The organism is Rhodoferax sp. BLA1, from assembly GCF_013416775.1.
Lineage (GTDB): Bacteria > Pseudomonadota > Gammaproteobacteria > Burkholderiales > Burkholderiaceae_C > Rhodoferax.
This window is the reverse complement of the sequence record NZ_SZVI01000003.1, coordinates 112,886-276,118: the sequence shown is the minus strand read 5'-3', so window position 1 is coordinate 276,118 and position 163,233 is coordinate 112,886. Positions and strand designations below refer to the sequence as shown.

Here is a 163,233-nt window from a genome sequence, read left to right as displayed (position 1 = left end):
TCCTTCCCATCCCGAACAGGACAGTGAAACGCCTCTGCGCCAATGATAGTGCGGATTCCCGTGTGAAAGTAGGTCATCGTCAGGCTCCCAACGCCAGAAACGCCCAGTCAGTTGACTGGGCGTTTTTTTTTTGTGTTTCAGATGTCGCGGCTGTGTTCAAACAGCCCGTTGATCCATTCGCTTTCACGCTTCTGGATGGCAACCAGGAACATCTTCACTGCATCAGGGTCTTTGGCGAGACTGCCGAAGTGATCGAACCCTGTTTCAAGAAAGCTCTGCAAATTGCCCAGGCCTGCCAGTTCGGCCGGTTTGCGCATCATCTTCAACAACCAACGCAAGCCCACTTTACGGGTCAAGACGCTTAACTCTTGACCGATGCTCAACACCGTGTTGAGTTGCCATTCACGCTTGGGTTGTTGGCCCACCCTGCGCCAACACGCCTGATAACGTGCTGCAGCCGTTGGTAGGTGGTTTAAATCTATCCAGTTCTGGGCCATCTCCAAATCAAGTGCTTCTGTCACATGGTGAAGTTCGGCCAACGTGACGGCAATCTCGACAACCTGCGCAGGGAAGGTGTGCTGGATGGCCGCAGCCACTTTCGCAAACTGGGCGTCACGGTGGCTGTAATCACGTTCGCTGTACAACTCTTCCAGAAAAAAAGTGGCGCAGCCTGAATAGACCGGCGACGCCAACATGTCTTGGTAGGTGTCGGCAAACCGTCTGGCTTGTATCGCCTTGACTTCCGACACAGCGCTGGACAATGCCGGGTTGTGTAAAGCCATCCCGCGCAGCTCGGAGACCTGTGCCAACGCTTCCCTGATTCGTGTGGACGCTTCCATCGGGTACACAGTTTAGGATGCAATGTGAGCCCGTGGTGTGGGAAACACCCCACGTCTTGCTACATTGTTTTGATTTAGTGTGAAGACACTAGTGGAAACCCGTATATTCGCAGGATGCTTGAAACGATCACCTCCACCGACGATACCGAGAGCCGCGCTCGGCCATCCAGGGGTGCGGTGCATCTTGAGAAAACAGCCGTTGTAGCTCGACCTGCGGATCTGATGGTGCCGATACGCTCGCTCGGTGAGAACCATCGCGGTCGAATTGGTGAACATCTTCTGGCCTTGAGTCCCCAGGATCGCTACTTTCGTTTTGGTTTTACCGCCAAAGATGCGCAGGTTCAGGCTTATGTGGATGGCCTTAATTTTGAGCGGGATGAGATTTTTGGCATCTACAACCGGCGCCTCAAGTTGATTGGCATGGCGCATTTGGCGTATTCGAGTACGGATCGTGTCAGCGCTTCTTCTGAGTTTGGTGTGTCGGTTTCAGAGCATGTGCGCGGGCGGGGTTATGGCGCACGCCTGTTCGAGCGCGCGGTCATGCATGCCCGCAACGAAGGTGTGACCGCCATGTATGTGCATGTGCTCAGTGAAAACACTGCGATGCTGAAAATTGCGCGCCGGGGTGGCGCGACGGTTGTGCGTGATGGCTTTGAATCCGAGGCCTACCTGCGCTTGACGCCGGCGACCTTTCAAACCCAGGTGACCGAGATCATGGAGGAGCATTTGGCCCAGGCCAATTACCACCTCAAAGCCCAGGCCAAACAGTTCTGGGACACGATTGGGCGATTCCAGCACGCCTGGCGGCCTGCCAAAGAAGACAGCCCCAGCGAATGATCTGACATGGCGCATGAGGGGTGGCGGCGTAATCCGGTATCCTAGAGGCTTGTTCAACAACCGCATGTCCTGCTGCCTTGGCCGTGTCCGACCCTTACCCTGCCCGTCCTGAACGGGAAGACACCCGCACTTTTTTGCAAAAAGTCGCGGAATTTATCAACCCCGGTCCTGACTCCACCGCCGAGCTCATCGAGACCCTGGTAGATGCTGAACACAATCAGCTCATAGGCGCAGATTCGCGCAAGATGCTTGAAGGTGTCATCCGCATGGCCGAGATGACGGCAGGCGATGTCATGGTGCCCACCCCACGCATGGAGTTGGTCAATATCGAAGACCCCTATGACGTGATGATGCACGGTGTGATTGACACTGCGCATTCACGCTTCCCGGTGTTTGAAGGTGAACGCGAGAACATCATCGGCATCCTGATGGCGAAGGACTTGCTCAAACTTCAGCGCGCGCCTGAGCTCAACATCCGTGCTTTGTTGCGACCGGCGGTGTTTGTGCCCGAGAGCAAAGGCTTGAACGACCTGCTGCGTGATTTTCAGAGCAACCACAACCACCTGGCGATCGTGATTGACGAGTTTGGCCGTGTGGCCGGCCTGATCACCATCGAGGATGTGCTCGAACAGATTGTGGGTGAGATCGAAGACGAGTTTGACCTGGACGATGACGAGGGCGACATCTTCGGCTTGGCAGACCGCACCTACCGCGTCAGTGGTGACACCTTGATCGAACGTGTGGAAGCCACCTTTGGCGTGACCCTCGACAGTACCGACCCCGAAGACGATTTCGAAACCATCGGCGGGCTGATTGCCCACGAGATGGGCCATGTGCCCAAACGGGGTGAACATCACTTCATGTCCGGCTTGGATTTTGCCGTCCTGCACACCAAAGGCGGTGCGGTGAAGTGGTTCAAGGTCTCGCCTGTGCCGCAGAGTCCGGCCTGAGCTTGGGCAGGGCTGGTCTTGTTTGAAACACCGCGTCGTTCGACGCCCTTGATACTCTGGCTGGTTACGCTCGCTGCAGGCGCCTTTCAGGCGGCCAGCTTGGCCTGGCCTTTTGCTACGCCAGACGCGCTCCATATTCTGGGCATCAAACGCGGACAGCCGATCTGGTGGCTGCAGCTGCTGTCTATGGCGGTGCTGGTGGTCTTGCTCACACGATGCCGCACCGCGCGCGAAGCGGCCTGGTGTGGCTGGTTGTTCACGCTGGCCTGGTTGTCACTCACCTTTGCCTGGTTATTTGTGTCCATGCACACCTACGGCGGCTTACCCGCGCCGCTAGCTGTTCTGGCGGTGTTGGCACTGGCAGGGGCCTTGGCTCTGTATTACGCCGCTTTTTCCTGGTTATCTTGGCATCTATCCCTTGTCAATAAAGGGCTGAGTGCTCTTGTTTTTGCATCTTTGTGGTTGCTGGCTGAACTGGCCCGGGGGCAGTGGTTGACCGGTTTTGGCTGGGGGGCGGTGGGCTACGCGCAGCTCAATGGGCCCTTGCAGGCCTGGTTGCCCTGGGTTGGTCTGTACGGTGTGAGCTGGCTGGCCGCCTGGTTGGCTGCCGTGCTGGTGACGCTGCTGGGTGAGGCGCGCGCCAAACACAAAGTGGCCACGGTCCTGCTGGTCTTGGTGATGGGTGGTTTGCCGTTGGTGTTGCCTGCTTCTGCAGGGCTTGATCGAGGCAGCCTCAGCGTCACCTTGTTGCAAGGCAATATCGCCCAAGAGGAGAAGTTTGAGCCCGCCACCGGTGTGCTCAAGGCCTTGCGCTGGTATGGCGCGCAGTTGCAAGCCAGCCCAAGTGAACTGATCATCACGCCCGAAACGGCGATTGCGGTGTTGCCACAACAGTTGCCCGAGGGTTATTGGCAGGCGCTGCAGCAGCGTTTTGCCAGCGGCCAGCAGGCGGCGCTGGTGGGTTTGCCGCTCGGTGGTCTGGCAGAGGGCTATACCAACTCGGTGGTGGGTTTTGCGCCCGGGCAGACTGCCCCCTGGCGCTACGACAAACACCACCTGGTGCCTTTTGGCGAGTTCATCCCGCCGATGTTTCGTTGGTTCACCGACATGATGCAGATCCCGCTGGGCGACTTCAACCGGGGTGGCTTGCCCCAGCCCAGCTTTGATTGGCAAGGGCAGCGTCTGGCCACCAGCATCTGTTTTGAAAACCTGTTCAGCGAAGAGATGGCGACCCAGTTTGTGGATGCGTCAACCGCGCCGACCATCCTGGTCAACCTCAGCAACCTTGGCTGGTTTGGTGAACACCTGGCCATGGACCAGCATTTGTTGATTGCCCGCACCCGCTCGCTCGAATTTGACCGCCCATTTTTGCTGGCCACCAACACCGGGCAAACCGCCATCGTGAGCCGCCAAGGGCAGGTGCTGCAAGCCTTGCCACCCCATACCGCCGCGGCGCTGCATGGCACGGTGCAGGGGCGTTCGGGCATCACACCCTACGCGGCCTGGGTGTCGCGTTTTGGCCAGTGGCCGCTGTGGTTGCTGGCGATCGGCATCGTGTTGGGCGCGACCTGGCGGCGCTGGTCATCACCGCGTTTTTAAATCGGGCGTGTTCGCCCCGGCGCTCGAGAGGTGGGGCCAGACGAAGCCCGTAAAATTGCGGTTTGGCGCACCGTCTGGCGGTGTGTCTGTTTGAAACTCCAAGCGCCAATCAGACCGGCGCAACCCACTTATGTTGACCTTCCAGCAAATCATCTTGAAACTGCAGTCCTACTGGGACGCCCAGGGCTGCGCGTTGTTGCAGCCCTATGACATGGAAGTTGGTGCTGGCACCTCACACACCGCCACGTTTTTGAGGGCCCTGGGGCCGGAGCCCTGGAAGGCCGCGTATGTGCAGCCCAGCCGCCGTCCGAAAGACGGCCGTTATGGCGAAAACCCCAACCGCCTGCAACACTACTACCAGTACCAGGTGGTGCTCAAACCCGCACCGAGCAACATCCTGGAGCTGTACCTGGGCTCCCTCGAAGCCCTGGGTTTTGACCTCAAGAAAAACGACATCCGTTTTGTCGAAGACGACTGGGAAAACCCGACGCTGGGTGCCTGGGGCTTGGGCTGGGAAGTCTGGCTCAACGGCATGGAAGTGACCCAGTTCACCTACTTCCAGCAAGTGGGTGGCATCGACTGCAAACCGATCACCGGTGAAATCACCTACGGCCTGGAGCGCCTGGCGATGTACCTGCAAGGTGTGGACAACGTCTACAACCTGACTTGGACCACGACGGCAGACGGTCGCAAGCTGTCTTACGGCGATGTCTACAAACAAAACGAGATCGAGCAGTCCACCTACAACTTCGAACACAGCGACGCCGACTTTTTGTTCACCGCCTTCACCGCGCATGAAAAACAGGCCAAACACCTGATGGACGTGCAGCTGGCCTTGCCGGCGTATGAACAGGTGCTCAAGTGCGCGCACAGCTTCAACCTGCTGGACGCCCGTGGCGCCATCAGCGTGACCGAACGCGCCGCCTACATCGGCCGCATCCGCAACCTGGCCCGCGGTGTGGCGCAAAGTTACCGCGACAGCCGCGCCCGCCTGGGTTACCCGATGGCCGACAGCCAGATTGCGGCCTTGGTGCTGGGCAACGAGGGCATCGATGCCGTCACCGACACCGCTCGCCAAGCCGAGCTGAGCCGTGCCTTCATGTGGAGTGCGCTGACCGATAAAAACCAAGAGACCCAGAAGGTGGCCCTGTGAGAAACCTGCTCGTTGAACTGTTTGTTGAAGAACTGCCCCCCAAGGCGCTTAAAAAATTGGGTGAAGCTTTTGCCGGCCAGCTGGCTGAGCAATTGCGCGCGCTTGGCCTGGCCAATGGCGTGTCGGTGGTGACACCGTTTGCCTCGCCACGCCGCCTGGCGGCCCACATCACCCATGTGGCGGCCAAAGCGGCTGACAAAGCCGTGCAGCAAAAGCTGATGCCCGTCAGTGTGGGGCTGGATGCCAACGGCCTGGCCACACCCGCGCTGCTCAAGAAGTTGCAAGCCCTGGGTGTCGATGTGTCGGACCCGGTGTTTGCGGTCGCTGGTTTGCGCAAGGCGGTGGATGGCAAAGCCGAGGCCCTGTTTTATGACAGCCAGGTCAGCGGTGCCACGCTGGACGTGGGCCTGCAGCAGGCGCTGGACGTGGCGCTGACCAAGCTGCCCATCCCCAAGGTCATGAGTTACCAGTTGGAAACGGATTGTGAGTTGCCCGGCTGGACCAGCGTCAACTTTGTGCGCCCAGCCCACGGCCTGGTGGCCTTGCATGGTGACACTGTTGTGCCGGTCAAGGTGCTGGGCCTGACAGCTGGCAACAGCACCCAGGGCCACCGTTTTGAAGCGGCCAAGTCGCCGGTGGTGCTCGAAGACGCCGACAGCTACGCCGAGACCCTGCGGGTGGACGGTGCGGTGATCGCCAGTTTTGCCGAACGCCGGGCTGACATCGTTCAACAGTTAAAAGCCGCTGCAGCCCAGGTAGGGCATGGGGTGCGCGCTATTGAAGATGAAGCTTTGCTGGACGAGGTGACGGCGCTGGTGGAGCGCCCCCATGTGCTGGTGTGCCAGTTTGAGCCGCAGTATCTGGATGTGCCACAAGAGTGCCTGATTCTGACCATGAAGGCCAACCAGAAGTATTTCCCGCTGCTCGATGCACAGGGCAAGCTCACCAACCAGTTCCTGGTGGTCAGCAACATCAACCCGCAGGATGCCAGCGCGGTGGTGGGTGGCAACGAGCGTGTGGTGCGCCCGCGCCTGGCCGATGCCAAGTTCTTTTACGACCAGGACCGCAAAAAGACCCTGGCTTCACGTGTGGCCGGGCTCGACAAGGTGGTCTACCACAACAAACTCGGCACCCAGGGTGAGCGCATGGGGCGTGTCTGCGACATTGCGCGTGCCATTGCTGAGCTGCTGGTTTCCACCGGCGCCGGGTCTGATCTGGTGACAACGGCCGACACCGCCGCGCGCCTGGCCAAGACCGATTTGCTGACCGACATGGTGGGTGAGTTCCCTGAGTTGCAGGGCATCATGGGTGCTTATTACGCCCTCAATGACGGCTTGAGCTTGGAGGTGGCCCAAGCCATTGAAGACCACTACAAACCCCGTTTTGCCGGTGACGATCTGCCCCGCAATCTGACCGGTGTGGTGGTGGCCCTGGCCGACAAGTTGGAGACCCTGGTCGGGATGTTTGGCATTGGCAACCTGCCTACCGGCGACAAAGACCCGTTTGCGCTGCGCCGCCACGCCTTAGGCATTGTTCGTTTGATCATTGAAAACGACTTGTCGATTGATTTGTTCAGTCAAGTGATAGATGTGAGTCTTATGTTTCAAGCGTTTTTCAGAGCAAGAGCTGAAACGGCAGAAAGCAACTTGGACAAAGCGCTGTATCAAATGTGGAGCAGCGAGAGCGAAGTCCAAAAAACTTCCTTCGGGGTACAGAAATTTTTAGAAGATCGATTGAGCGGCTATTTGCGAGAGAAAGGCTACTCTGCGAAAGAAGTTGAAGCAGTGCTGGCTGTCCCTGATAGTTTTTCTAAAAATGTTATTCGTAAAGCTGAAGCGGTGCGCGCTTTTGCCGCGTTGCCTGAAGCCCCGGCACTCGCCGCAGCCAACAAACGCATCAGCAACATCCTGAAAAAAGCCGACGCCGCTGCGGTGGCCGATGCCCATGTCAGTGAACTGCTGCTGCAAGAAGCTGCCGAACAAGCGCTTTACGCCGCCATGCAGGACATCACTCCACGTGCCCAAGCCCAGCTGGACGCCGGTGACTACGCGACCTCCTTGCAAACCCTGGCCGCTTTGCGTGTGCCGGTGGACGCGTTTTTTGAGGACGTGATGGTCAACGCCGAGGCGCTGGACCTGCGCCTGAACCGCCTGGGTCTGCTCAAAACCCTGCACCAGGCGATGAACCAGGTGGCTGACCTGTCGCGCCTGGCGGCCTGATCCCAACAAGGCGACAACACACCATGACACCCCACAAACTGGTCATTCTGGACCGAGACGGCACCATCAACGTCGACAGCCTGGACTACATCAAGTCGGCCGCCGAGTGGCAGGCTTTGCCTGGCGCGCTCGAAGCCATTGCCCGGCTCAACCACGCGGGCTGGCATGTGGTGGTGGTGTCCAACCAGTCGGGCCTGGGGCGCGGGTTGTTCGAGGTGTCGGACCTCAACGAGATCCACGCCAAGTTGCACCAGGAACTGGCCGACGTGGGTGGGCGTATTGACGCCATCTTTTATTGCCCCCATTCACCCGACGATGCCTGCAGCTGCCGCAAACCGGCGCCGGGCCTGTTTGAGCAGGTGGGTGAGCGCTACGGCATCCACCTCAAAGGGGTGCCTGCGGTGGGTGACTCGGCGCGCGACCTGGTCGCGGCGGTGGCGGTGGGTTGTGAGCCGCACCTGGTGCTCACCGGCAAGGGTGAGGTCCACAAAGGCCGCAGCCTGCCCGATGTGTTTCCGGCCCAGACTGTGGTGCATGCCGATTTGTCGGCCTTTGTTGATCACCTGTTGGCCCGTGAAGCCGAGGCCAGTTGATGGGGTCAGACGTGTCTGTGCGTGGGTGTTGGAAGAATATGAAATTGATAGCTATCAGCCCTTTATCTATAAGGGCTAGCGCCCAAAAAGGCTTGTGATGGCCTGGATTCGTTCGGTGTTGCATTTGCTGTGGATGGCCATCACGGTCATTCCCTGGACCATCGGCGTTGTGCTGGTGTCTTTCGTGGCTTCTCGGGCCTCGGCCTGGTGGGTGGCGGTGAACTGGTTTCGTGTCGTGATGTGGGGCACCCGGGTGATTCTGGGGGTGCGCATGGAGGTGCAGGGGTACGAGAACCTGCCTCTGGGCAAAGCCAGCGCTGCGGTGTTGTTGTCCAAACACCAGTCCACGCTCGAGACACTGTGGCTGCCCACGATCATGCCGCACCCGCTGGCCTTTGTGTTCAAGCGTGAGTTACTCAAGATCCCGTTTTTTGGCTGGTCCATGGCGCGCCTGGACATGATCCACATCAACCGCGAGTCGCGCACCGTGGCCATGAAACATGTGATCGAACAGGGCAAACGCCTGCTCGGCCAGGGCACCTGGGTCATGATGTTCCCCGAAGGCACCCGCATGCCACGCGGTGAAGAGGGCACCTACCAGACGGCCGGCACACGGCTGGCGGTAGAAAGTGGTGCGCCCGTGGTGCCGATTGCGGTGGCCACCGCCCGCTGCTGGCCCAAGCAGGGCTTTGTGAAACACCCCGGTGTGGTGCGGGTGTCGATTGGCCCGCTGATGGAGAGCACCGGGCGCGACCCCAAAGCCCTGATGCGTGAGGCCCAAGCCTGGATCGAGGCCGAAATGCGCCGCATTGACCCCGAGGCCTATTCTTGACAGGCCCGACCCGCTTGTCTGCAATGCACCCTCTGCTGCGCTTCACGCTCGATCTGTTTGAGCCAAATCAGCCCCCGGCCCAGGTGGAAAAAGGGCCAGTAGCTCCCAAAAAAGCAGCAGACTTCAGCCACCCCCAGGCCAACCGCGAGGTGCTGCTGGGCCAGACCCGGGTGGCCTATGCCTTTAACCGGGGCCAGCGACGCAGCATCGGCTTCAGCGTCAGCGTGGACGGTCTGGCGGTGCGCGCCCCCAAATGGGTCACCCTGCGCGATGTGGATGCCGCACTACAGGCCAAAGCCAGCTGGATTCTGCGCAAGTTGCACGACAGCCGCGAGCGCCAGACCCGCCTGGCCGACCAGCACATCGTTTGGCAGGACGGCGCCGAGCTGCCGTTTCTGGGCCAAACCCTGGTCCTGCGGCTGGACCCCGAACACCGCTTTGGCGCCGCTGGCGCCCAGCTGTTGACCGAGGACGTGGCCGCAGCGCCCGACCAAGCTGCGCAGACGCGCCAGGTCTTGTGCATCAGTCTGTCGCGCCAGGCCACGCCTGAGCAGATCCGCGACGTGGTGCAAGCCTGGCTGATGCGCCAGGCCAAGCGTATTTTTCAGGAGCGGCTCGACCACTTTGCGCCGTTGCTCGGTGTGCAGTGGAAGAAGCTGGCCTTGAGCAACGCGGGCACGCGCTGGGGCAGTGCGCGTGTGGATGGCTCGATCCGCCTGAACTGGCGGCTGGTGCATTTCAAGATGTCGGTGCTGGACTATGTGGTGGCCCATGAACTGAGCCACCTGCGGGTGATGGACCACAGCCCCCGCTTCTGGGACACCGTGCGCACTCTGGTGCCCGACTACGCCGCGCAACGCGCTTTGCTCAAAAGTGAGGCTGTGCCTAAGTGGGATTGAGGTGGGCGCATCTTGAGGATCTTTTTTTGATTTATGGATGAAAATGGCCTCTGGCCCTTTTGAGGTAAGGGCTGGTAGCTATTGATTAAGTAGTGTTGATCTGTGGCACTTGGCGCTTGGGTAAGCGTGGCGCCAGGCGGGTAGCGGGGTTGGCGTATTGGGCATCACCGACGTGGCATGTGCCCGCTTTATGCGGCCTCTGCGTGCAGGCGAACGCCAAGCGCTCGAGCCACCTTCAGGACCGTTGCGAAGCTTGGGTTTCCGTTTTCGCTGAGCGCCTTGTAGAGACTTTCCCGGCTCAAGCCAGCGTCGCGTGCGACCTGCGTCATGCCTTTGGCGCGGGCGATATCGCCGAGTGCTCTTGCAATGCCTGCGGCATCATCAGGCGCCTCCACCAACCAAGCATCCAGGTACGCCGCCATCTCTTCAGGTGTGCGCAGTTGTTGCGCCACGTCGTAGGCTAACGTTTTTGTTTTCTGCGTTGTCTTAGCTTTGGTCATTTCGGTACTCCTAGAGGTTTCGGGCGAGCGCAATAGCTGCCTTGATGTCTTGTGCCTGATTCGACTTGTCTCCACCAACCAGAAGAACGATGAGTTCGCCATTCCTTTCGGTGTAATAAACCCGGTAGCCAGGCCCCACGTCGATCTTCAGCTCGGAGACACCATCAGTCAGGTTGCGATGCTGGCCCGGGTTCCCGTGGGCAAGCCTGTCGACTCGAACCTGTATGCGTGCTCGGGTGGTGCGGTCTTTGAGCCCGTTGATCCAATCTCGGTAGACCTCAGTGATCTGAATTCGCATACCGTACTGTATTCTATGGGATACAAATGGTCAAGCTTTGGTTTCCAGTGATGTCCAACGGAGAGCACCGGGCACGACCCCAAAGCCCTGATGCGTGAAGCGCAAAGCTGGATCGAGGCCGACATGCGCCGCATTGACCCCGAGGCCTATTCTTGACCGATGATGTTTGGCGTTTGGGTAAGCGTGGCGCCAGGCGGGTAGCGGGGTTACCGTTCTCCGGCCCCCTCGCGGGCGACGGTTTGGGTGAGCTGCTTGTTCGGGTCTCGCCACCGGGGTAGTTTGCCGACGATGTCACCACGCGAATGGGTTCTGCGCCCGGCAACCCCGCTACCCGCCTTCAACGGATTTGGAGGCGTTGCAGCGACCGGTTGAATCCAAGGCTGGAGACGGGTATTGAATGCAAGCCACCAGAGTGTGCCTAAACCCTTTTTGTGGCGGGCCCTAGTCCCGATCCCGGTCGGCGGCATAGCGCCCTGAGCAGTAATAGCAGCGGTACTCCACGCCGTGTTCGTCATCCCAAGTTTCTAGGTCGCCGGACGTCATATGCGCGCCGCAGATCGAGCAGTTGGCAGGCAAATCATCCCCATCTTCGTTTTCGCAGAAAGTACAGCGATAGCCCGTTCCAGATTTCTCGTTGACCACCATCGTGTGGTTGCCGCATGCCTCGCAATCCATGCGGACAGGGTCGCCTTCAGGATCCGTCGGGTCGATGGGGTTCGCCTCCTCAAACTCATCAGCCTTCCTGAGGGCATCGTGTAGCTTGAACTGGTACTCGTTGGAGAGAACAGAGAAGATTGCCTTTGTGTTTTCCGGCATTCGCTTCTCAACGTCTACGACACCGTAGTAGTCGAGGAATTCCAGAACAGAGCGGAAAAGACGGCCGATGGCGATCCGAGCAGTAGGCACGTCCATCTCGAACTTGTGGTGCTCAATGTCGTTCCGTAGCTTCTTCAGCCACTCCAAATCCTTCCTGAAATCTCCAGCAACGGCGTCCTTCTCTTCGTTGTTAATGAAGTTGACCGCCTCCCACAGGCCGATGGTCTTCGCAGTCGCCGGGTCGATCTTTGCAGCGAAAGGGTTGGCGTAGATCAGCAACGGGTGCTTCTCGGTGATGTGGTGCTTGAAGATCAGTTCAATGAAGTGCGCCATGTGGAGCACGCAGAACTTGTAGGCCTTCTGGTCACCTTTGTCACCCTCTTGGAACTTCTTCAGCGCCTCTTCCAGGCTGTCCATCGCGTTGCCAAGCAAGTCCAGCTTATGGCTCATGTGATCTCCCTCCAATCGTTGTCTTTCGATAATAGACGCTAGCCACAGACCAGCGTTCGTTTCCGCCGCACAGCGTGTGCCCCCTCGCTCAACACGCCATCGTTCTCTCCGCTGACTCCATGGGATCGAAATGCTGGCGTTTTTGCGCCAGATGTGATGGCTTCTCCAGCTGGAACACGCCGTCATCCCATCCTCAAAATTTGTACGCCATAATCCGGCCAATAGTTGACGTTTACGTCAACGTCAGAAGACCTTGTTCACCCGAATTTTTCCTTTCATGTCACAGACTTACAGCATCAGCGACCTGGCCAAAGAATTTGACCTCACCACACGGGCCATGCGTTTTTATGAAGACATGGGCTTGCTGCAACCCGAGCGCACAGGCCCCGGCGGGCGCAACCGCATCTACAGCGGGCGTGACCGCACACGCCTCAAACTCACGCTGCGCGCCAAACGGCTGGGCTTGTCCCTGACCGACGCCAAAGACATCATCGACATGTACGACAGCCCGCGCGACACTGCCGCGCAGCTGGAGCGGTTTCTGCAGGTGCTGGGCCAGCAGCAACAGCTGCTGGAGGCGCAGATGACAGACATCCAGGCCAATCTGGACGAGATCAAGGTGCACCAGCGTGAAGCCAAAACCCTGTTGGCCAAAGCCTTGCGCCAGCCCGCCACCCAGCCCGCCTCTTCCCGTGAATCCAGCCCCTCAACCCCTCAGCCCACCCACAGCCCATGACACAACCCACCACCCCCACCGAGACCCCTTTGCAACGTGTGCAGCGCAGCCTGGAGCGCCAGGGCCTGATGCGCCACCTGGGGGCCGAACTGCTGCGTGTGGTGCCGGGGGAATGTGTCGTCACCCTGCCTTTTTCTGACAAGGCCAGCCAGCAACATGGCTCGTTCCACGGCGGGGCGGTGGGTGCGCTGGCTGACATCGCCGGGGGTTACGCCGCGCTGACCGTGGCGCCACCCGACACCGAGGTGGTCAGCCTGGAGTACAAGATCAATTTTCTGGCGGCCTGCCACGGTGGGGAGTTGTGCGCCACCGGCCGGGTGGTCAAGAACGGCAAACGCGTCATTGTCACCAGCGCCGAGGTCAGCCACATTGGCGACGACGGTACCCAGACCCTGTGTGCGGTGATGCAGCAGACCGTGATGCCGGTGCCCAAAAACTACTAAAAAACCTGGACCCGAGGAGACAACCCCATGAACAACCTGCCCGGACTCAACTTTCAGCTTGGTGAAGACGTTGACGCGCTGCGTGATGCAGTGCGCGACTTTGCCCAGACCGAGATCGCACCCCGTGCGGCCGAGATCGATCGTACCGACCAGTTCCCGATGGACCTGTGGCCCAAGATGGGCGCCCTCGGTGTGCTGGGCATCACCGTGGGTGAAGAATATGGCGGCGCCAACATGGGTTACCTGGCGCACATGGTGGCGATGGAAGAAATCAGCCGCGCCAGCGCCTCGGTGGGCCTGAGCTACGGCGCGCACAGCAACCTGTGTGTGAACCAGATCAAACGCAACGGCACCGAAGCCCAACGTGCCAAGTACCTGCCCAAGCTGATCAGTGGTGAACATGTCGGTGCGCTGGCCATGAGTGAGCCTGGTGCGGGCAGTGATGTGATCAGCATGAAACTCAAGGCGCAGGACAAGGGCGGTTACTACCTGCTCAACGGCAGCAAGATGTGGATCACCAACGGCCCCGATGCAGACACCCTGGTGGTCTACGCCAAAACCGAACCGGAACTCGGCGCGCGTGGTGTCACCGCGTTTCTGATCGAGAAGGGTATGCCGGGTTTCAGTGTGGCGCAAAAGCTCGACAAACTCGGCATGCGTGGCAGCCACACGGGGGAACTCGTTTTTAACAACGTCGAGGTGCCCGAGTCGCACATCCTGGGCGGCCTCAACCAGGGTGCCAAGGTGCTCATGAGCGGGCTGGACTACGAGCGCGCGGTGCTCACTGGCGGGCCACTGGGCATCATGCAAAGTGTGATGGACAACGTGGTGCCTTACATCCACGATCGCAAGCAGTTTGGCCAGAGCATTGGTGAGTTCCAGCTGATCCAGGGCAAGGTGGCCGACATGTACACCGTGCTGCAGGCCGGTCGTTCATTCGCCTACACCGTGGCCAAGAACCTCGACATGCTGGGCCTAGAACATGTGCGCCAGGTGCGCAAGGACTGTGCCTCGGTGATCCTGTGGTGCGCTGAAAAAGCCACCTGGATGGCGGGGGAGGGGGTACAGATTTTTGGTGGCAACGGCTACATCAACGAATACCCGCTGGGCCGCTTGTGGCGCGACGCCAAGTTGTATGAGATTGGCGCGGGCACCAGTGAGATCCGGCGCATGTTGATTGGGCGCGAGCTGTTTGCTGAGACCTGTTGAGCGCCTAACCTGGGCCGAGGAGGATGGGGTCGGAGCTGGCCCATGGCGCCAAGGGGATTGAGGTTATAGGGCAGCTGACATGTTCGCGCAAGGTCCTCTAGGCAAAATGACAGACTGATCTCAGCCTTTCATACTTAAAAAAGTCAAACCATGTCTTCCCTGCAGAACCTTCTCGACAACAACCGCCTCTGGGCCGCCAACATGCAGTTGCAGCGCCCCGGTTTTTTTGACCGCTTGGCCAAACAGCAGGCGCCCAAATACCTGTGGATCGGCTGTGCCGACAGCCGGGTACCGGCCAACGAAATCACCGGCCTGGACCCCGGCGAGGTGTTTGTGCACCGCAATATCGCCAATGTGGTGGTGCACTCGGACCTCAACGCGCTGTCGGTCATCCAGTACGCGGTGGACCACCTCAAGGTGGAGCACATCATGGTGGTGGGCCATTACGGCTGCGGCGGTGTGCTGGCCGCCTTGCGCGGCACCCGCGTGGGCCTGGCCGACAACTGGCTGCGCCATGTGCACGATGTGAAACTGCGCCACCGCCGCCGGCTCGACCACCTGGCGCCGGCGCAGCAGGAAGACGTCTTGTGTGAGATGAATGTGATCGAACAGGTGGCCAATGTGGCGCTGTCCAATGTGCTGCAGGACGCCTGGGCGCGTGGCCAGAAAGTGGCGGTGCACGGCTGGTGTTACGGCCTGAAAGACGGTCTGGTCAACGACCTGGGTGTCACCATGCAGGGCAGCCACGAGGTGACCGACATTTTTGTCAAGGCCTTCAAGCGCTACCCGCGCCCGGGGCTGTAGGCCTGGCCACCAGTCGGTTGTTGATAAAAATGCGTTGTTGAAGCGCGGCGAGATAAATAGACCTTGAAACGCGAGATAAATGTACCTGGGAAGGTGTTTCGCGTCAGGAAAGCAAATTACACGTTAAGAAATACAGAGTCTATCGTGCAGTTGACGCATCAAACGGAACAGCTGGAGCCTCTGTCACTGAACCGCTCGATCCCTTGGGAACCATATAAAAGCGCTCCGAAGGTTTGCTTTGTCCGGCAACAACGTTTCTGAGCGACTCAACTGCAGCGGCAATGCCACCAGAAGCCCTGGTCTTTTCGACCATCAGAATGGGCATCCAGCCCATAGCGCAACCGTGCTCATCCATCACAGCGCCGGTCTGTGGGTTTTGGCCCGCAAGCTGGATGAACCAAGCGCACCGGTACACCTTGCCGTCGCGGGGGTCTTCGCACTTGTGGCCAAGAGGGCAAGTCAATACAGTCTCTGCTTTGCCACTCATGACAGCTCCAGTTCAGTAGGGCCAGCAACGACCGGGGTAGGCGCCCAGCTCATGTCCTTGGGGCGCACCACCCATTCATCAAGTTCCGGGTCAAACGCGGCTTCTTGACCTTCTGGCAAACCCTCAGGCGGCACCTTTAGTGTGGTCCGGGGTGGTAGGTGAACTTTTTTCGGGTCGATTACCAAAAACTGGTAGGGGCCAATGTAGCCCCCGGTGTCGCCCCATTGGTATCCAGTGACCATGGCCATACTTAGTCCTTTTCGCAGATGATCAAAGAAAGGTAGCGAGGCGCCCAGTTTGTTGGACTGGATCCACCATCTGTGCTGCCCGAGTGGGTGTGGTTAGCACTCGCACCAGAAAGCGATATGCCCGTCGACGCGCCGCTAGTGGATGTGCCTACGTTGCTGCTGCTGGCACCAGCACCGTAGCCGCCGCCAGTACCCGGCCCCATGTAATAGCCACCGGGAATTGAGTGGCCGTGACCTGGGTCATAAACGGTATGGCTATGGTCTGCGCTCTGATTCCCAGTGCTGAATCCATGTGTGTGGGCTGGCACAACGTTGTTAAGAATTGGGCTGTGTGTGCCACCCACGCCACCACCAGCGGTTTTGACCACCCGAAGCATCCGGTTGTCGACGGTGTCACTTGTGTCTTGGGTCCAGCCCAATGGCGCGGTCGCCATGGCAAATGGCATGCGGGTGCCAGCATCAAATTCACCATAAGTAGTGCCGGTTCCGCCTTGTTCTGGTGACAGCGGTGTGGTCAGCCCTGTCATTTCCGTGATCGTGCTGTTGACGCCGCGCTCTGCAGCATTCAAGTTTTCGCGAGCACCGGCCGCTGATGTTGCACCAGTGCCGCCTGCGGCAACAGGAACAATAACATCCTCAGCGCTTGGATCCATACCAGCAGCAACAGCTGCGATGGCTGCCGAGGCAGCAGCACTTGCTGCTGATGCCCCGGCCTCTGTGGCGCTGGTGGCCGCATCTTCTGCGCTTGCCTGGGCCTGTAAAGCGTTTGCATGTGTGGCCTCGGCCAGCGCATTCCCTTCTGGTTGCAAATGGTCTTTCTGCCAGGCCAAAAACGCTTCAAACTGCTGATCAAACGTAGCTTCGGGGTCACTTGACGAAGGAACAACCGGGCCAGGCGTAATGGGTGATGGTGTGACAACTGACATTTAAACAACTCCCTCAACATAAATTGACGCTACGGCATGACCAGCGTTGTAGACCACGGGGCCCTTGGTGATAAAACCAAAAGCACTCAGGCCAGAAAACTTACCGGTCAGGTCTGCCAACACCCCCACCGGCCGCTCCAACAACTGTTCAAGATCCTGCACAGCGCGATCGGCCTCAGAAAGGTCAATAAAGACCTCCAGAGACAAGTCCTTGCTTGAGCCGCGCACGATGGTGACTTGCGTTCCGTCATCCTGAGTTTTTCGATATGTGTATGTCTTGGGGATGGCACTCGCACCCTTTTTAGTCCCTCCCCGTTTAGACCCGTGCAAAGCCCGCAGCTTGCCTATCTCAATAAGACCAACTGCTCGGGTGTTACTGCCCGTGGCACTGACGGTGATGGTGATCTCGGCATTCGAACGTATAGGCAGACCAGTAAGCACCAGCACGGTCCTGGCTCTGCGATCGCCAAAGGCGTAATCCCAAAAGCCGGTGGCCGCCTGCTTTAGCGCAAAGGTCTTGGCAGGGTAGATGACGGCCCCACCCGGGGCGTCTTTGATGCTGACAGTCACAGTTTTGCCAAGCAGCCCGCGAAGCATCAACGCATTGACAAATCGCCCGCGCAACACATAGGTAATGTCTGCTGTGGTGCTGGTGGCGGCGGTGTTGGTGTAGATGTCAAACGGGGCCATGCGGTTGGTGGGGCGCATGTTTGTCCAACCTGTGGGGTCTTGCTCCGGGCTGATGCTGCTGGCAGTAGCCACAGTGCGTTTGTACACGCGATGGGTGGCCACCACATGGCACAGGTAGCCCACAGCGTAGGTGCCAGCAGTCCACACGGGCGTGGGGTCTTCGGCTAGGGTGGTGCCTGCAAGCAGTTGGTCTGCAGTGGTCTCAGAAGAGTTGATGTAGTACATACGTCAGACCACTGGGATGGGCCGCATGATCTCAGACCGCATGGCGTTGCCGCCTTCGGTGACCGAGTCAATGAGCTCGGCAGTCCTGGAGGCATGGCCGTTGCCCGTGGCTACGACGCCTCTAAGGATCTCCACTTCCTTGGTCAAGGCCTCCACCAGTTTCTCAAGGCGATCGGTGTTCCCGAGGCTGTTGACAGGCACCGAGTTGGAAGCAGAAAAACCAGCAGAAGTGCCACTGTTCAAAAATGCCAGGCCAGTCAAAGAATTTGTCTGAGCGGATGTTGCCGATGACGTTGGCGCGGCGGCGATCGCGCCGATGGTTGCCATCATGCCGCTGATGCCCTGCAAAGCCTCCAGCTGAGCCTTTGCAGTGGTTTGCATCGAGTCGAGCGCTGTCAGTTGAGATTCGGCGATGCTGAGAGTGGTCTTGGCACCGACGAGTTGGTTTCCACTGATGGTTTTGAGCTGATCAAGGCGCCCAGCCAGCTCCAGGCGTGCAAAGTCAGCATCTGCCTGGCTGGCGTAAATTGCCGAGTCAACACCGCTGCGCGCGGCTGATATTGCGCTAGACAACTGGGTACTGTCTGGCAAATAGCCGGTCTTCAGCGCCGTGGCCAACGCTTGGTCAATAAATGCGCTGCTCGCGGTCACGTCGGCGGCCGCCTGGCCATAAAGGTCAGCCACGTTGCTTTTGAGCACATCAAAAACGCTACCGATTTCATCTATGGCCGCCTGAGCAGCGGAAATTTGAGAGTCATAGATCTTGCGTTGAGCGTCATAGGCTGATTTCGCCGCCGTTTCATTGGTGGTGATCAGTTGCGACATGCTGCCCTGCACAGACAGAAGGTTTGCGGTCAGTTTCAAACCCGCGTCTGAGGTGTCAGCCATGGCGGCGGCGACCGCTGCACGGAAGCTGGCTGCCGTCATGCTGGCTGCGTCAAAACCATTGCCGACAGTGGCATTGATGTTTTTGACCAACTGGGCGCGCTGTTCTTCCTGACTGTAAAAGTTGGTGTAGTACCCGGCCAGGTTGGTCTGTAGCGCGTCCAAGCTTCCGGCAAACCCAATCAGCTTTTGTGTGGCTGCGTAGCTCAGGTCGGCCAACTTGGCAAACGGCAGGGCCTCCAGATTCGAGTGAAACACGGTCAGCGCCTGGGCGCTTTGCAGAGCGGCGGTGATCTGCTCTTGGGTGGCGGTGCTGGCCGTGATCCCGTCAAACACGCCGGAGAGGTGCTTGGGCAGCTCCGAGCCCTTGAGCGCCGCAAAAACAGCCCGGCTGGCGGCCAGCTGCACAGCGGTGTCACTCAGCTTGGTCTGGTCCTGGTAGAAAGTCGAATTGCCCGCGCTGCCGCCCAGGTAAAACTGCGGGTCGGCGCCATTGCGCCCGGTATTGCCCGCATAGGTAAAGGTGGTGGCCGCTGTGGCGATGCCCAGGCTTTTGGCCGTGGCCATGTAGGTGTCTTGCAGCTGCTGCACCATGGCATCAGCCGCCGCCGTGGTGCCCTGGCGGCTGTCGAAATACGGGTTGTAGTTGGTACGGTTGCCTGCCGCGTCATAGCTGGACTGGGTGCCACCGGTGCTGCTGCTCGACACTTTTTTGCTTCCACCAAACAGGCTGGCGACGGCCACTGCGGCCGCAACATAGGGGAACGCCGTGGCGATGGTCGAGCCGATAGAGGCTGCACTGGTGGCCGCAGATGCCGCTGCGCCACCGGCCTGGGCTGCTGCTGATGCAGCCGCTGCCGCAGAGCTGGCCGAGCCCGTGAGCGCAGTCGCCATGGCCGCATTGCCAGCCGTCTGGCCGAACAAGGCGCCCACACCGGCACTCAAGGCGCTGGCGTAGCCGCCAGACACCAGATTGGCCAATGATGAGGCATTGCTCAGCCCATTGAGCACACCACTATCACTGCCCGCCGCAGAGGCCAGGCTGGAGCCGCCGGTGATTGATCCGTAAATCTGGAACACCACCGGCTTGAGCGTGGCCTCATAGATGGCCGACAGCAGGGCTTTTTCGAGCGTGTCGCCAATTTTTTGGGCAGCGTTGGCACCGTCTTCGGCCCAGGTCACAAACACGTCACGCGCCAGGCGGTCGGTGTCTTCCCAGCCTTTTTTCCACTCGGCTGCGGAAACTTCGGCGGCCTTCTTGTTGGCGTCCAGCAGATCCACCGCAGTACCTGCAGCAGCCAAGCGTTTGCGGGCGGCAATCACCTGTTCAATGCGGGCGATCTCCTCGGCTGAGTTGTCAAAGCCCCTGAGTACCTCAATCTGGTCAAGCATGCGAGCTGTGGTCAGCTGCTCGATTGCGGTCTTGGACATGCCGTAGTAAGTGGCCTCGTCTTCGAGCTTTTGGGCCTTTTCGGTCAAGCTGGCCAGCTCGGTGGCATGGGCCTTGAGCTCGTTATCGCGGACCTTTGCCAACTCATCAGCGGCTTTTTTCTCGGCCTCATGGGCTTTGACCATGAACGGCTGCTTGTCCACCAGGATCTGGACGGCAGTGGCGTAGTCCGCATAAGACTTGATTGCACCAGTCTTCAGCGCAGCAGCCAGCTTCTGCTGATCTTCTGCATAGGTGGCTGTGTAGCCAGAGCCCGCGTCCATCAGGTCGTTGTAGAGGGCCAGGCCCTTGGCGGCCTCGGTGATGGTGGCTTTGGCTTCTTTCGCTTCCTTGAATTTGTCGGCGATGCCTGCCACGGATTTGGCGTAGTTGGCGTAGTCCTGGTCTGTCTTGTTGGAGTTGGCCAGTTGTTGCTGCGCCTGCGCAATCTCGCGCTGCATTTGAACCTGTTTGCTTGCGTATTTGTCGGCCTTTTCTGCAAGGGCGATGCTGGCCTCATCACGCTTAATCCGGTCTGCCTGGTACACCGCCATGGAACCCATGGATGCCTGCAGGCGCTGCAAATACACCAGCTGCGCTTGCATGTTCTTGAGATCTGCGCCGTAAAGACCTGGGTTGTAAGCCAGGTTGGCCTTAGTGTCGGAAATGTTTGCTTGCAGCTTCGCAATTTGATCTGATATCGATGCGTCGCGGCCAATGCTCAGCATGGCATCACCAGCAGACTTCACGGCATGAGTGACGCCTCGCCACGCTTTCTCAAACAAGCCCAGGTTATCGCGCAGCGCAGGGATTCGCTGCTCTAGTGCGTCAGCCCAAGCGTTTTGAGCAAGTGCAGCGGCCGCAGATTTTTCCCCTTGGTCGTCCAGGGCTCTGATCTGTTCATAGATAGTGGCAGTGAGGTAGTGCGTTGTTTCATTCAGCTTAAGGCTTGCCTTTACAGGTTCTCTTCCGAGATCTGAAAACTGCTCAACGGTCTTAGCCAGAGTGGCATCAGTAACCGCCGCAAACTCAGTGGCCACGGCGCCGATTTTTTTGAACTGTGCCTCAGCGATAGTTCCGTACCCGACCATTTCCTGCAGTGCATCGGCAGCTGCAGCTTTAGTGCCACCTGTAGCTTCGCTAATAGTTGCAGCCATCTCAGACAACCGACCAGCAGTAGTGCCAGCAATGTTGCCCGTCAAGATCATTGACTTGTTGTACGCCTCATCCTCTTCTGCCCCGACCTTGTAAGCGTAGGTCAGAGCACCGACAACTGCAGCGGTCACCGTAAACGGATTGACCAGTCCAAGCACATACCCGCCCATCGCCCTGGCAGCGTTACCCACGCCACCAAACATGTCTTTGAGCTGGCCACCCTGCTGCAACAACACGGTCAACGGGGCCTGACCACCTTGCAGGCTGGTAAAAATGTCTGTGAATTGAGCAGGTACGCCACGCAAGGCGGCGTTGTAGGCCTTGGTTGACATGGCCATGCGGTCAGTGGTGTCGGCGGCTTTGGCTGCACCCTGGTGGATCTGCGCAAAAGACGCGCTTGCCTTGCTCCCGGCCGACACGGCCGAGGCGCCGACGCCGTCCAGCTTGGTAGCCATGCGGGCGGTGGTGTCGGTGGCTTTGGCCGCACCTTGCTGGATCTGCACAAAAGAGGTGCTCGCTTTGCTCCCGGCCGAAACGGCCGAGGTGCCGACGCCGTCGATCTTGGTGGACACGCTGTCAATCACCGGGCCAACCACTTGCCCGCCTTCAATGGCCAACTTCAGCTTGACTTCGTTTGCCACCCGTTAACCCTCAGTATTTTGTTGTCGTTGCTTGGCCCATTCATCCAGTGCCGCCAGCTCCATCGCTTGGATACACATAAATTTATGTGTGAAGTGCCGAGGCCTCACGCGCACTACGTCGCGCAAGTAGGCTGTGACGCCCGCGTAATTCAGCCCAGTGCGCCCGTTAAACCCAACCTGCCACTGCGTTTGGATCCGGTTCCAAATGCGCCAGGTGTCCCAGTTTTCGGGCCAGATGTGGTAGACCGCTGGCTCGGCTTCTGTCTGCTCTTCATCGCGCTCTTCAACCAGGCCCCAGGCAGCCAGCGCTGCATCCACTTCTTGCTCGACAGCAGCCTCTTCATCATCTGATTCGTCAGACAGCTGCCCAGTGGCCTGCAGGCGTGCTACCTGCGCTAGTTTTTTTCCTTACCCGCGCAGTCGCGTTGGTACGCCTGCCAGATCACGGCCAGCACGCCTGGCTGGGCCAGCATCACCTCAAACGCCGCGCGTGAGAACGGGGCTGGCTCGTTGTTTTCCAGCAGCACCAGGCGCTGGTCGGCCCAGTCTGTGACGTTGTCAAGCAGCACGTCTTTGATCAACACGTCGGGCTTTTCGTTGATCTCGTCTTGGGTTTTGCGGGTGGCAGTCAGGGTGAACTTGAACAACTTATCCTGCGCACCATCGCGAATGACCATCTTGACGTTGACTTGGACAACGTTGCCAACGGCAACTTTATAAACTTGGCTCATAGGTTTTCTCTCTCAAAAATGGGGGGATTACAGGGAAATAATGCGCAACTCGTCATTGCCATTGACCGGGTCGAGCTCGCCTTCCAGGCCGATCATTCGCTGACCCTTGGACTCTTCTTTTTTGGGGCTCCCGATCAGCCGCACGGCGGGCATATGCAACATCAGCTTGTTGCCGCTGGTGGTCCCCAGCACAAAGCCTAGGCCCTGGGTGGTGCCCGCCTTGATGGCTGCAATAGCGGCCGCTTCCTGGGTGGCAGTCATGGCCGCAGAAAAGTTGACCTTGATCTTGCGGTCGCTCATGCCAACTTCTTCGGTGGTCAGCAGTGGGTTGAACTCAACCTGCTGACCCCAGTCAAGCGTCAGGCCGCTGCTGTTGTAAGGTGTTCCGCCTGTCAAGGCACCGGCAGCGTAGGTGCAGCCCAGCAGGATGTCGGTGACGTTGGCCTTGACAATGGCCACCGGGTCTTTCCAGGCGGTGAGCGTAGACGCCGGATTGTTGATCACGACAGGTGGCAGCTCCAGCCCGATGAAATCGAAGGTGAGCTTACCCACGTCGCCCGACTTGGCTGACAACTTGGGTGCACCGATGGCGCCCACCATCTTGTGGCACAGGCCGTCGTCATGCCAGTAGATGGTCATGGTCTTGAGGTTGTCGCTGGCTGGCAAGTACTCAACCCGGGCCGGGGTGGTGAGGCCAGTGGCCTCAGAGTGGGCACTACCCACCAGCAATGCACCCCACGCCGGGGCAGTAGCCGCAACACCAGCCCCAGCAAATGCCACAGAAAAAGTGCACTTTGAGAAATAGGACCCAGGAATCGACATGCTGGCACCGAACCAGGCCGACAGGAACGGCAGGTTGATGGATGACATTTCCAGGGGACTGATGGTCATGTCAAACGCCTTGATGGCGTTGGCCGCGCCGGTGGGTACGGCATCCACACCGGGGGTTGTCTCGACCTTGGCCAGGATGGCGGTCTTTTTGATGTAGCGTGCCATGGCTCAGGCTCCTTCAGTAGTGGTGTCGGTGGGGTCTGCAGCGGGGATGGGCTGACCTGCCTCATCGACCTCGACCCAGTGCGGGGCGGTGTCGCTCCAGCGATACCGGCCAGCCCCGGGAACGGGTGTGTTCTCGGGGCTGGGTTTGGGCTCAACGGTTTGGGCTTGGGGTGTGTTTTTTGTGGCCATGTCAGGCGCTCCGGTAGTAAGTTTTGATGCGAAATTCATCCATCCACCACAGACGGCTTTCTTTGTCCAGGTTCTGCAGGCGGCCACCCGCAAACGTCATGGGCTCACCCGTGGTGGCATCGGGCACCCAGCCAACCAGCGTGTCGCGAACAGCTTTGCGCAAGTCCTCCAGGTCATCCAAAGCGGCCTCGCCCTGAGCGTCACGCTTGTTTGCCAAACAGAGGACAACGCCAATGGTCTTGACGATCTGTTGGTCAGTGCCGCCGATTGGCTCGGCATCGGGCCCAGCGTCATCGCCTAGGTTCAGCAAAAAGGCGCCTGGCATCACCACCACGCCTTTTTGCGCAGCCTCCAGGTCAGCGGCACCACCAATGGTGCGCAGGCCCGTGTTGCAGGACTTCAAACGGTTTTTAATGACGCTCAGCCGCATGGCTCAGAAGTTCGCAAGTGCAGCAGCGTCAAACTGCTTGGGGGTAGAACGCACTGCCACGGCATTGCCGGATCCGCCTGCAGCCACTACCGCAGTGATGCCAGCTAACTGCACATCGCCCACAGCCATGCGCTTCAGAAGACTGATGGCATCTGCATACCGCAGACGCACCGTTTCGGGAACTGCCTCACCAAACAACCGATAGCGTGCGATGTCACATGCCATGCGTACCAGCACCAACGGGGTGCTGGGCAATGGCAGTGCGTAACGTGTTGCCAGGTAGCTGTCGATCTCAGCATCGGCATCGGACAGAGCACGGTCCAGCACTGACGAATCGATGGTCAAACCATCAATCCGGTTTGTGCGCTGGGCTACCTCGGTCTCGCCAAAACGTTCGGTCATGTCGGCCTGGCTGGCGTAGCTCATGATGTTCGTGCGGGCTGGCGTTAAACCAGCACACGGATAAGGTCGCCAGCGGCTGTGGCGGCATCACGCGCCACACCATTGGCCACACCGGTGCTCAATTTCACTGCGCGGGAGGTGGCATCTGACTGAACCTCGTCGCCCACGGCCACAGCAGCACCGGCCTCCACCACAATTTCGCCACGGGCACCCACCGCCACCTGGTCGCCCACGGCACCGGCGTAGCGCGGAACGCCCAGGGCGCGCTCACCCGCCGCACACATGGTGCCGCCAAAGCCTGCAAAGCGCCGTGGCACCAGTGCACCAAGTGCCAGCAGCGTGACCCAAAGGGTTACTTTTTCAGTTTGCATATCGGTCGTCCTTCGTTCAGTTGATGCCTTTGATGAGGAAACCCGCATCTGCACCCAGCAGCAGCGGGGTAAAGATGTCGGTGTGCCGAACCACTTTCACCTTGCCGCCAGGCAGGGGGTAGGTGTCGGTCTGCGGCATGCCGCGTTTGCGCAGGGTGTAGCCAAAGCTGGGCACGCGGGCATCTTGCTGGCCACCCACGGCGGGGGGCACATAGGCCATCACAATGTTGTCGGCCCAAATGTCGCTTTGCGCCCCCTTGTCGTTGACCTTGACGCCTTTGCCAATCACGATGTTGGGAATCTCAAACATTTCGCGCAGGTCGGCCAGTTGCACCAAGCGCGAGCGGGTGTCGCTCAAAATAGCCTTGAGCTTGGGGTGTCGCTTAAGCGTTCGGAAGGCGCTGTAACCAATCACCATGGTGTTGGGTTCTTTGGCCACCTTGGCGCGCACAGCGGCCTTGCCATCGTCAACCACACCTTCGGGGTCGCTGGCAGGGTCAGTGAATTTGTCGCCACCGGAAAGGATCGCGCGGTTTTCTGCGGCGTAGTTGCCGCTGTTTTGCACCTGGTCGGCCACCATGACTTCCATGCGCAGACGGATGCCATCCACCGCCTGGGTGTTGGCAGTGCGCTCGGCGCTGTCCATGTCTTCGGCAGACTCGCGGTAGTCCACCGGAAAACCCAGATCGTGTTCTTGCAACACAAAGTCGATGGTTGACTTGCTGGCAAGTTTGGCCAGGTTGCTGTCAGCTGCCACCGAGCGCTCGGTGGCGTAGACGATGAACAGCTCCTTGCCGTAGCGCGGGATCTTGCCGCCTTCTTTGTCCACGTTGGCAAATGGCATCAGTGTTTGCGCCACAAATTCGTCGTTGCTGTAGCCGGTGGCCAGGCTGGTTAAAACTGGGTCAACAACGCGCAGTTCTTTCAAATGTGCAGACATGTGAGGGTCTTTCGGTTAGGGTGGTTGGAGCTTGAAAATCAGGCTTGGCGCATTGCCAAATCGGCCTGGGCATAGGTCATGTTGTGCTGTTTGGCGTGTGCCTTGATGCGCCGGTGCAATGCCAGACGATCAGGCTCAGCCTCGGCAAAAAGTACGTCATCGGCGCTTGCTGAAGTCTGGTGTTCGCCAGCTGCCCGAGCGGCTGTGGCCGCTTCGCCAAACTGGACCGCCGGTGGCAAAGCCGCCAACATTGCCTTCACTTGGTCAATGAGGGGTTTCTTTACTTCACCTTCGCCAAACTGAACCGGCTCGCTCTGAGCTGCCAGATGGTCCAGCGTTGCAACAGCAACATCACGCCAGGCTGGCAAAACGCCAGGCTGGCCTTCACAGAACGCAACGTTCTCAGCATGCACCTGGGCAGCCTGGTGTGCCTCCAGTTGCGCCTTCAGACGCCTGTTTTCGTCCTCTATGGCTGCTTTTTCTTCAGGGGTCACTGTCTTCTCCTTTGGTGGTGGTTCGGCAAATTGGGGAATGGCAGCTTCTGGTGGCGCCTTCGTGATGTCGGCGGCTTGCTCCTGCGCCGCCTCTCTGATCTCGTCTTGTGCACCCTTTTCAAGCGTGCGGATGTCCCACGGGGGTAGCACGCGGTCGGCTTCATCAGCACCGAACTTCACGAGGAACCATTCGCGCAGGTTGCGCCAGAGGCCAGCATTGGTCATGTCGTCCCATTCAGAGAACGCAATGGCCTCCTGGAAGCAGACACCGTCTTCGGCTTCATTGAATTCGGGTGGGTCCAGGCCCTTTACGCCAGGTGCGGCTGCACCCAGCACGCCAACATGACGCAAGTACCAAACACCTGGCACAGGGTTGTTGATGTCCGTAGGGCGATAGAACTTCGCAGAAATGGTGCCCCACTTGCCGGCACGGGCATCCTCTGCAAAAGCTGGGTCAACCTTCTCAGGAACAGAAAAGAGACCGCGAGCGGTTTTAACGAGTGACGCGACCCAACCTTGCGCCGGATCGTCCGTTTTTGGGTGGCCAATGACGATGGGCGCCTTGGCGATCTTGGGGTCGTAGGCCTTGGCTGTGGCCTCCAGATCCGCAGCGCTGAACTCAATGACCTCACCTGACATGGTGGTCCATTTGCCAGGCTTGAAGATATGCAGCAGCTTGGTTGCTGCGCCGGAGGTTTGGGGGGTTGCTTGAGGCATACCCGGTACTGTGCCGGGGTGCTCACCTTATGTAATTGGAACGAGGGCAGAACTTTCACCGGCGTTGCGCCGGGATCTGCGGCAAGGAGCTAAGCCGTTTTTGGCGGCTGCGACGGGAGGAGCAACAGGGCAAGCTCGGGCATAAACACAGGCGTTGGCGCCGGGCCTGTCAGGCGCCACTGGACGCCCTTGACATAGTCTTTCAAAAGCTCATGACGCACATCCACATGCATGGCGGTCACTTCTTCACGAGACAGCCCGACCATACTATTTGGCGCCGATTGCAGATGCATCTTGAGTGGATTCATACGTCTGGTGTGCTTGATGCCTGGTAGTGGCAATTTACCCCGTCATGGTGGGTGAATCGACACTGAACAAAGTGCTCGGTGGGGCCTTTGACGTAGCCCCTAGACACCACCTCCGGGCTTGGCATCATCCAGAAAGGCACCCTGATCACCTCCTGAAAAACGGGTACATCGTAAGGCAGCACCTTGTCACCTTGACCTGGATGGCCGTGCAGCAGAACCATCATTTTGCTCACTCCAAAATTAGGCCGGGTCTGGCTTGTCAAACAGCCCGTGCTGGGCGCCATCGCGAATGCGCCTGGTCACCCGTGTAATCAGCTTGCGCAGGCCACGTTCGCCGAGCTTGTATTTTTGCGCCACTTCAGACAGATTGTCACCTGTGAAGGCGTCAAAGATTTCCATCTCCAGGTGGCTGAGTTTGCGGCGGTATTCCTTGGGGAACGTCAGGTTCTGGCCACCCCATTGGTCTGCCAGCAGGTCGGCCAGGTCGCAGCTGATCAGAGCGGCTTCGTTCGTGCCCACGCAGTACTCACCCAAGCGCCGCTGCACCAGGTCCATCATGTCGGCATAGAGTTCGTGCCGCCTTTGAGCCATGCGGCCGTCGTTTGGGTCGTTGAGTGCCATGGTTGTCAGCTCCTACTTTCAACGGGCTCAGTGGGCACGCCAGAGCGCACGCACCACTTTTTGAGCGCCTCGATCACGGTGTTGACCTGGTAGCTGTTGAGGAAACGCCAGGCGTCCACCTTGGTCTGGCGTTTGACATACGCCGTCAACGCCGCATCTGTGTCCACCCGCACCACATCGGCCTTGGCCAGGGCGTGCCACAGGGCGCGGGCCTTTTGCCAACGTTCGTCGTCGGCATCGTCCAGGCTGCGCTGCACATGGGGGCGTTTGCCTGGGCGCGGGGCAATCAGACCGGCCTGGGCTTGCAGGCCTGCCAGGTGCGCCAGGTACTGCTTGCGCTGCAGCGTGGTCATATCGGCTGCACTGGCTTTGCCGGTGACAGCCAGTTTGACCGACACGGCATCGTCTGCAGACAGGCCCAGGGCCTTCTGGGCCATGTGGATGGCGGCCAGGTGGGCCTGGCGGGTGTCAGGCTTGATCGGCATGGCTTGCACCTTGCGGCATGGTGGCCAGGAGTGCCTGGATGGCGTTGATGCTGATCATTTTGTCTTGATCGTTCTGCAGTGGCAGCATGCGCAAAAACGCCTCCATATTGCGCAGCTCGTCCGAGGTGCGGGCTCCGACCATGTTGGTCAGCGCCGTGCGCAGCAAGGTGATGTCTTTGCGGGCCTGGAGCAAGGGATCGGGGCCCGCAGGAGTGGGCGCGGGATCGCGGGCGAGACTGCGCTCACCCCAGGTGCGCCAGCCTGTGGCGGCAGACCAGCATGCCAGCGGTGGGCCGGAGTCGGCCGGGGAAATGATGCGCAGCGTAACGTGCTGATCGTGCCCAAACACCTGCTCGGCGCCTGTCTTGATTGATGCCTCCATGGCGGGGGCAAAACTGACCACGTCGCGCCAGGCGCCTTTGAGGTTCATCTGCAGCTTGAGTTGTGAGGTGTTCATGAAAGTGCTCCTTTGCGACCTGGACGCTTGTCGTTTTCGTGGTAACAGGCTTTGCAGCAGTACCAGAGGCCATCAGAGTTTTTTTTCGAGGCGAAGAAAAACTCAAGATCGGCTGGCCACCATTCATTGCAGGAGGTGCAGAATTTTTCAGGGCCATCAATCGTGGTCCGGCGCTTTGGACCGACATACCGAGTCGATGGCGTTTCTGACCCATTTAGTACGGCGCTCACGACAGCAACCCCTGCTGAGCCATACCACCCACACCGCGCTGCAGCTGGGCCTGTTTGCCCGACGCGAACCCGTTCTCAAGATCGTTATCGCGCACGTTGCGGCCAACGCTTCGGTCCACGGGCTTCACCGTGGTCATGTCCGGGTGCTTTGTCTCCATGTAAGACTCCAGCAGTTTGTCATTGGCATCACCATTGGCAAACTTGTCCAGCAGCCCGCGCACACCATAGGCCCAGCCCAGCGCGAACTGGTCACCACGCGCTGTCTTGGTGATGCGTTTAGAACTGCCTGGCTGTTTGCTGATGTGATCGGTGCGTGCTTTGGAACATTGGCGCGACAGCACCTCATACGCATAGCTGGCCACCTCGGCGGCAGCGCCTACACCAATGAACACAATGCGGCGGTGTTTCACCCAGCGCCCGTTGGGCAGCATGCGGCTCCCAATTTCAATGTAACGCTGACATCCAAATGCCTCTGCAACGATTGCAAACAGTGCAGACTCCCACTTGACGTGTGCTTGGCTGACTGCTGAGACTTTCGACTCCGACACATCGGCCATGGAAACGGCCTGTTCATCCAGGTTGTGCTCAGCCATCAGCTTTTGCGCCTGGCGCATTGCTGCAGCGGCTTCGTGCGGGTTCTGGCTTTTGGCCAGCGCCAGGCACTTCTTGATCTTTTTGAGAGCTTCGTCGCGTGTCATCAGAACAACTCCTTGGTCCGTGTGTCGCGCGCGGCCTCGGCCACTTCCAGGCCGCGCCTGACAAAGTGATTGACCAGCATGTTCAGATCGTCTTGGTCGTCGCGGTCGTGGACACCGTCGTCATACAGCGCGATTCGGGCCAGCAGCTCCTGGTCGACCTCGGCCGCTGTTGCACCGATGGCTACAACCGGCTGATACACAAGCGTCCCCGTGATCTGCTCACCTAAAAAGTCCTCATCAAGACCAGATGGGGCGGCAGCGGCTGCGATGAGCAAGTCAAACGCTTCTGTGCCAGGGCCCATCAGGTAGGCCAGGCGTGGGTCTGCCTGAATGCGTTGGATGACATGGCCCACCGCCTTCATGGCGAGGTCCAGGTGTTCTTGGGTCATGCTCATGCCGCTGTCTCCTCAGTCTGCTCAGCCAGATCCCACTCAGTCACCCAGGCCGCCAGCGGCAGCTCGTAGTGGTCGCTGAAAAAGTCCATGAACGAGTCCAGGTCCGGGAAGCCGTCTGCACGGGCGAAGGCTTCCATTTGCTTCACTGACAGCGCCACGTCGTCAATCACGATCCTTGGGACATAGTTGTAGAAGTCGACCACCACCGGGCGGCAGCGGGTCACGGTGCCCACACCCAGGCGCTGGCACCAGGCGGTGCGCTGGCCGGTCAGCAGATGCAAAGTCGCACCTGGGTGGAACTGCCGCAGGCGGATGGTCTGGCGCTTCTGACCGCTTTCGACCTGGTCAGCAAAGCGGGGGTAAAAGTTAACGGCGGGCATGATCAGGCCTCCAACTCGCCGCTGAGCGCTGACAGCAGATCTGGGATCAGCTTCAGCAGCTCGCCAGTTGCAATGGCTGCATCGGTGTCGAAAGCGTGGGCCTCATCGTCGGCGCGGTCGAGTGTGTCTGCGAATACAACATCCAGGAAGCTGATCTTGCGGATCTGCAGGCCATCTGTCAGCACGAAGGACACGCGATCGCTCCAGGTGAGCGCCAGGCGCGTAGGCATCAGGCCAGCGCGGATATGGTCGCGGACCTCGTCGGTGTCCAGACGGTGCCGGGCGTAGCGCACCACGGCCTTGGACTCATCAGCCGACTTGAGTTCGCAATCGCGGTCCACCGTGAAGCCAGCAGGCGCATCACCACTGAGCAGCCATTCGGCCATAGCCGCAACTGGTGACACCTGGGTGTTGACCAAGGTGACTGCCAGGCCTTTGATGGCCTGCACCAAGCTATTGACCACTTTGTCAGCCTTGGCCTGGCTGGATGCACCAATGACCAGGCGCGCTGCCACCGGGTCAATCCAGATGAATACAGCCTCCTGTTTTGGGAACGCACTGGGCAGCAGCGTCAGGCGGGATTCGTCCTTGAGGTCGCGGATCTCCTTTTTGCCAGGATTGCGGCCGGTGGCTTCCAGGATCTTCTGGACCATTTCGTCCACATGGTTGGCGATCGCCCTGGCGGGTACCGAGCGTGACTCGGTCATGTGCTTGAGGATCAGCTGGCCGCCGATGGACTCCACCATCGCGTCATGGGCGTGGCCGCGAGGCGGCACAAAGCCGAATGACCGCTCTTGTGTGGGACCGGTCGGCACAAAGGCCTGGCTGGCGATGGCGTCGTCAAGCCACGTGCCAGGTGTGAAGAAGTTCTCGACGGTGATCCGATAAATGACTGCATTGGTAAACATGATCAGGCGCTCGCAACGTCAAGGTTGATGGGCAGGTATTCCTGGGTGGTGTCATCGCGCTTGTAGAAGCGGATGTAAGGCTTTGTGGAGGCGGTTTGCATGCTGTCGGCAATGGCCTGCATGGCCTGCAGCCACTTCGGGTCCTTGATGTCCAGGGCGCGCAGCCCCAGCACCCGGTCGATGTTGATCTTGCCTTCTTTGTCGGTCTGAAAGGCGTGGTTGACCAGGACCTTGATGTTGTCATTGGCACCCGTGGCCCAGACATGGACACACTCGTCGATCAGCTGCTTGGCCGACAGGATCTGCTCACCAAACACGATCTTGTCCTGCATCTGGCGCACGATCTTGTATTTGCCGTCGTAGCTGGTCAGCGACACATTGCCCTTGGTGCCACCTGTTTTGACACCATAGTTTTCGGCGCTGGTGGAGACGTAGGCAGCTACATCGGCCATGGCGTTGAGCTTGAAGGTGCCCAGGGAGCGCGATTCGGCCTCGGCCTTGGCGCACAGCTCATACACGAGCTGGTCGCGCAGCTGGTCAATCTGCTTGATGCGCGACACCGGCACCAGGTTGCCTTTGGGGTCCTGCCAGTAGCCAGGTGTGGTGCTCTGGCTGCTGGCTTGGGTGGTGGTTTCAGTCATGGGAAAGTCCTTTTCGGGTGGGTAAGTCAGCAGGCGAAGCCACGGCTTGGGCGGCTCAGAAAATCGAGGGCACCAGGGCGCAACGGCGGTGTGCGACTGGGCAGCACGCTGGCGGGCAGGCGGCTCAGGTTGATGAAGAAAGGCAGCGGCGCGGGTGTGGCACTGGCTCGGGTGTCTGGCTTTTTGCTTTTGACTGCCTTCTGGGCCCGCGCCACACCGGCAGCGCTGGCCGCTGGGTTTCCCGCATAGGGGCCGATGCCAAACGTCCGTTCGCAGCCACGACCCCAGGAAATGAGCTGCTCTGTGGATACCAGGTATTCAAGCTTTTTGTTGAAGCGGGCGCGGCAGGTGTCCTCGTTGTCACCGCCATCTTTGAACTTTTTGAACAGCTCGGCATAGTCGGCGCGGCCGCGTTCTTCCACGTAGTTCAGAACAGCCAGGTTGATGTCAGACTGGTTGCGGACCTTGGGGATCATGGTTTGGCTCCTATGGTTGAGCGTTTGAGCTGGGCAGTACGTTCCCGCAAATCAGCGGGCATGGGTGTGGCCTGGCGGTCGTGGGCGTCTTTGGCGACCAATTTGGGGTCACGGTCGCCATACACCTGGGCCAGGCCTTGGCCGATGCTCATGGCCTGGCCGCGCACAGTGACGGTGTCTTGGCGCACTGGCGTGCGGCGCTCAGCCTCACGCTGCTGCTCGGCAGTGGCCTCCACCTTGTCAGCCAGGCTGACCAGGATGGTGTAGAGGTATGCGTGGTTTTTCATCGGCAGATCCAGCTTTCCCGCATCACGGGACAGCAGCATCTGGTCGATGCCCTGGGCCCATGTGGCCAGCGGTACCCGCCATTCGCGGCCACGGTGGGTGATGGCCTGGCGCTCCAGGTCGGGCAGCAGCTGCAGGATGATGCGCACCTGCTTGCGCTGGGTGAGCGTGGTCTTGGGCGGGGTGAACAGGCGCACGTACTGCAGCAGCCGGGCGCCGATCGGCAGGCCCACGGCGATCAGGCGGGCCACTGCAGCGCGGTTGTCAGCATCAACGAACAGATGGTCCAACCCCAGCTCGGTACCACACACGGGGCAACTGAGGTCTGTCATGCGAAGCGCTCCACCAGATAACCTGCCGCCAGGCCCAGCACTGCCAGCACACACGCCAGCTTGAGTGTCTCAGCCAGGCTGAGCGGGAACCACTCGTCCACATCCACAAAGGCCTGAGTGGGCTGGGCGCCTTCGATCACACCAGGTGCGAAGGTGTACCGGCGGTCCACCTGGCGGCGATCAGCCACCGGCTGCAGGCCAGGAACGACAACCTCGCACTCAAAGCTGTCGCAATCTGGGCAGTCATTGGGGCCCAGACCCTGGCAAACGCCAAGTTCTTGGCAACGGCTGTTTTTGATATTCATGGCAGTCTCCTGGCGCTGATGCGCTTGGCGTTGGGGAAGGTTTCCAAGGCGTCGATGGCGGCGGAAAAACCATCGGAGTAGATGCACAGGTAGCGCAGCTGCACACCGTCTGCCTGGGTAATGGTCATGGTGTAGTTGCGCATGGCTTAGCACCCGGCGATCACTTGGGCGTCCACCTGTGGCCAGTGGTTGGCCGCTGCGGCGTTCATGGCGCGGCACACCAGGTTATTGACCACGAGCGGGTAACACAGGCTGCGCACATCTCCAGGGCGACTACCACGCGGGCGGTAGATCAGGCGGGCACGGATGGCATCAAACGCATCGGGCGAAAACACGTCAGCCAGCTTGAGGTTGAAGCGGGCAAACTTGTGCTGCAGATAGGCCTCCAGCTCGCTGTCCAGTGGCTCCAGTTCGATGATTTCGCAACGCTGGGCAACTTCACGCACTTCGGCGTTTTGGCCGCTGAGGCGATCGCGCAGCTCGGGCTGACCGATCAGCGCCACGCCCAGCAGGCGCTTCATGCCGTCCTTGAGCTCGGCAAAGCGTTTCAAATGCTTGAGGGTGGCCACCGGCAGGCAGTGCGCCTCTTCAATGACCAGCAGGTGCCGATGGCCACTGCGGCAGCTGGCCGACAGCAAGGTGTGCAACTGGCGGAAACGGGCCTCTGCGCTCTGACGCAGCCGCACGTGTGGATCCAGTGCGGTGGCGATCGACTCGGCGATGGCCGTGCTTTTGAGCGTTTTGCCACGGAGGTCAGTCCCCTCCATCGCCAGGACGTAGGGCTTGACCAGGACGATGTCGCGGCCGTCCTTACGGAGGCGCTCCTGGAGGTCCTCGGCCAGGGTACTTTTGCCAGAACCCGACTCGCCCACGACAGCGACGAAGCCGTGGTGCTGGGCGCAATCGGTCAGCGCTGCGCGCACGTAACGCACGCTGGGTGTCTGGAAAACGTCATCGGGGCTCTGCACATCGTCAACAAAGGGGTTTGCTGTCAGCTTGAAGTGCTGACGTGTGGTGGGGTTGAGGCCTGCATTCACTAGTAACATCGGGTCTACTCCTGTGGTTTCGGTTGGTTTCGGGACTTCGGGGGCGGCCTCGTCAAGGTTCGAACTTGACGGGGCCAACTTGTTTTTTGGGGTGTAGTCATGCCAGCGCGACGGCCGCTTGGGCAGCGCTACAGGCACGGTAGGGGCGGCCCCCTCTGGTTGAGCGCTATTGGCCGGGCTAATAGGGCTTGAACCGGCATTCGCGAGGCCGAAGGTCTGATCCCACGCCGCCTGGGAGTCGGCGTCCATGGATGCATACGTGCCAGCGCGGAGTTGCTTGACCAGCGCGGTGCTGATGTGGAGCGCAGCCGATATCTCTGCTTTGATGCGCCGCTCCAGCGTCATCTGATACAAGGCCCGAATCAGTTCCGGGGTGACTTTGCGGGCGATCGTGCCGGGGTTTTGGGCGCTCACAGGGAACCTCCATTCACAACGCGCAGGCCGCCACGCACAGTCAGGCGGGCATGCAGTGCATCAATCTGGTCTTCTGGCACACCATCTGGATACTGGGTTTTGAGGGTGGACACCAGCTCGGCATTGAGCGTCATGCCCATGGACCGCAGTGCCTGGGCGGCCTCGAACTGGCTGAGAGTGCGCACCGGCACCGGCACCGGGGTGCTGGTGGTGGTGACCGCTGGCACCATGTCCGAGCCAAGCTTTGGCATGTAGGTACGCACCGGGGCGGCATCAATGACCTTGTATGGGTCGATGCGGCTACCCAGAGGAACCACACCCGCCTTGCGCTTGGCCTCGGCTTCCTCGTCGGTGGTTGCGTCGTAGGCCAGGCGCTGGACTTCTTTGCGGTTGGTGTCCAGCAGCGTGTCGGCCGGGCGGGCAAAGTCTTCACCGATGACGTTGGCACGCTCCAGGAACCCGGCTTCATCTTTGGCCAGCAGCGGGATGCTGATCAGCGTTTCATGGCCGTCTGCGTCTTTGAGCAACACTTGGGCAGCGTCGGGCACATAGGGGTTGATGGTGACCTGCAGCTTCTCGCCAATCATCACGCCTGGCACTGCGCGCACACAGTACGTGCCGGCACGGAACGACACAGTCAGGTTGTCGTTGACCTTGCGTGTTTCGACCTTTTCGCTTAGCAGCTCAAAACACGTTTCAGCCGGTGGGGCAATGCGCAGCTGCTCGGGCGCAATGGTCAACCACATGTCGTAGCGGGTGCGGCCATGGCGGGTGTGGATATTGTTGCCGTTAAACCAGCAAGCCCAGCGCTGGGCAGCGGCGTTCAGTTCATCCAGGTCACCCACCGGCTGCAGGCGCAGGCTGCTCTCAAAACTGCGCTCAATCAAGTCGCGGGCCTTTTCCACCTGGCCGGTGGCGCGGGCATTGCCTGGGCTGTGGGCATGCAGCTTGACCTGCAGTCGCCGTGCTAGGTTGCCAAACAGGCCGCTGGTGTTGGCGCTGCCCATGTCCATCATCAGATTGAATGGCACGCCGTGCAGCGGATCATTCGCGCGCTTTTGAATGGCTTTGATGAAGCTCTCAGCAAGGTTGGCGCCACTCTCTGCACCGTTCACATAGTTGACAGCCAAGGCGCCGCTGTAGTGGTCGGTCGTCTCATAGCTCCAGACCCGATCAGACTCGATACGTTTGAGGTTGGCGGGCTTGTTCTTGTAGAACTGGGTGCGCTCCATGACCTGCAAGCCGGTTTCTTTGGCGGTCTTGGCGTTCAGGTAATACAAAACGCAGATGCTGGCGTCGATCTGCCAGACGTGGTTGGGGTGCAGGCTCTTGAGCTCAACAGCTGGCGTGGGGCGGTTGAGTTGGTCGGGGTGCACGCCATAGCTGCGCAGCGCTCGGGCTATGGCGCTGTCGCTCAGCCGGGTGAGCTCGGCAGTCTCGACATCCAGGGCAAATGGCTTGATCTCGCCATTGGCCAGCAAGATGTCGACCGCCTGGCCAATGCTCATCAGTCGTTTGCCGGTTTTGCGGGCGCTGGTCATCAGCAGCGCGCTGATGGTGCAGGCGTCGTCGCGGCTGAGTTGCACGTCGCCTGCGTCGCTGCGTTGTTTGCGGGTGGGTTTCACGGTAACTTGTTCCAGGTAACGGTGGACGGTGGGCAGGCTGATACCAAGCTCACTGGCAGCGGCTTGGTAGAGCGGCGTCTTTTGCCCGCGTGGCACGCTGGCAACGGCTTGCGCCAGCTGCACCAGGCGCGGCACGATGGCAGGGTTGATGGCCATGACAGTGGCCTTATTGACCTGTTGCAGCGGTTGCGGGTGCGGCCCACTGCGCTACCTCGGCGGCCAGCTCTTGGTCGCGGGCGTTGCTGATGTCGGGCAGGTTGAACTCGTCGCGCAGCGCGGCCAGCTGAGCCTGGATGGGGCCCACCAGGCCAGCCATGAACAGGCCCTGGTCGGCCTCGGTGTGGTCCTTGATCTTGAGGAAGACTTGGCGCAGCTGGCCCTGGATGCAGCCCATGGCGTCGCTCATGAAGGCGGTGGCTTCCTTTTGCAGCTCAATCAGCACCTGGTCAGGTGTGGCCTTGGCCACATGGCGGCTGAGTTTGTCGAGCTGCTTGTTTTTAGTTTCGAGAAGCCTGTCGGTGGCTTCTTTCTCCAGCTTGGCTTCACGCACGGCCTTGCGGAGTTCTTTGACCGACATGGTGGCCACATCGTCCAGTGCCAATTCGCCGGTTTGGCCGGTGAGTTCGAGTTCTTCGAGCTGCTCGTCATCTAGGACGATCATTTCAAACAGCTTGGACTGATTGCCGATCGCCTTCAAAGTTGCCGACGTCGGCAACTTTGAGAACTTGGTGGCCGATTGCATGAAGCGCGCAGCCACGTGCGGATCTATACCAAGCACATCCAGCCGGGCCATAAAGCTTCCATGGGCGCAAGCTTCCTTCAGCACACGCAAGCCCTTGCCAACTTCCAGGCAGGCCTCGACGCTACGGCGCATGTTGGCGCTGATGTCGCGCTGGATCAGATCGGGGTCGGTGCAGTCGGCGGGCAGCTGGTAGCCCAGCTGCAGGGCGGCGGCACGCACGGCGCTGTCTTGTTGGGCCGTGGCCAGGGCCAGGCTGTTCAGGGCCTGCTTGTCTTGCGCCAGGAGCGTCTCATTCATGGGCACGTCAATGACCTCTGCGGCCGGGGTAGGTTTTTTAGCCATGGTGGCGGTCTTTCAATAGTTGGGTTTCAAAGGGGTACGTGGTAGCGGGTGCTGACCTCGTCGAGCTTGCGTTTGGCATTGCTGAGCTGGGTGGTGACAGACATCGCGATGCGGACAAAGGGCACGCCCAGGCGCCAGCGATTGGTGCCGTCGACACGCTCCACAAAGCCGGTTGCGTCGGCGATGGCGGGCAGGTTGACGCTGACCCATGGGGCGCCCACATCCAGCGCCTTGGCAATCTCGCCAGGGGCCAGGCCCAGCAACTCATGACCGGCCAGCAGGCGAAACAGCGCCAGGGTTTTGAGGGTGTGGCTTGGCAGAGATGTTGGCTTGGGGGTATCAGAGGACATGACCAGCCTCCTGGCGTTTGGCTTGCTGGGCAGCGCGCACCAGGCGCAGCAGCTCGGCCTGCAAGATGCGGGTCAGATGGTCGGCAACCATGTCAGCCAGGCGGCCGGATGGGATCCCCAGTGCACCATAGCGGGTGCCGATGATGAAGCCATGGACCTTCATGTCTGGCACCTGTTTATCCAGCGCGTGGCTGATGTCTTGTTCATTCAACATGGTTAAAACTCCAATTCGGGGGTGGCGAACTTCGACACGTTGGCCTGGTGGTAAGCGACTTGTTCCAGGTGCAGGCGCAGGGCATCAAGGGTCTCAGCGGTGTTTGCGCCCGTGGTGGTGTAGAAGTTGGTAAGCAGCTGCAGGGCTTTGGCAAAGCCGGTGTTCAGCTCCACCATGTCGGTCTGCACGGCCCGGCGGCCGGTGGGCATCTCCACCAGCAGCTTGTGGTCACTGGCGGCCAGCCAGCGGGTGACCAGGTCAATGCCGCAGGCATGTTGATAGGCAGGCACCAGCACCGTGGGCATACGGCCATTGGCGATCCACTTGTAAAGCGCCCAGTGATCTTCCAGCCCCATGCGCTCGGCAATGCGCTCGACGCTGAGGTTGTGGCGCTCCAGCGCATGCTGCTTGCAGCCCTGCAGGGCGTCGCGCAGCGTGTTGGGCTGGTACCGTTTCCAATTCCGCGTGCTCATTGGAAGACCCCACAAATGACGGTGTCCAAACAAATGCTCCGGCTGGTACTGGTGCGGTTGGCAGGCTGAGCGCAAAGTTCAGCCATCACCACCAACCAGGAGCAAACCATGGCGACTACTGCAGACTCTGACGACTTGACCGGCCGGATCAACGGCATTGGGCAAGCGCTGCTGCGGCTTACGGCTGAGCTTGAAATGAAGGGGCTCATTGATGGCCCCCGGGTGTCTGCAGCATGGCTGCGGGCAGCTGCGCCGTTTGGAGGCCCAAGTGCGGCTCATCGCAGCACAACAAAGGTGCTGCAGCAGCTGGCTGATCTGCTGGACGAGGCTCGCCAATCACGACTGGATCAAGGCCAAAGCCCTGCTCATCAACAACTGGTAGTTCAAGCACCTGGGCCACTGCTATGTTGATAGCGCGGGCCTCATCTGGCGTCATGTTGCGCGGCGTCATAGAAATTGAACTCATGGCTGGGTTAAAGTGGCATTCACGTATGTGAACTAGTCGGCAACTGATCGACGTTCGGGTATTTGCCAGGCCACAGGGTGGCCACGGCAATGCCGGTGACCTCGCTGATGCGTTTGGCAACCCGCTCACTGGTGCCACGACCGGCAATGACGTGCGCCACGCAGGTATGGGTAACGTCCAAGCTGCGGGCCACATTGGTGGGCGTTGTGCCCTTCATGCGGATCTGCGCCTTGATAAGTTCTGGGTGCATGTTGATGGCCTTGGGTGGGGTGTTTTTGTTGCGTTTGAAAATTTGCTGTGTGAATTATAGGAAAGAAAACTTTCCTATTGCAAATACTTTTTGAGAAAGTTTTTATGTCTATTGGTGACAGGCTTCGGACAGAGCGCGAGAGCTTGGGCTTGAGTCAGCCAAAGTTCGCTGCGATTGCAGGAACCACGAAACAAACTCTTTTTTCTTGGGAAAGTGGAAAGACTGCGCCAGACGGCTTTCAACTTGCCGCCCTGGCTGTGGCTGGTGTCAATGTTGGCTACGTCCTTACGGGCGAACGTGAGGGGCCAGCGCCCGAGGTGCTGACAGCCGAAGAGCGGGTGATGCTTGACTACTTTCGCCAGGCTTCACCGCAAGTGCGCAAAGCGGCACTGGGGGCTCTGCTGTCCGCTGGTCTTCCGGCTATAGGCAATGCAATGCCAAGCACTATCACTCAGACTATTTCTGCACCCGTTTGGGGCGGCGTAGCAGGCGGCAATATTCATAAAAAGTAGTGCAATTCACGTGGGGAGCAAAAACGTTGGACAAAACAGTTATCCAAAACATCCATGCCCCGGTATACGGACATGTTGCAGCGGGCAATATCACTATCGTCGAACATCACCAACAAGAACGAGAATTGACCTGGTGGGACTTGCCTACAGATGCACTCACACAACGCTTGCGGGCAGCGCGATCTGAACGATGGCGTGCTTGGCGGCGTTATTGGTTCAATACGCCACTATTTTTGCTGTCGCTGTACATGATGGGTCTCATCACATGGGTATGGAAACAGTTACCCGTTGGTCCAGCTTTTCAGCATTCAGCTTTGACACCAACTCTATCGCCATGGTTGTTTTTGATATTGATTGGAGGGGTGGCTCTACCACTTATGTACTGGCTTCAAACAGTACGCCGGATCGAAGGCAGAGTTGCGGCACAAGCGCAAGCGGAAATTGATGTCATCGAGGTCGTGCTTCGGTGTCGAAGATAAATCCAATTACCGCGCGAGTTCACTATGTTTTCGAATGACGAGGTCACCGCACACCTGTTGCGCGAGTCCACACGATTAAAGGATGCAGGCGATATTGGAGCGGCCTTGGCATGCCTTTCTCAAGCCAAGCAGACTATGCTGGCGTCTCCTGTTTCCTATCCGATTGAAACTTGGTGCAAATACGCACGATATCTGCTGGCTGCTGGGAAAGTAGAAGAAGCCATTGCGGAACTCCAATGGCTGTTAGATGACTTGCCTCGCCGAAAACGCAAGGAGTACTTTGTTGACGACAAATCGGTAAACAGCAGCATGACAAGGAGCGCCAAGATAAAAGATGCAAATGGGTCTATGCGCCATCCCAAGAAGGTTTTAAAAGAACTTTTGATCAGATATAAGAAGATTCAAGGTGATCTCTCGCCAACCGCAAAAGAGCCGTGAGTCACCTAACCCGCCTCCGCTCACCCTCAAGCGTACAGCTACTCGCGCTCTGTCTGGCCCTGGCCAGCGCCCCAGCCTTTTCCCGCATCCCCCGATCTACCACAGCCGTCAACGACTTCAAACGGTCCAACCCATGCCCAGCGACCGGTGCCACACGTGGATCGTGCCCAGGCTGGGAAGTGGATCACGTTGTGCCCCTGTGCGCCGGGGGCCCAGACACACCTCAAAACATGCAGTGGCTCACCATCCAAGCCCACCGGCAAAAGACCAAGCGGGATGTGATGGAGTGCAGGCTGCAAAGATGATTTCTTAACTAGGGAGCGAGTGAGATGGCAAAACAGGTAACCGTCAACATTTTCGACGTCGAGTGGGATGAACGTACAACAGTACAAAAGCTTAGCGACACCTTGGATGAGTTCAAATTGCTCCCACTTGAAAAACGCTGGCGTGACGACGTTCGCTTAGAGCATATTGAGGTAGGAGAGTTTGACGGTACAAGACTATACAAATTGGACTTTGTAAAACGCCGCGATATTGGCCCTGGCCGACTAGCAAGTGGCTCTCCAATCAAAGCCATTCAAATGGCGATGGATGAGGACTTTGGCGAAGAAACCGCAGCCATCTATGTTCCGCACAAGAAATGGCTTCTCGTGTTGCATAACGTTGCAGGTGTTGGTCCGAGTCGGATGATGGCATATTGCAATGCCCTTGATCCAGGCAACGCGGATAGGCATTTCAACTATGCTGCCAACCCAAAGCTTGATCCCGCTGTAATGAAAAGGCTTAAAGGCATGACGGGTATTAGCTCGATAGACGTTACCGCCACGATGGACGCTTTTCAAGACGCTGATGCAGACAGCGGCATGGATATTGCCAGAGCTACCCGGGTTGCAAAGCCAAAGCGTATCAGCCTGCAGTTGATGGCGAATGAATCCAGAAAGAGGGGTAGTTTTCTGGAAAACGTGCGTATTAAAAAATTCATTGACGGGATGTTGCGACACGGGGAAGATGTCACCAAGCTTCAAGTCAGCGGCGAGAGTCCAGAGGCAGATGGAAAAGATTTAGTGATTGACTTGCTGCATCACAAAGTGAAGAGAAAATTCTCGGCAGATGAACTCGACGTCGTTGAACACCGCTATACCCGCAAATCTAGGCTTGGACTACTTGAGCGCTCCTATCATGGGTGGCGCAACACTCTTTAGGATGACCATGCCCACAAGGCTGCAGATTGAAAGATGGGGCCCCATGCTGTTTGGGGTTCTTTCAACGACCGCCTGGTGGTGTCTTGATGGGCAAATTAAGATTTTTTTTGCAAAGGAGTTGTTGGCTGGCTTGTTGTCTGCAGGGGCTATCGCGGCTGGGTTCTTGGCTACTGCTATTTCAATCCTGTTGCCTTTTTCCAGTACGCCAACGGGCCTTTGGATGAGGAAGAAAGGCTACCTTCCTGACTTGTTTAGGTATTTAAACAGAGCCATATATAGCTGCCTCTTTCTCACTTGCGTTTGCGTGCTGGCGTTCTTCTTATTGGATGAAGCTTCGGGTGTACCTCAATTTTTTTCGTTCGTTATCGTTTTCACCGCTTCTTACACCGCTGCATCCTTGGCAAGGATCGGAGAGGTTCTGATGAACCTTTTTGAGCGAGCCAGTGAGTCTGCCGACAAGGACGGGTAGACATTCTCGACAGATGCATGCAGCCGGTGGCGCACGCTGTCCGCCATTGGCCTGATGCATTGGCTGCCACGGGGTATAGGTCCCGCGTGTCATGTTCAGCCCTTGGCAGATTCCCGATGCCGCTTGATGTTTCGGGCCTTGCGGTACACCCGGCGGGCGTGGGCATTGGTCCAGCCATACCCAGCGCGGCGGCGTTTGGTCCCACGAAAGTAAGTACCACTGTTCCAAGGGGCGGCCGCTTTGGGCTGAGTGGGCGCTTTGTTTCGGGCAGCTGGATCGCTGGCCCTGGCTTTGGCAAAGGTGGCGCTGGTGCCTCCATCGCCCACCATTACGACGCCACCAACGCTTGCGGCCAGCATGGCCATGGCGGCAGCTGCAGATCCGAGACCGATGATTGATGTTTTGCGCATGTTGGAGCCTCGCTTTATTGGTCAGCAAGAACGTACTCAAGCATCTGCCGCACCTGGTCGGCCGAGAACAGGTTCGTTCCAGTGGGCCAGGATCTGTTTTCCTTGGCCATGAACGGGTCGAAGCCAACAAAGCAATCAGGGCAAAAGTCGTCAGGCAACTTCCACCCCAAAAACCGGCTCACTGCCCGATCAATCGGTGAGCGGCGCATCAGCTTGCTGCGCAGCGCGTAGCCCTCCAGCTCCCACAACTTGTCACGCATGGGCTTTTGCACGTTTTCCAGGGCGATCTTCTGCCCCAGCTCTGCATTGAAGTTTTCCGCCGAAACACAAGCTGAGTGACCGCTTGCCAGGTAGAAGTTGCCGTCCAGAAAGGCATGGCAAAAGGTGCTGGTTCCGTGGGATGCGTAGACGAAGACAACGTGCATCACCAGATCCTCAATCTGCGCTGGCGTGACGCGGGGAGCGGTCAGCCCCTTGGCTTGGATCTCGGCCTCAATAGTTTGGTCTGTCATGGTTGCCTCGAAGTGATTGGAGGCGTCCAGTTTCAGTGGCTGCGCTGGCCACGTAATGTGCCCTGGTTCCAATTACATAGACGCGCGCACGCGCGACAGTGGCGGCATGGAAATCACCCGCACCGCCGTTGCCGCCTTGGTCCTGTCAGCCACAGGACTGGTTTACATCGCCCAGCGCGAGGACTACAGCGAGCGCGCCTACCCTGACCCTGTGCATGGCACACGTGTGGCCACCATCGGGTATGGGTCGACCGAAGGCGTGAAGATGGGCGACACCACCACACCTGTGCGGGCGTTGGTCCGGCTGCGCACTGATGCCAGTGATGCCGAGCGGGCGCTCAAGCGCTGCTTCAGCGCCCCGATGTTCCAGCATGAATGGGATGCCTACGTGGCCCTGGCCTACAACACGGGCGTGACTGCGGTGTGCAAGAACATCGACCGCACCGGCCCAAGCACCATCGTGCGCCGATTACAGGTTTTTGATTACAGGGGGGCATGTGATGCCATCTTGCTTTACGACCGCGCCGGGCCGGTGAACAAGCCGCAAGACCGCTGCAGCCACCCAGAAAACCGCACCTGCGCCGGTGTCTGGAAAGACCGCCAGAAGCTGCGGGCCATGTGTCTTGGGGAGTCAAAACCATGAAGTCCTTTATGCGCCCCCTGTTCTGGATCCCAATGATTTTGCTGGTGTGGGCCAGCTGCAGCTTCTACCTGGGCGACCGCTACCGCAACGCCGCATGGATCAAAAAGCAGAACGACCAGCTGCAGGCCGCCACCGTTCAGCTGGGCGCCGAGCGTGACCGGGGCGACGCCCTGACCACCGCACTGCTGACCTCTCAGTCCCAAATTGATCAACTCTCCCAGGAGGCCCACCGTGGCATTAAGAACGAAACAACTGGCCGGGCTTGCCTTGGCGGCGGCGCTTTGCGGGTGCTCAACAGCGCCCCCGGTCTGCGCACCCAGCTCACGACCACCGGCAGCACTGCTGCAGCGTATGGGCCCGCTGCCGCCTCTGCAGACGACGCGGGCACCCAGGCCAGCAGTGGCGACGAGTTCGCCACAGACACCCAAATCGCAGACTGGGCCATCGACGCCGGTGCCCAGTACGAAATCTGCCGAATCCGGCTCGACAAACTGATTGATTGGCACGGTGCACCATGATTGTTGAATTCAACCTGGCCAACTTGATTTTTGTCCTGAGCGGTCTTGTAGTTGCCTTTTGGGCACTGGTGAAGGTCATTGTTTTCCAGTACGAGAAGTCGCTTGACTCACGATTCAAGACTCTTTCAACCACCATCGAAAACGCCCAGAAGACCACTTTGGATCTGGAGCGCGATTTCCTGAAGTTCCAGTCAGAAATACCCCGAACTTACTTGCGCCGCGACGACTACATGCGCGAGGCGCAGATCCTGCGCGAAGCGATCAGCGCTGAGATTGCTCCTATCCGCAACAGCGTGAACCGTATCGAAGACTTTTTGATCCAGCCAAAGTGAGATTTGCCCCATGACTATCAAAGACTTTTCTCAGCACCTGCGACAAGACCAGCGCCTGGTGCTGCTGCGCATCTTGTCTGAGATGCCGTCATACCGAGCCAACAGCTCGGTGCTGGTCGGACTCATGGAAAAGCTGGGTCACACCATGACGCGCGACCAGGTCAAGACCGAGCTGCGTTGGCTGGCTGAGCAGGGCCTGCTGGCGGTAGAAGAAGCCGGGTCGGTGCTGGTTGCCACGCTGGATGAGCGCGGCCAGGACGTGGCCGAAGGACGTGCACGCGTCGACGGTATTGCGCGGCCGAGGGCTTAATCCATGGGGCGCAAATCGAGCATCGATAAGCTGCCAAGCGAGGTACGTGCCCGGGTGCAGAAGCACTTGCGCGAGAACCGGCTGACGCTGGTGGAGCTTATTGCCGATCTACAAAAGGAGTTCCCGGACCTGTGTGCGGCGGGCGTGCTGCCCAGCGTGAGTGCGGTGCAGAGATACAGCCAGGGTGTGCGTGAGATCGTGGCAAACGAGCGCGAAATGGCTGCAGCGGCAGAAGCCCTGGTGGGAGAGCTTGGAGAGGACTTTGACGCCAAAAGCGGCGCCCTGTTGGCCCAGGCCGTGACGACGCTGGCAAACAAGCGAGCTTTTCAGGCGATTGAAGCCACCAGCAACGGCACGGTGATGGACATCAGCGATGTGCTTGACTTGGCCCGTGCGGCCAAGGTGGCTCAAGAGGCGCGCAGCCTGAACCTGAAAGAGCGGCGCAGTGTGGCTGACGAGGCACGGCGCAAGTTGCTGGAGCAACAGGAAGTCAAGCTTCAGGAAATGCGCGGCTCTGACGGTATGAGCGAGCAGATGGAAGCCCGCATTCGCCGCATTTTGCTGGGCAAGGAGTAGCTCCATGGCCACAAAACCGCCCGCACCGCTCAAGCCCATTGGCACCCCGCGCAAGATCAATCTTGGCGAGGAGATGGCGCTGGCCGGGGTTGTGGTGCCACAAGATGTGGTTGACGCCATTCCGGCGCATGAGCCTGTCTTTTTGCCCTATCAGCAACGCTGGTTTGATGATGAGTCCCAGATCATGTTCGGGGAGAAATCGCGCCGCACGGGCCTGACCTGGGCCGAGGCTGGGCGCAATGTGGTCAAGGCAGCCAAACCGCGCCGCCGCCAGGGCTGCAATACATTTTACGTGGGCAGCAAGAAGGAAATGGCGCTGGAATACATCGCCGCCTGTGCGCTGTTTGCTAAGGCTTTTAACGAGTTGGCCCAGGCCGATGTGTATGAGCAGAGCTTTTGGGATGAGGGCAAGAACGAGGAAATCTTGACCTACATGATCCGCTTCCCGAAGTCTGGGTTCAAGATCCAGGCGTTGTCCAGCAGACCGTCAAATTTGCGGGGTCTGCAGGGCGATGTGGTGATTGATGAGGCGGCATTCCACGGGGAGCTGGAAGAGTTGCTTAAGGCCGCTTTGGCTCTGACTATGTGGGGCAACAAGGTGCGTCTGATCAGCACGCACAACGGGGTTGACAACCCCTTTGCCCAGTACATCCAGGAGGCTCGTGAGGGGCGCAAGAATTACAGCGTGCACCGCATCACGCTGGACGATGCCATTGCCGACGGTCTGTACAAGCGCATTTGCTATGTGACGGGCCAGACCTGGTCACCAGAGGCCGAGAAGAAGTGGCGCGACGATTTGTACAAGAACGCGCCAAACGTCGAGTGTGCTGATGAGGAATATGGCTGTGTCCCCAGGCATGGCGGCGGTGCCTGGCTGAGCCGGGCGCTGATTGAGCTGCGCATGTCAGCCAACACGCCGGTGCTGCGCTGGGAGTGCAAACCGGGTTTTGAGGTGCTGGCAGATCAAATCCGCCACGCCGAATGTCGTGATTGGCTGGAGGCGGTCATGCTGCCTCTGCTGGAAGCGCTGCCCACCGATGTGATCAGTTTTGATGGTGAAGACTTTGGGCGGTCTGGTGACTTATCCGTCCACGTGCCACTGCTGCAGCACCAGAACCTGGTGCGTCGGGTGCCGTTCACGGTGGAGCTGCGCAATGTGCCTTTTCGCCAGCAGGAACAGATCGCGTTTTACTTGCTTGACCGACTGCCACGCTTTATGGGCGGGGCCTTTGATGCGCGTGGCAATGGTCAGTTTTTGGCTGAAGTAGCCATGCAGCGCTACGGCGCCAGTCGGATCCAGCAGGTGATGCTGTCTGAGAGCTGGTACCGCGAGCACATGCCGCCGGTGAAGGCCGCACTGGAAGATGGCACGCTGGACGATTTACCCAAAGACGCAGACACCTTGGCTGACTTGCGGGCGGTGCAGGTGATCAAGGGCGTGCCGCGCATTCCTGACGCCCGCAGCACCGGTGAAGACAAAGGCAAGCGCCACGGTGATGCCGCTGTGGCTGTCGCTCTGGCTTACTTTGCCAGCCGTGAAATCAATCTTGGTCCTGTGGTGGCGAAGTCGCGCAAGCGGCGCTCGGACCAGCGCATCGGCAGCATCAACATGAATGGCTTCTGACATGGCAACACGAAACATCCTTACTTCTCACCTGGCTACCCGAAATCGAAGTCTTGACTACAGCGGCATGGGCTTGTTGTTGCCCAATCCCGACCCGATCCTCAAGGCACAAGGCAAGGACATATCGACTTACCGCGCCATGGCCACCGATGGGCTGATTGGCAGCTGCATTGCCAGGCGTAAATCCAGTGTCCAAGCCCTGGACTACGGTCTGGACCGTGGCAAGGCCAGCAGCCGGGCAGCCAAGGGCGTCCAGGCCGTGCTGGACGATCTGCCACTGAGCACGATCATTGAGCAGATGCAGGACTGTGTGTTGTACGGCTACCAACCGATGGAGGTGGTGTGGGAACAGTCTGGCGGGTTGATCGTGCCAGGTGATGTGATCGCCAAGCCGCCAGAGTGGTTCTGTTTCGACTCGTCGAACATGCTTCGGTTCAAGTCGCGTGAACACCCCATGTTTGGCGAAGAAGATCCCGGCAAAAAGTATCTGCTTCCGCGACAGAGCCCGACCTATCAGAATCCCTATGGGCTGGCATCACTGAGCATGTGTTATTGGCCGCTGAAGTTCAAGAAGGGTGGGCTCAAATTCTGGCTGGCATTTGTCGAGAAATTTGGTAGTGCGTTCAGCATCGGAAAACTGCCGCGCAACTCCTCGGACCCTGAGCGCGACAAGTTGCTCGAAAGCCTGGAGGACCTGATTCAGAACGGTGTGGCTGTAATACCTGATGACGGCAGCGTTGAGCTCATCGAGCTGGCAGGAAAAAGTGCCAGTGGTGACCTGTATGCCCAGTTGGTGGCCGAATGTAATGCCGAGATCGCCATTGCTCTGCTTGGTCAGAACCAGACGACACAGGCCAGCGCGAACAAGGCCAGTGCGACGGCCGGGCTGGAGGTGACCAAGGATCTGCGCGATGCTGATGCCCGCATCATTGCCACGGCGATCAATCAGTTGATCAAGTGGGTGTGTGAGCTCAATTTTGGAGACGTTGCAGCACCGGTTTTCAGCTTTTGGGATCAAGCCGAGCAGGATGTCCTGCAGGCGGACCGTGACAAGAGCAACTATGAAGCTGGGGCCCGCTTCACAAACCAGTATTGGCAGCGTGCCTATGGTTACCAGGACGGTGATTTACAGCCTGAGGGTACGCCACAAGCCAAGCCTGCAGTTGCGTTTGCCGAACCAGTTACATCCTCAGACCCCCTGCAGGCCGAAGTCGATCAGCTGGCCAGCGCCGCAAAACCTGAGGTCGACAGCATGGTCGAACAGCTGCAGCAGCTGGTGGACAACGCCACCAGCACCGCAGATCTGCAGCGCAAGCTGGTGCAGGCCTACGGTGACCTGGACAACCGCGCCATGGTCAAGGTGATGGCCGCTGCGCTGGCATTGGCCGAGCTCAAGGGCATGGACAGTGCCAAAGCCGACCAGGACAACCCACCTTCAACAGGAACCACCTGATGCGCACTTCCCCAGACAACAACAGCTTTTTAACCCGCTTTTAAAGGATGCCTACCATGCTCTTCACTTCTTATTTGGCAAACAAATTGATGGACTGGTTTGTCCGCTCCCAGGCGTTCACGCCACCGGGTGCAGGCTTGTCCGTTGGGCTATTGGTCAGCACCCATGGCCCGCGCAACAACAGCGCCACGTATGCACTCAACAACACGTTCAGCGTGAAGGCATCGGACGGCAAGACGCACCTTTACAAGTGCACTACGCCGGGCAGCACCGCAGCGGCCCAAGGCACGCTCTACCCCGGGGCAGAAGGTGAGGTCATCACCGATGGCACGGCTGTTTTCACGGAGCAAACGGCTGCTGTGCGAGGTAGCCTGGCTACCGAGGCCAGCTACAGCGGCTATGCGCGGGCGAACACCCCGGCGTCCCTTGCCAATTGGGCGGGCACGCAAGGCGCTGGTTCCACCACTGTGTCAAGCGGCACTGGCGTGCCCAGGACATCAAACAACGGCGTCATCACCATCGGCACCGCACCAGCTGGGCCCACAGCGTACGTCTGGGCGACGGCGCATTTTGATGCGGTCAGCGGCGGCAACATGTTGATGGTGCACCCGCTGACGGATGTGAAGACGATCAACGCCGGGGACCCTGCGCCGAGCTTCCCCGCTGCGACGTTGTCGTTTACGCTGGATAGCTGAGGTGTCCATGATCACCGACAGCACTTACACGGAAGGCCCAGCCCAGGCTGATGGGCGCCGCTATGTCAAAGAAGTGCACACCGATGACACAGGCAAAACCTATGAGTTTGAGTGGCTGGGGTCTCAGGACGTAGCTCTGGTCCTGGCTGGCCGTGCGTCCGCGCTTACTGTGCAGATTTCGGCCCAGCGCGCTGCCGACGCACTGGTGGCAGGCACCTCGCTGCCTCTGACCAAACTCAAATGGGAGCGGCTCTTTACGGATGCTGAGTGGGCGGCAGCTCAGGTGTTCAATGACACTTTTGAGAGTCTGGACACGCTGACGGCAGAGCAAAAAATCAGGATCAAGCGCGGGCTGCGTGAATACGTGCTGGCTGATTACATCAGCAAAAGTGACCCCAGTACCATCTTCCTGGTTACGCTCTATGAGTCTTTTGGAGTGATCGGTGTCGGGCGCGCAGCGGAGATTTTGGCGTAATGGCAAATATCTTTGTTCGCAGCACCACCGGCAGTGACAGCAATGATGGCCTGAGCTGGGCCACCGCAAAGGCAACTCTCGCGGGCGCCGATGCCATCGATGCGTCCGGTGACACTATTTACATCAGCAAGGACCATGTTGAGAGCATTACCGGAAGCGTCACATATACGCTTTCGGGAGCCGCCTTTTCTTCGATCAAATTGGTGCTGTGTGTCGATGACACCGGCGACCCCGCCACCCCAACATCACTGGCAGACACGGCTCAAATCATCGCGACTGGGTCAATCACTTACAACGCAGACTATTCACTTGTGCATGGCGTCGTGTTCAAGGGGGCGGCCGGTGTTTCTTTTGGGAACTACTCTGGCAGCTTGGCAGAAGCCCGACGCTGCAAGTTCCTGTCTTCAGGTGGCACGCTCAATTTTCAGGGGCAATTCATTGAGCTGCTGGACTGCTACTACGGATCGGAGACCGCTCTCCCAACGCTGATCTACGCAAAAGCACCGCAAACGTTCATACGCGGCGGTGGCCTTATCAATCCCGGAAATGTGGCCTACACCTTGTTGGTGACCTGGTCAAACTGCAACTGCGTTATCGACACCTGCGACCTGTCGGCGCTGAAGAATGATCAGAACATTCAGACAGAGTTTTACAACCAGTCGGCAGGAACCTTGTTACTCAAGAATTGCAAGATGCCAGATGGCTGGACAGGCTCGTTGTCCAGCTTCGGGTGGGCAGGATCGCATCCCTATGCATATTCGCGGCTGCAAAACTGCGACAGCGCTGATACCAACTACAGGCTGTGGTCGCACCAGCGCGGTGGGCAGGTATTCAGTGAAACCACTGTGGTGCGCGCTGACGGGGCTTCAGATGGATCCACGCCCCTATCTTGGCGAATGCTGTCCAGCGGAAATGCTCGTAGGGTCTTTGCGGGCGTTCAGACGCCTGAAATTGTGGTTTGGAATGAAGTGGTGGGTAGCCCAGTCACGCTGACCCTGGAAATATTGACGAACGGTGTCACGCTAAAAGATTCTGATCTGTGGGCGCAGTGCGTTTACCTTGGAATGTCTGGCAGGCCGCTCGGGGTCCGAATGACCACCGAGCCGTCAATTCTGAGTTCCGGGGTGGCGTTGGCATCGAGTGCTGCAGCCTGGACCACGACAGGGATCACCACGCCGATCAAGCAGAAGGTCACTCTCACCTTCACGCCCAAAGAGAAGGGCTTTGTGAGTGCAATCATCAAGCTGGCCAGAGCGGACACCACTGTCTATGTCTGCCCCAAACTGACCCTGATCTGATATGGCTCAGTACCAAATTCCAGGCGGGCCGTATGTTATCGGGACCAGTACCCTGCAAGCGCAGATACCTGGCGGGCCGTATTGGCTGGACGTAACGACCGTTGGCGGCGGTGGTGCGATGACGCTGGCATCAGATGCAGCAGCCCGGCCCAGTAGCTCTGCATCTTTGTCGACGTCCATTTCCCTGGCGGCAAGTTCAGTGGCCACAACGGGCAACACAGCGGCATTGAGCACATCAGTGTGCCTTGCTGCAACGTCTACCGCATCTCCTTCAAGCGTATCGGCGCTGACAACCTCCATCAAGCTGACATCTCAAGCTAGCGCCAGACCGACATCAACAGCGACTTTGAGCGCACTAGGTCAAGCCTGGTCGGCATCGGGCAGTGCATCGCCTTCCAGTAGTGCGGCCCTGTTCACAGCGATCACACTTTCATCTCAGGCAAATGCCAACCCGACGTCGACGGCCACATTGAACACCCCAGGCCAAGCCTGGTCAGCCGCTGGCAACGCAGTGCCGGTCAGCTCGGCGAATCTGTCTACAGCCATCGCGCTGGCGTCGGCCAACAGTGCAGCTGCAAATCAAACGGCGAATCTGCTGACGGTGATCAGGTTGTCCAGCAGTGTGGCAGCGCAACCGTCGTCAGCATCTGCTCTATCAACTCAGTCACTATTGGCCTGCGAGTCAGCAGCCCAGACGCTGTCTGCTGCTCATCTGACCACGCAGCTTCTGCTCGCCGCCGCCGGTAAAGCGGCTCCATCGTCGTGGGTCACCCTTGGGCATGCTGCGGGGCAAGACTTCACCGGTATGCGACTGGGTGTCTCCATAAGGCCCGGGCTGGGTGCCCGAGTCAGTGGTCAGCGGGTGTCGGTGGTGACCTCGGGGCCCCGCATCGGCTGCAGGGTGACTTCTCGCTTTTAACAATCGGACCACCATGACCACTATCCACAGATTTAGGGGTGATACCCGACCCGACGAGTGCACGGTGTTTGACAAGGTAACCGGCCAGCCGGTCAACATTGATGGGTGCACATTTCTCATGACGCTGGATCAAAAGCGAAATCCAGTGGGCGACGCCACAAGGCTTTACCAGGTGGTGGGGCAAATTGTTGATGCAGCAGTCGGACGGGTGAACTTCACGCCCACCGCTGAACAGGCAAATCGTGTCGGGACGGTTTACTTCGACATCCAGATGACCGACTCAGCGGGTGTGGTCTCCACGCTGGAGCTGGACCCCTATGTTTTTACTCAGGACATCACCAAATGAGCACAACAAACCCTTTCGCCTCACGCAAGTTCATCAGGGCGGCAATTTTTATAGTCGTTTGCGTTGCTATGGCCTACGGCGTCATTTACATCAGAGAAATTATGTGGGCGCTTGGGAGGATTTCATGATTACAAACACGGCCCCTTTCGCCTCGCGCAAGTTCATCCTGGCAATGACCGTCCTGGTCATTGCGACCCTGTTGCTTGTGTTCTCTGTCATTCCGGTCATGATCTGGCGTGACATCGTTTTTGCATTGCTGACCGGGTATCTCACCTCAAATGTGGTCCAGAAAGCGGTGGCCGGGAAGTCAACCACGTCATGAGCACAGTCGCTGATCAGGCATTTGGATTTGGCACGCCTTTTCAGGCGCAGATTGACTATCTGCGCAACAAGCTGCGCCTGCCCACCGACCGCTGGGACGACATCATGCGCAGCGCGCACGATCGCGCCTTCATCGTGGCCGGGGTTGCCAAGGCTGATTTGCTGGCGGATCTGCACCAGGCGGTGGTGGAACGCGCCGTTGACGGCGCAGGCCTGCAGGCATTCCGCAAGGATTTCAAGGCGATCGTCGCAAAACATGGCTGGACCGGCTGGACTGGTGAGGGCTCGACCGAGGGCGAGGCCTGGCGCACGCGCATCATTTACCAGACCAACATGTCCACCAGCTACAGCGCTGGCCGCTGGGCCCAGATGTCGGATCCTGAGGTGCTGCGGTTCCACCCATATTGGCGCTACATCCATGCCGATGGCGTTTTACACCCTCGTCAGCAGCATCTGGCCTGGCATGGGTTCACGGCGCTGTCTACGCACCCGTTCTGGCGGACACATTGGGCGCCAAATGGCTTTGGCTGCCAGTGCCGCATCATCAGTGTGACCAAGCGCGAGGGAGAAGCCAGCGTCCGGGCTGGGCTGGGCGAGCTACCTGCAGGTTGGAATGCGATTGCCCCCCAAACCGGTGACCCTGTGGGCGTTGGCAAAGGCTTCGGCTACGCGCCAGGTGCCAGCGTCGATGTGGCGCTGCGCCAGATGGTCCAGGACAAGCTGATCTCCTACCCACCAGCCATTTCCAAGGCGCTGGCGGCAGATGTGGGCCGCTATGTCAACTCGACCGAGGCGGCCGCATCGTTTGCTGCCCGCGTGCTGGCCGATCGGAGTGTGACCGAGCCTTTGTTTGTGGGTTTTGTGGACGCGGTTGACACCGTTTCACCAGCTGCTGGAACGCCAGTGCAGGGCTACTTTGTCACCATTCCAAGTGATGCGCCGCGCCACGTTGAAGTGAGCCACGGCAACGACGGCAAAGGTCAGCGTGCCGCGATGCCCGCCGACTTTGAACAAGTGCTGTCTGTGCTCAATGATGCTGACCAGGTCAAGGCAGGCGCCAAAAGCCGCAACGGCAATGCCACCGTGGTGGCGGTCAAAAAGATCAGTGGGGAGACTTACCGGGCTGTGTTTGAAGTGCTGCCCGGCAAGAAAAACCGGGCGCTGGCCTTGCTGTCAATGGTGATCAAGACACCAAAATGAGTTGCTCTGCACCCCCGACCAAGACGTCCGAAACGATCCGCGAATTCAACGCGGGAGCCGATACAGCGCAGCGCAGGCTCAATTATAGAAACCATCGTCCTTTTTGAACAGGTGACACCATGGCCGATTTCACCATCACAGTTGACGACGCCGAGGTGCAGGCCAAGTTGTCAGCTTTCGCGGAGCGGGTCGATAACCCCCGAGCAGGCCTGACCGCGATCGGTGAAGGCATTGTCGAGCGGACCAAACGCCGCTTCGAGACAAGCAAAGGCCCAGACGGCACCCCATGGAAGCCAAACAGTGTTGTCACGTTGGCACTTTTCAGCGGCCACCTGGCGGGGCAAAAGAGCAAGGTAAAGAAGGACGGCAGCCTGAATGCAGCCGGTGAGCAGGCCCTGGCCAACAAAAAGCCTCTGATCGGTGAAAGCCGAGATTTGTCGCGCCAGCTTTATATCCAGGTCGGCGATATGACGCTGACAGTGACCAGCACACCGGTTTATGCCGCCATCCAGCAGTTTGGCGGCCAAGCTGGACGTGGCCGCAAGGTGACTATCCCGGAGCGTCCATTCCTACCGATTCACAAGGACGGCACTTTGTACCCATCCGACCAGGCCGACATCATCGACGAGCTCAATGAGTACCTGCTTGGCGACCTCGCCGTGTAACATCGGCCGCCAAATCGGCATAGAGGCTGTGTTTGATAGCTGTTTCGCGACAGGAAAGAGTTTTTCAAATCCTGACCCACAATAAACCGATATGTCCCACTAAATTTCGGATTTATCGCGCCTCTATGCCTTTGAATATCTCAACTCCCCTCACGTTGTAGCCCTTATCCCTCAAGCCCTGATAGCTATACAGAAGAGAGCAGACATGTTTCCGACCCGACTGGACTCCCCTGTGGCCTACGAGATTGCCAAGGCCATGATGGATGGTTTCAACCGCCACTACCACCTGTTTCGCAGCGAATCGGCCCGCGCCAAACAACGTTTTGAGACCGCCGACTGGGCCGGTCAGCAGCGCGCCCAGCGTGAACGCATCGAGTTCTACGACCTGCGCGTGCGCGAGTGTTTCATGCGGCTGGAGCGCGAGTTCAAGGCTGGTGAGCAGCCGATGGACATCTGGCATCAGGTCAAACTGCATTACATCGGCCTGCTGGTAGACCACCTCCAGCCCGAGCTGGCCGAGACCTTCTTCAACTCGGTCACCACCAAGATCCTGCACCGCAGTTATTTCCAGAACAGCTTCATCTTTTTCCGCCCGGTGGTCAGCACCGAGTACATCGAGAACAATGCGCCCGAGGCACAGCCCACCTACCGCGCGTATTACCCCACGCTCGACAACCTGGCCGGGGTGTTGCAGCAGATGGTGCTCGACTTTGGCCTGTGCCGCGAATTTGAAGACCTGCCGCGCGACGCCGCGTTGGTGATGGGCGTGATCCGGCCGATGTTGGATCGCGTCAAGGTGCACGCCAACTTGCAGATCCAGGTGCTCAGCAGCCTGTTCTACCGCAACAAAGGCGCCTACCTCATTGGCAAGCTGATCAATGGGTTTACCGAGCAGCCGTTTGCGCTGCCCATTTTGTACAACCAGGCGGAGACCCAGCTGCGCATCGATGCGGTGCTGCATGGCGATGACGACATGCACGTGTTGTTTGGTTTTGCCCGGGCCTACTTCATGGTCGACATGGACATCCCGAGTGCCTACGTGCAGTTTCTGCGCAGCCTGATGCCGCGTAAACCGCGCAACGAGTTGTACAACGCGCTGGGCCTGGCCAAGCAGGGCAAGACCCTGTTTTACCGCGACTTCTTGTACCACCTGCGCCACTCCACCGATTTGTTCCGCATCGCACCGGGCATCAAGGGCATGGTCATGCTGGTGTTTGACTTGCCCAGCTTTCCCTATGTGTTCAAGGTCATCAAGGACTTTTACCCGCCGCCCAAGGACACCAGCCGCGAGCAGATCAAGGGCAAGTACCTGCTGGTCAAACAACACGACCGTGTGGGGCGCATGGCCGACACGCTGGAGTACAGCGGTGTGGCTTTTCCGCGCAACCGTTTCACCGACGAGCTGATCGCCGAGATTGAGAAGCTGGCGCCCAGCCAGCTGGAGATCAGCGACCGCGATGGGGATGGCCAGCTGGAAGTCATCCTCAAACACGTCTACATCGAGCGGCGCATGATTCCGCTCAACATCTACTTGCAGGACGCTTTTGACGCCGGTGGTGCCGACCCCAACAACACCAGCCCCGCCGCCCTGAGTGCCCGCGCCCAGCTGGAGCACGGCGTCATCGAATACGGCAACGCGCTCAAGGACCTGATCGCCGCCAACATCTTTCCGGGCGACATGTTGTGGAAAAACTTTGGCATCACGCGCCACGGCAAGGTGGTGTTTTACGACTACGACGAGATCGAATACATCACCGACTGCGTCTTCCGCAAGGTGCCCAAACCGAGGTGTGAGGAAGACGAGATGTCGGGTGAGGTCTGGTACACGGTTGGCCCGCACGATGTGTTTCCCGAGACCTTTGGCCCGTTCCTGCTGGGCAACCCGGCGGTGCGCGAGGTGTTCATGAAACACCATGCCAACCTGCTGGACCCGGCGTTCTGGCAGAAAAACAAGGACCGCATCCAGCAAGGCCATATGTTTGACGTGTTCCCGTATGACCAGAGCAAACGCTTTGTGGTCAGCCCGCGCCAGTCGGAGTTGCCGGAGTCGATGTGAGCCACTTTGTTTTTAATAGCTGTTCATCCTTATTGAATAAGGGCTAGAGGCACTTTTTATACCAAGGAGACCCTATGACGGATGCGATTGTGATTGTGGCTGCTGCGCGCACGCCGATGGGCAGTTTTCAGGGGGACTTTGCCACGCTGGCCGCGCATGACCTGGGCGCTGCAGCCATCCGCGCGGCGGTTGAGCGCGCCGCGATTGCACCAGCGCTGGTGGATGAGGTGCTGTTTGGCAATGTGTTGCCCGCTGGCCAGGGCCAGGCACCGGCGCGCCAGGCCGCACTCAAAGCCGATCTGCCGATCAGCGCGGGCGCGGTGACCCTGTCCAAAATCTGTGGCTCGGGCATGCGCAGCAGCATGTTTGGCCACGACATGCTGCTGGCGGGCAGCGCCGATGTGCTGGTCACCGGTGGCATGGAGAGCATGACCAATGCCCCCTATCTGCTGCAAAAAGGCCGCGCCGGTTACCGCATCGGCCACGACCGGATTTTTGACCACATGATGCTCGATGGCCTGGAAGACGCTTACGAGGTCGGCCGCTCCATGGGCACGTTTGGGGAAGACTGCGCCGCCCAATACGGCTTTACCCGCGCGCAGCAGGACGCGTATGCGATCACCAGCGTCAGCCGCGCACAACACGCCATCCAATCGGGCGCTTTTGCCGCAGAGATCACCCCGGTGTTGGTCAAAGGCCGCCACGGAGACACCCTGGTCAGCATCGACGAAGGCCCGGGCCGCATCAAACTCGACAAGATCCCCACGCTCAAACCCGCCTTCAAAAAAGACGGCAGCATCACCGCCGCCAGCAGCTCCAGCATCAACGACGGCGCGGCCGCACTGGTGCTGATGCGCGAAAGCACCGCTACCAAGTTCGGCTGCCAGCCGCTGGCGCGCCTGGTGGCGCACGCGGTGCATGCGCAGGAGCCAGCCAAATTTGCCACTGCGCCGGTCGGCTCGGTGCGCAAGGTGCTGGCGCGGGCGGGTTGGAGCGTGGCCGACGTCGACCTGTGGGAGGTCAACGAAGCCTTCGCGGTGGTCGCCATGGCGCTGATGCAGGAGCTGAACCTGGGCCACGAGGTGGTCAATGTCAACGGTGGCGCCTGCGCGCTGGGCCACCCGATTGGCGCCAGCGGCGCGCGCATCATGGTCACCTTGTTGTACGCCTTGCAGGCGCGTGGCCTGAAAAAAGGCGTGGCCACCCTGTGTATTGGTGGCGGCGAGGCGACTGCCGTGGCGCTTGAATTGTTATAAATTGATAGTTACTGACCCAATCAGAATAAGGGCTTGAGGCATGAATGTTTTGGTGATAGGCGCCTCGCGCGGTATTGGCCTGGAGCTGGTGGGCCAGTACCTCGACGCGGGCGACCGTGTGATTGCCACCGCGCGCGACGAGGCCGGGCTGGCGCGGCTCAGGGATATGGGGGCACAGGCCCTCAAGCTTGATGTGGCCGACCCGGCCAGTGTCAGCGGCCTGAGCTGGCTGCTCGATGGTGAGAAGCTGGACCTGGCGCTGTACGTGGCCGGGGTGTTCTCGACCGGTGGCGCCACCTCGCCGCCGACGCAGCAGGACTTTGATGCAATGATGCACACCAACGTGTTGGGTGTCATGCAGGCTTTGCCCCAGGTCGCGCCCTGGGTCGAGGAGGCGGGTGGACAGTTTGCCTTTTTGTCCAGTGACATGGGCCACATCGGCGACAGCCGCAGCAGCCGGGGCTGGCTCTACAAGGTGAGCAAAGCCGCGCTCAACATGGCCGTGGTGGCCGCCCAGCCGGACTACCCGCGCGCCCAGTTTCTGCTGGTACACCCCGGCTGGGTGCAGACCGACATGGGCACATCTGCCGCGCCGCTGACGGTGCAAGACAGTGTGTCTGCCTTGCGCCAGACACTGGCCGCGCACAAAAGCCGAAAGACGATTCACGGCTGTGATGACGTTCCCTACTTGCAATGGGACGGCTGCCCCTTCGCGGGTTGGTAAACCACCCACAACACGAGCAACGGAGACCCCATGCTGCTGACCCAAGACCAGGAAATGGTGCGCGACGCGGTGCGCGCTTTTGCCCAGGCCGAACTCTGGCCCCACGCCGCCCGCTGGGACAAGGAACACACCTTTCCCAAAGTCGCGCACCAAGGGCTGGCCGCGCTGGGTTGTTATGGCATTTGTGTGCCCGAGGAGTTGGGTGGCGCCGGGATGGACTACCTGACGCTGGCGCTGGTGCTCGAAGAAATTGCTGCGGGTGATGGCGGCACCAGCACCGTGATCAGCGTCACCAACTGCCCGGTCAATGCCATCCTGTTGAAATACGGCAATACTGCCCAGAAGAAACAATGGCTGGAGCCGCTGGCGCAGGGGCAGATGCTGGGCGCCTTCTGCCTGACCGAGCCACATGTCGGGTCGGATGCCTCGGGCTTGCGCACCACGGCGGTCAAGGAGGGTGGCAGTTACGTGATCAATGGTGTCAAACAGTTCATCACCAGTGGCAAAAACGGTGATCTGGCCATTGTGATTGCGGTGACCGACAAAGGCGCGGGCAAGAAGGGCATGAGTGCGTTCCTGGTGCCTACCAACACCCCGGGTTATGTGGTGGCAAGGGTAGAGGACAAACTGGGCCAGCACAGCAGCGACACGGCGCAGATCAATTTCGACAACTGCCGTGTGCCTGCAGAGAACCTGATTGGCCAGGAGGGTGAGGGTTACGGCATTGCGCTGGGTGGTCTGGAGGGTGGCCGCATCGGCATTGCCGCACAGAGTGTCGGCATGGCAAGAAGTGCGCTCGAAGTCGCCATCAGCTACGCCAAGGAGCGCAGCAGCTTTGGCACCCCTATCTTTAACCACCAGGCAGTCGGCTTTCGGCTTGCTGAGTGCGCTACACAATTAGAAGCGGCCCGACAACTGATCTGGCATGCGGCCAGTCTGCGTGATGCCGGTCGTCCGTGCCTCAAAGAGGCCGCGATGGCCAAGCTGTTTGCCAGTGAAATGGCTGAGAAGGTGTGCAGCGCCGCCATCCAGACGCTGGGGGGTTATGGGTATGTGAGCGACTTCCCCGTGGAGCGCATTTACCGCGATGTGCGCGTCTGCCAGATTTATGAGGGCACGAGTGACGTGCAAAAAATCATCATCCAGCGTGCGCTGGCCTGAGCTCGGTTGCCCTTAACTGGTTGTGGTCTCGGGCCCGTAGGCGCGCATAAAAACGGTGATGGCTTGGTGAACAGATTCAGCAATGGCTTCCTCACTCGCATCCATCGGCATCTGAAACATAAAACGGTCAATCCATTCGGCTTCCAGCAGGCTCTTGAACTGCCGGGCGGCGATGCGTGTGTTGGCCTGGCGCAGTTTGCCCGTGGCCATGCCATGTTGCAGGAAGGCAACAACCTCTGCCTCGCTGCGTTGGGGGCCGAGTTCAAAACACTTTTGCCCCAAGCCCGAGCGACCGGCTTCTGACACCACCAGACGCCGCACCGTTTGTAGTTGGGGCGCATAAAGAAAGCTCAGAAACCGGCGCCCAAAGGTCTCCAGCGCCTGGGCCATGTCTGGTTGACTGGCATCGAGTGCATCGTGTGTGGCCTGGAACTCGGCCTCGGTCGCCTTCGAAATCACCTCAAAAAACAGCTCTTCCTTGGAGCTGAAGTAGCTGTAGAGCGTGGCTTTGGAGTAACCCACCCGTTGGCAGATCTGCGCCATCGAGGCCCCCGCAAACCCCGTTTCCTGAAACACCTGCTCAGCCGCTGCCAGGATGGCTTGCCGTCTTGTCTCGGTTTTTGCCCGCATGTCAACCCCCATTTTTTCTAAACCAGTTGGTTTAGTTTAGCTGAGCCGGTTCTAGAATCATATTTAAACCAAACGGTTTAGTTTTGTATGGAGGTTGGATGCTCAGATGTCATTTTTTGCCCGCGCAGCTGGCGCGTCGGCGGGCTGGTTCACTCACTGCGCTGGCCGCTGCGCTGTTTTTGCAGGCCTGTGCCCAGTTGCCAGACTTGGCGCAGGCACCTCAACCCAAATCCGCCGAGGCATTTCAATCCGGCACGTCGTTACAAGCGGCCGCAGCAGATTGGCCGCTGGACCAATGGTGGACGGCTTATGGTGATGCCCAGCTCAACACCTTGATCGACGAGGCACTGCTTGGCTCGCCCGACTTGGCGGCGGCCACAGCCCGCCTGCAGCGTGCTCAGGCGATGACGCAGGTGTCCGGCTCAGCCCTGAAGCCGCAGCTCAGCGCCAATGCCGCACTCAGCGAAGAACGGCTCAGTTACAACAACCTCTTGCCCAGAGCCACGATGCCACATGGCTGGAACGACTATGGCCGTGTCAGCCTGGACTTCCGTTGGGAACTGGATTTCTGGGGCAAAAACCGTGCAGCCCTGGCCGCGGCCACCTCGGAGCTGGAGGCCAGCCGTGCCGAGCTGGCGCAGGCCCGGTTGATGCTGGCCTCGGGTGTGGCGGCCAGCTACGCCGAACTGAGCCGCTTGTACGCCAACCGCGACACCGCCGCGCAGTCGGTGGACATCCGGCAAAAAACGGCCGAATTGTTTGTAAGGCGTTATGCCAATGGTCTGGAAACACGTGGCAGCCTGCGCGAGGCCGATGCCCGCCGGGCGGTGGCTGAAGGTGCTTTGCTGGCGCTGGACGAGCAGATTGCACTGCAGCGCAATCACCTGGCCGCACTGCTGGGTGCAGGCCCAGACCGGGGCTTGACCATCACCGCGCCCACCCTCAAGCTGAACCACAGTTTTGGCCTGCCCCCTGAGCTGGCGGTCAACTTGCTGGGCCGTCGCCCCGATGTGGTGGCAGCCCGCCTGCAAGCGCAGGCCCAGGCCAGCCGGATCGCGCAGAAGAAGGCGGAGTTCTATCCCAACGTCAACCTGTCGGCGTTTGTGGGCGTGCAATCGTTGGGGCTGGACAACCTGGACAAGAGTGGCTCCAGCATCGGCAGCTTGGGTCCGGCGATTTCTCTGCCGCTGTTCACCGCTGGCCGCCTGCAGGGTGAGTTGCGCGGCAGCCAGGCCCGCTATGCCGAGACAGTGGCCAACTACAACGCGACTGTGACCCGTGCCCTGCAAGAGGTGGCCAACAACGCGGTCAGCCAGAAAGCCCTGGGGCAGCGTCTGCAAAAGGCGCAAGAAGCGGTGGAGGCTGCGAGCGAGTCACACCGCGTGGCACGCAACCGTTATGACGGCGGCCTGGCCAATTACCTCGAGGTGCTGAGCGCCGAAGACGGGCTGCTCAACAGCCTGAGTGCGCAGACCAATCTGCGCTCGGCGTCACTCTCGCTCGACATCGACCTGCAGCGCGCCCTGGGCGGCGGCTACCAACTGTGACCCACACCCAAGTTTCAAGGATTTCTCATGACTGACAACAACATGGCCGATCTGGCCCTCAAAAAACGTCGCAACCAACGCCTGCTGGCGCTGGCCGGTGGTATTGGCCTAGTAGGTGTGGCTGTGGCCGCTTATTGGACGCTGTACGCCTCGCACTATGTCTCTACCGACAACGCCTACACCGCTGTCGAAGTGGCGCAGATCACGCCGTCCTACGGCGGCATCGTGGCAGATGTCAAGGTCAAGGACACCCAGGCCGTCAAAAAAGGCGATGTCCTGGTGGTGATTGACCCCACCGACGCCAGACTGGCCGCTGCACAAGCCGCCGCCGAGCTGGACCGGGCCATGCGCCGCGTCAGAAGTTATGTGGCCAATGACAGCAACCTGGCGGCCCAGATCACCGCACGCGAAGCCGACGAAAAACGTGCGAGTGCGCAACTGGCCTCCGCCCAGGCCGATTTCGAGCGCGCCAAGCTCGACCTGACGCGCCGTGACGCGCTGCTGGCCTCCGGCTCGGTGTCGGGGGATGAACTCACCCGCGCACAAAATGCTTTTGCTGGCGCCGAAGCCAACCTGGCGGCAGCCAAGTCGGCGGTGGCACAGTCCGCCGCCAACCTGCGCTCGGCGATGGCCGCCAAAGAAGCCAATGGCGCGCTGATCAACGACACCACCGTCGACACCAACCCCGAGGTTCAGGCGGCCCGGGCCCGGCTGGACCAAGCCAAGGTCGATCTGGAGCGCACCGTGATCCGGGCGCCGTTGGACGGCGTGGTGGCCAAGCGCCAGGTGCAACTGGGCCAGCGGGTGCAGGCCGGTATGCCGCTGATGGCGGTGGTACCGGTGAGCGAGATGTATGTGGATGCCAACTTCAAGGAAGTGCAACTCAGCAAAGTGCGCATTGGGCAGCCCGTCACCTTGCACGCCGACCTGTATGGCAAGGACGTGAGCTACACCGGTGTGGTGGAAGGTTTTGCAGGTGGTTCGGGCTCGGCGTTTTCTGCCATTCCGGCCCAGAACGCCACTGGCAACTGGATCAAGGTGGTGCAACGCCTGCCGGTGCGTGTCAAGCTGGACCCGGCCGAGCTGTTGGCCAAGCCACTCAAGGTGGGTTTGTCGATGCACGCTGAAATCGACACCAGCGGCCTGACCGACTGAGCCAGGTCACCATGAGTCAAGCTGTAACTGCTGCGCCGGCCGGGGGGCGCGACGGCCCCGATGCCCCGTTGACCGGTGGCATGCTTTGGGTGGCGGCGCTGATGCTGGCGTCGGCCAACTTCATCGCCGTGCTCAACATGACGATTGCCAACGTAGCGGTGCCCAATATTGCCGGGGCGCTGGGCGCTGCCACCAGCCAAGGCACCTGGGTGATCACCTCTTACGCGGTGGGGGAGGCGATCACCGTGCCGCTGACCGGCTGGCTGGCGGCGCGTTTTGGGTCGGTGCGGGTGTTTGCCACCTCGATGATCCTGTTTGGTGTGTTTTCCATCGTCTGTGGTTTGTCCAGCTCGCTGGGTGTGCTGGTGGTGGCGCGGGTGTTTCAGGGCTTGTGTGGCGGGCCGCTGATGCCGTTGTCGCAAACCTTGCTGATGCGCATCTTTCCCAAGGACAAGGTGGCGGCCGCGATTGGCCTGTGGTCGATGACCACGTTGGTGGCGCCCGTGGTGGGCCCCATTCTGGGTGGCTGGTTGTGTGACGAGTACAGCTGGTCCTGGGTGTTTTTGATCAACTCCCCGATTGCCATTGGTTTTGGCTTGTACGCCTGGAAGCTGCTCAAGCGGTACCAGGAAGACGCCCGGCGCAGCCCGATTGACATGGTGGGTATGGGCCTGCTGATCATCTGGGTCGCCGCGCTGCAACTGGTGCTGGATGAGGGCAAGAACCTGGACTGGTTCGCCTCGACACAGATCACGGTGCTGTCGGTGGTGGCCGCTATCGCGTTTGCCGCGTTTCTGATCTGGGAGTTACATGAGCGCCACCCGATTGTTGACCTGCGTGTGTTCCGGCATCGCGGCTTCAGCGTCAGCGTGTTGACGATCAGCTTCGCGTTTGCCGCCTTTTTTGGTGTCAATGTGCTGACACCGCTGTGGCTGCAGAGCTTCATGGGCTACACCGCCACCGATGCCGGCTTGGTCACGGCCTGGACTGGTGTGACCGCCTTGTTTGTGGCGCCCTGGGTGGCCAACAGCAAAAGCGACCCGCGCAAGCTGGTGTTTGTAGGTGTGGTCTGGATGGGTTTGAGCACCTTGTGGCGCACTGTGGCCAACACCGACATGGGTTTCTGGGACATTGCCCTGCCTTTGATGGCCATGGGGCTGGGTTTGCCCTTCTTTTTCATCCCGTCCACCGGGCTGGCCTTGGCCAGTGTGGACGAGTCTGAAATGGATTCGGCGGCCGGGCTGATGAATTTTCTGCGGACGCTCTCGGGTGCGTTTGCCACCTCGGTGGTCACCACCGTCTGGAGCGACCAGGCCACGCGGGACCACGCCGAGCTGGTGGGGCTGGTGGACCGCGACTTGAGTGTGCGTGGCCTGCTGGGCCAGTCCGGTATGACGCCCGATGCGGTTTACCAGACGCTGGACTACCTGGTCACCTCGCAAAGCATCATGTTGTCGACCAACCAGATCATGACAGTGATCGGGCTGATCTTCATCGCTGCGGCCACCCTCATCTGGCTGGCACCCAAACCGAGTCGGGTGGTGGAGCCTGGCGCGGGCGGCCATTGATCAACCAACCCCAAGAAGGCACACCATGTTCAAACATCTTCTGGTTCCGACCGACGGCTCCCTGTTGTCTGTGGCCGCGCTGACGCGCGCGGTGTCGTTTGCCAAAGACGCTGGCGCACGCATCACCGTGTTGTATGTCGAGCCCACACCGCCAGTGGCCTACGACGGTGTGGGAGGGCTCAGCAGCGCCCACCTGACGCAAGATCTGCAGCAGCGCCTGGACGGGCTGGCGCAAGAGATTCTGGGTACCGCCCAGGTCATCGGCCAACAAGCCGGTGTGCCGCTTGACACCCTGGTGCGGGTCGGTGACCAGCCCTACAAACTGATCATCCAGACGGCGCAGACCCAGGACTGTGACCTGATTTTCATGGCGTCCCATGGGCGCCGTGGTGTCAGCGCCCTGTTGCTGGGCAGCGAAACCCAGATGGTGCTGACCCACTCCAACATCCCGGTGCTGGTGTACCGCTGAGATCGGCCTGGCCGCTTGGGTCAAAGCCCCTGACTTTCGCCGGGCCAGGGTGCAGTCACCGTGGCACTTCTAGAATGCTCAGCTCCCAACCACATGACAAGGCGGGTGATGACGCAGTTTTTTTTCTCTGAAATGTGTGCACCAACGGCCCCCGCAGGGTGGGTACCTGGCCGGGGCGCTGCCTGAGCATGGGTGTCGAAGACCGCGACTGGTTTCGGGACGCGCAGCGCGAGCGCGACAAACAACGTCAGCTCAATGACACCCGCCACAAGTTCAGATCGTTCTCCAACAACAACCTGCGCTCTCAAGCGACGTCAGAGCCATCCTCCCCGCGCCAAACCGGACTGATCCCGATGCTGCTGTTCTGGTTTGCTGTCATGGGCCTGGTGTATGGCTTGATGACGGTTTACCTCAAACCCAAACAGTCGCAGGTGCTGGCCAATGGTGACCTGGTCATCCCGCGCGCGCAGGACGGCCACTTTTACAGCCCTGGCAGCATCAACGGGCGCGAGGTGATGTTTCTGGTGGACACCGGCGCATCGCTGGTGAGTGTCAGTGAGCCGCTGGCCCAGGCCGCAGGTGTGAACGGCGGTGTACCCACCACCTTCCACACCGCCAATGGCGAGCGCCCGGGCCGGGTGGTGGACGGCGTGACGGTGGTGCTGGGCCCGCTGCGGGTGAGCAACGTCAAGGTGGGCGTGGGATTGAGCTTGGGGGACGACAAGCAGGCGCTGCTGGGGCAGTCCTTCCTGTCCAAATTCGATATCAGCCTGGGCCAGAAGCAAATGGTGCTGCGGGCCCGCTAGGTTCTGCAGTTTTTAAACAAATGATAGCTATCTGCGCTTGTTTTATAAGGGCTGGAGGCCATTTTTGTCTATGAGTGACGCAACCGCTGGCTTGCCCCCGGGGCTGACCGTGCTGGAGCGCGGCTGGTTGTCGTCCAACAACATCGTGATCCAGGGCGCGGCAGGCATCGCGTTGATCGACAGTGGCTACTGCAGCCACGCGCCGCAAACCTTGGCGCTGTTGGCTGCCAGCCTGCAGGGCCGGGCGCTGGACGTGCTGATCAACACCCATTTGCACAGTGACCACTGCGGCGGCAATGCGGCATTACAAGCGGCCTACCCGCAACTGCGCACCCTGATTCCGCCCGGGCTGGCCGCGTATGTGCGCGACTGGAACCCACAGGCGCTGAGCTACATCCCCACCGGGCAGAGCTGCCCGCGTTTTGGATTTGACGCGGTGCTGGTGCCGGGCTCCGAGTTGTCCCTGGGTGACACGGTGTGGCAGGTGCATGCCGCGCCGGGGCACGACACCCACTCGGTGATTTTGTTTGAGCCGGTGAGCCGCACCCTGGTGTCGGCCGACGCGCTGTGGCAGCGTGGTTTTGGCGTGGTGTTCCCGGAGCTGGATGGCGACGGCGCCTTTGACGAGGTGGCCGCAACGCTGGATCTGATTGAGGCGCTGGCGCCGCGCTGGGTGGTGCCCGGCCACGGCGCGCCGTTCACTGATGTGGCGCAGGCGCTGGGTGTGGCGCGCCAGCGGCTGGCGCGTTTTGTGGCCGACCCGCAGCAACATCTGCGTTATGCCACCAAGGTCTTGCTCAAGTTCAAACTGCTGGAAGCCCAATGTTTGGAACAATCCGAGCTGCTGGCCTGGGCGCAAGCCACGCCGTACCTGGCCCGATTGGTGCACCAGCAATTTGCCGAGTTGCCCTTGGCGCAGGCGCTGGCGTTGCTGGTGGCCGAGCTGGTGGCGTCCGGCGCGGCCAGGCAACAAGGCTCCCATTTGTTCAATACCTGACCCAGACACAGATGACCGATGTGATCTTCAAACCCTTGCGGCGCTGGATGTTGGCGCTGATGGTGTTGCTGCTGCTGAGCGGCTGCTCCAGCCTGCGCCCCTGGCAGAACCAGCCGATGAAACCCTATGGTGACCGCGAGGCGGCGCTGCGCGACGCGGCCCCCACGCAAGACCGCAAGATGCTGATGCTGGTGAGCCTTTCGGGCGGTGGCGCACGTGCCGCTGCTTTTGGTTATGGCGTGCTCGATGCCTTGCGCCAGACCCAGGTGCCGTGGCAGGGCAACAGCATCAACCTGATTGACGAGCTGGACCTGATCAGTGGGGTGTCGGGCGGCAGCATCGTGGCGGCGTATTACGCGGCCTTTGGTAATGAGACTTTTCCGGCTTTTGAGAACCAGTTCCTGCGCAAGAACTTCCAGGACAACCTGGTCAGTTACGCCCTCAAAGTGCGCAACTTGTATGACCTGACCTCGCCCTGGTTTGGCCGCTCCAACCTGCTGGAGCGGCGCCTGGACGAGCTGTTCAAAGGCAAAACCTTTGGTGACCTGACCGAACGCCCGGGCCATCCCGGGCTGCTGGTCTCTGCCACCGACTTGTCGCTGGGCTCGGGGTTCGAGTTCAGCTGGCGACAGTTTTCGCTGATCTGCTCCGATTTGAACAGCGTGCCACTGTCGTTTGCGGTGGCGGCCTCCAGCGCAGTGCCGATTGCGTTGAGCCCGATGACACTCAAAAACTACAGCGACACCTGCGACCAACCGGTGACGCTGGCCAGTTCCGAGGCCGACGCCTACCGCGTGCGCCTGTTGCGTGACAGCCAGCGCTCCTACCTGGACGCCTCCACCCGTCCCTACATCCATCTGGTGGATGGTGGCCTGGTCGACAACCTGGGCCTGCGCAGCTTGTTGGACCGCTCGCAAGCTGACGGTGGCCTGCGCAGCGCGGTCGGCCCGATGACGGATACACCGATCGAGAAGCTGGTGATCATCGCGGTGAATGCCGAGCGGGCTGCCTCGGAAAACATCGACTCGCACGACGAGGTGCCCACCACCTTGCAGGTGATGGACGCGCTGCTGTTTGGCACCGGCGGGCGCGCCACCCAGGAGACGCTGGAGCTGCTGCGCGACACCGTCCAAGCCTGGCGCCAGGAGTTGCGCAAGCGCAGTGCCGATGACCCGTTTGCGCCAGATGCCAAGATTTATGTCATCAACGTCAACCTCAGCGACGCGCCCGAGATGGCCGAGCGCCGGGTGTTGCTGCAGATTCCCACCGCGTTTTCACTGCCCAACGACGATGTCACGCGGCTGGTGGCTGCGGGCGGGCGGGTGCTGCGCAGTTCCAAGGAATTTCAGTCCTTGTTGAAGGATCTGGGGGCGACATCGGTTGTCCCGTGATTTGTAAGAATTTGGGCTGTAGCCCATGTATTTAAAGGGTTTGTAGCTATGAGTTTTAAGGCGGTTCTGTTTGACTGTGACGGTGTGTTGGTGGACAGCGAGGCCATCACCTGCGGTGTGCTGCGTGACTTGCTCGATGAGAGTGGCTGGTCAATGACGCTGGCCGAATGTATGCGCCACTTCATTGGTAAGGCGGTGCGGGAGGAGCGCGCCGAGATCGAACGTCGCACCGGCCAGCCGCTCACCGAAGACTGGATGCAGCGTTTTTACCAGCGCCGCAACGAGGCGCTCAGCGCGCGGCTGACCATCATCCAGGGTGCCGATGTCGCAGTGCAGGCCGCCCACACGCGCTTTGGCGGCCAGATCGCCTGTGCTTCCGGGGCGGATCGCTTCAAGGTCGAGATGATGTTGGGCCAGGTCGGCTTGTTGGACTTTTTCGCCGGGCGTATTTTCAGCGGGCATGAGATGCCACGCTCCAAACCTGCACCGGACGTGTATCTGGCGGCGGCCCGGCACCTTGATGTGCCTGCCGAGCATTGCCTGGTGATCGAAGACACCACGGTCGGTATCACCGCCGGCGTGGCAGCGGGCGCCACCGTCTGGGCCTACTGCCCACTACCGGAAGCGGGGCCTGCTTTGCTGGCGGCCGGTGCACACCGGCTGTTTCCTAACATGACTGAGCTGGCTGTTTTGCTGGGGACAAGCTGATATTTTTTTATTAATTTTTGGCACTTGTCCCTGCTGCTTATTTTTTTGGCATCGCGTTGCAGGCCGCACCAGACAAGGCTTTGCCGGGTTGTTCTGTTACTGGTGCACAAAGTTATCCACACAAACTGTGAGTTGCTCGGGAAAAAACTTGTGTTAGGCGCTCGGATGGCTGAGCACCGCTCCATGCCTGGTCTACGCGGAGCAGCCTGGGACCAAGACCACTGGACCGACTCTTTGCTTGGGTGTCAGGGCAAGAGGGGTGATGTCAACTGTGTTGGGCTTGTGCGATCAGCAGTTCGGTGTGGTGACTGGTGATCTTTGCCGCAGTCTCCGCGTCGAGTCCGGCGTCGGTGATGATGCTGTCGATCTGTGCAAAGTCGGCAAAAAACGCAGAGCGGAATTGGCCGAATTTTCCCGAGTCAACCACCAGGATTTTTTTGATCGCAATACCCAAGATGGCTTGTTTGACCTTGACCTCGTGCAGGTGGGAGCAGCTGAGCCCTCGCTCGATGCTGACCCCGCCTGCGGACAGAAAGGCTTTGTTGATGCCGAATTTGTTCAGGTAACCCACACTTTCCTCGCAGTAAAAGGTGGCTGATGACGGGTAGTAGACACCGCCCAGCAGCACCAAGGTCACGTTGGGAAAGCTGGAGAGTGGGTAGGCAATGTTCTTGGCATAACAAATCACCGTGCACTCGATGTCTTTGGGCATGGCCGCGACGATGTGGGGTGTTGTGGTACCGCAGTCGATGAAGATGCAGTCCCCATTCTGGATCTGTTCGGCGGCAAGGCGACCGACCCAACGCTTGTTCTTGAGCCCGACGCCCTTTTCGCTGTCCAGACTGTATTGGGTGGCCTTGTTCGTTCCTGGCTTGACCAGATAACCACCGAGATAAAGGAGGCGGTTGTCTCCATGCGCGATGTCGCGCCGAAGTGTCATCTCAGAAACGTCAAGCAATTGAGCGACATCGCGGATGTGGAGTGACTGATTGACTTCCAGCAAGGCCAATATCTTGTCAATGCGTTGTCGCCTTTTCTCAAACATGGCAGACATCCTTCATCTGAAAAAAACAGAGGCCGACGCACAGAGCAGGCGTGCGGGTATCTCTGACGTTGCATCTGCGGAGGACCTCGGCACAAACTTTCTGGCCATTTTTATTCATCATTTTTCCTTCTGATATGGACCCTCTTCAGCAGACCATGGCATGCAAATTCTGAGCCACTAACGACGCGTCTGGTCGTGGGGCCTTTCCTCAAAAAATAAGCATGGCTTGCACTTTACGATCAATGTGAATAACATTCAACAAAAAATGTGAAGATCCAAACATTAGATGTATCATTTATCTCAACAAAGATACATTGAACCCAACATTTGACAGGTGGCACATGACAAACACAGTGATGGTCAAAGACCGTAGCTTGGCCTCTTATATTGATCACACCATCCTGAAGCCCGACGCTCAGCGGGTGGACGTGGAGCGTTTATGTGATGAGGCGATTCGCTTCAAGTTTGCTTCGGTGTGCGTGAATCCCTATTGGGTTCCCTTGGTGGCTGCAAAGCTCAAAGGCAGCGGTGTTCTGACTTGTTGTGTGGTGGGGTTCCCGCTGGGCGCCACGCTCAGTGCGTGCAAGGCTCAGGAAACCCAGGCCTGCATCCAGAATGGTGCTGACGAAGTGGACATGGTCATCAATTTGGGTGCTTTGAAGGACGGTGATCTTGACCTGGTGCGAGATGACATCGCTTTGGTGAAGAAAGCGTGCGCTGGCAAAACCCTCAAGGTGATCATTGAAACCTGCTTGTTGACAGACGCCCAAAAAGAGACCGCTTGCCGACTCAGCGTTGAAGCCGGGGCGGATTTTGTCAAAACCTCCACGGGTTTTGGCAAGGCCGGTGCCACCGTGGCAGACATCGCCTTGATGCGTCAAACGGTGGGCCCCCTGATTGGCGTTAAGGCTTCTGGTGGGGTTCGCACCCAGGCCGATGCACTGGCCATGATTGAAGCGGGGGCCTCCAGGGTTGGCGCCAGTCTGAGCGTGGCCATCATCGGCGCTTGAGCCGAGCGAGTCCAAAGTGAAATTCCTGCCATCCATCCTGTGCTGGGTTGGGGCACTTCAACACGACTTCATCTGCGCTTGTTTTTGCGCTGGTGGACGTGTACATCCGTCGTAGACGACAGGATGTATTCCTGCTGAGTGTGAGTTGAGTTTTTATGTCCGACAAACTATAGAGGGGTACACATGAAGAAGTTGTTTTCCATCGTTACAGCAATCACCATGCTGGGTGCGAGTTCTGTTTATGCGGCTGGCAATGGACCTGTCGACGTCAGCAAAGTCAGCAAGGACATCACGGCGGCGGCCACCAAGAAAAAATTCACGATCGCCACGGTTGTCAAGGTGGATGGCATCGCTTGGTTTGACCGCATGCGCAACGGCGTCAACCAGTTCAAGGCCGATACCGGTCACGACACTTGGATGGTTGGCCCCTCACAGGCCGATGCCGCTGCCCAGGTGCAAATCATCGAAAACCTGATTGCTCAGGGTGTGGACGCTATTTGTGTTGTGCCTTTCTCGGTCGAAGCCCTTGAGCCTGTGCTCAAGAAGGCACGTGATCGTGGCATTGTGGTGATTGCACATGAAGCCTCGAATCTTCAGAACTCGGACTTCACGCTGGAAGCCTTTGACAATCTGGCCTATGGCGCCAAGTTGATGGAAGTGCTGGCCAAGTCGATGGGTGGTGAAGGCCAGTATGTTGCCACCGTCGGCAGCCTGACCTCCAAGTCGCAGAACGAGTGGATTGACGGTGGCGTGGCCTACCAGAAGAAGAACTTCCCCAAGATGCAGGAAGTGACCAAACGCCTTGAAACGTCTGACGACGCCAACACCGACTACACCAAGCTCAAGGAAACACTGACCACGTATCCCAAGCTCAAGGGTGTGCTCGGTGGACCTATGCCCACCTCGGCTGGTGCTGGCCGTTTGATCGCTGAGCGTGGCCTGAACGGGAAGATCTTCTTCGCCGGGACCGGTCTGGTGTCGGTGGCTGGTGAATATCTGAAAAACAACAACATCCAGTACATCCAGTTCTGGGATCCGGCGGTTGCGGGTTATGCCATGAATGAGTTGGCGGTCATGACGCTGTCTGGCAAGAAGGCGCAGATCAAAGCCGGTCTGAACCTGGGTCTGGAAGGGTATGGCAATCTGATCAGTCCGGATGCCAAAAAGCCGAACCTGCTGTACGGACAAGGCTGGGTGGGTGTCACCAAAGAAAACATGGGCAAATACAACTTCTAACCCGTGTCTGGGGCGCTTCGGTTGTGAAGTGCCCCACAGTTCTTGTTGGATCAGTTAGCCGGGGGATGTCAATGTCAGATGCCTATCTCGAGTTAAGAAACGTTAGCAAGAGATTCTCGGGGGTGCAAGCACTCGATCAGATTTCGCTCAGGATCATGCCGGGGGAAATTCATTGTCTTGCAGGGGAGAATGGTTCGGGGAAATCAACCGTCATCAAGGTCATCTCCGGTGTTTACCAGCCGGATGAAGGCGAGATGCTGATCGATGGGAAGCCATTTTTTGCCAAATCACCGGTAGACGCAATTGCATGCGGCGTGCAGGTGATCTATCAGGACTTTTCGCTGTTCGGCAACCTGACCGTGGCGGAAAACCTGTCAATCAATACCCAGTTGCGCGAAAAGCGGACCTGGGTGAATTGGAAGAAGTCGCGCCAACTGGCGTCGGAAGCTTTGCAGCGCCTCGGGGTGGACATTGATCTGGACGCCAAGATCGAGACCCTGCCAACGGCGCAAAAACAGCTGATTGCCATTGCCCGCTCGATGATGAACGACGTGCGTCTGATCATCATGGATGAGCCGACAACCGCCTTGACCGGCAAAGAAATCACGACCCTGTTTGAGATCGTGCGCGATATCCAGCGCCGAGGTATCGCCATCTTGTTTGTGAGCCACAAGATGCGCGAGATGCTCGACATCAGCGAACGCATCACGGTGATTCGCAATGGGCGCAAGATTGCCGACGGCCAGACCCGTGATTTCACCGAAGCGTTGATCACCAAACACATGACCGGTCACGACATTGAAGTCAATCACTTTGAATGGAAGCCTGCAACAACCGCCGTCGCGCCGCGACTGGAAGTGCGCCATCTGAGCCTGCCCGGCAGTTATGAAGATCTGAATTTCAAGATTTTTCCAGGCGAAATTGTGGGCATTTCCAGCTTGCTTGGCTCTGGGCGGACCGAGTTTGCGCTGTCCTTGTTTGGTCTGATGACGGGTTTTAGCGGTGAGATCCGTCTCAACGACCAGCCGGTCAAGATCGGTTCGGTGCAAGACGCGATCAACCACAGGATCGCTTACGTGCCGGAAGATCGCCTGAGTGAAGGCATCTTTCCGACCCAGTCGATCAACCGCAACCTGTTGTCGACCATGTACGAGCGCTTGTCGCGTTATCTGGTCATCGACCGTGAGAAGGCGGCCAGCTTGGCGGCAGAGATGATCAAAAAACTGACGATCGCCACGCCCAGTGGCGAAAAACCGGTCAACCAACTCTCCGGGGGCAATGCCCAGCGGGTGGTTATTGGACGCTGGCTCATGACCGGTGCAGAGGTGCTGATCCTCAACGGTCCGACGGTTGGTGTGGACGTTGGCTCCAAAGCCGAGATTCACAAGATCATCCGGGCCCTGACCCAACAGGAGAACGGCTTGAGCGTCATCATGATCTCAGACGACGTTCCCGAGTTGATTCAAAACTGCAACCGCATTGTGATGATGCACAAAGGGCGCTTCCTGGAGGAACTGGTGGCAAGCCAGACCTCGGAAGACGAAATCAACGCCAAATTGAAATCCTTCGGTTGAGGTGGTCAGCATGAAATTTTTCCGCAATTCCGAAGCTGTCATTGGGGTGATCCTCATCGCAGCCATGCTCTTGATTGGCGCTGTCAACCCGGCGTTTTGGGACCTTGACAACCTGTTCAGTCTGCTCCAGAGCAACATCGTTATTGGCATCATGGCACTTGGTGTGTTGCTGGTCATGATCTCGGGGGGGATTGATGTCTCATTCCCAGCCGTGGCGGTAGCTGGCATGTTCCTCACGGTCCATGGCATGTTGCTGACCCAATACGACGGAGTATTGCTTCCGTTTGTCGTCGCGACCCTGATAGGTGTGCTGCTAGGGGCATTCAATGCGCTGCTGGTGTACCGGTTCAAGATGATCCCGTTGATCGTGACGCTGGGCACCGCCAGCATCGTGCGTGGGCTGATTCTGGGCGTCATCGGCACCAGCATGATCAACATTGACCGCTTTCCCAAGGTGCTGATCAATTTCACCAAGTCGGACATCTACACGGTGGTCAAACCCGACGGAACCACCTCGGGCATGACCAGCATGTTGCTGATCTACCTCGGTGTGGCGCTGCTGATTCACATCATCCTGAAATACACCATGCTCGGTCGCAGTGTCTATGCGATGGGGGGCTCGGCCGAGTCGGCCAGCCGGGTGGGCTTCAGCCTGAAAAAAACCACTTTCTTTGTGTATTGCGCTTGTGGCGCTCTGGCTGGTTTCGCCGGGATGCTGCACTCGTCCATGATCTGGTTGTGCAACCCGCGTGACTTTGTTGGCATGGACATGCAGGTGATTGCGGCGGTGGTGCTGGGAGGCGCCTCGATTTTTGGCGGCAGTGGCAGCGTGATCGGCACCATGATGGGTGTTTTTATGCTGGTCATGGTCAAGAACAGCCTGATCCTCATGAAGGTCGAGACCACCTGGCAATTGGTTGTCCTGGGGACCATTCTGATCGTGGCGACAGCTTTCTCCGCCAAGCGTGACCGCAAGAGTCGCACGTAATTGAGGTGCCCCAATGACTACAGATTTTGATTCACGCAGATTCTTGAAGCACGACAGCAACCTGACTCAGCTGGTGCTGATCACGGTGTTTATCTTCGTGGCAATGAGCATCGTGTCGCCGGACAAGTTCCTGCGGTACTACAACTTCCAGTCCATCTCTTTCCTGTTTCCTGAAATCGGCCTGTTGTCGATCGCCATGATGATTGCCATGCTCACCGGGGGCATTGATTTGTCGATCATCGGGATCGCCAACTTGTCCGCGATTCTGGCGGGTGTCTATTTTTCAAAAACCATTGGCAGCGACACCTCGATGTCCGACAGCCAACAACTGATGCATGTGGGTGTTGGTGTGGTCTTGGCGTTGGGGGTCGGAACACTGGCAGGTGCCTTGAATGGCTTCCTGATCACACGGATGCGCATCACGCCGATCCTGGCCACCATCGGGACCGGCCAGCTGTTCACGGGGTTTGCTTTGGTCATCACCGGCGGGCCAGCCATCACCGGGTTTCCGAAGTATTGGGCAGAGATCGGCGGGGGAACGGTGTTTGGCGTCTCGATTCCTTTCCTGATTTTTGTGGTGATCGCCTCCATCGTTGCGTTCCTTCTGTCCAGAACGGTTTTTGGCATCAACCTGATGTTGATTGGCACCAATGCCAAGGCGGCATTGTTCGCAGGGCTCAAACGCGACAAGATGGTGTTCCTGAGTTACATGATGAGCGGCGTGCTCGCCAGCATGGCGGGGATACTGCTCTCTGCGCGGGTGAATGCGGCGAAGTCCGACTACGGCACGTCCTATCTGTTGCAGGCACTGCTGATTGCGGTCCTGGGGGGAACCAACCCAGCGGGCGGCAAAGGGCGGGTTCTCGGCATTTGCATCGCGGTGCTGGCGCTGATGTTCCTCTCCAGTGGTTTCCAGATCATGCGTTTCAGCATCCATCTGATTGACTTCATCTTCGGGGCGTTCCTGGTGGGCGTCATCATTCTCAACATGGTTCTTGAAAAACGGCGGGGGAAATCATGATGCGTGACATCAGCATTGAACTGAAAAAATCGTTTTTTACGCCGAGCGAGCAGGAGGTTTTTGCCGCAGGCGACATGTCGGTCAGTCTGTTTCGGTACGACAGTGGTGTCGAAGCCCTGCGCCTCAAGAACAAGCGCGGCCACCTGATCGTGCTGCCGTTCATGGGGCAGATGGTCTGGGAGGCGGTGTTTGACGGGGTCAGCCTGGGCATGAAAAGCATGTTCAAACAGCCCCGCCCGGCCACTGACATTTTGCAGACCTATGGCTGCTTCGCCTACCACAGCGGGCTGCTGCGCAACGGTTGCCCATCCCCCGAGGACACCCATGCGTTGCACGGCGAAATGCCTTGTGCGCCGATGGACCGGGCGCATATTCTCTGTGGTGAAGACCAGGGCGGTTTTTATGTGGCGCTGGTCAGTGAATGGGAATACGCCATGGGTTTTGGCAACCATTACCTGGCCACACCACGGATTGTTTTGCGCCCGAACGAGAGCCTCTTTGATCTTGAGATGAAGGTTCAGAACTTGTCTGGCGCACCGATGGATCTGATGTACATCAGCCACGTCAATTTCGGTTTGGTGAAGGACGGCAAGATCCTTCAGGCGGCGGACTTCAGCCCCAGCGACACCTGTGTCAGGACCTCGATTCCCGGGCACATTCAGCCGACACCGGTGTACCAGGCCCTCATTGACGAACTGGCCAAACACCCGCAGCGCTCCGAGGTGTTGCACGATGTGGCGCAGTACAACCCGGAGCAGGTCTTTTTTATCCGTCACCTCAAGTCAGACCCAAATGGTCTGACGCACATGATGGTCCGTCGGCCCGAGCAAGATGCTTTTTACATGTCCTGGGCACCCAAAAACATGCCCAAAACGATCCGATGGATTCTGTGCAATTCCGACCAGGAGGTGGGCGCCTTTGCGTTGCCAGGAAGCTGCGAGCCCGAAGGTTATCTGGCGGAGAAAGCCAAGGGCAATGTGCGCAGCCTGGCTGGCGGTGAGACCGCGCATTTCAAAGTCAGGCTTGGGTATCTGGACCCCACAGGGGCTGATGAGGTTCAAAAGATCATCACCCAACTGAACGCGCCGAGCGCTTAACCAAAAGGGGATTGTTATGACAGGACGTATCGCAGTCATTGGCAGCAACATGGTTGATCTCGTCACCTACACGGATCGTATGCCGCGCAAAGGTGAAACCATCGAAGCGCCCGAGTTTTCCATGGGGTTTGGCGGCAAGGGATCGAACCAGGCGGTCGCCGCAGCGCGCCTGGGTGCCGATGTGATGATGCTGACCAAGGTGGGTGACGACATGTTTGGCCCCAACACACGCCAGAACTACATCAACAACGGCATCGATGCGCGTTATGTTGACACCGTGCCGGGTGCCAGCAGTGGCGTGGCGCCGATTTTTGTGGACTCCAGCGCAGAGAACTGCATCTTCATCATCAAAGGTGCCAACGAACAGTTGCTGCCCAGCGACGTGGACAAGGCCGCCGAGGATCTGAAGCAATGCCATTTGATCGTGTTGCAGCTTGAGATTCCCCTGGAGACGGTTTACCACGCCATTGAATTCGGCGCCCGGCATGGCATCCAGACGCTGCTGAACCCGGCACCGGCAGCCCTGGATCTGGACCTGAGCCAATGCCTCAAGGCGAGTTTTTTGTTCCCCAATGAAACCGAATTGGCCACGTTGAGCCAGATGCCGACCGACACCACCACACAGGTTGTTGCCGCAGCGCGCAGCTTGATTGCCAAGGGTATCAAGACGGTGGTGGTGACGCTGGGCAAAAAAGGCGCCATGCTGGTCACCCAGGACCACGAGGAATTTATTCCCGGCTGTGATCGCGTCAAGGCGCTTGACACCACCGGTGCGGGTGATGCCTACATTGGCAGTTTTGCGCATTTTTATGTTGCCTCTGGCGACTTGGTGTCGTCCCTCAAGAAGGCGACGCTTTATGCGGCAGACGCGGTCACCAAGCCGGGAACACAAAAGTCTTATGCAAGCGCAGATGAGTTTGCGGCGTTTTGCAAGAGACACGGCCTGTAGACCCCGCGAACCGTTTGGGCTTGAAGCCTACGCGGTAAGACAGCAGAGTTTTTTGTGGGTGAGTGCAACGACACGCGTCTGATGTCGGTTGTCGGTGCTCGTGGCGGTTGCGTTTGTTGGTTCATTTGTCCGGTCCGCTTTACCTCCGCTTGGGGGGCGGTTTACGGATCGTTCACATGACCTTTTCACAATGGGGCAGCAGCACGCACTGCCCCTGAACGAACCCCAACCGACACGCTCATGAAAGCCATCCAAAGAACCTTCCTTGCCCTTTTATTCGGCCTGACCGTCTTGTGGTTGCTGGCAAATGCCAGCGCCCTGTCCACGGTCAGTGGCTTTTTCCCCTGGCGCAACCTGTTGGTTCAGTATTCTGGCGTTCTGGGTATGGGGGTGATGAGCGTGGCGATGATGCTCGCGATTCGTCAACCGTCTTTGGAGAGCCGCTTGCATGGACTCGACAAGATGTACCGGTTGCACAAGTGGCTGGGCATCACTGGTCTGGTGTTGGCGATACTGCACTGGCTGTGCTCTCAAGCACCCAAGTGGATGGTCGGTGCCGGGCTGCTGACCCGTCCACAGCGTGGTCCAGCGCCTGAGCAGACGCTGGATATTTTTCGCTTTTTCCAAAGTCAACGCGGTTTGGCCGAGCAAGTTGGCGAGTGGGCGTTTTATGCTCTCCTGGCCCTGCTCGCCTTGGCCTTGATCAAGCGCTTTCCGTACCGGGTTGTTTTCAAGACGCACCGCTGGATGGCCGTGGTGTATTTGGTTTTGGTGTTGCACGCAGTGGTGTTGCTGAGCTTTGCCGACTGGGCCACCCCGCTTGGTCTCGTGATGGCGGCGTTGATGCTGGGTGGGAGCTTTGGCGCGGTGCTCAGCCTGTTTCGGCGCATCGGGAGCACACGCACTGCAACCGGTGTGATTGATAAAGTTGAATACCTCAGTGGGGTCAATGTGAATGCCGTCACGGTGCAACTCACAGACCGTTGGTCTGGGCACCAGTCCGGGCAATTTGCGTTTGTCACCTTTGACCAAGACGAAGGTAGCCACCCCTTCACCATCTCATCGGCTTGGCATAACGACGGCAAGTTGTTGTTTTTGATCAAAGCTTTGGGCGATTACACCAGCACGCTGGCGTCGTCATTAAAACCGGGCGGCGTCGTGAAGGTTGAGGGACCCTATGGCCGCTTTACTTTTGACAGCCCAACCCGCCGCCAGATCTGGATCGGCGGCGGTATCGGTATCACGCCTTTTGTGGCGCGTATGAAGGAGCTGGCAACACGCCCTGACGGGCGGATGATTGACCTGTTTCACACCACGACGGATGTGGATGAATCGGCCCTGCAGAGCTTGGCCGCCGACGCCAAAGCCGCCGACGTGCGCCTGCACCTGCTGATTGATGCACGCGATGGTTATCTGAGCGGTGAACGCCTGCGTTCTGCTGTGCCCGATTGGCGCAGCGCGGAGGTGTGGTTTTGCGGCCCGGCCCGGTTTGGCCAGATGATGCGTAGCCACTTGGTCGCGCACGGCATGCCCGCCAGCCACTTCCACCAAGAATTGTTTGCCATGCGATAAGGCAAGCAAGCGGCTATTGCACAGGGGTCTGGCCCTGGCGTCTGAACTGCTCGGGCGGCTGGCCAGTCCAGCCCTCGAAGGCGCGGATAAAACTTTTTTCGTTCTGAAACCCGGCCGCTTGCGCCACCTGTTTGATCGGGCGCTGGCTGCGTTGCAGCAGCTCGATAGCGCGGGCCTGGCGTACCTCGTCTTTGAGTGCCTGCAAGGATGCGCCTTCCTCCTTGAGTTGGCGGTGCAGGGTGCGTGCCGACAGGGCCAGCAGCGCGGCCAGATCATCGGCGTTATGGGTATCGGCTGGCTGGCTGCTCAGTGCCTGGCGCACCCGCTGCACCAGCAGGCGGTCGCGCCGGTAGGGCAGCACGGTCAGCGGCAGCGCGCGTTGGAGCATCTGGCGCAAAGCGGCCTCGTCGCGGCGCAGCGGCTGTGCCAGGTACATGGCATCAAATTCAATAGCTGCTAGCCCTGATGTAAAAAGGGCTGGAGCCGAAAAAAGCACTGAATACACGTCCTGATGCGCAGGCGGTTCAAACGGAAACTGCGCGCCGGTGAGCGGGATGCGTGAGTCGATCAGCCAGCAGGCCAGCCCATGCACATTGCGCAACACCGACACCAGGCAGAACTCGCGCAAGTCCTGCAGATCGCGGTTCTCTGTGATGTTCAGTCTGGCGCTGTGGCCGCTGACCGACAGGGCCAGTGTGATGTCGTCGGTCAACAGCCCATGGTGGCGGCACCAGCGTTTTAAAGCCACCCCCAGGTTGGGCGCGCTGATCGAGGCACGTGCCAGCATGCCGTAGCTGCCCCAGGGCAGGCGGCGGCTGAACCAGCCCAGGCCTTCATCATTGAGTTCCTGCATGGCCAGCCCCGAGATAGTTTCCATCTGCTCGGCGGTGATGCGTGCTGCTGGATTTTTCAGAAGTTCTGGCGCAATTTGTGCCAAAACCAAGGCCTGCGCCGGGTTGATACCCCGCGCCTCGTAGGCCAGCACAATGGCCTTCACAAAGGCGATGGGCGTCAGCGCCTGGCCAGAGCGTTGTTTGCTGGGGAGGCTGGTGGCGATCTGTGTTCGGGGTGTCATGGAGTCGTTGGATGGGCGGGCCGTGGAGAACGATGCGGTGAATGGCCCTTCAGTGTGCCTTTGTATGGCGCAATTTGCAACCAGATTGGCTGCCGAGGGTGCGGCTGTGCTTCTATGCTTGCGGCACAAACCCGCTGTTTGCGCTGCGCCATATGAAAGCACCTCATGCCCGTTCTGGACACCCAACTTAATCCCCGCTCTGCTGACTTTCTGGCCAACGCGGCGGCCATGTGCGCCCTGGTGGCAGACCTCAATACCAAGCTCGCCCAGGTGGAACTCGGCGGTGGTGAGGCAGCTCGCGCCAAACACACCGCGCGTGGCAAGTTACTGCCGCGCGACCGCGTGCAGATGCTGCTGGACCCCGGCGCACCGTTTCTGGAGATTGCGCCACTGGCAGCTCTGGGTTTGTACCCGGACCGCGACGGCACCGACAGCGCACCGGGCGCAGGCATCGTGGCTGGCATCGGCCGCGTCAGTGGTGTTGACTGCATGATCGTCTGCAACGACGCCACCGTCAAAGGCGGCACCTACTACCCGATGACGGTCAAAAAACACCTGCGTGCGCAGGAGATCGCTCAGCAAAACCGGCTGCCCTGCATCTATTTGGTCGATTCAGGTGGCGCCAATTTGCCGAATCAGGACGAGGTGTTCCCCGACCGCGACCACTTTGGTCGCATCTTCTTCAACCAGGCGCAGATGAGTGCCCAAGGCATCGCACAGATTGCGGTGGTGATGGGCAGCTGCACCGCGGGCGGCGCCTATGTGCCGGCCATGAGTGACGAGGCCATCATCGTCAAGAACCAGGGCACGATTTTTCTGGGTGGCCCGCCGCTGGTCAAAGCCGCCACCGGCGAGGTGGTCAGCGCCGAAGACCTCGGTGGTGGTGACGTGCACACGCGCCTCTCGGGTGTGGCTGACCACTTGGCGCAAAACGACCTCCATGCGCTGGCGCTGGCGCGGCAGTCGGTCAGGAACTTGTATCAAAAAAAGCCTCTAGCCCTTGTTAATAAAGAGCTAGTAGCTCCTAAATACGCAGCAGAAGAGTTGTACGGTGTGATCCCGGTGGACACCCGCAAACCCTTTGATGTGCGCGAAATCATCGCTCGCATCGTGGATGGCTCGGACTTCGACGAGTTCAAGGCGCGTTTTGGCACCACCCTGGTCACCGGTTTTGCCCGCATCGAAGGTATGGCAGTGGGCATCATCGCCAACAACGGCATCCTGTTTGGTGAGTCGGCGCTCAAAGGCGCCCACTTCATCGAGCTGTGTTGCCAGCGCAAGATCCCGCTGGTGTTTTTGCAGAACATCACCGGTTTCATGGTTGGGCGCAAGGTTGAGAACGAAGGCATCGCCCGCCACGGTGCCAAGATGGTCACCGCGGTGGCCACCGCCGCGGTGCCCAAGTTCACCGTCATCATTGGCGGCAGTTTTGGCGCGGGCAACTACGGCATGTGTGGCCGGGCGTTTGGCCCACGCTTTTTATGGATGTGGCCCAACGCGCGCATCAGCGTCATGGGCGGTGAACAAGCCGCCAGCGTCCTGGCCACCGTCAGGCGGGACGGCATCGAGGGCAAAGGCGGCGCCTGGAGTGTTGAGGACGAAGAAAGCTTCAAAGCGCCGATCCGCCGCCAGTACGAAGACCAAGGCCACCCCTATTTCGCCACCGCCCGCCTGTGGGACGACGGCATCATCGACCCGGCCGACACCCGCCGGGTGCTGGCGCTGGGCCTGAGCGCCAGCCGCAATGCGCCGATTGAGGACACAAAATTTGGTTTGTTCCGGATGTGATCAGCGCCACAAAGAAATCCAACATGAGCACATTGAACATTGAACCCGGTGTGGTGAGCACCGTCACCCTGAGCCGCCCCGAGGTTCGTAACGCCTTCAACGAGGAGGTGATTGCCGACCTCACCCAAGCCTTCACTCAACTGGGCCAAGACCCGCAGGTGCGTGCCATCGTGCTGGCCGCCAACGGCCCGGCGTTTTGTGCTGGCGCTGACCTGAACTGGATGCGTCGTATGGCCGATTACAGCCATGCCGAGAACCTGGCCGACGCAGCCTGTCTGGCCGAGATGCTGCGGGTGATCTATACCTGCCCCAAACCCACGGTGGCACGCATCCAAGGCGATGTCTACGCAGGTGGTCTGGGCCTGGTGGCGGCCTGCGACATGGCGGTGAGTGTGGATACCGCAGGTTTTTGCCTCAGCGAGGTCAAACTCGGCCTGATCCCCGCCACCATCAGCCCCTATGTGGTCCGCGCCATGGGTCCACGTGCCGCCCACCGCTACTTCTTGACGGCCGAGCGTTTTGACGCGGCTGAGGCGCTGCGCATTGGCCTGGTGCACGCGGTGGTGAGCGCCGAGCAACTCGAGGCCAAGGTGGCGGACATCACCCAGGCGCTGGTGACGGCTAGCCCCAATGCCGTCAAAGCCTGCAAAACCTTGTTGCACGAGGTGGCGGGCAAGGACATTGACGCCACCTTGATTGAACACACCGTTGCCGCTATTGCCGACATCCGCGCGAGTGATGAGGGCCGGGAAGGGGTGTCGTTTTTCCTGGCCAAACGCAAGCCGTTCTGGCTCGGTTAGCCGGGGCAGTTGTCCACTTTTTTGACCATTTGGCGGTGGTGCCAAGGAGACGTAGATGTTCACAAAAATCCTGATCGCCAACAGAGGCGAGATCGCCTGCCGGGTGGCAGCCACCGCGCGTCGCCTGGGGGTGAAAACCGTGGCGGTGTATTCCGACGCCGATGCCAGCGCCAAACATGTGGCCGCATGTGACGAGTCCGTCCACATCGGTGGCAGCGCACCCCAGGACAGTTACCTGCGCTGGCAACGCATCATTGACGCTGCGTTGGCCACCGGCGCCCAGGCGGTGCATCCGGGCTACGGTTTTCTGAGCGAGAACGAGGACTTTGCCAAGGCCTGCGCGGCGGCAGGGCTGGTGTTCATCGGTCCGCCCGCATCGGCCATCCAGGCCATGGGTTTGAAGGCTGAATCCAAACAGCTGATGGAGAAGGCCGGTGTGCCGCTGGTGCCCGGCTACCACGGCGCTGGCCAAGGCGCGGCGCTGCTGCAGCATGAGGCCGATCACATCGGTTATCCCGTCTTGATCAAGGCCAGTGCGGGTGGTGGTGGCAAGGGTATGCGGGTGGTGGACCAGTCCGAGGACTTCAAAGCTGCGCTCGAATCGTGTCAGCGCGAAGCCCTCAACAGTTTTGGCAGCGACGCGGTGTTGATCGAAAAATACGTGCAGAACCCGCGCCACATCGAAATCCAGGTGTTTGGTGACACGTTTGGCAACTACGTCTACCTGTTTGAGCGCGACTGCTCGGTGCAGCGCCGCCATCAGAAGGTGCTTGAAGAAGCCCCGGCGCCCGGTATGACACCCGAGTTGCGCCGCGCCATGGGTGAGGTGGCGGTGGCCGCTGCGCGGGCGGTGGCTTATGTGGGTGCGGGCACGGTGGAGTTCATCGTCGAGCAGCCCGGCGATTATGAGCGGCCCGAGGACATGCGGTTCTATTTCATGGAAATGAACACCCGCCTGCAGGTTGAGCACCCGGTCACCGAAGCGATTACCGGCCAGGATCTGGTGGAGTGGCAGCTGCGTGTGGCCATTGGCGAGCCGCTGCCGCTGTGCCAGGAGCAACTGCGCATCACCGGCCACGCGATCGAGGCGCGTATCTGCGCCGAAACCCCCGACAACAATTTTTTGCCCGCGACCGGCCGCCTGGACGTCTACCACAAGCCCGCGCACAGCAGCTTCGCCATCAGCCCGGTGCGTTTTGATGACGGCGTGCGCCAGGGGGATGCCATCAGCCCGTTTTACGACTCGATGGTGGCCAAACTCATCGTGCATGGTGATACCCGCGAACAGGCGCTGGCCCAGCTCGATACCGCACTGGCGCACACCCACATCGTTGGCCTGAGCACCAATGTGCAGTTCTTGCGGCATGTGCTGCAGTGTGACGCGTTTGCCCAGGCCAAACTCGACACCGGCCTGATCCCGCGCGAGGCGGCGGTGTTGTTCCATCAGGAGCGTGTGGGCCTGGCCCTGGCCGCGGCCGCCGATGTGGCGCAAACCCTGATCGACGAGCGCGCCACCGAAACGGCCGACCCGTTCAGCAGGACCGACGGCTGGCGCAGCCATGGGGTCTTCACACGCCGCTTTGTGTTTGAGTTTGGCGGCCAGCAGGTGGCGGCCGGGCTGACCTATTTACACGACGGCGCGCTGTCCTTGCAGGTGGGTGAGACAGCGGGGCTGCTGAGTTTCACCACCACCCCACACGGCATTGATCTGAAGTTTGGCGGCCAGCGTCTACTTGTGAATGCGTATAGAAAAGGCGAGGTAGCTCACATATTCACTGCGCAGGGTGCTACACAAATCATATCGATTGATTTGCTCCTGCACGCCGGTGAGGCGCCTGCCGAAGTGGGCCGCCTGACCGCACCGATGCCTGGCAAAGTGGTGTCGTTTGCGGTGCAGGCGGGTGACACCGTCAACAAGGGCCAAGCGCTGGCGGTGATGGATGCGATGAAAATGGAGCACACCATCACCGCGCCGGTGGACGGTGTGGTGGCCGAGCTGCTTTACGCCCCTGGTGATCAGGTGGCGGAAGGCGCGGAATTGCTCCGGCTGAGTGTGGCTGCGGTGTGACTGACAACGCAAGGTTGTTTTGGGTGGCGGGAAAGGGGTGCAAGCGAGCCTGTGGTTCCTGCATCTATTTCGCTACCGGCGCTGATCTACCTCGTCTAACATCGACCAGTCTCGTGACAATAGTTCCATGCAAGAACCCGCAATGACTGGGCTAGGCCCAAAAGTGCTGACAACAACACGCCTCATCTTGCGTCCTTGGCAAGATTCGGATCACGCCCCGTTCTCTGCGATGTCAACGGATCCAGAAGTTATGGCGCATCTTCTGCCCTTCGCCTCACCGCAGGCCATCACGGGTTGGATCAATCGTCAACAAATGCATTTGGCAGAAAACGGCTTTTGTTTTTGGGCCATTGAGTCCAAAGAATCGGGTGCCTTTATGGGGGCGGCTGGTCTGCTGCGTATCTCTTGCAAAGCACATTTCACACCTGCTGTGGAAGTTGGTTGGCGCCTGGCACGCCGCTTCTGGGGCCAGGGTTACGCCCCAGAGGCTGCCGGGGCGGCGCTCCAATTCGGATCTGAGCATCTGGGGCTGACGGAGATCGTCGCCAATACCGTGCCATCCAACCACAATTCGCGTCGCGTGATGGAGAAACTGGGCATGTCCAGTGAGCCTGCTGACGACTTCGATCATCCGTTGGTGCCCGAGGGCAACCCATTGCGCCGACAAATGCTTTACCGGTTGTCCCGTCGTAACTGGTCCAAGCAGCGCAGAAGTTGAAATCAGCTAAAAGTTTGTCTGATTTTCACTCTGCAGTTGAGTTTGTGTGAGTTTTTGCGGTGCAGCCCTTATCAATAAACAGTAAGTAGCTATCAAATTTAAAGTATTTATGTCGACCTTTCAAATCACTTTTTGCTGTACCAACACCGAGCCCGATCCCTGGCTGGCCGGTTTGCGTGCGAGTTTTCCGCAGGCCGAGGTCACCGTCTGGCAGCCCGGCGCCGCGCTTGCCGACTACGCGGTGGTCTGGGCGCCGCCACAGCAGTTTTTTGACGAGCAGCCGCAGCTGCAGGCGGTGTTCAACATCGGTGCCGGGGTGGACGCGCTGCTCAAATTGCGCCTGCCACCCCAGGCTGTGGTGGTGCGGCTGGAAGACGCGGGCATGGCGGTGCAGATGGCCGAATACGTCTGCCAGGGTGTGATCCGGCACTTTCGTGACCTGAATGCCTACGACAACGATGCCCGCGCCGGCCACTGGACCTACTACAAGCCGCGCCAGCGCAGCGAGTTCCCGGTGGGTGTGATGGGCCTGGGTGTGTTGGGCGAACGGGTGGCCCAGGCGCTGTGCCACTTTGAGTTTCCGGTCAACGGCTGGAGCCGCTCACCCAAGCCGATTCCTGGCGTGCGCGGCTTTTCGGGTGCGGCGCAGCTCAACGACTTTCTGGCCAGCAGCCGTGTGCTGGTCAACCTGCTGCCGCTCACCCCCGACACGCTCAACATCCTCAATCACGACCGGCTCAGCCGCCTGCAAGCCGGGGGCTATGTCATCAACGTGGCGCGTGGCGCCCATCTGGTGGACGAGGACCTGCTCGCGCTCATCGAGAGCGGTCACCTCTCTGGCGCACTGCTCGATGTGTTTCGCACAGAGCCGCTGCCGACCGAGCACCCGTTCTGGCGCGAACCCAGCATCACCCTCACACCACACACCTCGGCGCGTACCTTGGTCACGGACAGCATTGCGCAGATCATGCAGAAGATGCTGGCTCTGCGCCAAGGCCAGCCTGTGACAGGCGTGGTGGATCCAGGGCGGGGGTATTGACGGGATCCGTCAGGCCCAACCCCAGTAGCGCAAGCCTGCCGTGACACCGGCAGCGGCCAGCACCACCACGGGAAAAGCGGCCTGCCTCATGGCCAAGAGCATGCCGACCAGAACGCCGATGGGCCGTGCCCATCCCGCAAAGTGGTCGCCATCCCAGAGGCTGGACACCGCGGCCAGCGCGCACAGCAGCACGATGGCCGCCTCTGAGAGCAAGGCTTGCCAACGCGTTGTCAAGCGGAGTTGATCGGCAAAGAAAGGGCCTGCCACGCGACAACACAGTGTGCCGATGGCCAGAATCCAGAGGGCTTGGTGCATTGGGTTCACGCTTTCGTTGGGGGTGTGGCGGTCTGGCCTGTTCGCAGCGCGGACGGCACGACAGCCAACAGCGCCACCAACACCGGTAAGCCGGGTGCCACCCACGGAGCGCTGATCAGCGCCAACGCGCCCCCTGCCAACACCCGACGACGGGTTGTCCCGTTGGACAGTGCAGGCCAGACCAGGGCAAATAACAGGGCGGGGAAAGCCGCGTCCAGACCCAGGCTGCTGGCGCTGCCAATGGCTTGCCCTGCCAGTGCTCCCGCCAGGACCGCGAGGTTCCACACCCCAAAAATCAGGATGCCGCAGACCCAGAACGCCGCGCGTTTGGCCGCTGGGTCGGTTTGCTTCATCGCAAAGGCCACCGACTCGTCCAGAATGAAATGGGCCCCCAGCAGGCGCGCCATCCAGCCTTGGCCAAGCAACTCGGACACGGTCAGGCCGTAAGCCAGCAGGCGGCCGTTGAGCGCCAGGCCTGTCATGGCAGCCGTCACAGGGTCGCCGCCCGCCAAGAGCACACCTACCGTTGCAAACTGCGCCCCACCCGCAAAAACCAGGATCGACAGCGCCACGGGAAACCACAGGGGCAAGCCGCCAGAGACCGCGATGGCGCCAAATGACATCCCCACAACGCCGTCTGCCAGGCAGACCAGACCCATGTCGCCCAACGTGGCGCGGTCAAGTGTTTTGAATAAAGATCGCATGTTCAATATAATGAACGAATTGGATTTGAATGTCAAACAGAACAATCGTTTTTTATAAAAAACATGTCAAAAGAATCCGAAACAAGCCCTTTGCCCGCCATTGCGGCGGCGCTCAAACGTGAGCGGGAACAGGCCGGGTTGTCGATTTCAGAGCTGGCCCGCAAGGCTGGTGTGGCCAAGTCCACCCTCTCCCAGCTGGAGGCGGGTGTTGGCAACCCATCGCTGGAAAGCCTGTGGGCGCTGGCGATGGGTTTGAACCTGCCGTTCAGCCGCTTGCTTGACCCGCCCGTTGTGCCGGTGCAAGTGATCCGTGCGTCGCAGGGGATGGCGACGCGTGCGACAGATGCGGCATATGAGGCGGTTCTGCTCTCGGCGTGTCCACCACGGGTTCGCCGGGACATTTACCGCATCGATTTCGAGCCCGGCATCTCCAAAATATCGCTCCCCCATGCGGCAGGAACGGTGGAGCATGTCATTGTGCTGAGCGGTCGAGCCAGCGTCGGGCCTGACGGCAAAACCATTGAGCTGCTGCCAGGAGACTATGCGTCCTACCCCGCAGACACGGCCCATTCTTACGAGGCGCTGGAGCCCAATACCCGCGCCATCCTGATGATGGACTACACCTAGGGGGCCTAGGGTTGTTGCGGGCAGCACCTCGGTTGGCGCATGGCTACACTGCATCGGTTGGTGTCACTGGGCGGGGTTGTCGTGTCCGTCTTTGCTTGAGCATTTGTTTATGTCCTATCCTCTTCAAGTCAAACTGGTTGATGTGGGCCCACGCGATGGCCTGCAGAACGAAAAACAGCTGGTGCCCGCTGCGATCAAGATCGAGCTGGTGCACCGCCTGCAGGCCGCTGGTCTGAAAGAGATCGAAGTCACCAGTTTTGTCAGCCCCAAATGGGTACCTCAGATGGCCGACAACGCGGAGGTCATGGCGGGCATCGCGCGCCAGCCGGGTGTGCGCTACTCGGTGCTGACGCCCAATCTGAAAGGTTTTGAGGCGGCCCTGTTGTCCAAGCCCGATGAAATTGTGGTGTTTGGCTCCGCCAGCGAGGCCTTCAGCCAGAAAAACATCAACTGCAGCATCGCCGAGAGCATCGAGCGTTTTGCGCCGGTGGTGGCTGCCGCCCGCGCCGCAGGTATTTTTGTGCGCGGTGCCATGAGCTGCGCCGTGGGCTGCCCTTACGAAGGCGACATCGCGCCCGAGCGGGTGGACTATCTGGCCGGGCTCATGAAAGGCATTGGCGTGCAGCATGTGGGTGTGGCTGACACGATTGGTGTGGGCACCCCCTTGAAAGTGCAGCGCGCGATGGAGGCCACCCTGAAGCACTTTGACATCAACCAAGTCTCGGGCCATTTCCACGACACCTACGGCCAGGCGCTGGCCAACACCCTGATTTGCCTGCAGATGGGGGTATGGCAGTTTGATACCTCGGTGGCGGGTCTGGGCGGCTGCCCGTATGCCAAAGGTGCTACTGGAAATGTAGCGACTGAAGACGTGGTCTACCTGTTGCACGGCATGGGCATCGAGACCGGCATTGACCTGGACCAACTCATCAACGCGGGCCAGTTCATCAGCGATTACCTGGGCCGCCCAAGCAACTCACGCGCTGGCAAAGCGCTGTTCAACCAACGTTTGACATCATGAACCAAGTAGTTTCCAAACCCCTGCCCGAGGGCGTGGTACGTGTGACCCAGGTGCTGCGCGACAAAGGCCACCCGCATGCGCCGGTGATGCTCAGTGACGCCGCCCGCACCGCCCAGCAGGCGGCTGACGCGTTGGGCATCCAGCTCGGACAGATTGCCAAAAGCATCATCTTCAAGCGCAAACCCGACGCCGCCGCGGTGCTGGTCATCACCTCGGGCGACCGCCGGGTTGATGAAAAAAAGGTGCAGGCGCTGGTGTGTGCCGACGGCCAGAAACTCGGCCGCGCCGACGCCGACTTTGTCAAAGCCAGCACCGGCTTCTCGATTGGCGGGGTGTCGCCGGTGGGCCATGCCACGCTGCCTGTGACACTGATCGACCGCGACCTGCTGCGTTTTGAAGAGATCTGGGCCGCAGCGGGCCACCCGCACGGGGTGTTCAAGTTGCACCCCGATGACTTGGCGCATCTGACCGGCGCGCCCATCGTTGACATTGCGCTGCAGGAGGTGATTTGATGTTGTCTCAGGATGCTATGAAATTTCTAGCTGTTAGCGCTATGGATATAAGGGCTAGAGGCCAAAATGACCTCAATCCTGTGCCGTCGCCCTGTCTGTCGGTGTGCCAGATGGACGAGGACACCGCCCTGTGCCAGGGCTGCCTGCGCACCCTGGACGAAATCCGCATATGGGGCAGCGCGGACAGCCAGCAACGCCGCGCCATCTGGCTCAACATCGAGGCGCGCCTGGCGCAGCACAGCGCATGAAACACATCACGTTTTACCTGGACTTCATCTCGCCTTACGCCTATCTGGCGTTTGAGACCCTGCCCGAGGCGCTGATGGGGCAGAGTTACAGCGTGAGCTACAAACCGGTGCTGTTCGCCGCGCTGCTCAAGCACCATGGCCAGCTCGGTCCGGCTGAGATTCCCGGAAAACGCGAATGGACCTACCGCCATGTGTTGTGGCTGGCGCGTCAACACGGGCTGGAGCTGCAACTGCCAGCGCAGCATCCGTTCAACCCGATTGGCTTGCTGCGCTTGGCGCTGGCCTGCAGCGAGTCCGGCTTACCCAACCGTTATGTGTGCGAAAACATTTTTCGCCATGTCTGGCAGGGGGGGGCTGATGCGGCGGATGCAGACCGCCTGCAGACGCTGACCGGGCAGCTGGCTCCCAAGCGTGATGCCAATGATGAGCTGGTCAAGAGCCAGTTACGCGCCCATACCGACGATGCAATCGCCAACGGAGTGTTCGGGGTGCCCACCTTCGAGGTGGATGGCAAACTGTTCTGGGGCCTGGACGCCTTGCCCATGCTCAAGGCCTATCTGCAGGGTGATGCCTGGTTCAACAGCGCCTGGGCGGCGACCGATCAGGTTCGCAGCTGGCCCTAAGCTAGTTGCCCGACTCCACCTCAAACGCCTTGTGTTTGCCCTGCGCCAGAAACTGCGCGGCCTGGCTCAACGCGGCAGTTAATGCGGCTTTGAGCGTGTGGGGTGGGTTGATCACAAAGACCCCGCTGGCGGGCAGGCCAGGGCGCACCACCTCACCGGCCTCGTCGTGGCCCAGCTTGCTGGATTTGACGGTGAGTGTGGCGTTGAGCCAGGGCAGCTTTTCGCGGTTGGCCAGGGTCTTGAGCTTGCGCGGCAGGTCATGTGCTTCGGGGCGCGGGATGATCGGGTACCAGACCATGTAGGTGCCGGTAGCAAAACGTTTGACCGCGTCGGTCAGCATGTCCACCACACGCGGGTAGTCGCTCTTGATTTCGTAGCTTGGGTCACACAGCACCAGCGCCCGGCGCGACGGGGGTGGCAAAAACTTCTTGAGCCCCTCAAACCCGTCTTCCTGCAGCACTGCAATCGAGCGCCCGGCATTGAGCTGCGCGATGTTGGCGCCCAGGGTTTTGGCATCGGTCGGGTGGATCTCAAACAACTTGAGGCGATCCCGGTCACGCTCCTGCAGCAGGTGGTGGATGATGAAAGGTGAGCCCGGGTACACCTTGTGGCTGCCGGCTTTGTTGAAGCTGGCCACCAGGTCCAGGTAGTCCTGTAACGCCGGGGCCACGGCGGCTGGCTTGGCGCTTTTGGTGGCGCCAGGTTTGGCTGCTGCACTATTCGTAGCGGCCTGTCCTTGAGGGGTGGGGGCTGACGCCTTGTTTTCTGTAGAGGCCGTGGGCGCGAGGGCGGCCAGCAGTTTGAGGTAACCATCGGCCGCCTCGCCGCTGGTCTGGGCGTAATCACCGTCCAGTCGGTACAAGCCCGCTCCGGCATGGGTGTCAAACACGTTGAGCGCCGTGTCCTTTTGGGTCATGTGGCGCAGCACCGCCAGCAAGGCAGTGTGCTTGAGGACATCGGCATGGTTGCCGGCATGAAAGGCGTGGCGATAACTGAACATCCGTCGATGTTACCGCGTTGCCCAGGAAATTTGTATAATGCTCGGCTTCGCAGCGCTTTTGTGGCTCCGCGGCGAAGCGTCTCAGTAGCGTCCCAATGGGCCGTGTGCCGAGTGATTCCCCACCTAAGAGATTCCCATCAGAGGAACGCCGACCGTGGAAAAGAGCCCTCCAAACCCTCTGTAGAAAAGAGAAATCTCATGTCAACTTTCAGCGCAAAACCCGCTGAGGTCGTGCACGAGTGGTTTGTGATTGACGCGACCGACAAGGTCCTCGGACGAGTAGCCAGCGAAGTTGCTCTCCGTTTGCGCGGCAAACACAAGGCCATTTACACGCCTCACGTCGATACCGGCGACTTCATCATCGTGACCAACGCAGCTCAACTGCGCGTGACCGGTGCCAAGTCCCTCGACAAAATCTATTACAGCCACTCCGGTTTTCCAGGTGGCATCAGCTCCACCAACTTCCGTGACATGCAAGCCAAGTTCCCTGGCCGCGCTTTGGAAAAAGCCGTCAAGGGCATGCTGCCCAAGGGTCCCCTGGGCTACGCCATGATCAAGAAGCTCAAGGTGTACGGTGGTGCAGAGCACCCGCACACTGCCCAGCAACCCAAAGTGTTGGAAATCTAAGGAGCTCACATGATTGGTGAATGGAACAATGGTACCGGTCGTCGCAAATCCAGCGTCGCTCGTGTTTTCCTGAAGAAGGGCTCCGGCCAAATCGTCGTCAACGGCAAAGACATTCAAAAGTTCTTTGGCCGCGAAACCTCGATCATGATCTGCAAGCAGCCCCTGATGCTGACCAACCACGCTGAAACCTTTGACATCATGGTCAATGTGGCTGGTGGCGGTGAATCGGGTCAAGCCGGTGCGGTGCGCCACGGTATCACCCGTGCCCTGATCGACTATGATGCAACCCTCAAGCCCGAGTTGAGCAAAGCTGGTTTCGTGACCCGCGATGCCCGCGAAGTTGAGCGTAAGAAGGTCGGTTTGCACGGTGCTCGCCGTCGCAAGCAGTTCTCCAAGCGTTAATTTCCGCTTCGATCACAACAGCCGCCTGGATGCAAGTTCTGGCGGCTGTTTGCATTTTGATGCCTGGGGCTACCTGATGCGATTCAAACTGTTGATGCGACGACTCACCGTCAGCGCGCCGCGCATGGCGGTGCGCAGTGCTTTGCCATGGCCATTTCGTTGGGCTGTGCTGGCGCTGGTGGCGGGCTTTTGTGCCGCCATCGGTCTGTGGGCGTTTGAGCTTGGCAAGGAGATCGCTGGCGTCGACCACGGCAGCAAAGCGCAATTTCAGCAATTGCAGTTCGACAACGAGGCACTGAAAGCCCGCATCGAAATTTTGACCGCCGAGCGTGATCAGGCCCAGTCCGTGGCCAATACCGCCGACACGGTGCTGACCACCACCAAAGTGACCAGTGACAAGCTGACCGAAACCACCCGGCAGTTGATGCTGGAGAACCAGCGGCTCAAGGATGATTTGGGCTTTTTTGAAAAATTGATCCCAGCCGTGGATGGCAACGCAGGCGCACTCGCCATCCGTGGTTTGCAGGCGGAACGCTTGGCCTCTGGTGATCTCAAGTGGCAGGTGCTGGTGATTCAAGGGATGAAGAACCCGGTTGAATTTGAAGGTCGTTTGGAGCTGGTGTTTGCAGGTCTGTCCAATGGCAAAGCCTGGACGGGCAACCCAGTCGGTGGTGCCCTGAATGTCAAAATTAAACAATACGGACGGGTTGAGGGTGTGTATTCGCCCCCAGCACAGACGGTGGTGAAATCGGTCACCGTCAAAGTGCTGAATGGGCAAACTGTGCGTGCGCAGCAAACCATCTCCATCCCCTAAAAGGTGTCTCATGTTCAATAAAAAGAAGCAACCGCCCATCAAAAGCCTGATTGCCCAGGGCTGCCAGTTGGATGGCAATTTCAGTTTCAGCGAGGGTTCCCGTGTGGATGGTGAGATCCGGGGCAATGTCACCGGTGTGGCGGAGCAGCCCAGTATTCTGGTGATCTCGGAGTCGGCTGTAGTGACCGGAGAAGTGCTGGCAGACCATGTCATAGTCAACGGACAGGTACGCGGGCCGGTGCATGCCCGTGTCTTGCTGGAACTGCAACCCAAGGCACGCATCACCGGCGATGTGACTTACAAGATGCTCGAAATGCACCAGGGCGCCATGGTGGATGGGCGGCTGTGCCCCATCGTCGACGATGTGCAGGAGTTGCTGGAGGGAAAGCCCACACTCAAATTGACGGCAAACAATCCGTGAGCCTGCTGTTGACCAACTTGTTGTAGGATTGCCCCACTCAATTTCCTGGAGACCTGTATGAGCGCTGTTGCTGAAGCCATTCAAACCGAAATGCCCGCCCCGATCCTGTTCACAGACAGCGCGGCCGCCAAGGTGGCTGACCTGATTGCTGAAGAAGGCAACCCTGATCTGAAGTTGCGTGTGTTTGTCCAGGGTGGTGGCTGCTCAGGCTTTCAGTACGGGTTCACCTTTGATGAAATTGTCAACGATGACGACACCACCATGACCAAAAACGGCGTGTCGCTGTTGATCGATGCCATGAGTTACCAGTACTTGGTCGGCGCCGAGATTGATTACAAGGAAGACCTGCAAGGCGCCCAGTTTGTCATCAAGAACCCCAATGCCACCAGCACCTGCGGCTGTGGCTCGAGTTTCTCGAACTGATCAAGCCCTGTCTTCCCCATAAAAAAACCGCCTGACCGGGCGGTTTTTTTATGCCTGGTTGTTGCTCAGGCGGGGTAAATGGCTCCCAGAACCCTGGGGCCTGCCGCACCGGTGGCGCTGGGCAGATTGCCTGGTTGGCGCTGGATGGCTTGGCGTGCCAGCCAGGCAAATGCCGCAGCCTCCACGTCGAGCGCAGGCAGACCGTGCTGGTCCGAGGTGGTGACTTGCAGCTGAGGCAGTCCGGCCTGCAGGCGCCTCAGGAGCTCGGTGTTGAAGGCGCCCCCCCCGCACACGACCAGCAATTTGCTCTCTTTTGCATAGCTGTTGACACAATCCACACAAGCGCTGGCAGTCAATTCTGTCAGAGTGGCCTGGATGTCCTGGCCGCGTGAGCTGGCAAACCCCTGCAGTTTGTTTTGTAACCAGGTCAGGCTGAACAGATCACGGCCCGTACTTTTGGGTGGGGCCTGGTTGAAATAGGGTTCATCGCGCAGCCGTGCCAACAGCTCGGGCAGGCACTGCCCGCTGGCGGCCCAGGCACCACCGGTGTCAAAAGGTTGGCCGGTCTGCTGTTGGCACCAGGCATCCATCAAGGCATTGCCCGGGCCGCAGTCAAACCCTAGCACTGGTTCGCTCGGGTTGGCAGGCAGCACACTCACGTTGGCGATGCCGCCCAGGTTCAGCACCGACACGGTGGTGCCGGCTTGTCCAAAAACAAACTGATGAAACGCGGGGACCAGTGGTGCACCTTGCCCCCCCGCGGCGATGTCGCGGCTGCGAAAGTCGGCGACCACCGTGATGCCCGTCAGTTCTGCCAACAGGGCTGGGTTGTTGAGCTGAAGTGTGTAGCCAACACCCGCTGCGTCATTGGATGTTCTGTGGGGCTGGTGGCGCACCGTCTGACCATGGGCGCCAATGGCGCTGATCTTGATCGTGTCACTTGCCGAGGAGGCTACTTGTTCGAGCAGTTGCTGGACCACCTGGGCATAGGCTGCGGCAATCTGGTTGCCAGCCAGCGCGGCTCGGTGTAACTCGTTGTGTGTTGGACTGTTGAGTGCCAGTAATTCGGCGCGGAACAAGGGCTCAAATGGCAGGGAAGCACGCGCCAGGACGTGAAGCTTGGCGTCTGAGAAATCCACCAGAACACCATCAACACCGTCTAGCGAGGTGCCCGACATCAGGCCGATGCAATACTCTGCCATGCTGCGGCAATGCGCTGAGGTCTCAGTCCCGGCTCATCATGCGCTGGGGTTCACTCAAACCGGGTAGATTGCAGGCTGGCCGCTGCTTGCAACTGGGTTTTCACGTTGCTGGCGACCTGTTTGAAGACGGGCAGGGCGGCGACGGGCACCGGCACTGTCTCGCTCTTTTGCGCCATGGCCATCGGGTCTTGTTGCACCCCGGCGACACGCACCTCGAAGTGCAGGTGGGGACCAGTGGCCCAACCGGTCGAGCCGACCAGACCAATGGTGTCACCTTGTGTCACTGTCTGGCCGCGTTTGACCAGAATTTTGCTCAGGTGGGCGTAGACCGTCTCCGTGGCATTGCGGTGCTGGATGAAGATCACATTGCCATAACCGTTTTGTACCCCCGCAAAACTCACCACACCATCACCCACGGTTCGAGCCGGTGTGCCGGTGGGGGCCGCAAAGTCGGTGCCCAGGTGCCTGCGCCACTGGTTCAGGATCGGGTGAAAACGCATGGCAAAACCGCTGCTGACCCGCGAAAAGGCCACTGGAGAACTCAGGAAAGCACGGCGCAGGCTGCGGCCGTCCAGGGCATAGTAGCCGCCCCGATACGCTTGCCCGGCACTGTCCTTGCCCGGAGGCTGAAACCACATGGCCTGGAACACTTTGCCCGCGTTGACAAACTCGGCGCTCAGAACTCTTCCCGTGCGCAGGCGTTCGCCGTCACCTTCAAGCACCTCGTAAACCACATTAAAACGGTCGTTCTTGCGTAATGCGCGGCGAAAATCGATGTCGCCCGAGAACAGTTCAGCCAATTGGCTGGCTACCACATCGGGCAAACCCGCTTCATCGGTGGCCGCAAACAGAGAGGATTGGATGGTGCCACTGGCCAGGCGTGTGCTGGCCACCAGAGGAGCAGATTCCAGGCGTGCGCTGAACCCCTTGGCATCACGCTCCACCACCAGGCGCTGGAAATGGGTGCCCTCGTCGGGGCTCCAGCGCGCGCTGAGTTTGCCAAGCCGGTGGGTGTCCACCGTTTCAATACTGACGTGGCGGCCACTGCGGCTGAACAGGGCTTGCCGGGCCATCGGGTTGGTGCGCAAAAACTGCGCCGCTTGCGGATCATCTACCCCCATGCGTTTAAGCAAGGTGTCGGCCGTGTCGGTGGTGCGCGTGAGGTCCGAGCGGTAGAGATTCAAGGCGGGTGTGTCAAGCTCAGTCGCCTCAGGTGGTAACTGGGGTTGCACGGCCTCCAGCACCATTTGCACCGGCAATTCGGACACATCCGGCCCGAGAGAGGCCAGCGCCCAAGCGCCGCCGCCGCCGGCCAGCAGGGTGGCGGTGACAATCGCGGTGAGGTGTTTGGGGTATTTGGCTGCTGTGGCGACAGAGCTCATCAGCAAAGCTTGGCCACGATTCAGGGCTGAGTTGATCAAGGGAGCATCCTGTTGTTGGCGTACGTGGATTGCGTGCAACAAACAGCTGCTCAAACCCCCGAAAAACACCCATTTAAAATCACGCTTAAAACAGCGACTGAGTATAAACCCCTACCCGCAGGATGCATGCGGGAAAACCCTTATGACTACTACCCAAACCCCTGACTTTACCGTTTCTGATCACGTCCGTGAGGCGCTGGCGGTGACGCTGCGCGGCTGTGAAGAATTGATCCCCCAAGAAGAGTGGGTCAAGAAGCTGGCGCGTTCCCAAACCACCGGTACACCACTGCGTATCAAGCTCGGTCTCGACCCCACTGCGCCCGACATCCACATCGGCCACACCGTGGTGCTCAACAAGATGCGCCAGCTGCAGGACCTGGGCCACACGGTGATCTTCTTGATTGGTGACTTCACCAGCATGATTGGCGACCCGTCAGGGCGCAACAGCACGCGACCACCACTCACCCCAGAGCAGATCAAGGTCAACGCCGAAACCTATTACCGCCAGGCCTCGCTGGTGCTGGACCCGAGCAAGACCGAAATTCGTTACAACAGCGAATGGAGTGACCCGCTGGGCGCGCGTGGCCTGATCCAGCTGGCCAGCCGTTACACCGTGGCGCGCATGATGGAGCGCAACGACTTCCATGACCGTTTCAAGGCAGGCACACCGATTGCCGTGCACGAGTTCATCTACCCGCTGATGCAAGGTTATGACAGCGTGGCGTTAAAGAGTGACCTAGAGCTGGGCGGTACCGACCAGAAGTTCAATCTGCTGATGGGGCGCACCTTGCAGGCCGAGTACGGCCAGGAGCCGCAGTGCATTTTGACCATGCCACTGCTCGAAGGCCTGGACGGCGTCGAGAAGATGTCCAAGAGCAAGAACAACTACATCGGCATTTCCGAAGACGCCAACACCATGTTTGCCAAGTGCCTGAGCATTTCCGACGTGCTGATGTGGCGCTGGTACACCCTCTTGAGCTTCAAGTCCGAGGCCGAGATTGCGGCACTCAAGGCCGAGGTGTCTGGCGGGCGCAACCCCAAGGACGCCAAGGTGGCGCTGGCCAAGGAAATCACGGCACGCTTCCACTCGGCGGCGGCGGCCGATGCGGCCGAGCAGGACTTCATCAACCGCAGCAAAGGTGGTATCCCGGATGAGATCCCCGAAATCAGCCTGCCGCTGGGTGAGGGTGGTGCCGCGTTGGGCATTGGTGCCTTGCTCAAATCGGCCGGGCTGGCCGCATCGAGTGGCGAAGGCAACCGCTTGATCGACGGCGGTGGTGTACGCATCGACGCCAATGTGGTCAGCGACAAGGGTCTGAAGCTGGGCGCCGGCACCTATGTGCTGCAGGTGGGCAAACGCAAGTTCGCACGGGTGACTCTGGGTTAAGGGCTTGGGGCGCTGTGTTGCGAATTTTTTGTGCCTCTAGCCCTTATTGGATAAGGGGTAGCAGCTATATAAGATGTAGTGTTTCGTTTGCCGCACAGAACTTTCGTTGCCAAAGCTTGTCGACACGCCTCACCCATGCAGACCCCAGCTGATCCCCCCAAAACGTTTGCCAACACCTGCCACGCCATGCGGGCGGGGAGGCGTGTGATGAAAGTCAGGCGCCCATGATCGCGTTGTTGCAGCGGGTGCGCTCCGCCCGCGTTGAAGTGGCCGGTCAGGTGATTGGCGCGATTGACGCTGGCCTGGTGGTGCTGTTGTGCGCCGAGCCCGACGAAAACGCCGCCGTGTGTGACCGGATGCTGGCCAAGATCCTCAAGTTACGCATCTTCAGCGATGCCGCTGGCAAGATGAACCACAGCCTGCAGGACATGGACGGTCAGGGGCATGCCGGGGGCCTGTTGCTGGTGAGCCAGTTCACGCTGGCCGCCGACACCTCGGGCGGCAACCGGCCAGGATTCAGCGCTGCCGCGTCTCCCGATGAGGGCCGGCGCTGGTTTGAGCATGTGGTGGCGCAGGCACGCCGTTTGCACCCGGTGGTGCAGACTGGTGAGTTTGGCGCCGACATGCAGGTCCATCTGGTGAACGACGGGCCTGTCACGATTCCGCTGCGCATGACGGCGTGAGCTGCCCTGGCACCGGATAATCCCAACATGTCCTTCGCTTTTGAACGTCCCTCGCTGCTGCGTCGCTTGGCCCCCTGGGTAGCCGGTTTTGACGGTCTGTTGGCTTTTGGGGTGATCTTGCTGGCCTGCGCAGGGCTGCTCACCATGTACTCCTCGGGTTATGACCACGGCACCCGTTTCATGGATCACGGGCGAAACATGCTGATTGCTGGTGCCATTTTGTTTGTGGTGGCTCAGATACCGCCGCAGCGTTTGATGAGTCTGGCGGTGCCGCTCTACGTGGTGGGGGTGTCCCTGCTGCTTGCCGTGGCCGTGATGGGGATCACCAAAAAAGGCGCCACACGCTGGCTCAATATCGGGGTGATCATCCAGCCCAGTGAAATCCTCAAGATCGCCATGCCTTTGATGCTGGCCTGGTGGTTCCAGCGAAGAGAAGGCCAGTTGCGCCCGCTGGACTTTCTGGTGGCCGGCCTGTTGCTGGCGCTGCCAGTGGGGTTGATCATGAAGCAGCCGGATCTGGGCACCTCTCTGCTGGTGCTGGCGGCGGGTTTGTCGGTGATCTTTTTTGCCGGGCTGAGCTGGAAGCTGGTGGCGCCGCCTTTGTTGCTGGGCCTGGTTGGTATCACTTTGCTGGTGGTGTTTGAGCCCCAGTTGTGCGCTGATGGGGTGCGCTGGGTGGTGCTGCGTGAGTACCAACAGCAGCGCATCTGCACCTTGCTGGATCCGACGCGTGACCCGCTGGGCAAGGGTTTTCACATCATTCAGGGCATGATCGCCATCGGCTCGGGTGGGGTGTGGGGCAAAGGTTTCATGCAAGGCACGCAGACCCACCTGGAGTTCATTCCCGAGCGCACCACCGACTTCATCTTTGCCGCGTTCTCCGAAGAGTTTGGCCTCGTCGGCAACCTGCTGCTGATTGCCGCGTTCATTTTCCTGGTGCTGCGTGCATTGGCGATTGCCTTGGAGGCGCCCACGGTATTCACCCGGCTGCTCGCAGGGGCGATGGCCATGATTTTTTTCTGCTACGCCTTTGTCAACATGGGCATGGTCAGTGGCATCTTGCCGGTGGTGGGGGTGCCGCTGCCGTTCATCAGCTACGGCGGCACCGCGATGGTGACGCTTGGGCTGGGGCTGGGCATTTTGATGTCGATTGCCAAGTCGCACCGGCTGGTGCAGTCCTGAGCGATGCCGCAAGGGTCTTGGGGTTGCGCCGCAGCGCCATCCGCTGCCAATGACCCCAAGCCCTAGAATCGCCCGCATGATTTCACGTGAACCTACCATTGCACGCCTGGGCGTTGCCAAGTCTTTGTTGTTGACCCCGTTTGGGCTGGATGAAACCCATTTGAGCCGGGCCCTGGCGGCCATCAAGGCGCATCAGGTCGACGAAGCCGACCTGTATTTCCAGTACACCCGCAGCGAGGGCTGGAGCCTGGAAGAAGGCATCGTCAAGACCGGCTCGTTCTCCATCGATCAGGGTGTGGGTGTGCGCGCCGTCAGTGGCGAAAAAACTGCCTTTGCCTACTCGGACGATATTTCTGAAGCCTCGCTCATGGATGCCGCCAACACGGTACGCACGATTTCAGCTGCAGCCCTTGGTAGAAAAGCGCGAGTAGCTTCCAAAAAAATAGCGTCTTCGCGTTCACTGTACGGCGGCCAAGACCCGATCATCAGCCTGGACAGCGCCGCCAAGGTGGCCCTGCTGGAAAAGGTGGAGAAGCTCGCCCGTGCCAAGGACCCGCGCGTGGCGCAGGTCATGGCAGGTCTGGCAGCCGAGCACGATGTGGTGTTGCTGGCGCGTGCCGACGGCACCCTGGCCGCCGATGTGCGCCCGCTGGTGCGCCTGAGTGTGACGGTGATTGCCGAGCAAAAAGGCCGTCGCGAGGTCGGCTCGGCCGGTGGTGGCGGCCGTTTTGGTTTTGCCTATTTTGACGACGCTTTGATCGAAAAATACGTGGACGAGGCGGTCAGCGCCGCGTTGACCAATCTGGAAGCGCGCCCGGCGCCGGCAGGTGAAATGACCGTGGTGCTAGGCCCGGGCTGGCCCGGCATCCTGCTGCATGAGGCGATTGGCCATGGCCTGGAAGGTGACTTCAACCGTAAAGGCTCCAGCGCGTTCAGCGGCCGGATCGGCCAGCGCGTGGCCGCCAAAGGTGTGACCGTGCTCGACGACGGTACCCTGGCAGACCGCCGCGGCAGCCTCAATGTGGACGACGAAGGCAATGCCAGTGCGTGTAATGTGCTGATTGAAGACGGCATCCTCAAAGGCTACATCCAGGACGCGATGAACGCGCGCCTGATGGGTGTCGCACCCACCGGCAATGGCCGTCGCGAGAGTTACGCCCATGTGCCGCTGCCGCGCATGACCAATACCTACATGCTTGGTGGTGACAAAGCGCCTGAGGAAATTGTCGCGAGCATCAAAAAGGGCTTGTACGCCACCAACTTTGGCGGTGGCCAGGTGGACATCACCTCGGGCAAGTTCGTCTTTTCGGCCAGCCAGGCCTACTGGGTGGAAAACGGCAAGATCCAGTACCCGGTCAAGGGCGCCACCCTGGTCGGCAGTGGGCCGGAATGCCTCAAACGGGTCAGCATGATCGGCAACGACATGAGGCTCGACAGCGGTGTGGGCACCTGCGGCAAAGAAGGCCAGAGTGTGCCGGTGGGTGTCGGGCAGCCGACCTTGCGCATCGACGGTCTGACCGTGGGCGGCACCGCCTGAGGCCTCTGGCGACTGTGCTACAGTCTTCACCATGTTATCCGTGACCTTTTTCTTTAGCTACTTTTGGTTCTCCAGCCCCTTCGGCGGCCGAGAGTCCTGAACGTACCCAGATAAAACGTCCTGATTCCTCCCAACCGCCGGTTCTCCCGGCGGTTTTTTTTTGTGCTTTTGATGTCAACCTTGCAAGGAAATCTTCCATGAATGCCAAAGCCGTTGTTTCTCCCGACCAGGATGCCTGGGCCAGTTCTTTGAACGTGAACACCACCGACAGAACCGGTGAAACCGACAACGAACGCATCAAGGACATCACCGTGTTACCCCCCCCAGAACACCTGATCCGGTTTTTCCCAATCCATGGCACACCGGTTGAAAAGATGATCAGCACCACCCGGCGCAACATCCACCACATCATGGGTGGCAAGGATGACCGGCTGCTGGTGGTGATTGGCCCGTGTTCCATCCACGACCCGGCAGCGGCGCTGGAGTACGCCCGCAAGCTGAAAGTGCAGCGCGACAAATACGCCGACTCGCTCGAAATTGTGATGCGTGTCTATTTTGAGAAACCCCGTACCACCGTGGGCTGGAAGGGCCTGATCAACGACCCGTACCTGGACGAGAGTTTCCGCATTGACGAAGGCCTGCGCATCGCACGCCAGCTGCTGATCGACATCAACCGCCTGGGTCTACCTGCTGCCAGCGAGTTCCTCGATGTGATCTCGCCACAGTACCTGGGCGATCTGATCTCCTGGGGCGCGATTGGCGCGCGTACCACCGAGAGCCAGGTGCACCGCGAGCTGGCCTCGGGCCTGTCGGCACCGATTGGTTTCAAGAACGGCACCGACGGCAACATCAAGATTGCCACCGACGCCATCCACGCCGCCGCTGGTGGCCACCACTTTTTGTCGGTGCACAAAAACGGTCAGGTGGCGATTGTCCAGACCAAGGGCAACAAGGACTGCCACGTGATCCTGCGTGGTGGCAAGACGCCCAACTACGACGCTGCCAGTGTGGCCCAGGCCTGTGCCGAGCTGGCCAAGTCCAAGTTGCCACAGACGCTGATGGTGGATTGCAGCCACGCCAACAGCAGCAAACAACACGAGAAACAACTGGAGGTGGCACGGGACATCGCCGCGCAGTTGAGCTCAGGCTCCCGGCAGGTGTTTGGTGTCATGGTGGAAAGCCACCTGAATGCGGGTGCACAGAAATTTACCCCTGGCAAGGACAAGACCGACAAACTGGCTTATGGCCAGAGCATCACCGACGCCTGCCTGGGCTGGGATGATTCCCTGCAAACGCTGGAAGTGTTGTCACAAGCGGTGTTGCAACGCCGAGCACGCTGACCTGACGGTGTGTCGTGCGCTGTGGCGGGTGCGGCACCCGCCCAGCGATAAAAACCACGGTGATTCAGCTGGGGTGCAGCGGGAGTGCCATGCCGAGGTGCATCAAGATCAATGCTATTTTTGGCCTCTGTCCCTTATTTATAAAGGGCATATTGCTATTTATCTTGTAGTGCTTTGAGCAGCTTGGCATGCACGCCCCCAAAGCCGCCATTGCTCATGCACACGATGTGGTCTCCGGCGCGGGCGACACGTGTCACGGCGCTGACCAGCTCGTCGAGTTGGTCACTCACCAGGACCTTGTCACCCATCGGCGCCAGGGCGCCCGCGGCGTCCCAGCCGAGCCCGGCGCTGTGGCAAAACGACAGGTCGGCACTTTCCAGGCTCCAGGGCAGCAGCGCCTTCATGGTGCCGAGTTTCATGGTGTTGGAGCGCGGCTCGAACACCGCCAGGATGCGTTCCCCAGGGCTCAACCTGCTGCGCAGACCATCCAGGGTGGTGCGAATGGCGGTCGGGTGATGCGCAAAGTCGTCATATACCGTCACCTTGCCACCATCGTCTGTCGCTACCGTGCCACGCACTTCCATACGCCGTTTGACATTCTCGAAACTGCCTAGCGCCGCTGCAGCAGCGTCTGGCGCCACGCCCAAATGCTCGGCCGCTGCGATCGCCGCCAGCGCGTTGAGCTGGTTGTGCACACCGGTCAGGCCCCAGCTGACATGACCGACCACCCGGCCCTGGTGCAACACATCAAAGTCATGCGCGGGGCCGGCAGCGGCAAAGTCGCTGACTGCTGCGCCAAAACTGCGCACCTCGCTCCAGCAGCCCTGGTGCAACACCCGGGCCAGGCTTTCCTCCAGCCCGTTGACCACCACCCGACCGCTGCCGTGGGCACCTGCGCCCGGGACGGTGCGCACCAAATGGTGAAACTGGCGCTCAATCGCCGCCAGATTCTCAAAGATGTCGGCATGGTCGAACTCCAGGTTGTTGAGCACTGCGGTGCGCGGGCGGTAGTGCACAAACTTGCTGCGTTTGTCAAAAAACGCGGTGTCGTACTCGTCCGCTTCGATGACAAAGGCCTTGCCCTGGCCAAGCCGGGCCGAGACGCCAAAGTTCAGCGGCACGCCTCCCACCAGAAAACCAGGCATCAAGCCCGCCTGTTCCAAAATCCAGGTGGTCATGGCGGTGGTGGTGGTTTTGCCGTGGGTGCCCGCAATCGCCACCACATGGCGTCCCTGCAAAATGTGTTCACTGAGCCACTGTGGGCCGCTGGTGTAGGGCAGGCCGGCGTCCAGAATGGCTTCCATCAGCGGGAATTTGGGGGTGCCGTCGCCCAGGCGGGCGCGGCTGACCACATTGCCCACCACAAACACGTCAGGATGTAAGCTCAGTTGTTCTGCGCCAAAACCTTCGATGAGCTCGATGCCCAGGGCGCGCAACTGATCGCTCATGGGGGGGTAGACCCCCGCATCACAACCGGTAACCCGGTGACCCGCCTCCCGCGCCAAGGCGGCCAGGCCGCCCATGAATGTGCCGCAAATACCCAGAATATGAATGTGCATCGGTGGATTTTAAAGACCCGCACACAGACACTTGCTCTCCCCACAATCTGGCAGCGTTTTGAATCAGGGCAGAATCCGCCTTCTATGAGTGATGTTCAAAGCGAGATTGCCGCACAAGCGGCGCGTTGGGTCGTGGAGGAGGGGCTGGAATATGGCCCGGCCAAGCGCCGCGCGGTCAAGGCCTTGGGTTTGAATGCCCGTGTGGCCTTGCCAGGCAATGACCTGGTCGAAGAGGCGGTGCGTGACTACATCTCGGTGTTTTGTGCCGACACCCAGCCGCAGGAGTTGTTGGCGTTGCGCCGTTTGGCCCTGGTCTGGATGGGTCGTTTGCAGGAATTCCGTCCCTATCTGGGTGGGGCGGTGTGGCATGGCACGGCCACACGTTTGTCCGACATCTACCTGCAATTGTTTTGTGACGATTGCAAATCTGCCGAAATTGCGCTGATCGACAGACGGGTCAGTTATGTGCCGCGCACGGTGACGGGCTTCAACGGCGACAGTGTGGAGGCCTTGAGTGTTCATGCGTTTTGTGCCGATTTGAACGAAGAAGTGGGTGTGCATTTGATGATTTACGACCGTGACGATGTGCGTGGTGCGTTACTGCCTGACGCCAAAGGGCGGGTGCCGCGTGGTGATCGCCAAGCCTTGCTTCGCTTGCTTGGGGAGGTGGTGACATGACCCCGCAGAAGGCGGCAGGCTGGTCGCGCAGATCTTGGCTGACGGCAGCTGGTGTGGTGTTGACGGCGGGTGGCGCGATGGGTGTGATGCAACGCACGCCCGATGCCAAAGCGGCTTTGACTCCCGCCGAGCGGGCTTTTTGGCAGCAAAAGTTCAACCAGGTGGATGGCTCGCCTCTCCAGATGGCGGGATTCAGGGGTAAACCTCTTGTGCTGAATTTTTGGGCCACCTGGTGTCCGCCGTGTTTGGCGGAGTTGCCATTACTGAATGCCTTTTATGCTGAAAATGTTTCCAAAAGTTGGCAAGTTCTGGGTTTGGCGGTGGATCAGGTTGCGCCCGTGAAGCGTTTTTTGGCCCACAGTCCCTTGGTTTTTCCGGTTGCCATGGCCGGTTTTGAGGGCACAGACCTGAGTCGCTCACTGGGTAATGTGAGTGGCGGGCTGCCATTTACCGTGGTGTTTGGCTCCGCAGGCGATGTGCGGCACCGTAAAATAGGCCAGTTAACCCCCCAGGATCTGGCTGCATGGCGACAGGCCGAGCTGTCGTGAGCATGCCGTTCTGGTTGTAAAATAGTGTGTCTTGGGTTGATTTGACGGCAATTTGCAATGAGTTAGTGGAAATTGAAGCTCTGTCAACCAAATTTCCTTACCGTTCGTTGGAGAAGTCATGGACCTTAGAAAACTCAAAACTTTGATCGACCTGGTGTCAGAATCAAACGTCTCAGAACTCGAAATCACCGAGGCCGAAGGCAAAGTCCGCATTGTCAAAGGCGGCACGATGGTCCCCCAGTATGTTCAAACCGCTGCGCCAACCGCGATGGCACCCGTAGCGGCGCCCTCAGTGTCTATGGAGTCGGCCAGTCCGGCTGCGCCAGCTGAGGTCGCTGAAACAGGTCATGTGACCAAGTCCCCGATGGTAGGCACCTTCTACCGTTCGGCTTCACCTGGTGCCAAGTCCTTTGTGGAAATTGGTGATGCCGTCAAGGAAGGTGACACCTTGTGCATCATTGAGGCGATGAAGATCCTCAATGAAATTGAGGCAGACAAGAGTGGCACGATCAAACGCATCCTCGCTGACAACGGCCAGGCTGTGGAATACGGTCAACCCTTGTTCATCATCGAATGATGCCGGGCGTCACCCATGTTTAAAAAAATTCTGATCGCCAATCGTGGCGAAATCGCCTTGCGGATTCAGCGCGCCTGTCGAGAGATGGGCATCAAGGCGGTCATGGTGTATTCGGAGGCGGATCGCGAAGCCAAGTATGTCAAACTGGCCGAGGAGGCTGTTTGTATCGGGCCAGCGCAATCGGGCCTGAGTTATCTGAACATGCCCGCCATCATTTCTGCCGCCGAGGTGACTGATGCAGAGGCCATCCACCCGGGTTACGGGTTCCTGAGCGAAAACGCCGACTTTGCTGAACGTGTGGAGCGCAGTGGCTTCCAGTTCATCGGGCCTACGCCGGAGTCCATCCGAATCATGGGCGACAAGGTTTCTGCCAAGCAGGCCATGATCAAGGCGGGTGTGCCTTGTGTGCCGGGCTCGGAAGGCGAGTTGCCGGACGATCCGGTGCAGATCAAACGCATGGCCAAAACCATCGGTTATCCGGTGATCATCAAGGCCGCCGGAGGCGGTGGTGGGCGCGGCATGCGGGTGGTGCACACCGAGGCCGCCCTGGTCAACGCGGTGCAGATGACCAAGGCCGAGGCCGGAGCGGCCTTCAATAACGCGGCGGTCTACATGGAGAAATACCTGCAGAACCCGCGTCACATCGAAATCCAGATCATTGCCGACAAGTACAAAAATGCGGTGTACCTGGGTGAGCGCGATTGCTCGATGCAGCGGCGCCACCAAAAAGTGATTGAAGAGGCACCCGCGCCGGGCATCCCGCGCAAGGTCATCGAACGCATTGGTGAACGTTGTGTGGCGGCCTGCAAACGCATTGGTTACCGTGGCGCTGGCACGTTTGAGTTTCTGTACGAGGACGGTGAGTTTTACTTCATCGAGATGAACACCCGTGTTCAGGTGGAGCACCCGGTCACGGAGATGACCACCGGTGTGGACATTGTGCGCACCCAGATCATGGTGGCCGCTGGTGAGAAACTGCCGTTCACCCAGCGCCAGATCCAGATTCGGGGCCATGCCATCGAGTGCCGTTTGAATGCAGAGGATTCCTACAACTTCATGCCGTCACCGGGACGCATCAGCATGTGGCACCCGCCCGGTGGCCCGGGCATCCGGGTCGATTCCCATGTGTACACCAATTATTTTGTGCCACCAAATTACGACTCGATGATTGGCAAGGTGATTGCCCATGGTGACACCCGTGAACAGGCACTGGCACGCATGCGCACGGCACTGGGTGAGACGGTGGTGGAAGGTATCAACACCAACATTGCCTTGCATCGTGAGTTGATGGTGGATGCCAAGTTCATGGAGGGCAGTACCAACATCCACTACCTCGAAGGTTGGTTGGCCGATCACGCCCGCAAATGAAGGTTGTGCATGTTTGAGTTGCGATTGATGTGCCCGGAAGATCGGGTTGAGCTGCTGAGTGACGCACTCGATGCACTTGACGCCCTGAGTGTCAGTGTGGAGGATGCGGACGCGCAGACGGATGCCGAACAGGCCTTGTTTGGTGAGCCCGGCATGCCGCCACCCAAAGACGGTTGGCAGCGGTCACGGGTGTTGGCGTTGTTTCATGAGCAGGCTCAGGCACAAAGCGCCTTGCAACTTTTGCAGGCCCAGGACTTTTTTGTGGGTTGTGAGCTGCTGGGCATCGATCATGTTCCCGAACAAGACTGGGTCCGGTTGACCCAGTCCCAGTTTGCGCCGGTGGAGATCACCCCTGAGTTCTGGATTGTCCCGACCTGGCACGAACCGCCTGCACAGGCGCGGGTGGTGATCCGGCTGGACCCCGGCTTGGCATTTGGCACCGGTACACACCCCACCACCCGGATGTGTCTGCGCTGGATTGCACGCCATGGCAATAGCAGTGCTTTGTCCCGGGTGCTGGATTACGGCTGTGGGTCCGGCATCTTGGCCGTGGGTGCGGCCAAATTCGGTGCCACAGACGTGGATGCGGTCGACATTGACACGGCGGCGGTTGATGCCACGGATTTGAACGCACAGGCCAACCAGGTCAGCTTGCGTGCCGGTCTGCCGGAGATGGTCTCGGACACGTACCAGACGGTGTTAGCCAACATCTTGGCAACACCCTTGAAAGTGCTGGCGCCGCTGTTGTGGTCGCGCGTGGCTGAAGGCGGGCACCTGGTGCTGGCCGGTATTCTGGAACGCCAGGCGGATGAGCTCAAGGCCGCCTATGCGCCTTATTGCGCCCTGCAAGTGGCGGACCAAGAGGATGGCTGGATACTGATGACCGCCGCGCGTTGACAGCCTGGCGCAACGGTCACTATCCTCACCGTTCATGAGCCTTCTGACACGTTGCCCGGCCTGCACCACCTTGTACAAGGTGGTGCCAGATCAGCTGCGAATTTCTCAAGGCTGGGTCAAGTGTGGTCAATGTGGCGAGATTTTTGACGCCACCCAACATCTGATGGAGGCTTCCACCGAGCCCGAGCTTCGGGTAAACGACGCGGCTTCGGCGCCCGTAGACCTGTCGCTAGAAGCACCGGCGCAAGGCGTTTTGGAGCAAGGGGGCGAACAAGACCAGGAGCTGCCCCACGATCTCTCTGAACCTGAACCTGAACCTGAGTCGGAGCCAGAGTCAGGCACCGGTCTGGCCATGGATCAAGCAAGCATGCTTGGCAATCTGGACGCCTCGGCCTCACAAGACGATGGCGCGCTGATGACTGCGCAAGTGGAGGTGTCTTCTGACAGTGTGGTCATGCTTGAGGAAGCAAGCTCAAGCCCGGATGCCGCCGGGCTGGTTCCAGAGGCTCAGACGCCGCCAGATGATTCAATGGTACAGGCCACGGCGGACCCTGTCTTGCCGCCGTCCTTCATGCGTGATGCCGCCCAACCCTCTGTGCGAGCTCGCGCTGGGGCGCGTGCTGTGTGGGCTGGACTGGGTGGTTTGCTGCTGCTGGTGTTGGCTGGTCAATGGGTGTATCAGGACCATGATCGGCTGGCTGCAGCGCGACCTCCTTGGCAACCCGCGCTGGAATCGGTCTGCAAGCTCTTGCATTGTTCGGTGGAGCCATTGGCGCAGATTGAGTCGATGGCCATTGACTCGGCGGCGTTCAGCCAAGGGGCGTCAGACCACTACCGCTTGAGTTTTATCCTCAAAAACACCTCTGACTTGAGGCTGTCCATGCCCAGTGTCGAGTTGACGCTGACCGACGCGCAAGAGCAAGCGGTGGTGCGCCGGGTGTTGTCGCCAGCTGAGCTTGACGCGACTGCCGACCATTTGACCGCCCACGCCGAGTGGCCGGTACGGGTCAACCTGCGTCTCCAAATCGAGACTTCTGCACCAGCAGTGGTGGGTTACCGTTTACTGGCTTTTTACCCCTGATCAACACAAAAAAAGCCTGCAGCCAGAAGGCTGCAGGCTGGGCTGGATCGCGCTCACACCACTCAGGGCTTCTTGCCTGTCGGAAAAGGCCAGGCTGCTTGCGGATTGAGCTTGGTTTTTGAGGCAGCAGCGGGTTTGCTGGCGCTGGCTTTGGTCGCTTTGGCAGCAGGTGCAGCGGCTCTGGCCGGTGCAGCCGCTTTTTTGCTCGGAGCTGGCTTTTTGGCCGTTGCGGGTGGCGCTGCAACGCTTGCCTTTTTGGTTGGCACGGCTTTCTTGGCGGGAGCGACCACTTTGGCGGGGGCCGCAGCTTTTTTGCTGGGCGCTGCCTTTTTGACGGCTGCAGGTGCGACGGCTACTTTTTTGGCTGGAGCGGCTTTCTTGGCCGGAGCGGCTTTGGCGACAGGCGCCACTTTTTTGGCGGGGGTGGCGGCCTTCTTGGCGGCTGCAGCAGGCTTGGGCGCTGCGGCTACTTTCTTGGCCGGTGCAGCGGTTTTGGTCGCTGGTGCGACCTTCTTGCTGGCTACGGCGGCTTTGGCCGGCGCAGCTTTTTTGATTGCCTCAGGTGCCTTGGCCGCGATGGCCTTGGCTGCTGGAGCAGCTTTCTTTACGGGTGCTTTTTTTGCAGTTGCCATCGTCTTCTCCTTGGTCGAGATGCAAAGGACACTTTATGCCAATGATTGGGCATAAAGCGATTCATCTGGCTGGGTAAAGCCCAGCGCCGTGAATAGGTGTGCACAAGCCCATGGTGCGAGAGTCTCGCACGCCTGTGTTGTGAAATCGGGTTGGGTTTTGGCGGTGCTTGCGCCGGTGGGCAAGGCGACAAAGGGTGCCAGAAGACGTGCTGCCACAGGCGACATTGGCAGGTCCAAAAGCGAAAGCAAACTGGCGGGGTGTAAAACTTTTTTGTCCCAGAGCAGCATAGTCATTTCCAATCCGTGAATTATGAGAGCTGACACGGCAAATGGAAAGAAATTCAGGTATCAAACTGTCAGGAAGTTGACATTGTTGCGCATCAGCACAGCTTGACCGGAAGGGTGCTTCAGCCCTGAAGCCCCTGTGGCAAATAACTCGAATGCAGGGCCAGTGTTTTTTGCAGATGTCGCCAGTCAAAGCCGGGGCCGGGGTCGCCTTTGCGTCCCGGTGCAATGTGTTCGTGCCCAGCCAGATGGTGGACGGGGTAATGCTGCAGGATGCTGGCACACACAGCCGCCAGCGTGGCGTATTGTGCGGCTTCAAAACACGCACCTTCCAGCCCTTCGAGTTCGATGCCGATGCTGTCGTTATTGCAGTTGCTGCGCCCTCGGTAACTGGAGAGACCGGCATGCCAAGCGCGGTCATCACAACTGACAAATTGCCAGAGTTCACCATCACGCCGGATAAAAAAATGGGACGACACCGTGAGCCCGCGGATGCTCTCAAAATAAGGGTGTGCCTGCCAGTCCAGCTGGTTGGTGAACAGCTGCTGCACTTCATCACCACCATACTGACCTGGTGGCAGGCTGATGGAGTGCAACACAATCAGATCGATGCAGCTGCCGCTCGGGCGCGGGCCGTAGTTGGGGGAAGGCTGGTGTGCGGCAAAACGGTACCAACCATCGCGCCACAAGCTGTCATCAGGCTGGGTCAGTACGGGCTCAGAGGCTGTCATCCGCGCGCTCGTCGTTGCTTGGTGCGTCTATTTTGAGTCGTGCCATGCGGTAACGTATTTGCCGCAGATTCAGACCCAGTCGCGCTGCTGCTGCGGTGCGATTGAACTGTGTGGCTTGCAGCGCCTGCACCAGCAACGCACGCTCAAGCATGTCCAGTTGGGTTTGCAGGTCATCGGTGCGTTGATCATAGGTGCCCGGCTCAGGCCGGTCCGATGGTGGCAGATCAAACTCGGGGGCATCCAGCGTTGAGTCATTGACGGCGGGTGAAAACTGCATCGGCCGATCCAGCTGCAAGGTCTGACCATCACCCAAGGCGACCGCACGGTACAGCAGGTTCTCCAGCTCCCGCACATTGCCCGGCAAAGGCAGGCTTGAGAGCTCGCGCAGCATTTCGTTGGACAGAACGGGTGTGGGCATGTCCGACTCTTGTGCAATCCGTGTCAGCAAGGCCTGGCACAGGTCGGGCAGGTCCTGCGCACGCTCACGCAGCGGCGCGATCACCAGGTCGATCACATTGAGTCGGAAAAACAGATCCTGCCGGAAGCTCCCGTTCTGAACCTCCTGCGCCAGATGTTTGTGGGTGGCGCTGACAATGCGCACGTCCACCACCTCTTCCTGGTTGGAACCCAGCGGACGAATACGCCGCTCTTGAATCGCACGCAGCAGTTTGGACTGCATCGGCAGTGGCAGGTCACCAATCTCGTCAAGAAACAAGGTGCCGCCACGGGCTGCCTGGAAGAAGCCTTCGCGGTCTTGGGTGGCCCCGGTGTAGGCGCCTTTGCGGGCACCAAAAAATTCGGCCTCCAGCAGGGTCTCGGGGATGGCACCGCAGTTCACCGCGACCCACGGTCCTTTGGCGCGGTGGCTGTTGGCGTGGATGGCATAGGCCACCAGCTCTTTGCCGGTGCCCGACTCACCAGTCACCATCACCGGTGCCATGCTGGTGGCCACTTTCAGGATGCGGGCCTTGATCTGCTGCATGCAGTCCGACTGCCCAATCAGCCGGTCCAGCGCACGCTGGCCCAAGGCCCCGGCTACCGTGCCCGGTGCCGATTTGTTGGTGAGGGCGGGCTCCGCCGTGACAGCGGGCGCCACACTACGCACGGCAGACGCCACCACCGCGCGAAACTGTTTCAGGTCCACCGGTTTGGTCAGGTAATCAAAAGCCCCGGCCTTGAGCGCCTCCACCGCGTTTTGTGCTGAGCCGTAAGCGGTGATGACAATGCTGCGCTCCTCGCGTCCCTGCGTTTTGATGTGGTGCAACAGTGACATGCCCAGCCCGTCGGGCAGGCGCATGTCGGTGATCACCACATCAAAGTGCTGTGTTGCCAGCAGCGCACGCGCCTGTTGCAGGTTGTCGGCGGTGTCCACCCGATGCCCTTCACGCAGCAGCGTCAACTCGTACAACGTGCGCAGGTCGGGCTCGTCATCAACCACCAGAATGTGGGCCGGACTGACAGAGGTGGTCATGGTGTGCTGAAGTTGCTGGGTGCCAGCTTGAAGGTGACACTGAATTCATTGCCGGGGTGGTGCTGGTGGGCCAATTGTCTTTCACTGCGTTCGTAAGAAATGCTTGCGCCATGACTTTCGCACAGCTCGCGGCAAATGTACAACCCCAGGCCGCTGGAGCGGCTCTCGGTTGAAAAAAAGGGTTCAAACAAATGCTGCTCCATCGAGCTGTCCAGCGCAGCACCATCACTCCATACCCGAAGTGTCACCCCGCGTTGCGGCGAACCGGGCTCTGTCAGCCCCACTGTCACCTGCATGCTGGCGGGCTGGTGGCTGGCGTAGCGCAGTCCGTTGTCCAGCAGGTTGATCAGCACGCGACGCAAATGCTCGACGTCAAACCAGACCTTGGGCAGGTCCGTCGGCAGACGCACCACCAACGGGGCCGTCACCGCGTGCTGGCTGCGCCAGTCGCGGCAGATCCGTTCGGTACTCTCGCACAGGTCCAGCGGCTGCGCCGAATCGTCGCCACCTGACGCACCCGCATGGGTCAGGTGCAGCACATCCTGGACGATGTTTTCCAGTCGCAAGGCGTTTTGCCCCACCATCTGTGCCAGGCGCTGCTGCGCTGGGTCGCTCAGGTCCTCGGCCAGCAGCGCGTTGGCTTGGGTGATGGCGGCCAGGGGGTTGCGTATTTCATGCGCCACTGCTGCCGACATCCGGCCCATGCCAGCCAGCTTTTCGGCGCGGATGCGCGCCTGCACCTCGCGCTGGTCTTGCAAAAACACCACACACAGGCCCTTGGCGCGGTCCTGCGAGCTGTCTGTGAGCTGGGTGCGTATCCGCAGTCTGCGTGTGCTGTGCCCGGGTTGGCGTAGGCTGATGTCACCCTGCTGCGGCGCCTGGTTGACAAAACTGGTCTCGATCAGCTGCATCAGCGCCTGCGCGCCCGGATAGCGGCCCAAGTCGAGTTCACTGGTCGGGGCCTGGGTGCCGAGCAGCAGGCGGGCCGCCGGGTTGGCCGAGCGCACTTTGCCATGTTCGTCCACCACCAGCACACCTTCTGTCAGCGATCGGATCACCAGCTCGTTCACCTGGCGCTGTTCCGTCGCGGCCAGTTGGTTGCGCTGCGCCCGCAGCTCGACACTGGCGAGCCGGGTGGCGAGTTGGTTTGCTATAAAAGAAATGGCAAAACAACCAGCACCAGTGAGGGCTGCCTGCAAAAAAATCGTTCCAACATCCCCTGTGTTCTGAATCAACAACCAAAACGCATGGGCAAACAGCAGCAAGGTGATGCAAGCTGCCGTGGCCATGGCCAGCAACATCGAGCCCAGCACGCTGACCATCAACACCGGCAAGGCAAACAAGGGGGCGTAATTGATGGCTCCACCCTGCAACATCTGCAAGGTGGCAAAGGCCAGCACATCCACCCCCACGGTGCGCAGCCATTGTGCGTCCAGCACCGGTTGCAATTGTTGCGGACGGGTGGTCAAGCGCACCGTCAGGGCGGCAGCAAAATAGGCCAGACAAATCCACAGCAGCGTGCTGCCGGACTGCGGCAGCAGCACCAAAACGCCGCCTTGGAAAACCACCAGCACCCCACCCAGGGTGGCCCGAGCGGTCATGAACCCACGCCACAAACGCTCGAATTCCTGCGGGTGGTCTGCGCCTGAATCGGCGGCAGGTGAAACAGGGAGCCAGAGGGGCGTCACTGGCAGGTGTGCAGGTCAGGGTTCGGACAGGTGCAGATGTTCTGCACAGCAGTAGCTGCCCAGCTGGCCGTCGATGGCTTCATTGCTGGGAATGTGCATGCCACATTGCTGGCAGCGCAGCATGTCCTGCTGTATGGGCGTCTTGGTTGGCTGGGGCGGTTTGGCCGCTGCGCCGCGTTGGCGCCAAAGCCAGATGCCTGCCAGCAGCACGGCCAGCAACAGCAGCGCTTTCACAAGGCGCGCTCCAGCATCACCTCAAGCACAAAGCGCGAACCCACATAGGCCAGCAGCAGCAAACCTGAGCCGACATACAACACCCGCACCGCCTTGCGACCCCGCCAGCCAAAGCGCGCGCGCCCGATCAGCAACACACCAAAGGTCAACCAGGACAAGACCGAAAAAATCGCTTTGTGGTCCCACTTGAGCGCGTGGGCGCTGCCGTACAGGTGTGAGCCAAAGAAAAAACCGGCAATCAGGGTGGCCGACAGCAGCACAAAACCCACATTCACAAAACGGAAGGTGAGGCGCTCCATGGTCAGCAAGGGCATGCCGTCAAAACCACCAGAGGCACTGCGGATGCGGGCCTCGGCACGCGTCATCATCCAGGCATGGATCACCGCCACTGCAAACAGGCCATACGAGGCGATGCCCAGCGCCCAATGCAAGGGCAGCCAGGCTGACAGATGGGCACTGAGTGGCTCACCCGGGAACACCAGTGTCAGCAACACCGCCGCCGCCCCCCCGCCCGACAACATCCAGGGTGTTTTGAGCTGCGGAAACACCACGTTTTCAACGGCATAGACCAGCCCGACCAGCCACGCGGTGATCGACAAGGCTGGTGCAAAACCAAACAGCGGACGCTCACCGCCCCACAGGCCCCAGGCGAGCAAACAGCCGTGCAAAGTCCAGGCCAGCCACACGGTGATGCGTGGCAAGGTCTGGTTGGCGCGTGAGGAGCCCGTGGCAGACACCGCATAGGCTGCAGCCGCCGCCAGCGACAGTGTCCACGTCAGAGGAGAAGCACTGGGTAAAATCATGGCTACAGTTTAGCGTTTTGTCACCCGCCATTTCCCCTGATGGCGCCAACTCAGGTTCCGCTTGTCGGATTCACCCCTATGGCTTCAGCACTCACCGACAAACTCTCCCGCCTGGTCAAGGAAATACGCGGACAGGCCCGCATCACCGAGACCAATGTGTCTGACATGCTGCGCGAAGTGCGCATGGCCCTGCTCGAGGCCGACGTGGCCTTGCCGGTGGTGCGCGACTTCATTGCCCGGGTCAAGGAGAAGGCGCTGGGCCAGGAGGTGTTGGGTTCGCTCACCCCTGGCCAGGCGCTGGTGAGCATCGTCAACAAGGAATTGGCCGCCACCATGGGTGACGGTGTGGCCGACATCAACCTGGCGGCACAACCGCCAGCGGTGATCCTGATGGCTGGCCTGCAGGGTGCGGGTAAAACCACCACCACCGCCAAGCTGGCCAAACACCTGATGGAAAAACGTGGCAAGAAAGTGCTGACGGTGTCCGGTGACGTGTACCGCCCGGCGGCCATTGAACAGCTCAAGACCGTGACCAAACAGGCCGGTGCCGAATGGTTCCTCAGCACGCCCGACCAGAAGCCAGTCGACATCGCCCTGGCCGCACTCGACTACGCCAAAAAACACTTCTTCGACGTGCTGCTGGTTGACACCGCTGGCCGCCTGGCGATTGACGAGGCCTTGATGCGCGAAATCCGCGAGTTACACGCGGCCATCCACCCGGTGGAAACCCTGTTTGTGGTGGACGCCATGCAGGGCCAGGACGCGATCAACACCGCCAAGGCGTTCAAGGAGGCGCTGCCGCTGACCGGCATTGTCCTGACCAAACTCGACGGTGATTCACGTGGCGGTGCGGCACTTTCGGTGCGGCAGATCACCGGCGCGCCGATCAAGTTTGCCGGCACCAGTGAAAAACTCGATGGCCTGGAGGTGTTTGATGCCGAACGCCACGCTGGCCGGGTGCTCGGCATGGGCGACATCCTGGCCCTGGTTGAGCAGGTCACCGCCGGGGTGGACATGGCCAGCGCACAAAAGCTGGCGGCCAAGGTCAAAAGTGGTGCGGCGTTTGACCTCAACGACTTTCTGAGCCAGATTCAGCAGATGAAACAGATGGGGGGGCTGTCCAGCCTGATGGACAAATTGCCCACTGCGATGGCGGCCAAAGCGGGCCAGGTCGACATGGGCCGGGTTGAAAAAGACATCAAACGCAAGGAAGGCATCATCCACAGCATGACGCCGCTGGAGCGGCGCAAACCCGAGCTGATCAAAGCCACCCGCAAGCGCCGTATTGCCGCCGGTGCGGGCGTTCAGGTGCAGGAAGTCAACCGCATGCTCAAGGAGTTTGAGCAGATGCAGGACATGATGAAAAAGATGAAGGGCGGCGGCATGATGAAAATGATGAAGCGCCTGGGTGGCATGAAAGGCATGGGTGGCATGCCGAAAATGCCGTTTTAACCAAATTAGAGGCTTTTAGGCCTCTAGCCCTTATTGGATAAGGGCTGGTTGCTACTTATTTTGATGTCTTTTGGGCGGATTCTGGGGCTGGTTCCGCAGCGGTAGTGGCTGACACCTCGACAGCGGGTTCAGCTTCTGCCGCCTGCGCGGTCTTGGGCGGCAGCTGCAGGATTTGTTTGATGTTCTGGCTGCCGATGTACCCCACCACCACCCACAGCGCGATCACCACTACCCAGATGATTCTGGATCGTTTCTCCGAAGGCGTCTGACTCAGCCGCTCCTGCAGTCCCTGGGGTTTGGGTGGAATGTTGTCGTCCTGCGACGCCTGCGCTTGCAGCGCGGCATTGCCAGCGTTGATCTGGACGCGGGTGACGTGAAGGATGCGCTCCAGGCTGTCGCGCACCTCGCTGGTCAGGCGGGTCCGCATCAGGCTTTGGGCTTCTTGTCGGATGGCTTTGAAGGCGGCAAGTTGCGAGTCCGTTGGGCTCATGTCGGGGCTCCTGAGTGTCAATCGGGCGCCATTTTGACCCTGATTCTGGCCGTCGAACCTGTGTTGGATCAAGGAAAACCGCTGCACCTTCTGGGCCAGCGTCGCAGGCGAGGACAGCAGAGTCAAACCGGCTTGTCGGGCTCCAGCGGTGCCTGGTGGGTGGGGGGATTGCTAGGGACGCGGGCGCTGTGTTGGCTGCGCGCGGCATGGCGTTTGGCGCGACTGATGCGTTGTTCCAAGCGGCGGGCCGACCTCCAGCGCACATAACCGTACAGCAGCTTGGCCAGATAAGCCACGATGTACAGGCCCACCAGCCCAATCACCCAAGGAGTGATCTGGTCAATCAGTTTCTCGCGCATCATGCCGGCCAGTTCACGGTCCATTTGCGCCTGGGCAGCGGTTCTGGGGGGCAGGTTGGCCCCGGGGGTGTCCCATTGGTTGGTCGCCTTGGGTTGACCGCCGGCCTGGGTTTGGTCGTTCCACTGGCCTTTGTTGAGCCCAAGACTTTCTTTCACATCGTGCACGGCATCGATGGCACCGGAGTCAAGCAGTTGCTCATACACCGGGCGCACGCTCTCCTTGATGTTTTTGCGCAGCTCGTCGCCCACGGTGGGTTGCGTGCTTGCAACCGCTGTGGCTGCGCTGGCCGCTGCTTGCGCTGGTTTGGCTGGGGAGGAGGCCGTGGCTTGGGCTGCGGCGGCCGATGAGGCTCGGCCTTGGGGGGCGGTTGCGGCTGGCTTGTCCCATTGGATGAGCTCATCAACTGGGAGAGTGTCCTGGTGCTCCAGCGTCACCAGCTTGCTGGTGTCGACCATCGCATCTGCGGGTGCTTTGCCGTCTTGCAAAACAATCGGCCCGGCGCCGACTGGTAGGGTCAGGCCACACAGGCAAGCCGTCGCCGTGGCAAGCAAAGCAAGCCGATGCAGACGGTGTGAGGTCCTATGCATGACGCCAGTGTTTCATCAGCAAGCCAGAGGAAGGGGGGTACCGCAAATTCTAGCGAGGGTGGCGTGCCCTGTCTTGGGTCGTGTCGTGTTGGGGGTGGGCGGCCCTCACAGCCTGTTGCGGCTGGTACACAAGGACCCAGGGCGTGTTGCCCGGGATTTACGGAAAACAGGCTTCTAGCCCTTTTGTATATTGGGCAAGAAGCTCCAGTTTAGATAGCAATCAGGCGGTCGCGGACTCGCTGGTCAACACGTCACCGCGCAGGGTGTAGGTGCGCGTTTCGGTGATGGCCACATCCACCATCTGGCCAACCAGCCGTGGTTGGCCGACAAAATTGACCACGCGGTTGCATTCGGTGCGGCCCATCAGCTCGCCACCGTCGCGTTTGGACGCGCCTTCCACCAGCAGGCGTTGTGTGGTGCCGACCAGGCTGGCGCTGATGCGCGCCATGTTGTTGTTGATGTTGGCCTGCACCTGTTGCAGGCGACGCAGTTTCACGTCGTGCGGGGTGTCGTCAGCCAGGTTGGCAGCCGGTGTGCCCGGACGTGGGCTGAAGATGAAGCTGAAACTGTTGTCAAAACCGATGTCGTCCATCAGCTTCATGAGTTTGCTGTGGTCTTCCTCGGTCTCACCCGGAAAACCGACGATGAAGTCGGAACTGAGCGCCATGTTGGGGCGGATCGCGCGCAGCTTGCGCACCGTGCTTTTGTACTCCATGGCGGTGTAGCCACGTTTCATCGCCATCAGGATGCGGTCGGAGCCGTGTTGCACCGGCAGGTGCAGGTGGCTGACCAGTTTGGGCAACTTGTCGTAGGCGGCAATCAGCGCCGGGGTGAACTCGTTGGGGTGGCTGGTGACATAACGGATGCGCTCGATGCCGGGGATGTCGGACACGTATTCGAGCAGGGTGGCAAAGTCGGCCATCTCGCCGGTGTCGCCCGCAACGCCCGCGTTGCTAATCATCTTGGCGCGCCAGGCGTTGACGTTCTGGCCGAGCAGGGTGATTTCTTTGACGCCCTGGTCGGCCAAGCCAGCCACTTCCACCAGCACGTCCTCAAATGGGCGGTGCACTTCTTCACCCCGGGTGTAGGGCACCACGCAGTAACTGCAGTATTTGGAGCAGCCTTCCATGATGCTCACAAAGGCGCTGGCGCCGTCCACCCGGGCGGCGGGCATGTGGTCAAACTTCTCGATCTCGGGAAAGCTGATGTCCACCTGCGAGCGGTTCAGGCGGGCGCGCTCGTCAAGCATCTGCGGCAGTCGGTGCAGCGTCTGCGGGCCAAACACCACGTCCACATAGGGTGCGCGCGCGATGATGGCTTCGCCTTCCTGGCTGGCGACACAGCCGCCGACCCCAATCAGCGCGCCTTTTTTCTTGAGGTGTTTGACCCGGCCCAGGTCGGAAAAGACTTTCTCCTGCGCTTTTTCGCGCACCGAGCAGGTGTTGAACAGGATCAGATCGGCTTCCTCGACGTTGTCGGTGGGCTCGTAACCTTGCGCGGCACCCAGCACGTCGCTCATCTTGTCCGAGTCGTACTCGTTCATCTGGCAGCCGTAGGTTTTGATAAAGACTTTTTTGCTCATGGTTCGGGTATCCGGGAAAAACTATGTTGTTTGTAGCTGTAAGCCCTTATTGCATAAGGGCTAGAGGCCAATTTGGCCAATGAAATAAAAGGCCGGGCGCCAGATGCTGGCGTGGTGTGCCTGGACCTGGCCGCAGTGTGGCTACTGGCTGGCCGCTGGCTCGGGATGGCGGGCCGTGCGGTCCAGGTCCGATCCGAAGCGGATGTTGGTCAGGGTCTCCAGACCGGCACGTTTTTGTTGGACCTCGGTCGGCGTCAGGATCCACACCTCGTGGATCAGGCCCTGCGGGTCAGCCACGTAGTTCACCAGCAGCTCTTTGCCGACCAGGCTGGCCGACATCACGATCAGGTTTTTGGTGTCCTTGATGCGTGCGCCGGGGGACAGGCGTCGCGGTTTGCGGTCAAGCAGGATGTTCGGCGGCGCGGTGACCTCCAGCAAACCCCGCAATGCCTTGGGTGGGAAATCGCGCTTCGCCAGGCCCTGCGCCTCGGCCACACCGGGCAGCAGGCAGGCGGCGCCCATCAGGCACAAGGCCAGGACCAGCAAGGGGGTTTTGAACTGCAGAAGCCAGCGTTTCATGGTGTACATCCAGAGGCTGTGAAAGAAAGCACGGATTTTAATGGGTCACTTTCCCGACCCGGCGGCAGCGCGTAACTTGTCCTTCTTGCTCGGGCGTTTGCCCTTGATGCCACCATTGCCCGGGGCTTCGGGCGCGCTCGATTCGGGTGGGGCAACTTCTTGCGCCTCAAAGCCGGGCTCGCTTTCCAGCGTCACGGTCAACTGGTTGCGTTTCTGGATCAGACGCCAGTGCGCACTGGATTCGGCGCAAACAAAACTCAGGGCCAGCCCGGGCTCACCGGCGCGGCCGGTGCGGCCAATGCGGTGGGTGTAGTCCTGGGTCGAACGCGGCAGGTCATAGTTCACCACCACCGGCAGGCCCACAATGTCGAGCCCACGCGCAGCCACATCGGTGGCCACCACCACTTGCAGGCGCTCGGCCTTGAAGTCGGTCAGCACCTGGCTGCGTTTGCCCTGGCTCAATTCACCATGGAAGGGCTCGGCGGTCAGCCCGCCCTTGCGTAACTTGTCGGCCACGATCTCGGCGGCAAACTTGGTGGCGACAAACACCAGGGTGCGCTCCCAGCTGTTCTGCTTGATCAGGTGGCGCAGCAGCTGGGTGCGTTGGGGTGTGTCCACGGCGATGGCGCGCTGGACAATCTCCACCGGTTGCTGTTGGCTGGCATCCACCTCGACCCGCACCGCGTTGTGCAGCAGTGTGTGCGCCAGGGCTTGCACCGCTGGGCTGAAGGTGGCCGAGAAGAACAGATTCTGGCGCTGGGTCGGCAACAAGGCCAGCAGTTGGGCCAGTTCCTCGGCAAAACCCAGGTCGAGCATGCGGTCGGCCTCGTCGAGCACCAGCAGCTTGACCTGGTCGAGTTTGAGAGCGTTGTGGGCCACTAGGTCCAGCAGCCGACCCGGTGTGGCCACCACCACATCGGTACCGCCGCGCAGCCCCATCATTTGTGGGTTGATCGAGACACCGCCAAAAAACACCGACACCTTGACCCGCTGAGGCAAATGCTGCGCCAGCGACTGGATCACCTCACCGACCTGGGTCGCCAGCTCCCGCGTGGGCACCAGCACCAGCGCCTGTGCTGGGCGCACCCGGCTCGTGCTGGCTTGTAAACGCTGCAACAGCGGCAGGGCAAAGGCCAGGGTTTTGCCGGAGCCGGTCTGCGCCGAGCCCAGCACATCCTGCCCGGCCAGGGCGGGGGGAATCGCGCCTTGCTGGATCGGGGTCGGGCTGCTGTGGCCCAGTTGGGAAAGCGCGGCCAGCAGGGCGGGCGAAAGGCCCAGGGAGGGGAAAGTCATGGTGTGCTCAAAGAGTCAAAAAGGGTGGCGGGCCGAGGGATGGCGCAGCATCAAGGGCGCAGGTGTAACACAAGCGGGCGGGGTTTTGGCCACCTATGTGGGGGCAAGCCGCATAATCGACCCCCTGCGAATCCTGTGAGCCTGTGGGGCTCGGGTTCAGATTGATGCAAAGGACACCGTGAGAAAAACATTCAAAATCAACATCGAAGGCAAAAACCGCGACCGTGTGTTGGACGCCACCAAACACGAAATTCGCCAGTACATGAAGCGCGAGCGCAACAAGGCCTTGCCAGAGGGTGTCGATTTCTGGGACTTTGATTGCCGCTTTGGCCGCAGCGAAGACAGCGCTGAGGCCGTGCATGTGGCCAACATCACGGCCCTGATCGACGCGGCGGCGTTAGACGGTGCAGATGCTTTTTACCTGGAGTTGCTGGCCAAACCCGGGGTGCGCAAGGCGCGTGATCCAGCGGGCCAGGGTGATGGCGAGCCGTCTCTGGACGATTGAGTCGTTGAAATAGCTGCTCAGGGTTGGCGCAGACGCGTGACCCGCAGCAGCCAGCCGCCACAACCCAGCGCCAACAGGCTCAACAGCCCCAGCAACCCGGCCACATCCGACAGCGGTGCCCCCATCTGGTTGAGTTTGAGCGAGGCCTGAATCCCGGCGGTGCTCGGAAACAGCCAGCGCAGATGCTGCAGAAGTGGGGGCAAGGACTCACTGGGCCACGAAAAGCCCGAGACAAAAATCACCGGCAGCGCGCTGAACAACAACACCTGTAGGGCCCGTTCGCGGTTGCCAAACCACACCCCTAGCAAGGCGCCGAGGGTGCAGATGGCCGGCACATAACAGGCCAGCAGCAACAGCGCACCACCCGGGTTGCCGCCACGCGGGAAGTCCTGCAACCAGTAAATCCAGCCAAAGTACAGCAGCCCGTTGGCCCAGCCGACTGTGCAAAATGCGAGCAGCCGGCCCAGCCAGGTGAAGGCGTCGGCACGGTTTTGGCCCGTTTCACACCACAAACCCACCAGCATGCCCAGGCCCATCAGCAGGGTCTGCTGCAGGATCAGCAAGGCCACTGCGGGCACCACATAACTGCCATAACCCTCGGTCGGGTTGAACAAAGCCACCAGCTGGGTGCTGATCGGGCTGCGGCTGGCCTGGGCCTGCAGCTTGCCTTGCCCTGCGGCCTCCAGTTTGGCGATCTCGACACCGGCTGACACGGTGCCAATGGCTTCTGAGAACCCGTAAGACACGGCTTTGTTGAGCAGCGCATAGCTGCCGTTGGCCTGCACCGTGACCACCGCAGGGCTGCCGCGCAGCACGCTGCGTTTGAGGTCGCGCGGCAGAACAGCAAAACCTTCGATCTCACCAGCCCACAGGGCTTGTTGTGCGGCATGTTCGTCGCCCGTGATCAGGCGCACCTCAACGCGTGGGCTGGCCTGCACATAACGCGTGATTTGGCGCGACAGGTTGCTGTGGTCCAGGTCCACCACCGCCACCGGCACGCGGGTCACGACCTGGGTGCCATAAGGCCAGGGGTAAAAAAAGCCATAAATCAGCGGCGCTAGGCCCAAAATCAGCACCAAGCCTTTGTCGCGTGCTATGGTCTTTAGCGTGGCTAGCCAAGCCTGCCACAGTCTGGACAACGCGTTCATCAGCGGCCACCCCAACGCTCGGGTTGCCGCGCCGCACGCACCAGCAGCTGCGCCGACAAAGCCCCCAGCACAGTGGTGGCCAGCCACAGACCGGCCAAACCCAGGCTGCTGTAACGCAGCGGCGCGCCCATCTGCAGCTGCTCCATCTGCAGCCGGATGTAATGGGTGTAGGGCAACAACTCAGCCCAGCCACGCGCCAGCACCGGCATCGACTGCAGCGGAAACCCCACTCCGCTGAAGGCAAAGGCGGGTGCGGTGATAAAGCCGGTGGCTGAAAGTGCAGTGCGTAAAGACAGCGTACCCGCCGCGACTGCCGCACCCATCGCCAGGGACAAGGCCAGCAGGCCCAACAGCGCCAACAGCACGCAGGCCAGAGAGCCGGTTGGAAACCAGCCGCGTCCCCAGGTCAGGCCCAGCAGGCTGGCCGTGCCCACCAGCCCCAGGCTGATGAAGGGCCAGGCCAGCTTGCCCAGCAGCGCGGCGCTGGCGCTTGACCAGCCCGGTGAATCACCCAGCCACTGACCCAGCGTGGCATCACGCAGTTCACGCCCTACGGCCCAGGCACCGGCGGTCATGGCCAGGATGTGCAACAGCGCCGGGATCAGCGCGGCGGCCAGAAACTGTTCGTAGTTGAGGGAGACGTTGAACAGGGTCACCAGCTGGGTCTGGATCGGCTCCATCGCCACCCGCGTCAACAACGCAGGCTGGCCGCGTTTGTTGCGTGCACTCATCTCGACCCCAGCCGAGAGGGTGGCCACCGCTGTGCGCACATCACGCTGGATCAGGCCGGAATGGGTGCCCAGCTGGGCGTTATGCAAAAGAGTGACCTGCGCTGCCTGGCCAAGCTTGATTTGGCGTGAAAAGTCGGCAGGGATGCTGACCACCGCATAGACCTCGGTGCGTCGCAGCGCCTGCGTGGCCTGCGCTGTGTCGTCGTAACTGGCCACCAGTTTCAAGCCCGGTGTGGCGGCCAGAAAACGGCCCAGCTGGCGCGACAGGGCCGAATGGTCCTGGTCCATCAGGCCAATCGGCAGTTGTTGCGGCAGGCCAGCGGAGAATATCCAAGCCATGACCGTGCAGGCCAACAGCGGCACCCAGGAAACCATGGACAGATCCCATGGGCAAGTTCGCAACCGCCTGGCCTCGCGCCGGGCGCTGTTGACCAAGGTGCGCCAGAAGCTTGTCATGCCACGCTGCTGGGCAGGCAGATCACTGCACCAGCACACTCATGCCGGGGCGCGCGCCCTCGATGCGCACCAGTGGCCGGGCCTTGACCTCAAAGGTGCGCGCATCAAAACCTTGCCCGGCGCGGGTGGCGCGCCAAGTGGCGAAGTCGGGCAAGACCGCGGTGTAGAACACCTTGAAACGCACCTGCTGCTTGCCCAGTGCAGGCAGCACCGCCTCAAACTCGCTGCCGTTGGCAAAACGCTGCAGACGGTCTTCACGCACATTGAGCACCACCCACTGATCGGCCAGGTCCACCACTGTGACCACCGCCACACCCTGGGCGGAGAGTTCACCCACCTTGGCCAGCACCTTGGCCACCTCACCGGCCACCGGGCTTTTCAACTCGGTTTCGTCCTGGGCGGCTTGCACCTCGGCCACCACGCCAGTGACCTGTTGCACCTGGGCCTTGGCGGCGGCCTTGTCTTCGGCCCGTGCGCCCGCGCGGGCCAGCTCGTACTGGGCTTTGGCGGCCAGCGCCTGGTCGCGTGAGGTGCTGAAGTTGGCATAAGCCTCGTCGCGTTTCTGGTCCGCCACCAAACCTTCTTTGGCCAGACCGGCCACCCGTTTGTAAGAGACCTCGGCCAGTTCAGCGGCTGACTGGGCACGCTGCCATTGCAGGCGAGCCATCTCGATCTCCTGCGGGCGCGCACCGTTCTGGGCCTTGTCAGACAGGGCCTGGGCCGCCTGTTGGGCACCGGTGGCCTGGGCCAGTTTGGCGCTCACTTCGGGGCTGTGGGTTCGCATCAGGGTGCTGCCTGCCTGAACCTGGTCACCTTCCTGGACCAGCACCTCAGCGATGCGGGCGGTGACCTTGGGCGCGATGTCGGTTTCATGCGCCTCCATCTGGCCCTGAAACACCTCGGGTGCGGGCTGGCTGGCTTGCCAGAAACCATAGGCCAGCAGGGCCACCACGGCAGCGGCCGCAACGCCCAGCGCCACATTTTTCACGGGTCGGCTTGTTGTCATGATCCCTCTATCCTCACATCGGCGCGGCTGGCATAACGGCTGAAGCTGTCAGACAGGCCGCAGCTCTCGAGCAAACTGGCCAGCGCCAGCACATAGTCGTAAGCCACCTGGGCGCGTTCGGTTTCCACTTTGACCAGGTTGACGTCGGCATCCATCAGCTCCAGCACGGTGCCGGTGCCTTCGCGCAAGGCGGCGCGGCGCAGGCGCAGCACCTCTTTGGCCAGGGTCACGCCGGGCTCGGTGGCCAGAAACTGGCGCCGTGTCTGTTCGAGCTGGCGCCAGTTTTTTTCGACCAGCAGGCTGATGTCGCTGCGTGCTTGTAACTCGGTGCGCTGGGCTTGTTCAATCTGTTTGGTTGAGGCGGCGGCTAGCAGGTCGCGGTCGACCGCATCAAACAGGGTCCAGCGCACCCCGACCCCGGCCACCCAATCGGCCTGACCTGTTTGCAACTCACGCTGGCCAAAGGCAAAAACCTGCGGCTTGCGCAAACCCTCCTGACCCTGGTGCAACTGTTCGGCCTGTGCCTGTTTGGCCGCTACCTTGGCCAGCCCTGGGTGGCGCGAGAGCGCCTCCGACAAAAAATGGGCCAGCGGCTCCACCGGCTGGGTCAACACAAACAGCGGGGTGGCTGGTGTCACCAGCGTCTCCATCTGCAGCGTGCGTGCCAGGGCCACGGCAGCCAGTTCGGCGTCACTCTGGGCTTTTTGGGCCTGCCGTTTGGCCTCTTCCAGCGCGACCTGCGCCTGCAAGCGTTCGACCCGCGAGATCACGCCTGAGGCCAGCATCTTGGCGGTCGCCGCATCGTGTTGACTGATGTCATCCAGTGCCGCCTGGCGCAAACCAGCGGCCCGGGCGCTGAGCTGGGCGCCAAAATAACGCTGCACCAGTTGGGTCATCAGCGCCTGGCCGGTTTTGTCGGCATCGGCACGGGCTTCGTCGCCTTGCGCCTGCACAAAACCACGCACCGAGTCGGCCACACCACCGGTGTAGAGCGGCCAGACGAAGGAGATGTTTTTGGTGGTGCCGGTGTCCGATCGGTTGTAGCTGTAGCTCGACGGCAACTGCGGCAGGCTGATGCCCATGGCGTGCAGTGATGGGGGCAGCTGCTGGCCGATCTGGGACAGGCTTTTGTTGACCGTGTCCAGATTCACATCCAGGTTCAGGTTGTAGGCGTACGCAGCGGCGCTCAGCTGCACTACCGGCCCGCCCAGGCCCTGGAGGCCTTGGGACTGCAGGGCTTTGCTGTCGACACCTGCCTGGGCCGCAGCCAGCTGGTCAGAGCCGGATTGAAGACGGTCCCAGGCCGACTCAAACGTCAGCGAAGGCGTCTGCGCCAACGCAGACAGCGTGATCAAGAGCCCCGCAGACAACAGACCAAGGTGGGGTTTCATGGATCAGTTTTGGCTTGGTTGGTGCGGTGGTGGTTTGGCCACAAGGGTATCAGAGCCGCAGGCCCCGCAAGAGCGGGTGGGCGATTGGCTTCACCGCTTTAATGGCCTGGCACATGTTGCCGCCATTCACCAGTGCGGATCAGGCGATCGATCTCGCGCGCGGCGCGCGCCTGCAGGTATTTCCAGGTGCCGGGTTGTTCGGTCGGGATGGTCTGGCAGGCTTCACAGTGCAGCGCCACCGATTGCGACTGGTTGCCAGCTCGTCCGCCCAGTTCTTCGTAGACCAGCAGGGCGTTGCAGTTGGGGCAGTAGGGTTTCAAGGCCATGGGCAGGTCTGCCGGGCTGTTCCAACGCCAGACCGAGCCCAGATAACTCAGCTGCTTGAACAGTCGTCGGCTGCTTTTCCGGTACTGCAGGTAACGCCAGCCCAGGAACAACACGGCCAGCACCGATGGGATGCTGACCAAGTAGGCCACCCAGTTGGGCCACTGCGAGGGCGTTTTGAGGTGTTGCCACAGCGGCTCGATGGTGGGCTGAGCCATGGCCCAGGCAGGCACAAACTCCTGCCTGAACCACGCGGCCGCACCCACAGCAGCCAACAGAACAGCGCCCAACCAGCCGCTGGCACCTATCCTTTTTTTCCGATCAGACAAACCCAATACCTCCGATGTAGAGCGGCGCCAAGCTTGGAGCGCGAGACAACAAAAAACCCGCCAGGCTGGAGAGCGTGCGGGTTTTTGAGGTTTCCTGAAAAATCTTGGTGGTGATAGGTGGATTTGAACCACCGACATCAGCATTATGAATGCTGCGCTCTAACCAGCTGAGCTATATCACCAACGAGGCAAGATTATAGCGGGAAGAAATGGCCTTTTGGCAAACTGGGTTGTCCGTTATTGGTGGCTGAAGTTGGCTTTGCGTTTGTTGACGAAGGCGTCCATGCCTTCTTTCTGGTCGGCCGTGGCAAACAAGGCGTGGAACAGGCGGCGCTCAAACATCACACCGTCACTCAAGCTGCCTTCAAACGCGCGGTTGACCGACTCCTTGGCCGCCATGACCGCGATCTGTGAGAACTCGCTGATCATCAGGGCCGCGCCCAGGGCCTCGTCCATCAGCTTGTCCAGCGGCACCACACGGCTGACCAGCCCGGCGCGTTCGGCCTCCACCGCGTCCATCATGCGGCCGGTGAGGGCCATGTCCATGGCTTTGGCCTTGCCGACAGCGCGTGGCAGGCGTTGTGTGCCACCGGCGCCGGGGATGATGCCGAGTTTGATCTCGGGCTGGCCAAATTTGGCGTTGTCGGCGGCGATGATGAAGTCACACATCATCGCCAGTTCACAACCGCCGCCCAGCGCAAAACCGCTCACCGCAGCAATCACCGGTTTGCGCACGCTGCGGATCTGCTCCCAGTTGCGGGTGATGAAGTCGCCCTTGTAGGCGTCGGCAAAGCTGTAGCTGGCCATGGCGCCGATGTCGGCACCGGCGGCAAAAGCTTTTTCGCTGCCGGTGAGGATCGTGCAGGCAATGGCGTTGTCCGCGTCAAACGCCTGCAGCGCGGCGCCCAGCTCACTCATCAGCTGGTCGTTGAGCGCATTGAGCTGTTTGGGTCGGTTCAGGGTGATGATGCCAACCTTGCCAGCTTCCACACGCACGGTGATCAGTTCGTAGCTCATGCCGACTCCTTGGTGAATACAAACGCTTGAGTAAAAAAATGGCCTGTCGCCCTTATTCCAAAAGGGCTGATAGCTATTGTTTTTGGGTTTCCAGCCAGGCCGCCAGCTGTTGGCTCGGGCTGGCCGAGAGTTTGACCTGGGTGACGCCTTTGGTCAAACGGACCGGCAAGTGCATCAGGCGTTGGTCACGCGCTACCAGCGCCTCGAACGCATGGGTCAGGTCCACGTACAGCGGCAGTTCATCGAGTTTGTTGAGGCGCCAGCCGCCGGCCGTTTGGCCTTTGCCCGCTGTGGGCAACACCGCCAGCCACTCGTCACCCGCCGCAAACCCGGCCACCTCAGCGGCGCTGCCGCGCAGCACGGTCTTGATACGGATACCGCCCGACTCGCTGAGTTTGAGGCCGAGCTGATCGGCCAGGCCCGTCGCATCTTCCAGATAGTCCACGCCCTGCGCACGCAGCAGGGCCTGCAGCGGCAGCTCGGCCGTGCTGTGCACCCAGGTCGCCAACCGCTCGGCGTAAGACTCGCCCGAGAGTTCCTGCAACACGGTCAGCACGTCGGCCTCGGTCATCGGGCCGCCCTGGCAGCGTTGCCACAGCGCCCGCATCACCGCGTCCAGGCTGGTTTTGCCGCCCTGACGTAGGCTCATGTCCAGGCACAGCGCCACCAGCGCGCCCTTGGTGTAATAACTGATGGTGGCGTTGGGGCTGTTTTCGTCCTGCCGGTAGTACTTGACCCAGGCGTCAAAACTGGCTTGCGCCACCGTTTGCACCAGGCGCCCCGGGCTTTGTTGCACGATGTTGATGTTTTTGCACAGCAGCGCCAGGTAGGTGGCGTTGTCGATCAGCCCGGCGCGGCGCAGCAGCAGGTCGTCGTAATAACTCGTGAAGCCCTCAAAAAACCACAGCAGTTCGGTGTAGTTTTCACGCCCATAGTCATACCGCGTGAACTCGGCCGGGCGCAGGCGTTTGACGTTCCAGGTGTGGAAGTACTCGTGGCAAATCAGGCCGAGCAGGTTGGCGTAGCCATCCGTGGCGCCTAAGGCACGGCTCTGCCCCAGGCGGGGCAGATCGGCACGTTTGCAGATCAATGCGGTGCTGTGGCGGTGCTCCAGCCCGCCATAACTGTTGTCCACCGCGTTGAGCATAAAAACATAACGGTCATGCGGTGGGCTGTTTTTGGCGCTGCGTGATTTACCCTTGGCGGCTGGGCCGTGCCAGAACGTCATTTCGGCCTCGCAAATGGCCTGGGTGTCGGCCAGCAGGCGTGCGCCGTCAAAACTGGCGCAAGCGCCAGCCACCACAAAACGGTGTTCGACACCCCCGGCGCTGAAGCTGCCGCTCCAGAAATTGCCCAGTTCCACCGGCGAGTCGACCAGTTCGTCGTAGTTGTCCGCCAGGTAGCTGCCAAAGCCTTTGGGGCTGGTTTTCTCAGGCCGCAATGCGGTGGCCACCTGCCAGTCGCTTGGCAGGTCATCGTTGGCGAGGGTCAGTTGATGGGCTTGGTCTTCCTGGCCGTGCACCCGCAGGCACAGGCTGGTGCCGTTGAAGAAACCACGTTGGGCGTCCAGCCAGGCGGTACGCACCGAGTTGTCAAAGGCATACACCTGGTAGTTCAGGTTCAGCGGTTTGCCGGCCTGGCAGTCGATCTGCCAGCTGTTTTTGTCGAGCTGGGTGATGGCCACGGTCTTTTTACCCTGGCGGGCGTTCAAACTCTGCAGGTGTTTGGCAAATTCACGTACCAGATAACTGCCTGCAATCCACACCGGCAGGCTCACCACCTGTTGGGCGGCGGGGCTAGGGATGTTCAGTGTGATGTCAAACAGGTGGGCGTGTAAGTTGTGTGCGCTGATCTGGTAGTGGATGGCTTGCATGGGTTGCCTCTGTTAGCTGCCAGACTGGCTCAGGTACTTTTCCACTTGATCCGGGCCAATCGCGCCCGGCACCCGGGTGCCGTCGGCAAAAATCAGGGTGGGTGTGCCGTTGATCTTGTGTTTTTTGCCCAGCTGAACATTGCGGTCCACCGCGGTGCTGTCGCATTTAGCGCTGCTGGGCTCTACGCCTTTGAGCATCCAGTCGCTCCAGCTTTTGGCTTTGTCTTTGGCGCACCAGATGGTTTTGCTCTTGTCGACCGAGTTCGGCCCCAACACCGGGTAGAGGAACATGTAGACCGTCACATTGTTGATTTGTTGCAGGCCCTCCTCGAACCGTTTGCAATAGCCGCAGTTGGGGTCCTCAAACACCGCCAGCTTGCGTTTGCCGTTGCCGCGCACGATGGTGAAGGCATCCTTGAGCGGCAGGCTGTCGAACTGGATGGCGCTGAGTTTGTCAACCCGCTCTTCGGTCAGGTTGCGGCGCTGTTTGGTGTCGATCAGGTTGCCCTGGATCAGGAAGTCGCCTTGGGCGTCGGTGTACAGGATGTCGGTGCCGTTGATGCGCAGCTCGTAGACACCGGCGATGGGTGTTTTGCTGACTTCGTCGATCTTGCCGAGTTGGGGCACACGCTCACCCAGGTTTTTGCGGATGGCCGCCTCTTGCGCCAAGGCGCTGGTGAGGGTGCAGGTGGCCAGCAGCGCGGCGCAGGTGATCAGGTGAGAGAGTCGTTTCATCGTGGTTCCAGTCAATGTGTTCAAAGGCCCATGGCGTAACGTGCCGCCCATTGTTTGGCCTGGCCGCTGCGCTCAAAACCGTTCATGCCCCAGTTGCGCAGAGCCTGCCAGTTGGGGCTGTTCCTGGAAAATAGTCGCTGCAGGCCGTCCATGGCCAGTGCGGTGGTGCCCACCTCGGCACGGCGAGCCCGCTCGTACTGGCGCAGCAGCTTGGGGTCGTTGACCGGGCGCCAGTAGGCGCGGTTTTGCAGGATACGCGCCAACTCAGCCGCGTCACCCAGACCCAAGTTGAGCCCTTGCCCGGCCAGCGGGTGCACCGCGTGAGCAGCATCACCGGCCAGCGCCCAGGCCTGGCCGTCGACCGTGTGGCCGATCCAGCGGCTGGCTTGTGCGGCTTGTAAGGGCCAGGCCACGCGCGGGCTGGTCAGTTTCAACTGGCCCAGACAGTGCTGGCTGACTTGTCCCAGTTCAGCACAAAAGTCATCGTCGCTGGCTGCCATCAGGGCCTCCACCCGGTTCTCCTGCACCGACCAGACGATTCCCACGCTGTGGCCCTGTTCACCCTCGAGTGGCAAAAAGGCCAGGATCTCGCCTTGCGTGAACCACTGGCGTGCGGTCTGGCCGTGGGCCTGTTCGGTGCTCAGGCGCGTCGCAATCGCACGCTGGCTGTAGCGTGTTGTCTCAAACGCCACACCCAGCTCGGCCCGGGTGGCGCTGTTTTTGCCTTCACACACCACCATCAGGCTGGCGGGTGCCGGGCTGTCCAGCAGCTCGATCTGCGGCTGAAAACGCACCGCCTCGGCCAGCCGGGCCTCCAGCAGCGGCACATCCACAATCCAGGTCAGCGCGGGGACATCCAGCGCCGATGCCGAGAAGTTGACCTCGCCGCCATCGTCACCCAACACCTGCATGTGGGTGACGGCGGTGGCGTGTTGCGCGTCCGGCCAGCAGCGCACCGACTCCAGCAGCGCCCTGGACTTGGCATTCAAGGCGTAGGCGCGCACATCTGCGGCGCTGGCGGCGGGCTGGGCCGGTGGTTTGGCCACCAGGGCCACCTTGAGGCGTTCACGTGCCAGCAACAAGGCCAGGGTGTGGCCCACAATGCCGCCGCCCCGGATGCAGATGTCATATTGGTGTTTCATGGCGGATGATTGTAGAAGTGCCCCGGCAGCCTCATGGATAATCCAGGGTTTAGCCAGTCTGGCCGCTTGCGCCAGTTTGGCCCTGCGCCAGAGCGCCCCCAACTCGTTAGGATTTTTATGAAATGTGGCATCGTGGGCTTGCCCAACGTCGGTAAATCGACCCTGTTCAACGCACTCACCAAGGCAGGCATTGCTGCGGAAAACTACCCGTTTTGCACCATTGAGCCCAATGTGGGCATTGTGGAAGTGCCAGACGCCCGGCTGGACGCCTTGTCCGCCATCGTGAACCCGCAAAAAGTGCAGCGCGCCATCGTCGAGTTTGTGGATATCGCCGGTCTGGTGGCCGGTGCCAGCACCGGTGAAGGCCTGGGTAACAAGTTTTTGGCCCACATCCGCGAGACCGATGCCACCATCAACGTGGTGCGCTGTTTTGAGGATGACAACGTGGTGCACGTGTCCGGCAAGGTCGACCCGATCTCCGACATTGAGGTGATCCAGACCGAGTTGTGCCTGGCCGACCTAGCGGCTGTGGAAAAAGCCCTGCACCGCGTGACCAAGCTGGCGCGCTCAGGGGACAAGGAGTCGGCCAAGCTGGTGACGATTCTTGAAAAGTGTCAGGTGGCGCTCAACGAAGCCAAGCCGGTGCGCACACTCGACTTCAGCAAGGAAGAGTTGCCGTTGCTCAAGCAGTTTTTCCTGATCACCGCCAAACCCGCGATGTTTGTCGCCAATGTGGCTGAAGACGGTTTCACCAACAACCCGCTGCTCGACCGGCTGACCGCCTACGCCAACGCGCAAAACGCGCCGGTGGTGGCGATCAGCGCCAAGCTGGAGGCCGAAATGGCCGAGATGAGTGACGAGGACCGCCAGATGTTCCTGGAAGAGCTCGGCCTGCACGAGCCGGGTCTGAACCGCCTGATCCGCTCGGCCTACGACCTGCTGGGCCTGCAAACTTACTTCACCGCAGGTGTCAAGGAAGTGCGCGCCTGGACCATCCACAAGGGCGACACCGGGCCGCAAGCCGCCGGTGTGATCCACACCGACTTCGAGAAGGGTTACATCCGCGCCCAGACCATCGCTTATGAAGACTTCATCGCTTTCAAAGGTGAACAAGGCGCCAAAGACGCCGGCAAGATGCGCGCCGAAGGCAAGGACTATGTCGTCAAGGATGGCGACGTGATGAACTTCCTGTTCAGCTCCTGAGATTGTTATCAGTCAAACAGGCCTCTAGCCCTTTTTCGATAAGGGTCGGTAGCTCTCAGAGGTGTAGCGGGTGATGGCGCGGGCTGAGCCTGCGTCTCAGCCGCCAAACGCACCCACCAGCACCGCCGTCATCGTCAGGTAGCGGGCAAACTTGCCAATCGCCATGTAGACCAGGCAGGGCCAGAACGGCAGTTTGAGCCAGCCCGCCACCGCGCACAGCGGGTCGCCCACCACCGGCAGCCAGGCCAGCAGGCAGGCTTTGGGGCCAAGTTTTTCGAGCCAGGCCAGCGCCCGCAGGTGGTGGGGTGAATGCTGGTAACGGTCCACCACCTTGTGGGAGGCCAGGCCCATCCACCAAGTTAACGCGCCACCCAGGGTGTTGCCCAGCGTGGCCACCCCGATGGCTGGCCAGAACAGATGTGGGTTGAGCTGGACCAGGCCAAACACCGCTGGCTCGGAGCCCATAGGCAGCAATGTGGCCGACACAAAGGCCACCACAAACACACTGCTCAGGCCGTACTGTGGCAGGGCAAGCCAGCTGAGAAGGGGGTCGATCCAGGCGTCCATGGGTGGCCGAGTATAGGAAGGCCCGGATTGGCCTTGGCCGGTGTGGGTTTGTGCCCTGGCGTGCTGCCAGGTGCTTGGGGTGCCGCTTTTTTAAGCAGTTAGAATGCCTGTCCATCCCGGCAAGTACCTGCGCCCAGCCCCACGCTGGTTGACATGTCTTGCCGGTCAATCATTGGTGATTCCCCAGTTTTTCTTTTTTGCCAGCATGAACATCGGCCCTTATTTGCTGCCCAATGCTTATTTTGTGGCGCCCATGGCAGGCGTCACCGATCGCCCGTTTCGCCAGCTGTGCAAACGCCTGGGCGCGGGGTACGCGGTCAGCGAAATGGTCACCAGCCGCCCCGATTTGTTGGCTTCTGCCAAAACCAGCCGCCGTGTCAACCACGCCGGTGAGTCCGGGCTGATCGCGGTGCAGATTGCGGGCACCGAGCCCGCCATGATGGCCGATGCCGCGCGTTACAACATCGACCACGGCGCCCAGGTGATTGACATCAACATGGGCTGCCCGGCCAAAAAGGTGTGCAACAAATGGGCCGGTTCGGCCCTGATGCAAGACGAGCCCCTGGCCCTGCAGATTGTGGAGGCGGTGGTGCAGGCCTGTGCCCCGCTGGGGGTGCCGGTCACCCTCAAGATGCGCACCGGCTGGGACCAGGCGCACAAGAACGCGGTGCCATTGGCACGTGCCTTTGAGCAGGCCGGTGTGCAGATGCTCACCGTGCATGGCCGTACCCGCGAGCAGGGTTACAAAGGCCAGGCCGAATACGCCACCATTGCCGAGGTCAAGTCCGCCGTGTCAATTCCGGTGGTGGCCAATGGCGACATCGACAGCCCGCACAAAGCGCGCGCTGTGTTGGATGCCACCGGCGCCGACGCCATCATGATTGGCCGCGCCGCGCAGGGCCGGCCGTGGATCTTCCGCGAGATCGCACACTTTCTGGACACCGGCACGCTGCTGGCCCCGCCTCTGGTGGGCGAGGTCAAGCACCTGATGCTGGACCACCTGCAAGACCATTACAGCCTGTATGGCGAGTACCTGGGCGTGCGCACCGCGCGCAAACACATCGGCTGGTATGTCAAGTCGCTGCCCGGTGGCGATGTGTTTTGTGCCCACATGAACACCTTGGATGACGGCGCCCAGCAGTTGGCCGCCGTTGCCTACTTTTTTGACGCGCTGCACGAGCGCATGGACCGGCTGCCCGCGCGCGCCACCCCCGAAGGAAACCGTTTGAATCTGGAGAAGACACCATGAAACCCATGCACATCGCCGAATGTGTGCGCAGCAACGTCGAAGGCTACCTGTGTGATCTGGGCGGCAGCGAGCCCGACGGCATGTACGACATGCTGATCAGCGTGGTCGAGAAACCGCTGCTGGAGGTGGTGATGCAACGCGCCGACAACAACCAGTCCAAAGCCGCCCAGTGGCTGGGCCTCAATCGCAACACCTTGCGCAAAAAGCTGCTCGAACACAAACTCATCGATTGATAGCTGCCAGCCCTTGAAGCATAAGGGCTGGAGCTTATTTTTCCTTCCAATTCAAGCCACTTTCCTTTCCAACCACCCGACACCATGAACGCACTTCTATCCGTCTCTGACAAAACCGGCATCGTCGAATTTGCCCAGGCCTTACACGCGCTGGGCATCAAGCTGATCTCCACCGGCGGCACCGCCAAGCTGTTGGCCGACAGCGGTTTGCCGGTGACCGAGGTGGCGGGTGTCACCGGTTTCCCCGAGATGCTCGATGGCCGTGTCAAAACCCTGCACCCCAAGGTGCACGGTGGCCTGCTGGCGCGCCGCGATCTGCCCGAACACATGGCCGCGCTCAAGGCCTATGCCATCGACACCATCGACCTGGCGGTGATCAACCTCTACCCGTTTGAGGCCACCGTGGCAAAAGAAGGTTGCACGCTCGAAGACGCCATTGAGAACATCGACATCGGCGGTCCGGCCATGGTGCGCAGCGCCGCCAAAAACTGGAAAGACGTGGGTATCCTGACCGACGCCAGCCAGTACCCGCAGGTGCTGGCCGAACTCCAAGCCGACGGCAAGCTGACCCTGGCCACCAAGTTTGCGCTGAGTGTGGCCGCCTTTAACCGTGTCGCCCAGTACGACGCCGCCATCAGCAACTATCTGTCCGCCATCACCTTTGACGAAGCGGTGAGTGCCCCGGTGCCCGCGCTGTTCCCGGCGCAGGCCAACAGCAACTTCATCAAGTTGCAGGACCTGCGTTACGGCGAAAACCCGCACCAGAGCGCCGCCTTCTACCGCGACCTGTACCCGGCGCCCGGCTCATTGGTGACCGCCGTGCAACTGCAGGGCAAGGAACTCAGCTACAACAACATCGCAGATGCCGACGCCGCCTGGGAATGTGTCAAGAGTTTTGATGCCGCGAAAGACGGCGCCGCCTGCGTGATCGTCAAACACGCCAACCCTTGCGGTGTGGCCGTGGGGGTGGACGCGCTGCGGGCCTACAGCAAAGCCTTTCAAACCGACCCGACCTCCGCCTTTGGCGGCATCATCGCCCTCAACTGCACACTGGACGAGGCAGCTGCGCTACAGATGTCGAAGCAGTTCATCGAGGTGCTGATGGCTCCGGACTTCACGCCCGAGGCGCTCGCGGTGTTCAAGACCAAGGTCAATGTGCGTATCCTCAAGATCGCGCTGCCACCGGGTGGCGCCAGCGACTGGGCCAATGGCCGCAACGCGGTGGACGTCAAACGTGTCGGCTCCGGCCTGCTGATGCAGACTGCCGACAACCACGAACTGACCCTGGCCGACCTGAAAGTGGTCACCAAGGTGCAACCGACAGCCGAGCAGTTACAAGACCTGCTGTTTGCCTGGAAGATCGGCAAGTTCGTCAAGAGCAACGCCATCGTCTTCTGCAAGGCAGGCATGACCATGGGTGTGGGCGCCGGCCAGATGAGCCGCCTGGACTCGGCCCGCATCGCCAGCATCAAGGCTGACGCCGCTGGCCTGAGCCTGGCTGGCACAGCTGTTGCCAGTGACGCTTTCTTCCCGTTCCGCGACGGCCTGGACGTGGTGGTGGACGCAGGCGCCACCTGCATCATCCAGCCCGGCGGCTCGATGCGCGACCAGGAGGTGATCGACGCCGCCAACGAGCGTGGTGTGGCTATGGTGTTTTCTGGCGTTCGTCACTTCCGGCATTAAATGCTGCCCGCACCTGCCCATGGGATTGCCGGAACCCTGTGGCTGCGCACACTGCTGGTCGGGGGCCTGTTGGCCAGTTGCCCGGTGTTGGGTTGGTCGTGGGGTAAGTTGGGCCACGCCACCGTGGCCGAGATCGCCGCGACCCAACTGACGCCAGCGGCCACAGAGCAGGTGAGGAGCCTGTTAAAAAACGATCTTGATCGTGACCAGCAACCCTCGGGTCGCACCACGCTGGCCCATATTGCCTCTTGGCCCGACGAAATCCGGGAAATTGCGCCTGCGGGCACCTACAAAGGCTGGCACACACGGGCCAATCCGGTGTGCTCCGAGGCACTAGGTGCCTGCACGGACGGGCATTGTGTGGACCAACTCATCATCCACAACGCCCAGATTTTGCAAGACCCAGCCCAAACCCCACGCGCGCGCAACGAGGCTCTGAAATGGGTGGTGCATCTGGTGGGAGACCTGCATATGCCGATGCATTCAGGTGTGTATGGCAAGGACATCCAGGTCAACCTGGAAGGTCAGCCCACGCGACCCGGCACCACCTTGCACCAGGCCTGGGACAACAGTTTGACTAAGCTCGCACTTGCAGGCAGCCCGGTGGTGGCGACGCCGTTGCCAGAGTTCACTTCGGCACCAGCGGCAGACGCACCCACGCAGTGGATGCGGGAAACACGTTTGCTGTCCCGCCAATTTGTCTATGACCCTTTGCCGGGGTTCAGCTGTGGTGCTGAGTTACATGGGCCCGTGGTGCTTGACCTGGGGTACCAGCAACAATCCGCTCCATTGATACGCGAACAACTCGGCAAGGCCGGCCTGCGATTGGCGCAACTTCTTAATGCGGCTTTGCGTTAACTTGAGGTGAACAAGTCCCCAAACAGCATCAAGGCGATCAGGCGCTTGTAGTGAAACTCGTCATATTCCTCTTGGTTGGGGACGCTGACATCGCCAAACATTCACGGGGACAGGTTTTGGTGTGTCACGTGCTGGCATTCCTTGTTGCGGCTGCATTCGCAGTGAGCGACAAAAAAAGCGGCCATCGGCCGCTTTTTGTACGAAATTGGCCTCCAGCCCTTATTCCAAAAGGGCCAGCAGCTCCTACTTTGCAAGCAGCTTGAAGATCTCACGCGCCGCCGCCACCGAGGTCGCAATGTCCTCGTCGGTGTGCGCGGCACTCACAAACCCGGCTTCATACAGGGCTGGCGCGATGTAGACGCCGCGGTCCAGCAGGCCGTGGAACAGCTGGTTGAATTTGGCGCCGTTCGTGGTCATGACTTCGCTGTAGGTGCTGGGTAAGGTGTCCAGCAGGAAAAAGCCCATCATGCCGCCCTGGCTGTCGCCGCTGAAAGCCACGCCTTCTGCCGCCGCCGCGCTTTTCAGGCCGCTGATCAGGGACTGGGTCTTGCGGCCCAGCTCGTCATAAAAGCCGGGTTTGCTGATCTCTTTGAGCGTGGCCAGACCGCAGGCGGTGGCAATCGGGTTGCCCGACAGGGTGCCGGCCTGGTAGACACCACCGAGCGGTGCCAGGTTTTCCATCACCGCCCGTTTGGCACCAAAGGCCGCCAGCGGCATGCCGCCACCAATCACCTTGCCCATCACCGTGATGTCGGGCTCGAAACCTGGGATGGCCTTGGCGTAGACACTTTGTGCACCACCGAGCGCCACGCGGAAGCCGGTCATCACCTCATCGAGGATCAGCAGTGCGCCGTTGGCGGTGCAGAGTTCGCGGCAGCGTTTCATGAAGGGCACGCTGGCGCGCACAAAGTTCATGTTGCCGGCAATTGGCTCGATGATGATGCAGGCAATCTCTTGGCCATGTTCGGCAAACGCGGCTTCGATCTGCTCGACGTTGTTGTATTCGAGCACCATGGTGTGTTGCACCACCTCAGGCGGCACACCAGCGCTGGTGGGGTTGCCAAAGGTGGCCAGGCCCGAGCCGGCCTTGACCAGCAGCGCGTCGGCGTGGCCGTGGTAACAGCCCTCGAACTTGAGGATGGTTTTGCGGCCCGTGGCACCGCGTGCCAAGCGGATGGCGCTCATGCCGGCTTCAGTGCCCGAGCTGACCAGGCGCACCATGTCCATGCTGGGCATGATCTTGAGGATTTCTTCGGCCAGTTCCACCTCGCGTTCGGTGGGGGCGCCGTAGGAAAAACCTTCCAGCACCGCTTTTTGCACCGCCTCCACCACCGCCGGGTGGCCGTGGCCCAGGATCATCGGGCCCCAGGAACCGATGTAGTCGATGTATTTTTGGCCGTTGGCGTCCCAGATATAGGCGCCCTGGGCGCGGCTGATGAAGCGGGGTGTGCCGCCCACCGCGCGAAAAGCCCGCACGGGTGAGTTGACGCCGCCGGGGATGACGTGTTTGGCGCGTTCGAACAAGGTCTGGTTGAGGTCGGTGTGAGTGGTCATGAAAAGTGCGCTTCTTGAAAAGATCGGGTAAAAAAGCGGGGCAAGGGGTTCACTGCCAATCGCAGATGGTGCCCACTAAGTCACGCTTCTTGAATTGTCTCTCTCCGCACAGACAGAAGGCTGACATAGCTCAGGTATAAAAGCATCAAGCTGCAAATTTCTTGAGGCAGAATAGCGAGCCAGTGGCTTGCCGCGCAGGGCGGTGGACAGGTTTTTTTCCGATCTTTGCAAAGGTGCCCAACCCGTGACCTCGTCAACAACCTGGATGTGTTTGATCTGTGGCTGGATATATGATGAAACCGTGGGTGATCCTGACAGCGGTGTGCCCGCAGGGACACCTTGGGACAAGGTGCCTTTGAACTGGGCCTGCCCTGAATGTGGCGCCCGCAAGGACGATTTTGAGATGGTGCGCATCTGACACCTCGTTGGGTAACGTTTTCCAACATCAACTCTGGAGATGCATCGGGTGAACACAAGCGGATCCAATTTGAAAATTCTGGTGGTGGATGACAGCAACACCATCCGGCGCAGCGCAGAGATATTTCTCAAAGCGGGCCAGCATGATGTGATGCTGGCCGAGGACGGGTTTGATGCCTTGTCCAAGGTCAGTGACTATCAGCCCGATCTGGTTTTTTGCGACATCCTGATGCCCCGCCTGGACGGGTACCAGACCTGTGCCATCATCAAACGCAACACCAAGTTTGCCAGCGTGCCGGTGATCATGCTGTCGTCCAAAGACGGCGTGTTTGACAAGGCGCGTGGCCGCATGGTGGGTGCGCAAGACTACCTGACCAAACCATTTACCAAAGACCAATTGCTCAAAGCTGTGGCGCAATATGCTGCCACCCTACAAGGGGATCCCGCGTGACTATTCGTGAAGTATTGATTGTTGATGACTCTAAAACCGAGTTGATGTTTCTCAGTGGGCTGTTGCAAGACAACGGTCTGTCGGTGCGTACCGCCGAAAGCGGTGAGGAAGCGCTGAAACGCCTGGCTGACGCCAAACCCGACCTGATCCTGATGGATGTGGTTATGCCCGGGCAAAACGGCTTCCAGCTGACACGCTCGATCCACCGCACACCGGAGTACGCCGAGATTCCGATCATCATCTGCACCAGCAAGAACCAGGAGACCGACCGGGTTTGGGGGCTGCGCCAGGGCGCCAGTGACTACATCACCAAACCTGTCAACGCTCAGGAACTGATGGACAAAATCAAGGCGCTGGGCGGACCCTCCAAACCTCAATGAGCAACAAACAAGCCCTCAGAGACCTGCAAACCCGGCTGGCGGACAGACTCCAGTCAGCCCAGGGGCAGTCGGTGTCTGTGGCTTGGCTGGCGGTGCGTCTGGGTGAGGCGCACTACCTGTTGCCGCTGTCGCAGTCGGGTGAAATTTTTCCTCTGCCCAACATTACCCGGGTGCCTTACACCCAGCCCTGGTTTTGTGGTGTGGCCAACCTGCGTGGTGGGCTGTATGGTGTGGTGGACTTGCTGGCACTGATGGGTGATGCAGCGGCACGCAGTGAGCAGGCCTGGGCTCAGGTCCGGCTGGTTACCCTGAATGCCGAATCGGGGCTCAACTGTGCGTTGGTGCTGGATGGTTTGATGGGGCTGCGCCGCCAGGAAGCGTTCACCCACATGGCGCCCGCAGCGCCGGGGTCACCCGCCTGGTTTGGCCACCGTTTGACGGACACAGACGACCAGGTGTGGCAGGAAATTGACCTGTATGCCTTGTCTCAGACCGCTGCTTTTTTAAGCATTGGCGCTTGATTTTTTTACCGGGTTGACCTCATGGCTATTGTTGATCGCTTCAAAGACCTATTCAAAAAGAAACCCCAGGACGCTGACCTGGACTCGGGGCTGAGTCTGGGCATGCCCGATGGGTCGACTTACCAGGCGCCGCCGGAGCTGGTGTCCAACGAACCGCCGCCGCTGCCTCAGGGCAATGGCCAGCCGACGACGGTGCCGGACGAAGCGCCGGTGGCCGCTGACCTGATCAACTTGTCACCGCTGGGCCAAAAGACAGTGGCGCAGCACCAGCGCACCCTGTCCATCCTGATGGGGCTGGCCTTGGTGTTGTTGGTGGGGGCGGTGTTGTTTGGTTTGAGCGGCAGTGATCAGGTGGCGCGCCAAGTGGCAGCGACCACGCAGGCGCAGCTGGAGTCGCAGCGCCTGGTCAGATTGGTGTCGCAAGCGATGCTCGGTGAGGTCAATGCGTTTCCCGACGTGGCGCAGAGTACCCAGGTGCTGACTCGCTCGGTGCGTGGCCTGGCCCAGGGGGATTCGGAGCTGCGAGTGGACCAGCTCGGTGAGGTTCATCAGGCCAGCTTGGCCACCATCACCCCGGCGGTGGAGCGCACCGATAAAAACATGGCAACCTTGTTGGCGCAGCAAAAGGCCCTGACCCAGGTCGGCGTTGCCTTGAAGGTGATTGCGCGCCAGCCAGCCGAGTTGCTGGACAAAACCCAAGACATGCCGACCCTGATGGTGCAGCAGAACGCCTCGGCGGTGAATCTGGCTGTTTCGCGTCAACTGGTGGTTTTGGCGCAGAACATTGGCAAAGCGGCCAGTGATCTGACCCTCGCGCAGGGCGTTGGCCCCGAGCCGGTGCTCTTGTTTGGCCGGGATTTGGCCCTGTACCTTGACCTCGCGCGTGGCCTGCTGGATGGCAGCGCGGATTTGAATCTGTCTGCTGCTACCGATGCCGCTGCCCGGGACCGGCTGGCGGACATGATCAAGCTCTCCGAGAGCACCCTGGCGCAGGCGGTGGTGCTGCGGGACAACCAGCCTGGGCTGGCGGCGGCACACGCGGTGCAGCCATCCTTCCTGGCTGACAGCGAGGTGTTGCGCAAGGAGTTGGGCACCTTGCAAACCGTGCTCTCGTCTGAGGGGGGCTTGAGTCGTGTGGCTTTGGGGGTGCTGGTTGTTGCGGCGCTGCTGGCCTTGCTCAGTGCTGCGGGTTTGTCGCGGGTGCAGTTGCTTGACAGCCGCCAGCGCCAGGCCAGTGCAGAGCGTTTGCGTCTGGAAGCGCAGCAGCAGGAGCAGGATGCCAAACGTGTCAACGACGCCAACCAGGCGGCCATTTTGCGCCTCATGAACGAGCTGCAGACGGTGGCCGAAGGCGATTTGACACAACAGGCCACGGTCACCGAAGACATCACCGGCGCCATCGCTGATTCGGTGAACTACACCGTGGAGGAATTGCGTTCTCTGGTTGGCAATGTGCAAAACACCGCCACCAAGGTCGCTGCCACCACCGCCGAAGTCGACATGGCCTCCACCGAGTTGTTGGCCGCCTCCCAAGAGCAGCTGCATGAAATTCGCGAAACCGGCCAGTCGGTGGTGGACATGGCCCAGCGTATCAACCAGGTGTCGGCTCAGGCGCAGCAGTCCGCCGATGTGGCGCGCCAGTCCTTGAAGGCGGCGGCGGTGGGCTTGCAGGCGGTGCAAAACACGATTGGTGGCATGAACACCATCCGTGACCAGATTCAGGAAACCTCCAAACGCATCAAACGCCTGGGTGAGTCTTCCCAAGAAATTGGTGAAATCACCGAGCTGATCTCCGACATCACCGAGCAGACCAATGTGCTGGCGCTCAACGCCGCCATCCAGGCCGCATCTGCGGGTGAGGCCGGGCGAGGGTTCTCTGTGGTGGCTGAAGAAGTGCAACGCCTGGCAGAACGCTCGGCCGACGCCACACGCCAGATTTCGGCCCTGGTCAAGGCGATCCAGACCGACACCCAGGACGCGGTGGGCGCCATGGAGCGCTCCACCCAAGGGGTGGTGGAGGGGGCCAAACTGTCCGACAGCGCGGGTTCGGCCTTGTCCGAGATTGACCAGGTGTCACGTCGGCTGGCCGAACTGATCGAGCAAATTTCGGGGGCCACCCAGCACGAGGCCAACATGGCCAACGAGGTGGCTGGCAACATCCAGCACATTTTTGCGGTGACCGAGCAGACCGGTGAAGGCACCCGCGCCACCGCAGCGCAGGTGCGTGAGTTGTCCACGGTGGCTGAGGAGTTGCGGCAATCGGTGGCGCGATTCCGCATTGTCTGATTGGCTTCATCTCCCTTTGTTTTGACTGTCTGACCCATGCTAGTTGCTGCAACCACCACCGACATCAGCCACCTTGAGCCCGATTTGGGGCCACTGGCCTGGGTGCTCGACGAGTTGCGCAAATCCCTGGATGGCGCCACCCAGGCGCTGCGCCGTTTTGTGCGTGATGCCGAGTTGTCCCGGGGCTCGGACCTGGCCGCGCTGGACGCCAGCCACCTGCGCATAGCGCGCCAGCAGTTACACCAGGCGGTGGGTGCGCTGGAGATGGTGGGGCTGGAAGCGCCTGCCACCATGTTGCGCGCGATGGAAGCCTTGGTGCAGAAATTTGTTCAGCGCCCCGAGTTCTGCAGTGACGACGCCGCGCAGCGGGTCGAGCGCGCCAGCTTTGCGCTGACCGATTACCTGGAAGGGGTGCTCAAGGGCAAACCTTTGTCGTCGGTGGCCTTGTTTCCGCAATACCGCGATGTGTTGGCCTTGACTGGTGATGAGCGCATCCATCCGGCAGACCTGTGGGCCCATGACTGGCACTGGGTGGATGTGCCGGTGCCCTCAAGCGTCGCGCCGCTGGCTTACGACGCGGTGGTCCGCTCGCGCATAGATGGCCTGATCCTCAACGTGGTGAAGGCCGCTCATGTGCCTTCGGCGCTGGCCATGCGTGACATCAGTCTGGGCTTTGCCGCAGCACAAAAACAGCTTAACCCTCGCACTTGGTGGATGGTGTGTGCTGCTTATTTTGAAGCAGTGGCTTACCGGTTGTGTGCCAGCGATGTGTACGAAAAACGGGCGGCGACCCATGTGCTGCTGCAGTACCGCACCCTGGTGCGGGGTGAGTCTGAGATTTCCGAACGGCTGGTGCGTGACCTGTTGTTCTTTTGTGCCCAGGCGGCACCGCTGAGCGCGGGGCAGACACCGGCCTTGCAAGCGGTGCATCAGGCCTGGGGTTTTGCCGCACCGGTCCGGGTGGATTACGAGACCCCCCAGTTTGGCCTGTTTGATCCGGCGGTGCTGGCGCAGGCGCGCAAACGCGTTGCCGCTGCCGCAGAAACCTGGTCATCCCTGAGTGGTGGTGACGTCAGTCGGATCAAGACGGCGGCCGATCAATTTGCGTTGGTGGCCGATTCGGTGGTGAAGTTACACCCCGACAACCGTGAACTGGCTGCCGCCTTGATGCGAGCGCTTGAGAGCGTCACCCGATCTGGCGCTGCACCAGACGTGTCGCTGGCGATGGAGGTGGCTACCTCCGTGTTGTACCTGGAGTCGGCGTATGACGAGCTGGACCCGGACAGCGCCCAGACGGTGGCGCGTGGCAACCGTCTGGCCCAGCGTTTGGACCATGTCAACGCGGGTGGCCAACCCGAGCCGATGGACAGCTGGATGGAAGAGTTGTACCGGCGGGTCAGTGACCGCCAGGTCATGGGCAGTGTGGTCGATGAGCTGCGCAGCACCCTGGGTGAGGTGGAGGGCGCGCTGGACACGTTTTTCCGCCAGCCCACAGACACCTTGCCGCTGCATGAGGTGCCGGGGCGGCTGGCGCAGATGCGCGGGGTGTTTTCTGTGCTGGGGCTGGACCAGGCGGCGCTGGCGGCGCTGCGCATGCGCGACAGTGTGGAGCGGACGCTGATCAGTGGCGACACCAGCCCACAAGACCACACGGCAGATTTCGACAAACTCGGCAACAGCCTGGGCGCACTCGGCTTCCTGGTTGACATGCTCAGTTACCAGCGTGAGCTGGCCAAAAAGCTGTTTGTGTATGACGAGTCGGCCGGTGAATTTCGCTCGGTCATGGGGCGCCAAACCGTGGCGGCGGACGAGCCTTCTGCAACGCTGCCGGTACCGGCTGAACCTGCGCTGCCCGCCACCCCTGTGCCACCCCCACCGGTGCCCGCACTGGCTGTGCCGGTTGTGGCAGCACCGAAAGAACGGGTTGCCGAAGCCGCCACGCCGTTGGTGGCGCCCTTGGTGGCCGAGGAAGACGATGACGCCGAGTTGCGCGACATCTTCCTGGAAGAAGCCCACGAGGTGATTGAGACCGGTCTGGGTGCGGTGCTGGCTTTGCACAACAACCCTGCCGCGATGGACCAGCAGACCAGCTTGCGGCGGTCTTTCCACACCCTCAAGGGCAGCGCCCGCATGGTGGGCCTGACCGAGTTTGGTGAAGCGGCCTGGGCCATGGAGCAGTTGCTCAACGCCTGGTTGCCACAACAGTTGCCCGCCAGCCCGGAACTGGTGCACCTGGCCCACCAGGCCTTGCAAGGTTTTGGCCAGTGGATCAACGACATCTCTGGCAACAACGACAGTGCCTGGAGCGCTGATCCGTTTCGCCGCGCAGCCGACAGTTTGCGGGTTGACGGTGTCGCCACCGAGCTGCTGCTGCATGGCGCCAAGCTTGAGGCACACGTGTCTGCGCCAGAAGAGGCGTCTGACGAGTTGGCTGAGTTGGCGGCGCTGGATGACTTGGCGCAGCCCGTGGCTATGCCACCAGCACCCAGTGTCGCGGATGAGGTGCAGACGCCGGTTGAGGTGTTGACAGATGCTGACAGTCCTGCCGCGCAGGATTTCAGCGAAACACAGATGGTGGACTTCAGCGAAACGCTGCTGAGCAACTTTGCAGACTTTTCCGAAGAGCCGCCAGACGTGCCGGAGGACCCGCTGGCGTCGCTGGGTGTGCCTTTGGACGATGTGTTGGCACCGGCCGAGACGGCACCGGACAGCGAAGAGCCGATTGAGCTGATGTTGCCCGATGCCGAAGCAGAACCAGAGCCTGGTGTCGTTGAGGCCGACGGGGTGTTGCCTGACGCCGTGGAGGACGTGTTGGAGGCGCCATCTGAGCCCGCCGAAGAACAGGTCAAGGTGATTGGTGCGTTGCGGATTGGTATCCCGCTCTACAACGTGTACTTGAATGAGGCCGACGAATGGTCGCGCCGGTTGTTGACCGAATTGACCGAGTGGTCGATGGAGCTGGCGCAGCCGGTGCCCGATTCGGCCATTGGCCTGGCGCATTCGCTCGCAGGCAGCTCGGCTACCGTGGGTTTCCTGGACTTGTCCGAACTGGCTCGGGCGCTGGAGCATACGCTGGAACACACCCACCTGGGTGAGGCCGGCCTGCCCGAACACGCGCAACTGTTTGTTGACGCGGCCGAAGACATCCGGCGTCTGCTGCACCAGTTTGCGGCGGGTTTCCTCAAACAACCGGACCCGGAGATCCTGGCTGCGCTCAAGGCGGTGCTCGACAGCGACCTCTCACAACCGGTCTCGCCGCTGTCTTGGCTCGACGAGGATCCGCACGAACTGGATCTGGATTTTGACGACGTGTTGGCGCCGCCTGATGTTGACCTGTTGGCCCAGCAGCCAGAGCCGGCACCGGTCTCCGAGGTCGACCTGGGTGACATCGATTTTGAGAAGGCCGAGCCTGAGCTCTCTGTGCCCGAGTTGCCTGCTGCCGCGAGCGAGTTGCCCAGCGAGGTGGTGGACACGCTGGATGTGGACCTGTTCTCGGTGTTTGAAGAAGAAGCCCTGGAACTGTTGCCACAACTCAGTGGTGCGCTGCGGCAGTGGGGTGTGCGCCCCGACAACCTCGGTGCCCGCCAGGAGGTCTTGCGCGTTTTGCACACCCTCAAGGGCAGTGCCCGGCTCGCCGGGGCGATGGGCTTGGGCGAGATGGCACACCGCATGGAGTCGGCGGTTGAACTGATTGATGCCGAGACCGCGCATACTAGCCAGGTGACACCCTTGCTAGCGCAACTGGATGCCATTACCCAGCGTTTTGAGGCCTTGCGCGCCACACCGCTGACCGAGCTGGTGTTGCCGGAGGTGGCGCCCACCATGGCAGGGGAACTGGATTCGGCGCTGGAGGATGTGACCGACCCTGCACCCGCTGCCCGTGAGCTGGGAACACCGCTGCCGGGCCTGGCGCCGCTGACCGCAGCACCGTTGCGCCGCGCTTCCAGCCAGACCATTCGGGTCAAGGCCCAGCTGATCGACCACATGGTGGACCAGGCCGGTGAGGTGATGATCTCGCGCTCACGGCTGGAGTCGCGCCTGGGCCAGTTGCATGGCTCGCTGGGGGAGCTGACCAGCAACCTGTCGCGCCTGCGTGGGCAGTTGCGCGACCTGGAGCTCCAGTCCGAGTCACAAATGCAGTCGCGCATGGCGCTGGCTAAGGACTCCGAGCAGGGTTTTGATCCGCTCGAATTCGACCGCTTCACCCGGGTGCAGGAACTCACCCGCATGATGGCCGAGTCGGTGCACGACGTGGCCACCTTGCAGCGCACCCTGCAGCAAACGGTGGCCGGTGTCGAAGACGATCTGGCGGCGCAGGGCCGTCAGACACGTGATTTGCAGCGTGATCTGCTGCGCACCCGCATGGTCGAGTTCGACAGTGTGGCCGAGCGCCTGCATGGCGTGGTGCGCCAGGCCGCTAAAGATTTTGGCAAACCGGCGCGGCTGGAGATTGAGGGGGGTTCTCTCGAACTGGACCGTGGTGTGCTGGAGCGTGCCGTACCGGCGTTCGAACACATTTTGCGCAACGCGGTGGGTCATGGCATTGAGCCCACGGCGGCACGTCTGGCCGCTGGCAAACCCGAGGTCGGTGTCATCACCCTCACGGTGGAGCAACAGAGCAACGATGTGGCGGTGAGTTTTACCGATGACGGCTTGGGGCTGGACCTGGCGCGTATCCGCGCCAAAGCGCTGGCCCAGGGCTTGATCGAGGCCGATCAGGTGTTGACCGAGGCCCAGGTGGCCAACTTGGTCTTCAGCTCGGGCCTGTCCACCGCACCAGAGCTCAGCGAGATGGCCGGGCGCGGGATTGGTCTGGATGTGGTGCGCAACGAGGTCAATGCCCTTGGGGGCCGGGTGGAGCTCAGCACCACAGCCGGTCAGGGCAGCCGCTTCAAGCTGGTGCTGCCCTTGACCACGGCGGTCAACCAGGTGGTGCTGCTGCGCCTGGGTGAGCTGGTGATGGGTGTGCCCGCCAACCAGATCGAACTGGTGCGCCGGGTGCCGCAGGCGGTGTTGCACGCGGCCTACCAATCGGGGCGTTTTGATTACAACGGGCAGGGACTGGCCTTTTACTGGGCCGGTGCCTTGTTGCAAACCTCAGCTTCCAGCAGCGAGCCGTCGGCCAAAACGGCGCCGGTGGCCGTTTTCCGCAGCGCGGGCCAGTTGGTGGCCCTGCATGTGGACGAGGTGCTGGGCAACCAGGAAGTGGTGGTCAAGAACCTCGGGCCACAGTTGTCACGCCTGCCGGGTCTGGTGGGCATGTCGGCACTGGCCTCTGGTGCGGTGGTGCTGATCTACAACCCGGTGGCGCTGGCAGCGGCTTATGGTGAACAGGCCCAGGCCTACACGACAGGCCATGCGGGGGCTGCACCAACAGATGGCGAGACACAGGGTGCCACACCGGCTGGCCAAGTTACCCCGGCCAGCCAGGTGCCGCTGGTGCTGGTGGTAGACGACTCGATCACCGTGCGGCGTGTCACGCAGCGGCTCTTGAAGCGTGAAGGTTACCGGGTGGCCCTGGCCGCCGATGGTCTGCAGGCCTTGGAGCAGCTGCAGCTGGAAAAACCGGTGGTGGTGCTGGCTGACATCGAGATGCCGCGTATGGACGGCTTTGACCTGGTGCGCAACATCCGCAGTGATGACCGGCTAAAAGACCTGCCGGTGATCATGATCACCTCACGCATCGCCGAAAAACACCGCGACTACGCGCGTGCGCTCGGGGTCGACCACTACCTCGGCAAGCCCTATCCGGAGGACGAACTGTTGGCCCTGGTGCGCGGGTATTGTGACGCCAGTTTGCAAGCCAAATAGACCTCTAGCCCTTATGCAATAAGGGTTAGCAGCTATCAAAATTATTGACAGCCCTGCGTTGCTTCACCCCAGGCGGGTGACTCAAGCGCTCGGGGCTTTTTTCACCACCGCATACCGCGCCAGGGTTTTGGCCCGCGCCGCGTCGTGTTGCACCAGTGGTTGCGGGTAGTTGCCACCCAGGCTGAGGCCTGCGGCTTGTAACTCCAGCGGTTTGGCCAGCCAGGGCGCGTGGATGCTTTTGTTGGACAGTGGCGCCAGTTGCGGCAGGTAGCGCCGGATGAACTTGCCCTCGGGGTCAAATTTTTCACTCTGGCTGAAGGGATTGAAGATACGAAAGTAGGGTTGTGCATCACAGCCGCTGGAGGCCACCCATTGCCAGCCGCCGTTGTTGGCGCTCAAGTCAAAGTCATTGAGGTGTTTGGCAAAGTAGGCTTCACCCCAGCGCCAGTCCAGTCCCAGGTCTTTCACCAGGAAGCTGCCGACCACCATGCGCAGGCGGTTGTGCATGTAGCCGGTCTGGTTGAGCTGCGCCATGGCTGCGTCCACCAGCGGGTAACCGGTGCGCCCGGCACACCAGGCGGCGAACAGGGCCTCGGCCTCGGGGCCAGTCTCCCAAGAAATCGCGTCATATTCGGGTTTGAAGGCCTGGGTGGCCACATGGGGGAAGTTGGCCAGAATGGCCACATAAAAGTCGCGCCAGACCAGCTCGCTAAGCCACACCGCAGCGCCTGCGCTACCTGCCAGCTGGCGCTGCCAGGCGATGGCCACCAGTCGGCGCAGTGACACCGTACCAAAACGCAGGTGCACCCCCAGGTAACTCGGCCCCTTGATGGCCGGGAAATCGCGGGTGTGGTCATATCGGTCCATGCGTTCGAAAAAGTCCTCAAACAGTCTCGCGCCGCCGGACATGCCGGTTGGGATTTTGAGCTGCCCCAGGTTGCTAGGCTCAAAACCGATGTCGGCCAGAGTCGGAACCAGTGTCTGAAACTCGGGTGGTCGTGGCGCCAAGCGGTTTCCCAGCGTGCTGACATCGTGGTCCACCAGGTGTTCAGGGGCCAGACGCGAGAGCCAGTTGTTCTTGTACGGGGTGAACACGCCGTAGACGCCGCCGCTTTGCGTCAGGATCTCGCGGCGCTCAAATATCACATGGTCTTTGCAGGTGATCAGCGGGATGCCTGCCATCTGCAGTGCGCTGGCAACCACGGTGTCGCGGCTGATGGCTTGCGGCTCATAGTCGTTTCCGGCAAACACCGCTTGCACCTTGAGCTGGTGCGCCAGGCGGGGAATCTCATCACTGGCCACCGCGTGGCACACGATCAGGCCAGCATCTGGACGTTTGCTCAAAAGTCGTAGCGCCTCATCCAGTTCCACCAAGGATTCGCGGATAAATTCCACCCTGCGGTCAACCCGTGGCAGGGTCTCCAGAATGGCCCGGTCAAAAACAAACACGCAGTGCAACTGGCGGCAGCGGGTCAAGGCTGCATGCAGTGTGGCGTTGTCGCTGCTGCGCAAATCGCGCCGGAACCACATCAATCCGGTCTCGTATTCGTGGCTTGTGTTCATCGCTAAAATCGTTTGATGTCCTCTGATTCTGCCTCCACCAACCTGACGAATCACTTTCTGATCGCCATGCCTGGGCTGGAGGACCCGCTGTTTGCGCGCAGTGTCGTTTATTTGTGCGAACACAGCGAACGCGGTGCTTTGGGCCTGGTGATCAACAAACCCTGCGACATCTCGCTCAAGGGCCTGTTTGACAAGGTCGAGCTGCCGCTGATGCGCCCCGACCTCAGTGACGACCCGGTGTTTTTGGGCGGCCCGGTGCAGACCGAACGCGGTTTTGTGCTGCACGAGGCGATTTTCAATGACGCGGACAAACCCGTCGACCCGGTCTATTCCTCCACCATGATCATTCCCGGCGGGCTGGAGATGACCACCTCGCGCGATGTGTTGGAGGCCATTTCCTCAGGCTCGGGGCCGCGCAAGGTGATGGTGTCGCTGGGCTATTCGGCCTGGGGCGAAGGCCAACTCGAATCTGAGCTGATCGACAACAGCTGGCTCACCGTCGAGGCCGATGTGCGGGTGATTTTTGACACCCCGATTGACCAGCGTTACGAACAAGCCCTGCAGCTGCTCGGCCTGCAGGCCTGGATGCTGACGCCCGATGCCGGTCATGCCTGACGTCCACACAGTGATCAATAAAATATGGCTCTAGCCCAGACAGATCAAGCCCCTGTAGCTACCGTCTTTGTAGCGCCTGGCTTGATGACCTTTCTGGCGCTGGACTTTGGTGTCAAACGAACAGGTTTTGCCGTGGGCAACCGCTTGATGCGCACCGCCCAGCCACAAGGCACGATCACCGCCGAAGGCGACGCCCGCTTTGTCAAGATTGCCGCCCAACTCAAGACCTGGCAGCCCGACGCGCTGGTGGTTGGTGTGCCGTTTCACCCGGACGGCGCCGCGCATGAAAACACAGCGAAAGCAAGACGTTTTGCCCGGCAATTACATGGCCGCTTCAAGCTGCCGGTGTTTGAAGTGGATGAGCGTTACACCACCACCGAGGCGCGTTCTGATGGCGCCCGTGATGCCGACGCCGCGGCCGCCTGCATCATCCTGGAACAGTTTTTAAGGAATCTCCCCCCATGAGCATGCTCGAACTCGATGCCGAAGCCCTCTACGGCGACTTGCTGGCCAGTGTCAAAACCGTTTTTAAACCCGGTATGCACCTGATGGGCATCACCTCGGGCGGTGCCTGGCTGGCGCAGCGCCTGCAGCAAGACCTGGGCTTGAGTGAGCCGATTGGTGTGATCTCGTCCGCCATGCACCGCGACGACTACGCCAGTCGCGGCATGACCACCGCCGCGCAGACCAAGATCCCGTTTGATGTGAATGGTGCCCACATCCTGCTGCTCGACGATGTATTGTTCACCGGGCGCACCATCCGCGCCGTGGTCAACGAGTTGTTCGACTTTGGCCGCCCGGCCAGCATCAAACTGGCGGTGCTGGTGGACCGGGGTGGGCGCGAATTGCCGATTGCGCCCGACATCTACGCCGCACGTATCCACCTTCCGGCCAATCAATCCCTGTCGCTGGCGCGTGATGAGGTCGGCCAGTTCAGCTTCAATGTGAAAGTGCGCTGACCATGCTTTACAAAAACAACCCGCAACTCAACAAACACGGCGAGCTGATCCACCTGCTGTCCACCGAGGGTCTGCCCAAAAGTGTGCTGACCCATGTGCTCGACACCGCCACCAACTTTGTCTCGGTTGGTGACCGCGAGGTCAAGAAGGTGCCGCTGTTACGTGGCAAAAGTGTCTTCAACCTGTTCTTCGAGAACTCCACGCGCACCCGCACCACCTTCGAGATCGCCGCCAAACGCCTGAGCGCTGACGTGATCAACCTCGACATCGCCAAGTCCTCGGCGTCCAAGGGTGAGTCGCTGCTCGACACCATCGCGAATCTTTCCGCGATGGCCGCCGACATTTTTGTGGTGCGCCACAGCGAGTCGGGTGCGCCCTACCTGATCGCCCAGCATGTGGCGCCGCATGTGCATGTGGTCAACGCTGGTGACGGCCGCCACGCGCACCCGACCCAGGGTCTGCTGGACATGTACACCATCCGGCACTACAAAAAAGATTTTTCCAACCTGACCGTGGCCATCGTCGGTGACGTGTTGCATTCACGCGTGGCGCGCTCTGACATCCATGCACTCACCACCCTGGGCTGCGCCGAGGTGCGGGTGGTCGGCCCCAAAACCTTGGTGCCCAGCGACATGGCGCAGATGGGTGTGCGGGTCTGCCACACGCTCGAAGAAGGCATCAAAGGCTGCGACGTGATCATCATGCTGCGCCTGCAAAACGAACGTATGAGTGGCGCGCTGCTGCCCTCCAGCCAGGAGTTTTTCAAGAGTTTTGGCCTCACCCCCGAGAAGTTACAACTGGCCAAGTCGGATGCCATCGTGATGCACCCCGGCCCGATCAACCGTGGCGTCGAGATCGACTCGGCAGTGGTCGACGGCGCACACAGCGTCATCCTGCCGCAGGTCACCTTTGGCATTGCGGTGCGTATGGCGGTCATGAGCATCGTGGCCGGCAACGAGCCCTGAGCCTCCCCCATTCACCGAGACGACTGTTATGAACACACCCAAGACTGTGCTGATCCGAGGCGGGCGGGTCATTGATCCTGCCACTGGATATGACCAAAAAGCCGATGTGGCCCTTGCTGGCAATGCCGTGCTTGCTATTGGCGATGTAGCGCCTGATTTTTCACCTGAACTGACGATCGACGCCAGCGGCTGCTTGGTGTTGCCCGGCCTGGTGGACCTGGCGGTGCGCCTGCGTGAACCCGGTTACGAACACGCCCGCATGCTGGAGTCGGAGATGTCGGCGGCGGTGGCCGGTGGCATCACCAGCCTGGTCTGCCAGCCCGACACCGACCCGGTGCTCGACGAGTCGGGCCTGGTCGAGATGCTGCGTTTTCGCGCCGAAAAACTGCAGCAGGCGCGCGTCTACCCGCTGGGCGCCTTGACGCGTAACCTGCAAGGCACCACGCTGACCGAGATGGTCGAACTCACCGACGCCGGTTGTGTCGCGTTCAGCCAGGCCGAGGTGGCGCTCTCCAACACCCAGGTGCTGCAGCGGGCTTTCCAGTACGCCAGCACCTTTGGTTACGCCGTCTGGCTGCGCCCGCAGGACGGTTTCCTGGGTCAGGGCGTGGCCGCCAGCGGCCCGCTCGCCACGCGCATGGGCCTGAGCGGTGTGCCGGTGATGGCCGAAACCATTGCGATGCACACCATTTTTGAGCTGATGCGCGCCACCGGCGCACGCGTGCACCTGTGCCGCATCAGCAGCGCCGCCGGGGTTGAGCTGGTGCGCCAGGCCAAGGCGCAGGGCTTGTTGTTGACCTGTGATGTCAGCATCAACTCCCTGCACCTGACCGACACCGACATGGGCTACTTTGACAGCCGCGCCCGCCTGAACCCACCGCTGCGTCAGCAGCGTGACCGCGACGCGCTGCGTGCCGGTCTGGCAGACGGCACGATTGACGCACTGGTGTCCGACCATACCCCGGTCGACGACGACGCCAAGATGTTGCCGTTTGCCGAGAGTGAACCGGGCGCCACCGGGCTGGAGCTGCTGTTGAGCCTGGCCTACAAATGGCATCTGGACAGCGGCGCACCTTTGCAACGTGCACTCTCGGTGGTGACCGATGGGCCTGCCGCGCTGCTGGGCAAGGCGCTCGGCTCACGCCAGGGCCGCACCGGCCATCTGGCTCTGGGTGGGCTGGGTGATGTATGTGTGTTTGATCCACAAGCTGCCTGGACGGTGCAGGCCGATGCGCTGGTGAGCCAGGGCAAACACACGCCGTTCTCGGGTTACGAGTTGCCTGGGCGTGTGCGTTGCACCCTGGTGGGTGGGCACGTTGTGTATCAAAATGGCCTGTAGCCCTAATTAAATAAGGGCTGGTAGCTATCTAAGAAATAGCGTTAACGGGTCAGCGCCAAAAACAGCTTGGGCAGCTGTTCGGGCAAGCGGCTGATGTTGTCGACCACGGTGTAGTGCTGGCCAAAGATGTCGCGCACATAGGCATCGGCACTCGCGTCCAGGCTGATGCAGTAGCTGAAGATCCCTTGGTTGCCCAGCTCACGCACCGCCAGCTTGGCGTCTTCAATCAGCAGGCGTTCATCTTTCACGTCAATGTCTGAGGGCTGGCCGTCGGTCAGCACCAGCAGCAGTTTTTTGTCAGCCGTTTGGGCGCTCAAGGTGTGGGCCGCGTGGCGCAGCGCCGCACCCATGCGTGTGCTGTAGCCCGCCTGCATCGCCGCCAGGCGCGCCTTGACCGCGTCGCCCCAGTGTTCACCAAAACCCTTGAGGTGAAAGTAACGCACATCGTGGCGGGTGTTGGAGTGAAAGCCGGTGATCGCCAGCGGGTCACCGAGCTGCTCGATCGCCCAGGCCAGCAGCGAGACCGCCTCCTGACTGAGCTGCAACACCGTTTGCTCTGATCCACGCGCTGTCTCGTTGAGCGACTCCGACAAGTCCAGCAAAAGTGTCACCGCGATGCTGCGGCCATTGGTGGTGTGGCTCATGTTGATGCGGGTGTCGGGCTGGCTGCCGCTTTTTAAATCGATCAGCGAGCGGATCGCCACATCCAGGTCCAGCTCGCTGCCGTCTTCCTGAAAACGCACGCGAACCTTGTCCTGCGGTTTGAGCAGGTCCAGCAGGCGTTTGAGGCGTTTGGCCAAGGCGCTGTGTTTGGTCAGCAGGGCGTCGATGTCAGCTGGGTTGCCGCTGGGGTGCAGGCGCTCGTAGAGGCTGACCCAGTCTGGCCGCACGGTCTGGCTGCTGTAGTCCCACTCGGGGTAGTTGCGCGGCGGCAGGCTTTGCAACTCCTGTTTGGGCGGAGTCTGGTCTGGGGGGGCAAAGTTCTCTTCGTCGTCACTGAGTTCGTGGAAACGCCACAGGTGGCGGTTGTCGTCGCGGTAATCCACCTCAGTGTCTTCAAACCAGGTGTCGGGCAGTTGGTCACTCTGCTGGCGGGTTTTGGCCAAGTAACTCAGGGCCAGACCCGCGATCTCGGTGGTGTTGGAATCCCCGTTGGCCAGCAGCGCGTGAAAACGTTGCACCCACTCGGCCAGCTGGGGTGTCTCAAAACGTTTGGGCGGGTCTAAGAGCGCTCGTGAAAGCGTGGCCAACCGATGGCGCAGGCAGGAGTGGGTGGCCGGGTTGCAGGCGCCCTCTTGGGGTGTCGGTTGCAGGGTCGACAGAATCCGCCGCAGGCCAGGGTACATACGCAGCGTCAGCAAGTCGATGCGTGCGTCTTCCAGACACTCGATCGCCAGGCGCTGCGCCGGGCTGAAGTTGTCGGCAAAAATCGGTGTGCTCCAGCGCCGGTGCGCCGCCATGTGCGCCAGTGCGACACGGTAGCGGTCGATGCCTGTGACACCCGTGCGCTCGTCGTACACGTCTGGCAGGCGTATGCCGTAAGCATCGAAGTAAGGCATCGGCTGGCGCTGCACATCGAAGGTGGTGGAGTAGGGCACCAGCACATCGCCGTCCTGCCACAGTGCGCGCAGGTACAGGTCGAGCACGCGGATGTGATCCATCAGCAGAGTGCCGTGGCGCTCGCGCTGCAACACTGCGCGGCTGTCGGCGGAGTTCAGGCTGAAGAAATCGCGCTGCTGCTCAGGGTGTTGGCTGTAGTTGCGGATGCCGTAGTTGATCCAGTTGCCCAGACCCTGCAGGCTCAGCACCTCCAGCAACTGCGGCGCTTTCTCGAAGAACACGATCAGGCTTGGGCTCGGGTAGGTTTTGTGGATGCCGTGGATTGAGCCACTGGTGCGCTCCAGCAGCAGCAAGCTCAGGTCCATGTAGTGTTTGAGCTGCGCCTGGGTCGGCAGGCGCCGTGCCACGGCGGACAGGGTTTGCAAAAACGGGACAATCGCCTTGCCATTGGGCGATTTGTTGATCAAGCGCACCGTGGCCATCACCGCATCAAGTGACTCTTCCCCCACGGTCTGGGCCACCGGTGGCCATTCCTGTAAAAAGGTCAGCACCGGCTCGACACCCCGGCCCATTTTGCCCAGAAAACGTGCCTGCGCCAGGTACTCATCCAGCCCTGGCGGGCTGAGCTTGGCAGACGCCTCGGCCATACAGGCTTCAAATACGTCGTTGATCTGGGCAAAACCGCAATCCAACTGCTTGCGCCAGGCCGCCAGCTGCTCGGTTTGCAGGCCGGTGGGGCTGGGGGTGTCAGCCAGCGCACTCATGGGTTCAAGCAAAAATCGCGTCGATGGCGTGGTCCAGTGTGGCGCGGATGTCGGCGTCGTCGGTGATCGGGCGCACCAGCGCCATACGACAGGCGTCCAGCGGGTTCACCTCAGCTTTGATCAGCGTGGCGGCATACACCAGCAGCCGGGTGGAAATGCCTTCGTCCAGGCCGTGCCCCTTGAGTGCGCGCGCGGCCGCACCCACCTTGACCAGCCGCACCGCATCGGCTTTGTGGATGCCGGTCTCGGTGCTGATGATGCTGGCTTCCAGATCTGCAGCAGGATAATCAAAGTCAAAGCCGACAAAACGTTGTTTGGTGCTTTGTTTGAGGTCTTTCATCAGGCTCTGGTAACCGGGGTTGTAGGAGATCACCAACTGAAAATCCGGGTGCGCCTGGATCAGCTCGCCTTTTTTGTCGAGCGGCAACTGGCGGCGGTGGTCGGTCAGCGGGTGGATCACCACGGTGGTGTCTTGCCGTGCCTCGACGATCTCATCCAAATAGCAGATCGCGCCGATGCGCGCCGCGGTGGCCAGCGGGCCATCAAGCCAGCGGGTGCCGTTGGCCTCCAGCAAATAACGACCCACCAGGTCGGAAGCGGTCATGTCCTCGTTGCAGGCCACGGTGATCAGCGGTTTGCCGAGTTTGAAGGCCATGTATTCGATAAAACGTGACTTGCCACAACCGGTGGGGCCTTTGACCATGACCGGCAATCTGGCGTTGTACGCCGCTTCGTACAGTGCCACCTCGTTGCTTTGTGGCTGGTAGAAAGGCTCTTGGGTGATGCGGTATTGCTCTGCCAAGTTGGTCATGGTGCGCTTTCCTATGGGGTCACGGTTGGGGCAAGTGACATCGAAGAAGGGATGGTAGACCTTGAAGTCCTTTTGCTCGCGTCTTTGGGGGACAGCGTTATTCTGGGTTCTGGGACGGACCCGCAACGCGCATTGGGTGTCCGACTCCGCGGATGTCCCCCGGTTCGGGCTATGCCCGAACCTCCTCCTTTATTCCGCTGCGTCAGACACCCAACGCACGCTGCTTGACTGTGTTGGTTTGCCTGCCATGCTTGAACGCTGAAGTCATTTCGGGCATGTTGTGATGGGGAGTCCTGCAAAGCGAAATAAAGGAGGAGAAAGTGGCTGTAGGCCACTTTCGGGGGACATTCGCGGCGCAGGGCACCCTGTCGCAACATGCCTTCCACAAACGTCGAATAAGGCAGCCTGTGCAACGGGCCAGTCCACCAAGGCCTCCGATAGCTTGAACCCGTGCTTACTTATGCACACCGAGCTTCTCGCGCCAGCCCGGGAACAGCTTGTCGGCATCCCCCGGGAAGGACTCAAACGCGCGGGCAAACTCCTTGTGTTCCTTGGCGAACTCGATCGGGTCGGCACCCGCCTTCCAGCATTCATACGACTGGCGCAGCGACACCGCTCCAGCGGCGGGTGAGTCAATGTGACCGTAGGAGCCGCCGCCAGCGGTGTTGATCACGTTGCCGTGGCCCAGGTTCTTGAAGAAGCCAGGCAGGCGCAGCGCGTTCATGCCACCCGAGATGATCGGGGTGGTGGGTTTTATGCCGTACCACTTCTGGAAGTAAACCGGGCCCTGGCATTCGTCGCGCTCGATCATGTAGGCAATGCCACGGTCGTCGCCTTCACCCTCCATCTTGCCGTAGCCCATGGTGCCAACGTGGATGCCAGACGCTCCTTGCAGACGGCTCATCTTGGCCAGCACAAAGGCGGTGTAACCGCGCTTGGCGCTCGGGCTGGTGACCGCGCCGTGGCCCGCGCGGTGGTAGTGCAGGTATTGGCTGGGGTACTGACGCCGGGCGGTGGTCACCATGCCGGGGCCACCCACGTAACCGTCTACCAGGAAGGCCAGCTTGTCGGCATCCGGGCCAAAGGTCTCCAGGGCAAAGTCGGCGCGGGCCAGCATCTCGTAGTGGTCGTCAGCGGTGATGTTCATCGAGAACAGCTTGGCCTGGCCGGTTTCGTCCTGGGCGCGTTTGAGTGAGTCGTAGACCAGCGGCAAGGTTTTCTTGATCGGCGCAAACACCTGGTTGCCTTGCGGCTCGTCGTTCTTGATGAAGTCACCGCCCAGCCAGAACTGGTAGGCGGCATCGGCAAACTGCTGCGGGCGCAGGCCCAGCTTGGGTTTGATGATGGTGCCGGCGATGTAGCCGCCGTCCTTGATCGGACGTCCCAGAATGCGCCACAGGTCCGAGATGTCCTTGGCCGGGCCGTCAAACATCTGGATGACCCGCTCGGGCATGTAAAAGTCGATCATCTTGGCGTGTTTGATGTCACCCATGCCCTGGTTGTTGCCAATGGCCAGCGTCAGGAAAGATACCAGCATGAAGCGGCCATCGGTCACATTGCGGTCAAACAGGTCAATCGGGTACGCAATGCGCATGTCCTCGGTGGCCTCGTCGATGTAATACACCAATGCGTCCACACTGCGCGTGAAATCGTCGGTGGTGCTCACCTCCACATTGGTACCAGTGGAGGACTCGGCGGCAAAGTGGGCAGCTGCTTCCAGGTAACCGTAGCCCGTTTTGGGCGCCATCTTGTACGCCACCAGGATGTGTTTGCCCCCGGCGATGAGGTCCTCTTCCTTGAGGCTCAGGTCGGCATAACGGTTCGATTGATCCATGCAGTCTCTCCTTCGGGGTGATGATGTTGCGTTGTGAATGGGTGGACTATAGACAGGCTTATTCATCATGAAAATTCAAATAAATTGCCGGTCTGATCAGAAATTTCTGATGAGTAAGGGGCTGCGGGGTGGATCTTGCCGCCTGGTCGACCCTGCCGTTGTGACCTTGTCAGACCCTGGACAGATTCACCGGCAATCATTGCCTTTTCTTCCCCAGACTGCAGACCCAAGGAGCCGTTCATGCCCATTGTTGTGTTCAACCAAAAAGGCGGCGTTGGCAAATCCACCATCACCTGCAACCTGGCGGCCATCAGCGCCAGCCAGGGCTTGAGCACCCTGGTGATTGACCTGGACCCGCAGGGCAACTCCACCAGTTACTTGCTCGGTGCCCCGGCGGCTGAGGGGCAGCCCACTGTGGCGGATTTTTTTGAACACACGCTGAGCTACAGTTTCAAGAGCAAACCGCCGACGGATTTTGTGGTGGAGACGCCATTTGAGAACCTGGACCTGATGCCCTCCAGTCCGGCTTTGAGCGAGTTGCAGGTCAAACTCGAATCGCGCCAGAAAATCTACAAGCTGCGTGAAGCCCTGCAAAAGCTGGCCGACAGCTACGACCGCATCTACATCGACACCGCGCCCGCACTCAACTTCTACACCCGCGCCGCGCTGATTGGCGCCAGCGGCTGCTTGATCCCGTTTGATTGCGACAGTTTCTCGCGCCAGGCGCTCTACACCTTGCTCGACAACGTGGCCGAGATCCGCGCCGACCACAACCCGGAGCTGCAGGTGGAGGGCATTGTGGTCAACCAGTTCCAGCCACGCGCCAACCTGCCACAGCGCATGGTGGCCGAGCTCATTGCCGAAGGCCTGCCGGTGCTGCAGCCTTACCTGCCCTCGTCGGTGCGCATCCGAGAGTCACACGAGTTGTCCAAACCCATGATCTACCTGGACCCCAGCCACAAAATCACACTCGCGCTGATCGAGCTGCATGACGGTTTGCGGGCGTAACGGTTGATTTTTTCAGTTGGCCAGAAACACATCATGGTTGAGCGCTCTGAAAGCGCATGATGGGTGCCTCATGGCTTGAAGCGAGTGCGCTTGAGCCGACCTTCGGTCAATGGAAAATCAAGAGGTGCTCGCATGCAGGCGTTGGAACTGAACAAGGCCTTTACCCTGCTGGAGTCCGGGCCGGTTGTCCTGGTCACCACCCTTGACGGGCAGAGCGACAACATCATGACGATTTCCTGGACGATGGTGATGGATTTCACGCCGGTCTTTGCCATCACCACGGGGGCTTGGAACCACTCTTTTGTTGCACTGAAAAAAAGCCGGGAGTGCGTGATTGCTTTTCCCACGGTAGACATGCTCGACACCGTGGTTGGCATCGGCACCTGTTCCGGGGCAGACACCGACAAATTTGCCAAGTTCAAACTCACGCCTGAGCCGGGCAAGCTGGTCAAGGCACCGTTGATCAAGGAGTGCCTCGCCAACATCGAGTGCAAGGTCATCGACATCATCGAGAAGCACAACATCCTTGTGTTGGAGGGTGTGGCCGCCTACCTCGATGTTGAACGCCAGGAAAAGCGCATGGTTCACGCGGTGGGCGACGGCAGCTTCATTGTGGACGGACGCAGGATCGACCGCCGCAAGATGATGGCCTCCAAGCTGCCGGACGGTGTCTAGCGTTTTGGTCTCGGGCGCCTGGATAGTTAAGAATTATCAATAAAGATAGCTGCTATCCCTTGTATTCATTGGGCTAGAAGCCAATTTGACCGTGATTAACCCAAACTGGCCCGGTAGTTCACTGGGCCCAGAGGACAGTGCGGATGTTCAATCTCGACTTTGAAGAGTACCGCCAGAATCTGGTTTTGCCCGGAATCAAGTTGACAGGTTTTAATAGTTTGGTGATGGGAACGGTGTGAAATTCTGGAAGATCCCCTGTCTGCTGGCGCACAGAGCATGTTTGGTGGTCCGGTCAGAATGGACAAAGAGGTCGCAGCACGTGAGCTCGTGAACTGCTTTCAAAAAGCGCGTCTCCATGACAAAAAAACAACCGGCTAAATCCCCCAACAACACCCAGCGTGTCAAACCTCTGACGCAGGTGTTGAAGGACAACAAACTGGTCAAGGGCCTGGTCAAGCAGTCTGC

At 60.2% G+C, this 163,233-nt stretch carries 175 protein-coding genes and 1 tRNA gene (1 of these 176 running past the window's edge); 98 read left to right on the top strand and 78 right to left on the bottom strand.

Features of this window, described 5'->3' with window-relative positions; translation table 11 throughout:
• Positions 1–137: 137 nt before the first annotated feature.
• Positions 138–839, bottom strand: a complete 702-nt coding sequence (locus FDG13_RS04960) for a hypothetical protein (RefSeq protein WP_180125711.1) — start codon at positions 837–839, stop codon at positions 138–140.
• Positions 840–953: 114 nt separating this feature from the next.
• On the opposite strand from FDG13_RS04960, the gene FDG13_RS04955 reads away from it, so the two are divergent.
• From FDG13_RS04955 to FDG13_RS04920, 8 genes are all read left to right on the top strand, one after another.
• Complete coding sequence (locus FDG13_RS04955) at positions 954–1,676, top strand: GNAT family N-acetyltransferase (RefSeq protein ID WP_180125691.1); 723 nt, start codon at positions 954–956, stop codon at positions 1,674–1,676.
• Between the two features lie 83 nt (positions 1,677–1,759).
• Positions 1,760–2,626, top strand: coding sequence for a transporter associated domain-containing protein (locus tag FDG13_RS04950; RefSeq protein WP_180125690.1), 867 nt, complete (start codon positions 1,760–1,762; stop codon positions 2,624–2,626).
• A gap of 18 nt (positions 2,627–2,644) precedes the next feature.
• A complete protein-coding gene (gene lnt, locus FDG13_RS04945; RefSeq protein ID WP_255435094.1) occupies positions 2,645–4,225 on the top strand; it encodes an apolipoprotein N-acyltransferase in 1,581 nt (526 codons plus the stop codon).
• 130 nt (positions 4,226–4,355) lie between these two features.
• Positions 4,356–5,378 carry a glycine--tRNA ligase subunit alpha gene (gene glyQ / locus FDG13_RS04940; RefSeq protein ID WP_255435093.1) on the top strand — a complete coding sequence of 341 codons (1,023 nt, stop codon included), beginning with the start codon at positions 4,356–4,358 and terminating at the stop codon, positions 5,376–5,378.
• On the top strand, positions 5,375–7,597 hold the full coding sequence (glyS, locus tag FDG13_RS04935; protein WP_180125689.1) for a glycine--tRNA ligase subunit beta: 2,223 nt from the start codon (positions 5,375–5,377) through the stop codon (positions 7,595–7,597). Before glyQ ends, glyS begins: the two co-directional genes overlap by 4 nt.
• A 23-nt stretch (positions 7,598–7,620) precedes the next feature.
• Complete coding sequence (gene gmhB, locus FDG13_RS04930; RefSeq protein WP_180125688.1) at positions 7,621–8,190, top strand: D-glycero-beta-D-manno-heptose 1,7-bisphosphate 7-phosphatase; 570 nt, start codon at positions 7,621–7,623, stop codon at positions 8,188–8,190.
• 97 nt (positions 8,191–8,287) lie between these two features.
• Positions 8,288–9,022 carry a 1-acyl-sn-glycerol-3-phosphate acyltransferase gene (locus FDG13_RS04925; protein ID WP_180125687.1) on the top strand — a complete coding sequence of 245 codons (735 nt, stop codon included), beginning with the start codon at positions 8,288–8,290 and terminating at the stop codon, positions 9,020–9,022.
• Between the two features lie 23 nt (positions 9,023–9,045).
• On the top strand, positions 9,046–9,921 hold the full coding sequence (locus FDG13_RS04920; RefSeq protein ID WP_180125686.1) for a M48 family metallopeptidase: 876 nt from the start codon (positions 9,046–9,048) through the stop codon (positions 9,919–9,921).
• Between the two features lie 188 nt (positions 9,922–10,109).
• Here FDG13_RS04920 and FDG13_RS04915 read toward each other — a convergent pair whose 3' ends face one another.
• From FDG13_RS04915 to FDG13_RS04905, 3 genes are all read right to left on the bottom strand, one after another.
• On the bottom strand, positions 10,110–10,421 hold the full coding sequence (locus FDG13_RS04915; RefSeq protein ID WP_180125685.1) for an addiction module antidote protein: 312 nt from the start codon (positions 10,419–10,421) through the stop codon (positions 10,110–10,112).
• 10 nt (positions 10,422–10,431) lie between these two features.
• Positions 10,432–10,719: a type II toxin-antitoxin system RelE/ParE family toxin gene (locus tag FDG13_RS04910; protein WP_180125684.1), complete on the bottom strand. Its 288-nt coding sequence runs from the start codon at positions 10,717–10,719 to the stop codon at positions 10,432–10,434.
• Between the two features lie 441 nt (positions 10,720–11,160).
• Positions 11,161–11,985, bottom strand: coding sequence for a hypothetical protein (locus tag FDG13_RS04905; protein WP_180125683.1), 825 nt, complete (start codon positions 11,983–11,985; stop codon positions 11,161–11,163).
• A gap of 277 nt (positions 11,986–12,262) precedes the next feature.
• Here FDG13_RS04905 and FDG13_RS04900 point away from each other — a divergent pair, with 277 nt between their 5' ends.
• The 4 genes from FDG13_RS04900 to can all read left to right on the top strand — a co-directional run bounded on the left by FDG13_RS04900 (position 12,263) and on the right by can (position 15,177).
• Entirely contained in the window at positions 12,263–12,721 is a 459-nt protein-coding gene (locus FDG13_RS04900; RefSeq protein ID WP_180125682.1) for a MerR family DNA-binding transcriptional regulator, read from the top strand.
• A complete protein-coding gene (locus tag FDG13_RS04895) occupies positions 12,718–13,164 on the top strand; it encodes a PaaI family thioesterase (protein WP_255435092.1) in 447 nt (148 codons plus the stop codon). The genes FDG13_RS04900 and FDG13_RS04895 overlap by 4 nt, the downstream gene beginning before the upstream one ends.
• A 27-nt stretch (positions 13,165–13,191) precedes the next feature.
• Positions 13,192–14,373: an isovaleryl-CoA dehydrogenase gene (locus tag FDG13_RS04890; protein WP_180125681.1), complete on the top strand. Its 1,182-nt coding sequence runs from the start codon at positions 13,192–13,194 to the stop codon at positions 14,371–14,373.
• Positions 14,374–14,523: 150 nt separating this feature from the next.
• Positions 14,524–15,177 carry a carbonate dehydratase gene (can, locus tag FDG13_RS04885; protein WP_180125680.1) on the top strand — a complete coding sequence of 218 codons (654 nt, stop codon included), beginning with the start codon at positions 14,524–14,526 and terminating at the stop codon, positions 15,175–15,177.
• A 139-nt stretch (positions 15,178–15,316) separates the two neighbouring features.
• Here the strand turns inward: can and FDG13_RS04880 are convergent, their stop codons facing one another.
• The 34 genes from FDG13_RS04880 to FDG13_RS04720 form a co-directional block, all read right to left on the bottom strand.
• The gene (locus FDG13_RS04880; RefSeq protein WP_180125679.1) at positions 15,317–15,664 is read right to left on the bottom strand and encodes a hypothetical protein; all 348 of its coding nucleotides are present in this window, start codon (positions 15,662–15,664) and stop codon (positions 15,317–15,319) included.
• Entirely contained in the window at positions 15,661–15,912 is a 252-nt protein-coding gene (locus FDG13_RS04875; protein ID WP_180125678.1) for a hypothetical protein, read from the bottom strand. The genes FDG13_RS04880 and FDG13_RS04875 overlap by 4 nt, the downstream gene beginning before the upstream one ends.
• Before the next feature lie 2 nt (positions 15,913–15,914).
• The gene (locus FDG13_RS04870) at positions 15,915–16,838 is read right to left on the bottom strand and encodes a hypothetical protein (RefSeq protein ID WP_180125677.1); all 924 of its coding nucleotides are present in this window, start codon (positions 16,836–16,838) and stop codon (positions 15,915–15,917) included.
• Positions 16,839–17,546, bottom strand: coding sequence for a hypothetical protein (locus tag FDG13_RS04865; protein ID WP_180125676.1), 708 nt, complete (start codon positions 17,544–17,546; stop codon positions 16,839–16,841).
• Positions 17,547–17,756: 210 nt separating this feature from the next.
• A complete protein-coding gene (locus tag FDG13_RS04860; protein ID WP_180125675.1) occupies positions 17,757–21,863 on the bottom strand; it encodes a phage tail length tape measure family protein in 4,107 nt (1,368 codons plus the stop codon).
• A gap of 3 nt (positions 21,864–21,866) precedes the next feature.
• Positions 21,867–22,181 carry a DUF1799 domain-containing protein gene (locus FDG13_RS04855; RefSeq protein ID WP_180125674.1) on the bottom strand — a complete coding sequence of 105 codons (315 nt, stop codon included), beginning with the start codon at positions 22,179–22,181 and terminating at the stop codon, positions 21,867–21,869.
• A 77-nt stretch (positions 22,182–22,258) separates the two neighbouring features.
• The gene (locus tag FDG13_RS04850; protein ID WP_180125673.1) at positions 22,259–22,594 is read right to left on the bottom strand and encodes a hypothetical protein; all 336 of its coding nucleotides are present in this window, start codon (positions 22,592–22,594) and stop codon (positions 22,259–22,261) included.
• A gap of 27 nt (positions 22,595–22,621) precedes the next feature.
• Complete coding sequence (locus tag FDG13_RS04845; RefSeq protein WP_180125672.1) at positions 22,622–23,590, bottom strand: hypothetical protein; 969 nt, start codon at positions 23,588–23,590, stop codon at positions 22,622–22,624.
• Positions 23,591–23,593: 3 nt separating this feature from the next.
• Positions 23,594–23,779, bottom strand: coding sequence for a hypothetical protein (locus tag FDG13_RS04840; protein ID WP_180125671.1), 186 nt, complete (start codon positions 23,777–23,779; stop codon positions 23,594–23,596).
• A gap of 1 nt (position 23,780) precedes the next feature.
• Entirely contained in the window at positions 23,781–24,209 is a 429-nt protein-coding gene (locus FDG13_RS04835) for a hypothetical protein (protein WP_180125670.1), read from the bottom strand.
• A 3-nt stretch (positions 24,210–24,212) separates the two neighbouring features.
• On the bottom strand, positions 24,213–24,635 hold the full coding sequence (locus FDG13_RS04830) for a gp436 family protein (RefSeq protein ID WP_180125669.1): 423 nt from the start codon (positions 24,633–24,635) through the stop codon (positions 24,213–24,215).
• 20 nt (positions 24,636–24,655) lie between these two features.
• Positions 24,656–24,982: a capsid cement protein gene (locus tag FDG13_RS04825; RefSeq protein WP_180125668.1), complete on the bottom strand. Its 327-nt coding sequence runs from the start codon at positions 24,980–24,982 to the stop codon at positions 24,656–24,658.
• 16 nt (positions 24,983–24,998) lie between these two features.
• Positions 24,999–25,922: a hypothetical protein gene (locus tag FDG13_RS04820; RefSeq protein WP_180125667.1), complete on the bottom strand. Its 924-nt coding sequence runs from the start codon at positions 25,920–25,922 to the stop codon at positions 24,999–25,001.
• Between the two features lie 38 nt (positions 25,923–25,960).
• Positions 25,961–27,055: a peptidase gene (locus tag FDG13_RS04815; RefSeq protein ID WP_180125666.1), complete on the bottom strand. Its 1,095-nt coding sequence runs from the start codon at positions 27,053–27,055 to the stop codon at positions 25,961–25,963.
• 167 nt (positions 27,056–27,222) lie between these two features.
• The gene (locus FDG13_RS04810) at positions 27,223–27,441 is read right to left on the bottom strand and encodes a hypothetical protein (RefSeq protein WP_180125665.1); all 219 of its coding nucleotides are present in this window, start codon (positions 27,439–27,441) and stop codon (positions 27,223–27,225) included.
• Between the two features lie 240 nt (positions 27,442–27,681).
• Entirely contained in the window at positions 27,682–28,062 is a 381-nt protein-coding gene (locus FDG13_RS04805; protein WP_180125664.1) for a Mor transcription activator family protein, read from the bottom strand.
• 5 nt (positions 28,063–28,067) lie between these two features.
• Positions 28,068–28,547 (bottom strand): regulatory protein GemA, encoded by a 480-nt coding sequence (locus FDG13_RS04800; RefSeq protein ID WP_180125663.1) that lies wholly within the window; start codon positions 28,545–28,547, stop codon positions 28,068–28,070.
• Entirely contained in the window at positions 28,531–29,004 is a 474-nt protein-coding gene (locus tag FDG13_RS04795; protein WP_180125662.1) for a hypothetical protein, read from the bottom strand. Before FDG13_RS04795 ends, FDG13_RS04800 begins: the two co-directional genes overlap by 17 nt.
• Before the next feature lie 226 nt (positions 29,005–29,230).
• On the bottom strand, positions 29,231–29,932 hold the full coding sequence (locus FDG13_RS04790) for a DUF2786 domain-containing protein (RefSeq protein WP_180125661.1): 702 nt from the start codon (positions 29,930–29,932) through the stop codon (positions 29,231–29,233).
• A complete protein-coding gene (locus tag FDG13_RS04785) occupies positions 29,932–30,327 on the bottom strand; it encodes a hypothetical protein (protein ID WP_180125660.1) in 396 nt (131 codons plus the stop codon). The genes FDG13_RS04790 and FDG13_RS04785 overlap by 1 nt, the downstream gene beginning before the upstream one ends.
• Complete coding sequence (locus FDG13_RS04780) at positions 30,324–30,707, bottom strand: hypothetical protein (protein ID WP_180125659.1); 384 nt, start codon at positions 30,705–30,707, stop codon at positions 30,324–30,326. Before FDG13_RS04780 ends, FDG13_RS04785 begins: the two co-directional genes overlap by 4 nt.
• A 2-nt stretch (positions 30,708–30,709) precedes the next feature.
• Positions 30,710–31,615, bottom strand: coding sequence for a recombination-associated protein RdgC (locus tag FDG13_RS04775; RefSeq protein WP_180125658.1), 906 nt, complete (start codon positions 31,613–31,615; stop codon positions 30,710–30,712).
• A 2-nt stretch (positions 31,616–31,617) separates the two neighbouring features.
• Positions 31,618–32,256, bottom strand: a complete 639-nt coding sequence (locus FDG13_RS04770) for a DUF3164 family protein (protein WP_180125657.1) — start codon at positions 32,254–32,256, stop codon at positions 31,618–31,620.
• A gap of 26 nt (positions 32,257–32,282) precedes the next feature.
• Positions 32,283–32,732 (bottom strand): hypothetical protein, encoded by a 450-nt coding sequence (locus FDG13_RS04765; RefSeq protein WP_180125656.1) that lies wholly within the window; start codon positions 32,730–32,732, stop codon positions 32,283–32,285.
• A complete protein-coding gene (locus tag FDG13_RS04760) occupies positions 32,729–33,349 on the bottom strand; it encodes a hypothetical protein (RefSeq protein WP_180125655.1) in 621 nt (206 codons plus the stop codon). Before FDG13_RS04760 ends, FDG13_RS04765 begins: the two co-directional genes overlap by 4 nt.
• Positions 33,346–33,654, bottom strand: a complete 309-nt coding sequence (locus FDG13_RS04755) for a hypothetical protein (protein WP_180125654.1) — start codon at positions 33,652–33,654, stop codon at positions 33,346–33,348. The genes FDG13_RS04760 and FDG13_RS04755 overlap by 4 nt, the downstream gene beginning before the upstream one ends.
• A complete protein-coding gene (locus FDG13_RS21000; protein ID WP_255435091.1) occupies positions 33,651–33,782 on the bottom strand; it encodes a hypothetical protein in 132 nt (43 codons plus the stop codon). The genes FDG13_RS04755 and FDG13_RS21000 overlap by 4 nt, the downstream gene beginning before the upstream one ends.
• An 18-nt stretch (positions 33,783–33,800) precedes the next feature.
• Positions 33,801–35,114: an AAA family ATPase gene (locus FDG13_RS04750; RefSeq protein WP_370528163.1), complete on the bottom strand. Its 1,314-nt coding sequence runs from the start codon at positions 35,112–35,114 to the stop codon at positions 33,801–33,803.
• Positions 35,111–36,895 (bottom strand): integrase, encoded by a 1,785-nt coding sequence (locus FDG13_RS04745; protein WP_218942615.1) that lies wholly within the window; start codon positions 36,893–36,895, stop codon positions 35,111–35,113. Before FDG13_RS04745 ends, FDG13_RS04750 begins: the two co-directional genes overlap by 4 nt.
• 10 nt (positions 36,896–36,905) lie before the next feature.
• Entirely contained in the window at positions 36,906–37,823 is a 918-nt protein-coding gene (locus FDG13_RS04740) for a hypothetical protein (RefSeq protein WP_180125653.1), read from the bottom strand.
• Positions 37,824–37,849: 26 nt separating this feature from the next.
• Positions 37,850–38,173, bottom strand: coding sequence for a transcriptional regulator (locus FDG13_RS04735; protein WP_180125652.1), 324 nt, complete (start codon positions 38,171–38,173; stop codon positions 37,850–37,852).
• Positions 38,163–38,387 carry a hypothetical protein gene (locus FDG13_RS04730; RefSeq protein WP_180125651.1) on the bottom strand — a complete coding sequence of 75 codons (225 nt, stop codon included), beginning with the start codon at positions 38,385–38,387 and terminating at the stop codon, positions 38,163–38,165. Before FDG13_RS04730 ends, FDG13_RS04735 begins: the two co-directional genes overlap by 11 nt.
• Before the next feature lie 2 nt (positions 38,388–38,389).
• Positions 38,390–38,860 carry a hypothetical protein gene (locus tag FDG13_RS04725; RefSeq protein WP_180125650.1) on the bottom strand — a complete coding sequence of 157 codons (471 nt, stop codon included), beginning with the start codon at positions 38,858–38,860 and terminating at the stop codon, positions 38,390–38,392.
• A gap of 485 nt (positions 38,861–39,345) precedes the next feature.
• Positions 39,346–39,576 (bottom strand): helix-turn-helix domain-containing protein, encoded by a 231-nt coding sequence (locus FDG13_RS04720; protein WP_180125649.1) that lies wholly within the window; start codon positions 39,574–39,576, stop codon positions 39,346–39,348.
• Between the two features lie 104 nt (positions 39,577–39,680).
• Here FDG13_RS04720 and FDG13_RS04715 point away from each other — a divergent pair, with 104 nt between their 5' ends.
• From FDG13_RS04715 to FDG13_RS04690, 5 genes are all read left to right on the top strand, one after another.
• Positions 39,681–40,088 (top strand): helix-turn-helix domain-containing protein, encoded by a 408-nt coding sequence (locus FDG13_RS04715; RefSeq protein ID WP_180125648.1) that lies wholly within the window; start codon positions 39,681–39,683, stop codon positions 40,086–40,088.
• Between the two features lie 26 nt (positions 40,089–40,114).
• Positions 40,115–40,567 carry a hypothetical protein gene (locus FDG13_RS04710; RefSeq protein ID WP_180125647.1) on the top strand — a complete coding sequence of 151 codons (453 nt, stop codon included), beginning with the start codon at positions 40,115–40,117 and terminating at the stop codon, positions 40,565–40,567.
• Positions 40,568–40,591: 24 nt separating this feature from the next.
• Positions 40,592–41,005 (top strand): hypothetical protein, encoded by a 414-nt coding sequence (locus FDG13_RS04705; protein WP_180125646.1) that lies wholly within the window; start codon positions 40,592–40,594, stop codon positions 41,003–41,005.
• A 329-nt stretch (positions 41,006–41,334) separates the two neighbouring features.
• Positions 41,335–42,207, top strand: coding sequence for a DUF6731 family protein (locus tag FDG13_RS04695; RefSeq protein ID WP_180125644.1), 873 nt, complete (start codon positions 41,335–41,337; stop codon positions 42,205–42,207).
• 7 nt (positions 42,208–42,214) lie between these two features.
• Positions 42,215–42,676 carry a hypothetical protein gene (locus FDG13_RS04690; RefSeq protein ID WP_180125643.1) on the top strand — a complete coding sequence of 154 codons (462 nt, stop codon included), beginning with the start codon at positions 42,215–42,217 and terminating at the stop codon, positions 42,674–42,676.
• A 95-nt stretch (positions 42,677–42,771) separates the two neighbouring features.
• On the opposite strand, the gene FDG13_RS04685 is transcribed toward FDG13_RS04690, so the two are convergent.
• The gene (locus FDG13_RS04685) at positions 42,772–43,086 is read right to left on the bottom strand and encodes a hypothetical protein (protein ID WP_180125642.1); all 315 of its coding nucleotides are present in this window, start codon (positions 43,084–43,086) and stop codon (positions 42,772–42,774) included.
• 14 nt (positions 43,087–43,100) lie between these two features.
• The gene (locus tag FDG13_RS04680; protein WP_180125641.1) at positions 43,101–43,598 is read right to left on the bottom strand and encodes a Gp49 family protein; all 498 of its coding nucleotides are present in this window, start codon (positions 43,596–43,598) and stop codon (positions 43,101–43,103) included.
• A 106-nt stretch (positions 43,599–43,704) separates the two neighbouring features.
• Between FDG13_RS04680 and FDG13_RS04675 the strand changes: the two genes are divergently transcribed.
• From FDG13_RS04675 to FDG13_RS04590, 18 genes are all read left to right on the top strand, one after another.
• Positions 43,705–44,241 carry a lysozyme gene (locus tag FDG13_RS04675; protein ID WP_180125640.1) on the top strand — a complete coding sequence of 179 codons (537 nt, stop codon included), beginning with the start codon at positions 43,705–43,707 and terminating at the stop codon, positions 44,239–44,241.
• Positions 44,238–44,759 (top strand): hypothetical protein, encoded by a 522-nt coding sequence (locus tag FDG13_RS04670; protein WP_180125639.1) that lies wholly within the window; start codon positions 44,238–44,240, stop codon positions 44,757–44,759. Before FDG13_RS04675 ends, FDG13_RS04670 begins: the two co-directional genes overlap by 4 nt.
• The gene (locus FDG13_RS04665) at positions 44,756–45,091 is read left to right on the top strand and encodes a hypothetical protein (RefSeq protein ID WP_180125638.1); all 336 of its coding nucleotides are present in this window, start codon (positions 44,756–44,758) and stop codon (positions 45,089–45,091) included. Before FDG13_RS04670 ends, FDG13_RS04665 begins: the two co-directional genes overlap by 4 nt.
• A 10-nt stretch (positions 45,092–45,101) precedes the next feature.
• The gene (locus FDG13_RS04660) at positions 45,102–45,401 is read left to right on the top strand and encodes an ArsR family transcriptional regulator (protein ID WP_180125637.1); all 300 of its coding nucleotides are present in this window, start codon (positions 45,102–45,104) and stop codon (positions 45,399–45,401) included.
• 3 nt (positions 45,402–45,404) lie between these two features.
• Positions 45,405–45,977 (top strand): phage protein Gp27 family protein, encoded by a 573-nt coding sequence (locus FDG13_RS04655; RefSeq protein ID WP_180125636.1) that lies wholly within the window; start codon positions 45,405–45,407, stop codon positions 45,975–45,977.
• 4 nt (positions 45,978–45,981) lie between these two features.
• Positions 45,982–47,601, top strand: coding sequence for a hypothetical protein (locus FDG13_RS04650; RefSeq protein WP_255435090.1), 1,620 nt, complete (start codon positions 45,982–45,984; stop codon positions 47,599–47,601).
• A gap of 1 nt (position 47,602) precedes the next feature.
• Positions 47,603–49,054, top strand: coding sequence for a DUF935 domain-containing protein (locus tag FDG13_RS04645; RefSeq protein ID WP_180125635.1), 1,452 nt, complete (start codon positions 47,603–47,605; stop codon positions 49,052–49,054).
• A 56-nt stretch (positions 49,055–49,110) separates the two neighbouring features.
• Entirely contained in the window at positions 49,111–49,749 is a 639-nt protein-coding gene (locus tag FDG13_RS04640) for a hypothetical protein (RefSeq protein WP_180125634.1), read from the top strand.
• A 7-nt stretch (positions 49,750–49,756) separates the two neighbouring features.
• Complete coding sequence (locus FDG13_RS04635) at positions 49,757–50,224, top strand: hypothetical protein (RefSeq protein WP_180125633.1); 468 nt, start codon at positions 49,757–49,759, stop codon at positions 50,222–50,224.
• Positions 50,224–51,522 (top strand): hypothetical protein, encoded by a 1,299-nt coding sequence (locus FDG13_RS04630; RefSeq protein ID WP_180125632.1) that lies wholly within the window; start codon positions 50,224–50,226, stop codon positions 51,520–51,522. Before FDG13_RS04635 ends, FDG13_RS04630 begins: the two co-directional genes overlap by 1 nt.
• 932 nt (positions 51,523–52,454) lie before the next feature.
• Entirely contained in the window at positions 52,455–52,787 is a 333-nt protein-coding gene (locus tag FDG13_RS04625) for a hypothetical protein (RefSeq protein ID WP_180125631.1), read from the top strand.
• 124 nt (positions 52,788–52,911) lie between these two features.
• Complete coding sequence (locus FDG13_RS04620; protein WP_180125630.1) at positions 52,912–53,109, top strand: hypothetical protein; 198 nt, start codon at positions 52,912–52,914, stop codon at positions 53,107–53,109.
• The gene (locus FDG13_RS04615) at positions 53,106–54,308 is read left to right on the top strand and encodes a phage minor head protein (RefSeq protein ID WP_180125629.1); all 1,203 of its coding nucleotides are present in this window, start codon (positions 53,106–53,108) and stop codon (positions 54,306–54,308) included. Before FDG13_RS04620 ends, FDG13_RS04615 begins: the two co-directional genes overlap by 4 nt.
• Positions 54,309–54,427: 119 nt before the next feature.
• Complete coding sequence (locus tag FDG13_RS04610) at positions 54,428–54,973, top strand: phage virion morphogenesis protein (protein WP_180125628.1); 546 nt, start codon at positions 54,428–54,430, stop codon at positions 54,971–54,973.
• Positions 54,974–55,178: 205 nt separating this feature from the next.
• Complete coding sequence (aceK, locus tag FDG13_RS04605; RefSeq protein ID WP_180125627.1) at positions 55,179–57,029, top strand: bifunctional isocitrate dehydrogenase kinase/phosphatase; 1,851 nt, start codon at positions 55,179–55,181, stop codon at positions 57,027–57,029.
• A 74-nt stretch (positions 57,030–57,103) separates the two neighbouring features.
• Complete coding sequence (locus tag FDG13_RS04600) at positions 57,104–58,285, top strand: acetyl-CoA C-acyltransferase (RefSeq protein WP_180125626.1); 1,182 nt, start codon at positions 57,104–57,106, stop codon at positions 58,283–58,285.
• Positions 58,286–58,325: 40 nt separating this feature from the next.
• Positions 58,326–59,009, top strand: coding sequence for an SDR family oxidoreductase (locus FDG13_RS04595; protein WP_180125625.1), 684 nt, complete (start codon positions 58,326–58,328; stop codon positions 59,007–59,009).
• 30 nt (positions 59,010–59,039) lie between these two features.
• Positions 59,040–60,170, top strand: a complete 1,131-nt coding sequence (locus tag FDG13_RS04590) for an acyl-CoA dehydrogenase family protein (protein ID WP_180125624.1) — start codon at positions 59,040–59,042, stop codon at positions 60,168–60,170.
• A 12-nt stretch (positions 60,171–60,182) separates the two neighbouring features.
• Here FDG13_RS04590 and FDG13_RS04585 read toward each other — a convergent pair whose 3' ends face one another.
• Positions 60,183–60,800: a TetR/AcrR family transcriptional regulator gene (locus FDG13_RS04585; protein ID WP_180125623.1), complete on the bottom strand. Its 618-nt coding sequence runs from the start codon at positions 60,798–60,800 to the stop codon at positions 60,183–60,185.
• 98 nt (positions 60,801–60,898) lie between these two features.
• On the opposite strand from FDG13_RS04585, the gene FDG13_RS04580 reads away from it, so the two are divergent.
• The 8 genes from FDG13_RS04580 (at position 60,899) to FDG13_RS04545 (ending at position 69,441) form a co-directional block, all read left to right on the top strand.
• Positions 60,899–62,347, top strand: coding sequence for an efflux transporter outer membrane subunit (locus tag FDG13_RS04580; RefSeq protein ID WP_180125622.1), 1,449 nt, complete (start codon positions 60,899–60,901; stop codon positions 62,345–62,347).
• 27 nt (positions 62,348–62,374) lie between these two features.
• Positions 62,375–63,502 (top strand): HlyD family secretion protein, encoded by a 1,128-nt coding sequence (locus FDG13_RS04575; RefSeq protein ID WP_180125621.1) that lies wholly within the window; start codon positions 62,375–62,377, stop codon positions 63,500–63,502.
• Between the two features lie 11 nt (positions 63,503–63,513).
• Positions 63,514–65,070, top strand: coding sequence for a DHA2 family efflux MFS transporter permease subunit (locus FDG13_RS04570; protein ID WP_370528162.1), 1,557 nt, complete (start codon positions 63,514–63,516; stop codon positions 65,068–65,070).
• Between the two features lie 25 nt (positions 65,071–65,095).
• Positions 65,096–65,539: a universal stress protein gene (locus FDG13_RS04565; RefSeq protein ID WP_180125620.1), complete on the top strand. Its 444-nt coding sequence runs from the start codon at positions 65,096–65,098 to the stop codon at positions 65,537–65,539.
• A 188-nt stretch (positions 65,540–65,727) separates the two neighbouring features.
• Complete coding sequence (locus FDG13_RS04560; protein ID WP_180125619.1) at positions 65,728–66,345, top strand: TIGR02281 family clan AA aspartic protease; 618 nt, start codon at positions 65,728–65,730, stop codon at positions 66,343–66,345.
• Positions 66,346–66,415: 70 nt separating this feature from the next.
• Positions 66,416–67,342, top strand: a complete 927-nt coding sequence (locus FDG13_RS04555; protein ID WP_180125618.1) for an MBL fold metallo-hydrolase — start codon at positions 66,416–66,418, stop codon at positions 67,340–67,342.
• A gap of 11 nt (positions 67,343–67,353) precedes the next feature.
• On the top strand, positions 67,354–68,733 hold the full coding sequence (locus FDG13_RS04550) for a patatin-like phospholipase family protein (RefSeq protein WP_180125617.1): 1,380 nt from the start codon (positions 67,354–67,356) through the stop codon (positions 68,731–68,733).
• Between the two features lie 48 nt (positions 68,734–68,781).
• Positions 68,782–69,441, top strand: a complete 660-nt coding sequence (locus FDG13_RS04545; RefSeq protein ID WP_180125616.1) for an HAD family phosphatase — start codon at positions 68,782–68,784, stop codon at positions 69,439–69,441.
• A 265-nt stretch (positions 69,442–69,706) separates the two neighbouring features.
• On the opposite strand, the gene FDG13_RS04540 is transcribed toward FDG13_RS04545, so the two are convergent.
• Complete coding sequence (locus FDG13_RS04540; RefSeq protein WP_180125615.1) at positions 69,707–70,486, bottom strand: DeoR/GlpR family DNA-binding transcription regulator; 780 nt, start codon at positions 70,484–70,486, stop codon at positions 69,707–69,709.
• 341 nt (positions 70,487–70,827) lie between these two features.
• Here FDG13_RS04540 and deoC point away from each other — a divergent pair, with 341 nt between their 5' ends.
• The 8 genes from deoC (at position 70,828) to FDG13_RS04500 (ending at position 79,933) form a co-directional block, all read left to right on the top strand.
• A complete protein-coding gene (gene deoC, locus FDG13_RS04535) occupies positions 70,828–71,496 on the top strand; it encodes a deoxyribose-phosphate aldolase (RefSeq protein WP_180125614.1) in 669 nt (222 codons plus the stop codon).
• Between the two features lie 183 nt (positions 71,497–71,679).
• Entirely contained in the window at positions 71,680–72,732 is a 1,053-nt protein-coding gene (locus tag FDG13_RS04530) for an autoinducer 2 ABC transporter substrate-binding protein (protein WP_180125613.1), read from the top strand.
• A gap of 23 nt (positions 72,733–72,755) precedes the next feature.
• On the top strand, positions 72,756–74,306 hold the full coding sequence (locus FDG13_RS04525) for a sugar ABC transporter ATP-binding protein (protein WP_218942614.1): 1,551 nt from the start codon (positions 72,756–72,758) through the stop codon (positions 74,304–74,306).
• Between the two features lie 10 nt (positions 74,307–74,316).
• Positions 74,317–75,294 carry an ABC transporter permease gene (locus tag FDG13_RS04520; protein ID WP_180125612.1) on the top strand — a complete coding sequence of 326 codons (978 nt, stop codon included), beginning with the start codon at positions 74,317–74,319 and terminating at the stop codon, positions 75,292–75,294.
• A gap of 73 nt (positions 75,295–75,367) precedes the next feature.
• A complete protein-coding gene (locus FDG13_RS04515) occupies positions 75,368–76,315 on the top strand; it encodes an ABC transporter permease (protein WP_218942613.1) in 948 nt (315 codons plus the stop codon).
• Positions 76,315–77,412 (top strand): aldose 1-epimerase family protein, encoded by a 1,098-nt coding sequence (locus FDG13_RS04510; protein WP_180125610.1) that lies wholly within the window; start codon positions 76,315–76,317, stop codon positions 77,410–77,412. Before FDG13_RS04515 ends, FDG13_RS04510 begins: the two co-directional genes overlap by 1 nt.
• Before the next feature lie 16 nt (positions 77,413–77,428).
• Positions 77,429–78,361, top strand: a complete 933-nt coding sequence (rbsK, locus tag FDG13_RS04505) for a ribokinase (RefSeq protein WP_180125609.1) — start codon at positions 77,429–77,431, stop codon at positions 78,359–78,361.
• Between the two features lie 240 nt (positions 78,362–78,601).
• On the top strand, positions 78,602–79,933 hold the full coding sequence (locus tag FDG13_RS04500; RefSeq protein ID WP_180125608.1) for a ferric reductase-like transmembrane domain-containing protein: 1,332 nt from the start codon (positions 78,602–78,604) through the stop codon (positions 79,931–79,933).
• Positions 79,934–79,946: 13 nt separating this feature from the next.
• Here the strand turns inward: FDG13_RS04500 and FDG13_RS04495 are convergent, their stop codons facing one another.
• Positions 79,947–81,008 carry an AraC family transcriptional regulator gene (locus FDG13_RS04495; RefSeq protein ID WP_180125607.1) on the bottom strand — a complete coding sequence of 354 codons (1,062 nt, stop codon included), beginning with the start codon at positions 81,006–81,008 and terminating at the stop codon, positions 79,947–79,949.
• A gap of 165 nt (positions 81,009–81,173) precedes the next feature.
• Here FDG13_RS04495 and FDG13_RS04490 point away from each other — a divergent pair, with 165 nt between their 5' ends.
• The 5 genes from FDG13_RS04490 to FDG13_RS04470 all read left to right on the top strand — a co-directional run bounded on the left by FDG13_RS04490 (position 81,174) and on the right by FDG13_RS04470 (position 87,421).
• Positions 81,174–82,796, top strand: coding sequence for a carboxyl transferase domain-containing protein (locus FDG13_RS04490; RefSeq protein WP_180125606.1), 1,623 nt, complete (start codon positions 81,174–81,176; stop codon positions 82,794–82,796).
• A gap of 23 nt (positions 82,797–82,819) precedes the next feature.
• Positions 82,820–83,596 (top strand): enoyl-CoA hydratase/isomerase family protein, encoded by a 777-nt coding sequence (locus FDG13_RS04485; protein ID WP_180125605.1) that lies wholly within the window; start codon positions 82,820–82,822, stop codon positions 83,594–83,596.
• 55 nt (positions 83,597–83,651) lie between these two features.
• On the top strand, positions 83,652–85,664 hold the full coding sequence (locus FDG13_RS04480; protein ID WP_180125604.1) for an acetyl/propionyl/methylcrotonyl-CoA carboxylase subunit alpha: 2,013 nt from the start codon (positions 83,652–83,654) through the stop codon (positions 85,662–85,664).
• Positions 85,665–85,791: 127 nt separating this feature from the next.
• Entirely contained in the window at positions 85,792–86,382 is a 591-nt protein-coding gene (locus tag FDG13_RS04475) for a GNAT family N-acetyltransferase (RefSeq protein WP_255435089.1), read from the top strand.
• Between the two features lie 109 nt (positions 86,383–86,491).
• A complete protein-coding gene (locus tag FDG13_RS04470; protein WP_180125603.1) occupies positions 86,492–87,421 on the top strand; it encodes a glyoxylate/hydroxypyruvate reductase A in 930 nt (309 codons plus the stop codon).
• Positions 87,422–87,430: 9 nt separating this feature from the next.
• Here the strand turns inward: FDG13_RS04470 and FDG13_RS04465 are convergent, their stop codons facing one another.
• A complete protein-coding gene (locus tag FDG13_RS04465; protein WP_180125602.1) occupies positions 87,431–87,736 on the bottom strand; it encodes an AzlD domain-containing protein in 306 nt (101 codons plus the stop codon).
• A gap of 5 nt (positions 87,737–87,741) precedes the next feature.
• Entirely contained in the window at positions 87,742–88,440 is a 699-nt protein-coding gene (locus tag FDG13_RS04460; protein ID WP_180125601.1) for an AzlC family ABC transporter permease, read from the bottom strand.
• A 63-nt stretch (positions 88,441–88,503) separates the two neighbouring features.
• Here FDG13_RS04460 and FDG13_RS04455 point away from each other — a divergent pair, with 63 nt between their 5' ends.
• The 5 genes from FDG13_RS04455 to FDG13_RS04435 all read left to right on the top strand — a co-directional run bounded on the left by FDG13_RS04455 (position 88,504) and on the right by FDG13_RS04435 (position 91,471).
• Positions 88,504–89,067: a helix-turn-helix domain-containing protein gene (locus FDG13_RS04455; protein ID WP_180125600.1), complete on the top strand. Its 564-nt coding sequence runs from the start codon at positions 88,504–88,506 to the stop codon at positions 89,065–89,067.
• A gap of 109 nt (positions 89,068–89,176) precedes the next feature.
• The gene (locus FDG13_RS04450) at positions 89,177–90,088 is read left to right on the top strand and encodes a hydroxymethylglutaryl-CoA lyase (protein WP_180125599.1); all 912 of its coding nucleotides are present in this window, start codon (positions 89,177–89,179) and stop codon (positions 90,086–90,088) included.
• A complete protein-coding gene (locus FDG13_RS04445) occupies positions 90,085–90,600 on the top strand; it encodes a YbaK/EbsC family protein (protein WP_180125598.1) in 516 nt (171 codons plus the stop codon). Before FDG13_RS04450 ends, FDG13_RS04445 begins: the two co-directional genes overlap by 4 nt.
• A gap of 110 nt (positions 90,601–90,710) precedes the next feature.
• Positions 90,711–90,848 carry a DUF1289 domain-containing protein gene (locus tag FDG13_RS04440; protein ID WP_370528161.1) on the top strand — a complete coding sequence of 46 codons (138 nt, stop codon included), beginning with the start codon at positions 90,711–90,713 and terminating at the stop codon, positions 90,846–90,848.
• Positions 90,845–91,471, top strand: coding sequence for a 2-hydroxychromene-2-carboxylate isomerase (locus FDG13_RS04435; RefSeq protein ID WP_180125596.1), 627 nt, complete (start codon positions 90,845–90,847; stop codon positions 91,469–91,471). Before FDG13_RS04440 ends, FDG13_RS04435 begins: the two co-directional genes overlap by 4 nt.
• Position 91,472: 1 nt before the next feature.
• Here FDG13_RS04435 and FDG13_RS04430 read toward each other — a convergent pair whose 3' ends face one another.
• Positions 91,473–92,471 (bottom strand): 23S rRNA (adenine(2030)-N(6))-methyltransferase RlmJ, encoded by a 999-nt coding sequence (locus FDG13_RS04430; protein WP_180125595.1) that lies wholly within the window; start codon positions 92,469–92,471, stop codon positions 91,473–91,475.
• 198 nt (positions 92,472–92,669) lie between these two features.
• Between FDG13_RS04430 and rplM the strand changes: the two genes are divergently transcribed.
• The 5 genes from rplM to erpA all read left to right on the top strand — a co-directional run bounded on the left by rplM (position 92,670) and on the right by erpA (position 95,158).
• A complete protein-coding gene (gene rplM, locus FDG13_RS04425) occupies positions 92,670–93,098 on the top strand; it encodes a 50S ribosomal protein L13 (protein WP_180125594.1) in 429 nt (142 codons plus the stop codon).
• 9 nt (positions 93,099–93,107) lie between these two features.
• Positions 93,108–93,500: a 30S ribosomal protein S9 gene (gene rpsI / locus FDG13_RS04420; RefSeq protein ID WP_180125593.1), complete on the top strand. Its 393-nt coding sequence runs from the start codon at positions 93,108–93,110 to the stop codon at positions 93,498–93,500.
• 76 nt (positions 93,501–93,576) lie between these two features.
• Positions 93,577–94,314, top strand: coding sequence for a hypothetical protein (locus FDG13_RS04415; protein ID WP_180125592.1), 738 nt, complete (start codon positions 93,577–93,579; stop codon positions 94,312–94,314).
• Positions 94,315–94,324: 10 nt separating this feature from the next.
• On the top strand, positions 94,325–94,735 hold the full coding sequence (locus FDG13_RS04410) for a polymer-forming cytoskeletal protein (protein ID WP_180125591.1): 411 nt from the start codon (positions 94,325–94,327) through the stop codon (positions 94,733–94,735).
• 57 nt (positions 94,736–94,792) lie between these two features.
• The gene (erpA, locus tag FDG13_RS04405) at positions 94,793–95,158 is read left to right on the top strand and encodes an iron-sulfur cluster insertion protein ErpA (RefSeq protein ID WP_180125590.1); all 366 of its coding nucleotides are present in this window, start codon (positions 94,793–94,795) and stop codon (positions 95,156–95,158) included.
• Between the two features lie 65 nt (positions 95,159–95,223).
• On the opposite strand, the gene FDG13_RS04400 is transcribed toward erpA, so the two are convergent.
• Both FDG13_RS04400 and FDG13_RS04395 read right to left on the bottom strand, forming a co-directional pair.
• Positions 95,224–96,360 (bottom strand): anhydro-N-acetylmuramic acid kinase, encoded by a 1,137-nt coding sequence (locus FDG13_RS04400; RefSeq protein ID WP_180125589.1) that lies wholly within the window; start codon positions 96,358–96,360, stop codon positions 95,224–95,226.
• Between the two features lie 50 nt (positions 96,361–96,410).
• Complete coding sequence (locus FDG13_RS04395) at positions 96,411–97,742, bottom strand: M23 family metallopeptidase (RefSeq protein WP_180125588.1); 1,332 nt, start codon at positions 97,740–97,742, stop codon at positions 96,411–96,413.
• A 181-nt stretch (positions 97,743–97,923) separates the two neighbouring features.
• On the opposite strand from FDG13_RS04395, the gene tyrS reads away from it, so the two are divergent.
• The 4 genes from tyrS to tldD all read left to right on the top strand — a co-directional run bounded on the left by tyrS (position 97,924) and on the right by tldD (position 102,570).
• Positions 97,924–99,168, top strand: a complete 1,245-nt coding sequence (tyrS, locus tag FDG13_RS04390; RefSeq protein ID WP_180125587.1) for a tyrosine--tRNA ligase — start codon at positions 97,924–97,926, stop codon at positions 99,166–99,168.
• A gap of 224 nt (positions 99,169–99,392) precedes the next feature.
• On the top strand, positions 99,393–99,851 hold the full coding sequence (gene dtd, locus FDG13_RS04385) for a D-aminoacyl-tRNA deacylase (RefSeq protein ID WP_180125586.1): 459 nt from the start codon (positions 99,393–99,395) through the stop codon (positions 99,849–99,851).
• 27 nt (positions 99,852–99,878) lie between these two features.
• Entirely contained in the window at positions 99,879–101,033 is a 1,155-nt protein-coding gene (rodA, locus tag FDG13_RS04380) for a rod shape-determining protein RodA (RefSeq protein WP_180125585.1), read from the top strand.
• Positions 101,034–101,109: 76 nt separating this feature from the next.
• Positions 101,110–102,570, top strand: a complete 1,461-nt coding sequence (tldD, locus tag FDG13_RS04375) for a metalloprotease TldD (RefSeq protein ID WP_180125584.1) — start codon at positions 101,110–101,112, stop codon at positions 102,568–102,570.
• Positions 102,571–102,604: 34 nt separating this feature from the next.
• Here the strand turns inward: tldD and FDG13_RS04370 are convergent, their stop codons facing one another.
• Positions 102,605–102,769 (bottom strand): hypothetical protein, encoded by a 165-nt coding sequence (locus tag FDG13_RS04370; protein ID WP_180125583.1) that lies wholly within the window; start codon positions 102,767–102,769, stop codon positions 102,605–102,607.
• On the opposite strand from FDG13_RS04370, the gene FDG13_RS04365 reads away from it, so the two are divergent.
• On the top strand, positions 102,768–103,910 hold the full coding sequence (locus FDG13_RS04365) for a 3-deoxy-7-phosphoheptulonate synthase (RefSeq protein WP_180125582.1): 1,143 nt from the start codon (positions 102,768–102,770) through the stop codon (positions 103,908–103,910). The genes FDG13_RS04370 and FDG13_RS04365 overlap by 2 nt on opposite strands.
• 155 nt (positions 103,911–104,065) lie before the next feature.
• Here FDG13_RS04365 and mpl read toward each other — a convergent pair whose 3' ends face one another.
• Positions 104,066–105,469 (bottom strand): UDP-N-acetylmuramate:L-alanyl-gamma-D-glutamyl-meso-diaminopimelate ligase, encoded by a 1,404-nt coding sequence (gene mpl / locus FDG13_RS04360; protein WP_180125581.1) that lies wholly within the window; start codon positions 105,467–105,469, stop codon positions 104,066–104,068.
• 84 nt (positions 105,470–105,553) lie between these two features.
• On the opposite strand from mpl, the gene FDG13_RS04355 reads away from it, so the two are divergent.
• The 6 genes from FDG13_RS04355 (at position 105,554) to FDG13_RS04330 (ending at position 110,618) form a co-directional block, all read left to right on the top strand.
• Positions 105,554–106,147, top strand: a complete 594-nt coding sequence (locus tag FDG13_RS04355) for a hypothetical protein (protein ID WP_180125580.1) — start codon at positions 105,554–105,556, stop codon at positions 106,145–106,147.
• 86 nt (positions 106,148–106,233) lie between these two features.
• Positions 106,234–106,695: a TlpA disulfide reductase family protein gene (locus FDG13_RS04350; protein ID WP_255435088.1), complete on the top strand. Its 462-nt coding sequence runs from the start codon at positions 106,234–106,236 to the stop codon at positions 106,693–106,695.
• A gap of 118 nt (positions 106,696–106,813) precedes the next feature.
• Positions 106,814–107,272, top strand: coding sequence for an acetyl-CoA carboxylase biotin carboxyl carrier protein (gene accB / locus FDG13_RS04345; RefSeq protein ID WP_180125578.1), 459 nt, complete (start codon positions 106,814–106,816; stop codon positions 107,270–107,272).
• 15 nt (positions 107,273–107,287) lie between these two features.
• A complete protein-coding gene (gene accC / locus FDG13_RS04340) occupies positions 107,288–108,640 on the top strand; it encodes an acetyl-CoA carboxylase biotin carboxylase subunit (protein WP_180125577.1) in 1,353 nt (450 codons plus the stop codon).
• Between the two features lie 9 nt (positions 108,641–108,649).
• Positions 108,650–109,537 (top strand): 50S ribosomal protein L11 methyltransferase, encoded by an 888-nt coding sequence (gene prmA, locus FDG13_RS04335; RefSeq protein ID WP_180125576.1) that lies wholly within the window; start codon positions 108,650–108,652, stop codon positions 109,535–109,537.
• A gap of 34 nt (positions 109,538–109,571) precedes the next feature.
• On the top strand, positions 109,572–110,618 hold the full coding sequence (locus tag FDG13_RS04330; protein ID WP_180125575.1) for a zinc-ribbon and DUF3426 domain-containing protein: 1,047 nt from the start codon (positions 109,572–109,574) through the stop codon (positions 110,616–110,618).
• A gap of 62 nt (positions 110,619–110,680) precedes the next feature.
• Here the strand turns inward: FDG13_RS04330 and FDG13_RS04325 are convergent, their stop codons facing one another.
• The 7 genes from FDG13_RS04325 to FDG13_RS04295 all read right to left on the bottom strand — a co-directional run bounded on the left by FDG13_RS04325 (position 110,681) and on the right by FDG13_RS04295 (position 116,462).
• Positions 110,681–111,250, bottom strand: a complete 570-nt coding sequence (locus FDG13_RS04325) for a histone (protein ID WP_180125574.1) — start codon at positions 111,248–111,250, stop codon at positions 110,681–110,683.
• 33 nt (positions 111,251–111,283) lie between these two features.
• Complete coding sequence (locus FDG13_RS04320) at positions 111,284–111,538, bottom strand: hypothetical protein (RefSeq protein ID WP_180125573.1); 255 nt, start codon at positions 111,536–111,538, stop codon at positions 111,284–111,286.
• A 119-nt stretch (positions 111,539–111,657) separates the two neighbouring features.
• Positions 111,658–112,266 carry a 1,6-anhydro-N-acetylmuramyl-L-alanine amidase AmpD gene (ampD, locus tag FDG13_RS04315; protein WP_180125572.1) on the bottom strand — a complete coding sequence of 203 codons (609 nt, stop codon included), beginning with the start codon at positions 112,264–112,266 and terminating at the stop codon, positions 111,658–111,660.
• A complete protein-coding gene (locus FDG13_RS04310) occupies positions 112,253–113,737 on the bottom strand; it encodes a sigma-54 dependent transcriptional regulator (protein WP_180125571.1) in 1,485 nt (494 codons plus the stop codon). The genes ampD and FDG13_RS04310 overlap by 14 nt, the downstream gene beginning before the upstream one ends.
• A complete protein-coding gene (locus FDG13_RS04305; protein ID WP_180125570.1) occupies positions 113,734–115,338 on the bottom strand; it encodes a PAS domain-containing sensor histidine kinase in 1,605 nt (534 codons plus the stop codon). Before FDG13_RS04305 ends, FDG13_RS04310 begins: the two co-directional genes overlap by 4 nt.
• A 102-nt stretch (positions 115,339–115,440) precedes the next feature.
• Positions 115,441–115,659 (bottom strand): PP0621 family protein, encoded by a 219-nt coding sequence (locus FDG13_RS04300; protein ID WP_180125569.1) that lies wholly within the window; start codon positions 115,657–115,659, stop codon positions 115,441–115,443.
• A complete protein-coding gene (locus FDG13_RS04295; protein WP_180125568.1) occupies positions 115,656–116,462 on the bottom strand; it encodes an inner membrane protein YpjD in 807 nt (268 codons plus the stop codon). The genes FDG13_RS04300 and FDG13_RS04295 overlap by 4 nt, the downstream gene beginning before the upstream one ends.
• 78 nt (positions 116,463–116,540) lie before the next feature.
• Between FDG13_RS04295 and ffh the strand changes: the two genes are divergently transcribed.
• A complete protein-coding gene (gene ffh / locus FDG13_RS04290; RefSeq protein ID WP_180125567.1) occupies positions 116,541–117,914 on the top strand; it encodes a signal recognition particle protein in 1,374 nt (457 codons plus the stop codon).
• Positions 117,915–117,969: 55 nt separating this feature from the next.
• On the opposite strand, the gene FDG13_RS04285 is transcribed toward ffh, so the two are convergent.
• From FDG13_RS04285 to FDG13_RS04265, 5 genes are all read right to left on the bottom strand, one after another.
• Positions 117,970–118,404, bottom strand: a complete 435-nt coding sequence (locus tag FDG13_RS04285) for a hypothetical protein (RefSeq protein WP_180125566.1) — start codon at positions 118,402–118,404, stop codon at positions 117,970–117,972.
• A gap of 122 nt (positions 118,405–118,526) precedes the next feature.
• Positions 118,527–119,351, bottom strand: a complete 825-nt coding sequence (locus FDG13_RS04280; protein WP_180125565.1) for a hypothetical protein — start codon at positions 119,349–119,351, stop codon at positions 118,527–118,529.
• 220 nt (positions 119,352–119,571) lie between these two features.
• Positions 119,572–120,933, bottom strand: coding sequence for a tRNA (N6-isopentenyl adenosine(37)-C2)-methylthiotransferase MiaB (gene miaB, locus FDG13_RS04275; RefSeq protein ID WP_180125564.1), 1,362 nt, complete (start codon positions 120,931–120,933; stop codon positions 119,572–119,574).
• Positions 120,934–121,074: 141 nt separating this feature from the next.
• Positions 121,075–121,512 (bottom strand): hypothetical protein, encoded by a 438-nt coding sequence (locus FDG13_RS04270; protein ID WP_255435087.1) that lies wholly within the window; start codon positions 121,510–121,512, stop codon positions 121,075–121,077.
• 45 nt (positions 121,513–121,557) lie between these two features.
• Positions 121,558–122,805, bottom strand: coding sequence for a DEAD/DEAH box helicase (locus FDG13_RS04265; protein WP_180125563.1), 1,248 nt, complete (start codon positions 122,803–122,805; stop codon positions 121,558–121,560).
• A gap of 178 nt (positions 122,806–122,983) precedes the next feature.
• Here FDG13_RS04265 and FDG13_RS04260 point away from each other — a divergent pair, with 178 nt between their 5' ends.
• Positions 122,984–123,310: a DUF6172 family protein gene (locus FDG13_RS04260; RefSeq protein WP_180125562.1), complete on the top strand. Its 327-nt coding sequence runs from the start codon at positions 122,984–122,986 to the stop codon at positions 123,308–123,310.
• A 17-nt stretch (positions 123,311–123,327) separates the two neighbouring features.
• On the opposite strand, the gene FDG13_RS04255 is transcribed toward FDG13_RS04260, so the two are convergent.
• The 10 genes from FDG13_RS04255 to FDG13_RS04210 all read right to left on the bottom strand — a co-directional run bounded on the left by FDG13_RS04255 (position 123,328) and on the right by FDG13_RS04210 (position 133,462).
• Positions 123,328–124,458 (bottom strand): ABC transporter permease, encoded by a 1,131-nt coding sequence (locus FDG13_RS04255; protein ID WP_180125561.1) that lies wholly within the window; start codon positions 124,456–124,458, stop codon positions 123,328–123,330.
• A complete protein-coding gene (locus FDG13_RS04250) occupies positions 124,458–125,645 on the bottom strand; it encodes an ABC transporter permease (protein WP_180125560.1) in 1,188 nt (395 codons plus the stop codon). The genes FDG13_RS04255 and FDG13_RS04250 overlap by 1 nt, the downstream gene beginning before the upstream one ends.
• A 22-nt stretch (positions 125,646–125,667) precedes the next feature.
• Complete coding sequence (locus tag FDG13_RS04245) at positions 125,668–126,651, bottom strand: HlyD family secretion protein (RefSeq protein ID WP_180125559.1); 984 nt, start codon at positions 126,649–126,651, stop codon at positions 125,668–125,670.
• On the bottom strand, positions 126,648–128,042 hold the full coding sequence (locus FDG13_RS04240; RefSeq protein ID WP_180125558.1) for a TolC family protein: 1,395 nt from the start codon (positions 128,040–128,042) through the stop codon (positions 126,648–126,650). The genes FDG13_RS04245 and FDG13_RS04240 overlap by 4 nt, the downstream gene beginning before the upstream one ends.
• 98 nt (positions 128,043–128,140) lie before the next feature.
• Entirely contained in the window at positions 128,141–128,695 is a 555-nt protein-coding gene (locus FDG13_RS04235) for a hypothetical protein (protein ID WP_180125557.1), read from the bottom strand.
• A gap of 105 nt (positions 128,696–128,800) precedes the next feature.
• Positions 128,801–128,877, bottom strand: a tRNA-Met gene (locus FDG13_RS04230).
• A gap of 55 nt (positions 128,878–128,932) precedes the next feature.
• Positions 128,933–129,712 (bottom strand): enoyl-CoA hydratase, encoded by a 780-nt coding sequence (locus FDG13_RS04225; RefSeq protein WP_180125556.1) that lies wholly within the window; start codon positions 129,710–129,712, stop codon positions 128,933–128,935.
• 73 nt (positions 129,713–129,785) lie between these two features.
• Positions 129,786–131,585, bottom strand: a complete 1,800-nt coding sequence (locus FDG13_RS04220) for a M61 family metallopeptidase (RefSeq protein ID WP_180125555.1) — start codon at positions 131,583–131,585, stop codon at positions 129,786–129,788.
• A 12-nt stretch (positions 131,586–131,597) separates the two neighbouring features.
• Entirely contained in the window at positions 131,598–132,320 is a 723-nt protein-coding gene (locus FDG13_RS04215; protein ID WP_180125554.1) for a DsbC family protein, read from the bottom strand.
• Between the two features lie 20 nt (positions 132,321–132,340).
• Positions 132,341–133,462 (bottom strand): FAD-dependent monooxygenase, encoded by a 1,122-nt coding sequence (locus FDG13_RS04210; protein ID WP_180125553.1) that lies wholly within the window; start codon positions 133,460–133,462, stop codon positions 132,341–132,343.
• Between the two features lie 111 nt (positions 133,463–133,573).
• Here FDG13_RS04210 and ychF point away from each other — a divergent pair, with 111 nt between their 5' ends.
• Positions 133,574–134,665, top strand: a complete 1,092-nt coding sequence (ychF, locus tag FDG13_RS04205; protein WP_180125701.1) for a redox-regulated ATPase YchF — start codon at positions 133,574–133,576, stop codon at positions 134,663–134,665.
• A 96-nt stretch (positions 134,666–134,761) separates the two neighbouring features.
• On the opposite strand, the gene FDG13_RS04200 is transcribed toward ychF, so the two are convergent.
• On the bottom strand, positions 134,762–135,232 hold the full coding sequence (locus FDG13_RS04200; RefSeq protein ID WP_180125552.1) for a YqaA family protein: 471 nt from the start codon (positions 135,230–135,232) through the stop codon (positions 134,762–134,764).
• Between the two features lie 205 nt (positions 135,233–135,437).
• On the opposite strand from FDG13_RS04200, the gene dusB reads away from it, so the two are divergent.
• From dusB to FDG13_RS04180, 4 genes are all read left to right on the top strand, one after another.
• Positions 135,438–136,481 carry a tRNA dihydrouridine synthase DusB gene (gene dusB, locus FDG13_RS04195; RefSeq protein WP_180125700.1) on the top strand — a complete coding sequence of 348 codons (1,044 nt, stop codon included), beginning with the start codon at positions 135,438–135,440 and terminating at the stop codon, positions 136,479–136,481.
• Complete coding sequence (locus FDG13_RS04190; RefSeq protein WP_078366538.1) at positions 136,478–136,714, top strand: helix-turn-helix domain-containing protein; 237 nt, start codon at positions 136,478–136,480, stop codon at positions 136,712–136,714. Before dusB ends, FDG13_RS04190 begins: the two co-directional genes overlap by 4 nt.
• A gap of 84 nt (positions 136,715–136,798) precedes the next feature.
• Entirely contained in the window at positions 136,799–138,397 is a 1,599-nt protein-coding gene (gene purH / locus FDG13_RS04185) for a bifunctional phosphoribosylaminoimidazolecarboxamide formyltransferase/IMP cyclohydrolase (RefSeq protein ID WP_180125551.1), read from the top strand.
• Entirely contained in the window at positions 138,398–139,255 is an 858-nt protein-coding gene (locus FDG13_RS04180; RefSeq protein WP_180125550.1) for a S1/P1 nuclease, read from the top strand.
• Positions 139,256–139,498: 243 nt separating this feature from the next.
• On the opposite strand, the gene hemL is transcribed toward FDG13_RS04180, so the two are convergent.
• A complete protein-coding gene (gene hemL, locus FDG13_RS04175; protein ID WP_180125549.1) occupies positions 139,499–140,809 on the bottom strand; it encodes a glutamate-1-semialdehyde 2,1-aminomutase in 1,311 nt (436 codons plus the stop codon).
• Between the two features lie 244 nt (positions 140,810–141,053).
• Between hemL and FDG13_RS04170 the strand changes: the two genes are divergently transcribed.
• From FDG13_RS04170 to FDG13_RS04145, 6 genes are read left to right on the top strand one after another with little or no spacing between them, the layout of a single operon-like run.
• On the top strand, positions 141,054–141,227 hold the full coding sequence (locus tag FDG13_RS04170; RefSeq protein ID WP_143541778.1) for a rubredoxin: 174 nt from the start codon (positions 141,054–141,056) through the stop codon (positions 141,225–141,227).
• A 48-nt stretch (positions 141,228–141,275) separates the two neighbouring features.
• The gene (locus tag FDG13_RS04165; protein ID WP_370528158.1) at positions 141,276–141,677 is read left to right on the top strand and encodes a PleD family two-component system response regulator; all 402 of its coding nucleotides are present in this window, start codon (positions 141,276–141,278) and stop codon (positions 141,675–141,677) included.
• Complete coding sequence (locus FDG13_RS04160) at positions 141,674–142,057, top strand: PleD family two-component system response regulator (protein WP_370528157.1); 384 nt, start codon at positions 141,674–141,676, stop codon at positions 142,055–142,057. The genes FDG13_RS04165 and FDG13_RS04160 overlap by 4 nt, the downstream gene beginning before the upstream one ends.
• A complete protein-coding gene (locus tag FDG13_RS04155; protein ID WP_180125547.1) occupies positions 142,054–142,578 on the top strand; it encodes a chemotaxis protein CheW in 525 nt (174 codons plus the stop codon). Before FDG13_RS04160 ends, FDG13_RS04155 begins: the two co-directional genes overlap by 4 nt.
• A 21-nt stretch (positions 142,579–142,599) precedes the next feature.
• On the top strand, positions 142,600–144,864 hold the full coding sequence (locus tag FDG13_RS04150) for a methyl-accepting chemotaxis protein (protein ID WP_180125546.1): 2,265 nt from the start codon (positions 142,600–142,602) through the stop codon (positions 144,862–144,864).
• A 36-nt stretch (positions 144,865–144,900) separates the two neighbouring features.
• Positions 144,901–150,675 carry an Hpt domain-containing protein gene (locus tag FDG13_RS04145; RefSeq protein WP_180125545.1) on the top strand — a complete coding sequence of 1,925 codons (5,775 nt, stop codon included), beginning with the start codon at positions 144,901–144,903 and terminating at the stop codon, positions 150,673–150,675.
• Between the two features lie 81 nt (positions 150,676–150,756).
• On the opposite strand, the gene FDG13_RS04140 is transcribed toward FDG13_RS04145, so the two are convergent.
• Positions 150,757–152,238 carry a deoxyribodipyrimidine photo-lyase gene (locus FDG13_RS04140; RefSeq protein WP_180125544.1) on the bottom strand — a complete coding sequence of 494 codons (1,482 nt, stop codon included), beginning with the start codon at positions 152,236–152,238 and terminating at the stop codon, positions 150,757–150,759.
• A 15-nt stretch (positions 152,239–152,253) separates the two neighbouring features.
• Between FDG13_RS04140 and FDG13_RS04135 the strand changes: the two genes are divergently transcribed.
• The 5 genes from FDG13_RS04135 (at position 152,254) to FDG13_RS04115 (ending at position 156,116) form a co-directional block, all read left to right on the top strand.
• Positions 152,254–152,853: a YqgE/AlgH family protein gene (locus FDG13_RS04135; protein WP_180125543.1), complete on the top strand. Its 600-nt coding sequence runs from the start codon at positions 152,254–152,256 to the stop codon at positions 152,851–152,853.
• An 84-nt stretch (positions 152,854–152,937) separates the two neighbouring features.
• Positions 152,938–153,318 carry a Holliday junction resolvase RuvX gene (gene ruvX, locus FDG13_RS04130; protein ID WP_242472696.1) on the top strand — a complete coding sequence of 127 codons (381 nt, stop codon included), beginning with the start codon at positions 152,938–152,940 and terminating at the stop codon, positions 153,316–153,318.
• Positions 153,315–153,812 (top strand): bifunctional pyr operon transcriptional regulator/uracil phosphoribosyltransferase PyrR, encoded by a 498-nt coding sequence (gene pyrR / locus FDG13_RS04125; RefSeq protein WP_180125541.1) that lies wholly within the window; start codon positions 153,315–153,317, stop codon positions 153,810–153,812. Before ruvX ends, pyrR begins: the two co-directional genes overlap by 4 nt.
• Before the next feature lie 2 nt (positions 153,813–153,814).
• On the top strand, positions 153,815–154,777 hold the full coding sequence (locus FDG13_RS04120; RefSeq protein ID WP_078366524.1) for an aspartate carbamoyltransferase catalytic subunit: 963 nt from the start codon (positions 153,815–153,817) through the stop codon (positions 154,775–154,777).
• A gap of 28 nt (positions 154,778–154,805) precedes the next feature.
• Entirely contained in the window at positions 154,806–156,116 is a 1,311-nt protein-coding gene (locus FDG13_RS04115) for a dihydroorotase (RefSeq protein ID WP_180125540.1), read from the top strand.
• 41 nt (positions 156,117–156,157) lie between these two features.
• On the opposite strand, the gene FDG13_RS04110 is transcribed toward FDG13_RS04115, so the two are convergent.
• The 3 genes from FDG13_RS04110 to FDG13_RS04100 all read right to left on the bottom strand — a co-directional run bounded on the left by FDG13_RS04110 (position 156,158) and on the right by FDG13_RS04100 (position 161,085).
• Complete coding sequence (locus FDG13_RS04110; RefSeq protein WP_180125539.1) at positions 156,158–158,440, bottom strand: nitric oxide reductase activation protein NorD; 2,283 nt, start codon at positions 158,438–158,440, stop codon at positions 156,158–156,160.
• 4 nt (positions 158,441–158,444) lie between these two features.
• The gene (locus FDG13_RS04105; RefSeq protein WP_180125538.1) at positions 158,445–159,251 is read right to left on the bottom strand and encodes a CbbQ/NirQ/NorQ/GpvN family protein; all 807 of its coding nucleotides are present in this window, start codon (positions 159,249–159,251) and stop codon (positions 158,445–158,447) included.
• Between the two features lie 454 nt (positions 159,252–159,705).
• Positions 159,706–161,085: a ribulose-bisphosphate carboxylase gene (locus FDG13_RS04100; RefSeq protein WP_180125537.1), complete on the bottom strand. Its 1,380-nt coding sequence runs from the start codon at positions 161,083–161,085 to the stop codon at positions 159,706–159,708.
• A 240-nt stretch (positions 161,086–161,325) separates the two neighbouring features.
• On the opposite strand from FDG13_RS04100, the gene FDG13_RS04095 reads away from it, so the two are divergent.
• The 3 genes from FDG13_RS04095 to FDG13_RS04085 form a co-directional block, all read left to right on the top strand.
• Positions 161,326–162,093, top strand: coding sequence for a ParA family protein (locus FDG13_RS04095; protein WP_180125536.1), 768 nt, complete (start codon positions 161,326–161,328; stop codon positions 162,091–162,093).
• A gap of 132 nt (positions 162,094–162,225) precedes the next feature.
• Complete coding sequence (locus FDG13_RS04090; protein WP_180125535.1) at positions 162,226–162,768, top strand: flavin reductase family protein; 543 nt, start codon at positions 162,226–162,228, stop codon at positions 162,766–162,768.
• 355 nt (positions 162,769–163,123) lie between these two features.
• A protein-coding gene (locus FDG13_RS04085; protein WP_180125534.1) for a GGDEF domain-containing protein crosses the window boundary here: on the top strand, positions 163,124–163,233 show its 5' portion. It continues 739 nt past the right edge of the window; only the first 110 of its 849 coding nucleotides appear in the window; the start codon lies at positions 163,124–163,126; the stop codon falls past the right edge of the window.

What these genes read in the sequence shown, in the direction of transcription:
- FDG13_RS04960 (WP_180125711.1), bottom strand. Translation starts at nt 839, where the DNA reads ATGGAAGCGTCCACACGAATCAGGGAAGCGTTGGCACAGGTCTCCGAG.
- FDG13_RS04955 (WP_180125691.1), top strand. Translation starts at nt 954, where the DNA reads ATGCTTGAAACGATCACCTCCACCGACGATACCGAGAGCCGCGCTCGG.
- glyQ (WP_255435093.1), top strand. Translation starts at nt 4,356, where the DNA reads ATGTTGACCTTCCAGCAAATCATCTTGAAACTGCAGTCCTACTGGGAC.
- gmhB (WP_180125688.1), top strand. Translation starts at nt 7,621, where the DNA reads ATGACACCCCACAAACTGGTCATTCTGGACCGAGACGGCACCATCAAC.
- FDG13_RS04925 (WP_180125687.1), top strand. Translation starts at nt 8,288, where the DNA reads ATGGCCTGGATTCGTTCGGTGTTGCATTTGCTGTGGATGGCCATCACG.
- FDG13_RS04920 (WP_180125686.1), top strand. Translation starts at nt 9,046, where the DNA reads ATGCACCCTCTGCTGCGCTTCACGCTCGATCTGTTTGAGCCAAATCAG.
- FDG13_RS04915 (WP_180125685.1), bottom strand. Translation starts at nt 10,421, where the DNA reads ATGACCAAAGCTAAGACAACGCAGAAAACAAAAACGTTAGCCTACGAC.
- FDG13_RS04910 (WP_180125684.1), bottom strand. Translation starts at nt 10,719, where the DNA reads ATGCGAATTCAGATCACTGAGGTCTACCGAGATTGGATCAACGGGCTC.
- FDG13_RS04905 (WP_180125683.1), bottom strand. Translation starts at nt 11,985, where the DNA reads ATGAGCCATAAGCTGGACTTGCTTGGCAACGCGATGGACAGCCTGGAA.
- FDG13_RS04900 (WP_180125682.1), top strand. Translation starts at nt 12,263, where the DNA reads ATGTCACAGACTTACAGCATCAGCGACCTGGCCAAAGAATTTGACCTC.
- FDG13_RS04895 (WP_255435092.1), top strand. Translation starts at nt 12,718, where the DNA reads ATGACACAACCCACCACCCCCACCGAGACCCCTTTGCAACGTGTGCAG.
- FDG13_RS04890 (WP_180125681.1), top strand. Translation starts at nt 13,192, where the DNA reads ATGAACAACCTGCCCGGACTCAACTTTCAGCTTGGTGAAGACGTTGAC.
- can (WP_180125680.1), top strand. Translation starts at nt 14,524, where the DNA reads ATGTCTTCCCTGCAGAACCTTCTCGACAACAACCGCCTCTGGGCCGCC.
- FDG13_RS04880 (WP_180125679.1), bottom strand. Translation starts at nt 15,664, where the DNA reads ATGAGTGGCAAAGCAGAGACTGTATTGACTTGCCCTCTTGGCCACAAG.
- FDG13_RS04875 (WP_180125678.1), bottom strand. Translation starts at nt 15,912, where the DNA reads ATGGCCATGGTCACTGGATACCAATGGGGCGACACCGGGGGCTACATT.
- FDG13_RS04870 (WP_180125677.1), bottom strand. Translation starts at nt 16,838, where the DNA reads ATGTCAGTTGTCACACCATCACCCATTACGCCTGGCCCGGTTGTTCCT.
- FDG13_RS04865 (WP_180125676.1), bottom strand. Translation starts at nt 17,546, where the DNA reads ATGCGCCCCACCAACCGCATGGCCCCGTTTGACATCTACACCAACACC.
- FDG13_RS04850 (WP_180125673.1), bottom strand. Translation starts at nt 22,594, where the DNA reads ATGAGCCAAGTTTATAAAGTTGCCGTTGGCAACGTTGTCCAAGTCAAC.
- FDG13_RS04845 (WP_180125672.1), bottom strand. Translation starts at nt 23,590, where the DNA reads ATGGCACGCTACATCAAAAAGACCGCCATCCTGGCCAAGGTCGAGACA.
- FDG13_RS04840 (WP_180125671.1), bottom strand. Translation starts at nt 23,779, where the DNA reads ATGGCCACAAAAAACACACCCCAAGCCCAAACCGTTGAGCCCAAACCC.
- FDG13_RS04835 (WP_180125670.1), bottom strand. Translation starts at nt 24,209, where the DNA reads ATGCGGCTGAGCGTCATTAAAAACCGTTTGAAGTCCTGCAACACGGGC.
- FDG13_RS04830 (WP_180125669.1), bottom strand. Translation starts at nt 24,635, where the DNA reads ATGAGCTACGCCAGCCAGGCCGACATGACCGAACGTTTTGGCGAGACC.
- FDG13_RS04825 (WP_180125668.1), bottom strand. Translation starts at nt 24,982, where the DNA reads ATGCAAACTGAAAAAGTAACCCTTTGGGTCACGCTGCTGGCACTTGGT.
- FDG13_RS04820 (WP_180125667.1), bottom strand. Translation starts at nt 25,922, where the DNA reads ATGTCTGCACATTTGAAAGAACTGCGCGTTGTTGACCCAGTTTTAACC.
- FDG13_RS04815 (WP_180125666.1), bottom strand. Translation starts at nt 27,055, where the DNA reads ATGTCAGGTGAGGTCATTGAGTTCAGCGCTGCGGATCTGGAGGCCACA.
- FDG13_RS04810 (WP_180125665.1), bottom strand. Translation starts at nt 27,441, where the DNA reads ATGAATCCACTCAAGATGCATCTGCAATCGGCGCCAAATAGTATGGTC.
- FDG13_RS04805 (WP_180125664.1), bottom strand. Translation starts at nt 28,062, where the DNA reads ATGGCACTCAACGACCCAAACGACGGCCGCATGGCTCAAAGGCGGCAC.
- FDG13_RS04800 (WP_180125663.1), bottom strand. Translation starts at nt 28,547, where the DNA reads ATGCCGATCAAGCCTGACACCCGCCAGGCCCACCTGGCCGCCATCCAC.
- FDG13_RS04795 (WP_180125662.1), bottom strand. Translation starts at nt 29,004, where the DNA reads ATGAACACCTCACAACTCAAGCTGCAGATGAACCTCAAAGGCGCCTGG.
- FDG13_RS04790 (WP_180125661.1), bottom strand. Translation starts at nt 29,932, where the DNA reads ATGACACGCGACGAAGCTCTCAAAAAGATCAAGAAGTGCCTGGCGCTG.
- FDG13_RS04785 (WP_180125660.1), bottom strand. Translation starts at nt 30,327, where the DNA reads ATGAGCATGACCCAAGAACACCTGGACCTCGCCATGAAGGCGGTGGGC.
- FDG13_RS04780 (WP_180125659.1), bottom strand. Translation starts at nt 30,707, where the DNA reads ATGCCCGCCGTTAACTTTTACCCCCGCTTTGCTGACCAGGTCGAAAGC.
- FDG13_RS04775 (WP_180125658.1), bottom strand. Translation starts at nt 31,615, where the DNA reads ATGTTTACCAATGCAGTCATTTATCGGATCACCGTCGAGAACTTCTTC.
- FDG13_RS04770 (WP_180125657.1), bottom strand. Translation starts at nt 32,256, where the DNA reads ATGACTGAAACCACCACCCAAGCCAGCAGCCAGAGCACCACACCTGGC.
- FDG13_RS04765 (WP_180125656.1), bottom strand. Translation starts at nt 32,732, where the DNA reads ATGATCCCCAAGGTCCGCAACCAGTCTGACATCAACCTGGCTGTTCTG.
- FDG13_RS04760 (WP_180125655.1), bottom strand. Translation starts at nt 33,349, where the DNA reads ATGACAGACCTCAGTTGCCCCGTGTGTGGTACCGAGCTGGGGTTGGAC.
- FDG13_RS04755 (WP_180125654.1), bottom strand. Translation starts at nt 33,654, where the DNA reads ATGAATATCAAAAACAGCCGTTGCCAAGAACTTGGCGTTTGCCAGGGT.
- FDG13_RS21000 (WP_255435091.1), bottom strand. Translation starts at nt 33,782, where the DNA reads ATGACCATTACCCAGGCAGACGGTGTGCAGCTGCGCTACCTGTGCATC.
- FDG13_RS04745 (WP_218942615.1), bottom strand. Translation starts at nt 36,895, where the DNA reads ATGGCCATCAACCCTGCCATCGTGCCGCGCCTGGTGCAGCTGGCGCAA.
- FDG13_RS04740 (WP_180125653.1), bottom strand. Translation starts at nt 37,823, where the DNA reads ATGGCTAAAAAACCTACCCCGGCCGCAGAGGTCATTGACGTGCCCATG.
- FDG13_RS04735 (WP_180125652.1), bottom strand. Translation starts at nt 38,173, where the DNA reads ATGTCCTCTGATACCCCCAAGCCAACATCTCTGCCAAGCCACACCCTC.
- FDG13_RS04730 (WP_180125651.1), bottom strand. Translation starts at nt 38,387, where the DNA reads ATGTTGAATGAACAAGACATCAGCCACGCGCTGGATAAACAGGTGCCA.
- FDG13_RS04725 (WP_180125650.1), bottom strand. Translation starts at nt 38,860, where the DNA reads ATGAGCACGCGGAATTGGAAACGGTACCAGCCCAACACGCTGCGCGAC.
- FDG13_RS04720 (WP_180125649.1), bottom strand. Translation starts at nt 39,576, where the DNA reads ATGCACCCAGAACTTATCAAGGCGCAGATCCGCATGAAGGGCACAACG.
- FDG13_RS04715 (WP_180125648.1), top strand. Translation starts at nt 39,681, where the DNA reads ATGTCTATTGGTGACAGGCTTCGGACAGAGCGCGAGAGCTTGGGCTTG.
- FDG13_RS04705 (WP_180125646.1), top strand. Translation starts at nt 40,592, where the DNA reads ATGTTTTCGAATGACGAGGTCACCGCACACCTGTTGCGCGAGTCCACA.
- FDG13_RS04695 (WP_180125644.1), top strand. Translation starts at nt 41,335, where the DNA reads ATGGCAAAACAGGTAACCGTCAACATTTTCGACGTCGAGTGGGATGAA.
- FDG13_RS04690 (WP_180125643.1), top strand. Translation starts at nt 42,215, where the DNA reads ATGCCCACAAGGCTGCAGATTGAAAGATGGGGCCCCATGCTGTTTGGG.
- FDG13_RS04685 (WP_180125642.1), bottom strand. Translation starts at nt 43,086, where the DNA reads ATGCGCAAAACATCAATCATCGGTCTCGGATCTGCAGCTGCCGCCATG.
- FDG13_RS04680 (WP_180125641.1), bottom strand. Translation starts at nt 43,598, where the DNA reads ATGACAGACCAAACTATTGAGGCCGAGATCCAAGCCAAGGGGCTGACC.
- FDG13_RS04675 (WP_180125640.1), top strand. Translation starts at nt 43,705, where the DNA reads ATGGAAATCACCCGCACCGCCGTTGCCGCCTTGGTCCTGTCAGCCACA.
- FDG13_RS04670 (WP_180125639.1), top strand. Translation starts at nt 44,238, where the DNA reads ATGAAGTCCTTTATGCGCCCCCTGTTCTGGATCCCAATGATTTTGCTG.
- FDG13_RS04665 (WP_180125638.1), top strand. Translation starts at nt 44,756, where the DNA reads ATGATTGTTGAATTCAACCTGGCCAACTTGATTTTTGTCCTGAGCGGT.
- FDG13_RS04660 (WP_180125637.1), top strand. Translation starts at nt 45,102, where the DNA reads ATGACTATCAAAGACTTTTCTCAGCACCTGCGACAAGACCAGCGCCTG.
- FDG13_RS04655 (WP_180125636.1), top strand. Translation starts at nt 45,405, where the DNA reads ATGGGGCGCAAATCGAGCATCGATAAGCTGCCAAGCGAGGTACGTGCC.
- FDG13_RS04650 (WP_255435090.1), top strand. Translation starts at nt 45,982, where the DNA reads ATGGCCACAAAACCGCCCGCACCGCTCAAGCCCATTGGCACCCCGCGC.
- FDG13_RS04645 (WP_180125635.1), top strand. Translation starts at nt 47,603, where the DNA reads ATGGCAACACGAAACATCCTTACTTCTCACCTGGCTACCCGAAATCGA.
- FDG13_RS04640 (WP_180125634.1), top strand. Translation starts at nt 49,111, where the DNA reads ATGCTCTTCACTTCTTATTTGGCAAACAAATTGATGGACTGGTTTGTC.
- FDG13_RS04635 (WP_180125633.1), top strand. Translation starts at nt 49,757, where the DNA reads ATGATCACCGACAGCACTTACACGGAAGGCCCAGCCCAGGCTGATGGG.
- FDG13_RS04630 (WP_180125632.1), top strand. Translation starts at nt 50,224, where the DNA reads ATGGCAAATATCTTTGTTCGCAGCACCACCGGCAGTGACAGCAATGAT.
- FDG13_RS04625 (WP_180125631.1), top strand. Translation starts at nt 52,455, where the DNA reads ATGACCACTATCCACAGATTTAGGGGTGATACCCGACCCGACGAGTGC.
- FDG13_RS04620 (WP_180125630.1), top strand. Translation starts at nt 52,912, where the DNA reads ATGATTACAAACACGGCCCCTTTCGCCTCGCGCAAGTTCATCCTGGCA.
- FDG13_RS04615 (WP_180125629.1), top strand. Translation starts at nt 53,106, where the DNA reads ATGAGCACAGTCGCTGATCAGGCATTTGGATTTGGCACGCCTTTTCAG.
- FDG13_RS04610 (WP_180125628.1), top strand. Translation starts at nt 54,428, where the DNA reads ATGGCCGATTTCACCATCACAGTTGACGACGCCGAGGTGCAGGCCAAG.
- aceK (WP_180125627.1), top strand. Translation starts at nt 55,179, where the DNA reads ATGTTTCCGACCCGACTGGACTCCCCTGTGGCCTACGAGATTGCCAAG.
- FDG13_RS04600 (WP_180125626.1), top strand. Translation starts at nt 57,104, where the DNA reads ATGACGGATGCGATTGTGATTGTGGCTGCTGCGCGCACGCCGATGGGC.
- FDG13_RS04595 (WP_180125625.1), top strand. Translation starts at nt 58,326, where the DNA reads ATGAATGTTTTGGTGATAGGCGCCTCGCGCGGTATTGGCCTGGAGCTG.
- FDG13_RS04590 (WP_180125624.1), top strand. Translation starts at nt 59,040, where the DNA reads ATGCTGCTGACCCAAGACCAGGAAATGGTGCGCGACGCGGTGCGCGCT.
- FDG13_RS04585 (WP_180125623.1), bottom strand. Translation starts at nt 60,800, where the DNA reads ATGCGGGCAAAAACCGAGACAAGACGGCAAGCCATCCTGGCAGCGGCT.
- FDG13_RS04580 (WP_180125622.1), top strand. Translation starts at nt 60,899, where the DNA reads ATGCTCAGATGTCATTTTTTGCCCGCGCAGCTGGCGCGTCGGCGGGCT.
- FDG13_RS04575 (WP_180125621.1), top strand. Translation starts at nt 62,375, where the DNA reads ATGACTGACAACAACATGGCCGATCTGGCCCTCAAAAAACGTCGCAAC.
- FDG13_RS04570 (WP_370528162.1), top strand. Translation starts at nt 63,514, where the DNA reads ATGAGTCAAGCTGTAACTGCTGCGCCGGCCGGGGGGCGCGACGGCCCC.
- FDG13_RS04565 (WP_180125620.1), top strand. Translation starts at nt 65,096, where the DNA reads ATGTTCAAACATCTTCTGGTTCCGACCGACGGCTCCCTGTTGTCTGTG.
- FDG13_RS04560 (WP_180125619.1), top strand. Translation starts at nt 65,728, where the DNA reads ATGGGTGTCGAAGACCGCGACTGGTTTCGGGACGCGCAGCGCGAGCGC.
- FDG13_RS04555 (WP_180125618.1), top strand. Translation starts at nt 66,416, where the DNA reads ATGAGTGACGCAACCGCTGGCTTGCCCCCGGGGCTGACCGTGCTGGAG.
- FDG13_RS04550 (WP_180125617.1), top strand. Translation starts at nt 67,354, where the DNA reads ATGACCGATGTGATCTTCAAACCCTTGCGGCGCTGGATGTTGGCGCTG.
- FDG13_RS04545 (WP_180125616.1), top strand. Translation starts at nt 68,782, where the DNA reads ATGAGTTTTAAGGCGGTTCTGTTTGACTGTGACGGTGTGTTGGTGGAC.
- FDG13_RS04540 (WP_180125615.1), bottom strand. Translation starts at nt 70,486, where the DNA reads ATGTTTGAGAAAAGGCGACAACGCATTGACAAGATATTGGCCTTGCTG.
- deoC (WP_180125614.1), top strand. Translation starts at nt 70,828, where the DNA reads ATGACAAACACAGTGATGGTCAAAGACCGTAGCTTGGCCTCTTATATT.
- FDG13_RS04530 (WP_180125613.1), top strand. Translation starts at nt 71,680, where the DNA reads ATGAAGAAGTTGTTTTCCATCGTTACAGCAATCACCATGCTGGGTGCG.
- FDG13_RS04520 (WP_180125612.1), top strand. Translation starts at nt 74,317, where the DNA reads ATGAAATTTTTCCGCAATTCCGAAGCTGTCATTGGGGTGATCCTCATC.
- FDG13_RS04510 (WP_180125610.1), top strand. Translation starts at nt 76,315, where the DNA reads ATGCGTGACATCAGCATTGAACTGAAAAAATCGTTTTTTACGCCGAGC.
- rbsK (WP_180125609.1), top strand. Translation starts at nt 77,429, where the DNA reads ATGACAGGACGTATCGCAGTCATTGGCAGCAACATGGTTGATCTCGTC.
- FDG13_RS04500 (WP_180125608.1), top strand. Translation starts at nt 78,602, where the DNA reads ATGAAAGCCATCCAAAGAACCTTCCTTGCCCTTTTATTCGGCCTGACC.
- FDG13_RS04495 (WP_180125607.1), bottom strand. Translation starts at nt 81,008, where the DNA reads ATGACACCCCGAACACAGATCGCCACCAGCCTCCCCAGCAAACAACGC.
- FDG13_RS04490 (WP_180125606.1), top strand. Translation starts at nt 81,174, where the DNA reads ATGCCCGTTCTGGACACCCAACTTAATCCCCGCTCTGCTGACTTTCTG.
- FDG13_RS04485 (WP_180125605.1), top strand. Translation starts at nt 82,820, where the DNA reads ATGAGCACATTGAACATTGAACCCGGTGTGGTGAGCACCGTCACCCTG.
- FDG13_RS04480 (WP_180125604.1), top strand. Translation starts at nt 83,652, where the DNA reads ATGTTCACAAAAATCCTGATCGCCAACAGAGGCGAGATCGCCTGCCGG.
- FDG13_RS04475 (WP_255435089.1), top strand. Translation starts at nt 85,792, where the DNA reads ATGCAAGAACCCGCAATGACTGGGCTAGGCCCAAAAGTGCTGACAACA.
- FDG13_RS04470 (WP_180125603.1), top strand. Translation starts at nt 86,492, where the DNA reads ATGTCGACCTTTCAAATCACTTTTTGCTGTACCAACACCGAGCCCGAT.
- FDG13_RS04465 (WP_180125602.1), bottom strand. Translation starts at nt 87,736, where the DNA reads ATGCACCAAGCCCTCTGGATTCTGGCCATCGGCACACTGTGTTGTCGC.
- FDG13_RS04460 (WP_180125601.1), bottom strand. Translation starts at nt 88,440, where the DNA reads ATGCGATCTTTATTCAAAACACTTGACCGCGCCACGTTGGGCGACATG.
- FDG13_RS04455 (WP_180125600.1), top strand. Translation starts at nt 88,504, where the DNA reads ATGTCAAAAGAATCCGAAACAAGCCCTTTGCCCGCCATTGCGGCGGCG.
- FDG13_RS04450 (WP_180125599.1), top strand. Translation starts at nt 89,177, where the DNA reads ATGTCCTATCCTCTTCAAGTCAAACTGGTTGATGTGGGCCCACGCGAT.
- FDG13_RS04445 (WP_180125598.1), top strand. Translation starts at nt 90,085, where the DNA reads ATGAACCAAGTAGTTTCCAAACCCCTGCCCGAGGGCGTGGTACGTGTG.
- FDG13_RS04440 (WP_370528161.1), top strand. Translation starts at nt 90,711, where the DNA reads ATGGACGAGGACACCGCCCTGTGCCAGGGCTGCCTGCGCACCCTGGAC.
- FDG13_RS04435 (WP_180125596.1), top strand. Translation starts at nt 90,845, where the DNA reads ATGAAACACATCACGTTTTACCTGGACTTCATCTCGCCTTACGCCTAT.
- FDG13_RS04430 (WP_180125595.1), bottom strand. Translation starts at nt 92,471, where the DNA reads ATGTTCAGTTATCGCCACGCCTTTCATGCCGGCAACCATGCCGATGTC.
- rplM (WP_180125594.1), top strand. Translation starts at nt 92,670, where the DNA reads ATGTCAACTTTCAGCGCAAAACCCGCTGAGGTCGTGCACGAGTGGTTT.
- rpsI (WP_180125593.1), top strand. Translation starts at nt 93,108, where the DNA reads ATGATTGGTGAATGGAACAATGGTACCGGTCGTCGCAAATCCAGCGTC.
- FDG13_RS04415 (WP_180125592.1), top strand. Translation starts at nt 93,577, where the DNA reads ATGCGATTCAAACTGTTGATGCGACGACTCACCGTCAGCGCGCCGCGC.
- FDG13_RS04410 (WP_180125591.1), top strand. Translation starts at nt 94,325, where the DNA reads ATGTTCAATAAAAAGAAGCAACCGCCCATCAAAAGCCTGATTGCCCAG.
- erpA (WP_180125590.1), top strand. Translation starts at nt 94,793, where the DNA reads ATGAGCGCTGTTGCTGAAGCCATTCAAACCGAAATGCCCGCCCCGATC.
- FDG13_RS04400 (WP_180125589.1), bottom strand. Translation starts at nt 96,360, where the DNA reads ATGGCAGAGTATTGCATCGGCCTGATGTCGGGCACCTCGCTAGACGGT.
- FDG13_RS04395 (WP_180125588.1), bottom strand. Translation starts at nt 97,742, where the DNA reads ATGAGCTCTGTCGCCACAGCAGCCAAATACCCCAAACACCTCACCGCG.
- tyrS (WP_180125587.1), top strand. Translation starts at nt 97,924, where the DNA reads ATGACTACTACCCAAACCCCTGACTTTACCGTTTCTGATCACGTCCGT.
- dtd (WP_180125586.1), top strand. Translation starts at nt 99,393, where the DNA reads ATGATCGCGTTGTTGCAGCGGGTGCGCTCCGCCCGCGTTGAAGTGGCC.
- rodA (WP_180125585.1), top strand. Translation starts at nt 99,879, where the DNA reads ATGTCCTTCGCTTTTGAACGTCCCTCGCTGCTGCGTCGCTTGGCCCCC.
- tldD (WP_180125584.1), top strand. Translation starts at nt 101,110, where the DNA reads ATGATTTCACGTGAACCTACCATTGCACGCCTGGGCGTTGCCAAGTCT.
- FDG13_RS04365 (WP_180125582.1), top strand. Translation starts at nt 102,768, where the DNA reads ATGAATGCCAAAGCCGTTGTTTCTCCCGACCAGGATGCCTGGGCCAGT.
- FDG13_RS04370 (WP_180125583.1), bottom strand. Translation starts at nt 102,769, where the DNA reads ATGGAAGATTTCCTTGCAAGGTTGACATCAAAAGCACAAAAAAAAACC.
- mpl (WP_180125581.1), bottom strand. Translation starts at nt 105,469, where the DNA reads ATGCACATTCATATTCTGGGTATTTGCGGCACATTCATGGGCGGCCTG.
- FDG13_RS04355 (WP_180125580.1), top strand. Translation starts at nt 105,554, where the DNA reads ATGAGTGATGTTCAAAGCGAGATTGCCGCACAAGCGGCGCGTTGGGTC.
- FDG13_RS04350 (WP_255435088.1), top strand. Translation starts at nt 106,234, where the DNA reads ATGCAACGCACGCCCGATGCCAAAGCGGCTTTGACTCCCGCCGAGCGG.
- accB (WP_180125578.1), top strand. Translation starts at nt 106,814, where the DNA reads ATGGACCTTAGAAAACTCAAAACTTTGATCGACCTGGTGTCAGAATCA.
- accC (WP_180125577.1), top strand. Translation starts at nt 107,288, where the DNA reads ATGTTTAAAAAAATTCTGATCGCCAATCGTGGCGAAATCGCCTTGCGG.
- prmA (WP_180125576.1), top strand. Translation starts at nt 108,650, where the DNA reads ATGTTTGAGTTGCGATTGATGTGCCCGGAAGATCGGGTTGAGCTGCTG.
- FDG13_RS04330 (WP_180125575.1), top strand. Translation starts at nt 109,572, where the DNA reads ATGAGCCTTCTGACACGTTGCCCGGCCTGCACCACCTTGTACAAGGTG.
- FDG13_RS04325 (WP_180125574.1), bottom strand. Translation starts at nt 111,250, where the DNA reads ATGGCAACTGCAAAAAAAGCACCCGTAAAGAAAGCTGCTCCAGCAGCC.
- FDG13_RS04320 (WP_180125573.1), bottom strand. Translation starts at nt 111,538, where the DNA reads ATGCTGCTCTGGGACAAAAAAGTTTTACACCCCGCCAGTTTGCTTTCG.
- ampD (WP_180125572.1), bottom strand. Translation starts at nt 112,266, where the DNA reads ATGACAGCCTCTGAGCCCGTACTGACCCAGCCTGATGACAGCTTGTGG.
- FDG13_RS04310 (WP_180125571.1), bottom strand. Translation starts at nt 113,737, where the DNA reads ATGACCACCTCTGTCAGTCCGGCCCACATTCTGGTGGTTGATGACGAG.
- FDG13_RS04305 (WP_180125570.1), bottom strand. Translation starts at nt 115,338, where the DNA reads ATGACCGCTCGGGCCACCCTGGGTGGGGTGCTGGTGGTTTTCCAAGGC.
- FDG13_RS04295 (WP_180125568.1), bottom strand. Translation starts at nt 116,462, where the DNA reads ATGATTTTACCCAGTGCTTCTCCTCTGACGTGGACACTGTCGCTGGCG.
- ffh (WP_180125567.1), top strand. Translation starts at nt 116,541, where the DNA reads ATGGCTTCAGCACTCACCGACAAACTCTCCCGCCTGGTCAAGGAAATA.
- FDG13_RS04285 (WP_180125566.1), bottom strand. Translation starts at nt 118,404, where the DNA reads ATGAGCCCAACGGACTCGCAACTTGCCGCCTTCAAAGCCATCCGACAA.
- FDG13_RS04280 (WP_180125565.1), bottom strand. Translation starts at nt 119,351, where the DNA reads ATGCATAGGACCTCACACCGTCTGCATCGGCTTGCTTTGCTTGCCACG.
- miaB (WP_180125564.1), bottom strand. Translation starts at nt 120,933, where the DNA reads ATGAGCAAAAAAGTCTTTATCAAAACCTACGGCTGCCAGATGAACGAG.
- FDG13_RS04270 (WP_255435087.1), bottom strand. Translation starts at nt 121,512, where the DNA reads ATGAAACGCTGGCTTCTGCAGTTCAAAACCCCCTTGCTGGTCCTGGCC.
- FDG13_RS04265 (WP_180125563.1), bottom strand. Translation starts at nt 122,805, where the DNA reads ATGACTTTCCCCTCCCTGGGCCTTTCGCCCGCCCTGCTGGCCGCGCTT.
- FDG13_RS04255 (WP_180125561.1), bottom strand. Translation starts at nt 124,458, where the DNA reads ATGAACGCGTTGTCCAGACTGTGGCAGGCTTGGCTAGCCACGCTAAAG.
- FDG13_RS04250 (WP_180125560.1), bottom strand. Translation starts at nt 125,645, where the DNA reads ATGACAAGCTTCTGGCGCACCTTGGTCAACAGCGCCCGGCGCGAGGCC.
- FDG13_RS04245 (WP_180125559.1), bottom strand. Translation starts at nt 126,651, where the DNA reads ATGACAACAAGCCGACCCGTGAAAAATGTGGCGCTGGGCGTTGCGGCC.
- FDG13_RS04240 (WP_180125558.1), bottom strand. Translation starts at nt 128,042, where the DNA reads ATGAAACCCCACCTTGGTCTGTTGTCTGCGGGGCTCTTGATCACGCTG.
- FDG13_RS04225 (WP_180125556.1), bottom strand. Translation starts at nt 129,712, where the DNA reads ATGAGCTACGAACTGATCACCGTGCGTGTGGAAGCTGGCAAGGTTGGC.
- FDG13_RS04220 (WP_180125555.1), bottom strand. Translation starts at nt 131,585, where the DNA reads ATGCAAGCCATCCACTACCAGATCAGCGCACACAACTTACACGCCCAC.
- FDG13_RS04215 (WP_180125554.1), bottom strand. Translation starts at nt 132,320, where the DNA reads ATGAAACGACTCTCTCACCTGATCACCTGCGCCGCGCTGCTGGCCACC.
- FDG13_RS04210 (WP_180125553.1), bottom strand. Translation starts at nt 133,462, where the DNA reads ATGAAACACCAATATGACATCTGCATCCGGGGCGGCGGCATTGTGGGC.
- FDG13_RS04200 (WP_180125552.1), bottom strand. Translation starts at nt 135,232, where the DNA reads ATGGACGCCTGGATCGACCCCCTTCTCAGCTGGCTTGCCCTGCCACAG.
- dusB (WP_180125700.1), top strand. Translation starts at nt 135,438, where the DNA reads ATGAACATCGGCCCTTATTTGCTGCCCAATGCTTATTTTGTGGCGCCC.
- FDG13_RS04190 (WP_078366538.1), top strand. Translation starts at nt 136,478, where the DNA reads ATGAAACCCATGCACATCGCCGAATGTGTGCGCAGCAACGTCGAAGGC.
- purH (WP_180125551.1), top strand. Translation starts at nt 136,799, where the DNA reads ATGAACGCACTTCTATCCGTCTCTGACAAAACCGGCATCGTCGAATTT.
- FDG13_RS04180 (WP_180125550.1), top strand. Translation starts at nt 138,398, where the DNA reads ATGCTGCCCGCACCTGCCCATGGGATTGCCGGAACCCTGTGGCTGCGC.
- hemL (WP_180125549.1), bottom strand. Translation starts at nt 140,809, where the DNA reads ATGACCACTCACACCGACCTCAACCAGACCTTGTTCGAACGCGCCAAA.
- FDG13_RS04155 (WP_180125547.1), top strand. Translation starts at nt 142,054, where the DNA reads ATGAGCAACAAACAAGCCCTCAGAGACCTGCAAACCCGGCTGGCGGAC.
- FDG13_RS04150 (WP_180125546.1), top strand. Translation starts at nt 142,600, where the DNA reads ATGGCTATTGTTGATCGCTTCAAAGACCTATTCAAAAAGAAACCCCAG.
- FDG13_RS04145 (WP_180125545.1), top strand. Translation starts at nt 144,901, where the DNA reads ATGCTAGTTGCTGCAACCACCACCGACATCAGCCACCTTGAGCCCGAT.
- FDG13_RS04140 (WP_180125544.1), bottom strand. Translation starts at nt 152,238, where the DNA reads ATGAACACAAGCCACGAATACGAGACCGGATTGATGTGGTTCCGGCGC.
- FDG13_RS04135 (WP_180125543.1), top strand. Translation starts at nt 152,254, where the DNA reads ATGTCCTCTGATTCTGCCTCCACCAACCTGACGAATCACTTTCTGATC.
- ruvX (WP_242472696.1), top strand. Translation starts at nt 152,938, where the DNA reads ATGACCTTTCTGGCGCTGGACTTTGGTGTCAAACGAACAGGTTTTGCC.
- pyrR (WP_180125541.1), top strand. Translation starts at nt 153,315, where the DNA reads ATGAGCATGCTCGAACTCGATGCCGAAGCCCTCTACGGCGACTTGCTG.
- FDG13_RS04120 (WP_078366524.1), top strand. Translation starts at nt 153,815, where the DNA reads ATGCTTTACAAAAACAACCCGCAACTCAACAAACACGGCGAGCTGATC.
- FDG13_RS04115 (WP_180125540.1), top strand. Translation starts at nt 154,806, where the DNA reads ATGAACACACCCAAGACTGTGCTGATCCGAGGCGGGCGGGTCATTGAT.
- FDG13_RS04110 (WP_180125539.1), bottom strand. Translation starts at nt 158,440, where the DNA reads ATGAGTGCGCTGGCTGACACCCCCAGCCCCACCGGCCTGCAAACCGAG.
- FDG13_RS04105 (WP_180125538.1), bottom strand. Translation starts at nt 159,251, where the DNA reads ATGACCAACTTGGCAGAGCAATACCGCATCACCCAAGAGCCTTTCTAC.
- FDG13_RS04100 (WP_180125537.1), bottom strand. Translation starts at nt 161,085, where the DNA reads ATGGATCAATCGAACCGTTATGCCGACCTGAGCCTCAAGGAAGAGGAC.
- FDG13_RS04095 (WP_180125536.1), top strand. Translation starts at nt 161,326, where the DNA reads ATGCCCATTGTTGTGTTCAACCAAAAAGGCGGCGTTGGCAAATCCACC.
- FDG13_RS04090 (WP_180125535.1), top strand. Translation starts at nt 162,226, where the DNA reads ATGCAGGCGTTGGAACTGAACAAGGCCTTTACCCTGCTGGAGTCCGGG.